Annotated in this window: 220 protein-coding genes, 25 tRNA genes and 4 pseudogenes (1 of these 249 running past the window's edge); 144 read left to right on the forward strand and 105 right to left on the reverse strand. The window is 54.2% G+C overall.

Going from position 1 to position 230,686, the window contains the following annotated elements:
• Positions 1-88 precede the first annotated feature (88 nt).
• The 3 genes from Poly59_RS25500 to Poly59_RS25510 are packed head-to-tail and all read left to right on the forward strand — an operon-like array spanning position 89 to position 2,449.
• Complete coding sequence (locus tag Poly59_RS25500; RefSeq protein ID WP_146536972.1) at positions 89-1,399, forward strand: DNA modification methylase; 1,311 nt, start codon at positions 89-91, stop codon at positions 1,397-1,399.
• A 7-nt stretch (positions 1,400-1,406) separates the two neighbouring features.
• On the forward strand, positions 1,407-2,165 hold the full coding sequence (locus tag Poly59_RS25505; protein WP_146536973.1) for a hypothetical protein: 759 nt from the start codon (positions 1,407-1,409) through the stop codon (positions 2,163-2,165).
• Complete coding sequence (locus Poly59_RS25510) at positions 2,162-2,449, forward strand: hypothetical protein (protein ID WP_146536974.1); 288 nt, start codon at positions 2,162-2,164, stop codon at positions 2,447-2,449. Before Poly59_RS25505 ends, Poly59_RS25510 begins: the two co-directional genes overlap by 4 nt.
• 57 nt (positions 2,450-2,506) lie before the next feature.
• On the opposite strand, the gene Poly59_RS25515 is transcribed toward Poly59_RS25510, so the two are convergent.
• From Poly59_RS25515 to Poly59_RS25555, 9 genes are all read right to left on the reverse strand, one after another.
• On the reverse strand, positions 2,507-2,827 hold the full coding sequence (locus Poly59_RS25515) for a hypothetical protein (RefSeq protein WP_146536975.1): 321 nt from the start codon (positions 2,825-2,827) through the stop codon (positions 2,507-2,509).
• A gap of 12 nt (positions 2,828-2,839) precedes the next feature.
• Positions 2,840-3,055: a DUF4314 domain-containing protein gene (locus Poly59_RS25520; RefSeq protein WP_146536976.1), complete on the reverse strand. Its 216-nt coding sequence runs from the start codon at positions 3,053-3,055 to the stop codon at positions 2,840-2,842.
• A gap of 11 nt (positions 3,056-3,066) precedes the next feature.
• Positions 3,067-3,300 carry a hypothetical protein gene (locus Poly59_RS25525; protein ID WP_146406592.1) on the reverse strand — a complete coding sequence of 78 codons (234 nt, stop codon included), beginning with the start codon at positions 3,298-3,300 and terminating at the stop codon, positions 3,067-3,069.
• A 259-nt stretch (positions 3,301-3,559) separates the two neighbouring features.
• Positions 3,560-3,793: a hypothetical protein gene (locus tag Poly59_RS25530; RefSeq protein ID WP_146536977.1), complete on the reverse strand. Its 234-nt coding sequence runs from the start codon at positions 3,791-3,793 to the stop codon at positions 3,560-3,562.
• 12 nt (positions 3,794-3,805) lie between these two features.
• Positions 3,806-4,312 carry a winged helix-turn-helix domain-containing protein gene (locus Poly59_RS25535; RefSeq protein ID WP_186776521.1) on the reverse strand — a complete coding sequence of 169 codons (507 nt, stop codon included), beginning with the start codon at positions 4,310-4,312 and terminating at the stop codon, positions 3,806-3,808.
• A gap of 105 nt (positions 4,313-4,417) precedes the next feature.
• A complete protein-coding gene (locus Poly59_RS25540) occupies positions 4,418-4,672 on the reverse strand; it encodes a hypothetical protein (protein ID WP_146536979.1) in 255 nt (84 codons plus the stop codon).
• A gap of 159 nt (positions 4,673-4,831) precedes the next feature.
• Positions 4,832-5,041, reverse strand: a complete 210-nt coding sequence (locus tag Poly59_RS25545; RefSeq protein WP_145418450.1) for a hypothetical protein — start codon at positions 5,039-5,041, stop codon at positions 4,832-4,834.
• A gap of 87 nt (positions 5,042-5,128) precedes the next feature.
• Positions 5,129-5,404: a hypothetical protein gene (locus Poly59_RS25550; RefSeq protein ID WP_146536980.1), complete on the reverse strand. Its 276-nt coding sequence runs from the start codon at positions 5,402-5,404 to the stop codon at positions 5,129-5,131.
• Between the two features lie 321 nt (positions 5,405-5,725).
• A complete protein-coding gene (locus tag Poly59_RS25555) occupies positions 5,726-6,583 on the reverse strand; it encodes an amidoligase family protein (RefSeq protein WP_146536981.1) in 858 nt (285 codons plus the stop codon).
• Between the two features lie 274 nt (positions 6,584-6,857).
• On the opposite strand from Poly59_RS25555, the gene Poly59_RS25560 reads away from it, so the two are divergent.
• The 3 genes from Poly59_RS25560 to Poly59_RS25570 all read left to right on the forward strand — a co-directional run bounded on the left by Poly59_RS25560 (position 6,858) and on the right by Poly59_RS25570 (position 10,466).
• The gene (locus Poly59_RS25560; protein ID WP_146406586.1) at positions 6,858-7,064 is read left to right on the forward strand and encodes a hypothetical protein; all 207 of its coding nucleotides are present in this window, start codon (positions 6,858-6,860) and stop codon (positions 7,062-7,064) included.
• The gene (locus tag Poly59_RS25565) at positions 7,054-9,312 is read left to right on the forward strand and encodes a terminase gpA endonuclease subunit (RefSeq protein ID WP_146536982.1); all 2,259 of its coding nucleotides are present in this window, start codon (positions 7,054-7,056) and stop codon (positions 9,310-9,312) included. Before Poly59_RS25560 ends, Poly59_RS25565 begins: the two co-directional genes overlap by 11 nt.
• A 290-nt stretch (positions 9,313-9,602) precedes the next feature.
• Entirely contained in the window at positions 9,603-10,466 is an 864-nt protein-coding gene (locus Poly59_RS25570; protein ID WP_146536983.1) for a type IV toxin-antitoxin system AbiEi family antitoxin domain-containing protein, read from the forward strand.
• Here the strand turns inward: Poly59_RS25570 and Poly59_RS25575 are convergent.
• The gene (locus Poly59_RS25575) at positions 10,443-11,375 is read right to left on the reverse strand and encodes a nucleotidyl transferase AbiEii/AbiGii toxin family protein (RefSeq protein WP_146536984.1); all 933 of its coding nucleotides are present in this window, start codon (positions 11,373-11,375) and stop codon (positions 10,443-10,445) included. The genes Poly59_RS25570 and Poly59_RS25575 overlap by 24 nt on opposite strands.
• 280 nt (positions 11,376-11,655) lie before the next feature.
• Here Poly59_RS25575 and Poly59_RS25580 point away from each other — a divergent pair, with 280 nt between their 5' ends.
• The 16 genes from Poly59_RS25580 (at position 11,656) to Poly59_RS25655 (ending at position 24,636) form a co-directional block, all read left to right on the forward strand.
• Positions 11,656-11,853, forward strand: coding sequence for a hypothetical protein (locus Poly59_RS25580; RefSeq protein WP_146536985.1), 198 nt, complete (start codon positions 11,656-11,658; stop codon positions 11,851-11,853).
• A gap of 62 nt (positions 11,854-11,915) precedes the next feature.
• On the forward strand, positions 11,916-13,409 hold the full coding sequence (locus Poly59_RS25585) for a phage portal protein (RefSeq protein WP_146536986.1): 1,494 nt from the start codon (positions 11,916-11,918) through the stop codon (positions 13,407-13,409).
• Positions 13,381-15,396, forward strand: coding sequence for a phage major capsid protein (locus tag Poly59_RS25590; protein WP_146536987.1), 2,016 nt, complete (start codon positions 13,381-13,383; stop codon positions 15,394-15,396). The genes Poly59_RS25585 and Poly59_RS25590 overlap by 29 nt, the downstream gene beginning before the upstream one ends.
• 48 nt (positions 15,397-15,444) lie before the next feature.
• Positions 15,445-15,774: a DUF2190 family protein gene (locus Poly59_RS25595; RefSeq protein WP_146439909.1), complete on the forward strand. Its 330-nt coding sequence runs from the start codon at positions 15,445-15,447 to the stop codon at positions 15,772-15,774.
• A 9-nt stretch (positions 15,775-15,783) separates the two neighbouring features.
• Complete coding sequence (locus Poly59_RS25600; protein ID WP_146536988.1) at positions 15,784-16,134, forward strand: DUF2190 family protein; 351 nt, start codon at positions 15,784-15,786, stop codon at positions 16,132-16,134.
• A 23-nt stretch (positions 16,135-16,157) separates the two neighbouring features.
• Positions 16,158-16,769 carry a hypothetical protein gene (locus Poly59_RS25605; RefSeq protein WP_146536989.1) on the forward strand — a complete coding sequence of 204 codons (612 nt, stop codon included), beginning with the start codon at positions 16,158-16,160 and terminating at the stop codon, positions 16,767-16,769.
• Positions 16,759-17,769, forward strand: a complete 1,011-nt coding sequence (locus tag Poly59_RS25610) for a hypothetical protein (protein ID WP_146536990.1) — start codon at positions 16,759-16,761, stop codon at positions 17,767-17,769. Before Poly59_RS25605 ends, Poly59_RS25610 begins: the two co-directional genes overlap by 11 nt.
• A 5-nt stretch (positions 17,770-17,774) precedes the next feature.
• Entirely contained in the window at positions 17,775-18,053 is a 279-nt protein-coding gene (locus Poly59_RS25615) for a hypothetical protein (protein WP_146536991.1), read from the forward strand.
• Positions 18,050-18,430 carry a hypothetical protein gene (locus tag Poly59_RS25620; RefSeq protein ID WP_146536992.1) on the forward strand — a complete coding sequence of 127 codons (381 nt, stop codon included), beginning with the start codon at positions 18,050-18,052 and terminating at the stop codon, positions 18,428-18,430. Before Poly59_RS25615 ends, Poly59_RS25620 begins: the two co-directional genes overlap by 4 nt.
• Entirely contained in the window at positions 18,427-18,870 is a 444-nt protein-coding gene (locus Poly59_RS25625; RefSeq protein WP_146536993.1) for a hypothetical protein, read from the forward strand. Before Poly59_RS25620 ends, Poly59_RS25625 begins: the two co-directional genes overlap by 4 nt.
• A complete protein-coding gene (locus tag Poly59_RS25630) occupies positions 18,867-19,424 on the forward strand; it encodes a hypothetical protein (RefSeq protein WP_146536994.1) in 558 nt (185 codons plus the stop codon). The genes Poly59_RS25625 and Poly59_RS25630 overlap by 4 nt, the downstream gene beginning before the upstream one ends.
• A 27-nt stretch (positions 19,425-19,451) precedes the next feature.
• Positions 19,452-19,865 carry a hypothetical protein gene (locus Poly59_RS25635; protein WP_146439901.1) on the forward strand — a complete coding sequence of 138 codons (414 nt, stop codon included), beginning with the start codon at positions 19,452-19,454 and terminating at the stop codon, positions 19,863-19,865.
• A 22-nt stretch (positions 19,866-19,887) separates the two neighbouring features.
• On the forward strand, positions 19,888-20,388 hold the full coding sequence (locus Poly59_RS25640) for a hypothetical protein (protein ID WP_146536995.1): 501 nt from the start codon (positions 19,888-19,890) through the stop codon (positions 20,386-20,388).
• Positions 20,389-20,408: 20 nt separating this feature from the next.
• Positions 20,409-20,669, forward strand: coding sequence for a hypothetical protein (locus tag Poly59_RS25645; RefSeq protein ID WP_146536996.1), 261 nt, complete (start codon positions 20,409-20,411; stop codon positions 20,667-20,669).
• Positions 20,627-23,845 (forward strand): phage tail tape measure protein, encoded by a 3,219-nt coding sequence (locus tag Poly59_RS25650; protein WP_146536997.1) that lies wholly within the window; start codon positions 20,627-20,629, stop codon positions 23,843-23,845. The genes Poly59_RS25645 and Poly59_RS25650 overlap by 43 nt, the downstream gene beginning before the upstream one ends.
• Positions 23,845-24,636 carry a hypothetical protein gene (locus tag Poly59_RS25655; protein ID WP_146536998.1) on the forward strand — a complete coding sequence of 264 codons (792 nt, stop codon included), beginning with the start codon at positions 23,845-23,847 and terminating at the stop codon, positions 24,634-24,636. The genes Poly59_RS25650 and Poly59_RS25655 overlap by 1 nt, the downstream gene beginning before the upstream one ends.
• Before the next feature lie 158 nt (positions 24,637-24,794).
• Here Poly59_RS25655 and Poly59_RS25660 read toward each other — a convergent pair whose 3' ends face one another.
• The 5 genes from Poly59_RS25660 to Poly59_RS25680 form a co-directional block, all read right to left on the reverse strand.
• On the reverse strand, positions 24,795-25,343 hold the full coding sequence (locus tag Poly59_RS25660; RefSeq protein WP_146536999.1) for a hypothetical protein: 549 nt from the start codon (positions 25,341-25,343) through the stop codon (positions 24,795-24,797).
• 224 nt (positions 25,344-25,567) lie between these two features.
• A complete protein-coding gene (locus Poly59_RS25665; protein WP_186776523.1) occupies positions 25,568-25,834 on the reverse strand; it encodes a hypothetical protein in 267 nt (88 codons plus the stop codon).
• Positions 25,835-26,287: 453 nt separating this feature from the next.
• Positions 26,288-27,151, reverse strand: a complete 864-nt coding sequence (locus tag Poly59_RS30290; RefSeq protein WP_246151943.1) for a hypothetical protein — start codon at positions 27,149-27,151, stop codon at positions 26,288-26,290.
• A gap of 24 nt (positions 27,152-27,175) precedes the next feature.
• Positions 27,176-27,535 carry a hypothetical protein gene (locus tag Poly59_RS25675; RefSeq protein ID WP_146537001.1) on the reverse strand — a complete coding sequence of 120 codons (360 nt, stop codon included), beginning with the start codon at positions 27,533-27,535 and terminating at the stop codon, positions 27,176-27,178.
• The gene (locus tag Poly59_RS25680; protein ID WP_146537002.1) at positions 27,536-27,829 is read right to left on the reverse strand and encodes a hypothetical protein; all 294 of its coding nucleotides are present in this window, start codon (positions 27,827-27,829) and stop codon (positions 27,536-27,538) included.
• On the opposite strand from Poly59_RS25680, the gene Poly59_RS25685 reads away from it, so the two are divergent.
• From Poly59_RS25685 to Poly59_RS25850, 38 genes are all read left to right on the forward strand, one after another.
• Entirely contained in the window at positions 27,821-28,393 is a 573-nt protein-coding gene (locus Poly59_RS25685; RefSeq protein WP_146537003.1) for a hypothetical protein, read from the forward strand. The genes Poly59_RS25680 and Poly59_RS25685 overlap by 9 nt on opposite strands.
• 13 nt (positions 28,394-28,406) lie before the next feature.
• Positions 28,407-29,741 carry a glycosyltransferase family 25 protein gene (locus Poly59_RS25690; RefSeq protein ID WP_146537004.1) on the forward strand — a complete coding sequence of 445 codons (1,335 nt, stop codon included), beginning with the start codon at positions 28,407-28,409 and terminating at the stop codon, positions 29,739-29,741.
• A 5-nt stretch (positions 29,742-29,746) separates the two neighbouring features.
• Positions 29,747-30,502, forward strand: coding sequence for a glycosyltransferase family 2 protein (locus Poly59_RS25695; RefSeq protein ID WP_146537005.1), 756 nt, complete (start codon positions 29,747-29,749; stop codon positions 30,500-30,502).
• Positions 30,495-31,208: a glycosyltransferase gene (locus Poly59_RS25700; RefSeq protein WP_146537006.1), complete on the forward strand. Its 714-nt coding sequence runs from the start codon at positions 30,495-30,497 to the stop codon at positions 31,206-31,208. Before Poly59_RS25695 ends, Poly59_RS25700 begins: the two co-directional genes overlap by 8 nt.
• The gene (locus tag Poly59_RS25705) at positions 31,205-32,011 is read left to right on the forward strand and encodes a radical SAM protein (RefSeq protein ID WP_246151944.1); all 807 of its coding nucleotides are present in this window, start codon (positions 31,205-31,207) and stop codon (positions 32,009-32,011) included. Before Poly59_RS25700 ends, Poly59_RS25705 begins: the two co-directional genes overlap by 4 nt.
• A complete protein-coding gene (locus tag Poly59_RS25710) occupies positions 32,008-32,400 on the forward strand; it encodes a hypothetical protein (RefSeq protein WP_146537008.1) in 393 nt (130 codons plus the stop codon). The genes Poly59_RS25705 and Poly59_RS25710 overlap by 4 nt, the downstream gene beginning before the upstream one ends.
• Positions 32,401-32,547: 147 nt before the next feature.
• Complete coding sequence (locus Poly59_RS25715) at positions 32,548-32,775, forward strand: hypothetical protein (protein WP_146537009.1); 228 nt, start codon at positions 32,548-32,550, stop codon at positions 32,773-32,775.
• A gap of 259 nt (positions 32,776-33,034) precedes the next feature.
• A complete protein-coding gene (locus tag Poly59_RS25720) occupies positions 33,035-34,396 on the forward strand; it encodes a YcjX family protein (RefSeq protein ID WP_146537010.1) in 1,362 nt (453 codons plus the stop codon).
• Positions 34,397-34,443: 47 nt separating this feature from the next.
• Positions 34,444-35,646 carry a YcjF family protein gene (locus tag Poly59_RS25725; protein WP_186776524.1) on the forward strand — a complete coding sequence of 401 codons (1,203 nt, stop codon included), beginning with the start codon at positions 34,444-34,446 and terminating at the stop codon, positions 35,644-35,646.
• Positions 35,647-36,438: 792 nt separating this feature from the next.
• Positions 36,439-37,605: a hypothetical protein gene (locus tag Poly59_RS25730; RefSeq protein ID WP_146537012.1), complete on the forward strand. Its 1,167-nt coding sequence runs from the start codon at positions 36,439-36,441 to the stop codon at positions 37,603-37,605.
• A gap of 71 nt (positions 37,606-37,676) precedes the next feature.
• Positions 37,677-38,963, forward strand: a complete 1,287-nt coding sequence (locus tag Poly59_RS25735) for a hypothetical protein (protein WP_146537013.1) — start codon at positions 37,677-37,679, stop codon at positions 38,961-38,963.
• Between the two features lie 506 nt (positions 38,964-39,469).
• Positions 39,470-39,541 (forward strand) — tRNA-Phe (locus Poly59_RS25740).
• A 58-nt stretch (positions 39,542-39,599) separates the two neighbouring features.
• Positions 39,600-39,672 (forward strand) — tRNA-Pro (locus Poly59_RS25745).
• A 170-nt stretch (positions 39,673-39,842) separates the two neighbouring features.
• Positions 39,843-39,915 (forward strand) — tRNA-Lys (locus tag Poly59_RS25750).
• Between the two features lie 11 nt (positions 39,916-39,926).
• Positions 39,927-39,999 (forward strand) — tRNA-Ile (locus tag Poly59_RS25755).
• A gap of 25 nt (positions 40,000-40,024) precedes the next feature.
• Positions 40,025-40,097: transfer RNA gene (locus tag Poly59_RS25760), tRNA-Lys, on the forward strand.
• Positions 40,098-40,313: 216 nt separating this feature from the next.
• A tRNA-Gly gene (locus Poly59_RS25770) sits at positions 40,314-40,384 on the forward strand.
• Between the two features lie 8 nt (positions 40,385-40,392).
• Positions 40,393-40,464, forward strand: a tRNA-Asn gene (locus Poly59_RS25775).
• Between the two features lie 85 nt (positions 40,465-40,549).
• Positions 40,550-40,621: transfer RNA gene (locus tag Poly59_RS25780), tRNA-Gly, on the forward strand.
• 108 nt (positions 40,622-40,729) lie between these two features.
• Positions 40,730-40,804 (forward strand) — tRNA-Gln (locus tag Poly59_RS25785).
• A 2-nt stretch (positions 40,805-40,806) separates the two neighbouring features.
• Positions 40,807-40,882 (forward strand) — tRNA-His (locus tag Poly59_RS29775).
• Positions 40,883-40,899: 17 nt separating this feature from the next.
• Positions 40,900-40,972: transfer RNA gene (locus Poly59_RS29780), tRNA-Asp, on the forward strand.
• Positions 40,973-41,078: 106 nt separating this feature from the next.
• Positions 41,079-41,153, forward strand: a tRNA-Glu gene (locus Poly59_RS25790).
• Positions 41,154-41,174: 21 nt separating this feature from the next.
• A tRNA-Ser gene (locus tag Poly59_RS29785) sits at positions 41,175-41,258 on the forward strand.
• A 116-nt stretch (positions 41,259-41,374) separates the two neighbouring features.
• A tRNA-Trp gene (locus Poly59_RS25795) sits at positions 41,375-41,445 on the forward strand.
• A 146-nt stretch (positions 41,446-41,591) separates the two neighbouring features.
• Positions 41,592-41,861, forward strand: coding sequence for a hypothetical protein (locus Poly59_RS25805; RefSeq protein ID WP_246151945.1), 270 nt, complete (start codon positions 41,592-41,594; stop codon positions 41,859-41,861).
• 64 nt (positions 41,862-41,925) lie between these two features.
• A tRNA-OTHER gene (locus Poly59_RS29790) sits at positions 41,926-42,016 on the forward strand.
• Between the two features lie 19 nt (positions 42,017-42,035).
• Positions 42,036-42,106 (forward strand) — tRNA-Ala (locus Poly59_RS25810).
• Positions 42,107-42,111: 5 nt separating this feature from the next.
• Positions 42,112-42,183: transfer RNA gene (locus Poly59_RS25815), tRNA-Leu, on the forward strand.
• Between the two features lie 99 nt (positions 42,184-42,282).
• Positions 42,283-42,366, forward strand: a tRNA-Leu gene (locus tag Poly59_RS25825).
• A gap of 173 nt (positions 42,367-42,539) precedes the next feature.
• Positions 42,540-42,615, forward strand: a tRNA-Leu gene (locus Poly59_RS25830).
• Positions 42,616-42,623: 8 nt separating this feature from the next.
• Positions 42,624-42,696, forward strand: a tRNA-Val gene (locus tag Poly59_RS25835).
• A gap of 104 nt (positions 42,697-42,800) precedes the next feature.
• Positions 42,801-42,872, forward strand: a tRNA-Ala gene (locus Poly59_RS29795).
• Positions 42,873-42,887: 15 nt separating this feature from the next.
• Positions 42,888-42,973 (forward strand) — tRNA-Ser (locus Poly59_RS29800).
• A 12-nt stretch (positions 42,974-42,985) separates the two neighbouring features.
• Positions 42,986-43,057 (forward strand) — tRNA-Arg (locus Poly59_RS25840).
• Between the two features lie 71 nt (positions 43,058-43,128).
• The gene (locus tag Poly59_RS25845) at positions 43,129-43,941 is read left to right on the forward strand and encodes a hypothetical protein (protein ID WP_146537014.1); all 813 of its coding nucleotides are present in this window, start codon (positions 43,129-43,131) and stop codon (positions 43,939-43,941) included.
• A 144-nt stretch (positions 43,942-44,085) separates the two neighbouring features.
• Positions 44,086-44,157, forward strand: a tRNA-Arg gene (locus Poly59_RS29805).
• A 251-nt stretch (positions 44,158-44,408) separates the two neighbouring features.
• Positions 44,409-44,573 (forward strand): SEC-C metal-binding domain-containing protein, encoded by a 165-nt coding sequence (locus Poly59_RS25850; RefSeq protein ID WP_186776588.1) that lies wholly within the window; start codon positions 44,409-44,411, stop codon positions 44,571-44,573.
• Between the two features lie 67 nt (positions 44,574-44,640).
• On the opposite strand, the gene Poly59_RS25855 is transcribed toward Poly59_RS25850, so the two are convergent.
• Positions 44,641-45,000: a four helix bundle protein gene (locus tag Poly59_RS25855; RefSeq protein WP_146537016.1), complete on the reverse strand. Its 360-nt coding sequence runs from the start codon at positions 44,998-45,000 to the stop codon at positions 44,641-44,643.
• 51 nt (positions 45,001-45,051) lie between these two features.
• Here Poly59_RS25855 and Poly59_RS29810 point away from each other — a divergent pair.
• The 3 genes from Poly59_RS29810 to Poly59_RS25865 all read left to right on the forward strand — a co-directional run bounded on the left by Poly59_RS29810 (position 45,052) and on the right by Poly59_RS25865 (position 49,110).
• Positions 45,052-45,122, forward strand: a tRNA-Cys gene (locus Poly59_RS29810).
• A 1,296-nt stretch (positions 45,123-46,418) separates the two neighbouring features.
• Positions 46,419-46,790 carry a hypothetical protein gene (locus Poly59_RS25860; RefSeq protein ID WP_146516109.1) on the forward strand — a complete coding sequence of 124 codons (372 nt, stop codon included), beginning with the start codon at positions 46,419-46,421 and terminating at the stop codon, positions 46,788-46,790.
• A 646-nt stretch (positions 46,791-47,436) separates the two neighbouring features.
• Complete coding sequence (locus Poly59_RS25865; RefSeq protein ID WP_146537017.1) at positions 47,437-49,110, forward strand: TROVE domain-containing protein; 1,674 nt, start codon at positions 47,437-47,439, stop codon at positions 49,108-49,110.
• A gap of 183 nt (positions 49,111-49,293) precedes the next feature.
• On the opposite strand, the gene Poly59_RS25870 is transcribed toward Poly59_RS25865, so the two are convergent.
• Positions 49,294-50,913 (reverse strand): tyrosinase family protein, encoded by a 1,620-nt coding sequence (locus tag Poly59_RS25870; RefSeq protein WP_186776525.1) that lies wholly within the window; start codon positions 50,911-50,913, stop codon positions 49,294-49,296.
• Positions 50,914-51,195: 282 nt separating this feature from the next.
• On the opposite strand from Poly59_RS25870, the gene Poly59_RS25875 reads away from it, so the two are divergent.
• From Poly59_RS25875 to Poly59_RS25900, 6 genes are all read left to right on the forward strand, one after another.
• Complete coding sequence (locus tag Poly59_RS25875; protein ID WP_146537019.1) at positions 51,196-51,417, forward strand: helix-turn-helix domain-containing protein; 222 nt, start codon at positions 51,196-51,198, stop codon at positions 51,415-51,417.
• A gap of 24 nt (positions 51,418-51,441) precedes the next feature.
• A complete protein-coding gene (locus Poly59_RS25880) occupies positions 51,442-54,120 on the forward strand; it encodes a site-specific DNA-methyltransferase (protein WP_146537020.1) in 2,679 nt (892 codons plus the stop codon).
• A 12-nt stretch (positions 54,121-54,132) separates the two neighbouring features.
• Positions 54,133-55,443, forward strand: a complete 1,311-nt coding sequence (locus tag Poly59_RS25885; protein ID WP_146537021.1) for an AAA family ATPase — start codon at positions 54,133-54,135, stop codon at positions 55,441-55,443.
• A 541-nt stretch (positions 55,444-55,984) separates the two neighbouring features.
• The gene (locus tag Poly59_RS25890) at positions 55,985-58,810 is read left to right on the forward strand and encodes a BPTD_3080 family restriction endonuclease (protein ID WP_146537022.1); all 2,826 of its coding nucleotides are present in this window, start codon (positions 55,985-55,987) and stop codon (positions 58,808-58,810) included.
• Between the two features lie 98 nt (positions 58,811-58,908).
• Complete coding sequence (locus Poly59_RS25895; RefSeq protein WP_146537023.1) at positions 58,909-59,733, forward strand: DUF5131 family protein; 825 nt, start codon at positions 58,909-58,911, stop codon at positions 59,731-59,733.
• Between the two features lie 29 nt (positions 59,734-59,762).
• Positions 59,763-61,016 carry a three-Cys-motif partner protein TcmP gene (locus Poly59_RS25900; protein ID WP_186776526.1) on the forward strand — a complete coding sequence of 418 codons (1,254 nt, stop codon included), beginning with the start codon at positions 59,763-59,765 and terminating at the stop codon, positions 61,014-61,016.
• A 41-nt stretch (positions 61,017-61,057) separates the two neighbouring features.
• On the opposite strand, the gene Poly59_RS25905 is transcribed toward Poly59_RS25900, so the two are convergent.
• On the reverse strand, positions 61,058-62,941 hold the full coding sequence (locus Poly59_RS25905) for a GmrSD restriction endonuclease domain-containing protein (RefSeq protein ID WP_146537025.1): 1,884 nt from the start codon (positions 62,939-62,941) through the stop codon (positions 61,058-61,060).
• A 257-nt stretch (positions 62,942-63,198) separates the two neighbouring features.
• Between Poly59_RS25905 and Poly59_RS25910 the strand changes: the two genes are divergently transcribed.
• The 7 genes from Poly59_RS25910 to Poly59_RS25940 all read left to right on the forward strand — a co-directional run bounded on the left by Poly59_RS25910 (position 63,199) and on the right by Poly59_RS25940 (position 76,227).
• Positions 63,199-63,543 carry a helix-turn-helix domain-containing protein gene (locus Poly59_RS25910; RefSeq protein WP_146537026.1) on the forward strand — a complete coding sequence of 115 codons (345 nt, stop codon included), beginning with the start codon at positions 63,199-63,201 and terminating at the stop codon, positions 63,541-63,543.
• Between the two features lie 77 nt (positions 63,544-63,620).
• Positions 63,621-69,551, forward strand: coding sequence for a DUF4011 domain-containing protein (locus tag Poly59_RS25915; RefSeq protein WP_146537027.1), 5,931 nt, complete (start codon positions 63,621-63,623; stop codon positions 69,549-69,551).
• Positions 69,544-70,473 (forward strand): metallophosphoesterase, encoded by a 930-nt coding sequence (locus Poly59_RS25920; RefSeq protein WP_146537028.1) that lies wholly within the window; start codon positions 69,544-69,546, stop codon positions 70,471-70,473. Before Poly59_RS25915 ends, Poly59_RS25920 begins: the two co-directional genes overlap by 8 nt.
• A complete protein-coding gene (locus Poly59_RS25925) occupies positions 70,470-70,772 on the forward strand; it encodes a cyclic-phosphate processing receiver domain-containing protein (RefSeq protein ID WP_146537029.1) in 303 nt (100 codons plus the stop codon). The genes Poly59_RS25920 and Poly59_RS25925 overlap by 4 nt, the downstream gene beginning before the upstream one ends.
• Before the next feature lie 276 nt (positions 70,773-71,048).
• Positions 71,049-74,552: a hypothetical protein gene (locus Poly59_RS25930; protein WP_146537030.1), complete on the forward strand. Its 3,504-nt coding sequence runs from the start codon at positions 71,049-71,051 to the stop codon at positions 74,550-74,552.
• Positions 74,549-75,013: a response regulator transcription factor gene (locus tag Poly59_RS25935; RefSeq protein WP_146537031.1), complete on the forward strand. Its 465-nt coding sequence runs from the start codon at positions 74,549-74,551 to the stop codon at positions 75,011-75,013. The genes Poly59_RS25930 and Poly59_RS25935 overlap by 4 nt, the downstream gene beginning before the upstream one ends.
• The gene (locus tag Poly59_RS25940) at positions 75,007-76,227 is read left to right on the forward strand and encodes a phosphorylase family protein (protein WP_146537032.1); all 1,221 of its coding nucleotides are present in this window, start codon (positions 75,007-75,009) and stop codon (positions 76,225-76,227) included. Before Poly59_RS25935 ends, Poly59_RS25940 begins: the two co-directional genes overlap by 7 nt.
• Positions 76,228-77,118: 891 nt before the next feature.
• On the opposite strand, the gene Poly59_RS25945 is transcribed toward Poly59_RS25940, so the two are convergent.
• The 5 genes from Poly59_RS25945 to Poly59_RS25965 all read right to left on the reverse strand — a co-directional run bounded on the left by Poly59_RS25945 (position 77,119) and on the right by Poly59_RS25965 (position 79,491).
• The gene (locus Poly59_RS25945) at positions 77,119-77,532 is read right to left on the reverse strand and encodes a thiol-disulfide oxidoreductase DCC family protein (RefSeq protein WP_146537033.1); all 414 of its coding nucleotides are present in this window, start codon (positions 77,530-77,532) and stop codon (positions 77,119-77,121) included.
• Positions 77,533-77,535: 3 nt separating this feature from the next.
• Complete coding sequence (locus Poly59_RS25950) at positions 77,536-78,144, reverse strand: SOUL family heme-binding protein (RefSeq protein WP_390621533.1); 609 nt, start codon at positions 78,142-78,144, stop codon at positions 77,536-77,538.
• A 147-nt stretch (positions 78,145-78,291) separates the two neighbouring features.
• On the reverse strand, positions 78,292-78,684 hold the full coding sequence (locus Poly59_RS25955) for a TspO/MBR family protein (protein WP_146537035.1): 393 nt from the start codon (positions 78,682-78,684) through the stop codon (positions 78,292-78,294).
• An 88-nt stretch (positions 78,685-78,772) separates the two neighbouring features.
• On the reverse strand, positions 78,773-79,042 hold the full coding sequence (locus Poly59_RS25960) for a toxin-antitoxin system HicB family antitoxin (RefSeq protein WP_146537036.1): 270 nt from the start codon (positions 79,040-79,042) through the stop codon (positions 78,773-78,775).
• Between the two features lie 2 nt (positions 79,043-79,044).
• Entirely contained in the window at positions 79,045-79,491 is a 447-nt protein-coding gene (locus Poly59_RS25965; protein ID WP_186776527.1) for a putative toxin-antitoxin system toxin component, PIN family, read from the reverse strand.
• A gap of 739 nt (positions 79,492-80,230) precedes the next feature.
• On the opposite strand from Poly59_RS25965, the pseudogene Poly59_RS25970 reads away from it, so the two are divergent.
• Positions 80,231-80,860 (forward strand): annotated as a pseudogene (locus Poly59_RS25970) (nitroreductase family protein).
• A gap of 55 nt (positions 80,861-80,915) precedes the next feature.
• Here Poly59_RS25970 and Poly59_RS25975 read toward each other — a convergent pair.
• A complete protein-coding gene (locus Poly59_RS25975; protein WP_146537038.1) occupies positions 80,916-82,142 on the reverse strand; it encodes a hypothetical protein in 1,227 nt (408 codons plus the stop codon).
• Positions 82,143-82,374: 232 nt separating this feature from the next.
• On the opposite strand from Poly59_RS25975, the gene Poly59_RS29815 reads away from it, so the two are divergent.
• From Poly59_RS29815 to Poly59_RS25990, 4 genes are all read left to right on the forward strand, one after another.
• Positions 82,375-82,587, forward strand: coding sequence for a hypothetical protein (locus tag Poly59_RS29815; RefSeq protein ID WP_186776528.1), 213 nt, complete (start codon positions 82,375-82,377; stop codon positions 82,585-82,587).
• Positions 82,588-82,683: 96 nt separating this feature from the next.
• The gene (locus tag Poly59_RS25980) at positions 82,684-83,031 is read left to right on the forward strand and encodes a hypothetical protein (RefSeq protein ID WP_146537039.1); all 348 of its coding nucleotides are present in this window, start codon (positions 82,684-82,686) and stop codon (positions 83,029-83,031) included.
• 14 nt (positions 83,032-83,045) lie between these two features.
• Positions 83,046-83,651: a hypothetical protein gene (locus tag Poly59_RS25985; RefSeq protein ID WP_146537040.1), complete on the forward strand. Its 606-nt coding sequence runs from the start codon at positions 83,046-83,048 to the stop codon at positions 83,649-83,651.
• Between the two features lie 3 nt (positions 83,652-83,654).
• Positions 83,655-83,948 carry a response regulator gene (locus tag Poly59_RS25990; RefSeq protein WP_146537041.1) on the forward strand — a complete coding sequence of 98 codons (294 nt, stop codon included), beginning with the start codon at positions 83,655-83,657 and terminating at the stop codon, positions 83,946-83,948.
• 19 nt (positions 83,949-83,967) lie between these two features.
• Here the strand turns inward: Poly59_RS25990 and Poly59_RS25995 are convergent, their stop codons facing one another.
• From Poly59_RS25995 to Poly59_RS26010, 4 genes are read right to left on the reverse strand one after another with little or no spacing between them, the layout of a single operon-like run.
• Positions 83,968-86,340 (reverse strand): hybrid sensor histidine kinase/response regulator, encoded by a 2,373-nt coding sequence (locus Poly59_RS25995; protein WP_246151946.1) that lies wholly within the window; start codon positions 86,338-86,340, stop codon positions 83,968-83,970.
• An 8-nt stretch (positions 86,341-86,348) separates the two neighbouring features.
• Entirely contained in the window at positions 86,349-87,860 is a 1,512-nt protein-coding gene (locus Poly59_RS26000) for an ATPase domain-containing protein (protein WP_146537043.1), read from the reverse strand.
• Between the two features lie 15 nt (positions 87,861-87,875).
• Entirely contained in the window at positions 87,876-88,985 is a 1,110-nt protein-coding gene (locus Poly59_RS26005; RefSeq protein WP_146537044.1) for an ATP-binding protein, read from the reverse strand.
• Entirely contained in the window at positions 88,982-94,756 is a 5,775-nt protein-coding gene (locus tag Poly59_RS26010; protein WP_146537045.1) for a CheR family methyltransferase, read from the reverse strand. Before Poly59_RS26010 ends, Poly59_RS26005 begins: the two co-directional genes overlap by 4 nt.
• 213 nt (positions 94,757-94,969) lie before the next feature.
• Here Poly59_RS26010 and Poly59_RS26015 point away from each other — a divergent pair, with 213 nt between their 5' ends.
• The 4 genes from Poly59_RS26015 (at position 94,970) to Poly59_RS26030 (ending at position 97,094) form a co-directional block, all read left to right on the forward strand.
• On the forward strand, positions 94,970-95,314 hold the full coding sequence (locus tag Poly59_RS26015) for a hypothetical protein (protein ID WP_146537046.1): 345 nt from the start codon (positions 94,970-94,972) through the stop codon (positions 95,312-95,314).
• 206 nt (positions 95,315-95,520) lie between these two features.
• Complete coding sequence (locus Poly59_RS26020; protein ID WP_146537047.1) at positions 95,521-96,081, forward strand: PRC-barrel domain-containing protein; 561 nt, start codon at positions 95,521-95,523, stop codon at positions 96,079-96,081.
• A gap of 119 nt (positions 96,082-96,200) precedes the next feature.
• A complete protein-coding gene (locus tag Poly59_RS26025; protein ID WP_146537048.1) occupies positions 96,201-96,452 on the forward strand; it encodes a hypothetical protein in 252 nt (83 codons plus the stop codon).
• A 240-nt stretch (positions 96,453-96,692) separates the two neighbouring features.
• Complete coding sequence (locus Poly59_RS26030) at positions 96,693-97,094, forward strand: response regulator (RefSeq protein ID WP_146537049.1); 402 nt, start codon at positions 96,693-96,695, stop codon at positions 97,092-97,094.
• A gap of 52 nt (positions 97,095-97,146) precedes the next feature.
• On the opposite strand, the gene Poly59_RS26035 is transcribed toward Poly59_RS26030, so the two are convergent.
• Positions 97,147-97,641, reverse strand: coding sequence for a YciE/YciF ferroxidase family protein (locus tag Poly59_RS26035; RefSeq protein WP_146537050.1), 495 nt, complete (start codon positions 97,639-97,641; stop codon positions 97,147-97,149).
• Between the two features lie 721 nt (positions 97,642-98,362).
• A complete protein-coding gene (locus tag Poly59_RS26040) occupies positions 98,363-99,859 on the reverse strand; it encodes an alpha-amylase (protein ID WP_222436171.1) in 1,497 nt (498 codons plus the stop codon).
• A 240-nt stretch (positions 99,860-100,099) separates the two neighbouring features.
• Here Poly59_RS26040 and Poly59_RS26045 point away from each other — a divergent pair, with 240 nt between their 5' ends.
• The 4 genes from Poly59_RS26045 to Poly59_RS26060 all read left to right on the forward strand — a co-directional run bounded on the left by Poly59_RS26045 (position 100,100) and on the right by Poly59_RS26060 (position 102,220).
• Positions 100,100-100,450: a hypothetical protein gene (locus Poly59_RS26045; RefSeq protein ID WP_146537051.1), complete on the forward strand. Its 351-nt coding sequence runs from the start codon at positions 100,100-100,102 to the stop codon at positions 100,448-100,450.
• Between the two features lie 206 nt (positions 100,451-100,656).
• Complete coding sequence (locus Poly59_RS26050) at positions 100,657-101,271, forward strand: DUF1990 family protein (RefSeq protein WP_146537052.1); 615 nt, start codon at positions 100,657-100,659, stop codon at positions 101,269-101,271.
• Positions 101,261-101,884, forward strand: coding sequence for a DUF1990 family protein (locus tag Poly59_RS26055; protein ID WP_146537053.1), 624 nt, complete (start codon positions 101,261-101,263; stop codon positions 101,882-101,884). Before Poly59_RS26050 ends, Poly59_RS26055 begins: the two co-directional genes overlap by 11 nt.
• A gap of 78 nt (positions 101,885-101,962) precedes the next feature.
• On the forward strand, positions 101,963-102,220 hold the full coding sequence (locus Poly59_RS26060; RefSeq protein ID WP_261343571.1) for a putative zinc-binding metallopeptidase: 258 nt from the start codon (positions 101,963-101,965) through the stop codon (positions 102,218-102,220).
• A 7-nt stretch (positions 102,221-102,227) separates the two neighbouring features.
• On the opposite strand, the gene Poly59_RS26065 is transcribed toward Poly59_RS26060, so the two are convergent.
• The 4 genes from Poly59_RS26065 to Poly59_RS26080 form a co-directional block, all read right to left on the reverse strand.
• Entirely contained in the window at positions 102,228-103,760 is a 1,533-nt protein-coding gene (locus tag Poly59_RS26065) for a RecQ family ATP-dependent DNA helicase (RefSeq protein ID WP_146537055.1), read from the reverse strand.
• A complete protein-coding gene (locus Poly59_RS26070; protein WP_186776529.1) occupies positions 103,757-103,996 on the reverse strand; it encodes a hypothetical protein in 240 nt (79 codons plus the stop codon). Before Poly59_RS26070 ends, Poly59_RS26065 begins: the two co-directional genes overlap by 4 nt.
• Before the next feature lie 35 nt (positions 103,997-104,031).
• A complete protein-coding gene (locus Poly59_RS26075; protein ID WP_146537057.1) occupies positions 104,032-104,325 on the reverse strand; it encodes a hypothetical protein in 294 nt (97 codons plus the stop codon).
• A 116-nt stretch (positions 104,326-104,441) separates the two neighbouring features.
• Entirely contained in the window at positions 104,442-104,903 is a 462-nt protein-coding gene (locus Poly59_RS26080; RefSeq protein ID WP_146537058.1) for an MOSC domain-containing protein, read from the reverse strand.
• Positions 104,904-105,066: 163 nt separating this feature from the next.
• On the opposite strand from Poly59_RS26080, the gene Poly59_RS26085 reads away from it, so the two are divergent.
• Positions 105,067-105,990: an FAD/NAD(P)-binding protein gene (locus tag Poly59_RS26085; protein ID WP_146537059.1), complete on the forward strand. Its 924-nt coding sequence runs from the start codon at positions 105,067-105,069 to the stop codon at positions 105,988-105,990.
• Here the strand turns inward: Poly59_RS26085 and Poly59_RS26090 are convergent.
• The 9 genes from Poly59_RS26090 to Poly59_RS26130 form a co-directional block, all read right to left on the reverse strand.
• Positions 105,922-106,623, reverse strand: coding sequence for a 3-keto-disaccharide hydrolase (locus tag Poly59_RS26090; protein ID WP_146537060.1), 702 nt, complete (start codon positions 106,621-106,623; stop codon positions 105,922-105,924). The two genes, Poly59_RS26085 and Poly59_RS26090, sit on opposite strands and share 69 nt — an antisense overlap.
• A gap of 14 nt (positions 106,624-106,637) precedes the next feature.
• The gene (locus Poly59_RS26095; protein WP_146537061.1) at positions 106,638-107,912 is read right to left on the reverse strand and encodes a Gfo/Idh/MocA family protein; all 1,275 of its coding nucleotides are present in this window, start codon (positions 107,910-107,912) and stop codon (positions 106,638-106,640) included.
• A gap of 48 nt (positions 107,913-107,960) precedes the next feature.
• Positions 107,961-109,418, reverse strand: coding sequence for a sulfatase (locus Poly59_RS26100; protein ID WP_246151948.1), 1,458 nt, complete (start codon positions 109,416-109,418; stop codon positions 107,961-107,963).
• A gap of 318 nt (positions 109,419-109,736) precedes the next feature.
• Positions 109,737-110,108 carry a GxxExxY protein gene (locus tag Poly59_RS26105; protein ID WP_146537062.1) on the reverse strand — a complete coding sequence of 124 codons (372 nt, stop codon included), beginning with the start codon at positions 110,106-110,108 and terminating at the stop codon, positions 109,737-109,739.
• A 34-nt stretch (positions 110,109-110,142) separates the two neighbouring features.
• Positions 110,143-111,444 carry a sulfatase-like hydrolase/transferase gene (locus Poly59_RS26110; RefSeq protein WP_390621534.1) on the reverse strand — a complete coding sequence of 434 codons (1,302 nt, stop codon included), beginning with the start codon at positions 111,442-111,444 and terminating at the stop codon, positions 110,143-110,145.
• 239 nt (positions 111,445-111,683) lie between these two features.
• Entirely contained in the window at positions 111,684-113,174 is a 1,491-nt protein-coding gene (locus Poly59_RS26115) for a sulfatase family protein (RefSeq protein WP_146537064.1), read from the reverse strand.
• On the reverse strand, positions 113,171-114,613 hold the full coding sequence (locus Poly59_RS26120) for a sulfatase-like hydrolase/transferase (RefSeq protein WP_186776530.1): 1,443 nt from the start codon (positions 114,611-114,613) through the stop codon (positions 113,171-113,173). Before Poly59_RS26120 ends, Poly59_RS26115 begins: the two co-directional genes overlap by 4 nt.
• A 62-nt stretch (positions 114,614-114,675) precedes the next feature.
• Entirely contained in the window at positions 114,676-116,205 is a 1,530-nt protein-coding gene (locus Poly59_RS26125; protein WP_186776589.1) for a LamG-like jellyroll fold domain-containing protein, read from the reverse strand.
• Positions 116,205-116,729, reverse strand: a complete 525-nt coding sequence (locus Poly59_RS26130) for a sigma-70 family RNA polymerase sigma factor (protein ID WP_146537067.1) — start codon at positions 116,727-116,729, stop codon at positions 116,205-116,207. Before Poly59_RS26130 ends, Poly59_RS26125 begins: the two co-directional genes overlap by 1 nt.
• Positions 116,730-117,361: 632 nt before the next feature.
• On the opposite strand from Poly59_RS26130, the gene Poly59_RS30470 reads away from it, so the two are divergent.
• The 5 genes from Poly59_RS30470 (at position 117,362) to Poly59_RS26150 (ending at position 120,518) form a co-directional block, all read left to right on the forward strand.
• Entirely contained in the window at positions 117,362-117,493 is a 132-nt protein-coding gene (locus Poly59_RS30470) for a hypothetical protein (RefSeq protein ID WP_261343561.1), read from the forward strand.
• 224 nt (positions 117,494-117,717) lie between these two features.
• Entirely contained in the window at positions 117,718-117,852 is a 135-nt protein-coding gene (locus tag Poly59_RS30475) for a hypothetical protein (protein ID WP_261343562.1), read from the forward strand.
• Between the two features lie 86 nt (positions 117,853-117,938).
• Positions 117,939-119,678 (forward strand): hypothetical protein, encoded by a 1,740-nt coding sequence (locus Poly59_RS26140; protein ID WP_146537068.1) that lies wholly within the window; start codon positions 117,939-117,941, stop codon positions 119,676-119,678.
• A 28-nt stretch (positions 119,679-119,706) separates the two neighbouring features.
• Complete coding sequence (locus tag Poly59_RS26145; protein ID WP_146537069.1) at positions 119,707-120,294, forward strand: hypothetical protein; 588 nt, start codon at positions 119,707-119,709, stop codon at positions 120,292-120,294.
• 23 nt (positions 120,295-120,317) lie between these two features.
• Positions 120,318-120,518 carry a nitroreductase family protein gene (locus tag Poly59_RS26150; protein ID WP_246151949.1) on the forward strand — a complete coding sequence of 67 codons (201 nt, stop codon included), beginning with the start codon at positions 120,318-120,320 and terminating at the stop codon, positions 120,516-120,518.
• Positions 120,519-120,545: 27 nt separating this feature from the next.
• Here Poly59_RS26150 and Poly59_RS26155 read toward each other — a convergent pair whose 3' ends face one another.
• Positions 120,546-122,186, reverse strand: coding sequence for a glycoside hydrolase family 5 protein (locus Poly59_RS26155; protein ID WP_186776531.1), 1,641 nt, complete (start codon positions 122,184-122,186; stop codon positions 120,546-120,548).
• Positions 122,187-122,404: 218 nt separating this feature from the next.
• Here Poly59_RS26155 and Poly59_RS30480 point away from each other — a divergent pair, with 218 nt between their 5' ends.
• On the forward strand, positions 122,405-122,527 hold the full coding sequence (locus Poly59_RS30480) for a hypothetical protein (protein ID WP_261343563.1): 123 nt from the start codon (positions 122,405-122,407) through the stop codon (positions 122,525-122,527).
• An 83-nt stretch (positions 122,528-122,610) separates the two neighbouring features.
• Here Poly59_RS30480 and Poly59_RS26165 read toward each other — a convergent pair whose 3' ends face one another.
• From Poly59_RS26165 to Poly59_RS29820, 3 genes are all read right to left on the reverse strand, one after another.
• The gene (locus Poly59_RS26165) at positions 122,611-123,948 is read right to left on the reverse strand and encodes a sulfatase-like hydrolase/transferase (RefSeq protein WP_146537071.1); all 1,338 of its coding nucleotides are present in this window, start codon (positions 123,946-123,948) and stop codon (positions 122,611-122,613) included.
• Positions 123,949-123,980: 32 nt separating this feature from the next.
• A complete protein-coding gene (locus tag Poly59_RS26170) occupies positions 123,981-125,693 on the reverse strand; it encodes an FAD-dependent oxidoreductase (protein ID WP_186776532.1) in 1,713 nt (570 codons plus the stop codon).
• 68 nt (positions 125,694-125,761) lie between these two features.
• Complete coding sequence (locus Poly59_RS29820; protein ID WP_186776533.1) at positions 125,762-126,130, reverse strand: hypothetical protein; 369 nt, start codon at positions 126,128-126,130, stop codon at positions 125,762-125,764.
• Between the two features lie 361 nt (positions 126,131-126,491).
• On the opposite strand from Poly59_RS29820, the gene Poly59_RS26175 reads away from it, so the two are divergent.
• The 4 genes from Poly59_RS26175 to Poly59_RS26190 all read left to right on the forward strand — a co-directional run bounded on the left by Poly59_RS26175 (position 126,492) and on the right by Poly59_RS26190 (position 130,335).
• The gene (locus Poly59_RS26175) at positions 126,492-127,061 is read left to right on the forward strand and encodes a hypothetical protein (RefSeq protein WP_146537073.1); all 570 of its coding nucleotides are present in this window, start codon (positions 126,492-126,494) and stop codon (positions 127,059-127,061) included.
• Between the two features lie 99 nt (positions 127,062-127,160).
• On the forward strand, positions 127,161-127,511 hold the full coding sequence (locus tag Poly59_RS26180; RefSeq protein WP_146537074.1) for a hypothetical protein: 351 nt from the start codon (positions 127,161-127,163) through the stop codon (positions 127,509-127,511).
• A gap of 92 nt (positions 127,512-127,603) precedes the next feature.
• Positions 127,604-127,993 carry a BlaI/MecI/CopY family transcriptional regulator gene (locus Poly59_RS26185; RefSeq protein WP_146537075.1) on the forward strand — a complete coding sequence of 130 codons (390 nt, stop codon included), beginning with the start codon at positions 127,604-127,606 and terminating at the stop codon, positions 127,991-127,993.
• Positions 127,990-130,335, forward strand: coding sequence for a M56 family metallopeptidase (locus tag Poly59_RS26190; protein ID WP_146537076.1), 2,346 nt, complete (start codon positions 127,990-127,992; stop codon positions 130,333-130,335). Before Poly59_RS26185 ends, Poly59_RS26190 begins: the two co-directional genes overlap by 4 nt.
• 25 nt (positions 130,336-130,360) lie before the next feature.
• Here Poly59_RS26190 and Poly59_RS26195 read toward each other — a convergent pair whose 3' ends face one another.
• On the reverse strand, positions 130,361-131,080 hold the full coding sequence (locus Poly59_RS26195; RefSeq protein WP_146537077.1) for a hypothetical protein: 720 nt from the start codon (positions 131,078-131,080) through the stop codon (positions 130,361-130,363).
• A 181-nt stretch (positions 131,081-131,261) separates the two neighbouring features.
• On the opposite strand from Poly59_RS26195, the gene Poly59_RS26200 reads away from it, so the two are divergent.
• From Poly59_RS26200 to Poly59_RS26220, 5 genes and pseudogenes are all read left to right on the forward strand, one after another.
• Positions 131,262-131,933, forward strand: coding sequence for a hypothetical protein (locus Poly59_RS26200; RefSeq protein ID WP_146537078.1), 672 nt, complete (start codon positions 131,262-131,264; stop codon positions 131,931-131,933).
• 291 nt (positions 131,934-132,224) lie between these two features.
• Positions 132,225-132,824 carry an AAA family ATPase gene (locus tag Poly59_RS26205; RefSeq protein ID WP_186776534.1) on the forward strand — a complete coding sequence of 200 codons (600 nt, stop codon included), beginning with the start codon at positions 132,225-132,227 and terminating at the stop codon, positions 132,822-132,824.
• Positions 132,821-133,021, forward strand: a complete 201-nt coding sequence (locus tag Poly59_RS26210; RefSeq protein ID WP_146537079.1) for a hypothetical protein — start codon at positions 132,821-132,823, stop codon at positions 133,019-133,021. The genes Poly59_RS26205 and Poly59_RS26210 overlap by 4 nt, the downstream gene beginning before the upstream one ends.
• A 175-nt stretch (positions 133,022-133,196) precedes the next feature.
• Positions 133,197-133,637 (forward strand): annotated as a pseudogene (locus Poly59_RS26215) (ParB N-terminal domain-containing protein); the annotation flags it as partial.
• 69 nt (positions 133,638-133,706) lie between these two features.
• Positions 133,707-134,264, forward strand: coding sequence for a terminase gpA endonuclease subunit (locus tag Poly59_RS26220; protein WP_222436172.1), 558 nt, complete (start codon positions 133,707-133,709; stop codon positions 134,262-134,264).
• Positions 134,265-134,372: 108 nt separating this feature from the next.
• On the opposite strand, the gene Poly59_RS26225 is transcribed toward Poly59_RS26220, so the two are convergent.
• Both Poly59_RS26225 and Poly59_RS26230 read right to left on the reverse strand, forming a co-directional pair.
• On the reverse strand, positions 134,373-135,536 hold the full coding sequence (locus tag Poly59_RS26225) for a phospholipase D-like domain-containing protein (protein ID WP_146537082.1): 1,164 nt from the start codon (positions 135,534-135,536) through the stop codon (positions 134,373-134,375).
• A gap of 232 nt (positions 135,537-135,768) precedes the next feature.
• Positions 135,769-135,900 (reverse strand): annotated as a pseudogene (locus Poly59_RS26230) (thiamine-binding protein); the annotation flags it as partial.
• Positions 135,901-136,198: 298 nt separating this feature from the next.
• Between Poly59_RS26230 and Poly59_RS26235 the strand changes: the two are divergent.
• The 9 genes from Poly59_RS26235 (at position 136,199) to Poly59_RS26275 (ending at position 145,143) form a co-directional block, all read left to right on the forward strand.
• Positions 136,199-136,660 (forward strand): hypothetical protein, encoded by a 462-nt coding sequence (locus tag Poly59_RS26235; protein ID WP_146537083.1) that lies wholly within the window; start codon positions 136,199-136,201, stop codon positions 136,658-136,660.
• Between the two features lie 164 nt (positions 136,661-136,824).
• Positions 136,825-138,249, forward strand: coding sequence for an efflux RND transporter periplasmic adaptor subunit (locus tag Poly59_RS26240; protein WP_146537084.1), 1,425 nt, complete (start codon positions 136,825-136,827; stop codon positions 138,247-138,249).
• A 58-nt stretch (positions 138,250-138,307) separates the two neighbouring features.
• On the forward strand, positions 138,308-138,661 hold the full coding sequence (locus Poly59_RS26245; RefSeq protein ID WP_146537085.1) for a four helix bundle protein: 354 nt from the start codon (positions 138,308-138,310) through the stop codon (positions 138,659-138,661).
• Between the two features lie 42 nt (positions 138,662-138,703).
• Entirely contained in the window at positions 138,704-142,174 is a 3,471-nt protein-coding gene (locus Poly59_RS26250) for an efflux RND transporter permease subunit (RefSeq protein WP_146537086.1), read from the forward strand.
• Between the two features lie 85 nt (positions 142,175-142,259).
• Positions 142,260-142,808 (forward strand): hypothetical protein, encoded by a 549-nt coding sequence (locus Poly59_RS26255; RefSeq protein ID WP_146537087.1) that lies wholly within the window; start codon positions 142,260-142,262, stop codon positions 142,806-142,808.
• Between the two features lie 99 nt (positions 142,809-142,907).
• Positions 142,908-143,273, forward strand: coding sequence for a DUF3147 family protein (locus Poly59_RS26260; protein ID WP_146537088.1), 366 nt, complete (start codon positions 142,908-142,910; stop codon positions 143,271-143,273).
• A gap of 286 nt (positions 143,274-143,559) precedes the next feature.
• Complete coding sequence (locus Poly59_RS26265; RefSeq protein WP_146537089.1) at positions 143,560-143,814, forward strand: hypothetical protein; 255 nt, start codon at positions 143,560-143,562, stop codon at positions 143,812-143,814.
• Entirely contained in the window at positions 143,792-144,541 is a 750-nt protein-coding gene (locus Poly59_RS26270; protein ID WP_222436173.1) for a DNA alkylation repair protein, read from the forward strand. Before Poly59_RS26265 ends, Poly59_RS26270 begins: the two co-directional genes overlap by 23 nt.
• The gene (locus Poly59_RS26275; RefSeq protein ID WP_146537091.1) at positions 144,526-145,143 is read left to right on the forward strand and encodes an HD domain-containing protein; all 618 of its coding nucleotides are present in this window, start codon (positions 144,526-144,528) and stop codon (positions 145,141-145,143) included. The genes Poly59_RS26270 and Poly59_RS26275 overlap by 16 nt, the downstream gene beginning before the upstream one ends.
• A 79-nt stretch (positions 145,144-145,222) precedes the next feature.
• Here Poly59_RS26275 and Poly59_RS26280 read toward each other — a convergent pair whose 3' ends face one another.
• From Poly59_RS26280 to Poly59_RS26315, 8 genes are all read right to left on the reverse strand, one after another.
• Positions 145,223-145,834 carry a transposase gene (locus Poly59_RS26280; protein ID WP_246151951.1) on the reverse strand — a complete coding sequence of 204 codons (612 nt, stop codon included), beginning with the start codon at positions 145,832-145,834 and terminating at the stop codon, positions 145,223-145,225.
• A gap of 36 nt (positions 145,835-145,870) precedes the next feature.
• Positions 145,871-146,107 carry a hypothetical protein gene (locus Poly59_RS26285; RefSeq protein WP_222436199.1) on the reverse strand — a complete coding sequence of 79 codons (237 nt, stop codon included), beginning with the start codon at positions 146,105-146,107 and terminating at the stop codon, positions 145,871-145,873.
• Positions 146,067-146,357, reverse strand: coding sequence for a TIGR03643 family protein (locus tag Poly59_RS26290; protein WP_146537092.1), 291 nt, complete (start codon positions 146,355-146,357; stop codon positions 146,067-146,069). Before Poly59_RS26290 ends, Poly59_RS26285 begins: the two co-directional genes overlap by 41 nt.
• Before the next feature lie 3 nt (positions 146,358-146,360).
• Complete coding sequence (locus tag Poly59_RS26295; RefSeq protein WP_146537093.1) at positions 146,361-146,696, reverse strand: hypothetical protein; 336 nt, start codon at positions 146,694-146,696, stop codon at positions 146,361-146,363.
• Between the two features lie 118 nt (positions 146,697-146,814).
• Positions 146,815-147,213, reverse strand: a complete 399-nt coding sequence (locus Poly59_RS26300) for a VOC family protein (protein WP_146537094.1) — start codon at positions 147,211-147,213, stop codon at positions 146,815-146,817.
• A gap of 93 nt (positions 147,214-147,306) precedes the next feature.
• Entirely contained in the window at positions 147,307-147,789 is a 483-nt protein-coding gene (locus tag Poly59_RS26305) for a DUF1569 domain-containing protein (RefSeq protein WP_146537095.1), read from the reverse strand.
• Between the two features lie 140 nt (positions 147,790-147,929).
• Positions 147,930-148,757 carry a PhzF family phenazine biosynthesis protein gene (locus tag Poly59_RS26310; RefSeq protein ID WP_146537096.1) on the reverse strand — a complete coding sequence of 276 codons (828 nt, stop codon included), beginning with the start codon at positions 148,755-148,757 and terminating at the stop codon, positions 147,930-147,932.
• Positions 148,754-149,209: an OsmC family protein gene (locus Poly59_RS26315; RefSeq protein ID WP_146537097.1), complete on the reverse strand. Its 456-nt coding sequence runs from the start codon at positions 149,207-149,209 to the stop codon at positions 148,754-148,756. The genes Poly59_RS26310 and Poly59_RS26315 overlap by 4 nt, the downstream gene beginning before the upstream one ends.
• A 97-nt stretch (positions 149,210-149,306) precedes the next feature.
• Here Poly59_RS26315 and Poly59_RS26320 point away from each other — a divergent pair, with 97 nt between their 5' ends.
• The 3 genes from Poly59_RS26320 to Poly59_RS26330 are packed head-to-tail and all read left to right on the forward strand — an operon-like array spanning position 149,307 to position 150,521.
• Positions 149,307-149,780 (forward strand): YdeI/OmpD-associated family protein, encoded by a 474-nt coding sequence (locus Poly59_RS26320; RefSeq protein WP_146537098.1) that lies wholly within the window; start codon positions 149,307-149,309, stop codon positions 149,778-149,780.
• Complete coding sequence (locus Poly59_RS26325; RefSeq protein ID WP_246151952.1) at positions 149,777-150,124, forward strand: tRNA-binding protein; 348 nt, start codon at positions 149,777-149,779, stop codon at positions 150,122-150,124. The genes Poly59_RS26320 and Poly59_RS26325 overlap by 4 nt, the downstream gene beginning before the upstream one ends.
• 28 nt (positions 150,125-150,152) lie before the next feature.
• Positions 150,153-150,521, forward strand: coding sequence for a four helix bundle protein (locus Poly59_RS26330; RefSeq protein ID WP_146537099.1), 369 nt, complete (start codon positions 150,153-150,155; stop codon positions 150,519-150,521).
• 33 nt (positions 150,522-150,554) lie between these two features.
• Here Poly59_RS26330 and Poly59_RS26335 read toward each other — a convergent pair whose 3' ends face one another.
• Entirely contained in the window at positions 150,555-151,502 is a 948-nt protein-coding gene (locus Poly59_RS26335; RefSeq protein ID WP_146537100.1) for an SDR family oxidoreductase, read from the reverse strand.
• Positions 151,503-151,710: 208 nt separating this feature from the next.
• Positions 151,711-152,697, reverse strand: a complete 987-nt coding sequence (locus Poly59_RS26345) for a zinc-dependent alcohol dehydrogenase family protein (protein WP_146537102.1) — start codon at positions 152,695-152,697, stop codon at positions 151,711-151,713.
• A 110-nt stretch (positions 152,698-152,807) separates the two neighbouring features.
• Here Poly59_RS26345 and Poly59_RS26350 point away from each other — a divergent pair, with 110 nt between their 5' ends.
• Positions 152,808-153,179: a winged helix-turn-helix transcriptional regulator gene (locus tag Poly59_RS26350; protein WP_146537103.1), complete on the forward strand. Its 372-nt coding sequence runs from the start codon at positions 152,808-152,810 to the stop codon at positions 153,177-153,179.
• A 115-nt stretch (positions 153,180-153,294) separates the two neighbouring features.
• Here Poly59_RS26350 and Poly59_RS26355 read toward each other — a convergent pair whose 3' ends face one another.
• From Poly59_RS26355 to Poly59_RS26445, 19 genes are all read right to left on the reverse strand, one after another.
• Complete coding sequence (locus Poly59_RS26355; protein WP_146537104.1) at positions 153,295-154,083, reverse strand: SDR family NAD(P)-dependent oxidoreductase; 789 nt, start codon at positions 154,081-154,083, stop codon at positions 153,295-153,297.
• Between the two features lie 186 nt (positions 154,084-154,269).
• Complete coding sequence (locus tag Poly59_RS26360; protein WP_246151953.1) at positions 154,270-155,097, reverse strand: helix-turn-helix domain-containing protein; 828 nt, start codon at positions 155,095-155,097, stop codon at positions 154,270-154,272.
• A gap of 174 nt (positions 155,098-155,271) precedes the next feature.
• Positions 155,272-155,685, reverse strand: coding sequence for an ACT domain-containing protein (locus Poly59_RS26365; RefSeq protein WP_146537105.1), 414 nt, complete (start codon positions 155,683-155,685; stop codon positions 155,272-155,274).
• A 40-nt stretch (positions 155,686-155,725) separates the two neighbouring features.
• On the reverse strand, positions 155,726-157,063 hold the full coding sequence (locus Poly59_RS26370) for an alkyl/aryl-sulfatase (RefSeq protein WP_146404836.1): 1,338 nt from the start codon (positions 157,061-157,063) through the stop codon (positions 155,726-155,728).
• Between the two features lie 61 nt (positions 157,064-157,124).
• A complete protein-coding gene (egtB, locus tag Poly59_RS26375) occupies positions 157,125-158,384 on the reverse strand; it encodes an ergothioneine biosynthesis protein EgtB (protein ID WP_146537106.1) in 1,260 nt (419 codons plus the stop codon).
• Entirely contained in the window at positions 158,377-159,342 is a 966-nt protein-coding gene (gene egtD, locus Poly59_RS26380; protein WP_146537107.1) for an L-histidine N(alpha)-methyltransferase, read from the reverse strand. The genes egtB and egtD overlap by 8 nt, the downstream gene beginning before the upstream one ends.
• 58 nt (positions 159,343-159,400) lie before the next feature.
• Entirely contained in the window at positions 159,401-160,264 is an 864-nt protein-coding gene (locus Poly59_RS26385) for an SDR family oxidoreductase (RefSeq protein ID WP_146537108.1), read from the reverse strand.
• A gap of 177 nt (positions 160,265-160,441) precedes the next feature.
• Positions 160,442-160,729 (reverse strand): hypothetical protein, encoded by a 288-nt coding sequence (locus Poly59_RS26390; RefSeq protein ID WP_011123289.1) that lies wholly within the window; start codon positions 160,727-160,729, stop codon positions 160,442-160,444.
• Positions 160,729-161,274: a DUF4405 domain-containing protein gene (locus Poly59_RS26395; RefSeq protein WP_011123288.1), complete on the reverse strand. Its 546-nt coding sequence runs from the start codon at positions 161,272-161,274 to the stop codon at positions 160,729-160,731. Before Poly59_RS26395 ends, Poly59_RS26390 begins: the two co-directional genes overlap by 1 nt.
• A 36-nt stretch (positions 161,275-161,310) precedes the next feature.
• Positions 161,311-162,063: a siderophore-interacting protein gene (locus Poly59_RS26400; protein WP_011123287.1), complete on the reverse strand. Its 753-nt coding sequence runs from the start codon at positions 162,061-162,063 to the stop codon at positions 161,311-161,313.
• 78 nt (positions 162,064-162,141) lie between these two features.
• Positions 162,142-162,882 carry an SDR family oxidoreductase gene (locus tag Poly59_RS26405; RefSeq protein ID WP_146405354.1) on the reverse strand — a complete coding sequence of 247 codons (741 nt, stop codon included), beginning with the start codon at positions 162,880-162,882 and terminating at the stop codon, positions 162,142-162,144.
• Positions 162,883-162,942: 60 nt separating this feature from the next.
• Complete coding sequence (locus Poly59_RS26410; protein ID WP_011123285.1) at positions 162,943-163,368, reverse strand: DoxX family protein; 426 nt, start codon at positions 163,366-163,368, stop codon at positions 162,943-162,945.
• Positions 163,369-163,442: 74 nt separating this feature from the next.
• Complete coding sequence (locus tag Poly59_RS30005; protein ID WP_011123284.1) at positions 163,443-164,111, reverse strand: YciI family protein; 669 nt, start codon at positions 164,109-164,111, stop codon at positions 163,443-163,445.
• Between the two features lie 110 nt (positions 164,112-164,221).
• Positions 164,222-165,586, reverse strand: coding sequence for an alkyl/aryl-sulfatase (locus tag Poly59_RS26420; protein WP_146537109.1), 1,365 nt, complete (start codon positions 165,584-165,586; stop codon positions 164,222-164,224).
• Between the two features lie 4 nt (positions 165,587-165,590).
• Positions 165,591-165,716, reverse strand: coding sequence for a DUF1584 domain-containing protein (locus tag Poly59_RS26425; protein WP_146537110.1), 126 nt, complete (start codon positions 165,714-165,716; stop codon positions 165,591-165,593).
• A gap of 90 nt (positions 165,717-165,806) precedes the next feature.
• Entirely contained in the window at positions 165,807-166,253 is a 447-nt protein-coding gene (locus tag Poly59_RS26430) for a MarR family winged helix-turn-helix transcriptional regulator (RefSeq protein WP_146537111.1), read from the reverse strand.
• Positions 166,243-166,704 (reverse strand): hypothetical protein, encoded by a 462-nt coding sequence (locus Poly59_RS26435; protein WP_146537112.1) that lies wholly within the window; start codon positions 166,702-166,704, stop codon positions 166,243-166,245. Before Poly59_RS26435 ends, Poly59_RS26430 begins: the two co-directional genes overlap by 11 nt.
• 212 nt (positions 166,705-166,916) lie before the next feature.
• Complete coding sequence (locus Poly59_RS26440; protein ID WP_146537113.1) at positions 166,917-167,477, reverse strand: GNAT family N-acetyltransferase; 561 nt, start codon at positions 167,475-167,477, stop codon at positions 166,917-166,919.
• Positions 167,474-167,866, reverse strand: a complete 393-nt coding sequence (locus Poly59_RS26445) for a CoA-binding protein (RefSeq protein WP_146537114.1) — start codon at positions 167,864-167,866, stop codon at positions 167,474-167,476. Before Poly59_RS26445 ends, Poly59_RS26440 begins: the two co-directional genes overlap by 4 nt.
• Positions 167,867-167,953: 87 nt before the next feature.
• Between Poly59_RS26445 and Poly59_RS26450 the strand changes: the two genes are divergently transcribed.
• The gene (locus Poly59_RS26450) at positions 167,954-168,412 is read left to right on the forward strand and encodes a DUF1569 domain-containing protein (protein ID WP_146537115.1); all 459 of its coding nucleotides are present in this window, start codon (positions 167,954-167,956) and stop codon (positions 168,410-168,412) included.
• Positions 168,413-168,736: 324 nt separating this feature from the next.
• Here Poly59_RS26450 and Poly59_RS26455 read toward each other — a convergent pair whose 3' ends face one another.
• Positions 168,737-169,699: a glycerophosphodiester phosphodiesterase family protein gene (locus Poly59_RS26455; protein ID WP_146537116.1), complete on the reverse strand. Its 963-nt coding sequence runs from the start codon at positions 169,697-169,699 to the stop codon at positions 168,737-168,739.
• 69 nt (positions 169,700-169,768) lie between these two features.
• Positions 169,769-170,161 carry a TspO/MBR family protein gene (locus Poly59_RS26460; RefSeq protein WP_146537117.1) on the reverse strand — a complete coding sequence of 131 codons (393 nt, stop codon included), beginning with the start codon at positions 170,159-170,161 and terminating at the stop codon, positions 169,769-169,771.
• A 162-nt stretch (positions 170,162-170,323) separates the two neighbouring features.
• Here Poly59_RS26460 and Poly59_RS26465 point away from each other — a divergent pair, with 162 nt between their 5' ends.
• Together Poly59_RS26465 and Poly59_RS26470 are read left to right on the forward strand one after the other, a co-directional pair.
• Positions 170,324-170,674 carry a DMT family protein gene (locus tag Poly59_RS26465; protein WP_146537118.1) on the forward strand — a complete coding sequence of 117 codons (351 nt, stop codon included), beginning with the start codon at positions 170,324-170,326 and terminating at the stop codon, positions 170,672-170,674.
• A 28-nt stretch (positions 170,675-170,702) separates the two neighbouring features.
• Complete coding sequence (locus Poly59_RS26470; RefSeq protein WP_186776536.1) at positions 170,703-172,043, forward strand: hypothetical protein; 1,341 nt, start codon at positions 170,703-170,705, stop codon at positions 172,041-172,043.
• Between the two features lie 18 nt (positions 172,044-172,061).
• On the opposite strand, the gene Poly59_RS26475 is transcribed toward Poly59_RS26470, so the two are convergent.
• On the reverse strand, positions 172,062-172,487 hold the full coding sequence (locus Poly59_RS26475; RefSeq protein ID WP_146537120.1) for an HNH endonuclease: 426 nt from the start codon (positions 172,485-172,487) through the stop codon (positions 172,062-172,064).
• The gene (locus Poly59_RS26480) at positions 172,484-172,732 is read right to left on the reverse strand and encodes a hypothetical protein (RefSeq protein WP_146537121.1); all 249 of its coding nucleotides are present in this window, start codon (positions 172,730-172,732) and stop codon (positions 172,484-172,486) included. Before Poly59_RS26480 ends, Poly59_RS26475 begins: the two co-directional genes overlap by 4 nt.
• A gap of 545 nt (positions 172,733-173,277) precedes the next feature.
• Here Poly59_RS26480 and Poly59_RS26485 point away from each other — a divergent pair.
• Positions 173,278-173,457, forward strand: coding sequence for a YqaE/Pmp3 family membrane protein (locus Poly59_RS26485; RefSeq protein WP_146537122.1), 180 nt, complete (start codon positions 173,278-173,280; stop codon positions 173,455-173,457).
• An 81-nt stretch (positions 173,458-173,538) separates the two neighbouring features.
• Here Poly59_RS26485 and Poly59_RS26490 read toward each other — a convergent pair whose 3' ends face one another.
• Positions 173,539-175,221 carry a hybrid sensor histidine kinase/response regulator gene (locus Poly59_RS26490; RefSeq protein ID WP_146537123.1) on the reverse strand — a complete coding sequence of 561 codons (1,683 nt, stop codon included), beginning with the start codon at positions 175,219-175,221 and terminating at the stop codon, positions 173,539-173,541.
• Positions 175,222-175,638: 417 nt separating this feature from the next.
• Here Poly59_RS26490 and Poly59_RS26495 point away from each other — a divergent pair, with 417 nt between their 5' ends.
• Positions 175,639-176,136, forward strand: coding sequence for an ANTAR domain-containing response regulator (locus Poly59_RS26495; protein ID WP_186776537.1), 498 nt, complete (start codon positions 175,639-175,641; stop codon positions 176,134-176,136).
• Positions 176,129-176,737, forward strand: a complete 609-nt coding sequence (locus Poly59_RS26500) for an ANTAR domain-containing response regulator (RefSeq protein WP_146537125.1) — start codon at positions 176,129-176,131, stop codon at positions 176,735-176,737. Before Poly59_RS26495 ends, Poly59_RS26500 begins: the two co-directional genes overlap by 8 nt.
• 44 nt (positions 176,738-176,781) lie before the next feature.
• Here Poly59_RS26500 and Poly59_RS26505 read toward each other — a convergent pair whose 3' ends face one another.
• The 4 genes from Poly59_RS26505 to Poly59_RS26515 form a co-directional block, all read right to left on the reverse strand.
• The gene (locus tag Poly59_RS26505; RefSeq protein ID WP_222436174.1) at positions 176,782-177,693 is read right to left on the reverse strand and encodes a PP2C family protein-serine/threonine phosphatase; all 912 of its coding nucleotides are present in this window, start codon (positions 177,691-177,693) and stop codon (positions 176,782-176,784) included.
• 84 nt (positions 177,694-177,777) lie between these two features.
• A complete protein-coding gene (locus Poly59_RS26510) occupies positions 177,778-178,923 on the reverse strand; it encodes an AI-2E family transporter (RefSeq protein ID WP_186776538.1) in 1,146 nt (381 codons plus the stop codon).
• Between the two features lie 87 nt (positions 178,924-179,010).
• Complete coding sequence (locus Poly59_RS29825; protein WP_186776539.1) at positions 179,011-179,181, reverse strand: hypothetical protein; 171 nt, start codon at positions 179,179-179,181, stop codon at positions 179,011-179,013.
• 84 nt (positions 179,182-179,265) lie between these two features.
• Entirely contained in the window at positions 179,266-180,726 is a 1,461-nt protein-coding gene (locus Poly59_RS26515) for a mechanosensitive ion channel family protein (RefSeq protein ID WP_246151954.1), read from the reverse strand.
• 553 nt (positions 180,727-181,279) lie between these two features.
• Between Poly59_RS26515 and Poly59_RS26520 the strand changes: the two genes are divergently transcribed.
• The 5 genes from Poly59_RS26520 (at position 181,280) to Poly59_RS26540 (ending at position 185,845) form a co-directional block, all read left to right on the forward strand.
• The gene (locus Poly59_RS26520) at positions 181,280-182,260 is read left to right on the forward strand and encodes an SHD1 domain-containing protein (protein ID WP_146537128.1); all 981 of its coding nucleotides are present in this window, start codon (positions 181,280-181,282) and stop codon (positions 182,258-182,260) included.
• Between the two features lie 139 nt (positions 182,261-182,399).
• Positions 182,400-183,173, forward strand: a complete 774-nt coding sequence (locus Poly59_RS26525; protein ID WP_146537129.1) for an SDR family NAD(P)-dependent oxidoreductase — start codon at positions 182,400-182,402, stop codon at positions 183,171-183,173.
• 124 nt (positions 183,174-183,297) lie between these two features.
• On the forward strand, positions 183,298-184,428 hold the full coding sequence (locus tag Poly59_RS26530) for an alkene reductase (RefSeq protein ID WP_146537130.1): 1,131 nt from the start codon (positions 183,298-183,300) through the stop codon (positions 184,426-184,428).
• Between the two features lie 308 nt (positions 184,429-184,736).
• Entirely contained in the window at positions 184,737-185,132 is a 396-nt protein-coding gene (locus Poly59_RS26535; protein WP_146537131.1) for a DoxX family protein, read from the forward strand.
• The gene (locus Poly59_RS26540; protein ID WP_146537132.1) at positions 185,129-185,845 is read left to right on the forward strand and encodes a ZIP family metal transporter; all 717 of its coding nucleotides are present in this window, start codon (positions 185,129-185,131) and stop codon (positions 185,843-185,845) included. The genes Poly59_RS26535 and Poly59_RS26540 overlap by 4 nt, the downstream gene beginning before the upstream one ends.
• Positions 185,846-186,025: 180 nt before the next feature.
• On the opposite strand, the pseudogene Poly59_RS26545 reads toward Poly59_RS26540, so the two are convergent.
• The 4 genes and pseudogenes from Poly59_RS26545 to Poly59_RS26560 all read right to left on the reverse strand — a co-directional run.
• Positions 186,026-186,148: pseudogene (locus Poly59_RS26545) on the reverse strand (transposase); the annotation flags it as partial.
• Between the two features lie 140 nt (positions 186,149-186,288).
• Positions 186,289-187,524 carry a DUF1501 domain-containing protein gene (locus Poly59_RS26550; RefSeq protein ID WP_146537133.1) on the reverse strand — a complete coding sequence of 412 codons (1,236 nt, stop codon included), beginning with the start codon at positions 187,522-187,524 and terminating at the stop codon, positions 186,289-186,291.
• Positions 187,525-187,542: 18 nt separating this feature from the next.
• A complete protein-coding gene (locus Poly59_RS26555; protein WP_146537134.1) occupies positions 187,543-188,910 on the reverse strand; it encodes a DUF1800 domain-containing protein in 1,368 nt (455 codons plus the stop codon).
• Positions 188,907-190,574 carry a hypothetical protein gene (locus Poly59_RS26560; RefSeq protein ID WP_222436175.1) on the reverse strand — a complete coding sequence of 556 codons (1,668 nt, stop codon included), beginning with the start codon at positions 190,572-190,574 and terminating at the stop codon, positions 188,907-188,909. Before Poly59_RS26560 ends, Poly59_RS26555 begins: the two co-directional genes overlap by 4 nt.
• Before the next feature lie 439 nt (positions 190,575-191,013).
• On the opposite strand from Poly59_RS26560, the gene Poly59_RS26565 reads away from it, so the two are divergent.
• The 5 genes from Poly59_RS26565 to Poly59_RS26585 all read left to right on the forward strand — a co-directional run bounded on the left by Poly59_RS26565 (position 191,014) and on the right by Poly59_RS26585 (position 201,605).
• Positions 191,014-191,673, forward strand: coding sequence for a hypothetical protein (locus tag Poly59_RS26565; RefSeq protein ID WP_146537136.1), 660 nt, complete (start codon positions 191,014-191,016; stop codon positions 191,671-191,673).
• A 7-nt stretch (positions 191,674-191,680) separates the two neighbouring features.
• Positions 191,681-192,277, forward strand: coding sequence for a sigma-70 family RNA polymerase sigma factor (locus Poly59_RS26570; RefSeq protein WP_146537137.1), 597 nt, complete (start codon positions 191,681-191,683; stop codon positions 192,275-192,277).
• Complete coding sequence (locus tag Poly59_RS26575; protein ID WP_146537138.1) at positions 192,274-193,098, forward strand: anti-sigma factor; 825 nt, start codon at positions 192,274-192,276, stop codon at positions 193,096-193,098. Before Poly59_RS26570 ends, Poly59_RS26575 begins: the two co-directional genes overlap by 4 nt.
• A 198-nt stretch (positions 193,099-193,296) precedes the next feature.
• Complete coding sequence (locus tag Poly59_RS26580) at positions 193,297-200,787, forward strand: choice-of-anchor Q domain-containing protein (RefSeq protein WP_146537139.1); 7,491 nt, start codon at positions 193,297-193,299, stop codon at positions 200,785-200,787.
• A 65-nt stretch (positions 200,788-200,852) separates the two neighbouring features.
• A complete protein-coding gene (locus Poly59_RS26585; RefSeq protein ID WP_146537140.1) occupies positions 200,853-201,605 on the forward strand; it encodes a PEP-CTERM sorting domain-containing protein in 753 nt (250 codons plus the stop codon).
• A gap of 7 nt (positions 201,606-201,612) precedes the next feature.
• Here Poly59_RS26585 and Poly59_RS26590 read toward each other — a convergent pair whose 3' ends face one another.
• A complete protein-coding gene (locus Poly59_RS26590; protein ID WP_146537141.1) occupies positions 201,613-202,797 on the reverse strand; it encodes a hypothetical protein in 1,185 nt (394 codons plus the stop codon).
• A gap of 444 nt (positions 202,798-203,241) precedes the next feature.
• Here Poly59_RS26590 and Poly59_RS26595 point away from each other — a divergent pair, with 444 nt between their 5' ends.
• The 5 genes from Poly59_RS26595 (at position 203,242) to Poly59_RS26615 (ending at position 208,443) form a co-directional block, all read left to right on the forward strand.
• The gene (locus Poly59_RS26595) at positions 203,242-203,709 is read left to right on the forward strand and encodes a Crp/Fnr family transcriptional regulator (protein WP_186776540.1); all 468 of its coding nucleotides are present in this window, start codon (positions 203,242-203,244) and stop codon (positions 203,707-203,709) included.
• Positions 203,706-204,818: a 4Fe-4S dicluster domain-containing protein gene (locus Poly59_RS26600; RefSeq protein ID WP_146537143.1), complete on the forward strand. Its 1,113-nt coding sequence runs from the start codon at positions 203,706-203,708 to the stop codon at positions 204,816-204,818. The genes Poly59_RS26595 and Poly59_RS26600 overlap by 4 nt, the downstream gene beginning before the upstream one ends.
• Before the next feature lie 223 nt (positions 204,819-205,041).
• Positions 205,042-206,094: a class I fructose-bisphosphate aldolase gene (locus tag Poly59_RS26605; RefSeq protein ID WP_146537144.1), complete on the forward strand. Its 1,053-nt coding sequence runs from the start codon at positions 205,042-205,044 to the stop codon at positions 206,092-206,094.
• On the forward strand, positions 206,094-206,381 hold the full coding sequence (locus tag Poly59_RS26610) for a hypothetical protein (protein WP_146537145.1): 288 nt from the start codon (positions 206,094-206,096) through the stop codon (positions 206,379-206,381). The genes Poly59_RS26605 and Poly59_RS26610 overlap by 1 nt, the downstream gene beginning before the upstream one ends.
• Positions 206,374-208,443 (forward strand): glycogen debranching protein, encoded by a 2,070-nt coding sequence (locus tag Poly59_RS26615; RefSeq protein ID WP_146537146.1) that lies wholly within the window; start codon positions 206,374-206,376, stop codon positions 208,441-208,443. Before Poly59_RS26610 ends, Poly59_RS26615 begins: the two co-directional genes overlap by 8 nt.
• Before the next feature lie 93 nt (positions 208,444-208,536).
• On the opposite strand, the gene Poly59_RS26620 is transcribed toward Poly59_RS26615, so the two are convergent.
• Positions 208,537-209,466, reverse strand: coding sequence for a histone deacetylase family protein (locus Poly59_RS26620; RefSeq protein WP_146537147.1), 930 nt, complete (start codon positions 209,464-209,466; stop codon positions 208,537-208,539).
• 1 nt (position 209,467) lies between these two features.
• Positions 209,468-210,124 carry a response regulator transcription factor gene (locus tag Poly59_RS26625; RefSeq protein WP_146537148.1) on the reverse strand — a complete coding sequence of 219 codons (657 nt, stop codon included), beginning with the start codon at positions 210,122-210,124 and terminating at the stop codon, positions 209,468-209,470.
• Between the two features lie 401 nt (positions 210,125-210,525).
• Here Poly59_RS26625 and Poly59_RS26630 point away from each other — a divergent pair, with 401 nt between their 5' ends.
• On the forward strand, positions 210,526-211,626 hold the full coding sequence (locus tag Poly59_RS26630; protein WP_146537149.1) for an ATP-binding protein: 1,101 nt from the start codon (positions 210,526-210,528) through the stop codon (positions 211,624-211,626).
• Between the two features lie 148 nt (positions 211,627-211,774).
• On the opposite strand, the gene Poly59_RS26635 is transcribed toward Poly59_RS26630, so the two are convergent.
• On the reverse strand, positions 211,775-212,173 hold the full coding sequence (locus Poly59_RS26635) for a hypothetical protein (protein ID WP_146537150.1): 399 nt from the start codon (positions 212,171-212,173) through the stop codon (positions 211,775-211,777).
• Between the two features lie 55 nt (positions 212,174-212,228).
• Positions 212,229-212,459, reverse strand: a complete 231-nt coding sequence (locus tag Poly59_RS26640) for a hypothetical protein (protein WP_146537151.1) — start codon at positions 212,457-212,459, stop codon at positions 212,229-212,231.
• A 238-nt stretch (positions 212,460-212,697) separates the two neighbouring features.
• On the opposite strand from Poly59_RS26640, the gene Poly59_RS26645 reads away from it, so the two are divergent.
• Positions 212,698-213,201 (forward strand): hypothetical protein, encoded by a 504-nt coding sequence (locus Poly59_RS26645; protein WP_246151955.1) that lies wholly within the window; start codon positions 212,698-212,700, stop codon positions 213,199-213,201.
• Complete coding sequence (locus Poly59_RS26650; protein ID WP_146537152.1) at positions 213,198-214,220, forward strand: alcohol dehydrogenase catalytic domain-containing protein; 1,023 nt, start codon at positions 213,198-213,200, stop codon at positions 214,218-214,220. The genes Poly59_RS26645 and Poly59_RS26650 overlap by 4 nt, the downstream gene beginning before the upstream one ends.
• Here the strand turns inward: Poly59_RS26650 and Poly59_RS26655 are convergent.
• From Poly59_RS26655 to Poly59_RS26670, 4 genes are all read right to left on the reverse strand, one after another.
• Complete coding sequence (locus Poly59_RS26655) at positions 214,213-217,677, reverse strand: carboxypeptidase regulatory-like domain-containing protein (RefSeq protein WP_146537153.1); 3,465 nt, start codon at positions 217,675-217,677, stop codon at positions 214,213-214,215. The genes Poly59_RS26650 and Poly59_RS26655 overlap by 8 nt on opposite strands.
• Positions 217,678-217,695: 18 nt before the next feature.
• Positions 217,696-220,269: a hypothetical protein gene (locus Poly59_RS26660; RefSeq protein ID WP_146537154.1), complete on the reverse strand. Its 2,574-nt coding sequence runs from the start codon at positions 220,267-220,269 to the stop codon at positions 217,696-217,698.
• Between the two features lie 90 nt (positions 220,270-220,359).
• Positions 220,360-221,328, reverse strand: a complete 969-nt coding sequence (locus Poly59_RS26665; protein WP_146537155.1) for a glycoside hydrolase family 130 protein — start codon at positions 221,326-221,328, stop codon at positions 220,360-220,362.
• Positions 221,321-223,627, reverse strand: a complete 2,307-nt coding sequence (locus tag Poly59_RS26670) for a glycosyltransferase family 4 protein (RefSeq protein ID WP_146537156.1) — start codon at positions 223,625-223,627, stop codon at positions 221,321-221,323. Before Poly59_RS26670 ends, Poly59_RS26665 begins: the two co-directional genes overlap by 8 nt.
• Before the next feature lie 188 nt (positions 223,628-223,815).
• Between Poly59_RS26670 and Poly59_RS26675 the strand changes: the two genes are divergently transcribed.
• Together Poly59_RS26675 and Poly59_RS26680 are read left to right on the forward strand one after the other, a co-directional pair.
• Entirely contained in the window at positions 223,816-225,009 is a 1,194-nt protein-coding gene (locus tag Poly59_RS26675; protein ID WP_146537157.1) for a Gfo/Idh/MocA family protein, read from the forward strand.
• Positions 225,010-225,074: 65 nt separating this feature from the next.
• Positions 225,075-225,260: a hypothetical protein gene (locus tag Poly59_RS26680; RefSeq protein WP_146537158.1), complete on the forward strand. Its 186-nt coding sequence runs from the start codon at positions 225,075-225,077 to the stop codon at positions 225,258-225,260.
• 246 nt (positions 225,261-225,506) lie between these two features.
• Here the strand turns inward: Poly59_RS26680 and Poly59_RS26685 are convergent, their stop codons facing one another.
• From Poly59_RS26685 to Poly59_RS26700, 4 genes are all read right to left on the reverse strand, one after another.
• Positions 225,507-227,525 (reverse strand): erythromycin esterase family protein, encoded by a 2,019-nt coding sequence (locus Poly59_RS26685; RefSeq protein ID WP_146537159.1) that lies wholly within the window; start codon positions 227,523-227,525, stop codon positions 225,507-225,509.
• A 358-nt stretch (positions 227,526-227,883) separates the two neighbouring features.
• Positions 227,884-229,335, reverse strand: coding sequence for a hypothetical protein (locus tag Poly59_RS26690; RefSeq protein ID WP_186776541.1), 1,452 nt, complete (start codon positions 229,333-229,335; stop codon positions 227,884-227,886).
• A 127-nt stretch (positions 229,336-229,462) separates the two neighbouring features.
• Positions 229,463-229,915: a c-type cytochrome gene (locus Poly59_RS26695; protein ID WP_146537161.1), complete on the reverse strand. Its 453-nt coding sequence runs from the start codon at positions 229,913-229,915 to the stop codon at positions 229,463-229,465.
• Between the two features lie 328 nt (positions 229,916-230,243).
• Positions 230,244-230,686 carry the final stretch of an NAD-dependent epimerase/dehydratase family protein gene (locus Poly59_RS26700; RefSeq protein ID WP_246151956.1) on the reverse strand. 592 nt of this gene lie beyond the right edge of the window, so 443 of the gene's 1,035 nt are visible here — the last part of the coding sequence; the start codon falls outside the window, past its right edge; it ends in the stop codon at positions 230,244-230,246.

The raw sequence follows: 230,686 nt of genomic DNA on the forward strand, positions 1-230,686 counted from the left end.
AAGCTTGATTCACCCCACCCAAACATCTAACCAACCACCCAACGACCGACCCTTTTCCGCTTCTTCCCCTTTGGAAAAGGACTCTGCCATGCAGGTCGAAATGTGGACGCTTGATCGGATCAAGCCTTACGAAAACAACCCCCGTATCAATGACGACGCCGTTGATGCCGTCATCCTCTCGATCAATGAATTCGGGTTTCGCCAGCCGATCGTAGTCGATACCGACGGTGTCATCATTGTTGGACACACGCGGTACAAAGCTGCGAAGAAGCTCTGGCTGACCGAAGTCCCCGTGCACGTCGCGACGGACCTCGAGCCCGAAGCGGTGAAAGCGTATCGGATCGCCGACAATCGAACAGGCGAAAATGCCGAATGGGATTGGGACTTGCTGCCCATCGAAATCGGCGAACTGCAGAACTCGGGTTTCGATTGTGAGTTGCTCGGGTTCAATGACGACGAACTCGCCAAGCTGCTCGATCCCGGCGTGACACAAGGTCTAACCGATCCCGAGGACGTGCCGGAGTCGCCGGACGAAGCGGTGACTCAGCCCGGCGACGTTTGGATCCTCGGCGACCACCGATTGCTGTGCGGTGATTCGTCGAAAGCCGAAGACGTCGATCGCTTGCTAGCCGGCGCGAAGATTCACCTGGTGAATACCGATCCGCCGTACAACGTCAACGTCGAACCGCGAAGCAAGAACGCGATCGCTGCCGGCAACAGTTCGTTCCCGGCCGGCGAAGGCAAGACGAAAGCCGGCGACAAAAAGATGCGAGCCAAGGATCGCGTCCTTGCAAACGATAAAGTCAGCGACGACGAGTTTGCATCACTGCTCGCCGCCTGGTTCGGCCACATCGGCCGCGTGTTGCAACCGGGTCGCTGCTTCTACATCTGGGGCGGCTTCTCCAACATCGGCTGCTATCCGCCGGCACTAGCGGCCAGCGGGCTGTATCTTTCGCAGACCATCATTTGGGACAAGATGCACCCGGTCATCAATCGGAAAGATTTCATGTCCGGCCACGAGTGGGCGTTCTACGGTTGGCGTGAGGGTGCCGGCCACAAGTTCTTCGGGCCGAACAACGCCACCGACCTTTGGCACGTCAAGAAGATACCGCCACAACAGTTGGAACATCTCACCGGCAAGCCGGCGGAACTCGCCGTGACAGCGATGCAGTACTCAAGCCGCAAGGGCGAGAATGTGCTGGACTTGTTCGGCGGCAGCGGATCGACATTGATCGCGGCCGAGCAAACAGGACGCAAGGCGTTCTTGATGGAGCTCGATCCGCCGTACTGCGACGTGATCGTTGATCGCTACCAACGCTTTACCGGGAAGCCGGCGGTACTGGAACGCACCGGCGAATCACCGATCGCGATGAAACCGCGAGAGGAGAAGATGCGGTAGCCAGCCAATGCGACACTATCACGGTACCCCCTTGGGCGGAACTCGCGACTCGGTTGCACGCTTTATCGCTACGGGCAACCGGCATTTCTTGGTGCCTTTTGGCCGCGAGGAGGACTTGCCAATCGTCGCTGAGGCCAGCACTGGTTTTTGTCTTGACAATGGTGCTTTTTCAGCGTGGAAAACCGGAAAACCAATCGCTGACTGGTCGCCCTACTACGCATGGGTAGAAGCGTGGTGTCGCAATCCGCGTTTCGACTTCGCGTTCATACCGGATGTCATCGACGGTACTGAAGAGGAGAACGATCGGCTCATTGAAGAATTCGGTTGTTCAGCAGTGGGGCGTTTTGGAGTTCCCGTTTGGCACCTGAATGAATCGCTCCGGCGACTTGAAAGGCTTGTCGACGATTGGACCGTCATCGCTCTAGGAAGCAGCGGAGAATACGCCAAGCCGAAAACCGAACGTTGGAACCGCCGCATGTCTGACGCGATGGGTGTTCTGTGCGATGAGCATGGAAGGCCAAAAGCAAGGCTGCACGGACTACGCATGTTGGATCCAGCAATCGTAGCTCGCTATCCATTTCATTCTGCCGACAGCACCAACGTTGCTCAAAACAGCCAACTGCTTGCTCGCTTCGGCATGTACAAGCCGCCAACGCAGGCGCAACGGCGCGAGGTTATCGCATCGAGAATTGAAGCCACTCGCTCGCCGAGCGTCTGGACACCCGTTACTGAAACTCAAACTTTTCTTGAACTGGAAGCTGAATGAATACACACGAAACGACGATCCACGGACGCTGTCCCATCAACGGCGTCTGGGATTACTACACGCTACGAGTCACCACCGATCGCTTCGTCCGGGTAGAGGATATCGAGGAGATGGCTGATTTCGTTCGCGGGAAAGCGATGTGCCAAGAGGATATCGCAAAGGAGTTGCGAACGACCCTGCCGGCTCATTGCACCGTCGAGGTGATCGGCCGGCACGGACAGAACTGCGAAACGGTCGTGCGACTGGAGGCTCACGCCGACCCCGCGTTCTCGGCATCCTCATAGTCAACCGGTGACGTGCGACAAATATTCACAGAAATGAGGAAAGGAGAATCTTTGTGTCTAGAGTTCCTTGTAGGACCAAGCTCCGTCGTCAAAGACATAGACGAACCGAGCACCGCAGTTCCTTGCAAAGTCCAGCAGCGAATCGTGTGTTGGCAGAATCGCTGGCGGGTCACCGTCGGCAAAGCGCTCTGCCTCGCCCATCTCGGCGTCCAAGCAGCGGATATCGCCGCCGTCGATCAAGGTTTCCGCTTCTTCGGTCGTTTGGTAGTTGGCCATCAAAAGTGCTCCGGTGTGTTCGGGGTAGCCATCGAAGTGAAGGTAGACCGCTGCGTACGTTCGGTCGGGGCTGCGGACGGCGATCGTCGCACGTGTGGACATGGTGGTTGCTCCTTAGTTCGTGGTGTCGGCCGGCAGTCGCTCGACGACGTCCGGGGGAATGGAAAGCATCAGCGACCGGCCGTTGTCCCAATCCACATCGACTTGCGTCCAATCGCTTAGCGGATAGACGCCGGCCACCGTTCCGGTCGTGCCGGCGGGAATCGGATCGGGGTCGTCGGTCATCGAAAGCAGCCGCACGCGGTCGCCCGCCTTGAGGTTGGTTTTCATCGTTTTGATTCCTAGTTGCGAGCGTTGTTGGTTTCGTCGACCAGCGCGGCGACTTCCGAAAGCTGAGCGTTGACCAAGTTCAGTGCTCGTACGTGCGTCCATCGCAATGCCTTGTTGTCCGGCCGAATCATTCGGTCCAACTGCAACTCGATGTGCTGCAAGAGGTCGCGTGAAATTTGGTGAGCGTTGTCGTAAGCCGCTGCCGGTTCGACCGGCCGCGCGGCGAGCGTTTCAATCTTTGCCATTTCGTTTCTCCGTTCGTGTTTGAAAAACCGTTCGTACAACCACACATGAGCCATGACTTTCCAAACACATCAAGCGAAGTCTGCGAAACACGCCTCAGAATTCGCATACTTTTTCGGTGCGCCCAACGAGCCGCGACGTGGCCTCGTGTCGCGTCGTTTGGAAGGTCGGCGTTGTGTTTCCCGTCACGATAAAACGCCCGCACGTTGCAAACGTCGGGCGTTGTCGGCGAAGCTTCGCCGAGAGGGATCATCCGGCCGGCTACAAGCCGATCGGTACCAGAACGTGCGAGTCCGGACCCGTCACCGGGAACGATTCGCCGGCGTCGGTTCTGGCGTACAGGGCGTCGCCGCGTCGTATGACGTCACGCACCGGCCCGGCGTCAATCATCTCGTTGCGGATCGACCGCAGTTCGTATCTCACGTCTGGCTCCGGCGTCGCGGTTTCACCGTGTTCCAAGTCCTCGACAGTTCGCAGGTCGTAAAAATGCTTCATGGCTCAATCCCCTTACGCTCGCGCGGAAAAGCGACCACGCTCAACTTTGATGAAACGGCTATCTTCGCCCTTGGCAAGCTCGCGAAGGATCGCCGAGTACAAAGTTGCGTGCGGCGTCTTGCCTCCGGGGCTGGTCCAATAGCCGGCGTCCGTCATTGCCGCGATCATTTCCTGGGCGTTCATCGTTTCCTCGGTCTCGCCCAAAACTTTCAGCGCCGCCTCGATACACGACAGCTTCTTATCGTCGGTCGTTGCCGCCACACTCGCCGCGTCACCGCCGCTGGTCTTCTTCGCGACTCGTTTGCGGGCTCGCGTTTCTCCGGCCGCACTGGCCGACGTCGTCGCCCGTGCTTTTCCTTGCAACCGCTGGGCGGTTTTGATCCGCACCTTCTTGTTGGTCGTAAGGTTCGTTGCGTTCCAGCCGCCAGCCGTGTTGGTCGAGTCGATTCGTACAACGACCTTCTTGTTCGTCACGTTGGCGTAGTACTCGCCGCCTACTTTTACGTCTGCCTTCTTCATCGTTCGTTCTCCGAAAGGGAAAGGTTCGTGGTTGGCTGCCATCGTCAGGCGACGGGTACCACCCGCCGCTACGCCAAGCCTCCGTGCCAGCGTTTCGGCTTCGGTTTACAGGACCGCGCCCAAAACGCTCTCGTCGAGCTTTTCCAGCAGCTCGCAAAAGATGTAGTGCTCTTCGAGCAGCGGGCCGGCCGGTCCGCCATGGTCGAGGTCCGCGATCTCGAGGGCGTTTACCAAGGGCCGAAGGTTTTCGGCGATGCGGTAGTAGCTTTCGCGAATCTCCTGGGCGGTATGCGCGTCCATGTTTCGGAAGAGTGGGGCAAGGGCTTCGGCGCGGGCCTTTTGGGTTTCGTTCATGGCCATGTTTTGTTCTCCGGTGGAAAAGCTGGTTACGTTTTGCCGATGGGCGTTAAGACACATGAGCCATGGTTTTCAAAACACATCAAGCGAATCTCGGCGAGTTCTGGAAATGTTTTCAAACGTTCTTCCAGAACTCGCATAACTCCCGAACGTGTGGCGAATTCACGCTCGGAAGTTTTTCCCGAAATGTTCCTTCAGTTCGCGGAGCTGTTCGCAAAGATGCTGCAAGGAACCAACGTGCTCCCAATTCAGCGGTGCGGTTTCGCTACCTGGTGCCGGCAAGTCTTCGACCGATTCGTGCAGGTCTTCCAGCAACGTGAGGGCTTGAATGTGAGCGGCGGTGTAGGCGTGTTCGAGTTTGGCGTTGGCCATGGTTGTGTCTCTCGGTTTGAAAAAGGAAAGGAAGCGGGCTTCGAGCGAAGCCCGCGTTGGAAAGGCCCTGCTGACAAAGACCCGCGGCTAGCAATCGCGGCAGGTTTCCCAGGCACGCTTGCTGCCGTAGCAGATCTGCCCGCCTTCGACGATGTAGACGATCGCGTCTTCCGCTACGTCTTGGTCGTCGAAGTACTCGGTGGGGTCTTCTTCGCTGGCTTCGTTCATTTCCGAGCCGCTGGTGATGCCGGCGATTCGGTTTTCAAAGGGCCAGTTCTCTTGCGTCATCAAACGCACTTCGGCGTCCGGCCCGTACTGTTCGCGGTACTCGCTCAGCAGTTCGATCAGGGCGTCAATCGTCATCGTTTGGTCTCCGTAGGTAGGAAGGAAAATTCGTCTTGCGATGACACACATGAGCCATGGTTTTCGAGACACAGCAAGCGCATTCGCACTGCAATTTGCAGTCTTTTTGCATGTTTCTCGATCTCGCCGACGTGCCCCACAAAGGCCTCGTGTCGGCGTCCTCGAAACACTCGGCCCCTTAGGGTTACTTATGCGAACGACGCGACATGTGCGCCAGAAAACGCCAACGTTTTGAAGCAAACGGTTCGGAAGGAAACCAACGCGCAAAAGAAAAGCCGCGGTGAAGGCCGCGGCGTTGAAGGAAAGAAGTTGGCCGGCCCTTTAGACCGCTTGGTCGTACTTGCGAGCCATTTGCAAAAGCTTCTTCTTGACCGGCTTCCAGTCGCAGGTTTGTTCGCCGGCCGAAAGCTCGCCGTATCGTTTGGTGCGAAGTGCTCCTTTGCGCCAACCGATAGTCCAGCCAAGTCGGTAGTAAAGCCGGTTCAGTTCAGTTTCGCCTTCGCCCGCGCCGTTGCGATCCCAGCAGCTCTTGGTGCCAGGTCGCTTGGTGTAGTCCCAGCCGCTGCAGCGTCGCGTAGTCAAAGCCAACTCGGCCAAGCCCAGTACCATTTGGATGTAGCCGAGCAGTTTGGTTTTGTTAAGCGTGCCAGCGAAGGCTCGAATCTCGATTCGGTTTCGGCCCCGAGCGAGGTGCGTCAAGTTCAAAAGGTGGTAGCGGTCGGCTTCGCAGTTTCGCTTGGCTGCGTCCCTGTTGCCGTAGCTCTTGATTTGCTTCGCCCAAGTATTTCGCTCGCGTCGTTTGGTTCCCGTCGAGGCGTAGATGGCTCGCTCGTGGTTTCCGATCAGGCTTATCAGCCGAGCCAGGGCAGCCGCGTCGCCGTTCCAGGTGATCGTAATGTGAAGGCCGCAGCTTTCGTTGACCCGAGCCCCGCGTGCTTTGATCGCGTCGACCGCTCGCTCTACGTTTTGAAGTCCTTCGTAGCCGCGAACGATAGGCGATACGAACTCGGCGTTCTTGCGTCCGACCGGCGTGCGAATGCTGCTATCGCGTTCTGCTTTCCAGCCTTCGGGCAGCCAAGTTACAGGCAAGCCGTTGTGATATCCGCCGATCGGCGTGGCGTCGTTTCCGGGCAGGTGAGTTTCGATTTCGATACCGAAGGCGATGTCGTTGGCGTGCATGGTTGTGTCTCCGAAAGGTGGCTAGGTAGTTGTGTTTCGCGTGGCGTTTTGCCGGCCGCGTGTGACACATGAGCCATGGGTTTCGGAACACATCAAGCGAAGTCTGGCCAACGTTTTGAATGATTTCGCATGTTTTTTAGCACGCCAACACGCGGCCAGTTTTGGCCCAACGTGCCGTCCAAAAACATGCGGCTAACCATGCCAAACATGCAAACATTCGCCACAGTCGCCAACGTGTGCGGCGTGTCGCGAAGCCCTCCAATCAAGAGCAGTCATGGAAGACAAACGCAAAGCAGTGACGATTAACTCGCTGCCGATCAAAGACGCCGCGACCGCGATCAGTAACGCCTACCAAACGCGAATCACGCCCGAGCAAATCGAGGCCGACGTTGCGGCCGGCGCACCAACCAACGCCGACGGAACGCTCAACGTGGTCGCCTACGTCGCGTGGCTACTCCAGGAGACTCGACGTGCAACTTGACCCAGCGAAACTTCGACCGAGCGAATGTCGCCGGCTACTCAACAGCACGCCACTCGGCGAAGTAATCAACGAACGACAACTTCACCGCTATCGAACGCGAGCAGGTCATCGCATCGGTGACGGTAAGAGCGTTCACTTGCTGAAGTTCGCCGGCCTGCTGATCAAAGACCGCCACCGACCAAAAGCCGACGACACCGATGCCTACGAAAAGCACAAGGACTACTCGCGCGAACGAAACGCAGCGAAGTCACTCGCCGGCCGTGACATCGGTGAGCTTCCGCCGGTCGCCGACGCTGATCGAAAATCAAAAGCCGCCGCGAGCTTTCGATATTTTTGCGAAGCCTACTTCTCGCTGACGTTTCATCTTTCCTGGTCGCCGGACCACATCGCCGTCATCAACAAGATCGAAGAAGCCGTCGTCCGAGGCGGTTTGTTCTCGCTCGCAATGGCCCGCGGCAGCGGTAAGAGCTCGCTTGCTGAAGTCGCATGCATTTGGGCGGTCCTCAACGGCTATCGAGACTTCGTTTGTTTGATTGGCAGCGACGAAGGTCACGCCTGCGACATGCTCGAATCCATCAAGACCGAGCTAGACGGCAACGATCTGCTCTTGGCCGACTACCCCGAGGTCTGCTTTCCCATCCAAGCCCTTGATGGAATCGCCAACCGAGCCAACGGGCAACTTCACCAAGGCAAACGCACGCAAATTGGTTGGACCGCGAAAGAAGTAGTCCTGCCTAGTATCGACGGCAGCAAGGCGAGCGGCGCGATTATCAAAGTCGCCGGCCTGACCGGCCGAATCCGCGGCATGAAGTTCAAACGCCCCGACGGCAAAACGGTCCGGCCGTCGCTTGTCGTCCTCGACGATCCGCAAACCGACGAGTCCGCTCGTTCGCTATCGCAATGTGCCAACCGCGAAGCCATCCTCGCCGGCGCGGTGCTCGGGCTCGCCGGCCCAGGCAAAAAGATTTCCGGCATCATGCCTTGCACGGTTATTCGTCCCGGCGACATGGCCGACAACATCCTCGACCGCGACAAGCACCCCGAGTGGAACGGCTCGCGAACCCGAATGGTCAACTCGTTCCCCACCAACGAAACCTTGTGGGAACGCTACGCCGAGATTCGCAGCGAAGGTTTGCGAGCCGGCGATGGCGGAGCGTCCGGCACCGAGTTCTATCGCAAGAACAAGGTGGCTATGGACGAAGGTGCCGACGTTGCGTGGAAAGAGCGTTTCAACCACGACGAACTTTCTGCGATCCAACATGCGATGAACCTCAAGCTTCAAGACGAAGCCGCGTTCTTTGCCGAGTACCAAAACGAACCGTTGCCGGCCGAAACGGTCGATGCCGACCAACTCACCGCCGAGCAAGTCGCGGAAAAGACGAACGGAATGGAGCGGTGCTGCATTCCCATCGCCGCCAATCACCTCACCGCATTCATCGACGTCCAAGGCAAGTTGCTCTTCTTCGTCGTCGCCGCATGGGAAGACGACTTCACCGGATACATCGTCGACTACGGTTCATTTCCCGACCAAAAGCGTCCGTACTTCACGCTCCGCGATGCCCGGCACACGCTCGCCACCGAAGGCACCGGCCTCGAAGGCTCGCTTTACGCAGGAATGGAAAAACTAACCACCGACTTGCTCGGCCGAGAATGGCAACGCGACGACGGCGCGGCAATGAAGATCGAACGCTGCCTCATCGACGCCAACTGGGGCCACTCCACCAACGTCGTCTACCAGTTCTGCCGGCAAAGCCCCCACGCTTCGATCCTACTACCATCTCACGGTCGCTTCGTCGGCGCCTCGTCCAGTCCCTTCAGCGAATACAAACGTCGACCCGGCGATCGCGTCGGCCTCAACTGGCGAGTCCCCTCGGTCCACGGCAAACGAGCGATCCGGCACGTCATCTACGACACAAACTGGTGGAAGTCCTTCACGCACGCCCGCCTCGCCGTCGCCATGGGCGACCGAGGCTGCCTCTCCATCTTCGGAGACCGTGCCGAGCAGCACCGAATGTTTGCCGAACAAATCACCGCCGAGTACTTCATCAAAACCGAAGGCCGTGGCCGAACCGTCGACGAATGGAAAGCCCGCCCCGAGCAACCCGACAACCACTGGCTCGACTGCCTCGTCGGCACCGCTGTGGCCGCTTCGATGCAGGGAGCGTTGCTCTTCGGTACCGACAATCAATCAGCCAACCGACGAGAGCGGGTAAGTTTTAAAGAGCTTCAACGACAAAAGAAGGGATAGGCACGAGGTCTTTCAGACAACTATCGGTTGGAGAAAGATCTGGCGTCGACCGTCGAATTACCCCGTATTTGTTCCGGCGACAAGAAAGAACCGAGAATTTGGTGGTCATTTCCATCCAACCGCTTCACGAAGCTGCCGCCGTAAGTCCTTTCCTGGAAACGACTTACGGGCGATGTGGAATCAGCAGCGGTGTTGTATATATACAACACCGCTGCTAGGCTCCGATCTTTTTCTCCTGGACATCCGGTAGGCATGATGTATATATACATCATGCCTACAGAGGAAATTCGATGGTAACGAAACTTGAAAAAGCCGCCCCAAAAATCTTCAAAGCCCTCGCCGAACAGCCGATCAGGACCCATTCGGACCTCCAAATACTGTTCCGTGAAAAAAATAAGGCATGGGAACTACCGGTCACGCTGTCCTTTAACAAGTTCATACAGTTTGCTATCGAGCACGGCAAACTCCAAAGACATCGACTTGAATTTCCCCACCGCCCAGCAACTCGCTACAGCTGGGGCGACGTGCCATTAGAAAGCATCATTCAGTCAATTCACCCGAAAGGGTATTTCAGTCACTATACAGCAATGCAGCATCATGACCTGACTGAGCAAATTCCAAAAACCATCTACTTCAATATCGAGCAAAAGCTCACAGGTGGTGGAACCGAGCCATCGCAAACGGCAATGGATCGTGCGTTCAAGGGCAAATGCCGCGTATCCAAAAATAGTGTCAATGTGGGTGAGCGAACAATAAGGATACTGAACGGTAGAAATACTGGTGAGATGGGTGTCATCACGATTGCAGATGACAATCCGTTTGAAAAACGCGTAACAAACATCGAACGGACGCTAATCGACATCACGGTACGACCGGTCTATTCCGGCGGGGTCTTTCAAGTTGCTGAGGCCTTCGTCGCTGCTGCATCCGAAGTGTCCATCGAACGAATCACGACATATCTGCGCCGCCTGAACTTCACGTACCCGTACCACCAGTCGATTGGTTACTACATGGATCGTTCGGGGAAATTCTCGCATTCACAACTAGATGCAATCCGCGAACTTGGACTGGAGCATGACTTCTATCTTGACTACGGAATGAAGAAGACCAAGTACGTCGAGAAATGGCGTCTACATGTTCCACAAGGGTTCTAGTCGCTTGGCAAGGCTGCAAACAAAACTGAAATAGTAGTCGAACGCCTCGATATCTTCTTCGGGATGGACCGTGTCTTTGACACTCTGGAAATCGCTCTCATGAAAATCCTTGTAGTCCTTGATCTTGTCGAGTAGGTCGAGCGGAACACGTTTGACAGCGAACGTCTCTCGAAGCAACTCATGGAAATCACTTGAATCCATATTGACATAGCCAGGACTAACGAGGTTGTAAAGATCAAAGAAGTCGCGGGCTCTAGGCGCACCCGGCCTGCTTCGCTGTACGACTAATCCATATTCGGGCATCTGTTGACAAAGAGCACGAAACTTCTCTGCAACAATCATTGCGATCGAATACACGTAAAAAGTTGTACCATCAACTTCGGATGCTTCCTTGCCTTCGCAGTATTCGTACTTGCTAATATCGACTTTGAACGTCTTCCCACCCAATGATGCAACGACCATTGCATAGTTTCGCATCTGTGGAAGGTCGCTGCCTAACTTTTGAGCGAGTTCGCAAGGAATAACTTTGAAAGAAACTTTATATCCACCCCAAAAATCGGCAAGCGATTGTGACAGATTCTTCGGCTTCGCTTCAATTTTGAAATCGAAGACGAATAGATTCATTGCCGCGAACGCATCTACGAGTGTTCTTTGAAGCTCTTGGGAGACTTGCTCAACATCCAGAAAATCGTCCGGCATAGAAAAGTCGAGATCCATCGAAGCCCGGCTTCCCAAACCATGTACGAGATCGATTGCATTGCCACCTTTGAGAACAAGCAGTTCGCGAAGCAAATCACTCCCAACGATGCCTTTTAATGCGCATCGCTTTATCTGTTCAATTCTTCTGTCTGGATTCTGAGGCATTGAGTTAAGCGATTGTTGGCGAGTTTTTATTAGACATTCCAGCATCCGAGCAGGCGACTCACTTGTGTTGCAGATAGACGACCCAAGATGACCCACGCGTGCGTTGTAATCCTACAAAATCCGAAGTGGACATTGAACCCGACGACACAGTCAGCATGCTAGGAGTGAAATAGCTAACTAACTAGGCATGTGGAACTTCGGAAGGGTCTCCCTAAGAGAATGCCAGATCAGAAATCTTAACTACTCCGCTTTTTCTGGTTCACGTGAGGGTCGCTTCGGCTAAGTAACCCTGAGAGGGACGTTTGTTTGCGAGCGAGTGCCGGCGATGCCAGAAAACCTCAACGATGAAATCCGTGAGAACGCTGCGGGGCCTGCGAAGGCTTCCGGCGATGCGGGATCGGTTGAGCAGCACAAGCTGACGGAGCAGATCGCTGCGGACAAGCATCTCGCCGGCAAGGACGCGGTTCGCAAGCCGAATCGCGGCTTGCGATTTAACAAGATCGTGCCGCCGTCGGCTGGCTAATCTTTCTTTCGTTTTGCGATGAGCACAGGGCTGCCGGGGACGGCAATAGGATTACAACACGGATGTTGAAGAAGTTGTCAGGGTTGATCGAGCAAGCATGGCGCGGCGGAGCTTCCCGCTCTTCATCCGCGCCGGGACGCTCGCCCCGGCAGCCCTTCTTTTCGCGGCTTCGTGCGAAGTACGACGCCGCGAATACGACGCTCGACAACATGAAACATTGGTCTCGAGCCGATGGGTTGTCGTCCGCTGCAGCGAATAGCCCCGATGTGCGTCGAACACTTCGCAATCGGTCGCGATACGAGGTCGCCAACAATAGTTACGCTCGCGGGATCACGTTGACGCTGGCGAATGATGTCGTTGGCACTGGACCGCGACTGCAAATGCTGACGCCGGATGATGCTGCAAATCGTTTCGTTGAGGCGGAGTTCTTTGCTTGGGCCGAGGCGGTTGGATTGGCGGAAAAGCTGCGAACGATGCGACTGGCTCGTGTTTCGGACGGTGAATCGTTTGGTTTGTTAACCAGCAACGAACGCATCGACGCGGCGGTGAAACTGGACGTGCGGTTGATCGAAGCCGACCAAGTGGCCTCACCGACGTTGGTCGCAGACCGTTCTCGTTACATCGACGGCATTCAGTTTGATGCTGACGGAAACCCGATCACTTACGACGTCCTGCGTGAACATCCTGGTGATGTGACTTTCACGATCGACGAAGAATTCGACACGGTGCCGGCCGCCGCGGTGCTGCACTACTTCCGTTGCGATCGTCCGGGGCAGATTCGCGGCATACCCGACATCACCCCGGCGTTGCCACTATTCGCACAACTACGCCGCTTTACGCTTGCCGTACTTGCGGCTGCCGAGACTGCCGCTGAGTTCGCCGGCATCCTGTACACCGACGCTCCTGCGAATGGAGAAGCCGACTCCGCCGAACCGTTCGAGCCGATCGAACTTGAGAAGCGAATGCTGCTCACGATGCCAGGCGGCTGGAAGATGGCTCAGATGAAGTCGGAGCAACCTTCGACCACATATGCCGAGTTCAAGAAAGAGATTCTCAACGAGATCGCTCGATGTTTGAACATGCCCTTCAACGTCGCCGCTGGCAATTCGTCGGGTTACAATTATGCATCTGGGCGACTCGATCATCAAACCTACTTCAAGTCGATCCGTGTCGAGCAAACGCAACTTGCTCGCGTCGTTCTGGATCGCTTGTTGAATGCTTGGCTTCGCGAAGCCATTCTCATCGAGGGCTATCTGCCTAATTCGCTTCGCACGCTCGACAGCACTTTCGAGCACCAATGGTTTTGGGATGGTCACGAGCATGTGGATCCCGCCAAAGAAGCCAATGCCCAAAAGATCCGTCTCTCGAATCATACGACTACCCTGGCCATCGAATTTGCGCGGCAGGGACGTGATTGGGAGACGGAACTCAAACAGCGTGCCAAAGAAGTGGCACTGATGCGTGAGCTTGGTCTGTCGGCCAGCGATGAAACTGAAACCAAACCCTCAACCAAGGTCACGGAAGACAATGCCGAAGACACAGCACGCGCCGCTTGAAGCCGACGCCGAATCCGTCCCAAGTTCGCTGCGAATCGTTTGTGATGATGCGGCGACGATCACTCTCGCCGCGGCCGAAACGCCAGAAGAAGGCAAGCCGTCGCTGCGTAAGTTCTCCATGACCGCATACACCGGTGGTGCGATGCGACTTGGTGGTTGGCCCTATCCAGTCGTCGTCGACTTGGCCGGCATGCGAGTCACTCGCAAGTCGCGTCCGATTTTGAAAGACCACGATCGAGGCAGCATTGTTGGACACACCGACGACATCGCGATCACCGACAAGTCGCTCGAAGTCGCCGGCGTGATCTCGGGTGTGGGTGCGACGGCTCAGGAAGTGATCGCGACCAGTGAGAACGGTTTTCCTTGGCAGGCATCGCTGGGCGCAAGTGCCGACAAGGTTGTTTTCATCCCTGAAGGCAAAACGGCAAACGCCAACGGACGCGAGTTCAAAGGGCCAGTCTATGTGGCTCGCAAGTCAACGCTGGGCGAGGTTTCGTTCGTTGCCTTGGGTGCTGACGACGATACCGAGGCTCGCGTCGCCGCCGGAAACTACGCCGACGGTGATGATCCCAGCGACACGGATGAAGACACCGACGATCTCGAACCCGTCAACGCAAGTTTGAATATGAGCACCAAGCGAACGACCGAAAACAAAACAGCGACCACTTCACCGGTCAACGACATGCGTTCCGAGGCCGCTGCGGAATCTCGTCGCATTGCAGGTATTCGCAAAGTCTGTGCGGGCAATCACGCCGATCTTGAAGCCGACGCGATTGAGCAAGGCTGGTCCACTACCAAAACGGAACTCGCCGTGCTGAGAAGCGAACGCCCCAAGGCTCCCGAACAGACGCAAAACTCACCACGCTACAGTCGCGAGGTCCTCGAAGCTGCCGCCTGTCTGTCGGTCGGCATCGAAGAAAAAACGCTGCTGGCCAGCTATGGCGAAAAGACGCTCAACGCCGCCAACCCGCTACGTCACATTGGCTTGCGTGAACTCGTCGCCGAGTGCGCTCGGATGGAAGGCATCGACGTGCCTCGCGTCTTTGGCGATGGAACGGCAACCATTCGAGCTGGTTTCAGTTCCATGAGCCTACCCAGCATTATGGAAAACGTCATGAACAAGACGTTACTGGCGGCCTATCAAAACACACCGATCGCCGCCTTCGATCTTTGCAGCGTTGGAACGGTCACCGACTTTAAGGAAGTGGCCCGATACCGTTTGCTTGGCACCGGCGGGTTTGAGCAGGTTGCTCCCGATGGCGAATTGAAGCACGGCAAACTGTCCGAACAGAAGTACTCAAACAAGGCTGACACCTACGGTCAGATCCTCACGCTGACTCGGCACGACATCATCAACGATGACCTGTCGGCGTTCATGGATATCCCTCGTCAAATGGGACGCAGTGGTGCCGAGTCCATCGACGACTTGTTCTTCACACTGCTGCTCAAGAACGCCGGATTCTTCTCGTCCGCCAACGCCAACTTGCTGCAGGGAGCGGACACTAAGTTCGGCCCGGATGCACTGACCGTTGCCAAGACAACCTTCCGCAAGCAGAAAGCTGGTCCTGGCGGCAAACCCAAGGATCAAAAGCCGATCAACATCCGGCCTGAGTACTTGGTCGTTCCGGTGGAGTTGGAAACCGAAGCGGAACTGTTGATGGGTTCGTCACAGTTGATGATCGACGCGCAAGGGTCGCCGACGAAAATCCCTGTCGATAACCCGCACCGCAACAAGTACCGGATCATCAGCACGCCGCATCTGTCGGACAGCTACTATCCCGGTGCGAGTGCTTCCGCGTGGTATCTCTTCGCCAATCCGCAGGTGCTGCCAGCGTTCGAGATCGTGTTCCTGAACGGTCGTCGAACGCCGATCATCGAGCGAGTTGAGATGCCACCGAACACGCTTGGCATGGGTTTCCGGTCTTACATCGACTTTGGTGTGAACAGCCAAGACCACCGAGCCGCCGTGAAAGTCGCCGGCGAGTGATCGCCCGCTGATGTCAATCTTCTTCTTTCAACGTAAACACAAAGACCCATGCAAGCTCAATTCATTCACGATGGAAAGCAAGTCGACTTCACACCCGACGTCGATGTCCCTGTTGGATCAATCGTCATTCAAGGTGATTTGGTTGGCATCACCAAACGAGATCTGAAAGCCGATGTACTCGGCTCGATCGCCGTGGAAGGCGTGTTCGACATGCCCAAAGACCCGGCTGACGCGGAGACCTACACCGCTGGACAAAAGATTTACGCAACCACTGACGGGATCGTCACTGAAGTGCCCGATGGATCGGTGTTGCTCGGCAAGGTCGTTGCTGACGCCGCGCCGACCGACAACTTCGTTCGCGTTCGTCTGAGCCAGTGATGACCACCTGTGAGCAACCCCATCATCGCACCCGTCGGGGCGATCTACGTCCACGAGGGCGTGACGGTCCCGATCGTTACCGACGTTGAGATTCCGGCCGGCAATGTCGTTGTCCTTGGCAAGCTGGTCGGCGTCGCCAAGTTCGGGATCTGTGCCAACTCTCGCGGCAGCATCACCGTTGCTGGCGTATTCGATGTGGTCAAAGATCCGACAACCAACATTCCGGCCGGCACCATTCTTTATTGGTCCAAGATCAGTCACCACGTCATCAAGAACGCTTACGAACACTCAATGATCGGCATCGCGGTTGAAGACGCGCCACCGAGTTCGCTGACCGTCAAAGTCAAATTGCTTCAGTAACCACCCCAACACGAGGTCCTCGCATGGAAGCGAAACTGCGCACGCTTGTCGTCGCATGCTTGCTGCTGATTTGCACAGGCTGTTTGCCGGAGGGCGATGTTCAAGTCCGCTCGCTGCCGGCACCTCCGCCCGAACAACCGATCGCCAACCTTCCCACCCAGTTGCATCAACGAAATTGGACGGGGCGTCTCAACCAAGGTAGTTGTGTTCACGCATCGCTGGTCAATCACTTGCGTTGGCTCAACGAGTTTGAACTTGGCGAACGCTGGCGGGCGACCTACAGCGACGGTGAATGGGATTCACGATTACGAAACCGACTTGATGCTGCCGACATCGACTACAGCTACACCGTCAAAGCGGATCCTCGGTTTCTTGACTGGGCAACGGCGACGCGGCGCGGTGCGATTCTGTGGTGGAAGCCGGCTCACTGCTGCACATTCGTCGGTTGGGTCAATCGCGACGGCCGGCAATACGCAGCCATTCTCGACAACAACTATCCCGGCCGATTTGAACTCACACCGCGCGAACAGTTCGTGCGTCTTTGGGCCGGCTACGGCGGGTTCGCCCTGACGGTGATGGAAGACCCCGCCAGTTCCTTGCCCTATCGAAGCTACGAGGTCATTGATGAAAGATGAAATCCGAATCCGGCTGAGCGTCGGCCTGATTGTAGTCGCAGTGCTGCATGCGGTGATGCTTGGAGCGGTGTTCACAGCATTGCACCGAACACCGCCAGCCGACACGAGCGAATCCTGGCGATTGCCGCCGGCACAACCCACCAGCGAGGCTGGATCGCGAATCCAACAGTTGCCGCAACCTTCGCGGGTCAACTTGGAAGCACAAGGCGAGCTGAAACAACAGTCTGGTTACTGCCCGCCCTGTCCGCCGAACACGATTCCCGCCGCGGAGCCGTATCGAATTGTGCAGCCCTATCGTGTGGTGCCAACAGCTCCAACGGTTCCTGCTCCGATCATCGTCACCCCCGCGTCGAGCAGCACGCGACCCGCGACGCCACCCGAACAAGCGAAGAATCGCTACCAAATCGCCTTGTTCGTTGCCAGTGACGCCAAGAGCCAGCGTCTGCTTGACTGGTTCAACACGGACCCAAACCTGGTGAAGTTGAAGTCGAAGTGTGCATTTCAGGTCTACACTGAATCGAATGCACTGTACCGCACGCGATATGCGGACATTGTCCCAGCAAATCAATTCCCTGTGGTGCTTTTCCAGGACTCGACCGGCGGGCATGTTCATGCGGCTGGTCACACAATGTTGCCGTCAACCGCTCGTGAACTCTTCGACGATCTGCGTCACGGTTACGAACTCTATCAACAGACGAGGCAGGCCCAACGAACGGGCGCGCTAAAGACGCGAGGCTATTCCTGGGACGCTGCGATCTCACCAACGATGCAGCTCTCGTCTGAAGACTGCCCGGATGGTTACTGCCCTATCGAACCCGTCGACAACACTTGGCGGCCGTTCGATCGGGATCGTGACGGCGACCGCGATCGACTCTTCGACCGAGACTCCAATGGCCGCAACGCATTGATTTGGGCGGGGGCTGGTGAACTGGCCACGCTCGCATTGATCTTTGTGGCGGTTCTGTTGCTCGGATTCATTCTCATCAAACGAGGACTGTAAAACTCATGATTCTTGGAATTGCAACCGTCGTCGTCCTGGTCTTGGTCGCGCTTGCGATTTTGCCGGCGAAAAAGCGAGATCGCGACGCATCGCCCCCGAACTTCGTTCAGTCCTTCACACGACCAGCGAACTTTCGGCAACAGCAACTTAGCGAAGAAGCGGAGGCGATCGCTGACGAATATCAACGTCGAGCTGATGAAGCCTGGCGTGAAGAGCTTGGCGAAAAGGCAACCGTCTTGTTTCAGACCAAGACGACGACTGCAACGAAGACCCGTAAATCGTGAGCGACATATTGCATCGAGGCCAGTCTTGGTTGGCGGAGAAGCTGACCAAGCACGCCTCACGAAACGTCGTGTATCAGCGTGACGATGTTTCCGTCGAGCTATCCGCCACGATTGGCAAATCGGAGTACGAACAGGACGACGGCGACGGCGTCATCACTCGTGCTCAAGTCCGCGACTTTCTGATTAACACGAAAGACTTGTTGCAATCCGCCATAGGCACCTGGCCCCGGCGCGGCGATCGCATCCTCGAAACCGATGGCGACACGACCTTCGTCTACGAGTTGATGTCGATCGGAAACGAACCGCCGTGGCGATACAGCGATCCCTTCCGCGTCAAACTCCGCATCCACACCAAACTGGTTGACACGATTACATGACAGTAACGCCCGCAACCGTCATTCAAATTGCCGAAAGCGTCGTCGCGGAAATCAACGCTGGCGACTTCAGCAAGACAAACCTCTCCGCTCAGCGACTCTATGTTCCAAACTTCGATCTCGAAGACATGAAGGAACTGCGAGTCACGGTTGTGCCTCGCGAGGTGGAATACCTCCCGCTCGATAGAGCATCAAACAAATACCATGCCACGATCGACGTCGCCGTGCAGAAGAAGTTTAGCAAGGGCGATGCCAAAGAGATTGACCCACTGGTGTTTTTCGTCGAAGAACTGGCCGACTACTTCCGGCTCAAACGCCTTAATTCGTTCGTGGCCGCTCGCTGCGTCAAGGTCGAGAACTCGGTCCTGTACTCCTCCGAGCACTGGACCCAGTTCAATCAATTCACAAGCCTGCTGACGTTGACGTTTGAGCTCGCGAAATGATGCACATCAGGGCTCGCGTGCGATTCACACCGGGCCAACTGAAAAAGAAGGTCAACCAAGCGACCTTCAAAAGCATGAATCATGCGGCCGGCACCATCCGGATGACGGCAAAACGATCTATCCGCAAACGCAAGAAACCATCCAACCCAGGATCGCCGCCCAGTTCGCCGACCGGAATGCTGCGTCGTGTGCTTCGCTACGAAGTCAACCGCGATCGCGGCGAAGCAGTCATTGGCCCCGTCAATGAGATCGCTGGCCGGCTATGGAACCTGCATGAGTTCGGCGGCGTTGTCACGAAGCGACGCAAACTGAAACGACATCGGTTCCGCGTTGGCGAGTTTGGGCCGATCCGTGCGAAGCAGCCTGGTAAGTTTGCCCGCATCAAACTGCTAACGATCGCCCAAGCCAGTCGAGCCACACGTCTAATCGAAGAAGAAAACGAACGCCGCGGAGCCAGTAAACCACGCCGCTATCCCGCACGCCCGTTCATGAAACCTGCCCTCATTGCCAACCAAGCACGCCTGCCGAAGTTCTGGCGTGACTCGGTGAAATAGTCTCTCGTCCATGGATGGAATCGAAACATGTCAGCAGAAGTCAAACTCGGTCTCGATGCCGTCCTGACGATCGACGGTGCCGAGATCAAGAACGTCAAAGACTTGACCGTCAATCTCGAAAAGGCCGAAGCCGACGCATCGACTCGTGATAACAACGGCTGGCGAGCCACAGTCGGTACTCTAAAAGACGCGTCGATCGAATTCACGGTGCTCAACAAGAACGGCGACACCGCGTTCGGGATGCTGCAAGGACTGTGGAGTAGCGGAACGCCGACTGACGTTGGCATTTCGGATGCTGGTGGTTCGCTGACACTGACCTGTGAAGTCATGAACTTCAATGTCAATCAAAACCTCGAAGAAGTGGTGTCGGCCGACGTCACCTTGAAGCCAACCCAATCTTCGTCTGGCAGCGGCATGAATGTTGGTGGCGGAACGCCCTAAGTAATCCTCGGAACGGAACTCCATGCAGAAATTCATTGATCGTCGTGGTCGTGTCTGGATCGTTGACATCGACAATACGACGCTTCGCCGCGTGAAGGCACTCACCGACGTGCGATTGCTGGACGCGATCGACGGCGACCTCGTCACTCGGTTGTCGAGCGACCCACTGCTACTCGGCGATGTGTTGTTTGCGATCTGCAAGCCGCAAGCCGATCAACAAGACGTTGACGACGAAGCGTTCGCCGAGGGATTGGCCGGTGACTCGATCGACGAAGCGTGCAAGGCATTGGTGGATGCTTTGGTCGCGTATTTCCCGGAGTCCCGACGCCGTCTTCTGCGGAAGGCGGCCGACAAGCAGAAGATGATCGAGATGCGGGGATTGGAAGCGATCGAGAAGCGGCTGGACGATCCCAATCTGGTGGACCGGATTGTGGAGGACCTGGAACGCAAGCTCGCGGTGCCGACATCGAGCGACTCATCATTCGGCTCGCCGGCATCGTCGGAGTCGACCCCGGACCACTGACGCTCCGGCAACTCGTGCAGATGGCCGAAGCGAAACGCCAGCACGATTGGCATATCGCATCGAGCGTCATGGCACTGACGGCCGAGATCAATCGCGATCGCAAACGTCGGCGAAAGCCGTTCAAGCCGGATGACTTCAATCCCTACACGGTCACTCGGCCGGTTCCGGTGAAAGCCACTGTCGAACAAGTCGCCCATTTGCTCGGCGCAGTCTTCCAACCCCGTGAGAACGAGTCTCCATGTCCCAAGTCCGAGCCGGATCCGCCTACGTCGAACTGCTGACCAAGGATTCAGCATTCGTCAAAGGTCTGCGGTCGGCTCAGAAGCGATTGGAATCATTCGGTGCATCCACGCGGTTGCTCGGTACCAAACTCATGGGGCTCGGCGCGGCCGCCGCCACACCACTGGCGGGCAGCGTTGCAATCTTCTCCAACTTCGACGATGCCATGCGAGGCGTTGCCGCGATCACACAAGCGACTGGATCGCAGCTTGAGTCGCTTCGCAATACGGCAAAGAAGCTCGGAGCAACCACCAGTTACTCTGCCAGCGAAGTCGCATCGTTGATGACCGAACTCGGTCGGGCCGGCTTCAAGCCAGAGCAGATCGAGAAGATGACAGCCGCTGTGATGAACATGGCACGTGCAACTGGCACGGACGCGACTCAGGCATCCGGCATCATGGCAGCAACGATTCGTCAGTTCGGAATGGAAGCCGGCGAAGCAACGCGGGTTGCCGATGGCCTGACCGCCGCGGCGAACAAGTCGTTCAACACGGTGGAGTCTCTCGGCGAAGCCTTGTCCTACGCTGGCCCCGTCGCTGCCGACGCGAATATGAGCCTCGAAGAGACGCTCGCGATTCTCGGTACGCTCGGCAATATGGGTATCCAGGGATCGTCGGCCGGTAACGCAATGCGTCGCTTGCTGACGATCAGTGCCGCCGAATCGGAGAAATTCAAAACCACCTTCGGCGTCACGACCAAGGATGCGAAAGGCAATGCCCGATCGCTCGTCGACATTCTCGGCGAAGTTGCAGCTGCGACCGAGAAGATGGGAACGGCCGAAAAGGCTGAGAAACTAAGCGAAGTGTTCGGACTGCTGGGCATCACTGCGGCCAGCTCGATCGGGAAGAGCGTGGCCGATACCCGCGAGTTGTATTCCGAACTGCAAAAGGCAGGCGGCATCGCCGGCAAAACTGCTGAAGAGATGGAAGGCGGACTCGGCGGAGCATTCCGAATCCTGAAGTCTTCCATCGAGGGAGTCGCGATCGCCATTGGTGAATCACTGGAAGGCAGCGTCACCACGATGGTTCAAGCCTTCAGCCGCGCCGCGTCAGGCGTGATCGAGTGGATCAACAAGAATCAAAAGATCGTAAAAATCGCCGCGGCGAGTGCCATCGCGATCTTCACGATTGGCGCGGCATTGTTCGCTCTTGGTTCGGTCGCTGCCGTTGCGTCATTCGCTGTTGGTGGACTCGCAACCATCTTTTCATTCATCGGCGGTGCAATCGGCGTCATCGTCTCAGCGGTCGGATTGTTGTTCACGCCGCTTGGCCTTGTTGTCGCAGCGGTTGCAGCACTCGGTGGCTACTTTCTCTACTCCACAGGCATCGCTGGCCAGGCGGTCGAGTATCTCAAAGGACTTTTTGAAACACTCAAAGCCGACACTCTCGCCGCATTCGGTGCGATTGCCAGCGCTCTGGCTGCTGGCGACATCACTGCGGCGACCGATGTGTTGTGGACGTACTTGAAACTGCAGTGGGTCAAAGGCACGACCTACATCAAAGGCGTCTGGGCCGACTTCACTCAATATATCTCTGACTTGTGGGCCGATTCTGCCTACGCGATCGGGGATGTCCTGATTGGTGCCTTATCCGGACTCGCTGGCGTCTGGAACAGCACGCTCGGTTTCATGGCAGACGGTTGGACGATTCTTACGTCCGCCGTGCAAAAGGGCTGGAACAACACCATCGGGTTCCTCAAGAAGGGATTCCTCAAGCTTCACGAACTCGTTGATATCGCCGGCGACGTGTCGGTACAGATCGGCGGAGTGCTCATCAACGCATTGGCCGGCGTCGAGAACGCTTGGGTCGAAACAGTCGACTACCTTGCCGACACCTGGACCGTGTTTGTCGGTCAAGTGAAGTCGATGTGGAACTCGACCGTGGGGTTCTTGAAGAAAGCCTGGATCAAACTCAAAGGCCTCTTTGACGACGACATCAACGTCGACGTCGAAATGGCGAAGATTGACGCTGACACTCGAGCGGCCGATACCGCCGAGGAGCAACAACGCCAGCAAGCGATCATCGAGCGTCAGCGTCGCCGATCGAAACGCAAGGAGCAGATCGAAGCCAACCGCGTGGAAATGCAAAAGGGCATCGCGGCGCAACTCGAAGCACGCCGCAAGGCTCGCGAAGGTACGGACATCGACGCCGACATGCGGGCGATCGACGATGAGACCGATGCCAAGAATGCAGTTGTTGACCAATCCAAGGAACACCAGTTCCGCGAAAACGATGCGGCGCAGAACAATCGCCAACAAATCATCGACGACACGACCGTCGGGGTGCAACGCACGCTCAATCAGATGCGAGCGGAAGCGAAAGCGGCACGCGATGCAGTTCGGCCAAACGCTGAAGATCGCAACAAGGAACGCGACGATCAAATCGCAACCGCGCAGGCCGAGTTCGATGCTGCGGTGGAACGAGCCAACAACGCAACTGCCCCTTCGGACGCTGTGCCGAAACCAGACGATGTCGCTCAGCCGGAACCACCAGTCGCTCCGCCCAAGATGCCTGAGCCCGGCGCAGTCGATATCCCCAAGGTCGATCTCCCCGGAATCGACGATCCCGAGTTGCAACCGCCCAATGCGAAAGACCTCCGTCTCGACCTGAACCCAAACGCCCAGGCGGCAATGGATCAGTTCGCTGACGGTCCCGAAACTGATCGAACCGAAGTCGCCGGCAATTTTGATGCGCGCGGCTTAGGGCTCGGCAGTGGAGCGTCGACGATTCCTCAACAGGCTCGCGATCCACTGAAGAAACTGGAGCCCATTGCCGCTGAGGACGATCCCGTCGAGGTCATCTTCGCGCCACAGTTGAGGTTGGAACCTGAACAACTCGACGATCCGATCGTAAACGGCGAGCAAAACAATGAGTTCATCGCCGAAAACCAAAGCGATGTCCCGTTGGATCTGCCATTGCTTTCGGATCAGCCCGATCCGATAGAGATGGAATCCCCGCCGACGCTCGACGTTGCTGCGATCACCGAAGCGTTCGCATCTGTTGGCCGATCCCTCGCGGCATTTGATTCCGCGATCTCCAACAGCACGTCGCAATTGCATCTGCCTGCGATGTCGGGCGGGGAATTCAGCGAGGACATGAAACGCGCGATCATTCAAACCGCTGAGAACACTCGACGCCTTGTTGAGCGTTCGCAGTCGGGAGGATTGGTGTTTGGCTGATGTCAATCTCCACCGGTGGATACGACTTCGAGGTTGCGGCTCTGTCCGAAAAGGCGTCGCGAGGAAAATCACACTCCGACTTCACTTCTTACGTTGCGACGAATAGCGGGGCTGTCGATCCGGCCGCCGCTTCAAGTGCTCTGTATCAGTACTACAAAGCGAATCACAAAGAGCTGATTCCGTATCTGCAAATCGACTCGGAGTTCATCAACCAGAAGCACGCTCTGGTCAGCGTTACGATCAACAAGACCAAACTGGATCCGGTTTCGTTCAGTACGACCGGAGCGACAACCCATCTGAATCAATCGCTGCAGACTCGTGGCATTTACTCCGCCCCAGGAATCTCGGCCCCGGTTTATCACGGAGCGATCGGCGTCAGCGATTCCGGCGTTTCCGGAGTCGACATCACGGTCCCAGCGTTTGAGTTCTCCGTCCGCAAGAAGTTCGAGTTCGTTTCGACGGCATACCTTCTTGCCATGGTCTCAATGACCGGCCGCGTTAACTCGGGTGCGTGGTCGATCTTCGCTCCCGGTGAAGCGTTGTTTCTCGGTGGCGAAGGGGGCGAGGACGAACAGAACTGGGTTGATGTGACCTACCACTTCGCCGCTCGACCGAACGAGTTCGCGATGACGGTTGGCAACATCACCGGGATCAGCAAGCAGGGATGGGATTACCTTTGGGTCAAACACGGCGAGAAAGTGGTTGGCGATCGTGTGCTGCAAGTTCCTGAGGCAGCTTACGTTGAACAGGTCTATCACGGAGGAAACTTCAACGTGTTGGGGATCAGCTAGTGACCCGACGCGTTAAACCAGGCGATCAGTTTGCGATCACCGCCGCTGAATACAACCGATTGCTTGTCGCTGCCGAAGCCGCGCATCGCAATCGACTGCCGGGCGGAGGCGGGCCTCGCACCCATTTGCGAAACGCCGAAACCGTTCGCGTTCACAACCTATCGGCAACCACGGTCCCGATTGGCGGAATCGTTGGCTTCGAGTCGCCGCTGACCGATCCGACCATCGGCCCGATGGAATTGGCCCGCTTCGTTCGCGACGCAACGATTGAGTGCGTGCGGCCGACCGAAGTCGAACACACAGGTCGCGTTGGGGTCGCCATCGAACCGATCGCGGAGGACAAGGTCGGCCGCGTGGTGTTCGATGGCGTGGTGGCCGCGCGAGTCAACGTCGTGAAGACTTGGCACAAGTTTGCGGACGTTGGCGAATCGGTCGGTGACACGTTGCAGTCGAAGCCGGATGGGTCGGCACAGATTCTGTGGCGAAGTGACCTCAACCAACTTGGTGACCAATGGGCAGTCGTTCGAGTCGGTCGGCCCGCAGATCCGGTTTACCTTGTCGAGGTTCCGGTCGGTGGCATCGCTGGCCGCCGAGGGATGCGGACTGGCAGTGCGGACTGCGACCTCTATCAACTCGACAAAGCCGGCGAGATCGAAGCCGTCACTGATCCGGCTGGCGACACAGTACGAATCACCGCTCGGAATCACTCAGCACAGCGTATTCGAGGACCGATCGCGGATTCGCCGAAACAATACTTGGAAGTGCAGTTCGACGGTCAGCGATCCTGGGTGATCGACCCTCCCAAGCAAACACTTCTATGCAAGCCAACGAAACGCATCAAAGCAAAGTCATGGGGAACGGCTCGCGAGCTTCGGTTTGATGGTGGATGGAAACCGATTGGCCCTGCCGTCTCGGTTTACAACGTTTGCGACTACGCGTTGCTGGCGAGCCAACAGATCGTCTGCCATTTCCATGAAGACACGTCGGCATACTTGACGATCGGTTGCCGCTGTTGTGATGGCAGCAGCAGTTCGAGTAGTTCTTCGAGCTCCAGCAGTTCGTCGAGTTCAAGTTCCAGCAGCAGTTCTAGCAGCGATTCATCGTCCAGCAGTTCTTCTTCGTCTCCTTCGTCATCATCTTCATCCTCGACATCGGGAAGCTCATCAAGCAGCAGTGGCTCGTCGAGTAGTTTGAGCATGAGCGGTTCAAGCTCATCGAGCATGTCGTCGAGTTCCAGCAGTTCTCTATCGTCATCCAGCAGCAGTTCGTCGGGTTCTAGCTCGTCGAGTAGCGGATCGTCGTCATCGTCGTCCGGCAGCCCTTCGTCCTCATCAAGCAGCGGTTCGTCATCGAGCAGCCCGTCATCAAGTAGCAGTTCCGGCAGTTCGTCATCGAAGTCGTCTTCGAGTAGCGATTCATCCTCAAACTCCTCGTCGTCTGACAGCAGCGATTCCTCTCTGAGTTCGTCCGCATCCAGCAGTAGCGATTCGAGCGACAGTTCAACGTCTTCATCAAGCAGCGACAGCAGTAGTCAATCGAGCGATTCGTCAGACAGCAGCGATTCGAGCAAATCGACGAGTTTGCCGAGCGTGAGCAGTTCATCCAGTTCCTCGTCTGCATCGAGCGGTTCGTCCGCCAGTTCGTCGAGTTCTCAATCGAGCAATTCATCCAACAGCGATTCGAGTGACTCGAGCACATCGGCTAGCCTGCCAAGCACCAGTGGTTCATCGAGCTCAGACGGATCGGCGTCCGCATCGAGCGGTTCGTCCGTCAGTTCGTCAAGTTCCCAATCAAGCGATTCATCCAACAGCGAGTCAAGCGACTCAAGTATTTCGACCAGCCAGCCCAGTATCAGTGGTTCATCAAGCTCCGATGGGTCATCGTCCGCTTCGAGTGGTTCGTCAAATAGTTCGTCAAACTCACAATCGAGCGATTCATCCAACAGCGATTCAAGTGACTCGAGCACATCGACCAGTCTTACGAGCATCAGCGGTTCATCAAGCTCCGATGGGTCGTCGTCCGCATCGAGTGCTCCTTCAGATAGTTCGTCCGATTCCCAGTCCAGCAACTCATCGACAAGCGAATCGAGTGATTCCAGCACGTCGATCAGCCTGCCAAGTGTGTCTGGATCCAAATCATCGGCGAGTGATTCGTCGTCGAGCAACTCACAATCAAGCGATTCCGGTTCGTCGAGCGATTCGTCCAACTCGCAATCAAGCGAATCCGCCAGCACGCCATCCGTCAGCAGTTCGCAATCGTCCACATCCGAGAGTGCATCATCAACTAGCGAGTCATCGACTTCAGAATCGAGCCAGTCCGAGTCGAGCACATCCGAAAGTGAATCACGCAGCGAGTCAGACTCGGAGAGCGTGCCTTCGTTTAGTTGGAATTCGTCAGCAAGCAGCGAAAGCGATTCCGTATCGAGTGAGTCCGAATCGGAATCCCAGTCGCAATCGGAATCAACGTCGCAGTCAGCCAGCGAGTCGGGTAGCGATTCCCAAAGCGAATCAAGCATCGACCGCAGTTCGGACTCAAAAAGCTACTCAGCGAGTGCTTCGGCATCGTACTCGGACAGTGCCTCCGGAAGCGAGAGCCAAAGTGGTTCTGCATCAGGAAGCGGATCAGATTCAGGCAGTGACTCAGGATCAGGCAGCGTAAGTGCATCCGAATCAGATAGCGGAAGCAGGTCGGGTTCCGGTTCGCGATCAACGAGCACATCGGACTCTGGCAGTGATTCGCGAAGTGATGACTCGACCAGTGTTCCAACGTCATCAAGTGTCTCTGATTCCGATTCGACATCGCGGTCGATGAGCAGATCAGGATCGGAAGGTTCTGACAGCGATCGGCCAAGTGAAAGCGACGACCCGAGTGTCGGCGATTCATCTGGAAGCGACAGCAATCAACCATCCGAAAGCAACGACTCGACATCCGACTCAGACCCGCCCAGCGATGGTTCCGACCGACCCAGCGAAAGCGCATCCGATAGCAGCGACGGCTCCGATCGGCCGAGCGAAAGCGATTCCACGGAGGAACCTTCCGAAGACAGCAGTGGATCGAGTGAGCCTTGCAACAGCACCTGGATTTGGTCGTGCGGTTGGGAATTGGTGAGCAGTGATTGTGAAGACCCCGGCGATCCACCCAGTTCGTCTGGTTCATTCGACGGAGCAGTAGCGGGGATGACAGCATGATGCATTGCCCACATCTAACGCCCGACAACCAATGCGAAGTTGCCTGCCAACTCGCTGGCTGTCGCGTGCAAACCACGCCGACCGCCTGCAACGCGTGCCAGACCAATGACAACCCGTGCGCGATCAACGTCGTCACGATCGGTATGGCGTTGGTCAACAAAAAGCGACGCAAACAAGACGTCACTGAGTTGGAAACACTGCTTCGCAACTACATGCCAGACGAAGACCCGATCCCGGCGACGCTGAAGATGAGTAGTTACCGACCTGGTCCCGGCAACGAACTCAAGAAGATGATCGCTTGGTTTGCAAAGCCGAGCGAGACGTGCAACTGCGAAACCCGCGTCGACACGATGAACGACTGGGGTGCCGATGGATGCCGCCGAAACATTGACACGATCGTCGATTGGTTACTTGAAGAAGCCCAAGCAAGAGGACTCCCGCATGGAAGGTTTACAGCAAAAGTCGCCCGCAGTCTCGTCAGCACTGCCATCCGCAAGTACGAGCGAAAATTCCCCGAAGGGGCACCCGAACCAGACCAAGACGATCCGGAGGACGAATTCGATCGTTGAACGTTGCTTCCTAATGAACCTCGAGCGACGCGATGATCGGCTGCGTGACTGGATGCGGCAGCTTCCCGATCCTTGGCCGTTCCCCGAACCCGAACGGTTCACCGCGATCGACGGACGCCGCGTGGCAACGCCCCCGCAGTGGCGAGCAGGCAACGGTGCGTGGGGCTGTTACCGATCACATTTGCTGATCCTCGAAAAGTGTTTGCTCGAACACATCGACTCGTATGTTGTCTTTGAAGACGACGCCGGGTTTGGCGACGACTTCTGCGAGCGACTGCAACAGTTCATAGCCGAACTGCCGGCCGACTGGGGCATGGCGTACCTCGGCGGCCAACACCTTTACGCTGGCAAAAATCCGCCGCACAAGGTCAGCGAACACGTTTATCGTCCGTACAACGTGAATCGTACGCATGCGTTCATGGTGCGAGGACGCGAGGCGATGAAAACACTCTATCGCCATTTGACTTGGAACGATTGGCACACCAAGCATCACATCGACCATCACCTCGGTCGATTGATCCAGCGACGCTACCAAGCACTCGTTCAAGGCAAGAACGTTCAAAAAGAATCCATCGCGGTTTACACGCCCGATCGCTGGCTCGTTGGACAATTGCCGACGAAGTCCAACATCTGTGGTCGCAAGTGGAGCCAAACGCGGTTCTTCAATGACGCCAAGAACGCTGACCATTCGGATGCACCGTTCTTTGCCGTGCTTGGACCGCACCGCGCCGGCACTTCGTGCGTCGCCATGGTCATGCACCATCTTGGCGTTCACATGGGCAATCAGCTTGGTGGCTACGAAGCCACTGGAGGCGGCGAGGCAGTTGGGCTGGCACAGCTTTGCGAAAAGGTGATGCGTTTCCCGGCGACGGACCCGAACGTCAGCGACGACCAACTCACTCAAATGCTCAAGTCGTGGATCGTCAGTCGTAAATCAGAAGCGAATCGCGATAAGACGGTTTCTGGAGCGAAGTATCCGCATCTATGTCGCTTCGTGAATCACCTTCACGCGGGGCTTGGCGATTCACTGCGAATCATCTCTGTCGAACGAGACATCGAAGCGTCGATTCGATCGCTGCAGAACCGTAGCGAGAAACATCGTGGCCAATGGTTCGCGGCGAACGATGAGGACTGTGAGGTTCTTCAACGCAGTCTCCGAGACCACCGAGACAACTTCATCTCCGAGCATCCCGACGTGCCGGTGTTCCGGATCGAATTCGCCGAGTTGGTGACGTATCCCGAGGAAGTGATTGGCAATCTGGTCGAGTTTCTCGGCATAACGCCGACTCCGGATGAAATCCAGTCGGCGATCGAACACGTCAATCCTGATCTCCGGAAGTTTGGGTAAGCATCATGGCAAAAAGTGTTTCAACGGCAGACATCACGTTCTGCATCAAGACGATTCACCGGCCTTGGTCCTGCCATCGGCTGGTCCAGTCGCTGCGCGATCATATCGTCGACCCGACCATTGTCGTCGTCGATGACGGTCGCCCCGAACTTCGCTTCAGCGAGAAGTATCCCGAAACCGCCAAGCATTGCGAGGTCATCAATCTCGATCGACACGATGTGGGCGTTGGCGTTGGACGCAACGCAGCGATCGACGCGGCGCAGACCGAGTACATCTTCCTGTTGGACGACGATCACGTTGCCACGGCTGACTTTCACATCGACCGCGTCTGCGAGTACTTCGCCGCTCACGAACTCGACATTCTCGCCGTCCGACAAGGCGGAGGCGGTCGACCCACGATGCTTTCGCCGCTGATGAACGGCAAACGTATCTGGATGCACCGCGGTGAAAAGAAGCGAATTGGCTCGGTCGCCTGGTGCGACATGGTCAGCAACGCGTTTCTCGCTCGCAAGGAAACGATCGCCACGCTCCGTTGGGACGAGGCCCTGAAGACGTACGAGCACTGGGAGTTCTTCTACCGAGCGAGTCACCTCGCCAAGCTGCAAATCGCGGTCGCGACCGATTGCTCCGTCGTCCACGCCCATGTCGCCGGCACGGGCTATCGCGACCTGCGTGGCAGAGCCAAGTTCCGGGCGATGGGGCTTCGCAAACACGGTTTCCATTCATTGCGCTATCCAGGAGGTCAAATCGTCCGTGCGTAATCAAGCCACTTTCTGCATCAAGACGATCCATCGCCCGCATTGCTGTGCGGCGCTCGTTCGCAGCATCTACGACCACTATGGTGATCACCGTCCGCTGATCCACGTCCTCGATGACGGGAAACCGGAACTGCGATTCTCGGCCGTTTGTCCAGACGAAGCTGCCATGGTCGATCGACTGATCGAGACCAAATACGACATCGGCCTTTCCGCCGGTCGCAACAGATTGCTCAATTCCGGCGACACGCCGATCGTTGTCTTCGCAGATGACGATCATCTCGTCACGAATCAAACGCGTCTTCCTGAGTTGATCGGGACGCTCAACAAACATCACGACCTCGATTTGCTGGCGGCGCTCAGTAACAACGACGAACGTCCTCGCATGCTGCGTGTCGACGGTAGAACGCTGCGGATCGCCTTCGGAAGCTACCGGCAGCGGCATTCAATTCGCTGGTGCCATTACGTCGGCAACTGCTTCGTCGCCTATCGCGACATCCTGCGAGCGATCCGCTGGGACGAGTCACTCAAAGTCGAAGAACACTGGGACTTCTTCTGGCGCGCAAAAATCGCCGGAATGAACGTCGCAGTCGACGTCAATCACTCATTCAAACATGAGCACGTTGACCCACCCGGCTATCAGCGTCGGCGGCCGGAATTCCTAAAAGCTGGCTTGGACAAACACGGACTGGAAAAGGTCATGTGGCGATGATCGAAATTCCCGCACTTGAGTACCACCTCGCTCATGGCTGCAATCTCTCGTGCCAACAATGCAGTCACTACAGTAACTTCCGTCTCGCCGGCAAACTTCCAACACTGGATGACGCACGCCGCGAGTATTCGTCATGGTCGTACCGCGTTCGGCCGCGCCGATTCGCGTTGCTTGGTGGGGAGCCGCTCTTGAACCCACATTTGATCGAGCACTTGCGATTGGCCCGCGAGTATTGGCCCGACTCCAACTTGATGCTCGTCACGAACGGATTCTTATTCGATCGTCATCCCGAGTTACCTGCGGCTTTAATTGAAGCCAACTGTCGGCTTGAGGTCAGTCAGCACGGCACACATGAGTCGTATATGGATCGCTTCAATGCGGCAAAGAAAACCGTGTGGCAGTGGCGAGTGGACCATCCGGGCATCCAGATCAAGATTCGCCAGTCACATCGTGGCTGGATGCGACAGTATCGCGTCAAGGATGGCAAGCCGATGCCATTCGATTCCAAGCCGGATGCAGCGTACCGAATCTGCATGCAGAAGACGTGCACTCAGCTGTTCCGCGATTGCTTGTGGAAGTGTCCGGCACTCGCCTATCACGCCCTGATGGAACAACGACTGAAATTCGAAAGCATCCCCGCTTGGCAACTCTTTCGCGACTACAAGGCATGCCCTGCATCGGCCAGTGAAGACGAACTGCAATCGTTCGTCGAGACGAAAGCGATCCCGCAATGCGGACTCTGCCCGAGCAAACGTGTCCCATTCAGACATCCCGATCCGACTCAAAGGAGTGAGATTCGATGACGTATCCGCTTGGTTCTGGCAGCGACGACATCCCGCCTCCCTGGCATCCGTTCATTCCGCCATTCGATCCGCCGGGCAGTTCGTTGCCGCCCGCACCTCCGAACGTTCCACCGGAGGGATCAAGCACTGATGACAACGGTTCCGACGACGAGCCTCGCCCGCCGTGGTGGCCCGAGGATTGGGACTGGCCGCCCGAACCCGAAGGTTCAACCGAAGTACTCGTGCCGCCACCACGCCACGTATGGCCGCGACTGCCGCCCGACCACCCGTACCATTTGCCGCCCGGATTCTGGTGGCCCGACAACATGCCGCCCGGACATCCCGGCACGCCCGAGCCCGGAGACGAACCAGGCGGCAGTGAAACTTCGTCGAGCGGCGAATGGGTGTGAGCAATTGATATTGTGAACACGATCACTTCGCACAGTAGATGACAGTCTGTTCTAGTCGAACGTGACCTGTATTCTCATCATGCCTTTCGACGGTTAAAACACTTGCTAGGAATTCACTCTACTCACTCCAGCAAGGACAAACTCGTCATGGCAAAGAAGAAAGCAAAGACAGCGACCAAGAAAAAGGCATTGACGCTCAACGACATCTACGACCAGGTTTCTCGCAAGGCAGACACTCAGGGCGTCAAGATCAACGTTGCAGAAACCAAACGTGTTCTCGCTTGCTTTTTCGACGTACTCGAAGACTACAAAGCCGTAGATGCATTCGACTTCGTCGCTAAAGGCCTGAAGCGTGCCGGCGGCCGACGACGTTAGTATCTAATTCCAATTCTGCGCCCCGTGGCGAAGTCGATGAATCCTCGTACTATTTCATTTAGAGCTGCCTTCTATTTGGTTGCTTTAGCCCTAGCTTCACCTCGGGCGTTTTCAGAGGCCCTTGATCTCGAGCGATTGCACGAGATCGGAGTGACCATGATTGAAGACAGTTCGGTTGTTGAGGTCGCGTTTATGGCGGTTGGCGAGCCGAAATTTGTATTGAGATAATAAACCAAACAGCTCGTAATCATTTATCCAAATGTTGAATCGGACACATCATATCGGCGTCATCGGCCTAACTCAGAGTGGTAAGACTACCTTTCTTACATCGTTACTGGACCATTGGAATAACCACCACCCTAAAAAGTTTCCGCTTGGCAGAACCCCGCAGAAACATAGCCTCATGATTCAATGGAACGGTGAAGACGAAGACAGTGGAAGACGACTGTTTGAACAGAACCGCGCTTCAATCGCCAGTGGCGAGTGGGTCAGCAAGTCGCTTGCTTTGGAAACTTACTCGCTGTCATTGAATTGCAGCAGTTGGCATCTTGCTCAACCTATAAAACTCTACGACATCCCAGGCGAACGCCTTGCCGACGCAGAAATGCTTCGGCACAAGTGCTTGTCTCATTGGAGTGAGGCGATTGTTCACACGATCGAGGTTGATCCATCACTTTCCGACCACGCTGCTGACTTTTTAAGGGCTTATCGCGGAACAACATCGGCCACAGAATCAAGTCTTTCACGACTTGAAAAGGCTTACCGGAGGTTAATGGCAAAGTTCCTGCGAAGCCGCATCCCGCTTATCACACCGTCGTCGATGTTGGTTGATTCGGATGGCAACTACGTGCCCGATGACTCGATGACCAGCATTGAGAAACTCGAAAAATGGTTTACGGAACAATGCCCGATGGGGATCTCGGGAAAACCAATCGTGCCGGTCCCGAAGTGCTTCAAGGACAAAAAAAGCGAGATGTGGCTGCGATGCCAATCGCACTACAACGAGTATCGCAGGATGGTGGTCCGACCAGCACTCGAACCATTGGGCGCTTGTCATGACATCGTCTTCTTGGTCGATATCGCCGGCATCTTTGCTCAGGGCGCAAGTTGGAAAAACCAAGCCAGCACGCTGATCGAACGATTTGTCGGTGGAGTTGCGCCTGGCAGCTGGACAGAAAAATGGTGGAAGAAATCATTGCACTACGGTGCGTTGGGTCTTGTCGCTCCGCAAGTCGATCGCATTGTTTTCGTTGCGACGCAAACGGATCGCATTCATCGCGACGATCGATCTAAAGTCAAACAATTGCTGGAAGACTTGGCTCGTCCTGCCGTGAGGTATCCGGCGTCGAAGGGTTACCTCGAAGTGCATTACTGTGTTGCTGCCGCCGTTGAGTCAACCGAATCGCATCCAATGCATGAACTCCGTTACCTGAATCAGGACGAAAGCGAGCCCTCCAAAGCGACCATCAGTGAGTTACCGGATGAGTTTCCGAACGGCTGGAAAAGAGGTGACTATCGCTTCCCACGAACCGCACCACGGATGCCTGAGAACAAAGGGAATCCACCAAAGCAATTTGGGCTCGATGCGATCACTGAAATACTTTTTGCGATCAAGAAATAGTCGGACCGGAATCGTTTTCGGCCGACATTCCAATGGAAATCGAAACAATGACTGATCCAAAGCCTGCTCGGCAATCAAAGAATATTTTCGAGTCTCCGATCCTGGATGAGGCCGATGAAGTAGCTGGTCGCTCTGAGAACGAGATGTCGAAGGCAACTGAAACAACAGAACAAAGCGAATCTTCCGGTCCTCGCGTGGTAAAGCAGAAAGATGCGTTGCTGGGTGTTCCCGATATTCGTGGTGTACGACTGGCTGAGGGTGAAACGCTATTTGATCCCGTTGACGAAGATTCCGAAATGCTCGGGGAGCTTGAATCGTCAGTCGATCCTTCGACATTGATCGCTCGCCTTAAACGCTTTAACTGGATGGTAGTTTCATTTTTAATCATCATCGTGGCGGCGTTTTTGCTGTTTGCACTCTCACAGACGGCGACTTTGATGCGAGAAATTGGCTATTTGCCATTCCCCGGAAACTGGATTGGGTTCGTTTCTCTGGGCGTTCTGTGGCTAGCGATCGGCGTTGCTACCTGGCAACTTGTCTCGGGATTTGCACGGTTGAAGAAGACACCAGGTGTTTCGCTATCTGCATTGAAAGTAATGCAAGAACGCGCAGAGAGCCGAAAGTGGCATCGTGAAAATGAAAAGGTCGCCGAAACGGCTGTTCGAGAATTTCTGAGGCTATATCCAACCGATCGAAACCAAAAAAAGCTGTTAGAGAATGGCGGGTTTGGACGTGATAGTATCACCGTCGATGATTTTTTCGAGCGAATTGAACAACAGTTGAGAATCGACAACGGTCTGCCTGACCAGTGGCTCGAAGAAGTTCGTAGTCAAATCGTCTCGCCTATGGAAGATGCTGCTTCACGGATCATCAAGCGAGTCTCACTTCAGGTTGGCGCGGCGACTGCTATTTCGCCGCGCGGTAGTGTTGATTCACTTATTGTGATGGCACAGTCGTATCACTTGGTAAACGAACTGTGTCAACTATATGGCGTCCGCCCTGGCGGATTGGAGACGTGCTACATCTTGGGGCAATCATTCTTGTCCGTGGCGATTGCTGCTGGCGGAGACCAAGCCGCCGACAAGGTTGAAGAGCAATTGCGTGAGACTTTGCAACATACATTGGGCGTTGCTGCTGGCGCTGTTGCTGCGAAAGTTGGCGCTCGAATCGGGGAAGGCACCGTCAATGCAATGTTCGTTCGGCGCATCGGCAACCGGCTAAAAGCTCATCTTTGCCCTATTGCTGACTAGGCACGCGATGGCTAACAGAAAGCATGCCGTGATTACGATGCCGCGTCTTGAAAAGGCGTTTGAGGATGTGCGCAACGAACTAGATTGCTTGGGCGTGTGGAATGAACGTCTTGCCGATGTAGACGTTTACCTTACTTGGATTGGCACCGCGTACGGATATCAGTGCTACCGATCAACTGGCCATATCGAGATCCCGGCGATTTCGATGAGCCGGATGAGCGAAGTCATCTTTGGCGGTCCGCGACGCACGCTTCGTGATCTACTGCGGCATGAATATGGCCACGCAGTGGCTGACACGAATCGCGGTTTAATTCGATCGCGTCGCTTTCGAGTTGCTTTTGGCACTCTTAACAACAGTTGTATTGATTCGAGCTATAGTCCGACCGAGCACGTCCCGATTATGCAGCAACGGATTCATCGGAGGACTTCGCAGAAGTGTTTATGTATTTCTTGAAGCACGATGAAAGAATTCCTAAAAGGTTTAGGACAACGAACATTCAATCAGAGTGGTCATTCGTCGATCGTCTCTGCCGGCAAATAGCAAAGGACAGATGCAAATGGTAGCCAAGATCAGAGAATACAGACGATGGTCGCGTCGAAGCACAGCTTCAATCGAGTTGACGTGAATAACCAGCAGCAGCAAACTTGGTGATGATGGATGCACTGGGCCAGTACAAATCGTTCAGAATGCTTGATAAACTACGAACGTCCACTCACTGGTATAGAATACAGCGCGAAAAAAAAAGACGTGGTCAAGCGAGCTCGATACAACCGTGTTTCGGCAGATTAACAATGAGATATTCACAAACCTACAACTCCATTGCACTGGCGACACTGGCTTCGATCCTCCTTGTTGGATGCGGCCGTGACGACGTTGCTAGCGAAGCTAGCGTGCAAAGAATCGACAAACGACTCGATGCCCTACTGGGCGATATGGAGGCTTCACGTCAATCGATCGTCAGATTACAGAAGCAAACACAAAACGCTGCGATCTCCCAGCTCGACCAACTCGTTCAACAAAGGGACGAACTTCGCAATTCACTGCCCGTGCTCGCAGGTATCGAGCTATCCGATGAATTGGCCGCACTCGACTGGCTGTTAGCGGCCCGGCAGTCCATATCGTTGGAACCGACGGCAGTCAGTTTGCTTGATGCCGAAGCTTTGCTCGACGCAATCCCACCTAGCTTGGAACAAATCGCGCCTAAGTTGGCCACGGAACATGCGACTCAATGTATCCAACTCGCGAAGACATCGTCCGAAGCTGAAATCGTTGATGCGGACAGCTTGGATATCATTCAAGGGCTCTTGGGACGCCTTCAACGGCAAGACGATTCGCCAGACGAAGAAGTCACCATGATCATGCAAGACCTACAGGCGAAATCGAAGGCTCTCGCCAATCTCCAACTGGCCGAAGGATTGCGAACCGAAGCAAAAGCGTTGCAAACACAGCTCGAGAATATTTCCAGCGTCGATGACGCCGAGCTTCGCAGGTCCGCTCTCGTGGGCCTCAGCCAAACAGTTGATTCCATTCGAGTCCGTTTCGTCATGGAGAAGATGCAAGGTCCCGAAGCGGCATTTGCTTCACTGCGGTCTAAAATCGACGACCATCTCACCGAATCCCTTGAAACGCTCGGAAAAGAACAAGGGCGTCGAGTTAACAAGGCTCGCATGAAATACCAAGCATGGGCATTAGGACAGATTCAAACACTCAATCAGATGTTCGAGTCCGAGGGATGGTTCGAGAACAATTACCAGAAAAAGCACGACGCGGCCGTGAAACACTTGCTTCCCATCAATCAGGGCTTACTGGAACCGCCCGTCGCGAAGTTTTACAGCGAAGCATTTGAGACCATTTGGCAACAGATCGAAGACGGTGAAGGCATGCAGCTCTCGCTAGCCCGTAAAACCGCTGAAGTTCCTAAACGCACCCTCGAAAGCTTTATGGAGCACTCCAAATGAATTCTCGCCAGTGTAACTGGATGGTTCGTATCGCTGCGTGCATTCTCACTTGCTCGCTCCTCCCACGAACCGTGCACGCTCAAGAATTGACGTTGGAACAACTGGGTTACCAAACTCCCTATCGCCTGGCAAAACCGGCCATCGAAGACGCGTTTCGTCGTGGCTCCTCGTTGGACCATCGTCGTCAGGCTCTCGTCCGCGCCGCAAACAAAGGATACGGAACGCGCGCACCTAACGTGCTTGGCAATGCGACCAACATCTTGGCGAGCACGCCGGGTGGAATGAAGACCGCTCGTGGCCTAGCTAGCGACAGCCAAGCCCAGCGCAAAGGCGCGGCACGGCTGGTTCGCATGGTTGATGCTTTCGGCGCCGACTCGCGATACCGCGTAATTGATGTCGAGCAAAATGTTTACAACCGGCGAGGCAGAATGGTCACCGATCGTGATCTCGTTTTCCGCCACCGTGCAAGCGGAAGCTTGGGCAGGATCGAAGTCAAAGACGCGATACCGTCATCGCAGTACAGCAATATTCAAAAGTACAAGCGACAAATCAGGCAACTCGCCGCAGAGCAACGGGCGACGGGTCAACCGCAAGCATTCGTCAATCGTCGGCCACTCATTCCCGCATTACAGAAATTTGCGGCCCAGCAGGGCGTAGCAGCATATGGCAATGTCGTCACTTCTTCAGCAAGTGCATTAAAGGCCGGGCACGTTCCGGTCAGCAGAGTCCTGGACGACCTCGATCGCGCGGCGACCCGCCAGTTCCGCATGCGGGCTGTCAGCACAGGTTTCGGCTTGGTCATGGCGGCCGCGGAAGGCGGCCATGCCTTTCAGAAGTGGAACGACTATTTAGCCGGCAATGGTTCAGCAACCGAGGCAAGTTACCACACGCTGATGGCGAGCTCGGGAGCAAGCTTTGCGTTGGGCGGCGTTTCTTCCACGATCGCAACTCAAGTCAACGCCTCAAGCCGCGCCGCCGCGGTTTTAGGACGCGTCGGACGTTACGCAGGTCCCGTTGGCGGAGTCCTGATGGCAGGTGCGTTTGGTGTTCAAGGCTATCAGTTCTACAGCGGTGAATTGAACACACGTCAGTTCGTATATGCCACCTCAACAACAGGTGGAGCATTTGGAGGAGGAGTCGCAGGTGCGATTGGCGGAGGAGCGTTGGGTGGCTTCGGTGGACCAGCGGCTTGGTTCACCGTGCCGGCTGGAGCGATTGTCGGCGGAATCGCCGGAGCTTGGGCAGGTCAGACGATTGCAACATTCGGAGTGGAGTCCTATTACTCGCTGCTCGACGCCGAACAACAAGATCAGCTCGTTGCTTCACTGCGCGAGCTTTACGAAAATCGTTCCGGTTAGGCTCGCAATTGACTGGGCGAGTGATCCCGAATCATCTTCACGCTTTGAATTCTGTCGCCACTTGCGAAGTCGGCGATTGAGTTGTCCCTGCTCAATTCGGTTGGCCGAGCTCATACTTACGAGTATTTCTTGAAAAACTCTGCGTTTGGTAAAATAGAATCGCGGTCTTACACATCTCTATTTTTGTGAAAGCGAGATTTTAAGCGAACCATCGTGACGCGAGCGCGTCTATCTCCCTGAACTACAAGTCACATTCACAGACGAGCGAGTAACGAGCTTTCTGATGTTATCAAAAACCCAATCCAGTCGACTCGAACAGATACACGAAGGCAATCTCTTCGGCGGGCAACCGTTGAATACAGATAATGCCCCGGCGTATCCGCGTCTGATGTGACACTCGCTGCTCTAGCGAATGCTTTCTCCATGAAGGCTCGGTGTCACCGCAGGCATCGAGCCTTTTTTCGTGTCCGCATTGCGGCGGGCAAACCCAACAACGAACCCAACATGGGCTGGTAGCTGAGACGGTCTAGCGGCGGTCTGAAGAACCGCAGACGAGGATTCGAGCGCCTCCCGGCCCACTGACAAGGAAGATATGCGCCGACAGCAAACGCTGCGGCGATCGGAAGAGCACAACATCGGATACAGGTGCAGATGGAAGCACGCCTGGTTTGGGACCAGGAGGGTCTCGGTTCGACTCCGAGGTGTCCGACTTTTTCACAACACAACATGGTAGTCGAGGGCTGGTCGCCCAAATCCGCCTGATACGCGGGTCGCGCTGAGTTCGATCCTCGGGGCTACCACTTACGTCAACGAACACGAAGGAGAACACCAACATGCTGACTGCACTGCGATTGAAACGCATAGCCGCGATCGAACATCGGGGCTGTGGTGTAACTGGCAGCATGACGGACTTTTAATCCGTTCGGTGAGGGTTCAACTCCCTTCGGCCCCATTGCTACGCATCGGCGTGTAGCTCAGGGGTGAGAGCGGCGTCCTTATAAGGCGACGGTCGCGGGTTCAATTCCCGCCACGCCGACTGAAATGAAACAACGACGACACATGGGATTGTGGCAGACAAGGTAATGCATCGGACTCTTAATCCGAGCGATGTGAGTTCGATTCTCACCGATCCCACTTGAAAATAGCAACAAGCTATTAGCCGTTAGCGATTAGCTCCAGCACGGAAAAGCTAATTGCTAACGGCTAACCGCTAATGGCTACTCCAGCTCTGATGGTCTAACGGCAAGACTCCTCCGTCGTAACGAGGTGATGCGGGTTCGATTCCGGCTCGGTGCTCTTAAGACGCTTCGGCGCCATTGATCTTTGACAATTTGGTAGTGATGCATTTTTGCGCCCATGATGTAGCGGTAGCCTGCTGCCTTGCCATGGCGGAAGTGTGGGTTCGACTCCCACTGGGCGCTTTGCAGAATCCGGTGTGGCCCAATGGTAAGGCGGCTCCCTGTTAAGGAGACGAGTGATGGTTCGAGTCCATCCGCCGGAGCTTCGCGAAGTTTGAAGGGCGAAGCGAGAAGTGTGGAATAGATCGCTTCGTTTCACACCTCGCCCTTCAGACTTCCGCATATTTCGTGTCCTTGGCCGAGCGGCAAAGGTTCCGGATTTCCAATCCGGCTAGGTGGGTTCGACTCCCACAGGACACTCTTCTGATGGTGAAAACTCTCTCCGGCGCGTAGTCGCGACGTGAGCCTTTGAAGCTCGCAGATCGGGTTCGATCCCCGGACGGAGTGCTGATGTATTGAAGACCAAATGCCGGAGTAGCAGTTGTTGGTCGCTGCACCTCGCTCTGAACGAGGAGTTCATTGGTTCGATTCCAGTCTCCGGTGCTGTGGCCAGATCTGGTGTTGGTTTCCAGAGACTCACTGTGAATGAGTTTGTCGCCGGTTCAATTCCGGTTGGTCACCCTCGTGCAAACATTTTCGGTGGCAAGTTCCTCTGGGAAGGAAGCTTGATTGTCTATCAAGTTGCTGCGGGTTCGACTCCCGTTGCCATCGCTTTCAATTCGCCGCATTCGACTACTGGCTAGGTCGGCTGCTTCTCAGGCAGCAGGAGGAGATCGAAACTCCTATGCGGTACTCGCTTCGATCGAAGCAACCAAACGGCGTGGTAGATTCTGATGGCAGAATCGTCTGGTTTTCATCCAGGAGTTCGCGGGTTCGATTCCCGCTCACGTCACTGCGTTCAATAACGCAATACGGAAGTCACCCGGCCGGATGAGGACACTGTCTTGAAAACAGCTGCGGTCAAAAACCGTTGTGGGTTCGAGTCCCACGGCTTCCGCTCGACAACATGGGATCGTTTCCACACGGGAGGTTGTAACCCTTCTGCCTTTAATTGTGTGGTAGTCGGCGAGAGGTGCGATTCCTTGCGTTCCCACTTGTTTTGAAAAGTTTCACACGTCTCTGGTGTAACGGTAGCACTGCTGATTCCAAACCAGTTAGTCAGGGTTCAAATCCTTGGGGACGTGCTCTTCGGATCGACTTTTTGACAAAGTCCTGTGGTCCAACGGCTACGACACCTGTTTTACACGCAGGAAACGATTGTTCGATTCCATCCGAGACTACTGCCGGCGTCACGGTGACGCTGGCCCGCAATTAACCAAGGAGAATGACGATGTCCAGAAACGTGAGGTACGTGCAATGTGCGATGAGACGCAACATCGCCCGCGGATCTGTGCGAACGACATCGTACATCCCGCAAGAGTTTGCGAAGGTCGGTCGAGTGCTGAGGCTCAAAGACGACAAGGTCGGTTGGGTCGATGGCTGGGTGGTCGAGTGCGTTGGTGATTCGATCGTCGAAGGTGACCAGATTCCTGACTCGCACAAGGCGATCAAGAACCATCGCAAGTTGACCGGCGATAGTGCTCCGCGACTCAATGCGTAACACGTTGGCAGCCAAGGGAAGGACGCGGTCGGTCGCGTTCTTCCCAGCGGCACCAGCACTCAACGCCCAGGTACGCCAACCGGCCGAGCGACTCGCCCCGGTAATCAATAAACACAGGGCCCGAGTGTTTGCAGGTTCGACTCCTGCTCTGGGCACTGAAACGAAGAACAACATGGGGCGCTCGTCCAACGGGAAGACGTCTGTTTTGCACGCAGAAAATCGGGGTTCGATTCCCCGGTGCTCCACTCACGCTGAGGTAGGCCAACGGCGATCCGCTTGTCTTAGGAACAAGTGCTTGCGGGTTCGACTCCCGCCCTCAGTACTGATTCAACATGCTGTGGTACGCAAACCGGCAAAGCGGCGAATTTCAAATGTTCGTGTTTGAGGGTTCGACTCCCTCCCGCAGTACTTCGATTCAAACAGCCAAGTGGTGGAACCGGTAGACACGCGACACTCAGAATGTCGTGCCCACAGCGGCGTGCGAGTTCAACTCTCGCCTTGGCTACTTTTCAACGATGCGGGTGAGCCAGGCTCATCCGGGCCTCATAAGCCTGGACCGTCGGGTGCGACCCCCGAACCCGCTACTTCGATGCGATAACAACGCGGATGGGCCAGAGCTCAGCCAGGCCTCATAAGCCAGGACCGCCGGGTGCGACCCCCGGATCCGCTACTTCATTCGGCCGGGTACGCAAACTGGCAAAGCGACGAGGTCGAGAGACTCGTGACTTTGTGGGTTCGACTCCCACCTCGGTCATGACAAACGATCGCGTGGTCCAGCGGCTAAGACGCCTGCGTGACAAGCAGGAGACCGATGGTTCGATTCCATCCGTGATCACTGACACAAACGGTCTGTAAGTGTTGCGGCAGCACGCGTCTGTGGTATGGACGAAGACCGGGTTCAATTCCCGGACGGACCTCTGAGTGACGTTTGAAACAAATGGGCTGGCATGTTCCAAGGAGGCGACTGACTTTTGCAAAGTCGGTGGAAGGGTTCGATTCCCTTCCGGTCCACTCACGATTGTTTACGGAAGGCAGCCGGATACGGTTTGCCGGGCCGCACTGCTAACGCGTGCCACCTTCGGGTGATGAGGGTTCGACTCCCTCGCCTTCCGCTTGTTTGAAACGGCTCGATGGTGAAACGGACATCATCTCTGGCTTCTAACCAGAAGTTCCGGGTTCGATTCCTGGTCGGGCTACTGCCGATATTTGCAGTCACGTTGGCTGCCGGCATCCATTCGCTTGTTTGACACTTTTGAAAGGCAATGTCATGAGCATGCGTCAGATTGAGCGTCAATTCACGCGGATTGGTGCTCGAGCAAACGTTCATCCGCCGATCGTTCGGCGTTGGGGAACGGCTCTCCGTGAAAAAGTTTCGATCGACATCGGCAACGACGCCGAGGGCGAGTTCTTCGACATCTCGATTCAGCCACCACAGTTGGCCGAAACGCAGGTGATCGACGTTCAGCCTTCAATGCGGCACCTGCTACTGATGTCGCGACAAGACGACGGAAAGCACAAGTTCTTGTGCGGACACGACGAGCGACATTGGTTCGTTGCTGCTGTTCCTGAACGGGCAGCCGTTTCATCTGTGAAGACAGCTTTCGACGCGCTCAAGCCGGTTGCGGTGCGAGCACTTGAGAACCGTCTTGGCGTGAAGCCGCGAAAGCGGAATCGTCGACGCAATGAAGCGTTCATCCGTCAGGGCGAGTGGTTCTTCGTCCCGGTCGAAAACCCGGCGTTGGTCGATGAGCGTCTCGTGCTGCGGAACGAACCGATCGCACGTGGTGGTGGAAAGCCGCACATTTGCGAAGAAGTGGTTCGACAGGGCGGACAACTGGTTTACATCAGTAACCAGCACCCGAACGGGTTGACCGAGGGACAGCGAATGCGATTGATAAGTCGCAAGCCTGAACTTCGTCATCTGCACTGGGTCGCTCAACGTAGAAACCCCAGCGTGTTGGTTCGCGGACGAGTTCGCCATCCGGACCACAAGACAATCATCTTGAACGGTTGGCACCAAGTCCTGATGAACACTGAAAACGAGTCGATCGCAATGCGACATGTCGCATTCATCGACTGAAGTTTGGTCCCGCACTTCGGTGCGGGGCCATTTCCCAAGCCGACGTGACTCGATGTAGAAAGGCACCGCTCTTGTAAAGCGACCCATGCTGGTGCGAACCCAGTCGTCGGCTCTTGTGACTATGAATGAACAAAGCAATCAAATGACTCGCGGGTGTGCTGGATAGCATGACAGTCTTCGAAACTGTCGGACCAGGTTCGATTCCTGGGCGGGTTACTCAAACTGTTCTCGGAGTGTGCCGGATTCGCACGCGACTTTGCGAAGGTCGTAGACCAGGTTCGATTCCTGGCGAGAGCACTGACTGATCGACTGCAGACTCGGATTACATCTTGAAAATGTGAACCATCTGAGTTGTACCTTCGCCGATCGGTCTTTACACAACTCAACAGTTTCACACTCAAACCGGAGCAGAACGATGCGATACGAACATCTGTATGACGACGACAACGCCCATTGCTTTCGAGCCGATGAGCAAACGTCGTAAAAGCTACCCGTCAGAAACGAAAGTCAAACGCGGAGTCCGAATCATCCAAGGCAAGCAACTCGAGGAAAAGCTCGGTCGCAACGACCTGTGCCCATGCGGAAGCGGTCAACGCTTCAAGCGTTGTTGCCTACGATCGGGGCGTCTGTGATGGCGTCAATCGCGACGACTACTTTTAGGGAATGAGACCTGAGGGATGAGTCTTGAGTCGTTGAGGTTCAAGAAGACGAGCGAAGTGAGCGGATGAGGCCAGCGAGCACCCTTGCTGTTTCATCTGCTTGGTTAGCAAGTTGTTCGGCGGTTTCTCCGTTTGTGTATTCGAGCCGCCGAGCGATCGTCAGTTGATACTCGACCTCTCGAATGGACCCAAATGCCATGTCGAGGAAACGCAGGAAGTCTGCTTCAGAGTTCCGCGCACATCCTTCGACAATGTTGGACGCGATCGAAACGGAAGCTCTACGAAGTTGTGACGTCAGCCCGAACATTTCGTCTTTAGGGAATGTCCTCGTTGCTGAGTAGACCGACATAACAAGCTGGTCCGCCAACTCGAACGCTCGTAGCTTCCGATGATCCCGCATATCTCAACCCCTTTTTCTCAGGACTCACAACTCAAGACTCACCCCTATCTTAACGCTGGAGCCAGATGGCTAGGCGGCCGGCTGCAACCCGGTTTAAGTGGGTTCGACTCCCACCAGCGTTTCTTGATCGACCAACTGACGAATCGGAATACATCTTTGCTAAAGAACCGTCTGATTCAAAACCTTCGCTGGCCGATCACAACACAAGGTTCAACTGCCTGCTGGGAATACATGAGGAGCCTAAGGTAGCGATGTCGGGCGACCGGCTAGTGAACGGCGCTGGAGTCTCTCGGAGACCAAGGGGCCAGTCAACGATCAGCATCCGCTGAAACGGACGTTCTTACCCTCTCAACAACAACTTCGTTGGACTTTTGCAAAACATGGCGACTGCCGGCTTGGAATCCATCCACCAATGATTGCGTCCAGTGAGTCTGGGGATCGTGGCAACACGATCGGTAGGTTCGATTCCTATGCGTTAGTGATCTGAGTCATTACCTCGTCGCCATTTACAAAACACGACTGACTGCCGATTTGGAGTACATGGGCTTCTGTGGCCTACAAGCCTTGCGGGTTCGAGTCCCGCCAGCGATCGCAAGATCGTTGTGGTGGAATTGGAAGACACGCAGGACAGATTCTCTGCTCAATACTTCGTCAGTCGTAATTGATCCAGCTAACAACAACACATGGCGACTGCCGGTTCGGAGTACATGGGAGAGCGCGTCACGCGAGTGACGAGGTCGCGGGTTCGATTCCCGTCCGCTGCGAAAGCAAGCGGTAGCTCAGACAAAAACCTCTGGTCCAGAACTTCGTCGCCACCAATACACGATTGACTGCCTGATTGGACTACATCACGCGACGGTCGTGGGTTCGAGTCCCACCGAAGTGAACCTTGTGTCCGCTTCGTAGCTCAGTTGGTAGAGCATCGAATTGTCTGATTAACAAACTTCGTCAATCGTTTTTTACACACAACAACAGAACAAGGCGACTGCCCGTTCGGAGTACATAGGTTAGAGCGCGTCGCGAGAGCGACGAGGTCGCGGGTTCAAGCCCCGCTCGGTATCCGCAAGGAACGCCGATAGCTCAGGAAAAAACCTCTGGCCACAAACTTCGTCGCCCCCCTTTAACTTAGCACCCGCACACGACTAACTGCCGTTTCGGAGTACATCTTAATTCGGAGGTTGCGGGTTCGATTCCCGCCGGCATTGCCAAGCGGTGCCGTAGCTCAATTGGTTAGAGCATCGAAACGTTTCTGATTCAACCACTTCGTTAGTCGCGTTTTCCCAATCGTCTCGAGAGACTGAACTATGCGTGTTTTATATTCCTGTTTCGCCATTATGACCGGCCGCGAGTAATCCAAGCTCGTGGTTCAACAGAGAACACACACATGCACAATTCAATCTTTCAACGATTACGGAAACATGAAAACCACAACCGAATCCCGATCCAAAACCGTGACGACCGTCGCGGCCAGGATCGCTGGCGAAGACATCGCCAAAGGTGACTACGTCACCATCCTCAGCGAGATCATCGAGCTTCCGTCCTACCTATGGGACTGCTCAGGCATCTCGCAACCGATCGACGAACTCGTACGACTTCGCTACCTGCCACGCGCAGCCGGCGAACCGCACAAAGTCGTTGCCGTTTGCTTGCCGTTCGTTTACGCGAAGCGACCCAAGGGAAACCTGATCGCTTTCGACACACGACAGCAACAACTTGTCCGGCTCGACCGAGACAACGGCCGTTCCCTTTGGAAACAAATGGGAAAGACCACCAAGAAGAAAACGAAATAGAAAGCGCACACGATCGACTGCCGATTCGGAGTACATGCTTCAGGAGCCGGGTGTCGTGGGTTCGAGTCCCACCGGCGCAACTGCAATTCGCAAGATTGCAGCGCCGTAGCTCAGTGGTAGAGCACCGTAAAACCCTCTGGTCACAAGTTCGTCGATCGTGCCCTTTATCAAGGCAAACACAGTGCATCACTACTTCAACAGATAACAGAACATCGAAACACACTCGGCTGCCGGTTCGGAGTACATGGCACGACCGAAAGGTCCAGCGGGTTCGAGCCCCGCCCCGCAAGCTTCCTCGAAAGCAACACGGGTCTCTGTCCAACACTTCGCCGAGTGCTTTTTCGATTTAACAACACAAAACCATCGTGCTGTGAAACGGCCCCACTTCGTTCGGGGCGTTTCCACGCGGTGGCAAGACACACGATCCGACTGCCGGAGTGGAGTACATAAGAGTTCGATTCCCTTCGTCGCCGCTGTCCACTACGACCCAGCCGAATTGGCTGGTCAAAAACCGGCGACGTGGCTCATTCGGGAGCCACCTCTGCACCAAACCTCGTCGGATCGTTTACTTCGTCGTAGCGTGGGCTTCCAACCTGCCGCGACTGCACACGCAGGCTAACAACCTGCATTACTCAGGAGGTCAAACATGGCCAACAAGTCACTATTCCAAAGCATCACTAGCGTCCTGCCACGAGCGACCGTCGTTAACGAAGCAGGCGGCCCAGCGTACAAGATGTCAGCGAAGCACGCGCTCGCCCAAATGGCGGCGACCGGTACTTTCGGCAACGTCTACTACGCGTCCGCGCAAAACCAACTCGACGCGATGCGAAAGCTGATCGACGAGATCGACGACAACGAGTTCCTGGCAAAGCTGGCCGTCTACTCACGTGAGCGTGCTTACATGAAGGACATGCCGGCAGCGCTCTTGGTCGTACTGTCGACGCGAGACACCAAGCTCATGCACCAAGTCTTCGACCGAGTCGCCGATAACGGCCGCGTTCTGCGCACCGTTTTCCAAATGACTCGTTCAGGACAATTCGGTCGCAAGGGTCTGTCGTCATCGCTGCAGCGTGCGTTCCAACGTTGGCTGAACGACGCGTCTGTTGGCAAGTTGCTCTCAGCTTCGATCGGCAACGATCCAAGCCTGCGAGACATCTTGCGAATGGCACGTCCAACGCCAAAGGACGACGCGCGTCGAGCGTTGTTCGGATGGTTGACCGACAAGCCAGTCGAGAAGTGGGCACCAGCTACGGCTGACCACCTACCTTCGACGGTGCAGTCGTTGGTCGCGTACCGAGCAGCCGACACGGCCGAAGCCCAAACGCTGATCGCCGGCGACCTGCAAGTTCGATGGGACTTGCTAGCCGACGCAGCCAAAGGACCGTTGGTTTGGAAGGCGATCGCCCGACAAATGGGTCCGCAAGCACTGCGAATGAACCTCAACACGCTACTGCGTCACGACGCATTTAAGAAGCCTGGAATCCTCGGATTCGCAGGAACCGACAACGCGATGATCGACTACGTGGCCAGCCAACTGGCTGACCGTGATGCGATCACTCGCAGCCGTCAGTTCCCGTACCAGTTCCTGGCAGCTTACATGAACGCATCGGACGAGGTTCCAAGCAAGATCAAGACGGCGCTACATGACGCGGCGGAGATCGCGTGCGGAAACGTACCAAAGCTTCCAGGCCCAGTCATCATCGGACTCGACACGTCAGGTTCGATGGGATGTGCCGTTACGGGAAACCGTGCGGGTCGTTCGGGAAGAGGGGGCGGAACGTCGAAGATGCGATGCGTCGATGTTGCGGCACTGTTCGCAGCAGCGATCCTGCGTCGCAACCCAGACAGCGTCGTCGTTCCGTTCGATACGCAAGCTTACAAGGTCAAGGTCGATCCAAGTGATTCGATCCTGTCACTGTCAGGACGCTTGTCGAAGTACGGAGGCGGAGGAACGGACTGCTCGTTGCCATTCGTCGAAGCCAACACTCGTTACGCGAAGCAAGCCTTCGCGGGCATCGTGTTGATCAGCGACAACGAAAGCTGGATCACGAACAGACGCGCCTACAGCTACGGCCAAAACGGCGCAACCGGAGTGATGACCGAATGGGAGAAGTTCAAGAAGACCCAGCGTGGACTCGGCATCTCCGATCCAAAGCTAGTCTGCATCGACATCCAACCCTACGGAACCAGCCAGGCACCCGAGCGAGAGGACATCCTAAACATCGGCGGCTTCAGTGACGCCGTGTTCAACGTTGTCTCATCGTTCCTAGTAAACGACGCATCCCGCTTCGTCCGCGAAGTAGAATCCGTCGAACTGTAAGTCGAAAGACGAACTGAAATCCGAAACGCCCGCGGAGGATCAATCCCCCGCGGGCGTTTCTTGGCTAGCGGATTCGTGAGTAAACGATTGCATACTTGCTACCTTCAGGAGTTCCGATTCCCGCTTCAGTCCATATTCTGGGGCCGAAGGGTAGAGAAGCATTGCGCGAGTTTCTATGGGTGGCTAATCAACTTTGATGCTGACGTTGGTGACACCAATGTTTCCACTGCGTCGGGTAGATGTCGTCCCGGCTTCGCTAAAAAGCGAATACGGTTTGATCACAACCTTGAGGCGGCTTACGTCCGTGACACCCTTAATCGCATCGGTAATATTCATCCGTTGAGTCACCGAGTTCGATTCATCGGTGTCATGTTCTGCATGGTGTTTCAATCCAAACATTGACAGGTTTCCGACCGAGATCTCGTCAGCATCAGCTATTTGCAAAAAGACTTCGTACCCGACGTTTGGCACGCTCTTCGGCACGAGGAACGTGACTTCCAGCATCGTTTGTGGTCCCCGTTTCGGTCGCTCTACACGCGGTGCAAGCCCCATCAACTTCTGTGATTCCGCTGCTGATCCGACAACATTAAGGCTAAACTCGGTCGCGACTTCTGCCGAAAGCGTTGCCTCCACATCTTTGTTGCGACAGCAATCGCACATTGGTTCGAGTTGAGGCGATGCCATGCCCGTAGCCTTATCCATTTGGAAATTCTTAGGAAGCGTTGCGAGCATTACGTTGGACTCCTTCACATCAAAAGGAGCAGATTCAGTTAATGTTGGAGCATTCGAGTCAACGTCGTCGTACGCAACCCTCAGATTCTTTCCATTCAAATAGAAGACCCGCTGATTGTTCTGAACATTGCCGTCAACGTCGTAGAAATACCATGGACGCGCCGCAAACCACGCCGCGTCGGGGAAATAGCCCCAGGTTCGACCTTGCAGGGCGTCCCATTTCGCAAAGATGCGATCAATGTTTGCGTGATGAACCCAAAAAATCGGATCGAAAGCGGCCGTTCGCACCTCAGCCATTAATCCATTGAAGTCATTCCCGATCACGCCACCTATGGCCACGTGAATATCGTTGTGAGGTCGGCGCTCAATCATTCCCATCGTGCCGGGCGCGTCGTCGTAGACACCACCAGCAAAGCCTGTGTCTTCACTCGGTCCGAAAAGTCGCGTCTCAGACATCAACGCAGCGAACGCTTCGGTCGTAACCTTAGGAGTGAGGCCGGTTCGCCCTACAACGAATGCCGCTTCACGATCCGATGCCCACAGTGGGTTCCTGGGAATGATATCACCGTCTGCGACTTCTCTATTCGCGAACGCGGGCGGAAAAGACACGTCGCCGCCAGTGTAGTTCCAGTATGGCAAGCTGAGCGTCGGGTCCTCAGCAGCCTCGCGAAGAATCTGCTCGAAGTAATAGATGTAAGCGCGGTGCCAAACCAAGAAATCGGCAGACGGTTCTCCGTTGTGTGGGCAGCGATTCCAAAACATCTCACGGCGGACGCTAGTAACGTAAGGATCGCGATCCGCTGCCTCGATCATCGCATCATCAGTCACGCCATGAATCGCGGCCTGAAAGAACCAACTCGTGGGATCGGAAGGATTCCGCGACTTCATGACTCGCACGCCTTTTCGCAAAGATGCAAGCCTCTGTTTCGCCTCAGGCGACCGTCTGTCCTCGGATTCGTCGACGACACCATCGCCATTTGTATCAACGAACAGGTGATATTCAGCGAATGTCCGCAGATCCATTCGCGGTGCAGGCTCAAGGCCATCTTGGCCCGTCACGAAAACAGACATTGCAATCGCAATACCCGGTAACAACCAAAACCTTTTCATCCTAGCGCCCCTCTCTCTCTTGCCGTTCGACAATGTCAACTTCAAGTCATTGCAGACGATCAGCAATGCCTCGTTGCACGCTAGCGATCAGTGTATCCGAATCGTCAGCAACAAGTGCAAGTAGGTGCTGGCTCAAGCCTCAAGAAATTTGTGAAGTTGGAGGTTTGGTTCGTCCACTGTTGGAGTGCTGCCGGGTTTGGTAAGGTTTTGTAGGCCGGTGGTTCCGCGAGCGGAGAGGTCTCGATGACAAAGTTGAGTGAATTTCTGACGATTAAAGAAGCAGCCGAATACCTCGGCGTGTCGCAGAACACACTGCGCAACTGGGGACGTGATGGACGCATCAAGGAACGACGGCACCCAGTGAACCAGTATCGACTCTACGCTGAAGACGAGTTGAATCAGTTGCTACGGCAAGCTGACCGGCCGTGCAACGAAGCCAATCCCCGAAAACCGAAAAGCAAATAGCTCCATGTCAGGAATCTCGCTCTGATGGCGAAAAAGAAGGCAACCAAGAAAGCGGCGACAAAAAAGTCGTCCGCTGAATCGACAAAGGCGTCTGCGAAAAAGCAGATCGACTCGTACGCGCACACGGACAAGAAACGAGCGAATAATCCGCCCGTCGGTTTGGTGACTTCAGACAGTGAGCCAGTTAGGCCAACGCGGAAGACCTACCAATACGACCCACACCTTGATCCGCAATTGGTGTGGGCTGGCAAGGCCGAGCGAACGAGTTTCGATGTGCCAACCGTTTCATTGCACGTTCACGAGCGGATTGATCCAAAGGCCATCATCGCCGCCGTGCGAACAAACGGCGATCGCGCCAAGCCGGGTGATGGTAGAAATCGGCAGATGTCCTTGTTCGAGGAGCCGGCCTCATATCTACCGCTCCGCGATGCGCTCGACTTCTACAAGCATCCGCACGGCTGGACCAATCGACTTGTCGCAGGCGATTCGATGCTGGTGATGAATAGTCTTCTGGAAAAGGAGGGCATGGCTGGCAAAGTTCAGATGATCTACCTCGACCCGCCTTACGGCATCCGATACGGATCAAACTTCCAGCCGTTTGTGAATAAAAGGAATGTTCAGGATTCTCGAGATGAAGACCTTACACAGGAACCGGAAATGCTGAAGGCGTTTCGTGATACCTGGGAGGTAGGCATTCATAGCTACCTCACCTATCTGCGTGATCGCCTACTACTGTCTCGCGATTTGCTTACTGATACAGGAAGCGTATTTGTGCAAATTGGAGATGAGAACTTGCATCTTGTACGCGGGATACTTGATGAGGTTTTCGGCTCTAGAGCTTGTATCGGAACGATTAGCTTTGCAAAAACGGTTGGAGCAACATCAAAATATATTCCAGGTACGCTTGACTATTTGGTTTGGTATGCAAAAGACCCACAAGTATGCCGATACCGTCCTCTATTCCGTTTGAAAGAAGCAGGTGGAGAAGGTGCAACTGCCTATACCCAAATTGAACTAAGCGATGGAACTCGCCGACGGATGACCAGCGAAGAGAAGTCGGGAATCGAAGATCTGCCGAAAGACGCTCGCATATTCACAACGGGGGACCTTACATCATCGCGGGTTCGCCCCGGACGTACAGGTTATTTTTCTATAAAGTTTGATGGAGAAGAATTTCTTCCACCTAAGCGCGAATGGAGCACTCATCGAGACGGAGTCGAGCGACTTAAGTTGGCCAGCCGAATTGCACGCGCCGGGAGAGGCCTTGGCTACGTGCGATTCTTAGACGATTTTCCCGCAGTTCCTTTGACGAATCTATGGTCGGACACTCTCGGTCAGAATCAATTTGGGGGTGACAAGCAGTACGTTGTGCAAACAGGATTGAACGTTGTTAAGAGATGCATGCTCATGACAACGGACCCAGGTGATTTGGTTTTCGACCCTACTTGCGGGTCGGGCACAACAGCGTTTGTTGCCGAACAATGGGGGCGGCGTTGGATCACATGTGATACGTCCCGTGTTGCAATCACTCTCGCAAAGCAACGCCTAATGACAGCGGTTTTTGACTACTACACTCTAGCTCATCCCAACGAAGGTGTCGGGAGCGGATTCAAGTACAAGACTGTGCCGCACGTGACGCTGAAGTCGATTGCCAACAATCCTGAAATTGTTGAAGGAATGACACGTGAAGAGATTGATGCGGCTATTAAGAAATACTCAGACCAGGAAACGCTCTACGATCAACCCGAAGTCGATCGCAGCAAGGCACGCGTGACTGGCCCATTCACTTATGAGGCAGTTCCCGCCATCAACGTGCGCCCTATCGACGATCCAGATTCACATGGACCAATCGCTGACCCGATGCCCGCGGACCAGTCCATCACGCGCAGCGGTGCAACCTCGCGGCAAGACGAATGGCGTGACGAATTGGCTCGCACTGGTGTGCGTGGCAAAGGCGGCGCGAAGATTGAGTTTTCTCGTTTGGAGCCTTTGCCCGGCACTCGTTATTTGCATGCAATTGGCGAGACCAGGGACAAGGAAGCTCGCGCCGTCGCGGTTTCTTTCGGTCCCGAACACGCACCGATGGAACAACGCCACGTCGAATTAGCGTGGGAAGAAGCTCGCGGCCTCTTGCCCAAGCCGGAAGTCTTGCTGTTCGCCTCGTTCCACTTCGATCCCGAAGCGGCCAAGGACATCGACGAGCTGGATCCAAAGAAAGCTGGGATGCAGTTTTTGAAGCTTCAAATGAACACGGACTTGTTGACGGACGACTTGAAGAAGAAGCGTTCAAGCAACGAGAGTTTCTGGCTGGTCGGACAGCCAGACGTTACCTTGCGAAAAATTCATCGCGGCCAAGACACCGGTTTGTGGGAAGTCGAGGTACATGGTTTCGATTATTACAACCCAGGCAACGGCAAGATCGAATCGGGCGACACATCCCGTATTGCGATGTGGCTACTCGACACTGACTACGACGGCCGCAGTCTGCTGCCACGGCAGGTATTCTTCCCCATGGCTGGCGAGAAGGATGGCTGGAGCCGGTTGTCAAAGAATTTGAAAGCCGAGATCGACGAAGACCTGATTGAAGCCTATCGAGGCACTGTCTCTCTGGCCTTCGACCTGGGCAAGAACCGTCGTATCGCCGCGAAGATTATCGACGATCGCGGGATCGAATGTCTAAAAATCATCAACGTAGAAAATTGATGCCAGGGCAAAATGTTAAAGCAAATTGAATTAGAGAATTTCAGAGCGTTTGATGAGCGGGTCTATCTACGTCTACGCCCAATCACGGTCCTGATAGGTCGCAATAGCGCTGGAAAGTCGACCCTCATTAAATTTCTGTTGATGTTGCAGCAGTCGCTGTCAACTTCGGACGAAGACTTTCTTCGTACGGACGGTGATCGAGTCAAGCTCGGAAATTTCGCGCAGTTGAAGAACTCGCGTCGAAAGGCTGGCAGCCTGAAATTCGATTTGGATTACGAAACTACTGACTTGCCTGACGCGAAGGAGATGGCTCTTTTTCTTGGTGCGCGTACAATCAAGCGACTGTCCGATCCGCTAACCAAAGAGATCAAACTACAACTCACGATCCCACTTGAGTCCGACATCTCGCATGAGGAGGTCGCTCACGTGCGCGTCAGCGGCTTGGTCGCCTACCGATCTCGGAGCCGTATAGGTACTCATCGAGTAAAAGTAACGCTCGGTGACGAAAAAGTATTCGACGAGTTAGGACAACTTAGAAATCCGGAAGTCGGCCTACTTAAGTTTCCTGCTCGTTCATCGTCACCCGAAAAGGCGATTCTACGAGTTTTTTCAGATCGGTTTCTTTCTTCCATACGACATGAACTCTCGTCAATGCAACACTTAGAGGCGGTCCGTGAAGAATCGTCTCGAGTGATCCTGGTGTCCAATCCACCTGATGGCACAGTTGGGCAGCGTGGACAGTTTGCACTACCACATTTGCAATTACTCATGGCCAAGAAAGGGGAGGACGCTGACTTCGTCCAGACTCATTTGGAGGCGGTTGCCGATGTCATTAATCTACGTTTCAAGTCGGCAGGTCGCGGATTTGTCGCGCACGCCACTGCGATGAATCGGCGGACGCAGATGGAATCGTACCTTTCCGACTTTGGTTTTGGCGTTGGACAATGCTTGCCGATCATTGTCCAAGGTGCGATCGCTTCACCAGATACATTGCTGATGGTCGAACAGCCGGAGGCGCAATTGCACCCGACGGCACAACTCGCGATGGGTTCATACTTCGCCGATTTATGGAAGACGCGCGGCGTCCGTTCGCTAATCGAAACACATAGCTCTCAAATTATCCTGCGTTTGAGAACTCTTGTTGCCGAGGGAAGACTCGAGCCTTCCGATATCTCATTGGCCTTCGTCGATATCGATGAGAATAAGCGTCCCAGGATAACAAACTTAGACGTGGAGCCTGGCGGACGATTGCAAAAGGGACTGCCGATGGAGTTCTTTGGTGCGGATGTCCTTGAGAGCATGAAGCTGGGGGTCAAGAAATGAGCTGGCCACCAGGCAATCAAATTTTAATCGACACTAATGTGTTTAAGCATCTGTGTGATAAGAATGCCAAATACAATCCAGATGGGAACGTTGATAATCTGCTGTCGCGGCTACTTACGAGTGGCTGTCGACTGATTGTTGACGACCAAAACCTATTTCGAGAAGAGTTTGAACGAATCGTCGCACCGCAATTCGAGAGAGAGTTCGAAACTGAGCGAGAGGTTTACTTGCTTCGATACTGGGCCGACATCGGCAATCAAGATGAACAGGAAATCAAGAAGAACCAAGATCTAATCAAGGCGATTAGGCGAGTCATAATTGAGAATGAACGAACTGACATTGCGTACGTGTACTTAGCGTTTACGCACGGACGTGTTCTCGTTTCAAACGACGGTAATCATATAGTCCTCGGGCCACCAGCAAAGCAGCCAAGAGACGGTGATCGACGTACCAGATTAAGAAAGTACGCCAAAAGGCACATGAAGAAAGGCTGCGCAGTCTTGTTCTCCTATGAAGCGAATGCTTGCTTGGAGCCTATCTAATGCCTAAACGTAAGAATCGCTTAGGCGCTGGCGACCTGATCCTGAACACGCCTTTCGTTGAACCCGAACGTTACTGGAGTTACGATCGCCAGTACATGATCTTCACTCAAATCGAAGGTCGCAGGCCTGCGGGCTATGTCGTGGCTACTCCGAACGTTCAGGGGTTCAACGATCCGGGACAGTTTGTTGAACTGGAGCTGGTCAATCAGATCCGCCCGCGTGTTAAGGAATGGCGGGAAGCGAACTACCCCGGCGCGACTGGAATCACGCGCCGCTTGCTGGAACACTGGTACGATCCCGACCAACGCGAGGGGATGCGGTTCTTTTTTTGCCAACTTGAAGCGATTGAGACACTGATCTGGCTAACCGAAGCCACCGAGGCCGATAAGCAGGGGATCGACATCCCTAGCGATGGTGGGCCGTTTCCTCGCCTATGTGCCAAAATGGCCACGGGTAGCGGAAAGACGATCGTGATGGCGATGGTGATCGCATGGCAAACACTCAACAGAGTGACGTACTCGCAGGATTCGCGTTACTCCAAACACATCTTAGCAATCGCACCGGGTCTGACGGTTCGCAACCGCCTCGCGGTGCTCGTCCCCGATTCACCCGGCAACTACTTTGATCTCTTTCAAATCGTTCCACCAGCTCTGTACGACAAACTGCGACAGGCCAAGGTGGTGATTCATAATTGGCACAAGCTGGGCTGGGATACTGACGAACAGATTGCGAAGCGAAGAAGTGTCGACAAGCGAGGCGCGAAGAGCGATGAGGCGTACACACGAGAAGTCCTCGGTGAAATGGCGGCAGCTCGTAATCTGATCGTTCTCAATGACGAGGCTCACCATGCTTGGCGAGTGCCGGCTGGTTCATCGGTGCAAGGTGTTTCCAAAGATGATTTGGATTCGGCGACTAAATGGATCGAGGGGTTGGACCGGATTCACCGCTCCCGCAATCTCGTTCATTGCTTCGATTTTTCGGCGACGCCATATACGCCGTCGGGAAAGAAGAGTAGCGAGGACGCACTATTCGGATGGATCACCAGTGACTTTGGGTTGAACGATGCAATCGAATCGGGGCTGGTGAAGACTCCACGCGTTGTCGTGCGTGACAACGGAAAGTTAGATGCGGAGTACAAGAGTCGCTTCTACCACTTGTACCGTGACGATGACGTACAAGACGACTTCAATCGCAAGGCTCTCCCGCACGAGCCGTTGCCAGATATTGTCACTCAGGCTTACACGCTTCTCGGACAAGATTGGCTTGAGACACGCAAGGACTGGGAAAGCGTGGGGCATCCGGTGCCTCCGGTGTTGATAACAGTGGCCAACCGAACCGAAACTGCTGCGAGAATTAAGTACGCTTTTGATCATGAGAAGATCCTCATCACGGAGTTGTGTGATCCTGATCGAACGTTGCACATCGACTCCAGCGTGCTGAAGAAAGCTGAGTCGCAAGATCAGGCCACCGAACTAACACGTCCGCCAAGCGATGATGATGACGACGGGACCGCAAAGCCGCTTACGAAGCAACAACAAGCCGAGCTGCTTCGCTTGCAGGTAGATACGGTTGGCCAGGTAGGTAGACCCGGTGAACAATTGCAGAACGTAATTTCCGTCGGCATGTTGTCAGAGGGATGGGATGCGAAGACGGTAACCCACGTGATGGGGCTACGAGCGTTTTCGAGCCAACTGTTGTGTGAGCAGGTTGTTGGACGTGGCTTGCGACGGACTTCGTACGACATCAATCCAGAAACTGGGCAGTTTGAGCCGGAGTACGTGAATATTTTTGGCGTACCGTTCACATTTTTGCCGCATGAGGAGGGCGACGATACTCCTCCGCCACCACCCAAGCCTAAGACGCTCGTCGAACCTATTCGTGAACGCGAGCAAGAGTTTGGCATCACTTGGCCGAACGTCATCCGCATTGAACACGAGTATTCGCCTGAGTTGCATTTGGAGATCGCGAACGTTCCTGCTTTGGAGCTGAATCCGCGAGATACGCCGACTCACGCGGAATTGGCGGCGATCCTGGAAGGAAAGCCGAACATGGACGCGCTTTCTGAAATTGACTTGCGTAAACTTGGCGAGCGCCATCGATTACAGACAGTAGTGTTCAAGATGGCGCGAGATGTATTCGAGCAGATGCAGCCGAGTTGGAACGGAACACGAGAATCGCTTCTCTCGCAAGTCATCTCGATCGTTGACCGAGTCCTGCGTTCAGATCGTGTTCGCGCAAATAGTGAAAGCTACAATGAAGATCCATTGAAACGTCGAATTCTGCTGATCTTAAACATGAATCGGATCGTCCAACACATTTGGGAAGCCATTCGATTTGAGAATACAATGCGATTGACACCTGTTTTCGATTCGCATCGGCCACTGCTCAGCACGTCCGACATGCGACCTTGGTTTACTTCACGTCCCTGCGAAGTGACAAAGCGATCACACATCAATGTCGCCGTGTATGACAGCACCTGGGAAGGATCGGAAGCCTTTGAACTCGATCATTCCGAACTGGTGAATTCCTGGGTAAAGAACGATCATCTTGGGTTTGAAATTCTTTATGTGTATCGTGGCGTCGTGCGAAAGTATCGGCCGGACTTTTTGGTCCGTTTGGAGTGCGGAACGATGCTGATTATCGAGACGAAAGGTCAGGAGACTGACGAGTCGAAGGCCAAGCACCTTTTCTTGGACCAATGGGTCAAGGCAATCAATCAATCTCAAAGTTTTGGGTTCTGGGCTTGGACGTTGGTGAACGATTCAGCGAAAATTGGTTGGCATTTGGACGAATTTGCAGTGCCGAATCAGATCTCAAGTTGGTGAAGTATTGATGAGGTGACTTGGTTGTTGGAAAATATCGCATGTCCGTGACCAGACGTGTCATGGCGAAGCGGTATTCTGTTCTCCTGGAGGAGACAAAAATGTCAGAAATTGAGTGGACCGACGAAACCTGGAATCCGGTGACGGGCTGTACGCAGATCAGTCCCGGTTGCGAGAATTGCTATGCATTGCGGATGTCTCGCCGATTGCAGGCCATGGGACAACCCAACTACCGCAACGGTTTTGAGTTGACGACGCACGACCACGTCCTGGACAAACCGCTGTCATGGCGGAGTCCCCGAAAAGTGTTCGTGAACTCGATGAGCGATTTGTTTCATCGCGATGTGCCGATCGAGTTTGTCGAGCGCGTGCTGGATGTTTGCCGCCGTGCTCATTGGCACCAGTTTCAAATTCTAACGAAACGCTCGCAGCGATTGGCCAAGATTGCCAGCAAACTTGATTGGCCGACGAATGTCTGGATGGGTGTAAGCGTGGAGTCGCAGTCGTACACTTTTCGTGTCGACCATTTGCGGGAAGTTCCCGCTGAGGTTCGCTTCGTTTCATTTGAGCCTCTGATTGGTCCGGTCAATCAGGTAGATCTGCGAGGTATCCATTGGGCAATCGTTGGAGGTGAAAGTGGCCCGGGAGCGCGTCCTTCACACCCGGATTGGTTTCGGCGATTGCGAGATATCTGTGAGAAATCGGATACCGCATTTTTCTTTAAGCAATACGGCGATTACGCCCCGGCTCCCGCGGGTACTGACGAAAAACGACTAGTTCGGATCGGCAAAATGGGTAACATCCGCGACCCTGAAGATTCAAAGCAACGAAAAACGGATGCTACTGTCGTCCGAATGGGCAAGGGCCGTGCTGGCCGAACACTGGACGGTAAAACGTGGGATGCATATCCTATTGAGGTTAGCTAAACAGCCATCTAAACGAACCGGAGGGAATCGTGGTCAAATCCAAGGACGCTTTTTCATGGACAGACGGCAAACGGCCCGTCTGCCCAATCCATAGCCAAGTGAAACTAGATATTCTTCGGAGTTACATTGAGGCGTATTTTTCTACGGTCGCCGCAAACCCAGTCATTCCCGCCGTCAACATTCATTTTGTGGACGCTTTTGCTGGCGGAGGAATCTTCACGGATCCGATTACGCGAGGACCGATTTCCGGCTCGCCGTTCGTAATGCTCAACACAGTTCACGGATCACAACAGACGATCAATGCTGGTCGAACTACGAATAAGTTGGAGATCCGCGCCAAATACCATTTTGCAGATTTGAGTCGCTCTGCGATCAGTGAGCTAACTCGTGGCATTCAAGCATCCGAGTACGCGCCGCTTCTTGGCACCGGTGATATTCAAGTTGATCGTATGGCCTTTGATGAGTACTTGCCGCGTTTGCTGCAACGTATTCCTTCGCACGAGAAGACAAAAGCGATTTTCTTCCTGGATCAATGCGGCTGGAATATCGCTACGTTAGATCATTGCAACGCGATCCTCCGGCATCTGCCGAAGGCTGAGATCATTTGGAACATCAGCGTCGAATCATTGGCTATGTTTGCGAACGACAATCCTGACTTCCGTAAGGGTATTAAGCGATTTGGAGTCGATCTTGGTGATGCGTTTACGAACCAAGCGTCCTTCAATCATTTCAGCGATTGGCGAAAAGCGCTAGTTGCAATTTTTCTCGATGCAATTCGCAAGGGGTGCGTCGCAAAATACGTCAGTCCTTTCATGGTGCAACATGATGGCTGGGGTTACTGGCTTTTGCATCTCAGCAATCATCCCCAAGCCAACAACGTAATGAAAGCGACGCACTGGCTTCATCAAAACAATTCACTGCACGAGGGTTTTGCTGGCTTGAAGATGCTCGAATTCAATCGAAATAACTTCAATCAAGCAACGATGTTCCGTTTCGATCAAGCCGCTTCCGAAGCGACTCAGGAAGCGTTGGTGGAACAGTTATGCCCAAGAATCAGCGAAATGGGTGGTGAAACGACCGTCGAGCAATTGATCGAATCCGTCGCGAACGAAACTCCAGCGGACCGAAGCAGGCTATATTTGGCGCTGGATGCGCTACGATCTGATGGCGAGCTTCGCATACGCGGGCCCAAAGATGAGAAGCGACAAAAGACTCCTCAGTCGCAAAACGACAGACTGATTCTTAACACTACTAAGCAACGATTCTTTGTCGGCTTCGGCTGATACCAATTCGTGCTGGAAGTGGCAAACGAACATCGTCGAACTTACAGTCCTTCGACTTCAGATTCGTCGTCACCTACTTCGATTTCGAGTTCGTTTGTTCCGTGGTCTAGTACGACGGTCTTCCCAATTGCGTCACCGATCAAGCTGGACAGTGCAGTCATTCGGGCATCGAAAAAACCTTGGAAGTCGTCTGCTCGTAGGTAGCTTGGCTCGATCAAATGCGAGTGCAGCAATTCGTCCAAATCAACTGACGAGATGCCAGACCTCTTTTCAATTTTGGCGAGATAAACTGAAGGTGCAACGCCACCGATGATGATGTTCGACTTCTTTGAAAGTGGGGTTTTGTTGATGATGCTGTCGTAAACCTTCTTGTCGATTCCTTGTTTTACGCACCAATCACGAGGGAAGATGTGATGCACATCCATTTTGCTCTCAAAGAACGTCATTAGCTCAACTGACTTCCCGTGGATGAAGTCGCGACAACCGTGCCGCATTAGCAAGGCGTGAATCGCCTTATAGGCTGCTGACATACGCCCTCTCAGCGAACGCAGCCGATCCTGCTGGAAGATGGCGTCACCGATGGTCTGTGGGACGGGGCCATTGCCTTGAATCCAAGGAACCAGTTCATGAAGATCTCTGGCCATTCGAGTTTCTGAGCCACCGCCGTAAAGCTCACCGAGAGCGCCGGCCCAAAACCATCGTGTGATCTTTTCTTTCGCTGGGAGAGTGTCGGCGTGTTTTCCAAGCGTTGCAAATAGCGATGCAAGTGCGTTGACCTGTGACGAATAGGGTACGTCACGCTCGCTAATGATCTTTTGCTCGTTTAAGAATTCGGCCGTCGCGATGAAGCCTCGTTCGACGGCTGGCTGATGTTTGCTGAACGCGGTGAGCGGCAATCCGAGTAGCGCTTGTCGATTGCAGGAGATTTGCGGCAATTCTTTTCCGGCGGCACCCGCTGCTTCCTTTTCCAAGCGGAGTTCCCGCGTATGCAACAGCGTGCAGGACTGGATAAAGTCCGTGTTCTCGATTGGCCGAAGCACGCGACGCGGAAAGTCACCTCCGACGAGTCGCTTCTTTATCCCGGGGTTCAAATCCTTCTTTTTCTTGTTCGGTTTTGGTGCCTCGCCACTCCATGCTTCACGCAGATCAAATTTGCTAGATGCATAGACTGCTGTGAGCAACTCAAACGCATCGAGCTTCTTGCCCCCGACGTTCACCTTCTCGAACACCAAGCAGATCGCTTCTCGGCTGTTTGATTTGTCAAGTCTGATGATTGGCATCTTGTAGCGTTCGATACGTTCGAGGACCTGGCGGTAGAAATCTTTCTCCAGGTCAACAACGTCACGATCCTGCGGTTTCCAGTAATCACGCCATCCGTAGAACCAGTCCTTGCTGTCAAAAGACTGATCCAATGGGAACATGTCATTTGCGTATTCGAGCTCCGGGCTTGAAACGTCGAGAGAAACGTCCTTGCCAAAATTGGTCCGCAAGACTCGATCAGCAGGGACTCCTACGATGGCCTCGTAGAGATCGGCGTCTCCATTGATAGATCGTTTGATGTCGATGTAGTAATGGCGTTCGACCTGCACCTTCTTCTTGTTTTGCAGCGTTGTACGGACTGCTGATTTTGAAAACGTGCATTGATACAGTGACGTGATCCGCTGCTGGCCGTCGAGCAACAGCTCTGATGGTTCAACGTCCTTCTCTGGGACACCCGCGATCAGGCGGGGCTTAAAAGCGACTTCGCTTCCAGTTTGAAGCGTGAGCAAAGCGCCAACCGGAAAACCCTTGGCAATGGAAGCAACGAGACTACGGACGTCCTCGTCGGTCCAGACATAACTGCGTTGGAAATCAGGAAGTTGAAGTTTGCCGGCATCTGCATCTCGCAAAATGTCCTTGAGGTCTTCTTTGGTTGAATCGAACATGAAGTCGCTTTTGCTGTCTAGTGATTCGGATTCTTTGATTCCTTTTCGTTTTCGGATGAAAGCCGCAATTTTACTTGTGCATTCTTCCCGCACGCTTCTTTGCGATCTGCCAATCGAGAGTACAGAGTGGAATCGTCAACGCAATCGGACACTTCATCGCTAAGCGATCCGTACTGCTTGACCTAAAAGTCCCAAGAGCATAGGTTCTTTAGAGGGGGGCGGCAATCATAGGTAGGTCGTCTATTGGAGAAGCGATAATGAATTTTGGCGATCGTGTGCGACTTCTACGCGTGCAGCGTTCATTAACTCAAGCGACATTGGCTGAGCGACTAGACGTCAGCATCTCATACATCAGCAAGGTGGAACGTGGTCGCCTGCATTTCGGCGATTATCCATCAGAGAAGTTCATTCACAAGTTGGCCATCGAGTTAAAAGCGGATGAAGATGAATTATTGATGTTGGCCGACAAGGTGCCCCTTTCAATCCGCGAGCGAATTCGTGAGAGACCGGAAGTCTTTCGCGTGGTCGCGAATATGGACGACGATCAAATTGATCGACTGATGGGCCAATTCAGTGGCGAACCGCCGAAGTCAGTTCGGTAGTCACTCCTTTGTCGAAGCATGATGCTCAGCGTATTGGACAAATTACTACGACAACGTTGACTGTGCACCGAGACTGAATGAGTACCGTAAACCTTCACGATGAAATCGAGCGTTTTCGCGAACGACTGCTGGACCTTAGCCTTCGCAATCCACTGCTGAGCTATCGCAAGAGCAAGCGGCGGACACTGCAGGTAGTCAACGAACTTCCTGACGTGATGTACGAGCGACTGATTGAGTCAGGAAAGCCGTTCATTTTTGACTTTGCGCCTGATCCGCCAAAGAAGAAGACCGAGGACGTTGATCAACTCGCCACTTCTCTGCAGGACGGTTCCGGAGGTAGTGCAGATAAGACGTTGGCGACGGCGACTGGTGTTTCGACCACCGCCGTGGACCCCAAGACACTAGCAACCAATAGGCTGGGGTCTGGTTCGCACAGCAGCGATGAAGAAGCGAAGAAGTATCCAATTCTCTTGCCCGAGATGTCGAGCGAGCGACTGGGGCGCAATAAGGCACTGTTTGACGACAAGTTGCAAACGAATCTGACGCAGGAAAGGTTGAATTCGACTCTGAGGTATATGCAGCGCGAGGCTCGCACCGCGATGCAAGAAACAGGGATCAATTACCTATTCCTGGCAATTGGCTTCCTGGCTTGGAAGGAATCCGATAGTTCGGACAAGGTTCGGCTTGCCCCGTTGATCCTGATTCCCGTGAGGATTGAAAAAGTCTCGCGCAGCGGAGGAGAGCCTCGATTTACAATCGAGTGGGATGAGGACGAGGTTCAATTCAACTTGAGCTTGCAAAAGAAGCTTGCTCGCGACTTCGATCTCACACTTCCAGATTTGCCCGAAGGGGCAAAACCCGAAGAGTATTTCCGGGAACTCCAGAAGGCGATCAAATCAAAACCAGAGTGGAGTATTCGCCGTGAGGCGGTGCTGGGGTTTTTCTCGTTCCACAAGCTTTCGATGTATGCAGACATCGACCCGGCGAACTGGGATTTGACCGTCGGATCCGAGTCCGCCACCATCATCGAACAATTGATTTGTGGTGGTGATGGCACGAATGGCGATCGGGAGATCGATGAAGCGACGCTTTATGCGCCAGATTACGATGTCGATCGAAACTCAACCGCAGCGGATCTGATTTTGTCGTTGGATGCGGATAGTTCCCAGCAATCGGCGCTCGTTGACATTCGATCGGGTCGAAACTTGGTCATCGAGGGGCCGCCGGGCACTGGGAAGTCTCAGACCATTACGAATGCGATCGCCGATGCCATTGGAGCAGGCAAGACCGTTTTGTTCGTAGCGGAAAAGTTGGCGGCGTTGCAGGTCGTGCATGATCGCATGACAGCGTTGGGGCTCGATGACTTTTGCCTTGAGCTCCACAGTGATGCAGCGTCACCGAGACAGGTATTCGAGTCGTTGCGAGATCGGATGGGGGCCGAATATCCGTCTCCCAAGGAGCTCGACGGAACGCGAGAGTCGCTTGCTGGGCTACGCGATCGGCTGAACCACTACGTTTCTGAAATGGCAGCGCCCGCCGGTCCATGTGGGGATGCGTTGTACGACATGCTCTGGAAGATTGTTGCGTTGCGCGGCCAAGGTGCGACATTTCATCGAGCGGCTGTTCAGCGGATGCCACGAGATCGCAATGCAATGCAATATGCGATTTCTGAATTGAATGTGTTCGCGAATGTCTTGCTGGAGACTCCGAATCCGAAACAGTGGGTATGGTGGGGATTTTTTCCCGAGGCATACGCGTTTCGACAGTCGGATGAAATCCAGTCATGTATCCATGACATTGAAGAACGGTCTCGCACCGTTCTTTCGAGTGCTACCGAGTTGGGGCAAGATTGGGGAATGGCACCGGACGAAACCTACTTCGCCGCGGATCGACTTGATATCGACGCCATTCGCAGTTTCGTCGATCGCACGCCGCCGGCCACTGCCAACCTGGCCGCCGAACTTGTCGATGAACAGAAATACCGGGCGTGCAAAGGCTTGCTGTCTTTGCTGCACGCTCGCACCGCTGCCGCAACACGACTTAAGTCGGAGTTTGGCGTTGCGGTGGCGTCGCTTCAGGAGAAATGCACCACGATTGCGCCGATGTTAGCGTTGGGTATTGTTACGCTTGACGATTCAATCGAGGACGCTGGCAATGCTCTGAATTGGTGCAAGGAACTGCGGCAGTCAATCGTCGAACTAAAATCCAATTTGGACATCTTGAGTCAGGTGGGAATCCCGCCAAGTGACATGCTCGAGGATTTGAGTCGCTGTATCAAATTGGTGCAATTGGTTCAGCACCCAATCGTCGCCGATCCCGCATCCGTCACGAAACCGATGTTTGATCCGAATGCCATTGAACATTTGCGAGCTGCCTACAAAGAAAACAATGCCCTTCTGTTGGCAAAGCAGAAGGCCAACGAAAAACTTGATGCGATCGTTTCTGGTTCCACTTGCGATGTCGCACAGACTGACAGCAAGCTCGGAGAGCTGGATTCATCGCTAGAGGCATTTCGAAGCATTGCGGGAACAGAGCATACACTCACCGACGTTGCTGAAATTGCACGCTGGTCGGCAATCGCGGAGAGCGCAACCGACGTGATCATCGACGTCGGCGGGCGCATGGATCTACCGGGCGTTTCCCGACCGTCGAACTTCGATGCGTTCGCGAAAGCGTCCACTCTTGTTCAGCTGGCGCGACACCGTGTTGTGGCTGAGCCGAATTGCCTTCGTGCGCCGATGTTTCGCAGCGAAGGACGAAATACGTTTCAACAAGCGAACCGGGTTGCCGAAGATCTTCTTGCAAGACGTCAGACGCTCAAGGAATCGTTTCACATGTCCTCGGTTCCCGAGGCCACCGAAGTCACAAAGATCGCGAAGACGCTGAGGCGTCATCGGCGATCTTGGTTAAAGGTGCTCAGCGGAGAATACCGATCAGCACGAGCCAATTTAGATGAGTTTGCAGCCGTCGGTGTCAAACGCAAACTGAACGACTGGATACGAGCGTTGGAGGACTTGGAAGTACTGTCCAACGAGGAGAATGAGTTTAGTTCGCGAGAGGACTTGGAGGCAGTCTTTGGAGATGGCTTTCGGGGCGTCGATACCGATTGGGAAACACTGAGATTGCGTTTCGATTGGGTGCATACCGCCACGCAGCATGGGATGGATTACGCATCTGCCTGTTCGATACTGACTGAAAAGTCGAGTCTCTTGCCGGATGTTTCCAATGTTGATCTGAAACAGGCTGAGAGTGGATTCGTTTCGGCATGGGCAGAGACGACCTCTGTTTCGACAAAAGTTGCCGACGGTAACGCAAAGCAGGTGCCTCTCGAGCTGTTGAAACGAAGGGTTGGTCTCTGGGCTGCAGCGGCGAAGGACCTTTCGGCGATTGCTTCTGAATTGAAGCTGCCAAAAGATTGGACGCTTGCACGGATGATGGAACTGATTGTCGCGTTACGTGAACGTGCGAAAGTCGATGCGATAACAAACGCATTCAGCGACAATCCCGAACACCGGCTTCGGCTCGGTTCAATGTTTAGCGGGCAAGCTACTGATTGGAAGCAACTTCAAATGGCCGTGAACTGGTCTAGCACGGCTCGCAGTGCCGGTGCGGACCACGAGAGAATCACTTCTTTGTTCGCAAGTCGCGCCGAAGAGTTGGCCCGCTTCGATGTAAAGGAATCGCTCGCGGGGGCAAAGCGAATTGCGGGACTGTTTGAATCGGCCCCAAAAGGTGAGTCGTCATCAAAACGCTATCAAGGCATGAATTATGAAGAGTTGGGAAGTTCGCTTGAATCGGCGATCGACTGCCTTGAATCCGGATGCCGAGATGCAATCGAAATAGGGAACAGCCCGCAAGTGAGGATATCGGCGCTGGCACAACAGGTTGAACTATCTGATCGGTTTAGCGTCAGTGATGGCGAGATCGGCGATAACGATCGCTGGGGCCTTCTAAAATTGAGCGGCGTCTATCAAAACGTAATCACTTCGCCAGTAGAGATTGATTCAGTTTTAGGTTGGATTTCCGATGGACGCTCGCTGCTGAGCGAGACTCCCGAAGCAATTCGCGAGCGAATGATCGCCAGTGCGGACGTGGAAGCAATGACAGAGTTGTGCGATCGGATCCGGCTTCATCGGGAATGCGTGAAAAGTGTGTCTGATGCTCGCCAACGGCTTGCTACTTTTGGTCGCTTGGATTCGTCATGGTTGTCGGTGGAGATACCATCCATTCTCGCTGGTGAAACCACGGACCGTGCGCAGACGCTTGGGCAGAAGCTTGATGAACTTCCAGCCTGGTCGAAGTTCTGTCGATCCTTGGATGAGTGTTCGCGTCTTCACCTTGGCGACTTCGCTGAGCTAGCAATCAATGGTGTCATCGAGCCTGGCTTAATGTCAGCGTCGTACGAACTGTCGGTTTTCGAGATCGCTGCTGAAAGGGCCTTCGAGGAATCAGAGGCGTTGCGACATGGCTCCGGTCAAACGATGGACGGACTGCGCGAGGAGTTTCAGTTCTACGATCGTGAGCTCCGAGACCTTGGGAAGAATGAGATTGCTTCTCGGGCCGCCGACCGCCCCGTGCCATCTGGCAATTCTAAAGGTCGTGTTGGCGAACTGACGGAGCTTGCGTTGATTCGACATGAATCTCAAAAGCAGCGGCGGCATTGTCGAATTCGTGACTTGATGCAACGGGCCGGAACTGCGGTGCAGGCACTTAAGCCGTGTCTGATGATGAGTCCACTTTCCGTGTCACGATTCATTTCAGAAAGTACCGTCGAGTTTGACATGGTGATCATGGATGAGGCATCGCAAATCAAACCAGAAGATGCAATCGGGACGATTCTAAGAGCGAAACAGCTCGTCGTGGTTGGGGATCCCAAGCAGCTTCCGCCGACATCTTTTTTCGATCGGACGGAGGAAGATCTCGACGATGATGAGTCAACGCAGTTGGACAATACCGAATCCGTACTTGAGGCTGCGATGAAAGTATTTCAGCCGTTCCGGCGGCTGCGATGGCATTATCGAAGTAAGCACGAAAGTCTGATTCGGTTTTCCAATTCGCGGTTCTACGACAACGACTTGGTTGTCTTTCCGTCTCCAAGTGGCGACCCAGAAGCGTATGGTATTCGACACGTGTTTGTCGAAGATGCAACCTGCACGAGTGGATTAAACATGAAGGAGGCCGCCGCAGTCGTCGAAGAGATCGTTCGCCACGCGATCTCGCGTCCAGATGAATCATTGGGCATCGGCACTTTCAATAAGAAACAGGCGGAGATGATTTCGGAGCTTTTGGAAAAGCGTTGTGAGAAGGACGCGGCAGCCGCGATTGCGGTGGAGCGATTGAAGCAAGGCGAAGAAGAACTGTTCATCAAAAATCTGGAGAACCTGCAGGGGGATGAACGTGATGTGATTTTCGTTTGCTACACCTACGGCAAGGATCCAGCAAGTAAACGATTGATGCAACGCTTCGGTCCCATCAACTCGGAAAAGGGATGGCGTCGCCTGAATGTTTTGATCACTCGGTCGCGTCACCGCATGGTTGTTTTTTCATCGTTTCATCCCGGTGATATTCAAGGCGGTCCAGAAAAGAGTCGCGGGGTGAACGCATACAAGGATTTCCTCAGCTACGCGATCTCTGGGACGATTGATGACGGCGGCACGGTTGCAGGCAAAGCTCCCGACTCTCCCTTCGAAATTGCGGTTTGTCGAACGATTGAGCAGATGGGCCTCGAGGCAGTTCCCCAGGTGGGAGTCGCTGGCTTTTTCATCGACATCGGTGTGCGTCGCCGGGATGGTGACCGTTCATTCTTGCTTGGAGTCGAATGCGACGGAGCAACCTATCACTCAGCAAGGAGCGCACGAGATCGAGATCGCCTGCGTGAAGAGATCATTCGATCCCGCGGTTGGGAGATTCACCGAATTTGGTCGACAGATTGGTTCCTCAATCAGAAAGCCGAAGAGGAGAAATTGAAGCAGTCGATTCTCAATGTGACTGACGATCTTTATGAGTAAGCGATTCGACATCATCGGTGATATCCACGGACACGCCAATGTACTTGTCTCATTGCTGGAAAAACTGGGGTATCGACGGCATGGCAAAGGCTACCGCCATTCGGATCGGAAAGTCATTTTCGTTGGTGACTTCGTGGATCGGGGACCAGCAATCGGAGAAGTTGTCGAGATTGCTCGGGCGATGGTGGAGGCGAGGGATGCTTTGGCGGTGATGGGGAATCATGAGTACAACGCGATTGCGTTTCATACTCCGCGACCGGGGAAGCAGGGAGAATGGTTTCGGCCTCATTCGGACAAGAACTTGAAGCAGCATCAGGCCACGCTGGATCAGTTGTCGCCGGGCGAACTTGCCGATGCGATATCTTGGTTCAAAACGCTGCCGGTTGCGATTGAAATCGTTGGAATTCGTGTGGCTCATGCATCGTGGCAGACGCGGGACATTGACAGCATTAACGATGCGTTGGCCGACGCGGGCCGATTCACGCCTGAATTTCTAGCGATGTCGGAAGATGCCGGCAGCGATTTGAACAACGCAATCGAGAATGTATTGAAAGGTCCGGAGCTACAGATGCCAGATGGACACTCGATTGTCGATAAGGCTGGACACCGGCGAGGCTCGGTGCGGATCAAATGGTATGAGGACGGTACTGGACTCACCTATCGTCAGCATCACCTTGGCAGCGACGATGTTCCTGATGTTGAGATTGCGACTGACGATCTGGCGACCGTTGACATCTACCCGCGTGACGCAGTGCCGGTGTTTGTTGGCCACTATTGGCTAACTGGTACGCCGACGCCACTGGCGGCCAACGTCGCTTGCACAGACTACTCCGTGGCGAAGGGCGGCAAGTTGGTTGCCTACCGCTGGCATGGCGAGTCCGTGCTCAGTGCCGACAAGTTTCATTGGGTCGAAACCGAATGAAAGTCTATCTCGACGATGAACGAACGACGCCCGAGGGTTGGCACCGAGTCTATTGGCCCGATGAAGCCATCGAGTTATTGAAAACCGGCACGGCCACCGACCTCAGCCTGGATCACGATCTTGGCGATGACGATCGCGGGACCGGATACGACGTCGCCCTCTGGATCGAAGAACAGGTCGCGTTGCACGGCTTCGTTCCACCAGCGATGAAGGTTCACTCGGCGAATGTGTCGGCACGGACAAAGATGGAAAACGGGATTCGCGCAATCGAGGCGATGGTGAGGAAACGTGATGGCTGATGATGTCGGCAGATGTCCATTTTGTGAATTGAATGCAGCGGATGTCGTTGCAGCATCGAAGTTCGCGATTGCGTTTCGTGATCGGTAGCGTGGACTATGTAGCGAAGTGTTGCGGATTAAACCTGATAAGTCATGCCTGTTGCGTCTCCCCCAGGCCTTTTCAGCGTTGTTGATCTGTTGGACAATGCTCAGAGACTACACACTTCCTTTGAAAGTGAGTCCTCTATTTTGTAGTTTTCAATCAACTCGCTGGCTCCATCGACGTCGATCCCTACCATGACAAAGGCACCCCGGCGACCGCAGGCATTGCGAAGAAAAGACAAGCAGCAAAAAATTCTGGACATCGTTCAACACGATGGAAAGCACAACTACTCGGATGTCAGGAACCTGAAGGCTTATTCGGTCGAGGACCTCACTCGCGTGATCGGGCGACTTGGCCGAGATGACGTTGAAGAAAGCACCATTCTGAGGAATTTATACCCGCGGCGATTGGCAGATTTAGGACGGGGGCAAACACTGCCGAAAGCCAGGTCTCTTGAGACGGAAATGCTCTGGTTGACTTCTCTCTGTGTAGCCCGAAGCGACGATATCAATCAGTTCTTAGATAACAAAAAACAATTTGAAGACCGATTGCTGAACGGTTCGTTTTTGGACGCAGACCGTGTCTTGAAGGAACACGAAGATCGTTTCGGTTGCTCTTTATGGCTAATAGAGTCCAAGTTTGCTGTAGCCCAGCTCCGAGGAGGTTTTCAAGAAAACCGAAGTCTTCTTGCCGACATTCGACAAGAATGCGACAACGATTTCCTAGCGATTTTGTGTCAGTTTTTGAGCGAACGCGCCGAGGATGATGTTTCTCGAAACCATCTTCGCTATGAACTAAACGCGTTCAGCGATGCGCAAATGTCTATGGCAAGGGAATCAAAGCTCGAGAAAACGGCTCAGCAGTTTGTCGACTTTGTTAGAGCGAGGATGGATTTCCACAGCCAAGCATCGAGCATTGACATCCACAGCTTTCTATATGTTGCAGGATTCTTCTCTCTGGTAGACCAGTATCTCGCTCTGGTTCAATCGATACAACACCAATTTGCCTTCTCATCTGTTTGCGTAACCAAAATCCTTTCAACTCGAGGACTAGACGCAATCACCGAAAGCAAGCTGCACTTCATGCAAACTCTGGCAACCGGCTACCTACCAGCTCTGGCAAAGACGTGGAACGGTGGGGAATTGGTAAAGCTGATAGAGCTCTACACCGCCGGAGAGTATTTCGAGGTAAGAAACCAGGCGATTGACGCTATTAAAAAACACCCTTCGCGTTTCGAGCACTACGAGTTGCTTGTTCGGTCATCTCTCTACCTTGGCCAACGAACACTAAATGTCGATGGTCTAGGTTCAATCGCAGCGCAAATTGCAAATTTGGTATTCGATGCTTTAGCGAGAACCGAGTCATCGGCCTATTCACTGCATCGCTTGATGAAAGAGGGCTTGCGTATAAGTTCTTCACAATTCGCGGACCAGACAATTGCATTTTTCTTGGAAAATCGGATGCCCTCCGAAGCAATGAGTGCAGGGACGCTTGGTCTCATTAATGTATCTTCGCTAACACCGAGATTGGCAACTGGAATCAAGGACCGATTCAAAGGGAGGGAAATCCTTAACTACCTTGGTCAACGAGGCGCTCCACTAACGGCATCACTTTTTCGAGCTATCGCTGACGGGACAATTGTCGAAGAAGACAATGATGACCTGAAAGTGATTCCGCAGCAGAGAGTTGCCAAATACAAAGGTCAATACCTTGAGAAAAGCAGCGATTTCTCAGGAGCTATTCGAGAATACAATCGAATCTGGGAAGATCCCACTTCACCCGCATTTCAACAGAGCGATGCACTTGGAGGCCTTTTCCGTTGCTTGATGTCTCTTGGCGAATTTGACCAATGTGCGAGCGTGGTGGTTGAAGGTGCCTTGCGAAGCACAGGATTGCTGCTGAATGTTCAGTTGAGTAACCTGCTCAAAGCTTTAAAGCTGCTACCGCCTGGGAACTTGAATCAGATTGTTGATCGCTCGCTGGTCTTCTGGATTGCCGCAACGTTTGATTATCGCTTGTGGGAAGACGATCAAGTCTTTGACATCGCGGAAGATCTATTCATCAAGCTAAATCTCGTCATGCCCGGTGATCTAATCGAGCAAGAAACCGACCTAGATGAAACGAAGTTACGTCGTTTCCTCGAATGCATCTGCGTTCCAAGTGTAATTTGCTCCTGGCCGTCGTTTGCCAACACTGGTACAGAAGGGGTTGAAAATGACAGGATAAGAATACTAGAGCATCTTCGGAGCAACTTTTTAGACGCGCAGGAATCTTACTCCGCCGAGATTGCAGAGATTCGTCGGCAGCAAGCAATTAGGCGGGGCATTCGGCATATTGACGAAACAAAGATCTTTATCAATGTCGAGGGAATCCGAGAGTCGTTAGACGATAATTTCCGAGAGAAGCATCAACGGCTTGTTAAACTCGCCGATCTCCCCCTGGAGCGACTCCGTCGCGGCATTGTCTCGCTGGGTATGGACGGAGTAGAGGGTTTGGATCGTGTCATCATCCTTGCAAAGTCGGGAGATGATGGCCTAAAAGTTTTCAGTGAACTGTTTGATCAGGTAAGGACTCGGTACATAGCAAGTGACGAGCACGGCCTAGATTCCTACATCGGAATGCAGATTCGGCACGGGACAATGACGAACCAGCTCAGGGCAATTTTTGAAAGGCACAACCTTGTAACGGAGGAGTCTGACGGTCGGTATTCCAGCAACCACTATTGGCTAACGACAAGCGTCCCAATGAGTGATGAATCTAAGCAGTTCGTGGATCAACACTTCATGGAATTCTCTCAGACTATCGATGCGATCAATGAAGAGGTTCGAACAAAATGGGTCCAGGTAAATGTTGAGCATGAATTACCATCTGCGCTGTTTGATTATCGTTTCGACCAAGACGACCTTTCGAAGCTCTATGCGAGTCTTGAAACGTTCGAGCCAATAGAGGCATTTCTCGATGCTATTTTTGACTCGCTCACGCAGCGGACTGAAGTGAATCTGAAAAACGCTCGAAACAAGATTGAAGGTGAATTAGAGCGCAGATACACCTCGCTCGTCGATAATCTCGAACAGGAAGTTGAGCATCATCTTTCACCATCTGACAGACAGAAATTCAGGCGTTCAATTGAAGAGTGTCGGACAGAGCTACACGAAACATGTAAGCGGGTGTCAAGCTGGTTTCGATTGTCAACAGAACAAGACTTTTATGACTTTGAGTTTGAGGAAGCCGTCCGTGCCGCGTCTGACATTGTCAGTTCTTTTCCAAATTTCCTGGAAAGTCCGAAGATTTCGGTGCGATGTTCTCATAAGTTCGGCGGTGGGAGCTTCAGATCATTCATAAACATGCTGTACATTCTCCTGGAAAATGTCGCCAAGCACGCCGCGCCCTCATCGGAAGAAGTTTCGATCGATGCTGTCGAGGAAAACGGAGCACTTCGACTAACCGTGACGAACCCTCTGTCAGATCAAACTGACATTAAACTGCTGCGAGAGAAAGTCGATAGCATTGAACGAGCGAAATCATTTCGCGAGTTCCGGGAGGCTATTCGAAGCGAGGGCAAAAGTGGATTCCCCAAGCTGTTGAAGATTCTTGACGTTGATCTCCGGCAGACAGAGCCCAGAATAGAATTTTCCGTCGATGAGGCGGAACGACGTTTTTCGGTGTCGGTAACCGTAAATATTGGAGATCTACCATGACAAGTATTTTGATCGTTGAAGACGATGATAATAAGCGCGCAAAAATTGACGAGTTTGTGCGTGAATTGAAGTCGGGTTGCGAGGTTTCCCACTCGCGATCGTATTCCTCGGGAGTTGATCGTGCAATTCGGGAAGGGCCGGATCTGCTACTCCTTGATATGCAAATGCCAACATTTGATAAATCAGAGAAAGAAGATGGTGGGCCGTTAAGACATTTCGCTGGTATACACCTACTTCGGAGGCTTCGGAAGCATGGTATTTCTACCAGGGTAATCGTCGTCACCGGATTTGAGAGTTTTGGTGAGGGCGAAGAAAAAGTGTCGCTTGAAGGTCTGGAGCATCGACTGAGAGACGAATTTCCCGAAATCTTTCTGGGGATCGTTCACCTTCGTGCATCTGAGTCACGTTGGCAAATTGAATTGAAGGAACTTCTGTTGAAGTTTTATGGAGAGAAATGTTAAACGTACTAATTGTTGACGACGACAGTGTCAAACAAGCAAAAATCGAACAGGTCATTCGTTCGCATGTTTTTTGTGATTTGGAGCTCAAGGTGGTTCCTTGCCAAGCAGCGGCATTGGAGGAGCTCCGGAGCAATCATTTCGATTTGATGGTTCTTGACATTAATCTTCCACGAGGAGCTTCCGATAATCCAGTGTCTGATGGTGGGATTAGGTTGCTAAAGACACTCGACAAACACAAGGAATTTAATTCGCCGCAGCACGTGGTCGGCTTAACCGCTTACGAAGAGTTGGCTGCCAAGAACGCGTCTCTGTTCAATAGCTCCATGAGGTTCTTGATAACCTATAAAGCGAGCAGTTCTGATTGGCAGTCGCGTCTCAGCACCTTGGTCGTTAACATCGTCGCGGCGAAACCAGATGCCGAGGACGCGAACTACCTTTGCGACTTGGCAATTTTGACGGCGCTACAAAGTCCCGAGCTTGATGCAGTGTTGAAACTAGACGCTGACTGGGTTCAGCTTCCGCAGTCCATTGGGGATGCGTTTTGTTTTCATCGCGGGACCTTCAAACTTGACAACAAAAAGCTGTCGGTTATTTCGGCGTCAGCGACTCGAATGGGCATGCCGGCCGCAACTGTGCTCACCTGCCTGGCCATCGAGCGGTTTCGCCCCAGGTATCTGGCAATGGCAGGCATCGCAGCCGGCGTTAAGGGCAATTTCGGCGATGTGCTCGTCGCTGATCGCACATGGGACTATGGAAGCGGGAAGTCGAGAAATTCAGGTCGTTGGTTTGCAAGAACCCAATTTGATCCAGATCCGCATCAGATTTCGACCGATGACGGATTGCTGTCACGGATTTCGCTCTTTCGTTCTCAGAATCGCGAGATGCTTCGTCAACTCGCCCAAGACTGGAATGGTTCTGTTGAGCACACACCTGAAATTCTCATTGGTCCAGTTGCATCGGGGGCATCAGTTCTTGAGAACCGACCTGCGATTGAGGCCATCAAGAGAAACAATCGAAAATTGATTGGTATTGAGATGGAGACCTATGGCGTTTATCTCGCGGCGGCTTTGGCGACATCACCACGACCTGTAGTTTTTTCAGCGAAGGCAATTTGCGATTTCGGAGACAACCGAAAGAACGATAGGATGCAGGAATTTGCCGCGTACATGAGTGCTCAGGTGTTGCATGCGTTTGCAGTTCAGCATCTTTGTTAGACGAATGCGTCCTTGACGTGAACTACATCCGTCTAGCTCGCACAAGGACCGACATCTCTTTTCGAAAGTCACTTAGTTGCAGGCCGACTGCTTCGACACACGTGACGACGTCATCACTGCAGTAGATCGGTTTTGCTTACGATGCGTAACGATACGACAGCAGATACCCCGTGGGGTCAAAAAAGTCGAACGAGCACTTTGGTCGATGAATTCCAGGGTTGCAACCTCGACGGAAGACCAATTTTGGGTCGAGACTGGATCTAACGTGGACGACAACGCGGGCAAACCGAGCCCATTCGCCGTCGCCGCGCAGCAGCAAACGCACCAAATGATTCACAGTCCGTGTCGGGAAGCGAAAGAAAGCAGGCCGAGCTAGGCAGCGCGTCGAAACAACCGCGAGTTGCTTGGGACGACGACCGACCTGACCGAGTTGATGTTTGGAAGTGAGCGTTCTCAGCTGAACAGCGTTCGAGATGCCTTGGTGGATACCGGGGCGACAAAGTGATTTTATTGCGACAAGGGATTGTCGGAGACGACGGCTCATGTGGATCACTTTGTGCCGTGGGCATAGTATTCCGTTAATCTCGGCCACAACTTCGTTGTCGCCCACGCAACGTGTAATTCGTCAAAGTCCGATCACATTGCAGCGGCCGAGTTTTTAGACAAGTGGGTCGATCGCAACCTAACGCTTCGTGGCGGATTGCAAGAAGCTTTCACGGTGCAAGGAATTTTTAAACGATTTGTCAACGTCGGCCCGTGTCGCCCAATGGGTGTACTCCACGACGGCCGACGTGGGCGGTCTGACCTGGACGTCGTCGTCAATGGTGCCACTTGAAGACCGATGGCAGGCAGCGATCGACCGCCTGTTAGCGACAGCCGGATGACCCTTTTCTAACGCAACGCCGACTTATTGACTTCGCAAGTCTCGGCTGTGCAGCGACCGGTTAAACGGAGACGGTTCTTGGCGAAGACTTGGTAGCCGAAGTTGAGGGCGTGCGAGATGCCGGGGAGGCGGGTTGGCCAGACCAGTAAGCCGAAGCCGACGGCGGAGTAGAGTTGGCGGAAGACTTCGACGCCGATGATCCACTGACCATCAGGAAGTCGACCGTGGATTTCATCCGTGAACTGAGCGGGCGTCTTTTCGTATTCTGCCGCGTTGAAGTCAGCAGACGCGATGTCGGTGAATTGAATGCGATCTTTGCGATCGAGCCATTTCAGCAACTTGATTTCACGCAGGCAAAGTGGGCACTCGCAGTCGTAGAAGACTTCGACGGAGTGGCTGGCGGTTGAGGGTTGGTTGCTCATGAATTACTTCAACCGGATCAGGACTTCATTCCGACGCAGTGGGCCAGGCGTGAATGGTGGATCGTAGGATGCAGATTCAACTCCGCTGGATTCCGGTGAGTCGTCGGCAGTGAGGCCTTTCGATTCCATCCAGGCTCGGAGCTTGGTCTCGGATTCTTTGGCGAGCTTTTTGTCGAGCCGGCCGGAGAATCGAAGGACTGCGAAACGACCGCCAGATCGTTTGCGAACGTCAACGTCGGGACCGGTGGGCGACGGGACGCCTTCGACGGCTACTTCCTTCGGCATCACGAATCCCATTTGAACTTCCGAATCCGCTTTGTCGTTCTCCATGAACACGGGCGTCGTCATGGAAATCTTCTGTTCGGACTCGTTCGCGCCCGAGATGTAGCGGAACAGTTTCATGAAACTGCCGTCGCGACCTTGGGCGTCGATCTTGGTGGACGTCGCAACCATCATTAGGTCAGGGTATTCGCGGACTTCAAAGTTGCCGTCCGACTCGATGACCTTGTATTCGGCTGATTCGTAGCCGGCTCGAGTGGACTTGTTGAACACAAACACCCCGATCGCGACCAATACCGCGATACTGAAGAAATACACCATTCGTTTACGCATCATCCATTCACCCAACGAAAACCCGCAGCGACGATTCGGAAATCGGATCGTACACTGTAGAAGGATAGATGCCTGGCAAGGAGGGCCACCATTGTTGCTCGGCGGTCCTCCGCCGAGCTGATCACGGTGGAGACCACCGTGCCACTATCAGTTGTTCCAGGTGATCGAGAACTGCAGGACGCTCGCGATCGTGACCCAGATCAGGTACGGGATTTGAGCGAATGCGATCCAGCGGTGGTGAGGCCAGATGGCTTTCATGGCCCAGAGGATCGTGATCCAGACGATGGCGATGTCGAGGGCGGCGAGGGGGAGGTTTCGCAGGCCGAACTGGATCGGGGTGAAGGCGATGTTGGTGATCAGGTTGATCGCGAAGGGAATCGCGACTGGCCACGGGATCTGCTTGCGGGCGACTCGGTAGAAGACGTATCCGAATGTGATCAGGATGATCGGGTAGAGGAGTTGCCAGACCAGACCGATCGTCGACGGCTCGGGAGTCCAAGTCGGTTTATCGAGGGCGTCGTACCAGTCTCGCCAAGTCATGTTGGGAAGCTTGAAGAGTGAAGTTTGAAATGAAGAAAACGGGTTACGAATATCGCTTGGTGAGCGGGCACCGACTCCTTCACGCTTTTTACTGGCCCGAGACTGCTCGCTCAATCTCGGCTGGAGTTGGCTCGGTTCCTGCTCGGGGCTTGGACATGAACTTCAGCACTCGTGCATGCAACTTTTCCCGATCGACATTGCCTAGCCGATCGCCCATCATCGCGAGCGTCTCGGTCTGAGCGATCGTGGCAGCAAGCGTTGCGTTGATGTAACTGTTTAACGAAACGCCTTGTTTGCTGGCCAACTCTTGTGCCTTTGCTTTGAGGTCATCTCGCATTCGCAAGGAAAGCGTTGCCATGATCAATTCTCCAGGTCATAAAGTGTTGTGAATTCAAGCGGAGTCATTACGTCCCATCCGTGCTTGACGAGATCCAGGTGCGAAAAATCGCGAACGTTATACGTGACGATGATCGCGGTTGCGGCGATAGCGGCCTCGATAAATTTGTTGTCCGCTTCATCAAGCAGGTTCGGTCGCCAACTGAAATGGAGTTGCGTTTGGTGTGAAAGCGAAATGAGATCCAATATCAAATCAGCGTTCTGCTTCACCGTCAGTCCAGTCAGCTTCCTAACCGGCGGACGCCCCAACACGTCTGCATACTCAGCCACAATGCCCTCGGTGAGCATGAGCTGAATTTGACCGTCGAGCACAGCCATCAGAACGCGGTAAGCCAAGCTACCTGCATGTCGACACGCTCCTGCGATCAATACCTTCGTATCAAGAACGATGGGAGGACAGGCGTTTTCCAACTTTGATTCTCGAATGCAGCCGCGGCAGGTGATACCACATTGTGCTACAAGGGTTCCCTTCCGTCAAGCGGATTTTGCTGGCGAGTTGCAGTGCATGCGGTGCCACTGACTCTGGGAAGTCGGTCGCGGACAACGCTCGCTCGCGAATGACGCGATAACGCGCGGGTGAAAACCGGGTTATGAAGTCGTGGTATTTCGCAGTGTGCGGGCACCTGCGAAGTGAGCGGCTTGAAGAACCGTGGCTAACGGGCAAACGGCTAATTTGAGGATGCGTTTACCACTTTTTTGTGGGAGGGCGGGTAGAGTTTCTTTGTGGATAACTTTGTGTGGAGAGACCTTTTGAAAGGAGTTCGGTTCGCTCAACTTGAATCTGGCATGTCGGTTTAATCCGACCGCCGGGTTATCGAATCAGCCGACGTTGGTCTTCATGACTGACGCCGGCTTTTTTCGTGCTTTACCGCAGTCCTGGCAAGGACTTACGTCGACGCTGGCCCGCGAAAGTTCTCTCGGAGTGTCTCTGGAAAAGTACTATCGGCCTGCCACCAAAACGGACTCTGGGCCGATCTCGGCCAAAGGTCTCTGTTGTCTCTGTACGATGCAGACCTCCAGGTTATGAAGTCCCGGAGTGCTCTCCGGAGAAAGTGGTCAACGTTCCTAGAGTCGTGCTAGACGGAGACGTCCGATACAAAACCATTTTCCTAGATTCCAAAAATCTCAACTCACCTTCGAGACATCCGATATGCAAGTCAAAGACGCCATCTTCAATCGCCGAGCCATCAAGCACTTCGACGCCGACCACAAAATGTCGGCGGCCGAGGAAAAAGAGCTGCTCGAAAACACCATCCAGGCTCCGACCAGCTTCAACATCCAGCACTGGCGGTTCGTCATCCTGCGTGATCCCGAGCTCCGAGCGAAAATCCGAAAAGACTTTGGCAACGACCAAGCCCAGGTGACTGACGCCTCGCTGCTGGTTCTGTTCACCGCCGACATGAAGGCATGGCAGAAAGAGCCGTCGCGTTACTTTGCGAACGCGCCAAAGGAAGTGGCCGAAATGTTGGTCAACTGGATGGGACCATTCCCCAGTGTCAATTGAACTCGGGGCCGCGAGTGGCTCCAACGCGACGAAGCCCAGCGTTCGATCGGCATCGCGATGCAAACCATGATGTTGGCCGCCCAAGGCATGGGCTATCAATCCTGCCCGATGATCGGCTTCGACATCGAAGCCGTCGCTAAGCTGATCAATCTTCCGGATGACCACGTCATGGGACCAATGGTCGCGATCGGCAAGGGCACTAAAGAAGCATGGCCAAAGCCTGGCCAACTCCCGCTTGACGAAGTTGTCATCGAAAACGGTTTCAAAACGCCTTAAGAATGCGGGACATTTATGAGGACGGCTGCTTCAACCGAGCACGACGCAAGTGAAATCATGCTCGTGACTTCTCAAAATCTTCCATTGCATTAACATCGCCATGGTCATCCAGTGGATAAATAGCGAAATCAGAATCAACCCATTTTTCGCCACTAAGTTGTGACTGCAAATCGCGGCACACCTTCCAAAGCAATTCACGAAATGGCTGTGGTGCATCAACATCCCGGAACTCGGGCAAAGCGTCCACTGCGATTAGCAGGCGATTTGTTAGGGTTCGCAGTGTTTGGCCGGTTCGCTTTTCAGGAGGCCAAACTGCTTCGACGGGGAATGCTTCGACGTCGAATCGGTCCGCGTCGGAGTCCAAATTCGACCGACATGCCACTGATGTCGGTAAGCCGCAATGGGCATGCTCGGCGGAATAGATCAGTGCGACGCGATGAAGTGGATGTGCTTTCTTTGCCTTCTTAAGCGTCGCGGCAATCTGCTTGACCAGTAGTGGTTGTAACTCCAGCGATACCGACTCGATCGTGTCGTTGGTATTTCGAGTGTAAACCGTCGATGAACGGGATTTGTGCGTTGCCTCGCTTTGAACGCTTTGTAGGATCCCAAGTTTGTCGTAGGAATAGGTCAAAATCTCTTGGGATGGCATGAATTCGCGAAGTTCCGGCGTGACTATCCGGAATCGTGCGGCATTCACTTCCGGGGAATCATCCTTCGCCCAGTTTGGCAATTCTCCGTTGTGTTCAAATGACTGGCGAAATGAGGCTACGATCCGATCATCGTTCCACTGAAACATTTCGATTGTCAGATGGTCAGACTCGGCAGGCGAATATTTGTAGGTACTGATAATTCGCTGGCGTTCGTCCGAATTACACCGCGTAAACCTAGGACGCTCCGGGTTCACTGTGTAAGCATCTTCGTCTGACTTGTGAGCTGTTGTAATGTCATGAAAGGTGTCCGAGTACATGACCAGAAAGCTGTACCATTCACGCTGGGCTATCACAATTCGATGGTCTTGGTCGAATCCATGTTTTACTTGTCGAAAAACTTGCTTCGGTGCGGGACCAAACAATGTTTTGCGGTCCTTCCAATAACCGTCCGATTCACTCGTATCGATGGACCAGTTGAGCGGATGATTAGGGATTAGTAATTGGTCATCCGTATATTGCCACTGAGTAACGCTCGCTTCGATTTCTTGTCGAATGGTGTCGATTCCGTCACGAATACCAATCCAATCTGATTGAAGTTGCTTCCAGCCTTCGGTGGGATTATCGATAAACATTTTGTCGTTTTTCTGGTGAATCGTGTTTGTGTTCGCTGCGTTGCCACACTACTCGATATTGGCTAGAGAATTATAAGCGAATCGAAATGTCGAGAAGCGGTTAGAACGTACCGAATACGTTCGCCGTTTACGCAAAATCTGGTTAACCCTATCGAGTTCTCTCCTACATAACCCTGAGGGCGGAACCGTTTTGTTCGGTTCGCTAGGGATTGGTTTTGGGAGAAAGGGTTGAATGACGCCCGACTATATCCAGCCTGCCGTTCAGGTGCGGAAAGTGGCGAAACTGCTGGAGTTGGTGACGATTCGGGTCAAACGCGGCGAAATTCCAGAGACTTTGAAAAGTTCTCGCGAGATGGAGGAAACGGGAATTGAGATCTCTCCGCCGTCAGTGATCACTGTGTCTCGCGGCGACTGTTTTGCTGGCGGCAAGACGGTCCGCAGGTGAACTCTCAAACAGTAACAAGCTGCTCGGCAAAGCAGTGCTTTCCACTGGCACCAACACACCGACCGTCCGCGTTCGACTCAGTCAATAAGGATGGGCATGGCGTCGATCAGCCAAGTAACGGCCGACCGGGCCAAGGCGATCGAGCGTCTGGAGTTCGCCGACGACCGCAAGACTAGCCAATGGCTGCGGGCATCGCCGTTCGTAACCTGCTTTTGCATCGCCGTCGCCTCGACAGAGGCGACATGGCGCGTGCAAGCGTTGCTTCCCGACGAAGAAGTCGTGCAGTTCGGTTACTACGTTCGCTCGTCTACGACGGGCAGCAAACTCTTCAACACTTCCAAGCCGCTGTACTTGAAGCCGGAAGTGATGTGCGGCCTGCCCATTCGCTTCGTTTCGACGGTCGAACAAATCAATCCGATCCTTTGGGTCATTTTCAAGAGTTAAGGAGCACTCACTGCATGAACGCAACATTGCGAGCCATCATCGCCGCGTGCGTCCTGTGTCTGGCAAACGGTTGTTTGCCAGAGCGACCAATCCAGGTTCGTCCGCTTCCGGCCCCCGCGCCAGAGCAACCCGCGGCGAACTTGCCTAACAAGCTGCATCAACGCAATTGGACTGGCAAGCTCAACCAGGGCAGTTGCGTCCACGCGTCGCTGGTCAATCACTTGCGTTGGCTCAACGAGTTTGAACTCGGCGAACGATGGCGGTCGACATACAGCGACGGTGAATATGACTCGCAGCTGCGAAGCCGACTCGATGCCGCCGACATCGACTACAGCTACACGATCAAAGCCGACCCGCGTTTTTTCGATTGGGCAACGGCGACTCGTCGCGGTGCGATTCTGTGGTGGAAGCCCGCCCACTGTTGCACTTTCGTCGGCTGGGTGAATCGGGACGGACGGCAATACGCAGCGATTCTCGACAACAACTATCCCGGCCGGTTTGAACTCACGCCGCGCGAACAGTTCGTTCGCCTTTGGGCTGGCTATGGCGGATTCGCACTCACGGTCCTCGACGACCCAGCCAGTTCCTTGCCCTATCGAAGTTATGAGGTGATTCAATGAACGATGGAATTCGGATTCGATGGAGCATCGGCGCTCGTTCACATTCGTGACTTCCACCCCGATGCTTTGGTGACGGACTTGGAAATGTCTGGCATGGATGGGTTGAGCTTAATCTCGGCTCTGCGATCGAGTGACAACCCGATTCAACGTGACATACCGATCATCGTTTGCAGTTCAAAGGTGGACAATCAAACCATTGCCGAATTGCGTAAGCTGGGCGCGGATGCGATCGTTCCCAAACCGGTCAATGTGAAGCTGCTGGCTGAGACGGCGTTGAGACTGTTTAAAGCGGTGTAGCGATAACGAAGTAATTGCATCAACACGTTGCTTGGGTGGTCAAGCGGTGAATCATCGCGATCAATGCGTTGCTGTCGAGTGGTTTGGTAGTGTAGTCGGTACATCCAGCCGCCAAGCATTCATCGCGATCGCTCTTCATGGCATTGGCGGTGAGCGCGATGATCGGCAGCGTGCAACCTCGCTGGCGAAGTTCGGTCGCGGCGCTGTAGCCGTCCATCACGGGCATCTGCATGTCCATCACGATTAGGTCGATTGTTGATTGTTCATCCGCGGTGATCGTGTCGACAGCCTCTCTGCCGTTCGTTGCCGTGACTACCGTGCCACCGGCTTTCTCGATAAAGTGTCGAGCTAGGTAACGAATGTCGCGGCGGTCATCGACCACCAAAACGTTGGCTTGAATCGAAGTAATCTCGCCTGGATTGTCCGCCGCGATATCAACCGCCAAATTCGGCTCGACCAACTGGCCGATTTCAGATGCTTCGATGGAAAGTGTGAACGTGCTGCCCCGTCCGTGCTCGCTTTGAAGAGAGATATCGCCACCGAGTGCTTGCGCTAACCGGCGACAGATGGCCAGTCCGAGACCCGTGCCACCGAAGGATCGCGTCGAGGTATTGTCGACTTGAGTGAACGGCCGGAACAACGCCTTTTGATCATCGGGCTTGATCCCGATCCCGGTGTCCGTAACTTGGAAGTGGAGGATACGTTCCGCGTAGCGACACACCACGTTCACTTCGCCTTCATCGGTGAACTTGATCGCATTGCCGACCAAATTCAGCAGAATTTGTCGAAGTCGAACAGGATCACTTTCGATCCACTCAGGAATCGGGCCATCGAATTGGATGCGTAGAGGAATCTGTTTTTCCGACGCACGCACATCCATCAGTGATCGCACCTCCGCGAGCAATCCGTCCGGCCGTACCTTCGTCTTTTCGACCTCCAATTTGCCTGCGTCGATCTTGGACAGGTCCAAGATATCATTGATAATGTTCAACAAAAAATTGCCATTGCGTCGGATCGTTTCCACGACTTGTTGGTCGTCCGGATCTTGTAAGTGATCTTTCAAAATGTCGGCATGACCTAAGATCGCGGCCATCGGCGTGCGAATCTCATGCGACATATTCGCCAAAAACTCGCCACGGGATCGGTTGGCGGCTTCAGCAAATTGCTTGGCCTGTTCAAGCGACTGTTCAAATGCCTTTCGTTCGTCGACGTCGATGACATAACCGGTGTAGCCGAGGAACTTGCCAGAGTCATCGAATCTCGGTCGCCCCACATCGATGGCCCAGCGGTAATTGCCATCGGCCATTCGTAAACGATACTCGCACGAGAACGGTTGCCTGTGTTTTGCTGCGGATAGAAAATCATGACCTGCGCGTTGCTGATCGTCAGGATGGGTCGCCGTTGTCCAGCCCAGACCCATGCCTTCGGCCTCCGTTTGACCAGTCGTGACGTACCAGTGTTTGGACAAAAACGTGCACATGTGGTTCTCGTCGGTGACCCACAGTATCGCCGGCGATGCATCCGCGATGTCACGAAAGTACTTTTCGCTCTGAAGCAAAATATCGACGGATTGTTGCCGCTCTGTGTTGTCGTAGAAGTAGCACACCACACCATAACGATCACCCAGCACGACGACCCGTTCTAGCGACCATTCGTAGGCTTCCGTTGCGTCGCGGTCGACACGTTGATGCACGAACCCTTCGGATTGATAAGTCTCGCCAGTTTCCAATGTATGCTTGAACTTGGCAACAACATCTTCGGCGACGCTCGTATCCCAAATGCACTTCAATGCGTCCTCCACCGCCGTGCCGATCAATGGATCGACGTTGGAGAATGCGTCGCGTGCTCCTTTGCTGGCGTGCAGCACTTTCAATTCATCATCGACCACGTACAAACCTTGCGGACTGTCCTCGATCAAACGCCGAAGGGTTTCACTGGATTGCAGGAGGCTCTGGCGGTCAGAATCTTGCTCGCGCAGCAGATCGCGGACTTCAAATTGACGTTGCCGGTCGCGAAGTTTTGCGACGACCGTGCTGACGAAGATGGCGATCCTCAGCGGCCGAGTGATCAGCGTGACGTGCTCAAGTGAGAGAATTTGTTGCAGAATTGTCGATCCGACCTCGCCCGGTTGCAGTAAGACGAGGATGGGAAGCTCGGACCATTTCGGTTGTTTGCTCAAAGTTTGCTTGAGTTGATTGATCGTAGCACCGTCAAGGTGTTCCTGAGCGATCAGGGCGACTCCCGCGCCCTCGGCAATCGCGGTCGTGAAGCCTTGAATATCGTCGCAGCAACACACGGAAATATTGTTCTGCGTTAAGACTTGGTCACACAATCGCGCGTCTTGAGGCGTCGGCGTCAATGCCACGACTCGCTGGCTCAATGTTTCATTCACAGCGGCGTTCATACTGGATCGTTCCCCGTTCGCTCGATCAGCGAATTGTGTTCGCCCATGAAATCTGGAACGCCGGTCAGAATGCCACGGAACTGCGTGAGCGGCGGGCCAATCTCGACGCCTTTGTCGCTGAGCTTAAATTCGCGGATGGAGCGTTCATGGCGACCGGTGCGTTTCTTAACGACCGAGATCGCTTGGCGTATCTCGCCGGAAGCCTCGAAGTAACGAAACAACACGACAGAATCGGCGAGGTAGCTAGTGTCGACCGGCGTGCCCATCAACTGCCCCAACATTCCGTGCTGGGCAACGACCACCAGCGTCAAAATCCCACGTTTGCCGAGGTACTGCAGCATCTCGTGAAGCTGGATGACTAAGAACTTCTCATGAGGCATCGAGTTCAAGTAACCATTAATACTGTCGATCGTCACGATGCTAACGCGGCGTCCCTGTGCATCGGGCTGAACCGTTTTACGGACCATGCACGCAAACTCGCTGGGTGTGATCTCGCCGGGAATCAAGTTCACAATCTCAATTAGGCCGTTGTCGATATGCTCTTGAAGGTCAAAGCCTAAACCCGCTGAACGAACGTGTAATGATTGCAGACTTTCCTCAAATTGAAATAAGATTGCCCGTTCACCACGACGTGCCGCCGTTACCGCGAACTGTAAGGCCATCGACGATTTACCAACGCCTGCCGGACCGAGCAACAATGCGCTGGTGCCAGCGTTCAGTCCGCCGCCTAACAAGTTGTCGAACGCTTCATTGCCGCTATTGACTAAGTGAGTGTCCGGCGAACCCACAAATTTTTCGGTTGTCTCGCGCGGATATATTTGCAGTCCGCCTCGCTCAATACGCATGTCATGAGCGCCGCCGATGAAGGTACTGCCACGATGTTTTAAAATTCGTAGTCGTCGCCGTTCGCCACCGTAGTCAGACAACAAGTGCTCCAATCGAATGACACCGTGTGCAATGCTCTGCAGGTGCTGGTCGTCAACGCCGGAATAGTCGTCCAGTAACAGAACCGTGCAGCCGCGGCCGACGAAAAATTGTTTCAGCGCCAAAATCTGACGTCGGTAGCGTAGTGAACCTTGCGAAAGTAATCGCATTTCCGATAACGAGTCAAAGACGACTCGTTTGGGCTGCAACGCCTTGACTCGCTCGAGCACTCCATCGACGGTCGTGCCAAGTTCGATCTCCGCAGGTTCAAACATCGTGTACTGCAACCGTGGATCTTCCACACCTTCAGTATCGACCAACTCGTATATGTCGATGCCGCTCAAATCCCAACCGTGCGATTCTGCAACGCCTTCAAGTTCGCGTTTGGTTTCTGACAGCGTGACGTACAAACCCTTCTCGCCACTACGAACCCCTTCGAGCAGGAACTGCAAGGCCAGCGTCGTTTTTCCCGTCCCTGGCATACCTTCGACGAGGTACAACCGATCGGAGGTTAAACCGCCCAGGAGGATTTCATCGAGTGAGGCGTTGCCAGTACTGATCTTGGCGGGGGTAATTGAATTCATTGCGGTTCGTGTTCGTTAAGGTCTTTTGTTAACAATGCTATCAATTTTTGCGATAAGTGCGTTGCTGTCGAGTGGTTTGGTCGTGTAATCGCTGCACCCAGCGGCCAAGCACTCGTCGCGGTCGCTTTTCATCGCGTTGGCGGTGAGTGCGATGATCGGAAGTTGACATCCACGGCGTCTTAGTTCCCGCGTCGCCGCATAGCCATCCATCACCGGCATTTGCATATCCATCACGATCACCTGGATGCTAGATGGGTGGTCCGAGTAAATCAGGTCGATTGCTTCCTGGCCATTCGTTGCCGTCACCACCGTCCCGCCTGCCTTTTCTATGAAGTGCTGAGCCAGATAACGGATGTCGCGGCGGTCATCGACCACCAGCACCTTTGCGTTCAACTGAATCGCTTCTGGTCGAGAGGGAGCCTGAAGGTCGAGCGTCAAATTGGGTTCAATCAGTTCGCCGGATGCGGCGGCGTTGATCGTCAACGTAAAAGTGTTCCCTTTGCCGTATTCGCTTTTCATGATGACATCCCCGCCGAGAGCGTGGGCAAGTCGGCGACATATGGCTAGACCAAGACCAGTGCCACCAAACGACCGCGTCGATGTATTGTCGGCTTGCACGAAAGGCTGGAACAATTGAGCTTGGTCTTGCTCCCTGATTCCAATACCGGTGTCGATCACGTCAAAGATCATGACGTCTGGGCCAGCGTCATAGCGACAAACGACTTTCACGGCACCCGCATCTGTGAACTTGATGGCGTTACCAACCAAATTCAGTAAGATTTGGCGGAGCCGGATCGGGTCGGTGTTGATGGCTTCGGGAACCTCCACGTCGTAAACCAGCTGACTGACTACCCGAGAAGCATCTGGATACGGTTGCGGATAGTCCTCGTCACTGGTGATGAGATAACCACGTTGCCCGGTTTCGGCATTCACGATCGCGGATTCAATCTCCTTGACCTTCATCAAAACCGTGTTCGTGTGCTGCACGAGCCGCCGATCGGACAACAATTTCTGAAAGTTTTCGCATGTCAGCCAACCCGAAACAATAATGACGATAATGACCAGCGCGATCGCTAATCCTTCACCGGATTGACTAAGCAGAGATTTAGGTTTGAATTGGGTCATGACAACGAGGCCGAGGCAGTAAGCTCCCGAACCAGTTGCACAAGCCGTGCTGCGTCAATCGGTTTACTCAGATAATCGTTGCATCCGGCTTCGATACAACGGTTCATGTCACCCTGCATCGCGTCGGCGGTCAAGGCGATGATCGGCCCGGTGTAGCCGGAAGCTCGCAACTCTTTCGCGGTTTCGTAGCCGTCCATGTTGGGCATCTGCATATCCAACAGAATCAATTGCGGCGTGTTTCCGGTGGTGAGTCGCTGACGGACAAAGTCGAGTGCCAGTTGACCATCTTCGGCCTCTTCAACGGTAGCACCAGCGTTTGTGAGCAGACGCTTGCTCAGGAAACGGATGTCGCGGCGATCGTCCACAACGAGCACCGTGCAGGTCAACGCTCTCGTTTCGCTGGCGGTCGAATGGGTATCCGACCGCTCTTTGACGACGAGTTTCGGTTCAATAAGCTCCACATTATCAAGCGAACCGGTTTGAATGGTCGCGCTAAAGGTGCTGCCTTCGCCTAGCGTGCTTTCAGCCTGAATGTTACCACCGAGTAACTTGGCAAGTCGTCGGCTGATCGCCAGCCCCAAGCCGGTGCCACCGAAGTGCCGCGAGACACTCGAGTCGCCTTGGGAGAACGGTTTGAACAGTCTCGCCTTCTGCTCTTCGTTCATACCGATGCCGGTGTCGGTAATGTCGAACACAAGTTTGCCTTGGCGTGTGCCGCCGCTGGCCGCTTCGTCCTCCACGTATCGAGTGACAATATCGACAGTCCCTTGACGCGTGAACTTGATTGCGTTGCCGATCAGGTTGATAAGAATTTGCTTCAAGCGTTTAGCGTCGCTCTCGATCAAGCGAGGTATTTTGCCATCGTAGCGAACATTCAACTGCAAGTTGTTCTCACTCGCTCGCACGTTCATGATGCTGCGAACGTCCTCGACCACAACTGCAGGATCGAACCGTTCGCGATCAATCTCCAGCTTGTCAGCTTCGATCTTCGACAGATCGAGAATGTCGTTGATGATCTTGAGGAGGTAGTCGCCGTTGCGACGGATCGTTTGCAAGTGCTTCCTCGCTTCGTCTTGAGCAACGAAGTCTTGTAGCAAATCCGCGTAGCCCAAGATGGCGGTCATTGGCGTGCGAATTTCGTGCGACATGTTGGCCACGAAGGCACTCTTTGCTTGGTTTGCGGCTTCCGCGATTAAACGTGCTTGTTCTAGATCGGCTTGGGCTTGGGCACGATCCAATCGCAAGTAAACTAATTCGGTTAGATCATCTAAAAACTGCATTTCCTCAACACGCCAGGGATGCGGAAGGTCTTTCGTGATGAACAAGGTGCGACGCAGTTCCTTGGTTGGTTCAAAGGCACCTTCCGCAATCGCAACAATGCCGAGCGACTCGAACTGACGGAGCTTGTCCTCGCTCCGCTCTGTTTGGCGAATATCACCCATGCGAACGGGTTCGCCTCGGTTCATCGCAGCCATCTCGTCAGTGGTCAGAAACTCATCAATTCGATGAACGCCGATCAGCGATGGAAGATGCTCACGGTGCATTTCGTGAAACACTTCCGTCGTGTTTTCGGCGGCACGAATGTTGGCTAAGTAGCAACGAGAGGCGTCAAAGAACTCGCCAATTTCTTGCGTCGCCACGTGCATGATTTCTTCGGCGTCCGTTAGTTGCGTTAAACGTTCCAGCAGTAAACCTCGGAACTGAATTTTCGCCTCGCGTCGCCGGTCAGCGGTCACGTCTCGAACTTCGATTACGGTCGAGACCGGCTTACCGTCTTCAAAGACCGGACTGGCCGCGCAAACGACGGGAAACTTGCTGCCGTCCTTGCGGAAGAACAAATCATGGTGCGCTCGGACCGTGAAGTCCTCCGGTAACGCACGATCAATAGGACATTCGGAAATCGGATAGGGGCGCCCATCCGGGTAGTGATGGTGAACGAGGTCATGGAGAGGTTTCGATCTAATCTCGCCAGCATCAAACCCAGTCATCTTCAAGAAAGCACTGTTGCAATAGATCACGTGTCCCGTGTCATCCATCATCACCAACCCTTGCGTCGAATTTTCGGCGATGGTGCGGACGAGTTGTTCGCTCTTGCGAAGTTCAATGGTGGCCTTATGACGGTCCCGTATGTCGACGCCTGACGGAATCAAATATTCCACCTCGCCCGCATCGTTCTTGACCGGTGCGATCATGAAGTCGATCATCACTCCTTCGTCGCCGTGGGCAAATAGCGAAACGTCGTATCGAACGACTTCGCCCGCAAACGCCCGCTGCATGGCATTCCGCATTTCGGTCGCCACATGTGGATCGTAGTTCCACCACGGGGCGTCGGAAAAATTTTTACCGATGACTTGCTCTCGGCGTGCCTTCGCGATCGCTAAGGAACGCTCGTCGACTTCCAAGAGGATTCCGTTTCGGTCGATCACGCCAACGAGTCCGAGTTGATGGTTAATCACTCGCCGTAAATGCGACTCACGCTCGGCCGCGTCGAGTTCGCGACGTTTACGGTCAGTGATGTCCATCACGACACCGAAGAAATCTTGCAATTCGCCGGTTTCTGTAAGTCGGACGTGGCCACGGGCTCGAATGTGCCGAACCTCACCAGACGGCCAGTGGACGGGATACTCTTGATCGTAGACTTCGCCCGTTTCAATAGAATGCTCGATCGCCGCCGATACTCGCTCGCGTGCCGACTCATCCATCCGCGAGATGAACTCGCTGAGCGTCGGCTTTGAGTCTTCAGGAAAACCAAAGTGCCGATTGAGGATCGCGTTTGACTCGACGTCATTGGTTTGCATGTCCCAATTCCAAACGGCGACGTCGGTGACGTTCAGCGATAACTCCAACCTTTGCTTCGCGTCGGCTAATTCGATCTCCGTTATTTTGCGATCGTGAATGTCCATGTTCATCCCGACCCAGCGATCGACCGTCCCATCAACAGCCCGCTGGGCAATCGCGCGCACCTGCATCCACCGATATTCACCGCTGTGGTGTCGTAAGCGGTATTCGGTCGCGAAAGGTTCGCAGCGTGCAACCGCGCCTTCCCAAGCCTCGAACGTGGTGTGGCGATCGTCAGGATGCACGGCGTTGAGCCAATCGTTACCACGAAACTGTTCATAGGTCTGGCCAGTGAACTCGCGCCAACTGGGCGAATCTTCGCGGACCTTTCCTGAATCGTCGGTAATCCAGACGATTTGTGCTGAGGTGTCAACGAGCAACTTGAACAGATCTTGGCTGTGACGCAGTTCACTGATATCAGTGAACGTAACAACAATACCCTCGCTTTGGCCCGTATGCGATTGATAGGGAAGCACGCGCCGGATGTATGACTTTCCCGATTCGGCGACGACAGTATGCTCGACTGCTTGGCCGCGTTGAATCGACTCCGGATCGGGCAGTGGCGGCATGTCACGAACAAGCGGAACAAAACGTTCCAGCGGACGCCCTACATCGGTTGAAATCAATGAATAGATGTCGCCGATCGCGGGTGTGAAGCTGCGAATGTTCAACTGCTCGTCCAGGAAAACAGTTGCAATCCGAGTACTACGCAGCAGGTTTTCGAGGTCGGCGTTGGCTCTCGCCGTCGCGTCGCTTCCAGCACGAATTTCCTCCTTCGACGTTTCTAGTTCTTCATTGGCGGATTGGAGCTCTTCGTTCATCGAGAGAAGCTCTTCGTTGGAAGATTTCAGCTCCTCATTGGCGGTTTCCATCTCCTGCAGCGTCTTGCCGAGATCTTCTCGCGTCGAATCGAGTTCACGCTCCAGCTGTGTGACGAGTTCGTCGTTCAAGATCGTCGTCCCGGAAGTCGTCAAAACTTTCGAAGTGTCCGCATCATGCTCACGATACTTTTGGCGATTTTCGCTACTTTCGTCGCGTTGAATTGGTTTGCCCACGTCGTGGAAGACCACCATGAACAATCCTTTATCCTCGCCGAGTCGGGGCATCGGCTGAACCGTGATCATCACACGCTGAATCTTGTCGTCGACGCGGACGGATAGATCATCGTGGTCGACGCGGCGCCGAATCTTCTTAGCTTCGGCGATGGCCGCACGTAGTCCCAGTCGTAATCCTCGAGCAGCCATTTTGACGATGTTGTTTTGAAAGTTACCGCCGCCAATCGTCAAGTACTTTTGCATACCGGCAGATGCATTCAGAATCTGTCCATTCTCGTCGATCACCACGCACTTGGGCGCAAATTCATCCAGCAGGATTCGCTGCCGAATCTCGGTCAGATCGGTGCCGGAGTCAGGTTCAAGCTGCCCGTCGGGGCGTGTGGCCATCGACGCAGGCCGGCACTGGCTTGCGCCGCTGGAGCCAATCGCAGTGCCCTTTCGCTGCGAAATACGCTGTTTGGTGTCCAGCGATTTAAAAAGTTCATCGTGAGAAGTGATGTTCTCACTCGGTCCCAAAAACAAGTAACCGCTCGGACGCAGTGCGTAATGGAATAGCGGAATTAACTTGTTCTGCAAGTGCGAGCCGAGGTAGATCAATAGATTGCGGCAAGAAATCAAATCCTGCCGCGAAAACGGTGGGTCGCTAATCAAGTTGTGTACGGAGAATAAAACCATCTCACGAATTTCTTTCGTGACATAATATTTCTTGCCTCGCTTTACGAAGAATCGCTTCAGGCGTTCGTGACTGATCTGCTCCTCGACGCCGATGGGATATGCACCGCCGCGAGCGACCGAAAGAGCGCGTTCGTCAATGTCGGTGGCGAATATTTGTACGTCACATGGTGCGATAAGTTTGTCCATCACTTCGCGGCAGAGGATGGCCATCGTGTAGGCTTCCTGGCCGCTTGAGCAACCTGCCACCCAAATTCGGACGCAGTCATCCGACGTGCGATTCTCGAACAGCTTGGGCAGCACTGTTTGTTGCAGCGAATCGAACGCATCGGGATCGCGAAAGAACTCAGTCACGCCTATCAGCAGCTCACCGAAGAGCGCTCGGACTTCATCTTCGTGTTGCTGCAAGTGACCGACATAGTCGCTCACTTCCGCAAGTTTCAGGACTTGCATGCGACGCTGAATCCGCCGCGACAGCGTGTTGGTCTTGTAGTGTTGAAAGTCGTGATGCGTGACTTCCATCAAACGTTCCGCGATCGCGGGGATCGCTTCCTTGATGACGGTCTGCGTTCGCGTCCTTGATGCGGGTTGGTCGGTATCGGCGAAGTGTTGGGCATAGATCAGCAACTCCGCGGCGATCTGCGACGGCGAAAGCACATGGTCCGCCACGCCGGTTATGGCGGCGCTGCGCGGCATCGAATCGAATTTGGCGGAGGCCGCGTTTTGGGCGAACGTCAAGCCGCCCTGGTCACTGATCGCCTTGAGTCCCATAGTGCCATCGCTGCCCGTGCCGGACAAAATCACGCCGACGCCGCGTTCGCCTTGGTCTTCAGCGACCGCGTGAAGGAAGTGATCAATGGGTAACGCCGGTCGCTCGTCGATATTCTGGCTTGCGATCGAGACAACGCCGTCATTCAAGTCCAACAGCGTCTGCGGTGGACACAGATAGAGCGTGCCGGGAGCGAGTTGTTGCTGGCCGTCGATCTCGACGATTTTCATCCGCGTCGTGTTGGCGAGAAGTTCGGGCAGCAACGACTTGCTTGTTGGATCGAGATGTTGCACGAACACGATCGCCAGGTTCGGTGCATCGCCGAGTCTGTTCAGAAACTCGCGGAACGCTTCCAAGCCACCGGCAGACGCGCCAACGGCGACGGTCAGGAAACGATCTTGGGAAGGGGAATCGTTCAATGGGCGGGCCTTTGCCATCTGTCGCTCGGTATTGTTAAATCAGCCGATCAATGAGATTTTGCACCATTTTGCCAGCCAAAGAATTCACCGCCAATTCTAACCGCCAGCCGACTTGACGAGAACGGGCAAGTGGGACACTCGCTGGCAATGAGCGTTCATCTCTCCTGAACCGGCACGCCGGTTGCTGAGCCTCTGCGTTACAGAAGGCCAGTACACGGAGCGAAACCAATCATGAACCGAGTTGCCACCCAACGGGAAGCGATCGACTTTCCCAATCTGCAAATTCATATCGAAATCGTACGACGCCGTGGTCAACCGATCGCGTTGAGCCTGCAAACGCCTTCACCGACGGTTCCACAAGCGTTCGATGTGGCGGACTGGCCGCAGTGCCGTTGGTCTGGACTATCCGCAGAGGAGAGTTCGGTGGAACGTCATGCAATCTGCAACCGGCTTCATGCCGCGGCGATGTCGTTGGACATTTTGGAACGCCACACCGCCGAAGGCGACCTTGAGGATGTTGATGCCATTCTCAATATCGCCGTCGAGTCACTGACCGAGTTGGAGCGGCTGGCTTAACGGTGCATACCGATCTCTGGCACGGGCTTTGCTGAGCAATCGGCTGCCTGAGTCGGCAACTCAATTCACCACTTTGCGAACGACTATCTACACCATCCTTATCGTGCTGCCGCAGATCGGGCGTCATTGAAACTTCGATCATCTGACGCCTACAAGTTTTTAACTCTTAACCATTGACCTCCACTCCTTTCTTAAAGAGAAAACAAATGAACCATGCAATCCAATCTGTTCTCGCGACTGCCGCATTCGCCTGCCTGACCACCGGTTCGGTCAATGCTCAAGGTGGCCTGACTAAAGACCGAGTCAACACTCGCAACGCCAGCGCGGACGCTGGCCAACTCGACGATGTAACCAGCGGTGCTAACATCCGTGTAAGTCAACTGATGGGCTACAACATTCAAAACGCTCAGGGCGAAAGTGTTGGCGAGATCAAAGACATCGTGATGGATTCGCGAACCGGCAAAGTGAACTACGTCGCTGTAACGTACGGTGGGTTCCTCGGCGTGGGCAACAAGATGTTTGCAGTTCCCTTCGACGCGTTCAAGGTGCAGGTCGGTCCCGATGAAGTCGGCGACGACGACATCGACGCGGACGATTACGTTTTGGTCTTGAACGTCACTCAGCAGCAACTCGAAGGCCAACAAGGCTTCGACGAAGACAATTGGCCTAATATGGCTGACAAGCAGTGGGCAGCTGACCTCGACAAACGCTACGGAGTCAAGCGTGACATGAACGCCAAAGACCGCATCCGTCTCGACCGTCAATAGTCAAATCGTCGTCGCTTGATGCGACAGACTGACTTAAAATGCACACCAGGCCACACGACGATTGTTGTGTGGCCTTTTTTCGACCAATTCTACATGATTCAAATTGAAAGAGTTTAAACATGAAAGCGAAAAGTTTGTCGGCGATCGTACTTGCTGCTGGCTTATGTACCGCCGGATGCGACGAGGGCTATGAAGCCGGTCCGGTAGTGCCGATGCAAACGGACGGCGTGAATGTCGACGTTGACACACCCGACACGCCGTTTGAAAACCGAGTGGAACGTCGGCAAGAGCGACGCAATGACATCCGCGAAGCGGTTGACCACGTCGACGTACAGTTCGGCGATGGCGGCGTCAGCGTGGACGTGGACTGAATTGATTTGTAATGCAACTATCGGCGAAGGTACAAATCGGCTCCTGCCGGACGGGGCACCAAACCGGTTGTTCGCTTTCATTCGAGCGATGAATGCGGGTCAAACCAACCGACTGTTAACGACAACCGCTCCACCGTCTATCCGTCATGACGGCCGATTGATCTTCCAAGCAGGACCGGTGAAAACATCATCCAATAACGTGAGCCTGCTTCACGCCGACGCCGAAACCCAAAGCGATAAATGACAACAATACTTCTGGGCGACGACAACGATGACATCCGCGAAATGATGACTTTACAACTTGAAAAGCGAGGGTTCGCTGTCGTGGCTGTCAGCAATGGAGTCGAAGCGGTCTTGGCAACGGCTCAGGTTGCTCCCGCGCTCATCTTGATGGACATCAACATGCCTGAACTGGACGGGTTTGAAGCGACAATGCAAATCCGTGCTGCGGATACCGACCCAAGCCAACGAATTCCGGTGATCGCATTGACCGCTTACGCACTGCCGGGCGACCAAGCACGGACGAAAGCTGCTGGTTGCAACGCTTTCCACGCCAAACCGGTCGACTTCGACAGATTGTTTGATCAGATCAACGAGCTGATAGGCAACACGGTCAGCACACCGCTGACGAGTCAATCTTAAACGGGAATCGGACGCGACACAGCGGGTGTCGCGTCCTGATTGCCTCGAGACGCTAACCGACGGCGAACGCGTCTTTATTGATTGCAACTGCAAGTTTTGAAAGCTTCTTATCGGCGTTTTCTTCTTCCTCGATGTTTTGTTTGAGTAGCTTCAGCGCGTTCTCGTATCCGAGTGATTCAGCCCAGGTGCATAGCGTGCCGTAGGTCGCGATTTCGTAGTGCTCAACTTTTTGGGCACAAGCAATGATCACCGCGTCTTTGACTGCTGGTTCCGCTTCTTCCTCGAGCATCCCTTCCGCTTCGGTGACGAGGCCCTTCATGGCTTCGCAGGTCTTTGCTTTCGCTGCCTTGCCGGTGTCTTCAAACGCTTGGGTCACTCGTTCGACTTGTTCCTTCGTTTCGGCCAAATGCGATTCGAGAGCTGCGGTCAGCTTTTCGCACGTCGCTGCCTTGATCATCTTTGGCAGGGCCTTCACGAGTTGCTTTTCGGCACTCAAGGCATCGCAAAGTTCGTCGTAAAAAGCATCGGCTAAAGTTTTCATTGCCATGGGGATCGTCCAATCTAAGTGGGGTTGGGGTGTGATTGCGAGCGGTTCGCTGAAGGTCATCTGGATGTCAGTGACCTGATTCGTTCTTTGCAAAGCTATTGGCGTGCCAGTGGATCGAAATTTGCTTTACTGGCGGTCGATTGCGGCACCGTCGTTACTCATCACTCAATTGGCCGTATGGCGCTAGCCACGGTTCTCTCACACAATTTGCCGTTTTGGCGTTAGCCATGGTTCTTACGACGGAACCGTGGCTAGCGCCAAAACGGCTAATTTGCAAACCGACGAAAATCTATGACTACAGCTATTCGACCAACCGTGCAGCAAGCCGAGCGACGTGCCGCAAAGGCGGGGTTGGGTTACATCAACGACATTGAAGCGACGGGCATTTCACGCCATCGGTGCGGGCGTGGCTTCACCTACAATCGGTGAATGTTTAACGGCCATTCGGCGTCATGTGTTGAGCGATTTGAATACAAAGGGACTCAACAGGCAACGAGTTTTGGAGGCTGTCGTGCGATTGTTGGACGCAGCGAAAGCGAATGGTGTCCGCTGCCGTAGCAAGCACCGCCGAGGAACTTGGCTTAATCGCCAACCGTAGCGGATGTCGCCAGACGTCCGATCTCGCAGTCGGAATTCTGGCGAATCCCGCTACGGTATGTTTTTTTCTGCCGGTCGCATTAGCTCATGCGAGAAGTGAATACCAACTCGGTGCAGCATCGGACTACTCCGCCGGCACCCAGAGCGACAACGAGCGTGCGGGGCACGGGAATTCGCCCCAACCTTCGCCGTCCGTCGTGACTTCGTCATCCACGTGACCCGTAACATCGCGTAGCTTCGCGTTCTTCATATGCAACTGCATCCGTTTGCATCCGGCTTCGGAGTTCGACAACACAACCGCCATGCCAAGGGATCCGTCCGGCGTCGATCTTGTCCATCCAATGGTGTTGGGATGATCAAAGTAGTCGAACTGTTGGCCGTGATTGAAATTGCGACGCACGTTCAGGAATTGGTCGATCAAGAACCGATGACTGGTCATCTTGATCGTGAACTCATTTCCGTCGCGACCTTTATCGGTGTAGCTCGCGCCGTAGTAGTCGGCATAGAACAGACACGGATAACCATCGCGGCGCAACAAGATCAATGCGTACGCGAGCGGTTTGAACCAAGCCTCGACAACCGATTCAAGTGCCTGAAGCGGTTGCGTGTCGTGATTGGAAACGATCGTGACCGCAAGTTCGGGGGCTTGGCTGACCAACGAACCATCGAAGATCGTTCGAAGATCGAAATCCTGTTCTGCTTTGCTGGCCCGCGAAAACGACGCGTGAAGCGGAGCATCAAACAGCGTCACCATTCCACCGGTCAGATGCAGAAAATGCTTCAACGCGCCGAGGTCATACGACCAGTATTCGCCGACCGCAAAAATATCGCGGCCCGCGTGATCACGGACATGCTTGAGCCATTCGGGAAAGAAGCCTGCTTCGATGTGTTTGACGGCATCGAAGCGCACGCCATCAAGCCCGACTTCGTTCAAATACCAGGTTCCCCAATCTTTGAGTTCTTGCTGCACGTCTGGGTGTTTGACGTCGACATCACAGCCCATCAAGTAATCAAAGCAGCCCTTCTCCATATCGACGGCTTCATCGAACGTCTTTCCCTCGATCAGGAAGACGGCCTGGTAATCGCGATCGTTCATGTCGATATCGACGGCCGTGAAATGCTGGTGATTCCACTGAAATTCGGAATGCGTACCGCCACGCCCCGGAAACGTGAACTTGGTGAACGAACGAACGTCGCGAGGTCCGCCGATGACTTCATGCCTGTTGTCGTTGCTAACGGGAGTCGCTCGAAACGTTTCATCCTCGTCGCCGCCAATACGATGATTGAACACGACATCCGCGTAGACCTGAACACCAAAATCCTTGCACTTACTGACCGCAGCGACCAACTGATCTTTGGTCCCATACTTGGTCCGAACAGAACCCTTCTGATCGAATTCGCCCAGATCGTACATGTCGTAAACCGCATAGCCAACGTCGGTTCCGCCTTGGTCACCCTTGTAGGTCGGCGGCAACCAAACAGCCGTGACGCCGAGCTTAGCGAGCCACTCAATCTCCCTCCTCAACTCGCTCCAAAGTTCTCCATCGGCCGGGATGTACCAGTGAAAGAACTGCATCATCACACCATTTTCGTCAATGGCATCGACGGGATTGTTTTCCAAGATTTTTCCTTTGTGGAGTTTTGTAGCCAGTCGAACCTAGCCTGGACGGCGAGTCGGTCATGCTCGGCACATAGCGTTAGCAACAAAGCGTTAGCAACAAAGCGTTAGCAACAAAGCGTTAGCATTCGTTGTGCCAACGAAGAACCAGTTGCTCGCTAAATCGCCGTCACGCCTCATTCCGGCACAGCGTTTGCCTTGGTTGCCTTCCATATAACTCACCCCACAACACCGGAGACGATCATGAGTAAGGCTGATTTCTATACCGAAGATGACATGAGCACCTGGGAACGGATCAAAAAGGCGTTCGCGAACGATTGGGAACAAACCAAGGCTGACTTCGGCTCCGATTCCGCTCGTGACATGGACCAGGATGTCGATGACACGTTCAAACAAATGGCAGGTTCCGACGATGCGTTCGAGAATCGCGAGCAAGCGTTCCGCTTCGGCTACACGGCTCAGCAACGCTATGGATCGGATCATCCAAAGTGGAGCAATGACGTCGACACCCGACTGCGATCGGAATACGACGGCGACTACGACGCGGATCGTCGTTACATCCAGCACGCCTATGGTTATCGAACAAAGAGCTAAATGGTTGTCAGCAATCCTGCACACCTCCGCCGATTCAATCGGTGGAGGGGGCCGGATTGTTTGCTTGGTCTAATCTGTGTTTTCGAGCGTCCATGGCGAGAACCGTCTATTACTTATCGAGACTCGCACGTGGTTGGTTACGAACGATATTCGTCAACTCGCCACCGTTGATGGAGCACGTTGAAACCCGGCATCAATCAACGTTCATGACAGAAGATCATGAGCAGCTTTCGCGTCTGCTTGAACGGGTTGCGACCAATGACGAACTCGATTCACTGCAACTGCCAGCCGAAGGTGTTGGAGAGGTCATTCATCGCGAGTACCGGATTCGGTTCCGTTGCGACAGGAGTGCGGTTGACTTGCTCGACAACTTGAAGGCGCATCCCGGACGCTATTGCGATCCGCGATTGGCGAAGTTTGAAAAAACTCGCGGCGAAAAATCGGCGATGCAGGTCGGCGACCGGTTCCACATTTCGATCTCCGGCCCTTGGGATGGACCCGTGCAGGTCATCGCGATCGAAAATCAGTCATATATCTTCGCCACGATGAAAGATCACTTGGAGGCCGGGTTCATTCGCTTTTCAGTTGGTGAAAGCGATGGGATCACTGAGTTTGCAGTAGAGTCATGGGCGGCGTCCGCAGGTCCGATCGTTTGGCTCAGCTATACCGGATTCGGGATTGCTCAAAAGATGCAAACGAAAATGTGGCGGCACTATTGCCTGAAAGTAGCCGAGGTTGCCAGCGGAGATGTCGAAGGACCGCTGGTCATCAACACCGTCACACTCGAGAACTTCTCAACAGGCGACGTGAATGAAGAGTGAGCCATGGTGGACAGAGCAGTTAACGCAGCTCCATGCTTTGTCGTACAACTACGACGCCAGCGAGTACGTCGCGGGTGAGCCCGGATGGAGTGTCGATCATTACGAATGCAACGTTCCCAGCGAGTTGCCTGGTCCGCCACAGCCGGATGGATCTTTTGAAACCGCCAAGCGAATTCTGATTGCGTACAAATTCCCCGATCCCGGACGCATTGTTGGTTACTACGATGAAACCGCGGATCTGGCCGGGCGCACGATGCTACTGGAAGCCAAGTTCTTGTGGATGCGTTTTATATTCGGTGTTCGTGTCTCAAATGTGATCGACGAGGAAAGTCCAAATGGTAGCGGCGAGCTGGTCACCCGTTACGGATACGCCTACCGCACGCTCGAAGGCCACTGGGAAATCGGTGAGATGACTTACGTGGTCGAAAAGTGTGCCACCACGGGCGAGGTACGGATTCTGATTGATGCGTATTCCAAGTTCGATCGTATTCCTAATTGGTTTCACCGCCTTGGTTTTAAACTGCTCGGTCGTTCCGTCCAGAAGCAGTTTGCGAAAAGCTGCCTGCAACGTTTGCGTGAGATGGTCGTCGCCGAACTAGATTCATCCCCGTAACTGAATTTCAACGTCGACGATTTTCAAGCAACATGAAAACTGGCAACTGCCGTTGCGGCAATCGCCTCTTCTTCGTCAATCAACGTCTATTTAGACATCATGGCAATTGCGACAACCGCAAACGCCCATGGCCGAATATGCATCGACCTTTCAACCGACAACGAGGCGTCCAACTTGGTTGCGACTGTCCTGCAAATCGTTGTCGAGGTGAGCGAGTACAACTTCGATCTCGGTTTGCAGCCTCTCCTGCCCGAACGTCTGTTACCGCCCGTGATCGACAAACTTGCTTACGTTCATTCACTAAGGCACTCGCGTTTCGTAAGCACGTTGGGCTAGTTCAACTTCACCGGGTTAACGTCAATTCCTCAACTGCTGTCGGTTCGGTCACTGACTTCTGGGCCCGAGTCGACGGTTCGCAAACGTTACAGCAGCAATCGGAGATGTCTGACGTGCCCTGGTCGTCAAAGTGATTCAAGATCAAGGACCAGCGACACGAATGCTGCTCTGCGAATTGCACCATTTGCCGCAACGCGATCTGGCGGTCTTCGGCTCGTTGTCGTGCCTCGTCCGCAATCCGATCGGTGATGTCGTGGTCGACTTCTCTAACGAGCAGACGCCATCGACCGCGGCCGGCTGGTGCAACCAAGCCGCGAGAAGCTAACTGCTGCAGGCAGTTTTGCAGTGTTTGTCGGCCCAGAGCACTGATCTTCTTTATTTCGTTGAGGGAAACGGTGCCGTCGTCGGAACCCCATCGCTCCACCCCCTGACATAAGCAGTGATGAGCCGTCGCGAGCTGTGACGAATCAAGATGTCCGCCCGCGAACATTTTCAAGACACGCAGGTCGTTGGCATCAAACAGCAATGTGCAATGAGCGTGTTTGCCGTCACGTCCTGCCCGCCCGACTTCCTGATAGTATGCTTCGATCGAGGCGGGCACGTTGTAGTGAATCACTCGACGAATGTTGGGTTTGTCGATGCCCAAACCAAACGCATTGGTTGCAAACATGACCGCCGGCGATCCGTCCATGAACGAGTTCTGCGAATCAAGTCGCTCTTGCTTCCTCATCCTTCCGTGGTAACGAAGCACAGGCACGGCTAAGTCTGCGAATTCGCTCGCGAGTCGGTCGACCTCCTTCACCGTGCTGCAATAGACGATCGCTGGCTCATTAGCAACCAAATTGCTCTGATCCGACAGCAACCCCCGCAACAACGCATCCTTTTGAACTTCCCCTTCGCACGAAACGACTTCAAGTCTGAGATTCGATCGGTAGGCGGAGTTGAACACTGTGACCGGATCGTTCAGTTGTAAACACGAAACGATCTCATCAACGGTGCGAGCAGATGCGGTCGCGGTCATCGCCAAGATCGGCGGATTGCCGAGACGTTTGCGAGCGTGGTGCAGACATAGATAGTCGGACCGAAAATCGTGTCCCCACTGACTGACGCAGTGCGCCTCGTCGATAACGAACAAGTCCACACCAGCCTCAGCAAGCTGCTCGCACAAATCCGTTTGCTGTAGTCGCTCGGGCGTCGTGAATACAAACTCGGACTTGCCAGTCCGCAAGTCTTCGCGAAACGATGCAATTTGCTTCTTGGATTTGCTGCTGTTTAAGATGACCGCATATATGCCGTTCTCTTGGAGACTCGCAGCCTGATCTTCCGCCAACGAGATCAGCGGACTGACCACGACCGTTACCCCATCCAGTTCAATTCCCGGCAACTGATAGCAAATGCTTTTGCCTGAACCCGTGGGCATCAAAATTAACGTGTCACGGCCCTCGATGGCGGCGCGACATGCTTTCGATTGACCCGGACGGAATCGCTTGTAGCCGAACGATTCCTCCAGTCGTTTGCGAAGTTGAGAAACTTGGCTCATCCTCGTAGTTTCCAGCCTACAACGATGCCAACCGCGAAGCACCAGCATGCGGCCACGTCTGGTTTTTCACGAGCGTACTGCTTCAATTGTCCGAAGACGTCTTTGGCGGGCGTTGTTAGAAAATGTTCGGCCGCTGCTTGACTGTGACGTGCAACCGCTTCGCCCGTAGTGGACTGTGATTCTCTTTCATGCCGACCGGACATGCGTGGATGTTTAGGTTGAGATGCCATGGGCATTGCTTTGAATCCTGCTTGAGAGAGTGAAAGAAAGATCAATTTCGCCAATTGCGTGGCAAGTACGATTGGTAACCCGTCGGCTGAGGTCGCGATTGACAGAACGCGAGGGTCGCCAGGACGCCAAGGGCGAATCCGGAGACGAATACCAAACCAGTCATCGCAGCGGGATGTTCGTCGGCCTCGTAGCGAACTCGGTCCAAGACTTCACCGACTTGTGTCGCGTTCTGAATACTTTTGGCTTGTTTAGTCTCTGCCGTCCGGTCCAAGATCGAAGGCGAGCGTTCCAAAGTCTCAATTTCACTGTCTGCAGTTTTGCGTTGCTGGCTCATGGTTCCACCTGTTGAAAATTCTCGATGAGAGCGCCCGTTGGCTTCAACGGCAGTTACCGCGTCATCGGTTGCAGATCACAATGCAACCGGCGTACCAAGACGCAAAAATTGTTTGGTCAGCCAACTTGCAGCTTGCCGTTGGTAAGAACTCTGGCTCGCAAACCGCCACGGAACCCTTGGCTCATGAACGATTTGGCACCAGGCGCGATCATGCGATCCATCCAGCCGCATGGTCGGCATTCTTGCCGGCCCTCAAACTGAACGCCCTGCAACTCGAACTGCTGACCCAACAGAGTGGAGAGATCAGCCCCCACGACAACGAGGTTGCGACGAAGCAGCGATGCGGGTAACTGAGGCAAGTCGAACTGCTCGCGGATTTGCTGCAGAACATCGTAGTCGAAGAAGGTGACTTGGCCTTTGCGATTCGGCTTGCCGTGAAAGTAGCGATCACCAACCAATCCAAAACCCGCGACGCAATCAACTTCGCTAGGGCTTTGCGTCCCGTGCTGGTGGGCCGGTCCGCCTTTGGGAACCCAGTAATCATGGCCCGGCGAAATGATGATTTGGAGCAGCTTCATTCGTCCAGATGAGGTGCAAACCATGTTCCGACGACGGCTGGAAAAGGTGCTGTTTGCGAGTTTGGTACGGCAACTGCTAACCGGGAATTAAGAATTGAGGACGACCAGTAACTTCGCTGGGATAACGTCCGGACAAAACCATTTCGCATCAGGATCGTTTTGCATGCTATCGCTGAATCGTTTGGCCATTGTGGGCAGCGGTCCAACCGCCTTGTATCTGCTTCGTTATCTAGCGGAGTCTGCCCACGAGTTCGGGGACGGAATAGCGAGTATTGATGTCTTTGAGCAAGGCCCCCAGTTGGGCGTCGGGATGCCCTATAGTCGTGAGACGACGGACCACCACCACATGTGCAACATCTCATCGGAAGAGTTGCCGCCGCTTGTCCAATCATTTGCCGATTGGCTGCGTTCGTTGAACAAAGAGTCGCTCAACGAGTTCGGATTGTCGCGAGACAATGTCAGTCACGACGAGACGTATAGCCGGATCGCCATGGGTGAGTACTTCGCAGACCAGTTTCAGGCGATGGTATCGAAACTGGATCGCGTCGGAATTGAAGTGGTTGAACATTCCAGTTGCAAGGTCGTCGACATTGTTGACCAGCGTCACGCTAACACGATCGTCGTCAAGACCGCGGCAGGTTCGCGGCACACGTTCGATGCGGTTGTGATTGCTAGCGGCCACCACTTTTGCGATGTCGATGATCCTGACTCCGGCTACTTCGCGTCCCCTTGGCCGATACAAAAGTTGTTGCCGAAGAAGGGTCAATTTTGCGACTTCACGGTGGGAACTCTGGGTGCGTCGCTGAGTGCGTTTGACTTGATCTCATCGCTAGCTCATCGCCACGGCAAGTTTACCGGCGATGGCAGTTTGCGTTATAAAGCCAACGAAGGTTGCGAGAATTTCAAACTGGTGATGCACTCGGCCCAGGGTTGGCTTCCGCATCTTCAATACGAACAGGTCGAACCGTTTCGCGAACTGTATCGTCACGTTACGGCAGGTATCCATCGCGAGTGGACGCTACTTGGCGGAGTCGAGTCTCCGAACGCGGATCGATCGAAACGACACATGGCGAGTTTTCTCTGGTGAGTTCTTGACACCGTGTACCTGCAGGGCAATCACGCCTGAGGGATATTTTGCGAAAGCTTCGTTATCGGTGACATCCGCAACCGGCTTGTCATTGATCCAGGTTTGAATGCGCGGGCCTACGGCCAACACGCGGAGCTTATTCCACCGGCCGTTGACCATTGCGTCATTGCGGGTCAAGTCTTTCTCTGGTGTGATCCACGCACCATTTCCCTGGTTAAAGATGTGGCCGCTGCGTCCTGGAGATTTTCCGAGATCGACTTGAGGACCATGGATCGATTCCCTCGATTGGCCCTTCGTATTTTCCCGATTCAACATGGTGCGGATCTGAACGCCGGAGTTCAGGTCGGTGTCGTGAAGTTTGACTTCCAGTTCAAGTTCAAAATCACCATACGTTTCAACCGTGTGTAAAAAATGAGTCTGGCTGGAACTCGAGCCCACGATGACTTCATCGGTGATCGCAAATTGGGTGTTGTCGTGTGACGATTTCCAGCCGTCGAGGCTCTTGCCGTCGAACAGCGTGACCCAATCGTCGGCGTAGGTTGGGCTACAGCAAAGTGAAATCGCTACGAACGCAATGATTTGAAAATAACATTGCCTCGCGCGGTCAGAACGATGGATTGGGAGGGAAAGCATTGAAACTCCTTTGGTTAAACAACGGGAAGTGCGTAGTCGGGACGCCGTTCTTTGTTCAGCAATGCATTGGCAGCCTCATCGCCGATGATTTGTTCTTGGGTAGCGTCCCAGTTGAGCGTGCGACCGGTTATGCGACAAAGGTTGATCAGGTGCGCGACGCTGGTAATCAGATGTCCGACTTCAACGGGAGCATTGGGTTCCCCGCGTGATTCGATGCAGTCGAGCCAGTTGCCGACATGGTTTTCGGTCTCTTCGCCTTCGAAAGGTGCAATCAGAGTCGTTGGATTGCAGGCGAAGCGTCCTCGATTGATTTCCAACTTGCCCTTCTCACCGATAAAGATGCCTCCAAAAGCTGGTCCATTGTCGCTTTCCAGCCGAACAACCGTGCCGTCCGGGTAATAAAGACGGACACCGCGCTGGCGAGCGTCTTTTGCATCCGTGGTTGGCTCGATTCGCGTTGGCGCGACACTATCCCAGCCCATCGCCAAATGAACCATGTCCAGAGCGTGCGCACCGCGATCGCAAATGGGACCTCCCGTAAAGGCATCAAAATTTCGCCAACTGCGGTGAAGTTGGGCGTGGTAGTCCAGCAACTGCGCCTGGTCACAGAATCGATCCCAATCCATGCCTTCGGGAATGACTTGCTTTTCGAGACCGGTTGCAGGACGCGAGCCGGAATAGTTCTTGACGAGAATCGTATGCACTTTGCCGAGGCCGCCACTGCGAACGAATTCGCATGAGTACTGGTTGTTGGCCGTGCTGCGCTGTTGCGTGCCGACTTGCAAAATGCGTTTGTGCTTGCGCACAGCCTGTACCAGTGCTCGGCCTTCGGGAATGCTAAAGCTGAGTGGCTTTTCGGCGTAGATGTCCAAGCCTTTGACGCAGGCAACGATCGCCGCACGCACACGCACATGATCCGGCGTTGCGATGATGACGGCGTCGAGTTCTTCCTGATCGAACATCTGCTCGTAGTTCTGATAACGTTTCCAGGAATCGCCGGCCTTTGGATCGCTTCTGTTGTCAGCCGCGAGTACATCGATCTGCGGTAGGTAACAATCGCAGACCGCCACCAATTCGGCGCGATGGGATTCGCGCGACAGCGCACGCGTCAGCCATTTGGCTCGATTCCCCCCACCGATCAATCCGACTCGCAACTTGTCGTTCGCAGATGCGGGCGGGGCAGCGTAGATTGCTGATGGTAATAGACCTGACGCAGCCAGCGTGGTGGTCGCGCCGATGGATTTCAACACGGTTCGACGTGAAGGATTGTTTTGAGGGGAAGGGTTCATGGTTGGTCCTGTTAGGTCAGCTTGTTTTTATGATTTGAAAGAATTGGACTATTTCTTCTTTTTCTCTTTTTGAGTTTCCCTACGCTTCTTGGTCAGCGCCGAAGGAAGGGGCTGAGCGGCATCCTTGAAACCGGGGATTAGGCCGCGGAGTTTTTTGACGCTCGTGGCGTATTTCGGGTTGTCGATCTGGTTGGTCCATTCGTGAGGATCCTTGGTGGTGTCGTAGAACTCCTCCTCTTCGGCTCCGTAGCGGGTGTAGCGTCCGAGTTCGTGGCGGATGCTGATGTAGGCAAGGTCCGTTTTGGCTTTATCGCACAATCCGGTGATGGCGGTGCTTTCCCAGGGAGCCTTCGGGTCTTTGAGCAGGGGCACCAACGAGCGTCCATCGATATTCGCAGGTGGCGTAAGTCCGCAGAGTTCAGCCAGCGTGGGGTAGATATCCATCAGGGAAACAAACCGCTGCGACACGCCTCCGGCTTGGGTGACACCCGGCGCGCGAAACATCAACAACGTGTGTGTCCCCTCTTCCCAGAGCGTAGTTTTTTGCCAATGGTGTTTTTCGCCCAGGTGAAAGCCGTGATCGGTGAGAAACACAACCATGGTGTTGTTCTTGTAGGGGCTTTTTTCGAGGGCATCGAGGACGCGCCCGAATTGAGTGTCGACATAAGTGGTCGTGGCTAGATAGGCCTGCACCGCCTCCTTATGTTTGCCAGACTTGATGACTTTGTCGGCGAAGCTCCCGAGCCCGTCGCTCACCGCTTTGGCCAGGGGAGGAAGGTCATCCAAATCATTCTCCTTCAGCTCGGGAAGGATGATCTGGTCCAGAGGGTACATGTCAAAATACTTCTGCGGGACATACCAGGGCATGTGAGGATTGAAGGAACCGTAGGCCAGAAAGAATGGTTTGTCGTGTTGTTTTTCTAGGATCGCGATTGCCTTATTGGCCCCGCCGGTGTCATTCATTTGTTCCTCGGTGAGGTGAATAGGCCCCCAGTCTTGCTCTCCCCCGCTGAGTTTGGCCAAGGGGGCTCCGGGAGGAGCCGGATCTCTTTTGTGGCCGACATGTTCATCCCAGTGCTCTTTCTGGTCCCAGCCGTGGGTAATCTTGCCGTAACCGAAAGTGTCGTAGCCGTTCTTCTTGAACAACCCGGCAAGAGATAGCACCGCATCCTGATTCAGTGCCTCGCTCTCGTTGATGATCTGCGCGTTGTTGTAGATACCTGACTCCCACGGTGCTACACCGGAAAAGAACGCAGTCCGAGAAGGCGAACAAACCGGCGCCGCGGTGTAGGCTCGCGTGAAGTTCACTCCACTGCTAGCGAGCTTGCGAAGATTCGGTGCGACCACCTTGCCTGCATAGCGATCCGCGTCTTCCAACATCCAACTATTCAAATCGTCGGCAACCAGGAAGAGCACGTTCATCGGCTTGTCGGATTCAGCTCGGGCCGGTGAATGGGACAAAGCAAAAACGGTCGCGAGAATCAGGGGTAATAGTAGATTAGCCACAGATAAACACGGATGAACACAGATGGCCAGGGAGGGAAGGTGTCTAGGATTCATTGAGTTTGCTTGTTCTTTCGTTGATTCGTTTGTGGATCAGTTTGGGGAAGCGATTGGCCACAGATAAACACGGATGAACACAGGTTATTAGAGTTGAGGAATGATGACCTAAATGCGATGGTCGATAGTAATTTTTGATGCGTTTTTGTTTGTTAAAAACATGTTTCTCAGAGTGTGCCGACGTTCGCTAAACCCTCGGTGCGGGTATTTCCAATTTCAAACATCTGTGTTTATCCGTGTTCATCTGTGGCCATTCCCGCTCATCTAAAGTCGGTAGCGTTTCACTTCAACTCGAGGCTTGCCGAAGTTGAGCAATAGGCAAATCGGCAGCCCAGTTGCCTTCAAATAGTTAAGGCATTGAGCAGCGTGCGCATCGCTGAATTCCTTGACCGCTTTGAGTTCCACGATCACTGCGTCTGAGACGAGAAGGTCGGCGAAATACTCGCCTACAACGATGCCGTCGTACAACACATTGATCGGCGCTTGCTGCTTCACGTCGAGGCCACTCTTGCGAAGCTCAATGGCAAGCGCATTCTCATAGACCTTTTCTAAAAATCCCGATCCCAAAGTATTTGAGACTTGAAACGCACAACCTATGACCTTCTCCGTCAACGCATTCAACTCGTCATCATTCATCTGTGTTTATCCGTGTTCGTCTGTGGCTAATTCTTCAACGACTAGGAAGTCTGCCGATCGGTCGACTGTTGGCTTCGAGTTCCCTGACCGCTTCATTCATTCTGCGTCGCAGGTCCGCGACGATTTCGGGATGATCGGCTGAGACGTCTTGAGTCTCACCGGGGTCTGTCTGGAGGTTGAAGAGCGAACCCGCTGCAGCGGATGGGCGCTTACCCTCTCGACCGCTCTTGCCGCCTGGCTTTAGGTCTCGAACAAGCAGCTTCCACTGCCCGTGACGAATCACCGAACCAGGCACGATGAACGATTCGTGGATTGGTTGTTCAACCTTCTCGCTCTTTAGGTACGGCAGAATGTTACGGCCGTCGATCACCCGGTCGCCCGGCGGGTCGACTTCGGCGATCGCACAGAACGTCGGCAGCAAGTCGATGATTCCGGTGATCTGACTGTTCGTTGAACCGGGTTTGATGGTGCCTGGCCAGCGCATGATGCACGGCACACGAATGCCGCCCTCAAAGTCGGTCCATTTGCCGTCGCGAAACGGGCCGGCGTCTCCGCCGTTAATGCCAAGCACCGGGCCGTTGTCTGATGCGAAGACGATTAACGTGTTGCTGGCAAGCCCTTGCTCGTCGAGCGTCTTCATTAACTCACCGACCTGCCAGTCGATCTCACGGGTCACGTCGCCGTACGCGCCGCGCTTTGAAGTTCCCTTGAATCGTGTGTTTGGACTCCACGGCGTGTGCGGCAGTGGCGAAGCGTAATAGAGAAAGAACGGCCGTTCTTTGTTCTCTCTGATGAAGCCAATCGCAGCATCGAGCAATTCCGGCGAATGTTGTCCATCGGTCTTCCGTTTGATCGATTCGACGCGTTCAAGGTTCCGATAGATCCCCGAGCCCTGATCGAGATCGTCCATGAATCCGTAAAAGAAATCGAATCCGTGACGAGTAGGATTGAACGCGTCCCATTCGCCCAGATGCCACTTGCCGACGATTCCTGTGGTGTAGCCAGCGGTCTTAAGAAGCTCCGGCGTCGTGACTTCGTCCGCGTGAATCCCAATGCGGTCTTTGTTGTAAATGACTTTGGTACAACCTGCACGGTGCGCGTGCGAGCCCGTCATGAACGCCAGACGCGTTGGCGAGCAGCGCTGGTGCACATAGAAGTCCGTGAACTTCATCCCCTGCTGGCACAGCCGGTCGATGTTCGGCGTCTCAAGTGACTCCGAGCCAAAACAACCGATGTCGCCATAGCCCTGATCGTCCGTCAGAAAAACAACGATATTCGGCCGATCGGGACTCGCGGCACAAGCAATGGGGACGAACACCAAGGCAATAAACGGCAGGGAAAAAGCACGCACTAAATTCATTTTTCATCCATCATTCGGAATAGCGACCGTGTTTGGTTGAGTGTATCTGCAGCCTTGCGGCGCCTGGCAATTGGCCACAGATGAACACGGATTAACACAGATATCAAGACTCGTTGTGTAGTGGCTTCGATACTGAAAACTCACAGCCAATGACTTCTCCGTCAACGCATTCAATTCGTCTTCATGCATCTGTGTTTATCCGTGTTCATCTGTGGCTAATCTTGTTTGGTTGATTCAGCAACTGCAGCAGGCCGCGTGTTTTTGCGAAGCTCATTGTGGAAGTCTTCCATCCGCTTCTTCAGCCGCGCGGCGATCTCAGGATGCTCATCGATCAGGTTGGTCTGCTCGCCAACGCTATCGCGCAGATTGTAGAGAGTCTCAACGCTGACCTTCTTCGGCTTCGAGTCGCCGGCGGGCTGTCCCTTTGACCCCTTTTTCTTTGGCGGCTTGTCGGCAGCGATTCGGTACTTCCAGTCGCCGACGCGGATGGCATCAACGCCACGGCCTCGCAGGTAGAAGATAGCTTCATGCGGTGATTTCGCATCCGGGGTTGCGGAGAGTAGCGGCGAGATGTCCTTTCCATCAATCACGCGTTCATCGGGAACTTCGCCGCCCGCGAGTTTGGTCAGCGTCGGCAGCAAGTCCATACCGGTGATGGCTTCGTCAGTTTCGATTCCTGCCGGTATCTTCCCCGGCCAGCGAGCCACAAACGGCACTCGAACGCCACCTTCCAGAGTCGAGCCTTTGCCTCCTTTCAACGGGCCGGCGGTACCGCCTGTACTAGTATTGGGTCCGTTGTCTGACGTGAAGATGACCAGCGTGTTCTGATCGAGTCCAATTTCCTTCAGAGCCCGCAGAATCTCACCGGTGCTCCAGTCAAGTTCCTGGATCGTGTCGCCGTAGATGCCTCGCCGACTGCTGCCCACGAACTTCTCGGACGCGTGCAGCGGGATGTGCGGCATGTTGTGCGCTAGGTACACAAAGAACGGCTTGTCTTTGTTTTGAGTGAGAAAGCGAATGGTCTCGCGAGTGTATCGCTGAGTGAACTGCGTCTGGTCCGCAGGGACTTCGATGACGATGTTGTCGCGAACCAGCGGACATGCCGCTGTCTCCCGCTTGAGGATTCCGTCGCGAGTGTAACCTTCGCGAAACACGCAGTCGGCTGCGTACTTCTTAATCGTCGGGTAATAGAACTGGCTGTTGGATGACGGCGTTCCGTACCAGTAGTCAAACCCGTGGACGAGCGGTTGAAACATGTCTTGGTTGCCGAGATGCCATTTACCAATGATGGCCGTCGCATAACCCTGACCTTTCAACAGTTCCGGTAACGTGATTTCGTGAGGGTTCAGCCCATGATTGTTTCGCGGAAACATCACACCGCCAATACCTACTCGAGTCGAATGGCTGCCGGTTATCAGCGACGCGCGTGTCGGAGAACAGACGGGAGAAACATAGAAGCTGTTGAACTTTATTCCCTCGGACGCCATGCGGTCGATGTTTGGCGTAGCAATGTCGTCGGCTCCATAGCACGACAGATCGCCATAGCCCAAGTCATCGGCCAAAATGATGATGACATTTGGCTTCCGTTCGGTCGGCGTCGCCGCGTTGGCGTCGCTGATCGCGATGATTACAAGGAGACACGAGCAGACGATCGACAGGCAAGCGTAGACCGTTCCTGAGTTTACTGAAGCAGCATGGTTATTCATGGGGAATTCTCCCGATGTAGAACGCTCGTCGATGACCGTCCGCTCTTACGATGTTGTTCAAGCAGACTCGCGAGTCGCTTCCTAATTCCGGGATGTTCGTCGACGACGTTGTTCTGCTCACCAGGATCGTCCTGCAGGTTGTAAAGTTGAGCGTGAAGTTCGTCACGCTGCGAAGGCCGCTTCAAAGTCGGGCTCGCTTGGCCTTCGATGTACTTCCATGGGCCACTTCGAATGGCGTAGTTGCCATTGGGACTGTGGACAATCATCGATGGCCGAAGCGGTTCTTCATGAGGCACGCCAAGAAACGCCGGCAGCACGTTGAAGCTGTCTTCTGCGATCTCTTTATTCGGCGATACGGGCTGAGCAATCAACGCGGCAATCGTCGCATACATATCGACGAGGTTAATCGTTTCGTCGCACACGGTTCCTGGTGCAACATGCCCGGGCCAGCGAACGAGAAACGGAACTCGAAAGCCACCCTCGTAGATGCTGTGCTTGCGACCGCGCCACTGGCCATTCGGACGAAGCCCGGCTCGAAACGCTTCCGCCTCAGGGCGTTCCCCTACAGTCATCAGCACGCCACCGTTGTCGCTGGTGAAAATGACAAGCGTGTCATCCGCCACTTTCATCCGATCAAGCGTGTCCAGAATTCGATCGACGGACCTATCAAGTTCGTGGATCCAATCACCGTATAACCCAGTCCCGCTTGTACCGCTGGTTTCTTCTGAAGGCGTGTACGGAAAGTGGATTGCGACGGGGGCGAAATAGAGAAAGAAGGGCTCGTCACGTTTTGGCTCCTCAAGCCAACCAATCGCATCCGTTGTCAATTCATCCATCACATTTTCATCGACGCGCTGAGGAGCATCGATCCCCATGTAGTCTCGGCCGTAGGGAGATCTACCTGCCGCAACATTTTCGCCGCTGCGCAAGCCGACGACTTGCCGATTGCGAACATAAACGCCCGAAGCGTCTCCATGATTCTGCGGCACGGCAAAGTGATAGTCGAAGCCGATATCCAGCGGCCCCGGTGTCAGTGGTTTCGTGAAATCGGCTTTCCCTGTCCCGTACCCGAGGTGCCACTTTCCGATGGCTGCGTTGCGATAACCCGCGGACTTCAACACCGAAGCGATGGTGGAGCGTGAGGTTTCGATGTGCAACGGGTCGGTCGTGTTAATCACACCGTGCTTCTGGTTCGTCCGCCAGTCGTAGCGTCCGGTCAGCAATCCGTAGCGAGTTGGCGAGCACACCGACGACGGGGTGTTGGCATCCGTGAAACGTCGCCCCTGCATGGCCAGCCGATCAATATTTGGCGTGTGTATGAGCGACACGTCTGCGCCGTAGCTGTTGAGGCTTCCGTACCCAAGGTCATCCGCAAGAATGATCACGATGTTAGGTCGGTCGGCAGCCGCAGCGATCGATCCGCCGAGGATCGGCAGCATGACGAGCACACTCAACCAACTTCGTATCAGAAGTCTTAACAACGCTTGATTCAATTCGTTTCTCATAGTGTTCTGGCGATCTCCTCTTGGGCGGTACGATAAAGCGCGGCGACTTCTTCTTCGGTGAGTGCTCTGTCAAACAACGCCACCTCATCGATCCGGCCGTTCCATACGCGACCGGCACTAGCATCCGTTCCAAACCAGACCGTTTCGGCGTCGGTGGTTGCCAAGGCTTTGCAGGGTTTGGACGCAACAAACTTTCCGTCTTCGTAAAGCTGCAGGTTCTCGCCATCAGCGGTCACGACGACGTGCCGCCACGCTGCTAGCGGAAGAGTCGCGTTGCCTGCGACGACGAACACATCGCCATTGCTGTTCCTGATGGAGGCCTGCAGCAATCCAGTCTCGTCGAGCGATAGGTCAAAATTCCCACGCTCGCCATCGAAGTTCGTGGCGACCACTCCGTGTTGTGCCTGATCTTCAAGATAAACGAACACTGTCAATGAAAATTGCCCCGTGCTCAATGCGGGCGGCGTATCGACACGTCCTCCGCGGCCGATGGAGTCGACTCCGACTCGCAAGGAACCGCCGACGAAGACACCGCAAGCATGTGGCGGACGCTTGCCCTGTCCGGTCAAAACAACGCCCGAATACTCGGGCGGCTGAGCAACCAAGCCACGGTCGCGAATCGGCATGCGGTAGTAAGCCAAAGGCGATAGCTGTTTGATTGCGCGAGCGTAGTTCAGCCTCGGCTCTTCAAAGTTACGAATGAAACGGTCGGTCGCGATCGAAATATTTTCGGGATTAGCCGCTCCGTCAGTAATCCGCACGGCGTGAGACGCTTGCACATCAACGGACCTTGATTCATCTCGCTGACTCGACGCTCCGGGATTCACTCGCACCAGTCCGTCAAACACATGAACTTCACTCGCGCCGCCTTCGACATCGACGGAGAACTCCGTGCCAAAATCAACAACTTCCGCCTCAGGAGTTTCCACGGTGAACCCGATCCCTTCCGGAGGGACTCTGGCGGACAGTCGCCCGTTGTGCAGCACCACACGTGAATCACCTACCGCGTCGAAGCGGGCAGGAGCCTCAACGTAAACCATCACTCCACCACCAAACTGCAGATGCAGCAAGCCTTTCTGCAATTCGTACTCACCTGCGGAAAGATACGTGCCGTCCCATTGCCGATCGCCCCTGATAAGCAGTCCGCTCACATTGCTGACGATGGTCGCTGCCACAGTATCGCCATGATTCGGCGCTCCGTTCCCTTCGTGCCGTAGACCAACCAACGCAATGAGGATGCAGGCTGCGGTCACGAGCCCAGCGACGCTGAGCAGCAACATCTTTCGCGAGCGGACAACCGTCGATCGGGGTTCTGGAGGCGCCGAGACATCTTCCTTGGTCCCCAATGCACTTGACTGAATGTGTCTGCGTTGCAGAGAACGTCGCAACTGTGAGTGCAGCTCGCCGCGAAGAGCAAACCGCTGGAGATTAGCAGGAATCTTCAGCCACTGCTGAAACTCTGCAGCCTCTTCCTCGGACACATCATCTGCAAGAACACGATCGATAAAGTCATCGTCTATCGACATCATGGGTTCTCCAACGCAAGACGTCTTTCGATGCAACTGGCAAGTGCCGTTCGGACTCGCGACAGCAGGACTCGAACCGATCCGCTGGTGGATCCAGTTTCCTGCGCTATCTCGGCAGCGGAGCGTCCTTCGACGTATTGCAAATCAAGCAGTCGTCGAGACCTTGATGGGAGTTCCTCCAGACAGGCTTCGAGTGCCTCGCGTCGTTGGCTGCGTCCGTCAGATTGGTTCACGATCGTATCAGCGAGTTGGCCAAGCAATTCATCGGAGAAAACAACCCGTGAACGCCCCTGAGCCCGGTAGTAGTCAATCACCCTGGACTTGGCGATCCACAGCGCCCAGCCAACGAACGGCTGACCCGAGTCGAACTCGTCAAACCGACGAGCCAGTTCCTGAGCGATCCGCTGCACGACATCCTCGGCATCGTGAAATCCAGCGATGGACGCAAACACGTAAGCCGATATGGAAGGCTCAGTTTCCAACCAGCGATGAGTGAATTCTTCTCGTTTTTGACCTTCGTCCATACGCCCAAACCAATGCAAAACAACCGTGAGATGACCATATGCCGAATGCAAGCGGAAATCGTTAACAGAAATCCCAAAAAGATCTCAAATCACATTCTGGCCACGCATCTACACCAACGAGCCACCCCCGCGAAAACCTTAATAGGCAGGCGACCGATTATTGGGGGAGATATACGGTTGGTCTTCTTCCCGTTTTCCAAAGAATCTAGCGTTCTGATCGTCTTGGCGATTTTCTGAGCTTCTGAACGCCTTCTTACTCAGGAAGATGCATTGTGAGCGATCCTCGTTACCTCTTACCGAGCGATACTCTTTCAAACCCAATGTTTTCCGGGGGCCGGCGGTGTTTCAAACTCGATCGAAAGGGAGGTGCCGACGGCATCTAACCCAACGGCCCTTAGAAACCAAGATCGTTAGAGATCTGGCCCAGAGCTCGAAATCGGGCCGCCTATGTCGCGCCCGGTTTTCTGACCGGTCTCAGACGACAGAGAAATGCCGCGTACGGCCAATGACTCAAATCCTTGCGAAATAACGGGATAAAACAAGAAAAGCCGCCGTGGGTTACACGACGGCTTTTCGTTTACTGGTGGGTCGAAAAATGTTCCAACCAAACAGAGAAGTTGTGCGGAACGCAGATGACAGACGCATCGGTTTCCACCCTCGTCGCAATGGCTCTGAACGACATCGACGTCGCCGATACGCGGCTCACAACGCGTGGAGTGCAATCGCTGCGAGCGGGACTGCCCAACGCAGAGATCCTCTCTTAGCAGCCCAATGTCTGTCGCTGTTGATCCCCGCCGATAAAATTCAATCCAATCCAATCATCCGCGACATTCACGAAGGCCGGCTTTCGCTAAACCGTTGAGTCTCTCGTCGCGAGAATCTGGTTCACCCTATCGAGTTCTCTCCTACGTAAACCTGGGGGCAGGACCGTTCTGTTCGGTTCGTTACATCGCAATCTCAACCATCAGAGTAGAAGTACCAAACCGCATTGTTCATCGGCAGTGATGCGAAGAGCAAGCAACTGCTCGATTGGTTCAACCATGATCCGAAAGGCACCAAAGAAGCTTGGCCGAAGCCTCGGCAACTGACGCTCGATGAAGTCACCGTCAACAATGAATTTTAGCGGGTTCGAATCGTGACCTAAGCTTCATCGACCTGCGGTCTTCGCCGCGGTAGATATGCGCCGAACGTCTCGATCTTGAATCCAGTATGCGTAAATTCCGCAACATTGTTCTAATCCTCACAGGCGTCACGGCTGCCGTGTCGCTCTGTTGCCCGATGCTGGTCGTGTTAGGCTTCTTACTCATTGTTCCAGGATTGGTGCTTCTCGCGGCTCCCACCGTGTTTGTTTATCTTGCGACCACGCTCGGTATTCACCGAATTTTGCCAACCAAGATCGGTTGGGCCGCGTTTCCGATCGCAATCTTTCTTGCACTCGGACTGGGCTGGTTGGTCATGCAACCAAGTCGCTGGTCAGCAATATCGGAGTTCCACGCGGAAGTCTTACCCGACGTTCTTCCTGGTGAACCAATCATCTTGAGCGGAAACGTGTACGTCGAGAACGGCGATCTCTACCGGTCGCCCGAATGTGACTACCTATGCACGGCGCTTTTCGATTTACCGGGTGTGGAAAGTGTCACCATCCAGCGCACCGGCCTGACTGGCCGCAAACGTGATCCTTCCGTCGCGGCGTTCGCTTTGGTTCGCACTGGTGCGGATGCGGGACCAGGAGTGTTCCCAACGAACCCTGGTCAATTGATTCGCAACCATCCAGGGCTCATGCGACAAGTGAAAGGGAATGAGTTGCTGAAGGTTGAGAAATCGCTCGAAGCCGATTGGGCGCTACGTCTTGCCGGTGGGGAGCGAATTGTTGAGGTGAAGCCAACACCCGCCGACGAAGCGGATTGGATCGTGCGTTTGGTTTCAACCCACAGTAAAGAAAGTCCACGAGTCGAACGAGTCGAGATTGCCCGTGCCGGCAATGACGTTCAGTTTCGCAGGAGTGAAGTTCGACACTTTGTTCCTGGCAACCTCTTCTACTTCGGCTTCGATGTTCAAACGGGTATCGGAACGATCTCTAGCGCATCGTTTGGTATCGGCGGACGCGATTGGAAGTCGTCGGACCAGTCAATCAATTTGGAACCGACGTTGTTGGAAGCCCTCGGGGTGCCGCGTCTCGCTGAGCTCGATGACACACGCGAACGATTGCGCCAGGAAGTCCAACGTGCGATTGACGATCCCGACGCGAGTCCAGCGAGGCTGGAATTAGCGAGACGCTGGCTCTCGCTCTTTTTCTTCGACGCTGGTCCGGACGACTACGCATTGATCGCCCGTGTTGTCGGTGACCCCCGAGTGAAAGACATCGCCAGTCCGATCGAGAGCGTCTTTTCCAAGGGCAAAACGCCGATCGAACTCAGCACCGCCTACGCACGACGGATTGCGTTCGATGATGCGACCGAAAAAGAACGATCGCTGTTGGCGGAAGACTTATCTTTAATGCCACCGGGCACGTTCGCCAAACCCGATCCAGCTCACCTTGCGATTTGGACTCGCCCCGAACTCTACGAACAGGCCGGGCTGTTTCTTTCAAGAGTTGGTGACCTTGATGCTAGCCGTGCCGTTCCCATTCTGAGCGACGCGCTTGATCACGTTTCGACGAAAGAGACCTGGAGCCAACGTCGTGCGATGGTTGAAGGGATTCGAGACGCTTACGCGTTACTCGGGCCGGCCGCAAAACAGGATGCCGCGAAGATCAGCACTCTGATTTTGCAGCGTCCGTCACCGATCACGTCTGGTTTCAATGATGTGCAAGCGTGGCGATTGACTTTGGCAAGGATGGGAGTTTCCGTCGATGACTTGCCGTTCTTTCCCCACTCAAGCGAGCAGCAGATCAACCGAACCAAGACTCAAATCCGCGATCGGCTGCAACGCCTTCAAGCCGAGATCTAACCGCCATCGCTCTGACAAACCACTCGCCATGTCCCTCGAACCACTGAATCTTCCCGCGACCGATCCTTTCGATCGCCATGCCAAAGAACATCCATTTGTCGCCTCCGTTGTATCGAGCGGATGGGTGTTGTTTCGCACGCACGCGCCCGTGTTGCTGCTATTCGGAATTCCGTTAGTCGCCATTCAAACCGATGCTGTGTGGGACAACTTTCCACTCGGAAAAGGAGGTACCACACCAGGACCATGGGAACGAAGCGTCATGAGCTGCGTTTTTCTCGCGTTGTTTGTCATGTCTCTGGCAGAAGCGTTGCTCAGCGCAGTCAGGCTGGCTCTCGATCCCACGGCAATTGTGATTACTGATGAAGGCGTTCAAGGCTACCACGCATGGCTTCCCCGATCGTTCGAGTGGAATGAAGTTTCGCATGTGGTCAGATCGGGCAACCGTCTTTGCATCTACCAGCGAGCGAGGTCCAGATTGGTCCGAGAATGGAATCGGCACTCGCGACCAGGCGGACGCTACCACTGGTCGAAGCTGCTTGTCGTCGAACTCAATTGCGTCGATCGGGACGCCGAATCCATTTGCGCTGAAATTGATCGGCATTGGAAATTTTCGTAAGGCTTACTTTGGCGATGTAAACCATGATGTTGGCCGCCCAAGGCATGGACTACCAATCCTGCCCGATGATCGGCTTCGACATCGAAGAAGTCGCGAAGCTGATCAATCTTCCGGATGACCACGTCATGGGACCATTGGTCGCGATCGGCAAAGGCACCAAAGAAGCTTGGCCGAAGCCCGGCCAGCTCCCGCTGGGTAAAGTCATCGGTAGATACGGATTCTAACGATGCAAAACTAGCATTGGTCTCATCTCACCTGAGCTCACCCACTGGGAATTGTTCACCCAATAACGCTCGCTTTGCTGGTTCACCCCAATAAGGCGTCGGCGTGTAGTCCCAATCGCTCAGCAGGCAGGGACTTGACTTTGGGTGGAACGACCAAGCAGTCCAATGGTAGCGATGTTGCTGCACTACGCCAATAAAATCGGGAACCCACGTCGCGGGGTCTTCGTGTTGTTCCGGAGGAATGAAGTCAAGGCGTTCCTGAGTCGCACCGCATTCGCCGATGAAAATTGGATGCCGCTTCGCCACGTCCATAAACTTATCCCGCCAATCGCTTTTCCAGGGGTAAACGTGGGTTGAGTAAACGATGCCATGACCATTGCGGTCGTTGAGCGCGAAGCCGGTGAGGATGCCCGAGAGGTCATACGACCAATCCAGTCCGCCAGCGATGACGATGTTCTTTGCACCGGTCTTCCGAACGGCATCGACCAGCGCTTGCATGCCGATCGATTCGAAGCCTTTGAGTTCCTCTTTGTTTTCCGCAACGGCGGTAGAGTCTGATTTCTTCTCGTTCGAGACAAATCCACCATCGCGCCAGACCTGCCAAGTGAGATCGTGTGGTTCGTTGAAAAGTTCAAACAGTACTGCGGGATGGTCTTTGTAGAGCGTGGCGAGTTCCTTCCAAAAGACAGCATGTTGGGGTTCCGGAGCTCGGAAACGGTGCAGGTCGAGAATGACGTAAACGCCGTGGGAGCCCGCAAGATTGACGACATCATCGACGAGCTGCCGATATCCCGCTCCGCCATCGCGTTGATACGGACCAGTACCGCTCCAGAAGTTTTCGCGAATGCAGAGTCGTATTGAATTCGCATTCCAGTCCTCGATAGCGACGTGGACCGACTTGAGGATGTTCTCACCGCCGGCAGACCATTCCATGCTAGGGAGTGAAACGCCTTGCAGCCAAACTTCGCTGCCTTTGGCATCAAGGATTTTGTTCCCCTGCACATGCAACCTAAGTGGCAACTGTTCGGCAGACGCTTTGGAAACACTTGGCTGCACGAGCGCGGCGCGACGAGCAATCTCCGCATTCTCTTTGATTGCGTCTGCTTCACGCTTTGCGATGAGCGGTGCCGAGTCGATCGCAGAAAGCTTCACGTCATCAAGATCATAGGAACCTGACTTCGCCTGAAACATCGCCGGCATCACCTCCAGCTTGACGGCACCTTTGGGAACGAGCATTTCTACACTACGACGCGTCCAGCCATCGGTCGTTCCTGAGAAACTGGGGTGAGTTGCTCCTTTGAGCTTGTTTCCATCGGCGTCTTTGAAATCGAGAATGATGCGTCCATCGTGCCAATTCGCCTTGCCTCGCTGGAGCGAATTGACGCGCACTCGGAAACTGAGTTGCAGGGCCTCGTATTCCGGATTGATGCGGACTTCGCGGTAGACGGTGAGCATCTTGTCGATGCTGGCGGAGAAACGCAAAAAGTGATTTCCATCTTCCTCAAGCCATGTCACGCCATCAGGCGTCGGCCAATCTTGCGGCTTCTCGGCGGTACCCAACTCAAAGTTGCTGTTGGAGAGAAGTGATGTAGCCGTTTCCGCGAACACGGGCACCGGGAGCCAAAGCAGCGTAAGAAGAACGTTTAAGCGGAGTACTGAGAACATCATCGGAAACATCGTTGAGCTCAAGTTGTGACTGTTTGGAAATCGAGTCTAATTGTAATTGATGAACCGTCTGAAGGATTGTCAACTCAGTTCAATCGGTTTGGAAGAGGGAACCACTTGAAGACCCGATAGGTGGCGGGTTGCTTCGCAGTGTCTGGTTAACCGTATAGAGATCTCTCCAACATAACCCAGAGGGCGATCGCCGTTTTGTTCGGTTCGCTATGCAAGTCACAGACGCCATCTTCATGGGACCCATGATCGCGATCGGCAAAGGCACCGAAGAAGCTTGGCCAAAGCCTGGGCAACTTTCACTTGAAGAAGTCTTCATCGAAAGCGGCTTTTAGTCGACGAGCATTCGCTCAATTTATTGACGGTTCGGCGGAAGTGGTTCTTTTTGTGGCAGAACGTGAACTCTCGGATGTCACATTCAGAGGACGTCATCTCCGAGCTGAATCAGAGCGGCGTCGAGTTGCTCGATCGCCGCTTGCTCGGCAGCAGACGACGGTTGCTTGATCGGCGGAGCGGGCTTCTGCCAAATCTTGACCACCGGCCGTAATTGTCCTTCATTGGTATAGATATAGTCCCGGCTTCGGACATGACGTTTCTCGTAGTCTTGAATGTGCACCCAATCTCTTGGAGTACTTGCGTGGCCTAAAAGCTGAGACGCAAAACTACGGCCATGAATCGCTTCATCAGGCAAGGCAGCCCCGGTCAGTTCGCACAATGTGGGCATGAGATCAGTGAAGTCAACGAGGTCGTCGCACGTCGTGCCGGGAGCGACTTTCCCCGGCCAGCGGATGATCAACGGAACATGCGTGCCGCGATCTGTCATGGTGCCTTTTCCGCCAGCAATGGTTTTGTTTTCGCCCCAGTTGTTCTTGAGACGACGATCGGTCCCGTTATCGGCCAAAAAGATCAGGATCGTGTTTTCGGCAGCCGCTGAATCAGCGATCGTCTTCATGATGCGGCCGATGTTTTTATCCAGATAGCGAACCATGTCAGGGAAATAGCGAGGGTCGCCGATGCCTTCGGTATCGGAGAGTTCGTAATCCTTTTCCTTGCTGTCCGGAGTTGGGACCCATGGGTAATGCGGCAGCAGGCACGTGTAGTAGGCAAGGAAAGGCTTGCCCATCTGCGCATTGGTTTGAATGAAGTTGACCAGGAAATCAGTGTTCACATCTGGGCCGTAACGATGTTCGATCTGGTCGGCAATGATGTTGCCATCCTGGATGAAGTGCGGCTGATGATAGCGTCTGGTCTTGGCGAGCTGTTGGTCGTAGATCTGCCAGCACTGGTATGTATCGAAACCAAAGTCCTTGATCGTATTTCGCTGATGCAGAAACGAGAGTTGCCACTTTCCAGCGATCGCCGTGGTGTACCCCGATGCTTTGAGTTGCCGAGCGAAGCTGGGGTGGCTGGTTCGCAGGTAGAGGTCGGCGTGCTCTTTCTCGCGCCAGATCACTTGCTTCACGCCATGCTGAAAGGAGTATCGCCCGGTTAAGAGAGTCGCACGCGAGGGCGAACACGTTGGGTTGGAAAAGCAATGTGTAAACCGCATGCCTTGGGTGGCGAGCTTGTCGATATGAGGAGTCTGGTGCGACCGTCCGCCATACGTCGACAGACATTCGATACCGAGATCATCAGCAAGAATGATGACGACATTTGGCGGCTGCTTCGCAGGTTCATTCGCTCGTGAGAACTCACTAGTTTGCAGCGCAAACGTGCACCAACAAAGAGTTAGCGTTTTGAGCGTATTTTTGTACATGGGCGGGTCTTCGTTTTCGCAATCGAAAGGAACTAGTTCTGCAACTTCTGGCCACTTGCAAGTAGTTGCTCTCGCAGCTTGTTGTAAGGCATGTCTTGCACTGTTGCCTTTGCATCGATCGCCTTGGAGGCAGCGGCACCTGCGCTTTGGCCGAGAATCATGAAAACCGGTTCCATGCGGATCGAGCCATAGGCGGCGTGGGTGGATGACAGAGTGACGGGCACCAACAGGTTCTCGCACTCACGCCTGCTTGGCACGATCGAACGGTACGCAACGGGATAGGGCGTGGGGCATGACTTGCCGAATCCGCCTTCGTTACGGACGGTTGTTTTGCCGTCGCGCACGACAACCACGCGTTGGCAGAAGTGTGAATCCATCGCGTACGAAGCGAGTCCGACCGAGTCCTCTGCGATGCGTCTTCCCTCGCAGTTGTCTTGGTTCATGATGTAGTCCGAGACCATCCGCCTGCCTTCGCGGACATAGAGTTCGTGGGGCCAGTGGCCTGTGCTCTTGAACTCATTGGGATCCAGTCCGAACGTATTGACGCGTTGCTGCAGCGGCTTGGGGATACTTGGGTCGTTGGCCAGGAAATACATCATGCCGACCTGGTAGTTGATGTGATCTTGAAAGATTTTTTCACGCAACTCGTACAGCGCGGCCATGGGCATCGGCAATCCTCGGCGTGGCTCGGGCAGTTCATCGAAAGAGCCAGGGAGGTAGGTGCCATCGGGCCACGGATAGTTGCCGCCAACGTAATCGCTGGAGAAGCTCCCCGCGTTGTTGGAGTCGCCACGACGCATCTGCACCGGGCCGTCGGTCATTGGCTTGACGGTGTAGTTCAGTGTCCACGTGATGTTGGCATCGAAGTTCAGAAAGCGTGCCAGTAATGCATATCGACCTGCGTCGTAGCGTTTGGGTTGAGGGAAGGGGATCTTGCTGTCTTTGTTTGTCAAGATCATGCGGAAGTTGTAAGCCTGGACCTTGTAGTCGCCTTGTCCAGGCTTGCCGGCGGGCTCGATCGCGATCTCCGGGAGGAGGCCCGAGTTCAGGTCACCAGGTTGGGCGAACGGGCTGATGGGCAGATCGCAGAACTGGTACACACCTTTCCATGATTCCGCCTGCCATTGTCCAGCGAGCGATTCGTGAAACGCGGACCTTGGCTCGCGGCCGACCCGGTAGGAGACGCCTGCGGCCGCGTACAAGTCTCCTTCGTAGGTCGCATCGACAAACATCTTCGCGACGATCGTCTCGCCAGTCATTAACGAGATGGATTGGATCCGCTTGTCGCTGGCCTCAGCGGACTCCAACGGCCGGCGAAGCAGTACCGTAACGCCGGCTTCTTTTAGCATCTCAAGAAACTTAGTCTCGGCCTCATAAGAGCTGAAATTAGTTATCGTACCCATTCGGTTGTAAAACTCGCGAGCCAAGCCACCGACGGATGTGTTCGTGCCAATGTCGGTCGCTGTCAGACCACCTGTGGTCAGGCCGCCGACATGGACGCCGAACGAAATGAGTACGACTTTCTTGTCCATCCGCGCCGCCTGAATTGCGGCCGTGATTCCACCCGGCGTGCTGCCGTAGACAGCGACATCGAACGTGAGGCGTTGGGCCTCGGTGCGTTCAACCGGCGCGTAGTATCGCGGCAGTGATTCTGCGAAGGCTGTGGCTGGCTCTGTCGCTGGACAGGTGCCGACGAATGACGCTGCGGTGAATGCGAGAAGAAGGAAACATAGTCGCTTGATCATGACGAGACTTTCTCGGTATTGGTTGCTGTCTTCTGCCTCATCGTAATCTTCCAGTTGTCGTGAACCAATCAGACTGCCGATTGTCGCTGCTCCAGCAAAGCAAGTGGCGATAGCAGCACGGCGGCGGGGATTCCGAAAGCTGCGCCGTAGAGACCACCCTGCCACATCCATCGGATACTTCCGGGTGGCAGGACCTCGGCCGTGGAAATCGCAAAGAAGCAGGCCACTACTGCGCCAATGCCACTGGCAATCAACGAGATAGGCCAACCAGCTTTCCATCGCATCAGACAAGCGAACAAGACAGAGACATTCAATCCGATCGCGATCCCAGGCAATCCGCGAGCGAGTGGCCATGAAGCTAGGCCGGTCAACAATACCACCGCCAAGCCAATAGTCGTCGCAAGCATTGGACCGAACAGAATCAGCCATTTCTTCATTGTTGAATTTCTGATCATCTGATTAGAGAGCCTTCCTAACGCTCAATCTTGCGAAGTTTCTGGTTAACCCTACCGAGTTCTCTCCTACATAACCCTGAGGGCGGGAAAGTTTTGTTCGGTTTGCTAGGGATTGATTTGAGGAGGAAGGGTTATATGGCGCCCGACTATATCCAGCCCGCGGTTCAAGTGCGGAAAGTGGCGAAATTGCTGGAGTTGGTAACGATTCGGGTCAAACGCGGCGAAATTCCAGAGACTTCGGAAAGTTCTCGCGAGATTGAGGAAACGGGACTTGAGATCTCTCCGCCGTCAGTGATCACTGTGTCTCGCGGCGACTGTTTTGCTGGCGGGAAATGGTCCGCAGGTGGAGTCTCAAACAGTAACCTTCGTCGGCATCAATCGCCTGCAAGGCGAGGTGTTCGATGTTCAGCGTAGCGATCTGACAGTATGTAAGTTGAGCGTCGCAAGACTCGGCAAGTCATTGATGCCGTTGTTTGGTGGGCGTGCGGAAAGTCTGTCCATTGATCCCAATGGATGCGTACAGAAATTAGGCCGTTTGTCACCGCAGTTTGCGTCGACGACGGTTCACTTCTGCGCTCGCACGGATCAAACGTCACTCATCGAAACGGCAATGAGTGTCGGTACGCAGACTGTGCTTCTGGTACCCTCGCTCGCTGGGGTTCGCGTCGACCTCGGCTCGATCGAACGGACGTTCGAGGTAACGATCATCGCTGCTGATGAAATCTACTTCGACGAAATCTACTTCGACGAAAACGGAACGATCGTAGCGAGCGCGGCCGCGATGGAAGAATTCCGTTTTCGCTTGGGGCTTGGCGAAGATTCACCACCAAACGCGTTCCGCATGACGGACGACCATTGGGAGATCTGTTTCCAGAAGACCCGGTTCGTGCTCTCCGACGCGATTGGCATGTAGTATCTCGCTGAATTCTTATCGCGTCCAGGGAAAGTACTGAATCCCGTCGAACTCGAAAACGCTCGCACAGGGATCGCGGCCCGGTCCTCCACTAGTGGTATGGGCGAAGCTTTCGACGAAGAAGCGCGCCGCGACTACAAACGTCGGCTGGCGGACCTCGGTGCTCGCATCGCGGAATCTGAGCGCAACAACGATGCAGGGACGCTTGAAACGCTGCAGTCCGAACAGTACGAAATTCTCGCGCAACTTCAGAGGGACTCAGGCATGAACGGCAAGACGCGCGTGCTCCCCGACGAATCCAAGGCACGTAAGAATGTCCGGCAAGCAGTCAACCGCGACATCAAACGCATTGCCGAGCATCATCTTGATCTGGCTGAGCATTTGAAGTTCGCGTTTAAAGGCAATGCAATGTGTTACTCTCCCGATGATGTCCCCGCTTGGGAAGGCTAAGCATCCAATAGTAAGATCTCGTCAACTCACCTTGTGTCATTTCCGTTTACGGGCGTAAACTGTTTACATCTGTCATCGGAAAAGGAAAACTTATGCAGCTATCAGACGCGGAATGGATCGTAATGAATCTCATTTGGGATTCGGGTCCAACGGAAGCAAGCGAAGTCATCGCGGCGCTCGGATCGGACAACGGTTGGTCCGACGCGACTGTCAAAACCATGCTTCACCGATTGGTGAAGAAGGGTGCATTGACGACCGAGCAAATCGGTAAGAAATATCGCTACACCGTCGCGGTGCGTCGCGGCGCCTGTGTCCGCAAAGCAAGTCGTTCATTTTTGGACGTCGTCTTCGGTGGGGATGCCGCACCGGCTCTTCTGCATCTGGTGAAAACGTCCAAGTTGAGCGAAGACGAATTGTCTCAATTGCGTGAACTGTTGGATTCCAAAACGAAGAACTCTCAAAACAAGGGATCAAAGGAATGATCGAACAAATTGCTGAACCGTGCGTTGAAGTGACCTATCTCGCATTTCTTGCCAGTTGGCGAGCGTTGCCTGTTTTTGCGATCGTCGCCGTTTTGGCGATGGTGCTCCGCAACCGATTGCCAGCACGCTACCTGTGCTGGCTTTGGCTGATCGTGATCGCAAGGTTGTTGCTGCCTTTTTCGGTCGAATCGACGGTTGCGATCAGTTCCATCGCTGACAAACCTGCACGAACGCTGGTTTCGGGCGATGAAGAAGTCGCGGTAGATTCAGTTGGCTTCGATACATTTACCTACGAAGACGACGACGGGAAGTCCGTGACGGTTGCACTCCTGCCACCCGGTGCTACCGCTGAGGAACAGGCTGCGGCGGATGCCTATGTGTCGAAGATCAGCTCGGAGGAGTTGGCTTTGAGTGCGTCTAACGCGTCACAGCAACAGTACAACCAAGTGAACGCAATTGAATCTCCGTCTGCAAAGCCGGATACGTTACTGGAGTTCATCGCCTACTCAATAGTCCTCGCCTTACCGGCCATTGGGGTTGTGTTGCTACTTCGGAGCTTCGCATCACATGTTCGTTTCGCGTTGGCATTGCGGACGCTTCCACTCGTTAACGATCGAGCGACAATCGACTGTCTGTTGAGGGTTTGTGACGAGCTCGGTGTAGGACGGCGACCCAAGCTGAAGGAAGTTCCGTCGCTTCATGCACCGGCCATGTTTGGGGTGTTTCGGCCAGTTATCTGCCTTCCTACCCGATGGCGAGAAAGGCTGACAACAAAACAGCTCGAATGGGTGTTTCGTCACGAGGTCGCTCACGTCAAAGGTCGGGACGGTTTGCTGCTTTCGATGGCGACTTTGGCGAGATCGCTGCATTGGTTCAACCCTTTGTCTTGGATTGCGGTTGCCAAGCTTCAGTACAGCATGGAGAGAGCCGCCGATGAACTCGTGACGCTCCACTTGAATGAGACGCAGGTTCGCGAATATGGCGAACTCCTGCTTCAATTTGCTGCCGGCCAACCATCGCCGCGCACGCGCCCAACAATCGGGCTTCTCGCGATGGCGGCACCGAAAGGTCTCGGGCAGCGAATCGAATCGTTAGGAACGCCAGTTCGTAGTAGAAGTTGGCTTCGAGAATTGGTGGCAATTTCTGCGATCGGCATGGTTGCCATCTGTGGATTGACCGACGCCAAACCAATCGAAACGCCTGTGGTGAAGCCACGACCCGTTCCAAATTTCGAGGTTGCGTTGTCCGGAGGTGACTGGAAACGCCCTGACGATTTAATCCAGTCTCCAACTGTCCCGGACACTCGAGTCGTATCCATCAATGTCGAAAAAGCACTGCGAAAAGCGAAGGAACTTGAGCCGCGAATTGATGCGGAGCGATTTGTGCTCAACTATTTCGCGATGTACCCGGTGACTTCAGATCAGCGTGCCGATGCGATAATCACTGACGGCATGATGACCGTCGAGGTAACGAAACCGCAAGAAACGCTGATAAAGCAAATGCTGTCGGCATTCGAGAAGTCGGGGCTCTGGCAGATCGTCACCGAGCTTCGAGTAATCGACACCAACATTAAACTACTGGATCAATTTGATTGGTCGACGTCCGAGACGACAGCACGCGTCGCGCGACTCGATCGCGCACCCGTGCTGGACAATCCAGAACTCTGGCCGGAAGCAACGCTCTCGTTCAATGCTTTGGGTTTGTCGCCGAGCACGAACGAAAACTACAGAATTGAGCAATCTGCCTCGATGCCGATTCGCGCCGCCAAAATCAGTCGGCTGCAAAGCGAACGATTCATTCGTCAACTGCAACTCGACAGTCGCTCGAACCTCATGCAAGCTCCCAAGGTCACGATGTTCAACGGCCAATGTGCCGTCATCAGCGATGTTTACCAACGACCATTCGTCACCGATGTGTGGGAGATTGCTGGTGACAAAGCTACGGCGATTCAGCCAAAGATTTCTGTTTTTGAGGACGGTTGGAAATTCTTATTGAAAACGACCGTTTCTTCGGATGAGGACGTAAAGTTGCAAATGGTCTTAACTCAAGCGAGTGTTGAAGGTGTAAAGCTCGCGAGCCTCCCGAATTCGCGTAGCAATGATCCGGACCAACGAGTGACCATCCAAGTACCAACGGTCAAGTCGGATTCAATCGCCGTGGAAAGCATGCTGAAAGAGTCGGAAGCGTTGCTAGTGTTCTCGCCCAAACCGTATTCGAGTGAGTCTGATGAGGACGATAACAAGAGCAACTTTGGCATTGGTCAAGTATTCATGATCCGTACGCAACTCATCTCAGATCACGAATTCCTGAAGGGCTTCGTCCCCGAGCAAGATGATGATTGATAGGCACGATGTCTTCATTTGCGTGTTAGGCAATGCACATCATGTAGAAACCCAGCGAGCCCACGGCAGAAATTAGCGTGACGAGCAGCAAGTAAGCGATCGTTCGTTTTGGACCGAGACGAATCATCCAAATCCCAATCACGAGCTCGAGTGCAGTCAGCAAAAACGCCAGCCATTGCGACTCTTGGAAATGTTGTCCGAAAACTTGACTTAGCAATGCCGCCGGAAGAAAGGCTGGCATTCCTGCAATCATGACTACCAGAGCCGGCAAAATTCGGTCGAGTTCGTCGTACCCAACCACCCAGGCATACGGCAGGATCATGCACGCAATCAATGCCGATCCGGCCATGCGATGCTGTGGATTTCTAACGCAGAACGCAATGAAGTAAGCGAACGCGCCGGCGCAAGCGATCCCACTCACCACGATTGGGAACTTGGCGAGCAGCGGAATCGCCACCGCAACACCGGCGGTAATCATCAGCAAAGTGCGAACCGAGAATCGCATCGGCGTACGTGGAGCGTCGTTCGCCGACTTGCTCGTGATTGGCAACCATGGCAGAGCAATACAAAACGCCGCGGACGCAATCGCCGACCAAAGCGGCACCTTCCACAGCAGCGGCGACGGCCGGCTCTGGTCGGAGTCCGTCCACGCGTAGAACCCTGGAATAAACCAGCCGATGAGCAAGCTCGCCGCAATGTAAAGCGGGAAGATCGGTGTTCGCGATGTCAGCTTGGAAATTTCCATACTTCTTCGAGAGCCTGTTTTGGCTCGACCACTGCGCCCTTTCAAAAAACAACAAAATTCCGAACGACTCACGCCATGTGCCAAAGACTCACGTCATGAGTCGCCGTGACTCCAGCTGAGAGATTCGCCTTCGAGCTGATCCCGCTGGCCCGTGTACTTCTACGAATCGCTGTCGAAGCGAATGCTCACGAACGGCTTTTTCGCACGCCTCAACATCATCGACGTCGGCAAACGTGGCTCAGGCCAATCGCCTGGGTCTGCACGCGACCTGCCCGAGGAGATCCTGGACATTGCAAAGTGGTGGGCCGAATTCGAGCCTGGCACGGGCAATTTCCTGAACTTCCATCCCAAGCCGCTCGTGTTGCAAGCCACGCCAGACGCAGCCGAAGCGATCGACAAACTGCGGTTGATGACTGAGCATGAATACAACACCGCGGAAGAGGCACTCGATGAAGTCGCTCGTACGGCATGGAGTCGTACGTGCGAACACGCCAAGAAGCTGGCGTTGATCTATGCGTGCAGCGAGAACCACATCGAACCGCTCATCGGTTTGCCGGCCGTCGAGTGGGCTACTGAGTTCGCGATGCATCAAACGCGTCGGCAACTGTATCTCGCGTCCGTCCACGTCGCCGAGAATCCGTTTCATGCCGAGTGCCTGAAGCTGCTTAAACGACTCGGCGAGCAACCCGACCAGCGAATGCAACGACAACACATTCTCAAGTACATGAAGTGCAAAGCCGCCGACTTGGACCAGATCATTTTGACGCTGGTGCAACAAGGCGAGATCGAACCCATCACCATGCCAACCGCCACGAAGACCGCGAGTGGCTTCCAGCGAGTGGTTGCCGAATGAAATCTTCACCGCCGCTTCCCAATCCTTCCCCAAAAAGAGAAGGATTCGACCTGAAAGCAACGAATCGTTCCCAAACCTTCCCGTGCGTTGGGGAAGGATTCGAGGGAAGGATTGAACTGACTGACCGCCGGCAAGACGTTTAGGTACTGCCGGCCGATCGTGTATCTGGTCAGGGCCACGGGAACAGCAGCCTTATTGGACACAGTTTGTTCTATTTGTCCGAACGAAACATGTCACGCTAGTGAAAAGCACCACACAGCGTAAAATGCCAAGAAAAGGAATTCCATAAGCTTGCCCGAAACATTGAATCCAACCGTCTACGTCATCGCCGGCCCGAATGGTGCCGGCAAGACGACATTCGCGAAGCAATACCTGTCTCGGTTCGCCAATTGCGACGAGTTTGTAAACGCGGATCTCATTGCTGCTGAGCTTTCACCCACGGATCCAGATTCTCAGGCATTGATTGCCGGACGGATGATGCTGGATAAAATCGAAGAACTGGCCCAGCACCGGGGCACCTTCAGTTTTGAAACAACTCTCGCCGGACGATCGCATGCCGCGCGGATTCGACGCCTGAGAGCCAACTTTGGTTATGATGTAAAATTGGTGTTTGTTTGGTTGCCCAGCCCTGAGTTGGCCGTGCTGCGAGTGGCCGGGCGTGTCCAACAGGGCGGCCACAATATTCCTGAAGCGACAATCCGGCGACGCTATCGACAAGGCATTGCGAATTTTGCAAAGCTATACACCCCAATCGTTGATGGTTGGATTGTTTTCGACGGGGCCGAGTCGCCGCCAACCGAGATCATGCGTTTTGAAAGCCAAGAACTGCTCATCTCTGATGACGCCCATTTTGAATTCCTCAATCAAACAACGCAGGAGATGATGCCATGATCCGTGACAATCAAAGTGAATTTTCTAAGCGAACGAACGCTGCGATGAAAGAGACTCGGAAGGTTGTTGTTGACCGTGCTCGAAAACACAATACGCCAATTGTCCTTTGGCGAGAGGGTAAGGTTGTTGAACTCGATCCGTTCTCGCCAGAGTTCGACGAACCGAACGACGAAACGCCTGCAGCCGACAATAAGTAGACAGGCGACTTCCGAAAACACACCCACCCAACCAAACATCTAACCAACCGCCCAACGACCGAACCCTTTCCATTTCTCTTCTCCTTGGAAAGGACGCTGCCATGCAGGTCACTGTGTTGTCGATTGCTAACGCGGGTGGTCGCTTGATCGCTGTAAAAAGCCTTACGAAAACAACCCTCGCATCAATGACGACGCCGTTGATGCCGTCATCCTCTCGATCAACGAGTTTGGATTTCGCCAGCCAATCGTTTTGGATACCCACGGTGTCATCATCGTCGGCCATACACGGTTCAAAGCCGCGAAAAAACTAGGTCTGACCGAAGTGCCCGTTCACGTCGCAACGGACCTTGAACCCGAAGCGGTCAAGGCATATCGGATCGCCGATAACCGAACCGGCGAGAACGCCGAATGGGATTGGGACCTGCTGCCCATCGAAATCGGCGAACTCCAACAATCCGGTTTCGATTGCGAGTTGCTTGGGTTCAACGATGACGAACTTGCCAAGCTGCTCGATCCCGGCGTCACGCAAGGTCTGGCCGATCCCGAGGACGTGCCGGAGCCTCCGGACGAAGCAGTAACGCAACTCGGCGATGTTTGGATCCTTGGCGATCACTGATTGCTTTGCGGTGATTCGTCGCAAACCGACGACGTCGATCGCTTGCTCGCCGGCGTGAAAATTCATATGGTGAATACCGATCTACCGTACAACGTCAACGTCGACGTCAACGTCAACGTCGAACCGCGAAGCAAGAACGCGATCGCGGCGGGCAACAGTTCGTTCCCCGCCGGCGGTGCATCGTCCAGTCCCTTCAGCGAATACAAACGCCGACCCGGCGATCGCGTCGGACTCAACTGGCGAGTCCCCTCGGTTCACGGTAAACGAGCCATTCGCCACGTCATCTACGACATGAACTGGTGGAAGTCCTTCACCCACGCTCGACTCGCCGTCGCGATGGGCGATCGAGGTTGCCTGTCAGTCTTCGGCGACCGCGCCGAGCAACACCGCATGTTCGCCAAACAAATCACCGCCGAGTACTTCATCAAAACCGAAGGCCGCGGCCGAACCGTCGACGAATGGAAAGCCCGCCCCGAACAACCCGACAACCACTGGCTCGACTGCCTAGTCGGTACCGCCGTAGCCGCGTCGATGCAAGGAGCGATTCTTTTCGGAACGGATTTACTCGCATCGCTAAAACGTGAGCGAGTAAGCTTTAAGGATCTCCAGCGACGGAAGAAGATCTAGTGAAGGCGAGCAGACATGTACTCTGGTCGGTTCCTGCAACGCAGAACTGGCCAACTGGGCGATTGATGAAACGCAGCGGGACCTTTAGGCCACTTAAGCATCGAAACTTCAAAACCAGCCTTTGATTGGGCGAATGAGATTGGTGGAGACACGTTGCAACAGGGGCCACTGGTTGACCTCATCCGCTGTCACAAGATTATTGTCTGGATCAGCATCAAGCCCCTGAAAGATAGCTCGTATCACAGCCAGAATTGCCGGATCCTCTGTCATGAGCATCGCTTCTGCCCATCGACTGTCGGCCGCATCTTCAAAGTTGTAACTTCCAAACGCCGTCCATTCGTTGTCGATCAGAATGATTTTGGAGTGTTCGCCGTGTTGGTTTTCGTAGATGTTTGCACCCTGTCGCACCAGAGTTGCGTAGCCGGTCGCTGCAGCCAACCAGGGCAGTGGCGTATTGAGCGACGAAGCATTGGAGTGAAAAATGTCGACCTTCACACCACGCGATGTGGCCTCTTTGAGCGCTTCGACGATCACGCGGGCTGGCTTGTAGTAGAAACTGGTAAGCCGGATGGTGTGTTGAGCGTGGCGGATCTTGTCGGCCAACATCGCGGTGAGTGGATTCGTCTGGCGGCGATGAAAAGCACCCCAGCGACACGGGTCTTCGGTCGGGTTGTACGACCAATAGTCCATCGGGATGTTCTGCGAGAGCAAGGCTTGCTTGCTTGGCAAAAGAGGGTTTGCTGGAATCGATGATCCAAGCAATTCGTTGAAGTTTCGCGTTAAGACGTCAACGATGGGGCCACGCAGCGCGACGGAGAATTCATTCCATTCTTTGAACGAGCTTCGCGAGAGGTTGCTGCTTCCGAAGATCGCTTCACCTGCATCGGAAAGCTGAATCTTGATGTGATGTCCGCACCCCACATACCGATCGATCACATGCTTGGGTGAATACATCACCACTTGGCCACCCGCTTTCCTCAGTTCGTTCAGCTTGTCGCGCAGCCGTGCTCGATCCGTCCTAGACATGAGCGTGCCGCCAAGTCGCTGGCCGAAGCGATCGATCAAAAGGATGGTCGCGACGCCACGTTGCTGTGCTTTCAGCAATTCGGACAAAACCTCACGCCCAATTTCATCCCATTCCACGTAGAGCGTCGACAGGTGTAAGAAAGAACGCGAAGCTGCGATCATCTCCAACCGCCGATTCCATTCTGCGTCACGATCCCACAGCGCTGTGAACTCCGTCGCCGACGAAGCTTCAATGATAGTACCCACGGACCGAACAGGTTTGAGCAAAGATGGTCTCCATTTTTGACTTAGCTAGGGTTGGTAGCATATCGATTCAGCCGGTGTGTGATAGGTGGATCAGAATCAGCGGCAACGTTGAGGCCCTAAGCCGAATGCACTCGTTCGCTTTCAACCTGCCGAGATCGGGCGAGCCGATCGCAGTTGCGAGTATCGTCAATTGCAGTCGGTGATCGCGACCAAAGCTAGATTGCGAGGCGTCCTACATTTGCGTCTCGGTAACGCTATCAATCTTGTCCTGCATCGACTGCTCGCGATCCGTGCGAGTTCCGACTTTGATGCAAGTCGTGATTCGCGGAGAGTCCACGGCGTGTACACGTTCGTGGCAACACTTGGTGGCCCGACAACATGCCGCTCGGCCATCCTGGCACTACCGATCCCGAAGACCAACCAGGCGGCAGCGAAACTTTCTCGAGCGGGGAATGGGTTTGAGCCAATTGATAAGTGTGAGCACGCCAGAGGCATCAACGCGATGCAACACTCGGTCGAACGGTGTGGAGCAATTTGCTCCGCATTTAGCAATCGAGAAATTGACTTGTGTATGCCTATTGTGACCCGGTAGAAATGAACTGATCTATCCGCCCAGTCGTTCTATAAGTAAAATTAGGCGGAAACCCTCTCAAAGAGAATGTATGAATCGTTTGGTCTCTCTATTGCTAATTCCCATGTTCATGCTGGGGCAACCTTTGCCTCATTCGCATGCAGGGGCTTGCGTAGACCAAGCGGACGACCATGCCTCTCGTCCCCACGTTCATTTTGCACAGCATGACCATCACCATGGTCATTCGCACGCGGAACGTGAGAGTGAGACAGATTACCATCGCGATGATTCAGGCGTGGCGGATGCGGCTGATGATATCGCCGCGATCTTCGGGATGAATGGTCATGATGACGATGCTTTCTATCTTGCTAACTCAACACCGTCGCATCATCGACTGAGCATTGGCGGCGAGCAGAACCATTTCGCGGTTGTTCCATTCAACGTACCGGAACATCTCGGTTGTAGGCCTATGTCTGGTCCACAAATCTTGGTTCCGTTGCAGAGACGCTCTTCGCTGCCCATCTACCTTCTGACAGCCTCTCTACGGCTGTAGCGGACACGCCTCACCGATGCTCCGCGTTCTAGACGCTGTGTTTCGGCATCGGTGATCTTCTCAATGTGACTTTCAATTTGAGGCTCCTCCGTCGTTTGCGCCTGCGCGTTTGTTTCGGTGCTGCACCAGGGTCGTTGCGTGCCTCTTCTATCGGGAATTTTTAGATGAAACGTTTGGTTTCAATTGCCAAATCGCTGGTGGGTCCAGCGATTGTGGTCGCCGTATTGGTTATGGGGTGGACGTTCCGTAAGCAGTTGTTTCCGCAGCAGGAAACGACCGCCGCGTCGAAGGTTGATGCGCCGGGAGAGTCGGCCGAGAAGCAGACCGTCCTCGAAATCAGCGAACAGGCTCGAAAGAATCTGTCGCTCGTTTCCAAAGCCGCGCGGCCCCAATCGTACTGGCGCACTGTCGTGATTCCTGGAGAAGTTGCCGACCGTCCAGGGCTGTCCGATCGAGGAGTCACGTCACCAGCAGTTGGTGTCGTCACAGCGATCCATGCGTTTCCTGGCGACACGATGCGACCGGGAGAGCCACTGTTCTCCCTGCGTTTGTTCAGCGAATACCTACAGGCTACACAGACCCAGTTATTCAAGGCTCGACAAGAAACCACCATCGTTCAAGCCGAAATCGATCGCTTGTCTGGAGCGGTCAGCACTGGTGCTGTTTCTCGCTCCAAGATGATCGAACTGGAGAGCGAAATCAGTCGCCAAAGCACATTGATCCAAGCTTCTCGCCAAGAGTTGCTGACGCGAGGTTTGACGCCTGAGCAAGTGCAACAGATTGAATCTGGAACGTTCATTTCAACTGTCGACGTGGTTGCTCCGCCAGTGCGAGACTTTGACGCGCTCGCAAATCGCAAGGCACCTCAGGAAATTCAGCAAGTTAATTTCGTCAGTGAATTGGCTCAGGACCAACCAATTGCATACGAGGTTCAAGAGTTGTCAGTCGAACTCGGGCAGCAAGTACAAGCAGGCCAATTGCTTGCGAACTTGTCGAATCACCAGATGCTTTACATCGTCGGTCACGCCTTCAAACGCGAGGCGACGTTCCTGGAAAAAGCGGCACAGGAGAGGCGGCCGATTGAAATCGAGTTCGCCGAGGATGAGGAGGGGAGTTGGCCGGAACTGCAGCAGACGTTCAATATTCGTCATCTGTCGAATTCAATCGACAAGAACAATCGAACCTTTGACTTCTTTGTTCCGCTGTCAAATCAGTCGCGATCCTACGGCGACCAAGGCCGGGTATTCCTCGTTTGGCGTTTTCGCCCTGGCCAACGTGCTCGTATCCATGTCCCGGTGAAAAAGTTCGATGACGTGTTCGTGCTGCCCGCCGAGGCGGTCGTGCGAGAGGGACCAGAGGCATACGTGTTCCGGCAAAACGGCGATTTGTTCAAGCAGATTCCCGTTCATGTTGTGCACGAGGATCGACGCTCGGTTGTGATCGCCAACGATGGCAACATCACGGCAGGAGCGTACTTGGCACAGAACTCAGCCGCCTCGCTGAATCGAGTGCTCAAATCACAGTCGGCCAGTGGAAAAGAACCCGGCGTGCATGTTCACGCTGACGGAACCACGCATGCTGCGCATTGATTGAAGAATGAAGATTGTCGATTGAAGATTTGGGAAATCCAAGAACAGGGCATGAAGAATGAATGATTCGAAATTGAAGTCGCGGACGAAGCAGTTTGCGTTGCGGGTGATGAAGCTTGTTGGTGCGCTGCCTGACAATGCTGTCGGGCGTCCGATTAGTAGTCAATTGATCCGTAGTGCTACATCTGTTGGCGCGAATTATCGAGCGGCGTGTCGCGGTCGCTCCAAGGCCGAATTTGTTTCAAAGCTGAGCATCGTCATCGAAGAGGCAGACGAGAGTTGCTACTGGCTTGAACTAATCATCGAAGGCGAACTCCTGCCAAAAGAAAAGGTCGAATCACTTCTCGACGAAGCCAATCAAATTACGGCAATCATGGTCGCGTCGAGAAAGACCGCCAAAGGCGATCAATGATCCACGCCATAGCAATCTTCATTCTTCAATCGACAATCTTCAATGCTAGACGCAATCATCAAGTTTTCGCTCCGTTACCGCATGCTGGTCGTCGTCGTCAGTCTGTTTGTGCTGGTCTACGGATCGTACCTGGCGACTCAGATGTCGATCGACGTCTTTCCCGACCTCGACCGCCCTCGTGTCGTCATCATTACCGAAGCTCCCGGACTAGCGACCGAAGAAGTCGAGACGCTGGTGACGCAGCCGATCGAGATTGCGTTGATGGGTGCTAATGGCGTCCAGGCGGTTCGCAGTCAATCGACGGCGGGCTTGAACGTGATCTACATCGAGTTCGATTGGTCGACGGAAATTCGCGCTGCTCGTCAAACTGTCCAAGAAAGACTGTCCACGTTGGAGGGTATCTTGCCGGATGGAATTCGTCCGCAGATGACGCCACCGTCTTCGATCATGGGGCAGATCATTGTCGCGGGGATTTACCGGCAAAACGGTCCCAGCGGCGGACGTCTCGCACAGCTCGGCAACACCGACATGATGGCCGAAATGGTCATTGGCAAAGACGGAAAGTTTCAGATCATTGTTTGGACGCCGGTCGATCGGCATGACTTTTCGACTTGGAAGAAAGTTCAGCCACAGGAGATTCAATGGGATGATGATCCCAATACCGATCCACAGAATTCCCAAATCTCCGTCGGAACCGCCGAGATCAAAATCGAGGGCAAGTCACACGACGCACATTTTTACACCGACGCAAAACAACAACTTGAGCTGCGGACTGTCGCGGACTGGATCATTCGACCACGACTGTTGAAAGTCACCGGTGTCGCGGAAGTGTTCATGCTCGGCGGAGATCGCAAGCAGTACCAAATCCTGATCGACCCGACCGCGCTGCTCGAATACGACGTCACGGTTCAAGAGGTTGAACAGGCGCTACGAGCCAGCAACATCAACACGAGTGGCGGTTTCGCTGTCACGGGCGAGACCGAGCGACCGATTCGTATTCTTGGTCGCTTGGGACCGGAATCACGGGTCGTGATCGAAGACTTGAAGAAAGTCCCCGTCGGAAACCATCCCAAACGAGCTGTCTTATTGGGGCAAGTCGATCGCGTCACCGAGGGACCGCAATTCAAGCGTGGTGATGGAAGCGTCGACGGTCGTCCGGGAATCGTGTTCACAACCGTCAAACAACCTCACGTTGACACACGCGATCTGAGTGATGCGGTCGCGGAGGCATTTGTCGAGGTCGAGGCATCGTTACCAGCAGACATCATCGTCAACTCAGAACTGTTTCGCCTGAGAAACTTTATCGACCGAGGCATCTTCAATGTTGCCGAGGCACTGGTAGTCGGTGCGGTGCTCGTCATCATCGTGCTCTTTCTGTTCCTGCTGAACTTTCGCACGACGTTCATTACGCTCACCGCGATCCCGCTTTCGCTCGTTCTGACAACGCTTACGTTCCGCTTGATGGGTTGGATCAGTGGAACAGAGCTGTCCATCAACGTCATGACGCTCGGTGGTATCGCGGTTGCGATGGGCGAACTCGTCGACGATGCGATCGTTGATGTGGAGAACATCTTTCGTCGACTGAAGCAAAACAACCTTTTACCAGTCGAAAAACAGAAATCGTCACTCGTCATTACTTTCGAGGCGAGCAAAGAGATTCGCAGCTCGATCGTGTTTGGGACCGCGGTCGTGATTCTTTCCTTCATGCCGCTGTTCGCTCTGTCGGGCGTCGAAGGTCGATTGTTCACGCCGCTGGGCTTCGCCTACATCGTGTCGATTTTGTCGTCCTTCGTCGTGTCGATGACCGTCACACCGGTGCTTTCCTACTATCTGTTGCCGAACTCGCGTGCAACGCACCACGAAGGCGACGGGTTCTTGTTGCATGGGTTGAAAGCGATCGTAACTCATCTAATCCACCTCAGCATGGCGTTGCCGAAAACTTTGCTCATTCTGACATGGCTCGCTGTTGCCTTGGCCGCATGGCAAATGTCGACGCTTGGTCGGAACTTCTTACCGCCTTTTGATGAAGGCAGTATTCAAGTGAACGTGACCCTGCCTCCAGGATCGTCATTAGACGCATCCAACAAAGTCTCTGGAGCGATTGATTCCATCTTTCAGTCGATGCAAAAGACGGAGGAAAACCCAGATGGCGAGATTTTGCACTTCGTTCGTCGAACCGGTCGAGCGGAAATGGACGAGCATGCGTCGCCAGTTAACTTCGGCGAATACATCCTCAGTATGAATCCGGAGTCGCCGACCGAGCGAGAAGAAATCCTCGCGAGACTTCGGGAGAAAATCAGCGACGAAGCGCCCGGAGTGGACATTGAGGTCGAACAGCCTCTGGCGCACTTGATCAGTCATATGATTTCGGGCGTCTACGCCCAGATCGCGATCAAAATTCACGGTGACAATCTTGACACGCTGCAGCGAGTCGCCGAACAGGTCAAAGGAACCATCCAAGACGTGCCAGGTATAACGCCGCCCGTCGTTGAGCCGATCCAAGAAACCGCCGAACTACATATCGCCCTTCGCGCCGACGACTTGGCACTGCATGGACTGACTCGCGAATATGTCGCGGACGTTTTGCAAACAGCGCTACAGGGTGAAGTCGTTTCGCAAGTTCTGGAAGGCCAGCGTCGATTCGATTTGCTAGTGCGGCTGGAGGAAGAGTATCGCACCGACTACGCCAATCTCGATCGGCTTCGCATCGACTTGCCTGATCGCGAGGGGCAACCCGATCGGGGACAGATCGAACTTCACGAGGTTGCGGACGTGGGCGTCGGCACCGGTCCCAATTCGATTAATCGCGAGAACGCACGCCGTCGGATCGTCATTCGTTGCAATACCGAAGGCCGAGACTTGGCCGGTGCCGTGAACGATATCAAGAGCCGTATTAGCAACCAAGTCGAAATGCCCGTCGGCTATTTCATTGAATACGGAGGGCAGTTCGAGAGCCAACAACGCGCGACGCAACTGATCATCGTGCTCGCGGGCATATCGGTGATTGGCATGTTCGTCGTGCTCTTGATTTTGTTTCCGTCGATCCGAATCGTTTTGCAAATCCTAAACGCACTCCCCACGGCGTTCATCGGTGGAGTAATGGCACTCGTTATCACGCAGCAAAGTCTCACCGTTGCGAGTCTGGTCGGTTTTATCTCGTTAGGCGGCATCGCGGTTCGCAACGGCATTCTGCTGGTCACTCACTACTTTCACCTAATGAAGGAGGAAGGCGAAGAATTTACGCAGGAGATGGTGATGCGAGGCAGCCTGGAGCGACTCGCACCGGTTTTGATGACGGCGTTAACCGCTGGCATCGGACTGATACCGCTTGTGCTGGGTGGTCAAGAACCGGGCCGTGAAATTCTGTATCCAGTTGCCACTGTCATCCTCGGCGGACTGACGACATCGACCTTTTGTGAATTCCTCATTCACCCTGGACTGTTTTGGAAATTTAGCGGTAAGGATGCTGCACGGCTCGCAAAACTCGAAGACGTGGAGGACGAATTTATGTAATTGAAGAATGATGACTGAAGATTGCAGACTGAAACGTTGCAATCACACAACTCCCTCTAAACACCTCCCTTACGAAAGAAACAAAATGATGACTTTGAAAACCGCGTGTCAAAAATCTGCAATCTTCAATCTCCGATCGGCAATCGCATTGGCTTGCCTCTTGAGCTTTGTCGGTTGCACACAGGAAACAGCTTCGACCACAGCCCCGACAGACGACCATGGGCACGAACATGCTGACGGCGAAGAACACGATGACCACGGCGTTGCTGGCCATGGGCATGGTGCCGGACCTCACGACGGCGTCGTTGCCGATTGGGGCGGCGGAAAGTTCCATGTCGAGTTCATCGTCGACCACGACAAGCAAGAAGGAACGGTTTACATCTTCGGCGCGGATGAGAAAACACCGACGCCAATTGACGCAACGGAAATTGAGATGAGCATTACCGATCCGGTGATGCAAGTTTCACTCAAAGCGGCACCCCAAGAAAATGATCCTGCTGGCAAGGCATCTCGCTTCATTGGCAACCACGAAAAGCTTGGAGTCGTCCAAGAGTACGCTGGCACCATCTCGGGCGTTATCGACGGAACTCCCTACTCGGGTGACTTCCAAGAAGAAGCACACGGACATGAGTGATTGTCGCACGACGCTTCACGACCACTGTTTGACCGCATACGTAATGACGTCAACGGGTTCGCAAGTCATTGGTTTTCATTTGTCAGTTGGAAGTTTTCAATGCTAATTGTCAAAGCGTTGATCTCGGCAGCCGTGATCGTAGCGGTTGCCGAGATCGCTGGACGGATGCCGAGACTTGGCGCGTTGTTGTTGACACTGCCGATCATCAGCATCCTGGCGTTCATTATGACGTGGAACAAGGAACAAGACATGAACTCGATAGCGACTCTGGCTCGCTCGTCGCTTGTACTCGTTCCACTCGGGTTGCCGTTCTTCGTGCCATTCGCGATTTCCAATCGGACAGGTTTGTCCTTCTGGCCGTCGTTCGTGATCGGCATTCTTTTGGCGTCGATAACGATTGGCACGTGGTTTTGGGTTTCATCACCTCCCACTAACCGTCCATCTTCCATCGAAACTCATCAATAGATTCGGTGGGTGGCGATCGGCGTTTACGTCGGTCAGCGGTTCTGTCTGTGAATGCCTTCTATGACAGGACCGAAGGAGAAATCTTCCACCCACCTCCTTTCATTGTTCCGCCAAACCGGAACCAGACATGGTCCGGCGTTTCGGTCTGCATGTTCGTCTCCGTTGATTGTCGAGCAGGCGTGTCGACGTGTAGTCCACCGCTAGCGGCTATTCTCACAATGCCTTTCGACAGTTAAAACACGTGCTAGGAATTCACTCTTATCACTTCAGCAGGGACAACACCGTCATGGCAAAGAAGAAATCAGCTCCTAAGAAGAAGGCAGCTCCCAAGAAATCGACCGCAACTCAAAAGTCTTCCACACTTGGTGACATCTATAACCAAGTCGCTGCCCGCGCTGACACAAAAGGTGTGAAAATCAACGTCGCTGAGACCAAGCGAGTCCTGGCGTGCTTTTTTGACGTGCTCGAAGACTACAAACCGGCCGATGCGTTCGACTTCGTCGCCAAAGGTCTGAAGCGTGCAGGTACTCGGCGTCGCTAAGATGACGGCAAAGCAGGTTCTGTCGGCCCTGCGTGCGGTGGCTCGGCAAGATAAGGCAGCGTTCTTGCCGGGGTTCTTCAAGGCTGTGCCTGGCGGGTACGGTGAAGGCGATCGATTTCTCGGTTGCGTGGTGCCGGACCAGCGTAAGGTGGCTCGGCAGTTTCGTGATTTGTCGCGTGACGAGCTTGAGAAGCTGTTTGCGTCGCCTTGGCATGAGTGCCGGCTGACCGGAATGTTGATTCTGGTTGGTCAGTATGAGGCCGCCGCGAAGCCGAAGAATCCTCATCGCGATTTTGAATGCCGCGGGATCGTTGACTTCTACTTGGCGAACCTCGATGCGGTGAACAACTGGGACATCGTTGACACGACATCGCCGAAGATCCTTGGGGCATGGTTGGTGGAGCATTTCGACGAGCGACGTGTGCTCGATCGGCTTGCCGCCAGTGATGTATTGTGGGAGCGACGCGTGGCAGTCTTGGCTACTTTGTCGCTGATCAAGAACGACGAGTTCGAGGAGATCGTCGAGCTTGCCGAGCGTCTGATGGACGACGGACATGACTTGATGCACAAGGCGATCGGATGGATGCTTCGTGAAATGGGCAATCGCGACCAGCGGCAATTAGAAATGTTCTTGAAGAAGCATGCCAAGACCATGCCGCGAACGATGCTTCGTTACTCAATTGAAAAGTTGTCGAGGGAAGACCGAACGAAATGGATGAATCAGTGACCGGGCATTTTGTGGAGAGAGTCGAAACGATCGTGCGGGAACGAATGGAAGGTCAAACGGCCGGTCACGGCATGGATCATGTGTTGCGGGTGCTGGCATCGGCTCGCGCGATTCAAGCTGATGCCGGCGGCGATTTGGAAGTCGTCGAACTAGCGGCATTGCTGCACGATGTCGGTGATGCCAAGTTTCATGATGGCGTTGAGCGGAGTGCCGAGTTCGCTCTTGAGATCCTGAGTGGTCTGGGTGCGGAGGATGATCTGGTCGAACACGTCGCTCACATCGTCGACAACATCTCGTTTCGCAAAGGCGAGTCGGCCAAACCGTTATCGCTGGAAGGTCAGGTCGTTCAGGATGCCGATCGGCTGGACGCTCTGGGAGCGATCGGGATTGTGCGAACGATCGAGTATGGGGCCGCGTTTGGTCAGCCGTTCTACTTGGCCGACGCGGGCAATGCCAAAACGGGTGTCGGCCATTTTCATGACAAGCTGTTCAAACTCAAGTCGCTGATGAATACCGACGCTGGCCGGCGGATGGCCGAAGACAGGGAAGCGTTCATGCAAACGTTTCTGGATCAGTTCATGCGTGAGAACAAATGCTTATAGCGGAGCGGCGCAAGCCGCGCGGTGAGCCATCACGCGAAAAACCGGAGGGCTTGCGCCCTGCCGCTACATTTGTTGAGTTTCAATCGTGGAACGCTTTCGATCCTCCGAGGTCTTGAGCTTCCAGAACATACTGGATTGCCGCAGTCAACGAATCTTCATCGTTGATGTGCCGAACGCTTCCTTTTCGCGTCCACCAATGTTCGCGAGTTGTTGCATCTTTTAATTGCCGCTTGTGGGCATCGTCTTTGAGTTTTCGCTTCCCATACGATTTCAATTGGTCTCTGACTTGATCGCCGGCGTAATTCGGTGCTGACACAACGACATGGCAATGATTGGTGCGGCAGGAGACGGCGTGCAGTATCCAACTGCGAATTTCGCAGTGTTTGTAGATCACTCCTTCGACAATGTCTCGTTGTGACTGATCCAAAGTGACCGCAGTTTCAACCAACTGCTCGCGACACCAATCGGCAAGTAGTGGCTGCGCGATCTGTTCGCCCTTGTGCCATTTGGTCCAACCTCGATCATCGCCCGGCATCCAAGTTCCATAGCAGGTCCACGTGATGAATAATGCAAGTGGTTCCTGAGACATCATGACACGTCGCTGGGATTCAGAGCCGACCGCTACCCGGTGATCCACATTGTAGCGGAATGGCCCAAGCTGTCCGGTGCCCCGGTTTGAGCGTCGTGACACCGGAGGGCTCGCGCCCTTCCGCTAAATTGTCGAAGCTCAGTGCCGCTTCTGACTCTTCCAGGTGCCGCCGTATTGATAGTGCGGGTTGGCTGGCTTGACCTTTTCTAGGCAGGCCGGGCAGACGAAGATCCAGTCGCCGTCCTCTTCGATGCGAACTCGGTAGAGCACATCGTTCGTCTCGTTGCATCGTAAACACGATTTGGTGCGAATGCGTTTGATCTTCGCCACTTCGCTAGCCTCGCTGCGATTTGGCTCGGAAACGGCGTGGTTCATCGCCAGCGTTGGTTTCGGCGAACTTGGCCTCGTGCTTGGTCGTTCGCCCGTGCGTTCGCTTTCGCCACATTTTGAACGAGTTGGCCGTCATCTCTCGCCGCATTAGCTTGATCACATCGCCCGGCGTGAGGCCGAACTGGTCGCGGATCGCGTCGAAGCTGGTTCGATCTTCCCACGCCATCATGATGATGCGGTCGATCTGGCCTCGAGTGAGTTCGTCGCTGGATTCTTTGGGTTTGGGATCGGCCATGATTCAGTTCGTTTTGAGTTTGCCTCGCCACTGGAGGCTTTCGTGGTTCCAACGAGCAAGTATTTCGGTGTCTCCGGCGAGCAGGGTTTCGGCCAATGCGATCACTTGGGTGAGTTTTTCGTTGTTCAATTGTTTGTAGGCGACAAGGCGTCGGTCGAGATGGTCGTACCAACAGCCCTGAAACAATTGATCGAGGATGATTCGCATGAAGCAATGATCGTCCTTCACGATCCAACCGCCCAGCCTGGCCTTGGCAGGTAATTCCTTTCGGGTCAGTTCGAGATAGCGATCTTGAAGGTCGTAGCGATGCGGGTCGCCGATTTCATTTTCGATACTCATGCAGGATCATTGTCATCGGTCAAATGATTGCCTCGCTATTCCACACTTCACCCTCCCGGGGAGAGGGTGATAATTGTAAAGATGAAAGTTTAGCAGGCTGGCGGCTTCAGAAGCGTGTTCATGGCGTCGGGCCACCCACGGGCGAACAGATTTCGACGAGGTATCCGTTGGCGTCCCGAAGGTAGGAGACGGTTTGCCCCCAAGGTTGTTTCGTCGGAGGTTTGGCGGCGGCAGCACCCGCTGCAATGGCCTTGTCAAAGGCGGATTGCACATCGTCAGTGACCAAAGCCAATTCGACGCTTGGGGCATCCCCGTCCGAGGTCGTCTTTCGGTAAGCAAACCCGTGCGAGTCGGCGAGTTCTTCCGATGCAAACGCCAAAACCGTCTCTCCGGTTTCCATTTCTGCGTAGTCGCCACCTTCATGTGTGAAGCGACACTCCAAGCCAAACGCCGCTTCATAAAACGCGACCGCTTCGTCGACTTTCGGCACGTACAAAATGATGTATCCAAGTTTCATTTGTCTTTCGTCCGTTGATTGCTCTGAAAGGGGGTTCGTCTCGTCTCAAACGCACTGCACCAATCTTTATCCATTTGGTCGTGTGCGATGTGGTCACACGCTCTCTACGTTTGCTTCCTTGGGGATCAAGAAACCGAGATGGTGGCCGGCGTGCATCCACATGAATTGCTGCCAGTCTTCGACTTTCAATTCATTCAGGAAGGGATATTTTTCGATCGGTCCCTGAAACGCGTGTGCTCGTTCGATCGTTGCGATGCAGGCGTCGATAATCGCATCGTCGTCGTCGGCTCCATCGGACTTCGGTTTCAATCGATCCATGGTTGGACCGCTCGACATTTTGCGAGTTTTTAACATGCGGTTGAAAATCCATTTGATAATTGTCGCTCGCAAAATCCACGGCAGCCGAAAGCCAAATCCGTCCATGCCGCCCGACATCGTCGCCGTCAGGTGCTCGCAAACCTGGGTGAGGTTCCAGTTTTTCGTTCGAGAGTATCCGCCCGACCTCAGACGTTGAATCTCCGCAACGACTTCATCGGACGTGTGAAAGTCGAGCGAGCGTTTGGCTGAAGCGGCCATGAAACAGAGTCCAAGGAGGAGAGCGAAGTGCGGCATCACATTTCCAACACCCTACACTCAGTCTATGATGACCACGACGACGTGACTATTGCATCGGGTGCCGAGCCTCCTGGTGGTTAATCCTGTTGCCGGCGTGATGATCACGTGCTGGGAATCTTCAAGCGTCCTTCCATCACCGTCACGGCGGTGCCCGAAAGCTTGACGTGGTCATAGGCGATTTCGCAGTGGACAGTTCCGCCTCGTCGCGAAGCCTGGTAGCCGACCAGTGAAGTCTTCTGCAACTTAGTTGCCCAATACGGCGCGAGGCAACAATGGGCTGACCCGGTGACGGGGTCTTCGTTGATGCCGCAGCGAGGCGCAAAGAACCGCGAAACAAATTCGACGCCGTCGCGGTCGCTCGGTGCCGTGATCATCACTCCGCGAGTTTCGATTCTTGCGAGCTTGTTAAAGTCAGGGCTAGCCGACTCGACTGTGTTGGCATCATTGCAAACGACCACCAAGTCGAACTTTGTTTGCAGCACTTCACCCGATTCTACCGCAAGTGCCGAAAGCAGAAGCTTTGCCAACGCGGGATCGACATCATTGCTTGCCGGCGTCGAAGGAAAATTGAGCGTGATTCGTTCGCCTGAGCAAACGCACGGCAGTTCACCGCTTCGAGTTTGAAAGCGGATCGGTTCGTTGGGATTGACTCTTTCCTGTTCGAGCAATGTGTGAGCCGCAGCCAGAGTCGCGTGTCCGCACAGATCCACTTCGGTCGCCGGTGTAAACCAACGCAAGTGAAACGAATTGGGTTCATTCGCCGGGACCAGGAACGAGGTCTCTGACAAGTTCATTTCAGCAGCGACGTTTTGCAGCCACTCGTCGTCGGGATAGCGTTCGAGGACGCAAACCGCCGCCGGGTTACCGGTGAATGGCCGATCTGCGAACGCGTCGACTTGCCAGATGGGAACATTTTGCGGCGTAGTCATTCGATCTCGATTCGGATTTGGGTTTTCACAGAATTGGCGATGAAACATTCTTCATGAGCCTGGTCATGCAACCGACGCAGTTCAGCCGACTCCGGTTCGCGGTCGCCACCCCACTTCACTACCGGGCGAAGGGTAACAACTGCGATGAATGATTTACCCGCGTCGTTTTCTCGCATCTCTCCCGCCGCTTCGTCGATGTACTCTTCGACGACGAAGCCCGCTTTGGCGGCAATGGATAGAAACCACAACATGTGACAACTCGATAGCGACGCGACGAAGGCTTCTTCGGGGTCAACGGCACTCGCATCCGACATCGGGACCGGAACAATATCGGGTGACGAGGATGCCGCGATGGTCAAACCACCGTCAAAACTCCACGTGTGGCGTCGACTGTAGCTTTGCTTCGCAAAGTCATCCGCGGCGTTTGACCAGGATATGGTGGCAACAATCATTTGAAATGAAACTCATCCTGCTGAGTGGGCTCGGGAATGGTTGTTCGATCATCTAAACTGCGGTCTTTCAATTTATGGGCCGACGATTTGAAACGCCATGAGTGACTATCCCTACAACTTTGACGCCACAATTGTCACCTATGAGTTTGGCAAGATGAACAGTTCGGTCGTGTATGTACCGGACGGGGTCACGTCGCGATTAACATTCGGAAAGTCGAAGCGTTTGCGAATCGACGGCGAAATCGCTGGCATTCGGATCGAGGCGGCGTTGTTGCCGACGCGGGGCAAGTGGTGCTTGATGGTGTCGAAAAAGCTTCAAAAGCTGATCGGTGTCACGGTGGGCGATCATGTGTCGATCGCGTTTGAGGTCGCTGATCAGGACGCGATCACAGTTCCGATGGAGTTGCAGTACGCGTTGGAAGCGAACGATGCGGCTCGCGATGTGTGGGACAGTTGGACCGCCGGCAAGCGTCGCAGTTTTTGTTACCGAGTCAGTAACGCGAAAATGATCGAAACTCGTGAACGCCGGGTCGAAGAAGTCATTGACACGCTAATGGAGCACACCAAGTGAACGAGTCGGGCATCATCACTTGGCAAGAGTTCCAAAACGTGGACCTGCGAGCGGGAACGGTCACATTAGCTGACGAATTCCCCGAAGCTCGCAATCCGGCGTACAAGATCACGGTCGATTTCGGCCCCGAGATTGGCCTTCGCCGCACGAGTGCTCAGATCACCGCGAACTACACGAAGGAGGAACTGATTGGTCGACAAGTCATCGGAGTGGTGAACTTTCCGCCGAAGCAGATCGGCCCGATGATGTCGGAGTTTCTAATCGTCGGATTCTATCGCGACGACGGATCGGTCATCCTGGCGGTTCCCGACAAGTCGATCCCCAATGGAGCCGAATTGGCGTGATGAAAGGTTGAACGAGGAAGGATGAAGGATGAGTGAAGAAAATAGCCAAGTTGATTTGAAGACTCGGACTCGGGAGTTTGCTTTGCGTGTGATTCGGTTGTACTCGTCGTTGCCGAAGACGACCGAGGCGCAAGTGATGGGTAAGCAGGTTTTGCGGAGTGGCACATCGGTCGGGGCTCACTACCGTGAAGGAACGCGTGCTCGGTCCAATGCCGAGTTCATCAGCAAGGTTGAAGGCGGGCTACAAGAATTGGAAGAAACGCAATACTGGTTTGAATGGCTCGTCCAGTCCGGTGTCGTCAGCGAAGAACGCCTGGGACCACTCACGGAAGAAGCCAACGAGCTGACCGCGATCCTTGTCACTTGTGCCAAGAACGCACGACAACGCAAGTCCTAACTCATCCTTCATCCCTCCGCCTTCATACTTCCATCACGTCGACCAGCTTGGTGACGTCTTCTGTTCGGAAAGCGTCCAGAGCTTGGCGGCTGCTTCTCGATCCAGGGCGCATTCATCCAATTGGCATTCGCCAATGGGGCCGACTGTCTGGGCTCTTTTGGTCGGACCGTAAAGTCTTTCCGGTTCCACGGTTTCCTCCGTTGCACACATCACTTCAGGCCAGGAACCTTTTTCGGCGGATTGTGCGATCACTCGTGAGAGTATCGACCAGACGATTTTGTTGAAGGTGCTTGCCGTGTCCTTTAGCAAGTTGGTGCGCGACGCGCCGGGGTGGCAGACCTGGACGGTGACGTTCTTTCCGGCAGCTTCAACGCGGCGCTGCAATTCGTAGGCGAACATCATCTGGGCGAGTTTGCTTTGGGCGTAGGAATTCCAGGCGGTGTAGTTGTTGTCAAAATTGAGGTCTTCGAACTGGATTCTCTTCAGCCCCATTTTGTAGGCGTTGCTGCCGACAACGACGATCCGCCCCGAGGACTCTGCGATCCGATCGAACAACAGTCCGCAGAGTAGGAAATGACCAAAGTGGTTCACGCCAAGCTGGCTTTCAAAGCCGTCGACGGTGATCTCTTGTTTGGCAACCTGCGCGATGGCGGCGTTGCAGACAAGAGCGTCGATGCGGGGAACTTTCTTCAAGACGTCCGCCGCAGCTTCTCGTACGGAATCCAACTCCGCCAGGTCCATCCGCACGAACGTCACGTCAGCATCGCTGCCGAATTCCTGCTTCAGCTTCGCCATGGCGGCAGTAAACTTGTCGGCGCTACGATTCAGCATCACCACGCTTGCGCCTTTGGACAGGAACACTCGCGTCGCTTCAAATCCCGCGCCATTGTTGGCACCGGTGATGAGATACGTTTTGCCGGCCAGGGAGCCGATCCGCTCCGGCGTCCAGCCCTTCGGTCCAAAGTTTCTCTTGGTGGTCATGTTTATGCACCTTAGGAATCGTTCGGAAACAACTTCGGTATTTCTGACATTAGCGGTTGGGCGCGAGCCCTCCGGTAACGCACCGGGCGGCTTGCGCCGCTCCGCTAACAAAGAATCTATTTCCGAAACAATCCTTAGTCAGGGACGACCAATTGATTAGTGTCGTGATGGTAGTGGTCGCCATCTAACCGACCGAACCACTGAAACTTTAGTTCTCGACGACGACTTTTCCCATCGCTTTTCCGCTCTCCAAGCGAGCGTACGCTTGCCCGACTTGTTCAAGCGTGAACTGCTCTTCATCCAATACAGGCTTGAGTCCGCCGGACTCGCAAATCTGAGCTAGGTCGCGGAGTATTTCTGCGTGTTGCTCCCGCCGGAAATTGTGCAGCATCGGAATCAGCATAAAAACAACGTGCAACGACAAGCCCTTGAAGTGAGCGGGAGTCAAATCTAGCTCGCACATTGACACGGTCGTGGCGACTTGACCGTTCAGCGCGGCCGCTTCAAAAGAGTTCGTCAGGTTTGCACCGCCAACCGAGTCGAACACGACATCAAACCCCGCGCCGCCGGTGTGCTTGGCAACGTACTGCTCGACCGTTTCAGTTTTGTAGTTGATGCCAGTTGCACCAAGTTGTTCGATCAGGGCAAGTTGTTTCTCGCCGCCACCGGTCGAGTAGACTTCGGCGCCCCAGTGTTTTGCCAGTTGCAACGCGACATGGCCAACTCCGCCAGAACCACCATGCACGAGAACTTTCTGGCCTTGTTGGATGCCGGCGCGTTTCAAGCCTTCGTAGGCCGTGATCGCGACCAGCGGCAATGCGGCGGCTTCTCGCATCGACAGGTTCTTCGCCTTGTGGGCAATCAAGTTGCTGTCGGCAACGATGTACTCGGCCAACGTGCCAGGCAGGTCAGCCAACCCGCCGGCACAGCCATAGACTTCATCGCCAACTGAATAGTCTTTCACACCGTCGCCGACGGCCTCAACCGTTCCGGCGAAGTCCATCCCGAGAATGGCTGGCGTATCGGGCGACAAAGGTAAGTCCTTCCCCATGTTGCGAATCATCGTGTCGACCGTGTTCACGCTCGAAGCGGCGATCTTGACCAACACGTGGCCTGCCTTCACTTTGGGTTTCGCAATATCCGCAGCTTCAAAAGTCGCGTTTTCGCCATAGGCGTTGATGAGCATCGCTTTCATCTTGTTTTCCCTGTCTGCTTGAAACTGTTTGTCTTTGGCCGTCTCCATGCACATAATACGAGTACGACTGCAACGAACAAGTACGCACATTTCGGACACGTAGGCACAAAATGGATACCAAGAACAAGCCCCGGCACACCAGTTACGTGCTGCCCGCCTGTCCCGTTGAAGCGACGTTGGAGCTGATTGGTGGCAAGTGGAAAGGGATCGTACTCTTCTATTTGCTCGACGGCCGGCTTCGTTTCAGTGAACTCAAGCGGAAGATCGGTTGTGTCACACAGCGAATGCTAACCAAGCAGCTTCGCGAACTCGAAGCCAGCGGTTTGGTGAACCGAATCGTCTACGCCGAAGTGCCGCCGCGAGTTGAATACGAACTCACCGAAGAAGGCAAGTCGCTCAAGCCCGTGTTAAAGGCACTCAAGAAATGGGGTGAAGAGCACGCGATGGATTTGATCGCTGCACGTGAACAAGTAAGTGAATGATTTGGAGAGTTGATGACAATTTTGCGACTCTTTCATCCCGATGATTCGCCGTCCGTTTGGCAAATTCTCGAGCCCGTTTTTCGGGCGGGCGAGACGTATCCGTATTCGCCGAACATCACGCAATCGTTGGAATGAGACCACCGTCGACTCGTATTGGCGCTCCGTTGATCGCCGATGCGAGTGGGCTGGCAACAAACGCAACCATGTTGGCAATCTCTTCTGGTTCGATCAATCTCTGAATCAACGAGGTCGGCCGATTGTCTGCCATGAAACGTTTTTCGGCCGATTCATATGACTCATCCGGGAACAGATTGCTGACGAATTCCTTTACGCCTGGGGTCAACGTTGAACCCGGCATCACGGTGGTCACGGTAACTGAGCTTCCTTTGGTCAACTGAGCCAGACTACGTGAGACGGCAAGCTGAGCTGTTTTGGTCATCGCGTAGTGTGGCATTTCAGGAGCCGGCACGACGCCGGATTCGCTGCTGATGAAAATGATGCGTCCAGTGTTTTGCTCCAGCATTTGCTTGAGGTAATGCCGGGCAAGACGCACACCGCTCATCACGTTGATGTCGAAAATGTGTTGCCAGGCTTCGTCCGTCAGGTCGAAGAAATCGACCGCCTCAAAAATGCCCAAGTTGTTAACGAGGATATCAAGCTGTGGATGTTCGGCGATGGTTTGAGCGACACCTTCGACAGTCCCGTTGTCGGACACCAGTCCGACCAGGTCGGCCTTCGGATTGCTTTCGCGAATTGTGGTTATCGCTTTGTCAACGCTCGAATTGCTGCGACCGTTGATGATCGTGGTTGCCCCTTCGGCAGCCAAGCGAGTCGCGATCGCCAGGCCAATGCCACCGGTCGATGCAGTGACCAAGGCAGTTTTGTTGTTTAGTTTCAGGTCCATCGGATATTTGTCCTATTTGCGTCTTTGAAGAGTTTGTTTGATGACCAGATGACAGCACCATCTTGAGTTTATGGAAATGGCGACGTCGCATCTTGAACGATCTTGCGCGCAACCAAAAAAGCGGGCCGCTAGCTTCATTCGTTGATGTCACCCTATGCAGAGGCGCGAGACGGCTTGCGACTTGAGTCAAGAGGACCCAACTGTGCTAATGGCCCTGGAATAGGTTCCGGGCGGAACACCAATGAGCCGTTTGAAATGTCGCGTGAAGTGCGATTGGTCCGTGAAACCGACGGCGTAGGCGACATTCGCCGGTGTCTCACCGGCCATCAGCATCTGCTGCGCGCGACGCACTCGGACTTGAGAGAGATAGACCTGGATAGGCATTCCGACCTCTTTGGAGAAGACGCGGCTTAGATACGGGGCCGAAGTCCCTGCCAATTCAGCGAGTTCGTGAAGAGAGACGTTCTCATTGAATCTTGCTTCCAAGCTGTCCTGGACTCGGCGGATGTTCGCACGTTCTTCCTTCTTTGGTATGTCGGGCAATGATGCGTGTCGAACCAGGACTTCACAGATTGCATCATAAAACGCAGATTCCTGTTCCAACTGCGAAGCTCCGTCGTCCATCGCCCGGTGAGCCTGCAAAACGAGTTCTGCAAGTTGAGAATCGTCGATGACCGGAGGCAGCAACAAGGGTTCGATATCACCATTGCGGTCAAACGCTTTTACGATGCTTGCGATGACACTTGGGGCAGCATAGAGATACCGCCATGCCCCTGTCGCTGTGCACGTATGCGCCTCATTGGGGTGGATGACAAGTAGCTTTCCCGGTCCAGTGTGGTATCGCTCGCCCCGATAGAAGAACGTGCCCGTCCCGCCTTCGGAGACGCCCAGTTTGTATTCGGGGTGTGAGTGACGCGGCCAAGTGTGTTTGACCGACTCCCACTGATGGATTGTTATTTCGTCGTCAGCAGAACCGCGAACTTTGAAATGCTTCACCTTGAATTCGGAAGCCATTCTATCCTCGCTGGCGATTAAACAACTTGAAACCTGACAGGCAGTCTACGTCGCACAGTTGACGCGAGCAACCAAACGCTGACGCAGTGGACGAGACCTTGAGTCCCTCCACTGGTTATCGAAAAATCGGAATCGTTCGGCTACCGTCGACGATGACTTTGTTGTTTATAGACGTTACTGCGAGCGATGTGATTGTTTGACCAAGTCACTCAATACACGCATCGCGTCTTCCGCTCTTTCAGACGGGACAAAAAGGTGGTCATGATAACAGGCTGAGATTGCATTGACGCTGATGCCGTGTTCTGCCAGCTTTTCAGTTACGATGGCAAGGAAACCGATCGCCTCAAGGCTGGAGTGCACTTTAAGAGTGATCTTCCTGCAAGGAAAAGTGAAGTCGAGATGGTTCGCTTCCGCTTCGTCCTTCGCAAGAATCAGCGTCAAACCCTCCTCTTCAAGAAACTGTCCGATGGGGGAAAGGCTAAGTTCGGACGCGACTGCCGGTTCCAATGAGCAAAACACAAATTCGCCATCTTGCAGTTCCGGCCGCATGTTTTGCAGCAATGTCAGCAGATTCGCTTCGCCGTTCATCTGTTTTCCCATCGTGTTTCTGCAGCGGTTGGAGCTGAATTCATTCCCGTAGCTCGCGTGCGACGGTGAGGTAGTAGTTGCGAGCGGTTGCGTTGACCATGTTGCGAGCCAACTTCGTCAAAGCATCGGCTTTGATTTGTTTTGCATCGCGGTCGTTCTTGTCGAGGGCCAATAGATGGTCTGCGAGTTGCGTGGCCCATTGGTTGTCATCGTTCGCGAGCGCGTCTTTGGCCGCAGAGACCAGTTTCTCTTTTCCACCCGCCAACTTGGCAACACGCTCTGCTTCTGATTTCAACGTCAGGCGAAACAGATTGGATGGGTTGCCGTCGAACCAGCCAAAGTACTGGCTGAAGACGGTCCGCACGCCCCATTCGGGATGCCCGTAAAACGGTTGCAAATAGTCTTTGCTGGCGAGGCGCTCAGGAAGCTGCACGTACTCAACCAACTCATCCGGCGTCATTCCCTTGTTCATTCCCTCGACGGTTTTGTCGTGGATGAACTGAACGGCATCACGGTAATCGCCGAGGACTTGTTTGACTTCGTCTGCTCCGACAATCGGTTTGGTGTGGCCACCGACCAAGGCGACCGCATTGTTGGCAGACATATTAGTGAGGCTGTCGGCCCACAGGCGAACGCTACGGTTGGGAGTCCCTCGAATCGCGTACAAGTTTGGAAACGATCGGTAGAAATTGTCGCCAGCGAAGAGTACTTTGCCAGCCGGATACCAGACGAACAGTTCGTCGTTGGTCTCACCGGGTGCTGACACGAGTTCAAGTTCAACTCCGGCCACGTTGATCGTCTGCCGATCTCCTTCGAGAAAGTGTGACGGTTTCGACTCCGCACCTGACGCGAACGCGTGGCCGCCGCTCTTGGGGTATCGAACCGGGGCGACGCCGTTGTTGATCCGTTGCTCCGGTGGCAACTTGAATCCAGCTTGCCTTGCTGCTCGGACTGATTGAAACGTAACACCGGCATCCGTCAATGGACGGTATTCGCTTCCGAAGTTGTTGTGAGCCCAGATTTGCGGTCGCTCTGCTCCAAGAAACGAAGTCACACCGCCGGTATGGTCACCATGTGAGTGCGTGAAGATGATCGCCTTGACCGGTTTGTCGGTGATCTTGCGAAACTCCGCCACGATGCGATCGGCGTCGTCTCGCGTCATTCCCGTATCGACAATGACAACGCCATCGTCACCAACGATCATCGAAACGTTCGCCGGACTGAATCCGACTGCGACGTGGACTTTATCGGCGACTTTGACGATTTGTTCTTCAAACTGTTTCGATTGTTGCGTCAGCTTTCGGGTCGCAGCATTGTCTTGTGCAAAAACGGGGGCCGCTACGAGCAGCAGGATCAATGGAAGGAAGAGTCGGTTCATTTTGGTTCTCTCTGTTGATGGGTTAAACGCGTCGTTGAATTCGTGGCTCGGCGATCTCCGGCTATTCTGCCAAGCGGAAGCCGGAGAACTGCCAGCGTGCGTCCGCTGGGAAAAAGTTTCGGTATGTGTCGCGAATATGCGACTGCGACGTTGCCACGCTTCCTCCACGCAGGACGTATTGATTGCACATGAACTTTCCGTTGTACTCGCCGATCGCACCGGGCGGCGGGCGGTAACCGGGATAGGCTTGATAGCTACTCGCAGTCCACTGCCAAACGGAACCAAAAAATCCACCCGATGACAACGTCGGGTGAATGGCGTAGCCGCCTGCGAACAACTTGTCAGCGAATTGGCCCGTATTAGCTTCTGCACGCGTCTCGGTGAGACTTCGACATGCGACCTCCCATTCAAATTCGGTGGGGAGTCGTTTGCCAGCCCATCGTGCGAACGCATCCGCCTCAAAATAGCTGACATGACAGATGGGCCAATCGGGATCGACCGGCGTAAGCCCTGCCAATGTGAATTGCATCCATCGACCATCTCGGCGCATCCAGTAGAGCGGTGCGTTCCAACTCCGTTCCTTGACCGCGTTCCAGCCGAGTGAGAGCCATAACTCCGGTCGCTCGTATCCCCCATCGTTGATGAACTCAATGAACTGTCCACAGGTCGTCAAATTCAACGAGATACGAAATGCCGGAAGAAATACCGTGTGACGAGGCAGTTCATTGTCGAAACAAAACCCATCTCCATCGTGTCCGACGTCGTATTTGCCATCGGTGATCTCTGCCCACGAATCCGTCGTCCCATTTGACGGCGCAAACTCGCGGTCTTCATACACGGGCAACATCGGATTGGACGCCAACGCATTCTTGATGTCCGTAAGGATCAACTCCTGATGCTGTTGTTCGTGGTTCAAACCTACGGTGATCGTTTCAGCATGCCGAGCAACGAAGTCGGGCGATTGCAATCGGCTGAGCAACTCCCGATCAACGTAACGGCGATACTCCCGAATGCAATCAAGTCCAGGCCGCGAGATCGTTCCCCGGTTGGGTCGGGGGAATTGCTCGCCAATCGCGTTGTAATAGGAGTTAAACAGATAGGAAAAGTGCTTGTCAAATACCGTGTAGTCCGCTTCTTGTTTCAGTACGAACGTTTCAAAGAACCATGTTCCGTGTGCGAGATGCCAACGCACTGGGCTCGCATCCTCCATCGACTGCACCATGCAGTCTTCCGGCGAAAGCGACGCCGTGATGCGATCGGTAAACCGCCGAACACTCTCGAATTGTTTGCTCAAGCTCGAATCCGCAGCGTTCTCATTCATCTGCCGCTCCGTCTAGCACAAGATGCAGCAAGCCGAACAGGCCTTCGCTGTCCGTCCACTGTTGGTGCAAGCTGAAACCATGCGGCCTAGCCAGTTCGGCGAAACCCTCGATGCTATACTTGTGCGAATACTCGGTCAGAATCTTCTCGCCTTTCGCAAAATTAACGACTGTGTCTCCGACCATCACGTTTTGATCCACAAGACTGACAATCGAAATTTCGATGCGATGATCCGTCGAGTTGTAGATCGCTTTGTGCTGAAAGTTGGGCAAGACGAAATCACCATTTAGCTCACGGTTGATACGCTCCAATAAATTCAAGTTGAATTTTGCGGTAACGCCTTGAGAATCATCGTAGGCAGCGACAATGGTGGACACATCTTTTTGAAGATCAATGCCAATCAGCAACCCACCTTGGGGGCCAAGCAATTTGGCGATCGACGCGAGAAGTCCTGCTGCCTCTTCCGGCGTGTAGTTGCCAATCGTCGATCCCGGGAAATAGAGGGCCACGTGCGAATAGGGGGCCTTGGTTGTCGGCAGCGAAAACGGTTTCGTAAAGTCAGCGACCACAGGACAAATCTCGATTCTAGGATAGCTTGAACGCAAGTCGTCGGCTGTCATCAAAAGATGTTCTGCTGAAACGTCGACTGGCACGTAGGCCACCGGATCAATCAGTGCATCCAGCAGAATTCGAGTCTTGATCGAACTGCCGCTGCCGAATTCAATCAGCATGACACGCCGATCAATTTGGTGTGCGATCGCGTCTGCGTTTTCACTCGTGATGGCGAGTTCCGTTCGCGTCAGATAGTACTCGTCGAGTTCGCAGATCTCATCAAACAGTCTTGATCCGGCACCATCATAGAAGTATTTGCAAGGCAGCGTTTTTTTCGGTTTCTGAAGTCCTTCGAGGACATCGGCAAGGAAGTTCTCGCTGGTCTGCTTTTGTTCGAGCGTATTGATGGTGTCGGTCCTGTTGAATCAATGTTGACGAGGAGAAGATACAGAGGCACCGGCGGTGCTACGCCTGTGCTGAGTTAGCCTTGAGCCGGTCGAAGTACGCATGCCAACCTTGATGCTTGCGACCAGCAGCAAGGCAAAAATGGCTTTCGTTATTCATGGCTCCGTTGCGGATGCCTTCATAGATGCCCGCAATTACCGTGCCGAGGAACTCGCCGAGTTCTGCAATGCGGTCTTCGCGATACTCGCCAACTGTCATGGTGCGATATTTCAGCTCCGTACCATACGCGTCGTTCAAGTACTCGGCCAACTTTCGCTGTGTGATCGCTTCGCCGTGCAGATTGTACGTCTGGCCGTCGTGCTTCGATTCCGTCAACATGCGGGCGTAGGCAAAGGCCAGTTCGCCGCGAGTTGTGTAGCCGCACTTTGCGTCACCAGCGCAGTTTGCAATCTCACCACGTTGTTTGTAGGTCTCGATGTACTCGACATCTGGTTCAATATAGATACCGTTGCGACCGATCACCCACTGAAGGCCGCTGTCGCGAACGTCTTCTTCCGTCTGGCGATTACTTTGGACAACAGGTGAGAACGCAGTGCCTTCTTCTGCGCCTTGAATGCTGGTGTAGACAATCTTACTAACACCCGCCTCCTTGGCAGCTTCGATGACGTTGCGATGTTGACCAATACGCTTCGTGGGAGCGTCCATTCCAGAAACGAGTAACAATGCGTCGATACCGCGAAGTGATTCCCGCAATTGATCGCGCAACGTGTAGTCGCCCTGGCGTACTTCGACACCGAGCGATTCGGCTTTGCTAGGAGTGCGTGCAAGTCCGATAACGTTCTCTTTGCCGACGATTTCAACGGCGGCGTGGACAATTGATCCGCCCAAGTTTCCGCTGGCGGCAGTGACGGCAATTTTTGTCATTGAATTCTTCCTACTCATAGATTTGTGCGTGGTCGACGAGGGTAAGCTACCAACTGATCGCTGCCCGTTGGCTTGGGCTTGTCCAATTCAACATCGAGCAACGACTTCGGATCGTCGATTGGCAAGTATCGAGTGAGTGCAACAGCTCTCATCTTATTCTGCTGTGTGAGGATTCCATTACTGCTGAGTTGCTCTTCGAAAAAATCGGCGGATCAATCGTCGGATTCCAAGCGTCACCAGAGCCGGCACGCCCATTAAAATCGCAATTTTCAGCAGGGGACCAATGAACCGGATTGCCCCACTGGGATCACTTCCTTTCACCCCCTCGCCAACATCGGACGCGGCCCCCGCCCTCATTCCCGCCGCCCACTGAGTCTGATCGAGTGGTGCGATTAGTAACACGACGATGGAAGCAGCGACCACGATGAACAGGATTGGCCGAATGGTCTCGCGTAACGCTGGCATTACGGATCAACTCCTTCCGCGGCGCTAGATTGTCTAAGTCGGTGCAAAACATACTTTTTGACATTGGTCGCAATCCATTTCCAGTGCATCGCTAAATGGATTCCAATCACGAGCATCAGAAGGTTGGCACTGATGTCATGGATAGCGGACCAAAATGGGTCAATCGTGAAACGAATTCCCAGTGCTGGCAACGCCGCTTCCGAAATGACCACTCCTGAAAAAGTCGCCGTCACAAACAGGAAAAACAGCATCCAGTCCAGCACATAATTGAAACGAGCGTGACCGGGAGTCGGATTGAAAAAGCGTCGAGTCGTGTTGACAATCCACTGCCAAGCGAAGATTAGATGCAGGAAAAATGGAATGATGATCAGGAAGCTCGCCCACTCATGGACCGTGATTCCAGTCGCCTGCGGCGCGAGCACCAGTACCATGCCGACAAACATGCAGAGATCGAGCCAAACGCGTACTCGCGCGGCGTTCGCCTTTCCTTTCTGAGTGGTTTCTTGTTTCGTCGCGTAAATCTCACTGGTCCCTTTATGACGCATCGCTTAATTGAAGACTGGCTCGGCAAGTCGTTGGCCCTACCTGGTTCCGCCAACTTGTTCGCTGTCTAGTCGTTTGGCCTTTTTGTGACCCTCATCGGATTGACCAAGCTTCCAATAGCTCGATAGATAGAGGTGTGTTTTCGGAAGATTGTTATGCTCTTGCAAGAAGGTCCTCAGCACACGCATGCTATTGAATTCACAGGCGGCCCAGACGGCGGGTTGTCCTTCCAACCAGGGCAATGCTCGAATCTTGGAAGCAAGGAACAAACCATCGACCTTGGGGCGTGAGTTGATCTCCCAGTGCAGTTCAATGTTTCGCGGATGCGTCAGTTTTTGGATGTCGGCACGACTGGGAACTTCAATTACAGCGTAGCCGACAGCGTCCTCCGGCAGTTGACTGAGGTGGACGCTGATCGCGGGAAGTGCGGTCATGTCTCCCGCCAGCAGAAACCAATCGGCGGAATGGTTGATTAGTTTTTTAGGCCCCGGTCCGGCGACTGTAATGCGGTCTCCTGGCTGAGCGTCGATCGCCCAGGTTGACGCCGGACCCGGCGAGTCATGCAAGACGAAGTCGATATCAATCTCGGTTGGTCGCTGATGCCTTACCGTATAGGTTCTCAGAAGTGGCTTCTGGCCATCGCGTTGAGGAATTAGCAGCTTCAAATAGGCGCTTTCCTGGTCAACGGGGAATGCCGAAAGGGCATCGCCACCTAACGTGACGCGCAGCATATGCTCGGTGATCGGTGCGGAACGAATCACTTCCAGTTCCATCGTGGTGCGACTAGCCATGGGTTGAATCTCTGCTTCTGGAGGTATCGGATGGATTCAAGTTTTCACTCAAACCGGGGGCATCTTGAACGATCGCACTCAGACCATGCCGCCATTGGCGCGCAGGGTCTGACCGTTGACCCAAGCTCCATCCGGCCCAGCGAGAAAGGCCACAACATTGGCAATGTCTTCGGGAGTCCCCAATCGTTCAAGCGGCGACGCTTTCGACAACTTCTCGACTAACTCATCGGACTTGCCTTCTAGGAACAATGCGGTGCCCGTCGGTCCGGGAGCGACTGCGTTGACCGTGATGTTTCGTCCGCGCATTTCCTTCGCCATGATCGCCGTCATCGTTTCGATGGCGGCTTTGATGCCCGCATACACGCCGTATGTTTCAAACTTCATCCCGACGACCGTGGTGGAGAAATTGATGATCCGCCCGCCATCCCGCAGGCGAATTCCAGCCTCGCGCATGCCGTTGAATGTGCCTCGAAAGTTCACAGCAACCTGAGCGTCAAAGATCGCGTCGTCGCAGTCCGCGATCGAAGCCAGTTTCATGATGCCGGCGTTATTCACCAGCACATCGACACCACCGTAAGCTGCCTCGGCGCTGTCGAACATCCGTTTGACCGCGGCGGAATCGGAAACGTCCGCCTGGACTGCGATGGCATGACCGCCTTCGGTCTCGATTGTGTTCACGACCTCGCTCGCGGGATCCTTACTGCCAGAATAATTGACGAGGACGTTGAACCCATCTCTGGCCAGACGCTTGGCGACGGCTGCCCCGATCCCACGCGACGAACCGGTGACGATTGCAGTTTTTTTGGTTGTTTCATTCATGTCAGTCGACCGTTGGTGTGTGCAGAATAGGGTTGTATCAGGTGTAGATGATGCCACCCATCAAACAGCATCGGACTCCTGCGTTCCAAAGAGCTTCTGATCCAGCGAGAACTCACCGGGCCCTGTGACAAAGATCACGGCATACACAGCGAGGTAGACCGCTGCCAGTTCTTTTACCTTCCATGGGTCACTGCCGTGAACCAAGAAGAGTGCAACACACATTGTGAACGCAAGGTTCAAAACGGCGAATCGTGTGCCAAGTCCAAGGATCAATAGTACCGAGCAACCGACTTCGGCACCGATGGCGCAGAGAAGGCTTAGCTGATGTCCCATTCCTAGCGGATCAGGGAAGCTTTCAGCCATCGCCGTAAAGCCCATCAACTTTTGAATGCCATGGACAAGCATGAAGCAGCCAAAGGCAATGCGTAAGCCAAGCATGCCGAGTGAAACTTGTTGGGGGGTTCCAAGTAATAGTCGTTGTTTCATTATCTTGTTCCGGATGATGTTTTCGTTTTAGTTTCGCGAATCGTAGCGGACGACATTCAATCGTCGTGTGTTGCTTAGTTCAGTTCAGCTTTGCGAGACGACAGATTCAAATGGATCGTTAGACGTCCCTCGTTCAGCAACCATGGTCGCACGACATACGACCGCGCTCCCTTCGCGTGCATCGGATCGGCATCAGCAATTTTTCGGGCCTCCGTAGTATCGTCTGCGCGCACGATGATCATTTCCTCGCCTTCGCAAAACTTTTCGTCCGATGTCCAGAACGGGCCCGCACCAAAAAGTATCCCGTTCTTTTCGATCTTTCTCTGGTAGTCGAGGTGTTCCTCCAGAACGTCCATCATGGGAGCAATCCCATTGGTCAACGTGGTGAAGATTGCATAGAGCTGCAATTGCATCATGCTGGTCGTTGCGTTCAACGATTTTTCTTTTGGAAACGACTCTTTGACCTTTGCGGAACTTGCTTCCTGGCCCAACGAAACTTTTGCGTTTCCCGAGTTTGTCGACACCTTGGTTGCTCGACCGGCATTGGAACCAGCAGGCAATTCATTGAGCCCGCTTTGCTCCTGTTCCGCTGCTGGTTTCGGCTCCTCACGAACTTCGCGAGCGACGGTGAGGGAATAGTTGCGTGCGGTTGCGTTGACCAGCTTTCGAGTCGCGGCGTTGTCTTGTGCGAACAGCGGGGTTGTTAGAAGCAGAAGTGTGATTGAAAAGTATCGTTGAATCATCTTGGATTCTTTCAGGGGAAGGGGGAAGATCGAACGTGGCGGGGGCTTCCAGCGGTAGCATTCACTGGGAACTGCGACTGGAAGCCCCAGTCACTTTGAACAAAGAGTGACTAAAACCACAACTCGCTCAACTGTCCGGATTCAAGCTCGTTGGCATAGCTCAAATAGTAGTTTCGGTTAGGCGCGTTGTACTCGCGTGCCGCCAATTCTCGCAGCGCCTCGATTTTCACCGTGCGGGCCAGCTTTCGATCTCCATCATCCAGCCATTTCAAATGTTCCGAAAGCTCAAGTGCCCATTGGTAATCTTGATTCGCCAGTGCGGCGTTCATCTGTTCGGTTAGCTTATTTATGCCACCCGCCAGCTTGGCAATCTTTTGCGCCTTGACCTTGGGTTCCAACGGATTCAACGTCGTCGGATTGCCGTCGTACCATCCAAGCAGCCCCGCATAGATCGCTCGCACTGCATGAGGAACCGATCCATAGAACTCGATGAGGTACGGTTTGTCTTTCAAATGCTCTGGCAACTTGACTTCGTGAGCGAGTTGGTCGGGACCTTTGCCGGCGTTGATGCCTCGCACCGTTTGGTCGTACACACTGCGAATCGCTTCGCTGTAGTCCGTAAGTGCCGTCGTAGCCGCTTCCTGTCCTTGGATGGGCATCGTGTGGCCAGGAACGACAACGTGTGGTTTCAACGCGGCCATCTTCCCGACGCTTTCGGACCAATTCAGCACGTCGCGATAGGCCGTGCCCCGGATTGCATACAGGTTGGGAAAGGAGCTGTAAAAATTGTCGCCCGCCAGCAACACCTTCTCCTTCGGGAGCCAGATAAACATCGCGTCGTCGGTTTCCCCTGGGCCGATGTGGAATTCGATTTCGACACCCGCGATCGTCGTTTTGAGTCCGCTGCTGGGAACGGTGACGGTCGGTGGAAGGAATCCTTTGCCGCGATCGCCATCGTCTGTACCCGCCGGTGCAACACCGCGGTTGATAATCTCCGACGACGAGAGATTCCGTCCGAACTGGCGAATATTTCGCTTCTGCTTTACCGGATCAACCGCTTTGTTGACGCCCTCGGCCGAACCAAAGGTCTCCGTGCCATAGATGTCCGGTTTCTCATCGCCGATAAAGGCACTGGCTCCACCAATGTGATCGCCATGGCTGTGAGTGTAGATGATCGCCTTGACCGGCTTGTCGCTGTATTGCCGAAAAGCTTCAGCCGCTTTGGCGGCGCTCGTCGGACCGAAAAGAGTATCGACGATAATCACACCGTCTGTTCCGACGATCATCGAGGTGTTCGCGCCGTGGAAACCAACCGCGGTGAAAACGTTTTCCGCAACTTTGACAACTCCCTTCTCGAACTGTTGCTGCTGAGCATTGAGCATCCGAAGTGCCGTGTCGGGCTCGACCTGCGTTTGTCCGCTGGCAACACCAGCGGCCATTACCAAGAGGCAGAGAGTAGCGATCAGATTTTTCATAAGACTATTCCTTTGAGATTTGTTTCAATTTCTTAGCGGAACGGCGCGAGCCGTCCGGTGTCACGTTACCGGAGGGCTTGCGCCCTACCGCTACAAGTTTCTTGCCAGCAAATTCTTCTGCATCTTTCATGAGACTATTCCTTTGAAATGCGTTTCAGTTTCTTAGCGGAACGGCGCAAGCCGTCCGGTGCCACGTTACCGGAGGGCTTGCGCCCTACCGCTACAAGTTTCTTGCCAGCAAGTTCTTCTGCATCTTTCGCAGCACGTTTTGCGTCGCTTCCAGTTCCGACTTCGAGATGCCTTTCAATGTGGTTTTTCGCAGGTCGTCTAACAGCGGCAGGACGGTTTGAAGTTTCTGCTCGCCGCGGCGGGTCAATCCGACCATCACGATCCGAGCGTCTTCACTTGATTCGCTCCGCTCGACAAACTTCTGCTGGACGAGTCGATCCAACTGGCGTTTCACCGTCGTTGGATCACGAATCATCAGTGACGCCAGCTCGTTCATGCTCAGCGGCTGGCCGGCATCCAACAACGTGATCAGTGCCTGCGTTTCCTCTGGCGAAAACGGCCAACCAGCACTCTTCAGCACCGCAGCCATTCCCGATCGGATCAGATAGGCGACACGCCCGATTGCAAATCCGGGCGAGGATTCAGAATCAAAGTGCATGTTCGCCTCCGTGTGAATCCTGAATCGGGCCGCTCGTCGGCCCAGCAAAGATCGGCCGATACCAATCGAAGTAGCAGTAAATCAGCAGAGCACAGGCTGCGAAATCGGGAATCCCGACGACGAGGTATTGATGAGCAAAGAAGATGACGTACAGCAAGATATTGAACGTATAGGGCAGCGCCATCAAGATCGCGAGCGGCGTTGTCCGCGGGAAGAACATCAGCCCGCCAGCGATCGTCTTGAGCAAGCCGACCCAGAAGATCAGATAGCCAGTTTTCTCAAGCGCGAGCATGAATTGATCGAGCTCAGTTGGCGGATCGCCCACCGGATACCCGTTCACGCCAAAACCCATCGTCATGATCCCGGTGCCGACAAGGAACAACGCAAAGAGTATCCGCACCACGAGGGCGAGACGCGGAAGTCGAACGCTGCGTTTTTCTAATGTGGGCATATTTGTTCATCGAACTTGCGTTTCTAGCGGAACGGCGCGAGCCGTCCGGTGCCACACAGATCTAGCGGAACGGCGCGAGCCGTCCGGTCTCACACAGAAAACCTATCCATTACCGGAGGGCTCGCGCCCTTCCGCCAAACCGTTTGCATGTAGCTGTATAGTACAGGTATATGCCGGCGAGTCAATGCTTACGAAGAAAAACAGTCGCCGGATCACTCAGTCCAGTATTTCGGATGGTCTAAGGCTTTTGAGCAGCGGACGGTTCCCTCGCAATTCTCGATGGTTCCAGGCGTCAGCTCCATCACCATCCACGCGTCTGCGTTTTGAGGTGGGATTGGGTAGGTTGCCTGAAGACCCTGGACACCTGCGGGCTTGAACCCGAATCGCGAATAGTATTCGGGATAACCGAGAACGAAGACGAGGTCGACCCTGGATTCCCCTAACAGGCGTAACCCGGTTTCGATCAAACGACCGCCAATCCCCTGACGTTGTCGATCTTGCACAACCGCCAGCGGTGCGAGAATCCTTGCACTGACTTGGCCATGGTCCGGTTCGATGCTCGCGGACGTAAAGAGAAGATGCCCGACGAGTTCGCCGTCCGTTTCAGCGATGAGCGATAGCATTGGCTCGCCGGAATCGTCATCGAGCATCTCATCAACGAGCTTGGCGATTACCGGACCTTCGGTCTCGCCAAACGCATTCTTATGGACCGCAAGAATCGCATCGCGATCCTGCTCCTTGGCGCTGCGAATCTTCACTTCAGCTTGTGTCATGATTGGCGGGCCAATAGCACTAGAATGCAACTGCCGTCGTCGATGACGTTGATGCCAGCTTCGCGTGCCGATTCACTGGCCTGCTCGTGTTCCGCGCCTGGTTGCATCCAGATGTGCTTCACGCCGGCTGCGATCGCGTCGGCGATGACTTGCCGGGTGACTTCTGGTGGCGTGATGATCGACAGTGCTTCGGGGACGATGGGAAGGTTCGCGATTTTCGGATAAGCCTTGTGGCCTTCGATTTCTTCAGTGACTGGGTTCAGCGGATACGTCTCGTGGCCGGCGGCCAGGAGGGCTTTGAAAACCTTGTAACCGTACTTGTGTGTGCGGGCCGAGGCGCCGGCGACGGCGTAGGTTTTCGCAGCGAGAAAATTTTCGATTGAGTTCATAACGAGTTTCGTATCGAGGGTTGGCTCTGCATCAACAAAGCTTGCAACTACGGTTTCAACAATGCTCTATCGCGTTAAGCTAACCTCATGGAACAACTGCGTGAACTACACTTCGATGATCTGAACGCGGCGATTGACGAGGCGAGGTCTCTACTGCGGAGCGGCTACAACTGCAGTGGCAATTGGTCGCTCGGGCAAATCTGCCGCCATCTGGTACTCGTGCAAGATCCGAGCGTCGATGGTTATCCGAAGTGGATGTCGCTGTTTGCGTTTTTGCGTCCTGTGATGCGACGGATCCTCTTGCCAAGAGTACTTAGCGGCGATTCACCTCGCGGAATTCGTACAGCTTCGATATTTGTTCCGCCGGCCGAACTGGATGACGCTGGCGAAGTGGAGGCTTTTGCGGCGAGCGTGGCTCGGTTCTACGCTCACGCTGGTGACTATGCTCCGCATCCAGCGTTTGGGCGATTGCCGCGTGAGCAGATTGAGCAAATTCATACGGCACATGCCGCTCATCACCTGCGTTTCCTAAGACCCCGCGACTGATTCTTTTTTCGCGTGCTAATCGGACTACATCACCTCGACTGTCGTGGGTTCGAGTCCCACCGAAGTGAACCTTGTGTTCGCTTCGTAGCTCAGTTGGTAGAGCATCGAATCTGTCTGGTTAACAAACTTCGTCGATCGTTTTTTCGAACCACAACAATACTTGGCGACTGCCGCATCGGAGTACATCCGAAGAAGTTTGAAGAGTGAAGGGGTGAAGTTTGAAAGGTTGGCCACGGATTGGCACGAATCATTTTTCGGATCGAAGAACAGGTGGCGCTGCGAACAGGGCGTTCCGGCAAACTGGAAATTCCAAAGCCCTCGATCCTAATCCGCGTTTTCAACTTCCATTTGGCGTAAGAACGCTTTCATCTTGGCAGGTTTGTTGGTGTGAAAGATTCGTACACCGGCTTGGATCAGTTGACGCCAGTCTTGTTCAGTGCCTTCGGCGTGAGTCTCGACGAGGAATCCTTTGCTTGTGGCGTAGCGTATCAGTTCTAGGGTTTGTGGGTTGGCAGGGTCATTCTTGGAGACGTTGACTTGGACCATCGTTGGATTGAATCGCTGCTTTACATCATCGACCTGATTCTTGTTGGAGACCATGAACATGAGTAGGTCACGACTGAATGGGAGGCCATTGGTTTGATAGGCGTCGAAAAGATCCGCGTCACGATAGGGAACGCGGAACACGATGCCGCTGAAGGCCTGTCGACGAGCGACGAGCTCCATGATTTCCTTGAAATACTGGTTCACTCCCGGTTTCAAGTCGGCTTTGAATAGCACCCGATCTTTTCCTTCGACTAAAAACTCGTCCAAGGTAGCGACTCGATGTTCGGACACCGTGCCGTCGCGAAACTTCTTGTGCAGTGTTTTCAACTCCTCCAAGCTCATTTTGCTCGCAGCGCCGGAACCCGTTGTCTCGCGATCGATGGTCGGGTCGTGCACGATCACAAAGTGACCGTCCTGCGTTCGCTGGATATCGGTTTCGTAAAGCTCGTAACCCTTGATCTGACAGTTGCGAATGTTGGCAATGGAATTTTCGGGTGCGTTGTCAGCTTTGTCCGTTTCGTAACCACCGCGATGGGCAGCAATCTGGACTCCGTTTATTTGGACAGCGGTGGCGGGACTTCCGGTCGCATTGACTTCGACTTCCGATACCTGAGCTCCCGCGTCTTGGGGCATCGGATTTTCAGCAAAGCCGGGAGTCGCCAGTTGGAGGCTAAGCAGCGCCGCGATCGCGAAGACTGCAGAGGATGCGAACTGCGGAGTCGTTGGACGGGTTTTCTTCACTGTGCTGCTTTTCTGTGTGACGCGGCGACGCAATTGCGTGGGAACACGGAGTTTAGTCAAACGTGCCTTTTAGTTGTTCCAGGTAATCGTGAATTGCAACACGGTCGCGATCGTGACCCAGATCAGGTACGGGATCTGCGCGAAAGTGATCAAGCGACGGTGGGGCCAGATGGTCTTCATGGCCCAGAGGATCGTGATCCAGACGATCGCGATGTCGATGGCCGCGAGGGGCAGGTTCCGCAGCCCGAACTGGATTGGGGTGAAGGCGATGTTGGCGATCAGATTGATGGCGAACGGGATCGCGACGGGCCATGGGATCTGCTTGCGGGCGACTCGGTAGAAGACGTAGCCGAACGTGACCAGGATGATCGGGTAGAGGATCTGCCAGATCGTGCCGATCGTCGAGGGCTCAGGCGTCCAAGCCGGTTTATCGAGTGCGTCGTACCAGTCTCGCCAAGTCATGTTTGGAAGTTTGAAGAGTGAGGGGTGAAGTGTGAAATGTTGGAAGGTGGAGTCTGTTGCGTTTTAGGACGCTGTCGTATTCTACCGAATTGTCGACTTTTAGCTTCCAGGCGATTGGCAAGCAGGATGCTCACCCCACCTTAGTACACGGAGTAGGCTTGAATGGGACCAGTGTTTTGGAAGACGGCTGCGTTGTTGGTGTTGTCGAATGTGTTCATGACATTTGCGTGGTACGCGCACTTGAAGAACCTGGACGGGCGACCGTGGCTGATTGCAGTGGCGGTCAGTTGGGGGATCGCATTCTTTGAGTATTTGATCCAGGTGCCGGCGAACCGGATCGGTTACACGCAAATGAACCTGGGGCAGTTGAAGATCCTGCAGGAAGTCATCACGCTTACCGTCTTCGTCCCGTTCGCGGTCTTCTACATGCAACAACCGCTGAAACTCGATTACTTGTGGGCGGCGATGTGCATCATGGGCGCCGTGTACTTCGTTTTCCGATCGGCAACTTGATCGTCACTTTCATCGCAAGAGAAATTCAATGCCATGTCCGACCAGCCGACCAACGAACCCGATCCGAAATCGTCGACGCCCCAGCAGCCTGACAGTCTTGAAATGCGAAATGCGGACGTATTCTCGGGAGGAGTTTTACGAGTTCGTCTGGTCGAAGCCTGCGACGAAACTGGTAAATGAGCTGGGATGCTCGGACGTGATGATCGGCAAGGTGTGCAAGTTGTATGACATTCCGAAGCCCTACCCAGGCTATTGGGCCAAACTAGGTAACGGGAAAAAGCCATCTAGGACAAAGCTACCGGACAACAATGATCCCGATCTGCAATCATTGACTTTTTACCGCCACGAGGATTACGAGGCGACGGTCAATGGACCGCCAAGGGAGTTGCAGTATGACGAGGAAATTCTTGACGCGTTGGCGAAATCAAAGTCGCTGGGTCCAGTAATCGTGCGAGACACGTTGCGGTCGGCTCATCTGCTGATCGCCAGAAGGCGAGAGCAGATTGAAAAGGACAACCGCGAAAGCAAGATTCCCTGGTCGGAGAGGAACTACGATGCCCGCGAAGAACGCAAGCCAACCATTGATGTTTCAGCGAGTTCGAGCCAATGGAAGCGTGCGCTGCGAATTATGGATGCGCTGATCAAGCGAGTTGAGGCGATTGGCGGGAGCGTTGAAATTCAGCGAAGTGGATACAACGGGCACACGACAAGCACTGTTGTGATCATCGCGGGCGAGAAGATCACTGACATCCGACTGCGCGAGAAGCACAATCAAGTCCGGATCAAAAACAAGGACGCGAAGTATGCTTGGGAACGGAATCGAACGGAGTTGGTGCCCAGCGGTTTGTTGATGTTCGATGATGGTCCGTCGAGTTATCGATCTCCGCTGGCGATGGACGGCAAAGCAGTCAAGATCGAAGGCAAACTCGATGCCATGATTCTTGGCTTCATCAAGGAAGCTGGTGAGATCCGAATTCGCCGGCGTGAACAGGAGGAGATCGCACGGCAAGAAGCTGAGGCTGAGCGGATTCGCCTTGAGCGTGAAGCGGAACTCCAGCGTCGTCGGGACGCGTTGGAAAGATTGCAGGCGGAAGAGCAACGCAAGGTCAACGAGCTGTTAAGTCACGCTGATGCCTGGCGACAAAGTGGCCTCTTGCGTGACTACCTGGATGCACTTTGTGAACGATGTGTTCAAGCTGATCAGGCAGTGCCGCTGGCCAGTCCATTGGCAGATTACTTGCGATGGGGATTCGCACAAGCCGATCGCCGTGATCCGCTTTGCGAGACACCATCATCGGTTCTGGACGAAACCGTTGATGAGTCGGATTTGGAGCAATGTGCTTCGGTCGCTCCCAAGAAACCCAGGTGAGATGAAAACCTAGATAGGTCAAGCCTTTGGCGGATGTTCGTCCATGGCAACCCAAATGCGGCGAACGCGAATGAGTTGGGAGCGGTTCATTCTAAGAAGCTCGATGGTCAACTCACCTGTCTTCGTCAATCCGATTAACTGCGTGCAATCATTGCTCCAAGCGAAATGCTGCTTCCAGTCATCACGATGTGGATGGAACAAAGGCGTTCCCACCGATTCCCCGGCAGGAACACCGACGATTCGATCCGACTTGTATCGATTGCATGTTGGACAGGCGAGACACAGGTTGCCCAGTTCGGTGGGACCAGCCAGGGCTCGGGGCACGATGTGCTCAATTTCAAAGATGGCGACTGTCAAATGCTCGGCAGTTTTGTAGTACGCGCAGCAATCACGGAACGCAGCACGAACTTGTCGACGCAATTCCGCGGAAATGTAGACGCTCACTGACGAGCGGCCTCCGCATGCTGTTTCAAGGTCAGGCGAGCACGTGTTTTCAAGATATTGAGCTGATCGACGCGAGATAGAAGTAAGTCGAGCTCTTTGGCTTCGTCACCATCCAGCGATTCGTTTGTGTTTTTTTCAAGCAACGCATCGAGTCTTTCTTGCGATGAAGGTGCAAGGTTGCCGTCAGCCAAGGCTTCAAGCTCGTTCTCGCTTAAACTGAACAATAGTTCGGATTCGCTGTCCATGTTTGCTCCAAAATTTGCCAACAAGATCTAGCCCTTATTGTAGTCCTACCTGCCGCATGCGGCCAGCTGAACATTTCCCGCTGGCCCGGTGCAGGTTGTCACCATTGAAAGCCACGTCGAACCTGGGCGATCACGATTCGAACGATTGCCTTTTTCAGGTTAACGAGGGCGAGAACTCTGCCGACATTACGACACGGAATCAGGCGTTGTTTTCAGGCAACGTTGTCCAGAAAGTTTCCAGAATTCAAATTGCGGCGTTGCAAACGCCATTGTAAGTCCACATGTGCGGAGAGAGTTTTTGAAAGGAGTTCGGTCCACACGACTTCAATCTGGCATGTCGGAAGGTCGGTTCTAGTTCAGCGAGGTCAGAGATCGTTCACGTTGGTGGTGTCACCGCCGCCGTGTGCTTCCAGCACTGTGAATGATTTAGAGCCAAGGCAAACAGTTTGTGGTTGCACCGATTAAATCACACGCCTCACATTGGCACGGCGATTGCAACGAAGGCAGAGCGTTCCAGCACAAGCCCACAAACGAAAGGTTTCATTATGTCGACTGCTGTATCCAAGCCAAACACTATCCTAAGCATCATCCTCGCTTTCCTGCTTCCACCGCTCGCCGTGTTCATGAAGTCGGGTCTCGGAACTCAGTTTTGGCTGAACCTTGTCCTAACGATTGTGGGCTTTTGGATCGTTGGCGTCATTCATGCTTTGATTGTCGTTCTGTAGCGTAGTAAACCGATCATTGCACCGGTTCCCAGCCTGTGAGAACTGAAACCGCAGGCGACCGACTTATCGGAAAGAGCAAGCTTACTCGACGGCCGAAACCACAAGCTTCGTCGCGACAGTCAACAATGATTTCGCGTCCAGTGGTTTGCTAAGGTACTCGTTAAAACCTGCGTCGAGCAGCTTGTCGCGGGTGCCCTTCATCGCGTCTGCAGTCAAGGCGATCACTGGCACCTCGCAGCCTTGATCTCGTAACATGATAACGGCCGACATTCCGTCAAGCACCGGCATCTGCAGGTCCATCAGCACGAGATCAAATGGTTTTCCCGATGTTTGAGCATTGAAAACCATGTCAACCGCTTGCCTACCGTCCTCGGCAATGTGGACACTGCAACCTGCTCTCTTCAAAAAATGTTCAGCTACGAATCGGACGTCTCGCATATCATCGGCGATCAAAACTTTCGCAACGAGCTTGCCTGGAGTTCCGTTTCGCATTGGTCGCTGTTTGACAACGTGATCTCGCCGCAGACTTTTCTCGTACCGTAACGGCCTTACTTCGCCGATTGGCGCGACCGGAATCGATACAGTGAAGGTGCTGCCGCTTCCTATGGTACTTTCGACCGCGATCTCGCCACCGAGCGCTTCGACTAGTCGACGAGTGATACTCAGTCCTAGTCCAGTGCCACCAAACCGCTCGCTGATCGAAGCATCGGCTTGTTGAAATGGCTCGAACAAGTGGCGTTGCTGTTCGTCGCTGATTCCGATCCCATTGTCTTTCACAATGAACATCAGCCGCGAATTTTGGTTTGCGTCATCCAAATGAACTTTCAGATCAATCTGTCCGTTAGGACTGAATTTGAGTGCGTTGGCAAGCAAATTGGTAAGCACCTGACGCAAACGAGCCGGGTCGGTGCTGATCGTGACAGGTAGGTCGCCTGGATAATGAAAATCAAGATTATTGTTGTATTCAACCGTACGCACCTGCATCAACTCATTCACATCATCAAGCAGTTGACCAAGCGGAGTTGACGACTTTGTGATTGTCAACTTACCGGCTTCGATGCGCGAGAGATCGAGCACGTCGTTGAGCAGTTTGATGAGATAGTTTCCATTGCGATGAATGACATCGAGCCGGCCATGCGTTCGCGGATCAGTCACTTCCTGTTTTAGCACTTCAGTAAAGCCGAGGATCGCAGCGATCGGCGTCCGCAGCTCGTGACTGATGTTCGCCAGAAATTGACTTTTGGCTTGATTAGCCCGTTCGGCCGCATCACGAGCAGCGCGAAGTTCGTCTGCAACTTTCAACCGTTCGGTAATGTCAACAAAGGTAACGACGGCACCCACACACTCGTCATTCTCGACAATCATCTGGCTCCAGTACTCCACTGGAAAAGACGATCCATCTTTGCGCCAAAACACTTCGTCGGATCGGCTGACTTTTCCGACATTGCTCAAGCAACCATAGATCGGACTGTCCGCTACTTGATATACACTTCCATCGGCATGTTTGAAGAGCACTGACTCGTGCATCGACTTGGCCAGCAACTCTTTGACGTCATACCCCAGCATTTTCGCCGCTGACCGATTGCAATAGGTGCAGTTGCCATCGACGTCGATCATGCAGATTCCCTCGGCGGTGGAATCAAGTAGCAGACTGATTCTTTCGGCGAATGCCACCGAATCGTCACCGAGCCCTTGCAGCGTGCGAGGCGAATTGGCTGTATGACTCGGTCGTCCTAAATCAGCGTGGCTCATCAGAGTACCCATGGCAAAGTTCCTAACGCAATGACGCGTCCCTCTGCAGATGGCTGTAACTCGGTCCAGCTAGAACACGAATGGGCCAAGCGCGCAAGAGAACGCTGATAGCGGAACACACCCCGAGGTGCATTCGCGAAAGGCTGCCATAGGCTTTCGTGTCGTTCACATGATACCATCTTTCGTCGATTCGACAACGTTTCCGCTACACCGGTTTCTAGCATGTGTGTGAGATGAAGAAGATGGCTGTTTGACCGCGAAACAGATTTGGCCCGCTATTTGCGAGCTGGTCGTGTTTGCTGGCTGTTCGTATTTGCGTGTCGGTTATAAATGACCGTCGTATCCACAAACCGTCAGTTTGTTCGCTCGGCGGAGGGCACGAGCTGGCAACTTGTGGCTGCGACTACGCCTGTTTTCCCAAGGTTTCCCGTGACAGTGACTTCATCCAGTGTGCTGCCCTATCAGCCAGATCGAGAGCTGACCATTTTTCTCGCGGTAGGTGACGGAAAATCCCGCAAGGTGATTGAAGCGATCCTTCAGCAGTTGTCGCACCACGTGATCCTTTCGACCGATTCGGGCGAAACGATGCTGGAGAGATGTCTGAAAGAGGAACCCGACATGGCGATCGTCGGTCAATCCTTGGCTGACCTCGACACGTTTGAGTTGGTCAACCGAATGAGCAACGAGACGCAGATTCCTGTCATCGCGATCATCCGAGGCGCTGACCTAGACCGGGCGAAGCGACTGATGACCGATGACATGATGGGGATTCTGGTCGAACCGGTGACGCACAAGACGCTACGTCCGGCGATCTACCTTGCTCGGCGACGGCATCAACAAATGATTTCGCTCGAGGATCGGGCGAGCAATTTGGAAAACCAGCTTCAAGCGTTACCGACGGATCAGCGAGATGATGAGAATGAATGACAGTGAATCCAATGGAGGCAGAGTTTCTAAGCGAATCTACTTGGCACATGGTGATTGCAAGACACGTTCGCTATTGAAGGTCATGTTGCAAACGCTGGGGCATCGTGTGGGCTTGGATACCGATTCGGGAAGTGTCCTGATGGAGTTCGGTCTGTCGGACCCGCCTGACATGTTCATTTCGTCAAAACAGCTCCGCGACATGGACGGAATCGAGGCTTTGATCCGCATCGGTGAAGAGAAACCTCGGGCTGCCGTGGTTGTTGCCGGATCAGCGGACTTAGACGATATCGAACGAGCGATGAAGGATCATGTCATGGCGTATCTGATTGAACCCGTCACCGAGGAAGATCTTCAGCCAGCGATCTATCTAGCTCAGCGTCAGTTTCATTACCTTGAGTCATTGCGAACGAAAGTCGAATCGTTGGAAACTCGATTGCATAGCCGAGCGATTATCGAGAGAGCCAAAGGCATTGTCATGCTTCGCAAAAAGCTGAACGAAATGGACGCCCATAAGTTTCTGCAGGATACGGCGCGTGATCAGCGAAAAAAGATTGTTGAAATCGCCGAAACGATCGTTAACGCCGAGTCGTTTTTAAACTAACCGTGGCTTGGTGTTCCGAACTGATGAATCCTCATTCGCGGTCACTACGACGCGGCGATTTTAGGTGGACCAACCGCGTTTTGTTCGCGTGGTACTTCTTCCGCTCTGAACTGCGTCTCAAGAGAGTTTTTGTCGCGAAACCGACAGGCGACCAACGTGATGTTATCCTCGCCACCCGCCTCATTCGCTTCGGCAATCAGTGTTTCACAAGCTTCGCTGAGTGGTCTATCGCCAGTCACTTCTTCGTTGATCCGTTTGTCTCCAACATGCGCGGTCAGGCCGTCAGTACATAACACGATCGCGTCGCCTATTCTCAGCTCGATCGAGGTTGCCTCGGGATGAGGGTCATTCTTTGCACCGATGATTTTCCAAAGCACCTTCGATGGCTCTTCGCGAAATTGATCCTCGTCAATCGAACTCGACTCGATAGCCGCTCCGCGATCAACCGACTGGTCTTTGGTCAATTGTTCGATCCTTCCGCCGCGCAGCAAGTAACAACGGCTGTCTCCAAGATGAACGACAAACATCTTCGGCCAAACGATGTACGCCAGCGTCAGTGTCGACTGCATGCCCTCGCGATTAGCGAGAAGAGCCGCTTCGTTGTCGATGATGTCCCGACAGTAACGCAGCCCTGCTTTGAGTTGTTGCTCAAAGTCGGATTGGTCGAAGTCGTCGTTGAGAAGGTACCAGCTCAGGTTATTCAGGACGTACTCGACGATTCCGTCGAGAGCGATTTGACTGGCACGCTCGCCCGCATCTCGCTTCCCCATACCGTCGGCCACTAAGAGCAACCGTCCTTGGGTATCACCGAACACACGAGTGCTTTGATCGAGTCCTACACTTGTTGTATGGACACGCAAGGACTTGCAAAGATCGGCAATCATGAATTGATCGTCATTGACCGGTCGGACACGCCCCTGATCGCTTATTCCAAAGACCTCGATCTGACCCGACATCATTTCTCCTTCGTACAGCGATGCATTAATAAAATGTTGGATACGCTTCCAGCCTGCCGCTTTCGGAGATCGCAGGCTGGGAGCCTACGCCGTGTCCGATTCCAAGTAATCCTCGATATAGAGCATCTCAACCATCGTTTTACCGGCCGCGAGGACTGGCGACGCAACGGCAGCACCGATGAATCCGAACAATACTCCCATGATTGCTTGGAAGGAGATCAGCAACGCAGGCGGAAGTGAAACGGCCTTCTGTTGAATCAGCGGCGTCACTACGTAGCTTTCGAAGAGTTGCAGGGCCATGTATCCGCCAATGACAATTCCGACGGTTCCGGTTCCCTGCGGCAGTGCGAACAAGATCGCCAAGCCAAGAGCGATAGCCGCACCAATGTTTGGAACAAACGTCAACAACGCGGTCAGGATTCCGATTGTGCTCGCCATCGGAACCCCCAGGGCAAGCAATAGCAGAAATGCGCCAACGCCCGTGACCAACATTGAACCAAATCGACCGATCAGCCAACGCCACACCGTGTTGCTGGTCGCATCAAGCACTTCGGTCGCTCTTTTGCGTTTCGGCCTCGGAATGAGACGAACGATTCCATCTCGGTACGTCGTCGGTGACACCGCCAAAAATAGACCCACGAAGAATATCAGCAGACTGTTCACCAACAAGCCAAACGTCGTCTTGAACATTTTTCCTATCGTACCGGCTGCCTGCTTGACGGGTTCAGAGATACTATCGAGTTTCATTCCCGACGGCTCCGCCGATCCGTCCTGTCCTCCGTTGTCCTCTGTTTCGTCGTTCGCTTTTTCCTTGCCGCTCTGCTCGAGCCCAAGAGCTTCGGATACGAACGGCGTGGTTGCAAGCGTCGAATTCAAGGCTGGATACTTGTTGATCACGGCGCGCAGTTCGTTCATTCCCTCGTCGATCTTGTCGCTCGCCTCTTCGACCTGATCATTGATCTGGACGAAAAAGAATGTCGCACCGCCAGTCACGGTCATTAATAGCGAAACAACAGCAATCGCCAACGATCCGCGATAACCCACGGGAAGGTGCGCAGATAACCAAGCGGAAAGTTTCGTAAGGAAGATGCCGAATAGGCCCCCCAGAAACAAGATCAAGATGATTTCGCTCGCCAGAACAAACGCCGATGCCAACGTCACAATGATCGTCAGCACGGTTATCGAACGAACAAGATTGACCGGTAACCGGACGGTGGAATCGGTATCCAATTGAGTTTCTCGATGGGTAAATTTATGCAGAAGGCTTCCAACGTGCCATCCGTTTAGTGCGGGCACAACATCTAAGCCTCGAACTGACTATCGCAGCCAAAAGAACAGGCCGATTCCAGCAAGTACGATCGCCAGAATCACGATGTAGCTGAGTCCAACCACTGCGAATGGCGCGCCAGGAACTTCCTCCCCGAGCCTCTTCTCTTCGTCCACGATTGCGTCCTTCAAAGTTTCGAGTTGACCCTTTTCTTCTGCCATGGTTACGTCTCCGGTTTCAAGTTGATGGAGCTAGCCGTTCAGCCAGCCCGTGAAATTACGCAGGTTGGAAGCCTGCGCCATGAGTTAATCAATTAGGTTCTCAGAGTCATCGACTTCCGAGTTATCCGCATGCCGCTGAATCTCGTCGTCCGAGTTCTTCAGGCTCCCTTCGCCTTTACTCGCAGTTTCCAGATCACGCGAAGCGTCTCGATCGATTGTCGCCTTACCTTGGGAGCGGACGGCGACACGTCCTTTAACAGCGGAAAAATCACGCGATTCATCGATCATCGCGACCGGAACTCCATTTGGGAAAACAACTTCACGGGCTTCGTCCGGCATGCTGATCTGGGCTTCCGTCAATGCCGTTTTCGCTTGACGCATCAGCGAGCTAGTGACCGAACCAGCATCGAAACGCTCTCCGTCGAGCCAGAACAAGACCTTCAAGTTCACGGTTGCCGAGCCTAAGGATTCGACAAGTACCAACGGCTCAGGATCGTTCAACACGGAAGGATGATTCACCAACGTCTCGTGGATGATTTCTTGTGCTTCGCTCACCGAATCGTCAAACCCGATACCGACGATAAAATCTTTTCGGATGCGTGGCGACGATGAATAGTTCGTGATAGCCGATTTGTAGATGGTGCTATTGGGAATTTGAATGTGGTTGCCATCAACCGTTAGCAGCAGTGTCCCGCGAGTGGTAACGCGGCGGACGAAACCTTTGTAGCTATCGAGCTCGATCAGATCGCCAACGCTAAACGGACGGTTCAGACTGATCAGCACACTTGCCAGGTAGTTTTCAGCTATATCACGAAAGGCGAAACCAAGAGCGATGCCGACGAGACCTGTACCGCCTAGAACGGTAACGGCCAGTCGACTGAGTCCTGAAACCTTCAGCGCGATGTAGAGACCAATCAACATCACAAGCACGGCAACGACGCTCGCCAAAACCTGTTGCAACAATTGACTATCGACACGCCTCGCTGCAAGTTTCCGAGCGAGCGAAGCAGACAGCTTTGCCAGTGAGTAGGCGAGGAACAGCACGAATGCCCCAACAGCCATTAGGGGCAAAAGTTGGACAAAGTCTCGACCAAGCTGCTTCATCTGGGCCACGGCGGGACTTATGTCCCACACGGGCCGGCCCCTCACTTCAATTCGGTTAACCACCGCGACGACGTCCGAAGTACGCTGCGCGACTCGCTCGGCCCATTCGCGATGCTTCTCGCTGTCTGAGACGCCACTCAAGAATACGACGCCTTCATCCGTCTTCACCGTAGGCGAATCGAACCAGCCGGTCGCAGTGAAAATTCGTTCGAGTCGCAAGGAAATCTCATCGTCTTCGGCAAGCGGATCGACCTCCACCTTATCCGGCGTCTCGATGGCTTTTTCTTCGTCGGGCACATTCTCGGTGACTTCGGCTATGCCGTCTTGCGCTATCAACGACTGTGGAACCACGCTAAGAGTAAGGAATCCCAGCAAGGTCACTGCAAAGCTCACTCGGATGGTGTTTTGAAACTTTGTGCGGTTTAAAAGGTGAGGCATCATGCTGAATGATTCGGAACAGAGGTTTCTATCGATGGGTGTTTGTCGAGTATTATCCCGAGTGCTCGCGACTCTTTGCTGCTTGCTGCGTTGGTCCCATTCTCTGGTTACCAATCACTCGGTGGCTTGCCAAACCGACCGTGGTCTCACTTCGTACTTCCCCAGCAGGCTTTCCCAGTAGGCTCATCCTGGTTCGATTCGAAGCGACGGGTGCTATTGCGGATAGGGTTCTAATCAGATCTTCGATGGTCGCTTTCCAGCTTTCCAGTCAACTCTGGGCGCGGCCTGAGTGTTTGCGACATGTTACTAGAGTGTCCATTCGCAAACGGAGTGCCAACACGGGCAGGCAGCAGGTTCCCTACGTAAATTGTCGACTCCCTATCTTTCGGCGGTCGCAAAGCAGCCATGTTGGTCGAATGCGGTCCACGCAGTCGTCGTTTGAATTTTCATTTCGCTTGAACTCTTTGAACCGCACGCACGCGATTCCGTTGGCATGCCACATGCTGATGGGTTTTGGATAGTAAACCGAAACAAAAGCACCTAAGGGCAATCCTCTATGAACCGTCACATTCCGTTTCTTCTAATCGCAATGCTTTCTGTAAGTGAGTTGCGGGCCGAAATGCGTCAGTGGACAGATGAATCAGGCAAGTTTTCTGTGAAAGCAGAATTGCTTACTTCTGACCAAGACTTCGTTGTGCTTGAACTTGAAACGGACGGCGAGCTGATCGCGGTTCGAAGAAATGAGCTTTCCGAAGAAGACCAGGACTACATCACCGCAACCACGGATGTTCGGGGCAGCGATAGATTAGCCAACTCGAAGAAGCCGAGTTCCGCGATTCAAAATTCGGAGTCTTACGACTCGACTTGGAACATGAACGACGGTCAAGTCGTGAAGGGACGTCTGATTGGGTTCGGAACACAAGAATTAGTCATCAAGCGTGAACGAGGGCGCATCTTGGTCAATGACCAGGAACTTGACGAACTCCCCGCGGCCTATGCGAAGATCGTTCCCGACGTTGTGTCACGAGTGGATCGTGTGAAAGTAGAGACGCGAGAAGAACTTGAGACTCATCTTGCCGACAACGGCGCTGGCCCTTTCACCTACCGTGTCGAGGGCATACAGATCGATTTAGCGAGCTGGGGCGCAATCACAGTCCCCGTCTCTTTGTTGGCAGCAACCGAAGCGGGGCAAGTCAAACCAGCGTTTGAGCGATGGCAAGCGTCACACGAAGATGATGTCAGCGATTCCGAACGTACGGAAACCTCGAGTCGCGAACGACTGGTCCTTGACAGCCAAGAACGCTATAGACGAAGAGCCCAGCAGCGTGAGCAACAACTCAAGATGATGGAGCTAAAACTGCTGTCCATAGAATCCGACCTCACCGACGTCTGGGAAGTCGCACTCTATCCGACGCAGCGTTATGGATACCCGCGAACCGTTGTCGTTACCGCTCGCAGCAGCTTACAAGCCAAACAAATCGTGATTAACAAATATCCCAAATGGCGAGTCGGCCCGATTGCAAAACTCAGCTACTAGCAAATGGTTTGCGAGGGATTGAAACGATGTCGTAAGTTTTTCCGTAGTAATCCGCCAGCAACCTTGCAGCCTTTGGCACATTAATCGCTCCGTTTGGATTGAGACTTTCGAACAATCCACCATTCACTTGAAAGAAAACATGCCCACAACGCTAGTCACGGGAGCCTCGTCCGGAATCGGCTGGGAACTTGCGAAACAGTTTGCCAGCGGCGGTAACGATGTTGTTCTTGTTGCACGAAGCGAAGGCAAGCTCAATGAGTTGGCCAAGCAAATCAGCGAGAACCAAGGCGTCAACACGACTGTCATTCCCATAGACCTTGCCAAACAAGACGCAGCGGATCAGCTATGCGACCAACTTGGCGAACGGTCGATCCAAGTAGATACGCTTGTCAACAATGCGGGATTCGGAGCACTCGGTAAATTCGCGGAGCTTTCCACAGACCGCCAAACCGAGATGCTGATGGTGAACGTCGTTTCCCTGACCCGCCTCACCCGAATCCTGCTTCCCCAGATGCTTCAGCGTGGCGAGGGGGGAATCCTTAATGTCGGCTCGATCGCTGCCTATCAGGCTGGCCCAAACATGTCCGTTTACTACGCATCAAAAGCCTATGTTCTGTCGTTCACCGAAGGTTTGCGAGAGGAAGTAGCCGGTTCCGGCGTCCATGTCACATGCCTCGAACCTGGTGCAACGGAATCTGGATTCGGGGATGACTCAGGCATGGCGAAACTCGGCATGTTTTCGTCATCGACGATGTCAGCTGAAGCTGTCGCCAAAGCGGGATACGAGGGCTACGTCAATGACGAAGACGTCGTCATTCCCGGTTGGAAAAATCGTCTGATGGTGACGTCAACGAGTTTTCTCCCACGCTTTGCAACACGTAAATTGGTTGCCAAACTGCAAGACGTGCAGTGAACCATCTCGCTCCTTCACTCAACGACGCGCTCGCTTCGAGCCTGCGACGTTGCTTCCCTATCGACAATGACACGTAGGTTGCCCAATCTACGTTTATTTGTTCCGCTATCTAAAAGAAAAACTCATGAACCAACACGCTCCTCAACTGCTGTCTGAACTTAATTGGGACGGACTTACCGCCAACAACCGTGTCGTCATGTCTCCTATGACACGCGGTCGTGCTGGCGAAACTATGACTGCTAACCCGTTGATGGCCCGCTACTACGCTCAGCGAGCATCAGCGGGAGTCATCATCACGGAAGGCACTTTCATTTCTCCGGAAGCTGTCGGCTGGAACCACGCACCTGGCATTTGGACGGACAAGCAAGGCGAAGCGTGGAAGCCTGTAATCGACGCAGTGCACCAGCACAGGGATACGCCCATCTTTCTACAGCTCTGGCACACTGGCCGCGCATCACATAGTGACTTCCACGACGGATCTCTTCCAGTCGCACCTTCGGCGATTCGTCATGAGGGTGACAAAATTCATACACCGTCGGGCGATAAGAAGCCGCACGAAACTCCGCGTGCTTTGGAGACCGATGAGATTCCGCGCTTGATCGAGGACTACCGGCAGGCTGCTCTGCGAGCGAAGTCGGCCGGCTTCGATGGCGTCGAGATCCACTCGGCAAACGGCTACCTCTTGGACGAGTTTCTGCAATCCAAGACGAATCATCGAACGGATCAGTATGGTGGGAGTCTCGAGAATCGCTATCGTCTTCTGAGCGAAATTCTTGGCGCAGTCCGGACCGTGTTCGACGCATCGCGAATCGGTGTGCGCATCTCTCCGAATGGTTCGTTCAACGACATGGGTTCGCCAGATTTTCGCGAGACGTTTCTCTACGTCGCCAAGCAACTTAACGAAACCAATCTCGCATGGCTCGACGTGCTCGATGGGCTCGCGTTTGGGTTTCACGAACTAGGTGAGCCAATCACGTTGAAGGACATCAGAGAAGTCTACCATGGTCGGTTGATGGCAAACTGCGGTTACGACCGAGACCAGGCGGAACAGGCGGTCGCCGACGGACTAGCCGACTTCGTCGCATTCGGCAGACCCTACATCAGCAATCCCGATCTGGTCGAGCGTTTCGCAAACAATTGGACGCTCAACGATGTCGCGCCACAAAGCGTTTGGTACTCGCCTGGTCCTGAGGGCTACATCGATTTCCCAACGTATCAAGAGAGCGAAACTAAGAGTGCAACCGCAACGGGTTAGAGGGGATCTGCGCGATGACGAGGTGATGAAGTCTGCGGCTCGGATGTTAGCACCGCGTTAAGGTTGAAATCACTTGGCGCACTTTGTCGTTGTTAAGCGAGTTCTTTCGCCGCAAAACATTCGCAGGTCCAGCGCGTTCGTTGGTTTGATTATCGGATTCAATTGGCGTTTGAGGTGGCTCGGTTGTTAACCGGAGCAACGTCAATTCTTTCTACGGACGGTTGAAAGCGAGTCGAATTCGTGAAATTATTCGCGCCACCGCGGCTAACATCGCCGCGCTTGCAGTTGCTTTCCCTAGGCCTTGCGAAATGCTACGTCGAATCTCAATCGTTCTCCTCGCTATCTTCTTTATCGCAGCCGGCACCATTCACTTTGCGTCGCCGGGCGTGTATTTGAAGATCATGCCGGACTATATGCCTTGGCCGATGGCTTTGGTTTACCTGTCCGGATTGTTTGAGGTGCTGGGTGGGGTTGGCTTGGCAGATCAACGGCTACGGCGAGCGGCTGGGTGGGGATTGATCGCTCTGCTTGTCGCCGTATTCCCGGCGAACGTTAATATGCTTATGAACGCGGACCAGTTTCCGGCAATCCCGCTTTGGGCCTTGGTGGCTCGGTTGCCGCTTCAAGGCGTGCTGATTGCTTGGGTTTGGTGGGCGGCAGTAAAGCGAACAGACACCACGCAGTCGGTGGGGGCAGCATTGTGAACGAACTGACGCAGGTGCTTTTGCTGACGACGATGGCGGGTGCAGCCATTCCGATCGGTGGTTTGATTGCGATGTTCGAGAGACTTTCGCCTCAATGGATCGAAGAAGAGTTTCGTCATAGCGTGATCGCGTTCGGCGGCGGAGTGTTGATCTCGGCCGTTGCTTTGGTGCTAGTGCCTGATGGTGTGAAGGAGTTATCGCTGGGCTGGATCGTGACCGCCTTCGTTGCAGGCGCTGTTGTGTTCTGGGGTTTGGAGACCCTGTTGGCGCGGTCGAAGAGTTCGATTGCCCAGTTGTTAGCGATGCTATCTGATTTCGTCCCCGAAGCGATCGCGTTGGGAGCTGCGTTTGCGCACGGGGAGAGAACGGGCGCGTTGCTGGCGGTCTTGATCGCACTGCAGAACTTGCCGGAGGGCTTCAATGCGTACCGCGAGCTAAATGCGAACGGGAAGATCGGTGGGAAAGCACTGGTCTTGTTACTGGCGGCATGCATCCCGCTAGGGCCACTGGCGGGATGGGTAGGCTACGAGCATCTGTCGGCTTACCCTAGAGTCGTTGGTTTTATCATGCTCTTTGCCGCCAGCGGGATTCTCTATTTGACGTTCCAAGATTTGGCACCGCAGTCCAAGGTCGAGAATCAAAGGGCCCCCGCAATTGGCGCCGTGCTCGGATTTTTACTCGGCGTCGTCGGTCAAGTCTTAATCGTCAGGTAAGTTGATTTCTCGGCCCCGAATGACGCCGTGAAGAAGATTTTAAAGTTGAGAAATTTGAATGGCCCGAGTGATTTGTGTTTGTTACGTTTCGGTTGCCGTTCATCGAGACGAGTGAGACAGACTGGCTACTAGCGGGGTGGTCGGAAAGGTCCCTTCTTCATCAAACTTCTTCTTCCATCAACGCAGGACGGTTTCACGGATATCCAAGGCTTTGACGACGGCTGCGTACGACATCCCCTGCTCGGTGATTTTCTTGACGGCGGCCAGTCTGAAATCTCGGTTGAATGTTCGACGCTTGTTCATGGATCGGATCCACTTTCAAATTTTCGGGGCAATTCCAGATGCAGGTAGACGCTCGGTCAGAATCACGTCGCCTTGTACGGCAAACGCGCTCATTGAATCGGATGTGGAGTCGAATACAGGCCAGAATTTTCAAATCATTTCTATGTGAACAGCGGTAGTGACTTGTATGAATTGCCGAGGATTGGCGTTGGGGCGGTACCGAGCCAATCTTCCAGGATAGTCGCGTAGACTTGGCGGAAATCGTATTCGTGTTTTAGGTCGCCGTCTTGCAGGTCCGCTAAGTTCGGACGCTTGCCGACGATTCCGGCCTCAACGCAACCACCGCATAAGAACATCGGCCCCGCAGCACCATGGTCGGTTCCTTCGCTGGCGTTTTCCGCGACGCGTCGACCGAACTCGCTGAACGTCATCACACAGACTCGTTTGCCATGGTCGTGAGCCTCTAAGTCGCGAACCAACGCGTTGACCGCGTCACTCCATTGCCGCAACAAAATTCCGTGAGTCGCAGCCTGCTGGGCGTGCGTGTCAAAACCGTCGTGTTGAAGGTAGTAGACACGCGTCGTCAGCTGTGCATCGATCAACTGGGCGACCACTCGCAATTTGTTGCCCAAATCGGTTTGGGGATACTTCACGTCACTTCGGTAAGTTGAAGCCGCTTCGGCGACACGCTCACTAGCGGATATTGCTGACGTGGTGCTTGATTGCAGAAAACGCAACAATTCGTTGTCTTGTTCTGTACTATCTGTCTTACGATTCTGTAGCAACCGACGCAGTGACTGTTTATCGTCGCCTCGCAATTGAAACTCTGCCAGTTCCTTCACTGTTGGAACTCGAATTTTCGTCGAAGCGATTGCCATCGGCTGTTGTTCGCGACCGAGGTGCAGCGCGGGCACATCACCACCAGAAGTTGCCGGTTGACGATCCAGGAATCGACCGAGCCATCCATCGCTGCGTGGTTCGTCCTTCCGCCGACAAGTGTGCCAAATGTCCATCGATTCGAAATGTGAACGATTTGGCCTTTCATAGCCTACGCTGCGAACGACGGTAAACAGACCGTCTTGCAGTAGATTGTGCATGCCCGTCATTGACGGATGCAAACCCGTTTCGTCATCGACTTTCAGTACATCGGTTTTGGGGATCGAGAGCTTCGGACGAGCAGATCGGTAGTCGTCGTCCGCGTACGGCACGATCGTATTCAAGCCGTCGTTACCACCCGACATCTGCACGACAACAAGGACTCGATCGTCCATCGTTTTCCCCGCTGTCGCAGCCTCGGCAAAACACTCTGGCAGCACTGAACCGACTCCGATTGCGGCAGCACCACCGATGGAGGACCGTAAAAAACGGCGTCGATTTTGATTTGTTGAAATCAGCATCTTGATGGATCCTGGTGTCTACGTCAGTTGGCAAATGGGTAGCGAAGTGATGGCGTGGAGCAATGAACGCATTTGCCGATCTTGATCACTAGATCGGGATGTAGCGGTTTCGAGCAGTCGTGATCTGGTTGCATTGTCTAGCGGAATCGCAAGCAAGCAGTGCTCGAAGTGGTTGATGGCTTGATCAAGCGATCGTACATCGCGTTCACGCAAATATTTGGACAGACTCTTACCGTCAAAAAGAGTCGCGTCGTCATTTAAGACATCTGCGATCAAGTTTGCTCGTCCGAGCAACGTTGACGAATTGATCCAAGCTCTGCCACCATCCCAACCCTTCACGTTGGGCGGATAGAACAGCCCTTGGCCGACGTTCAGCAAGCCTTCAGCGACTAACGGTGTATTGGTTGTACCATTGAGACTTCGCAGCATCCCAATGATAAGTTCAACAGGTGACTTGATCTTGCGACCGATCGCGATGGATGAAAAGAAGGCATTGCTAGTAAGGATTCGCTGAATCACCGGTGCAACTTGCAGATCATTTTCGCGAAATAGATCTGCTAGCGGTTGGATCATCGCATCGGTCGGGCTTGGTTCATCGCTGACGAAGAATCGAACCAGTTTGCGAACGACGAACCGTTGAGCTGCGGGTTGTTCCAAAACGATTCTGACACCGTCCTCACCGTCGAAATTTCCATTTTGCCCGAGTACTCTCTTGACTTCCGAATCATGCTGGTAGCGATTCTTGCGAAATCTCTTGTTCTTAATTTCCCAGCCTGTGAAACATCGTGCTAATTGCAGAACGTCAGTTTCGCTGTAGTTTCCTTCGCCTAGGCAGAACAATTCCATCAATTCGCGGGCGAAGTTTTCGTTGGGATGAGCCTTGCGATTGACCGCTGAATCGAGGTAGATCAGCATCGCTGGGTCTTGCGAGATTTTGTGAACCAGTTCGCCAAAGTTCCCCAGCGCGTGTTCACGCAGAAGCTGGTTTTGGTTCCACATCATTCTTGCGTCTTTAACTTTCTCGGCTCCGGTAGCAAAATGACCGTGCCAAAAGATCGTCGCTTTCTCGATCAATTGGTTCGGCGTGTTGAGCAGTCGATAGACCCAAGCCGCAGACAACTTCTTCGGGTCACCGCCCGCAAGAGTTGCTTTGGCGAGCGTGTCGGCAGTGGACCGGAACTCGGATGGCTCTTGGTTTTGAGCAATCAGTCCAATGACCACGTCCGAAGGGGCGAGTTTGACTGCCGAGTCTATGCCGGCCAGATCAACGCCAAACCCGGCACGACGGAACAAGTGTGCTGCCGCCGATCGGTCCCAAGGTCGTTCGGAAGACGGCTGAAACGGCTGCCATGCCCAAGCCGCGTCCATGGATTCCGTGTCACTCATTGCTGCGTCTCGGTATTCGACATAACGCGAACCGCAAACTCCAACGCCATTTGCGATTCAGTGATATCTAGGTTCAGTCGAACGTCGTCTAAAAACCCCAGCAGTTCCAGCAGCAAGTCGATCTCACCTTCGGCCGCTTCTTTGCTGTGTCCTTTCTCTAGCATGTTGTTGGCGACCAACTGCGAACGGTTGGCTTTCAGAATGCCTTGCAACGTGGTTGCAACTAGTTTGCCGGTGGTATTCGACGTGTCTTCATCATCAGCCGCTTCTGCGACAGCAGTTTTGACCAATTCCCTTGCCAATGCTGTTGAACTGGAGAGAACGACTCGTTCGCCAGCGAAAGCAATGGTGGGTGAAAAGTTGAACTGAATTCTTTCGTCGAGGCTGTCCGCGTTATCACGGTCGGGAACGTAGCTAGCCGTGATTAGTTTCGCATCGGCTACGGTTTCCATTCCTAAGTCAAGTTGCGGTTGCCCGTTCTGGGCACCAGTGACATTCAGGAACCCAATCAGGCTCTGGAACACTCGTCGCAGTTCCGTCTGCGTTTCGTCGGGATTCTTCATCTGAAATTGAATCGCAAACGATGGCAACTTGATGGCTGGTTGGGGCATCATGCCCGTAAAGTCTTGCTGCACGCCGATCAGTTGCACGTCGCTTTTGAGCGAACCAAGAATGTCGTCGCCAAAGTCGCGACCTGAGAAAATTGTGGTCAGCGTTGTATCGGCAACGGCGATTTGGTCGTTGGCACGATCCGACAGAAAGTCACCCGAACGCAGCCACATTTGGGAAAGATCTCGGTGAGTTGAAAGTGCAAATAATTGATTCGGCACATTCAAGAGCGGCGGTGCGATGGCAAGTTCTGGTTCACCAAAGAAGTACTCGCGAGGCGACTCCCAGTCACGTTGGTGCGGCGCTCCCAATCGAAGCGATACTGCTGTGCTGCTGAGGTCTGCCTGCGCGGTCACATACGGCGTGTTCCGAATGTTTGCCAGCAAACCGCCTAACACGATCTCGGCAATGATGTTATCGACCTTGTCTTTGAAAACTCCTTTGGCAAATCCCAAATCACGCAGCGCCTTGATGTCCGCAAACGCTGTGACAGCGCGGTGATCGAGGTCAACTGACGCGATGTCCTTCTTTGCCGCAACGTAGCTCGGGTTCGTTGCCAGTGTCTGGTCGGCTCGGTCGAGGTATTGGTCGATGATCGCTTTGCCGAGTTCTGAATTGTTCGTAAGTAGCAACCAGTCATGCATCCTAACCATTTTCAATTTATCGCTGACCATGTCGGCTATGAAGCCGCGATAGTCGCCCTGTTTGGCTGTTCCACCTTGCATTTGCCGGAGTGCCAGCACGAAACCGCGAAATCGTTCCAGTAGTTGGGTGTCCGAGGAATGAACTAAGACCGCTGCGCCGCCATTTGCTGAATCCAATGCGACGGTGATGCCACGGTCGCTAAGCGTTCCAAGAGCCTGCTGCCACGGTTTTCCCATGCTCGCTTCAAACGCACGCAGCCCCATTTGCAGTTTTTCTGAACCGCCCGATTGCATCAACGTGTCGTAAGCCGGCAACGCTTCGAGTTTTGAACGCAGTGGATGATCAACTATTGTTTCAAGGATGCTACCCAAGTCCGAAACTTCGGCAAAAGCTACTGTCGAACGAGGCAACAAATCGGTTGCCAAACAATTCGCACCCCGCGGTGGTTCGGCGTACGAACCACATGTCGAAGCGAAGGAACAGGCAAAGACCAGTAGGCACGCCGGGGCTCTTCGAGACAAACTGAAATGGTGAGTCATTTGTAAATTCTGTGATGGGGGCGGTACTCGGATTCGATAGTCTATTCGTTTGACCGGGAAACGTATTTGTATCGGTGCGTATCTTTTCTCGGGAGCGACCAATCGCATACCGGCGGCTATCGCAGCCGTGAAAACTTTCATTCCGCATCCAACTTGCGCATCGTCAGAAGTGATCTCCAAACGCCTTCAACTTGAATGGACCATGTTCAGGTGCATGGTTTCCCCAGTGTATGCCGGATTGTTCTGGTACATTGTCCAGCGCAAGCTTTGGCTATCACGGACAAGACGATTGTCTTAAAAGAAGGAATCAATGGAACGACACATCAAGAGGCGCCGGCGTATCATTGGGTTGGGGGGGCTTGCGATCGGTGCTCTGTTGGCGCTGATTTGGTTTTTTGCATCGCCACGTTTCTTGAAGCCATCAACATTGAATTTTGACTCCGCGAGAAACCTAGAAGTGGCCGAACCGGTAACGATCACGCATGACTTTGATCCCACCGTCGCTAATCCATCCCTGAGTCCAGAGGATGTTGTTCGGTTGCAGTTGGAGTCGCTGCAAGAAACCGCGGAGCGGCCCGAGCGGCTGATCGTTTGCTTCAGTTTGGCTTCGCCTGAGAATCGAATGAATACTGGGCCGTTAAGTCGGTTTGCGGAACTGATTCGCGACGACGCTTATCGCCCCCTTTTAGGTCACCAGAACGCCATGATTGGACGCGCCAAAGTGATCGATGGGCAAGCTGCCGTGATGGCCACGATTATCGCTGTGGATGATCAAGCCTATGCATTCGAATTCCTGCTCTCTCGCTATCGACCGAACGGCTCAACATCTGGTCCGTTACTTGCCGAAGCAACTACCATGGACGGACGTCAACCAGACGATGATTCAAGCAAATGTTGGATGACTGATGGCGTGTATCCTGTTTTTGTTGCGGACGTTTCGGCCGTCAACAGTTCCGGCGTCGAAGAATAGTGTTTGAATGGGAATGGAAACGCCGCCACTAACTGACGAGCAATTGATCGCACAAGTCCGTGCCGGCGATAAGTCGAGCTTGCAGGCATTCCATGATCGATACAGAAATTTGGTGTTTACGGTCGCGCATCGAGTGTGTGGCCAAGAGTGTGACGCCGAGACTGTTTTGGTGACTGTTTTCTGGGAAATTTGGAGAAATCCATCTGCGTGGAATCCACAGCGAGGTTCTGCCCGTACTTATCTATTATTGCTGACTCGCAGCCGCGCCAGGGATTTGATGCGTTCGGAAAGAGGGCGTGCCACCGCGCAGCGAACAGCCGGTGAAGAACTATCATTGCAAAAAAACCGTAGTGAAACGGAGCTTGACCCGTCCGAACAGCTTTTCGATAAGAACCGATCGATGCGTTTACGAGAAGCGACACAAACGCTGCCAGATGACGTGCGTGAAGCGTTAGATTTAGCTTTCTTTGCTGGCTTGACTCATGTGGACATTTCGATCCGGTTAGGGATTCCTCTGGGAACAGTCAAGACACGGATTCGACGAGGTTTGGTTCAGTTGAGAGAACGCCTAACAGCCACAAAAGATGATTGGTTGATCCAGTGAATTGTGATTTTTGCCAACAACGACTTGAGCTGTATGTCCTGGGGGAATTGGATCCGTCAGTTGCACAGTCGATCGCTGAGCACTTGGAGGGCGGCTGCGTTGCCTGCGGTGAGGAATTTGCCGGACTGAACGAATCCATCGATTGCCTCATCGAGGACACCGAGCTTCGGTCGCCCGAAAGTTCAACATGGGAAAAAGTTGCCGCTGCGATCGAATCGGATCAGCCGCCAGGCGGTTTGTCGCATGAAGTCGCGAATCAAGTTGGCTTGGCGATGTCCTCTCGTTTCACTGCGAAACAGATTGCGGCTGGCGTACTTGCGGTTGCATGCGGATTTGGCTTGATGCTGCTGACGCTGAGGGCCACGATCGATCCAGCGCTAGACGATCGTGCGGCGAGTGACCTTGCCTCGGCCGACCCATCGCCACCCTTGAAATCCGATCTAGCGGGCGAGGCTGCTTTTAAGAAGAGCCTGGATTCGACGCAACTAGTTTCTTTCCGCGAACCAAACCAACCAGGTCGAGCGACTGGCAGCATGGTGGTTGACTTCGATGCAAGACAACTTCACGTCCATGTGGAAATGCGGGATACACACGACTACACGCTTTGGTTTGTGACGACCAGCGGCGAGTGGATTTCGGGCGGGCGACTCGACCATCTCAGCAATAACCATTATGGGAAAGTGATTGACATTCCCGTGACGAAGTCTCCGATCGCGCACACCGCGATCGCGATCGAATCGTCGGACGCGACGAGGTCATTTGAACGAAACGTTGCGCTGGTAAGCGACACGATCAGTGGTCTGAAAGGCAAGTCTCTCTAACGCTGTTTCTCAGCCGATTTGCTTTGCTTTGAGTTGGATGGCAGTTCCGCCGCCGAACAGCTTGAACCATTTCTTTCGATTATTCTCGTTTTTTGGAATCTGCCGAACAGCGGCTGCTCGTACTTCTTGTGCTTTACCCAAAACCGATGGCTGATTGCCAGCGTCGGTGCGGCATTAACAAACAAGATTCGAGCAACCATGACTTTCCTACGCCGAAGAAACAATCAATCCGCTCAGACAAGTGGCTCGCGATCGACCAAGGCTGGTCGCAAATCAACCAAGCGGTCAGCGCCAACGGCCCGTCGTCGATCGCTGCATTGCGAATCACTCGAAGCCCGCCGTCTACTAACGAGTTACTTGGTCGATACGGTCGCTGACACGATCGCCGACGATGGATTCGTTAGTCTGCGAGAAGCGATCCAAGCGGCGAATACAAACTCGGCGGTCGGTGACGTCGCTGCGGGCGAACCGGGTGCAACAGCGACTGACACGATTCGATTTTCATCTTCGCTTGGGAACGCAACGATTCTGTTGGACGGTTCCGAATTAGTGATTTCTGATTCGCTGAGTATCTCGCGTGGTGATGCGTCGTCAATCACGATTGATGGTGCGGGATTGAGCCGCGTTCTGAATGTTGGGATGGGAGCAAGCGACGTATCGCTTCGGGATTTGACGATCACTGGTGGATCGGCAGAAGTTGGCGGTGGATTGTTGTTGGCGAGTTCAGGCCGCGTGACATTGGACACCGTCAATGTTGTTGGCAACTTGGCAACCGGCGCGGCGGCCAGTCAAGGTGGTGGCGGCATTTTCAGCTCGGATACGACTTTGACAATTCTGGGTGGCTCGATCGTTGGTAACGTGGCCAGCGGAGCGAGCGGCTCGGGCGGTGGAGTGTTCAGCGCGTCGGGCGACGTTGTCATTCGCAACACCAAGATCGAGAGCAACGTTGCGAACCGCGCTGGCGGCGGCATCGAGTTGGTGGTGGGGTCATTGCTGCTGAGTGATGTAACATTGGGCGGGCTTTCCCAGAATCAAGGGAACATCGCCGGTCCAGCCGGTTCGGCGTCACCGGGGAATGGCGGCGGATTACACGTAACTGGCGACGGCGGAACAACCCCGACGCTTGTGACGGTTACGGGCGGCAGCGTACTTAGCAATATGGCTGCTACCGAAGGCGGCGGGCTTTGGAATCAGAGCGGCGTAACCATGACTGTCACCGGCGATGCGTTCGTTGCCGGGAATCGTGCTGGTGGTGCGCTCAACACTCAGGGTGGCGGTGGCATCTTCAATAACGGTGGTCTGCTGGTCTTAAGTGACGTGCGCATCCTAAACAATGCAACAACAGGCGCAGCGGGCGGCGGCGGTGGCGTCGCAACGCGTGGCGGCACAGTTTCAATCGATCATTCATTGATCGCCGGCAATTTTTCGGCTGGCGAATCCGGATCGGGTGGCGGAATTCTGGCACTCGGTACCGCTCAAGTGAGCGCCGTTGATACGGAAATCAGCGGTAACGTGGCAAGTCGCGCCGGAGGAGGAATCGAACTGGCAACCTCCCCATCGTCTCGCAACGCTCTAACGCTGCTTGGTGTCGAACTGAGTGACAACAACGCGGGCGTAGTCGACGATGACGCCACAGCCGCAGCGCCCGGCAACGGTGGCGGCTTGCACATCACGGGCTCAGCGAACGCGTTGATTGCGGAAAGCCTGATAAGCGAAAACATCGCCGCGAATGAAGGCGGCGGACTTTGGAACGGATCGGGAACTTTGATCGTCGAGAACACTCGCGTTGTTGGTAACGTCGCGTCGGGCGATGCTGCCGACAACGGCGGAGGTGGAGTCTACAACGAAGGCGGAATCGTGGTCGTCAGCGGTTCGTCGTTAGCTGACAATGTGGCAAACGGAATCGCAGGCAGCGGTGGCGGCGTGCTGAGCGTCGCAGGCCGGGTAATGTTGTTCGATACCGTCGTGTCATCGAACATTGCAAACCGAGCGGGCGGCGGCATCGAATCAGCAGGTGGTGCAAGGATCAGTCTGGATGGTACAAGCTTGATCGACAATGTGGCTGGTCCCACTGGCACCGCCGCGCCTGGGAATGGCGGCGGCTTGCACGTGACGGGAACCGGCGACACGACCGTCGTCGGCGGTGTTGTCAGCGGCAACGTTGCAGCGCGTGAGGGTGGTGGACTGTGGAACGACAAAGGCACTCTGACAGTCGATGGCTCCACCATCACAGGAAACATCGCGAGTGGACCTGCGGCAGATGACGGCGGTGGGGGCGTGTTCAACAACGGCGGCACGATAGTCATCGCCAACGCGACGATCGCGTCCAACGGAGCTGGCGGAACAAGCGGCAGCGGAGGCGGCGTCTTCAACTTTGGCGGGACAGCAACGATCACGGACTCGATGATTACGGGCAACGTTGCCAATCGGGCTGGTGGCGGAATCGAGTCCTCGGCAGGGTCGGATACGACTCTCAACGATGTTGTCCTTGATGGTAACAATGCCGGCGTATCCAGCGATGGTGGTTCAGCGTTCCGACCTTTGCTGGCGTATTTGTTTGATGATCTTGGATCTTCGGCCGTGGCCTCAGGGTCGGCGTCGGTTGCTGGTGCCCCTGCGTTGTTGTTTACTGACAACAGTGGCAATCCGGCGGATCTTCGCGGGCCATCCGGAAGTGGCGTGTCTGGAAAGCCAGGCGACTTTGCATTCGACAACACCAACAGCACCGGAATCACGACGGCCAGTCACGGTCGAAATGCTGCTGATTTCGACGCTATCGATGGATTGAACGCGTTCACGTTGTCGGGTTGGTTCATGTTGCCTGCAACGGCGACTGAAAGCATCGGGCGGCAAGATGCATTGATCGAGAATGGCACGATTTCGACTTTGGACGCACCAGGTGGTTTTCGGCTGCGAGGCGGTCCGGTTGCCAACGCAGGGACACTGGAACTGAGAGTCAATCGCGATTGGTCCATTGAGTCATCGGCCGCCTATACCGAGATTGGTCAGTACGTTTACTTTGCCGTTTCCTACGACGGCACCAAGTCGACTGATAACGTCAAGTTCTATAAGGGCACGATTGCCGGTGGAGTGACGCTGGTTGATACGTTGACGCTCGATGCGGGTGTCGTCAATCAGGAGACTGTTCCATTATCAATCGGTGTGACTCGCACTAGTGGATTGACGCTGAATCCGTTCAACGGCCTGCTCGATGACATCCGCATTGACGGTTCGGCGGTTTCGGTAAGCGAGCTGGAATCACGACGCTTCGCTGCGACCGGGTTGGACATAACGATCGCCGCAAATCCGGGCAACGGTGGTGGACTTCACATCTCCGGTAATGCAGTCGTACGTATTAACGACGGTTCGGTTAGCGGAAACTTAGCGGCAGGCGACGGTGGCGGTCTGTGGAACAGTGGCAGCGGGAACCTGATTGTTGATGGCACCCTGATTCAGGGGAACTCGGCAACTGATGGCGGTGGTGTCTACAGCGACGGTGGCAACACGGTCCTGACTGATGTGAATGTGACAGGCAACAACGCAGGACAAAGTGGCGGTGGTATTTACAGCGAAGCCAGTCCGTCGTCGTTTCAGAATTTGACAATTAGTGACAGCATCGTCGATTCGAACGCTGCGAACGCCTCGTTGGCAGGAACCGGCGGTGGCGGCATCTTCGCGGCTGGGTTCTCGGTGTTGACGAATACTAACATCACCGGCAATACAGCGATCGAAGGCACAGCAGACGGCGGCGGCGTGCTCGCGCCGGGATTCGCTGACTTCTCGACCGACGGCGGCATGATCAGCAATAACCGTGCGGCGCGTGCGGGCGGTGGTGTTGAAAATGGCGGTTTCTTTAGCAGCGTTGGTACCGACTTCGACAACAACTTTGCTGGCGTCAATGGCGGTGCCTTGTATCAATCGGGTTTTGGTTTCACTGTTGTCGCGGATGCCGAGGTCACCAAGAATTCCGCGGCGAACGAGGGCGGCGGATTCTGGAACAGCGATGGGGGATTCCTATCGGTACTTGATTCAACGTTCGATCGTAACGATGCCATGTTCGGCGGAGCCATCTTTGGTGATGGCGATTTCCCCGATACCAGTGTCGATCGAAGTGTCTTCAGCAACAACACAGCAACAGTCAATGGAGGCGCGATTGCAACCGAAGGCGGTTCATTGTTCTTGGCGGATAGCTCGTTTTCCGGCAACAGTGCGGGCGGAAACGCACCTGGACTTGGCGGTGGAGCAATCTTTACAGCGTCGGACAACGAGATCAGTAACAACGATCTGATCAACAACTCGGCATCAGGTCCGATGGGCAACGGAGGCGGGATTTTGGTTGCCTCTGGTGGTACCGGAACCTACTTTGGCGGATTGGTTCAAGGCAACAGGGCCGGCCGCGCTGGCGGAGGCTTTGAGGTGATCGGACAGATCACGATCGATCAAGGTTTTGAATCGGGCAGCGAAGTTCCGTTGTCGATCGATTCAAACTCGGCCGGTGTCAACGGTGGCGGATTGCACATCACGGCAACGGGCGACGCGACCCTACGACGATCCTCTGTTGCGAACAACACCGCTGCGGGCGAAGGCGGTGGATTGTGGAACAGCGCGACCGGGACGTTGACCGTCGACATGGTCATGATCACCGGTAACATCGCATCGGGTGACGCGGCCGATCAGGGTGGTGGCGGAATCTACAGCGATGGCGGGACGCTTGTCCTGACAGAAACGGTCATCCAGGACAATTTGGCGGACGGTTTGTCAGGAAGTGGTGGTGGCATTCTAAACAACGCCGGAATGCTAACAGCGACCAACACGTCGATCACTGGTAATATCGCGGTTCGCGCTGGTGGCGGAATTGAAACCGTCGGTGCTGCGGTCACGACGCTCACCGATGTCAACTTGGACGAAAACAGTGCGGGTCTCGATCTTAGTTTGGCAGGTGCGAACATCCCCGCACCGTTGTTGGCCTACAACTTCAACGAAACGGGAACTACCGCATTGGCGACGGGAATGGCCGCCGATGCCAACGGAAATCCGGTTCTTAACTTCAACGCCAACAACAGCACGATGCCCGCGGACCTGCATAGTGCTGCAGGGACCGGCGTGTCTGGATTGCCAACCGATCGCGCATTTGACAATTCAAACGCCGGCAACCAATTCTCAAATGTGAGTCACGGCCAGCACGCAGCCGACTTTGACGCGATTGATACGCTCGACGCGTTCACGTTGTCAGGTTGGTACATGTTGCCATCGACCGCACAGAGCATCGGGTTGCAGGACAGTTTGTTCGAAAATGGATCGACCAACGCAGGTTTTCGATTGCGAGGTGGTAGCCGAACCGACGCCGGCACGTTGCAACTCACTGTCGATGGACAAACTCGCGAATCGTCACAGGTCTACACCGAAGTCGGCCAGTATGTGTACTTCGCCGTCAGTTATGACGGAAGCATCGCGACCGACAATGTCAAGTTCTACAAAGGCACTGTCGATGATGGATTGACCTTGGTAGATACGTTCACGATCAACGCGGGAGCGGTCAATGCAGAAACGCTTCCGTTGTTTATCGGGGCGAATCGGCAGTTCTTGGCACAAAACCCATTCAACGGGTTGTTGGATAATATCCGGATCGACGGGGCGGCGTTACCATTTGATTCACTGGAGTTTCTAAGAGCGGACGCCGTTGGTCAGGCGACCGGATTTCGTGCAAATCCTGGTAACGGAGGCGGGTTGCACGTCAGCGGTCCAGGCCTAGTCACGATTACCGGCGGAACCGCTAGCAACAACTTTGCCGCTAACGAGGGCGGCGGTCTTTGGAACTCGGTCGCGGGAACCTTAACGGTCACTGGTGTTACGATTCAAGGCAATGTTGCCGGGGGCGCAGCATCCGATAGCGGTGGCGGCGGGATCTACAACGACGGTGGATCCGTTGATGTTAACGCGACGAGCATTACTGATAATATTGCGAGCGGTACGTCTGGTAGCGGTGGTGGTTTGCTGAGTGTGGCCGGATCGGTCACGCTTACAAACAGCACCTTCGAGTCAAACGGTGCGAACCGGGCTGGCGGAGGAATCGAGGTTATCGCGGGAACGGTGACGTTGATCGACACCGACCTCATTAGCAACGATGTCAATGGAGACGCAAGTGGCGGGACTCCCTCGCCAGGCAATGGCGGTGGACTGCACGTCAGTGGAATCGCTGATGTCACGATTGACAACGGTATCGTGTCAGGCAACGTCGCCGCCAGTGAAGGTGGTGGGCTTTGGAATCAATCCGGCAGCAAATTGACCGTTCGTAACGGCACGTTGATCCAGCTCAACACTGCGCTCGGTGCGGCGGCGAACAAAGGTGGCGGCGGAATCTTCAACAACGGCGGCGTGGTCGATATCAGCGACTCGATCATCTTGTCCAACTTTGCCGATGGAGCGTCCGGTAGCGGAGGCGGGATTCTAAACGTCAGCGGCGGTGTCATCACGATCGCCGATACGGAAATTTCAACAAACGTTGCTAGCCGAGCAGGTGGCGGCATCGAAGACAACTCAGTTGCGTCGGGCACCGTCGCAAGCGGGAACAGCATCACGCTCAGCCGAGTCACGCTTGACCGCAACAACGCTGGCGTGATCACTGCCGGTCGTGGAGGCGCACTGTTCTCTTCACCCGGTAACGGCGGCGGTCTTCACGTCACCGGTGCTGGAAATATCGCGATTAGTCAATCAACGGTCTCAGGAAACAACGCTGCGAATGAAGGAGGTGGACTTTGGAATTCAACGGGCGTGATGACCATTGATCGTTCAACGATATCTGGGAACAGTTCGGGTGATGGCGGTGGCATCTTCAATGACTCGGCGACTGGGGATGTCGTTCTTACCAACTCTACGATCAGTGGAAATCGTGCGAACGGTGGCGGAGCGACCACGGCATCCGGAGGAGGCCTGCGAACTGAAGGCGGCAATGTGACGATGACCAGCGTTACCGTCGGAATGAACACAGCAACCATCGGCGGCGGATTGAGCATCGCGGGTGGCGCGGTCACCATCGGCTCGACGATTGTGTCTGGCAACATGGGGGCGACAGACGCGAACGTTAACGGAGCCTTTTCGGACGCTGGGAATAATGTGATTGGAGGGACTGCCCGTCTCGCTCCGCTCGCAAGCAACGGCGGACCGACGATGACACATGCGTTGCTGCCCGGAAGTCCTGCGATCAATAACGGGAACAATGCAGGGCTTGCCGTCGATCAACGTGGTGTCGCCCGACCTCAGGGATCGCGTGCCGACAGCGGCGCGTACGAATCAAGCTTGGCCGGATCGCTGGATGCGGTTGTCGTCCCGGTAGGTGATGTCGACGGCAACGGATCCGTCACCGCACTCGACGCCTTGCAAGTCATCAACTTCCTCGGCCGCAACAAATCATCCGCAGCAGGCGAATCGGCCGGTGCGGAAGTAGTCGCATCCACCAACTTGGATGTGAACGGCGATGGCCGAGTCACGGCTATCGATGCCCTGATGATTCTCAACTCGATCGGACGATCAAAAACAGCAACCGACATCGGTGAAGTAGCGGATCTTCAACAGGATACCGAGATGCTCAGCCCAATCGAATCGGTGCTCGAGCAACGTCGTCGGGTGATCGATGACTTGCTTTTGCAACAGTTGGCGAACGACGCCTTCACTGCACGGGCAGCGAGATAAATCGAGACGAGCGAGCGAGGTCCAGATTAAGTCACATTATTTACAATCAACAGAAGAGTTTTTAAATGCCACGATTATTGAGTGGATTGGCCTTGGGAGCCATCGTCCTATTTGCAACACCATCACAAGCCGCAATCATCAGCGAGTTTGCGCCTGACCAGCCCGGCATCGATGGTCTTCAGCAGAGAATTGAGTTGAGCGGACTGCCGGGAATGAGCTTCAGCGGTTTCGTATTGGGAATCGGTGGTGAGTCGAATAGGTTTGGGACAGTCGACACGGTTTCAAGAATATCGGGAACATTTGATCCCAACGGGTTGCTCGTTTCAACGATCGGTGATTTGCTCGATCCCTCCCATACGATTGTCCTTGTCGAAGATTACGACGAATCAGCGGGGCCTACTGACATTGATACCAACGACGACGGTATCGCCGACAACCTAAGTCGTTTGGTAGGAATCCAAGATGCAATTGGAATCGCCGATTCGATGACGGACCTCTCCCGATTGTACGGTTCACAGCTTGGCGGTCAGGACTTCGCTTTCACGGGCGATCAACCTCAACTCGTCTTTCGTGATGCATCAGTGGGCAATTGGTACGCCATCAATAATCCTCCAAACGGTCAAGTCTTCGACATCAATGCGAGCGATGTTGCGTCAAGCAGCACGTTCAATGGGAATCCGTTCATTGACAGCTTTGGTGCGATCAACCCTTCGGTCATTTCCGCTGTGCCTGAACCGTCAACGACTCTGGCGATCGGGACCTCATTTGCAATATGCTTTATCCGCCGAAATCGCCGTCGTAGAAGCAAGACGATTTGAGCGTGCGTTATCGGTTGTCGGAAATCCCATCGTCGTCTTTGTCGACGATTCCCGATAGTGGGTCGCCCACGGCGGCTTGCCAGGCGATCTTTCGAAACACCTTGTCGAGTGCGGGGCTTGGATAGGTGTCTGTGCTGTGGGCCGATTCGGCGGTCGTGTTCATCAACTCGGGCGATCGACCGTACAAGGTTGCGTAGAAGACATAACCTTCCAGTTTTTCCATGCCGCGACCAAGGTGACCAAGCCTATCTCGCCAAAGCGACCTTTCTTTGCCGCCCAACACCGAGTGTACTCCCTCGACACCCGGCAATTCGCCACGGTGGAACGCTTCGACTGCCAACACCATCGCAAGCGACGTTGGCAGCACGAACACGCGGTCGTTGTATCGTTTATTTAATTGGTCGATGATGCTTCGGTAGTTGTCGCGTTTCTCTTGGTGCATCTTTGTAACCACTTCGGTGGTCAGTTCTTCTTCGCGCCGCGGGGTAGGAGAAAGCTGTTCGAGTTGTGGCCAGGCATCAGCCATGTAGAACTTCATGTCGGGGTTGTACTTCAGACAGAAGTCGATCCAGCACGAGTAGTACTCTGGACGATCGTTGTAGTACGGCCCCCACATCATCGCATCCCATTTTGCGCCGGCGATCGAGCTGAGCAATTTGGGCGTTGGCTTGCGATCGAATTGAAAGATGCCGTTTTCCTGTTCCCATTTGTAACGGGCACTTCCAGTCATCCCTCCCCCGACATGAGTTAGCAGCCCCTGTTGTTCGAATCCTGCCGCTTTGGCAATCGCAGGCAGCGTGCTGAAGCCCGGCGTCATGAAGCTATGTCCTGTGGCAACGATGCGGAGGGAACCATCGGTCGGTTTGGTCAGCGATGTCACGGGTGGCATGTCAGTCTTGCCAGACCCAAGCAACGTTGCAGCGATTTGATCGGGGGTTTGGTAACACATCGCGTGATCCGGAAAACGGTCGGCGTTCCAACCGGGATGTACTTCAAACGTCTTCGCGACACCGCTGCGAGGGTTTTTTCGATTTGCCGATCCTGGGCGTTTTGAGTTTGGCTCGGTCGCTAGCGAAGTGGGATCGGAACCCAGTGTCGCTGTAGCGGTTTGGGCGATCGCGTCGTCTGCTGCAAACCAAAGCAAGCCGATGACGCAATAGGCCAAAGGTAGAAAACATCGGTTGATTTTCATCGATACCTTTCCAGAGGGACTGTTCATTCAAGTCAAACAGCGATGAACATTTGGCGATTGTAAGCCACGATTGGCCCAATGCTGTTGTCCGAAGCAAGACTCGGAATTGTCCAATTTACCATCGCGTCGCTAACTACGTGCGTCTGGTTGTTTCGAAGGTCCCCCAGTTTGTGTCAGTTCGGACCAAATGCTTAGTTGTGTGCATGCAGGCACGGCGACGCGCGCGTTTAAGCTCACTTGTAGACTCAATCAGCCGCACTTTGATCCGTTCTCGGTTTGGTATCTCTTTTGCGATGGGGATATTCCAGCAATCGAGTTGTTGAGAACAAAGCATAGCAACGCTTCCGATCGGCGTTTTGCTGGCGAATGCGAGTTAGTACTCGGGAACACGGTTGCGATTTGCACGGGGATGATCCGAGGGGGGGCCTAGTGGTCAATGAGCCAGTGACGCCAAGTCGATTGCGGGACGTTCAACTTGGATGCGACTTACCCGAGGTGGATCAGCAGACCATTGCCAACCACGGCCGGTTGATAAGGCTAGCGGAGGGCGAAACGGTCTTTCGCGAAGGCGAGCGGCACTCATGGGTTTACTGGATTGTCGATGGCAGCGTGGCGCTTGAAATGACCACGGGCGGCACAGCCCCAATGTCACTATTAACACTCGGCCGAGCTGATTTGTTGGCGTGGTCCACGATGCTCGGCAATCGCCGCATGATTTCGACGGCAACCGCGACGAGCCCTGTTGAGTTGCTGGCCTTTGACGCTAACGAACTACGCGAACTCTGCCAGTCGAATCACGAGATCGGTTATCAAATCATGACTCATGTCGCCAAACAATTGGCCAGTCGTTTGTTGGCAACCCGGTTGCAGTTACTCGACCTTTTTAGCCACCCGAGCGAGTGTGACCAATGAACGCGACGCAACCATTGGCTCATTTCTTGAAGCTCGGTGATCTGCAGAGTCTTGTCGATGCATTGTTACAGCAAGGTTTTGATGTTGTCGGGCCCACAATCGAGCAGAACGCGATTGTGTACCGGAGTATCCGCGACGTGCAGTCGCTTCCGCAGGGATGGTCCGATCATCAGGAGCCCGCGGTCTACCGAATTCAAAAGACGCAGTCGCAACAGCGTTTCCGATTTAACAGCAGTCCCGACTCGTGGAAACGGTTCTTCTTTCCGGCAACGTCCGAAATCGGAACTGCAAAACTTGCCGGTGATGGATGGAAGTTCGAGACACCCGAGGAGCCGACACCACGTATCGCACTGCTGGGTGTGCGAGCTTGTGATCTAGCTGCGATCGCGGTGCAGGACCGAGTCTTTCGCGACAACCAATATGTCGACGCGGCCTACAAGCGTCGTCGATCGGCCGCGTTGATTGTGGCCGTCAATTGCTCGACTGCGGCCAGCACTTGCTTTTGCACTTCGATGGGGACGGGGCCGGAATGTGAGAGCGGTTTTGATCTGTTGCTAACCGAAACCCCGTCCGGCTATGTGATCCGACCCGGCTCGACCCGCGGCGAACAACTGGTTGGCGAATTGCCAACGACGGTTGCCACGGCGGCTCAAACCGACCACGCCAAGGAAGAATCTGAAAACGCGAGGCAGCAAATTTCTAAGCGTTTCGAGACCGACGATGTTCACGACCTACTACTCGGCAATCTGGACCATCCACACTGGAACGCAGTCGCCACGCGATGTCTGTCGTGCACGAACTGCACGATGGTGTGCCCAACTTGTTTTTGTAGCAGTGTGGAAGAAGTGTCGAATCTGGCGGAAACCGAAGTCTCACGCGTCCGGCAGTGGGATAGCTGCTTCAACATGGGGATCAGCTACACGGCTGGGGGAACCGTTCGTGCAGACGTACGAAGTCGATACCGCCAATGGCTAACGCACAAGCTTGCGACGTGGCAGGACCAATTCGACGTCTCGGGCTGCGTCGGTTGCGGTCGCTGCATCACTTGGTGCCCGGTGGGAATCGATCTGACCGAAGAAGTCGCGTCAATTCGGGACGAGCCCCAGTGATTGTCACTGACGACGCGAACGGCTTGGACGGGCGGGACACAATATCAATCAAAAGCCAATCGACCTTTCATTGTAACTGAAATGAAGAAAACGCTGCAGCCAGCGGACCAGGATTTGCAGCTGAGATCTTCTGCGACGAGCCATCGAGTGATTGTCTTACGGGAGGCATCCGCTGACGCGTCACGCAGGCCAAAACGCCTATATTGCACTAGGGAGTTGTGAGATGTCCGATTCGATTGTTGATCTGCTTGGCGAGAACGCCGCATCATTACTAGAGCACGATTGCAAGACGATCTTGCGGGAACAGCTGCACGTTCCGGGACCCGACTTTTTAGAACGCATTGTTTGCAACACGGATCGTAATCAACGGGTGATCAACAACTTGGCACGCATATTCGGTCATGGTCGTTTGGCGGGAACCGGTTATGTTTCGATCTTGCCAGTCGACCAGGGAATCGAGCACTCGGCGGGTGCTTCGTTCGCGCCCAACCCGGACTACTTCGATCCCGAGAACATCGTGCGTTTAGCGATCGACGGCGGTTGCAATGCGGTTGCGTCTACCTTCGGAGTTCTTGGATCGGTATCGCGAAAGTACGCGCATCGAATTCCGTTCTTGGTCAAGATCAACCACAACGAATTGCTTTCCTATCCGAATATCTATGACCAAGTCATGTTCGGCAGTGTTGATCGAGCCTACGATCTGGGCGCGGCGGCCGTCGGTGCGACAATCTACTTTGGATCCGCCGAATCGCGACGTCAGATTGTCGAGGTTGCCGATGCCTTCGAGCATGCTCACGAACTTGGTATGGCAACCGTGTTGTGGTGCTACCTTCGCAACAGCGAATTTAAGAAAGACAAGGACTACCATACTTCCGCAGACTTGACCGGGCAGGCCAATCACTTAGGCGTGACGCTGCAGGCCGATATTATCAAGCAGAAACTGCCAACGAACAACGGCGGGTACAACGCGATCAAGTTTGGAAAAACATCACCGCTGGTTTACGAGAAGCTGACGACGGACCATCCCATTGACTTGTGCCGCTATCAAGTCGCGAACTGCTATATGGGGCGCGCCGGGCTTATTAACTCCGGTGGAGCCTCGTCTGGAGCGTCGGACCTTGCCGAGGCCGTCACGACAGCCGTCATCAACAAGCGAGCCGGCGGAACGGGCCTGATTTCGGGTCGCAAAGCATTTCAGCGTCCGATGGTCGAGGGCATCGAGTTGCTGAACCGAATTCAGGATGTGTATTTGGACAATAAGATTACGGTGGCCTAATGAAGAACGCATTTATCGAATCTCAGTGGCAAGAACTTTGTGAACGTCTTGCAGTCGTCGCGAACCATCTTGGTGGATCGGAGGACGAAGTTTTTAATTTTCGTCATCAAGAACCGCCGGGACGATATACGGAATATCTCGACTGCGTTCGCGCGGCGGCACAGTTGGCAAACAAGTGGAGAGACAGTCAAACGCTGCGGCAACACAATGAAGAACTGATTGACGAAGCCGGTCGCGAGAGTTTCCCGGCTAGCGATCCGCCGACGTTCAGTCACTCGCATGCGTAGTCCCAATCGTCCGAGCTGGGCGTCGCAAGAAGGATCACCTTTTCCGCTCGGCGTTTCCTTTGTCGCCGAAGACGATGCGTTTAACTTTGCGATCTATTCCAAGCATTCCGATCGTGTGACGCTGCTGCTGTTCGCGGATGATGAAACACAGCATCCGATTGTTCGCGTCGAATTTGACTATCTGCGTCATAAAACGGGCTCAATTTGGCATTGCCGTCTAAGCTCTGCCGAAGTCGACGGCGCGACGTTTTATGGGTATCAGATCGACGGACCGCCGCCAGGGGAAGCGTTCGAGTTTCATCGTTTCGACTACGAAAAGATCCTGCTTGACCCGTACGCTCACGCGGTTCATTTCCCCGTCGGATTCAGTCGTGAGGCTGCGCGCAGGCCGGGTTCGAACGCCGGAAGGGCGGCGCTCGGTTGGTTGCCACATGGCCAATGCCATTTTGATTGGGGCGATGATGTTCGGCCGCGTCACGATTCGGATCTTGTCATCTACGAACTCCATGTCCGCGGGTTCACTCAGCACGCGAGCTCCGATGTCGATTCGGCCAGGCGAGGAACGTTCTTGGGCGTCTGTGACAAGATTCCGTATTTGGTGGAACTCGGAGTCACCGCAGTAGAGTTAATGCCTGTGTTTCAATTCGACCCCGATGATGGAAATTACTGGGGCTACATGCCACTTGCGCTCTTTGCGCCGCATCATCGATACACCAGCCATCCGCAAATGTGCCGGCAACGGGATGAGTTTCGCACGATGGTGAAAGAACTGCATGCGGCGGGAATCGAAGTGATCTTAGACGTTGTCTACAACCACACTTGTGAAGGTGACGACCATGGTCCGGTGTACAGTTTCAAAGGCATCGATAACAGTACGTATTATGTTGCGTCGGGCGATCAACTTCATCCATTCGCTAATCACAGCGGAACGGGCAATACTCTGCATACGGCCAATCGAACCGTTCGGCGGCTAGTGGTTGATAGCATGCGATATTGGGTCGAAGTCATGCATGTCGACGGATTCCGATTCGATCTGGCATCGATCTTCACGCGTGATACCGAGGGCAACATCAACGCGGATGACCCACCGATCATCGGGCAAATAGGCGCCGAGGATGAACTAGCTTGTGTTCGTTTGATCGCCGAACCGTGGGATGCGTCAGGCACGTTCCAGCTCGGCAAGAGCTTTCCCGGTATGCAGTGGATGCAGTGGAATGCAAACTTTCGGGAGTGCTTACAGCGATTCGTCCGCGGTGATCGCGGAATGGTTGGTGAGTTGATGACGCGGGTTTATGGAAGTTGCGACTTGTTCCCCGACGATCGCATGTTCGCCTACCGTCCCTACCAAAGCGTCAACTACATCGCCTCGCACGACGGTTTCACGATAGCTGATTTGGTTTCCTATGCGACAAAAAGCAATTGGGCCAATGGAGAGAACAACACGGACGGTGCAAGCGAATTCAGTTGCAATTGTGGTTGGGAAGGTTGCAAAGATGTTCCGGTTGATGTTTTGCGAAACAGAAAGCAACGCGTGAAGAACTTCTTTGCTTTGTTGATGTTGTCGGCTGGTACGCCAATGTTTCGGATGGGCGACGAATTCTTGAATACGCAGAATGGCAACAGCAATCCGTACAACCAAGACAACGAAACCAATTGGCTGGATTGGCGCCAAGCCGAAACGAATCACGATATGCTGCGGTTTGTTCGAATGATGATCGCGTTCCGGAAGGCTCATCCATCGATTTGCCGGTCCCGGTTCTGGCGAGATGACATCAAATGGTATGGAACGGATCACTTAGTCGATCTGTCACCAGGCTCGACATGTTTAGCGTATAGCTTACACGGCGCAACGGAGCGAGATTCGGATCTCTACGTGATGATTAACGGCGGCGACGACGCGGCAACGTTTGGTATCCAAGAAGGTAGCCCCGGGACATGGCGACGCGTGATCGAAACATCGTTGCCCAGCCCGAACGACATTGTCAATGAGTCGGACAGCACGATCATTGATGATACGACGTATTCAGTTGCTGGACACAGCGTTGTAGTATTGATGCGGTGATCGAACCTCGCTTGCCGCTGGTGGTCTTGGCTGAATGGTTCGTAATGGCGTTGCTAAGAGGGCATGGGATTGTTTGATCGGTCGAAACGCTGCTTAGCCTCCTAGTTCTTCCAAATGAATAGCGATGCATTCCGCAACTGCCTCGGCGTTGTAGCCTCCTTCGAGGACGCTAACCAAACGACCGCATGCATGCTTCGACGCAATATCCAGCAGCAACCGTGTGACGGTGCGAAAGTCTTCGCTCTCCCAGCCTAGTGAACCGATTGGGTCTTCTTTGTGCGCGTCGAAGCCGGCACTCACCATCACAAGCTGTGGCTGGACGTGATCGGCAAAGCTGTTCACTGTTTGGCGAAACCGATCGATCTGATCGGTACGGGATTCACCAAACCTGATCGGCACGTTCATCGTCATACCGCGACCGTTACCCTCGCCGATGTCGCTAGCGAATCCAGTGTTTGGATAAAACGGCGAACGGTGGATAGAGAAATACCCGACGTCACCCGAGTCATAGAACGTCGCCTGCGTGCCGTTTCCGTGATGAACATCAAAGTCAACGATCAAGACTCGATCAATGCCCAGTTCATTCGTGGCAACTCGCGCCGCGACTGCGATATGGTTGAAAAGGCAAAAGCCCGTCGCATGATCGGGCATGGCGTGATGACCGGGGGGACGGACCAAGCAAAACGCGTTGGTGTCTTCGGCTCGAATCACCCGCTCGGTCGCGTCGCAAACGGCGCCCGTCGCGTGGATAGCGGCTTCATAGGATCGCTTGCTGACTACCGTGTCGGAGTCAAGGTAACCGCCGCCCGCGTCGGCATACTGTTGAACGGATTTGATGTAGTCTTCGTCGTGAACGTACGCCAAACGATCAGTCGATACCGGCTGCCAAGCCGGACGTTGGTAAGCGGCACCAAGGCCAGTGCAGCTTAGTTGATCGATAGCCGGTAAGATTCGGTCGGGGCTTTCCGGATGGTCACCCGTGCGGTGTTCCAAGAAGATTGGATCGAAATAGAGCAGAGTCATCCTAGCCGTTTTCCAAAACCCACTGAGTCGCTTCACGAGTCAGCAAGGTGGTGTCGTCGAGTCCCAGTTTCTCCTTAATTCGGGAGCGGTACGTCTCGATGGTTTTTGGGCTGAGATTCATTGCTGTGGCGATTTCTTTGGTAGTAATGCCTTGCCCGATCAAGCGAAACGTTTCGAGTTCGCGGTCGGATAGCGATTCGATCGGAGCTGCGGCGACTGATGCCCGACCAGCGATCACGCGGTTCAAAATTCTCGCCGAGACTTCTTTACTGAGAAACAACTCGCCACCGATAATCGTTCGGATCGCCTCGATGATTCTGTCCGTGACTTGTTGTTTATTGATATATCCCATCGCACCGGCGCGAACTGCCCGCTCGGCGTAAAGCGAGTCGTCATACATCGACCATACTAGCATTTTGACGCATGGATAGCGTTCCTTAATGACCTTCACCAGATCGATGCCGCTGCTAGATTTAAGGGAGACATCGATCACCGCGATGTTTGGTCGAGCCCTTCCGATCACCGTAATGGCTTCATCCACATCCGAAGCTTCGCCGACCACCTCTAAATCGGGTTCCAGCTCGACACGAGTGACGAGTCCATCGCGGGTCGAGGGATGATCGTCGACGATGACGATTCGTTTCGTGTTTAAACTCATAGTGCAGCGGTGGGTCGCAGTGCGGTGGTAGGGCACGGGACAAATTTTCCCGATAAGTGCAACGCACTCATTGTACCGTAGCAAGCTTCCAGGTTCAGCATCGACGAATCGATGTTCGACCACAGTCGGCGATTCATCGTTTCAACCCTATTCGGCGACGAACGAGTTAAACGTTTAGAACTTCGCTGCCGTTGTCGATGGCACGCACCGCAACTCGTTGGGGGCTACGGCGAAATGTTCGCGATCGGCTTGGTCGACGTACTGTCGGACGGGTCAATTAAGCTTGTCAGGAATTTCCTTACGCGTGATCGCAGGAGTCCGTGACTGTGCCCGATCGCGCATACCGATAGCATTCGAGGTGTCGCAGGCGGATTCTAGTCAAAATATACAGAGGGCACGCAATGGCTACGAGAGTTTTGATTGTCGAAGATGACTTCGACACCCGCAACAGCCTATGTGACATTCTGAGTTTGGAAGGGTATCAGATCAATACCGCCGAGACGGCTGAGGATGCGATCAGGCAAATCGACAAACAGGCATTTGATTTCATCATCATCGATTGGTATCTATCCAACATGACTGCCGGAGAATTTTTGCCGCAACTGTGCAGTCACGCTCCTGGCGCGTCGATTCTGATCGCAACCGGTTCGTCTGAAATCATGCATGCCGTCCATGCGATGCAGCATGGGGCGAGTGACTATGTCGTTAAACCGATCTGCACTGAACTTCTGCTGGGCAGCATGCGGCGGGCGATGAAACTTCAATTAGCCCAGAGACGGGCGATTCAATCCGAGCGTCTGGCTGCGGTTGGAACCGCAGTCACGGCGGTCGCTCACGAGAGTCGAAACGCATTGCATCGAATTCGTTCCCGTGTCAGTTTGATCCGGCTAACGTACGAAAACAATGCAGAGTTACTGGAAGATTTATCAGCGATCGAGGAAGCTAGCTCGCTTTTGGAATCATACTTTGAGGAACTGCGAGAATTCAGTGCGCCGATCGTATTGAGCAAAACGCCATGCGGTTTAAAGAACTTGGTTCTACGTGTGTGGAATCACGTGCAATGTGTTGCGGCTAGTTCAGACTCGCTGCTCACACTTCCCGATCATGACGTCCAGTGCATGCTTGACCCCGTTCGCATCGAGCAGGTGCTGCGAAATCTGTTCGAAAATGCGATCGCAGCAAGCGATGGTAACGCTCGAGTCGACATGGATTGGTCACCTAGCGAATTTGACGATCAAGGGACGCTTTGTATCACGGTCAGCGACAACGGAAACGGATTCACCGCTGAACAGCGAATGTCTGCGTTTGATCCATTCTTCACGACGAAAGTCCACGGTACAGGTCTAGGGTTGCCGATTTGTCGCCGGATCATCGAGGCCCATGGCGGTTCTATCGCCGTTGAAGAAAATGGGGGAAGTGGCGGAATCATCACGATTGCTCTACCCGGGCTGATTTGCAACTCAGAATGTCAGCCAGCAATCTGTTCAGCCTATACTGAGTAGGGACTGACGATCGCTTTTACTTCGGTTTAACGATGCGCGCATCGAAAACGCCCTCGGGTAGGTTGTCGCCGTTGGTTTGAGCGTTGGTTCGACAATCAGGCGGCTCGGTGGAGACCACCGAGATGCCCATTGACAACATGTCTGCGAATCACCAACTTCCGCCTGACGATCCGTAGCTGCGGACCCGGAAGTACCTGCCACCGCTGCTGCCACCGCTGCTGCCACTACTACTACCATAGCTTCGGTAGCCGCTAGTGTATCCGCCCGAACTGCCACCGCTACTGCCGCCATAACTTCCGTAGCTAGCGCGCTGCGCCGTGACGCGACTGCGAATTCGGGAAACGATGCCTCCCGAACTTCCACCGCTACTCCCGTATCCTCTCGATGCGTAGCCACCACTGCTTCCGCCCGAACTTCCATAGTAGGCGGCATAGCCGCCGCTACTACCGCCCGAACTTCCCCCACTGCTGCCCCAGCCAGCGTCAGCGGTATTGCTGAGAGATGCCATTGTGATCGTGAGCGATATGGTCAGCGCAAGTCTTTTCATAAGATGTTTTCCTTTGTGCGATTGATCGAAACAGGTTTTCAGAATCGGTTCAGCGTTAGGGCTTGGCCTCTTCTGATTCGCCATCCACTGCCGAGGTTTCGTCAGGTGTCACCGATTCGTTGTTTGACTGGTTGGTTGATTCTTCCATCACTGGTTTCATCACCTGCTGGCGATCCGCCGAGTTCTTGGTTGGCGATCGTGCTGCTGGATTGTTTGGCGGTTGGTTGCATCCCGCCAGGCCAAGCAGGCCGGTGCATAACACACAAAATGCTAATAAGCGTTTCATGTCAATCTCCTTTCGTTCTTTGCCAAGTGGATCGTGTTCACAGGTCCACAAATTGATCGTCGAAACCATTTCGACGACAGGCTTTGCTGTAAAGCGAAGCTTCAGTACCGTCTGTTAGCACGTGTCGTGCCGAATCAGGCAATTCATACATTGGCATCGCGATTGCACCTTCAGTGCTAGATTTCTAACTGCGGAACTGGAAACAGTTTCGGCCGTAACACACGCAAGGGAGATTGCCATGAGTACGCATTTCAACACACATTCAAAGGTCCAATCGGACGAACCCGACGCGCATGTCGTGGCACGCCATTTTCGCACTGGTGTGCGTTTGCTACTCGGTTTGTCGTTGATCGCGACGGTCTTGTGTTTGGCGTTCTTTCAAAAGGCCGCCTACCTCGCTGCGATTCCGATACCTCTGCTGTACGCGGTGTTGGCACTTACCAACTATCTGGAGTTCAGGTCGCGTGGATCGAACTTGCGCTCGGCCGAAGGCGCCGATGTCAGTCGCGAAGAGATGCAAGTGGACATCGAGACGGTCGGTGTGGTGACGCTACTAAAAGTGCTCGGGGTGTTGGCGATAGGAACCTTCATCATTGCCGCTTCATTCTTTGACTGGCGAACGGTTGGCATCGCTGCGGCCGCCCTTTTCTTCATCGTGATTCTGATTCAGTTGCCATACCTTCCGCTGTATTTCAGCGAAGCGGAACGCGATGAGCGTGAAAAATTAGAAAATCGCACATGAAGGCAATGATCCTCAGCGGGTGCGGCCTGCTAAGCGTGCAACCACGCCCACTGTCCCTGGTCGATATAGACACGCCCAAGCCAACTGACAACGAACTGCTGATTCGAGTTTCTGCTTGTGGCGTCTGTCATACTGAACTGGACGAAATCGAAGGTCGGCTGACACCGCCGCATTTGCCCGTCATTCTCGGTCATCAAGTCGTCGGACGGGTTGCCGAGTGCGGCAAAAACGTCCAGCGGTTTAGAACGGACGAGCGTGTGGGTGTCGGCTGGATATATCACTCCAATGGCTTGCCCGATGAAAACCTTTCACCGCAGTTTGCTGGCACTGGTTACGACGTCAACGGCGGCTACGCGGAATTCATGACAGTGCCGGAAACCTACGCGGCCCAGATTCCAGACAACTTGACCGACACTCAGGCTGCACCACTAATGTGCGCTGGAGCGATCGGCTACCGCGCGATACGGCTCACCGGAATGCGTGATGGCGATCCGCTTGGTTTGATGGGATTCGGTGGGTCAGGCCACTTGGTTTTGCCCACAGCAAAACATCTTTTTCCCAATTCCTCTGTCTACGTGTTCACTCGCGGGCGGTCCGGGCAACAGTTTGCTCGAGACCTGGGGGCGGATTGGGCAGGAGACATTGATTCCACACCACCGGAAACTGTGCAAGCGATCATCGACACCACGCCTGCATGGAAGCCTGTTGTTGAATCTTTGAAAAAGCTGAGACACGGCGGGCGTCTCGTTATCAACGCGATTCGAAAAGAAGAAGAAGAAGACAAGCACGAACTATTGAATTTGAGCTATCACGAACACTTGTGGATGGAGCGTGAGATCAAGTCAGTTGCTAACCTTACGCACGCTGACATTGTCGAATTCTTGCCACTCGCGGCGTTGATCCCGCTGCGTCCCGAGGTAACCACCTACCGATTGGACCAGGCCAACGAAGCGCTGTGTGACCTTCGGTTTGGGCGGATCAAGGGAGCCAAGGTGTTGGTGATGGAGACGATCACTTGAAGGTCGGTTTTAGGACTCGGCGCATCGGTTGTTGCGGTACAATTCGCGTTTCGGATTTGATCGGCAGCTTTCTCGTCTGCAGCGCCTGCTTGGCTTGATCACGCGAGGAGTACGTGCCCAACGTGATCCACTGCTTCGTGCCAGGTGGCAGGTATTGGGCGGCATATTGTAAATTGCTGGGATAGATGGTTCGGGATTGCGACGTCGATTGGGCGCCAACAACACGAACCGTCGCGTTGGTGTTCGCGTTTCGGACGGTCACCGTTGTACCGCCAGGATGAATGTTTGGTCCGGAGGCTTTGATCGCGTAGCCCCCGGGTGAAAGTTGCGTCCGGAAATATCCACCGGCATCCGTTTGACCTGTGCTAACCGCCCGACCTCCCTGCATCGCAGTCACCGTCGCCCCGCTAATACCCTTTCGTGTTTCGTCAACGACTTGGATCTGAACTTGATAGCGACTCAGCAAAGTGGGACGGTCTTCTGGACGAATCAGGCCCGGAATTTCACTTCCTGGTGGGATTGGGCTGATCGTTTGACGTTTAACTTGGATGGTTCGAGTGAGGCTTCTGTTCGTCATCACGAGGTTGGTGACGACTGAGTCAAATCCGGTTCCTTGAACACGAATCTGATACGAACCCGGATCGAGTTGGACGTCAAAGTTTCCTCGTGCGTCGGTTTGGCCACGTCGCACGCTTGGCGAGACCATGGCAGTTCCTGGAATCGTTTGCGACGAAACTGTCACGATCGCATTGGCCACGGGCCGGCGTTGTTGGTCGATCACGGCGACGCTAACTGTGTGTTTCTTTCCCAGCGGATCAGTTGGCCGAATCGTGTCGGATGGCGGGAACGTTTCGGACGCTGTGTTACGATCGAGGATCAGTTGCAGGTCGGGCATTCCCTGATGGACGCGGACCTTCTGTTGCAGTGGTCCGAATCCGATGGCATTGACGCGTACCGCGTAGTTCTGTTCGGAAAGACCCTCGATTGTGAAATGGCCGCGACTGTCGGTACGGGCGACTCGCATCGCGCCAGGCAATCCGCCTTCGCTTGGAAATTGCCACAAGACACTGGCGCCGGCTACGCCTTCATATCGACTTCGATCAAGGGAATGTCGCCCCGGTATCAGTTGGGGAATCACCTTCGTGCCTCGCCCACGCTCGGTCAGCACCCAACCACTGACGTTAACGAAGTTGGGGCCGGTGTCGGATCCGCGTGTCAGCCCGACGTTAACAATACTGATTCGTCCGGATGTGACTTCGCTTTCGATTCGGCGTGATGAGTAGCCGGCGGCACTGGTGGTTACCAAATACTGACCACCTTCGCTGATAAACAAGTCGGCGCGGCCGTTGGTGTCTGTGGTTCCTTCGTCGGCGGTAACGCCACCGCTGCCACGAAGTTGCATCGAAACTTGCGCGTCGGCGATGGGGCGCCGCGATCGGGCATCATAGACGTTGACTTGGACCTGTGGCCGAGTCAGCGAGGGAGTATCTGTCGAACTCCGTCCCAAAACGAAGTTTCGAGTCGTGTCGCCGCTAACCTCGATCCCGGTAAAGACACGACTGGCGAAGTTGGTCTCAGCGGGCGGATCGACGGCGACGGTGTAGGTGCCGCCAGGAAGGGTGACGGAGTAAAGTCCGCGAGGTCCCGAGTTGATCCGCACTCGCGCCGGACCAGACCAACTGATTTGAGCGTCTTCGATCAATGCCGTGCCGAGTCCCGTTTCCCCTTGATACATCACTGCACCGGAAACCATGTGACGATCGGTCGAGTAAGCGGGATGTCGGTTGAGGAAAATCCGATGCCGGGGCTGAGCTGGAAGATACGCGATGCGGCGTGTGACGGTGAAGTAGTTCGGGTGGCTAATCTTAACGCTGTAGTCACCTTCGGATGCCCCCGATACGGACGTGACTCCGTTGGCATCAGTTTTCAAAACGCGAGGGCTCAAGAACTCACGTGTCACCGACACGTTGGCGTCGGCGATCGGCGTGCCGAGTTTTTCGTCGTAGGCTTCGATGACGAGTGTACCCGCTGTCGCCGCTGGTTCACGATGATGGTCTAGGAAGAATGTCGCCTTCGTCGGCTTGTCGTTCTCAACGTTCAAGACCAAACGCCCTCGCATGAAGCTAGCGGCGGGCTGTGCTTCGATGACCTCGAAACCACTCAGTCGAGCGACGACGAAGTATCGACCCGCCGGCAAATTGAACCGAGCGATCCCGTCATTGCCTGTGCGCCCCTGGATCACGCTGGCGCGGCGGTCGGTAACTTCGCGTAGCAGAATTTCGGTTTCAATCAGCGGTTCGTTGGTGTCATGACGCAGCGTAAGGATCTCCACATCCAAAAGCTCCTGCTGAGGTCCCAACTCCGCGATGCCTTGATCGGTCAATGCCGGTAATTCCTCCATCGGTGTTTCGATAGGATCCTGTTCTGGTTGTGCAATCGCGGTAGGGGGTGGTTCCAACGGTTTCGCGTGCATCACCAAGTTCACATGGGATCGGCGCCCCGGAAACACATGCACCGGAGCGCTAATGGCTTTTGCAAACTCGCTATCGGGTGCCGACGCAACGACGTGATACGATCCCGGCGCAGTATCAAACGAAAAGTCGTTTTCGCGAATGGTGGTGGTCGTCGTCGCAGCGATTGCTCGATCAATCGCTCGAACTAGGTTTACAGTAACTTCAAATGGTGCGGGATAAACTCGATCGCCTTTGGAGATTTTCACGGTGCCGCGAATGCCTTGCTTGGCCAGAAGCTCGGCGGGTAACTCTGTTTGTTGCAGCACAAAATCGCGACCGGTCTTTCCGCCAACGCTGATTTCAATCGGTTTCAGATCGATGTAGGTTTGAAACCCAGTAGCACGAACTGACGCTCGCCAAATTCCGGCTTTGAGCAGAACCTGGTAGGAACCGCTCTCGCCGGACGGACTGCGTTCGGGACTGACCAAGACGTTTTTAACTTGTCGGGTTGATTCATGAACCAACGTGATCCGTGCGTGAGCGATACCCTTTTCGCCTTCATGCGTCCGTTGCAAAACACGACCGATCAACTCGCCGTTGATTGGTGGCGGGATAACTGGCCTGACTCGATCTGGATCATTTTCGCCTTTGGTCAGCGCCAGATGAAAAAGCTCCATTTGACCATTACGTTTGACTTCAAAACCTCGACCTTCGTCTTCGTCTTTAAAGCCGTCGGCATGAACGCGGTAGTAGTACTGTCCGACTGGCAGTTCAATCTTGAACATGCCTTGCGGATTCGAGGTGGTCGTTGTGACGACTTCGCCACCGGGCTTGAGGACTTCGATTTTTGCGCCCGCCACCATGCCAGCATACTTGCCGTCTTCGGTTTGCGCAGCGACTCGGCCCGTGATTCCGGTTTCAGCGTGGATCGATTGAGTATGAATCACAATGAACCATGCCATCGCGATTGCCATCGTCAACGACGTTCGGAATTGAATTTTCATTTCGAATCAACTCGGTTGTTAGAAATCAGGTGTAGTTCGAATACCGACCAAAACGGGTGGGTGATCGGCATCGGCTGCGCCGCCAGTAACGCGAATAAGAATATTTGTTTCGGCGGGCTCAACGATCCCGGCGAAAATCAACGGTTCGACTATTTCCTCGATAAGCAGCATTGGCTGAGGATCGTCGATCGTACTTGGTCCCAGCGTGAAAGGGCCAAGAGAATCAGTTCGATGGAGGCCGCTGACAAGTGATTGCAGATTGACTTCCACCGTAACGGTCGCTGTGTTATTGACTTCGATCGCGTCGTCCAAAAATGCTAAATGCATTGCAAGGTGCATGTCCGTCTCGATCGGATTCATCAGGTTCAATTCATACGACAGTTCCTCATCTGACGGCATTGGACGGAACACCATGTGTCGTCCGCCTATCCCCTCCGTGAACGCAAAACCGAGATGACTCACCAAAAACGCTGGCGTCCACACACCACGCTGCGTGTGCAGCGGTGGCGCCAACGTCAACAAGTTGGTGTCGTGGATGCCGCCCGGCAGCGTGACGCTATACATCGCGTTGGACGTTAAAACGGGATTGTGAGAGATGACAGCAGGAATCGCCGGACCAAATTGGCCCGGCCCTGCTGTGGCACTCGTCTGCATCAGCGGACAGACGCGTGCAATCAAGTAGACCGACATCGGGTCGCTGCCGATCTCGGCCATCATTGTCGCATGATCGGCGTCGATCGAAACTTCTCGCTGACCGTGAGCCACGATCGCACTGCCGACCACACCGCCCACGGGATCGTTGCTGTGCGGTCGAAATGCCAGCACTTCGACGAGGTAACTTTGGACGGCGCTTTCGTCGCCGATGACATCCCAACGCACAATCCAGTCGTCCGCCCAAGTCGACGTAGTTTCCCAGCCAACACTGACGATCTGCACCGGTTCACCGATCGGGTCGGCGGTAATCTCGTCTAGCTCAAAATCAGCTGACCATGGATCGTAGCCGAAGTGATCAGAAAAAAATCCAGCCAACACGTCCAACCAACTCGGTGGCGGGTGCCATCCCCAGGGATCGGCTCCCCAAGGATCAGCCCATGGATCAGCCCATGGGTCACCGGCCCATGGGTCACCGGCAGGCCAACCGCCGTCACTCAGAGGAAGATCACTCCCCATATCGAAGCCCTCGTCGTAAACGTCGCTCCAGCCTGGCATCTCGTACGCTTCGCCTGGAAAAGGATCGAACGCATCGCCATAGCCTCCACCGCCGGGTACCGCTCCGGAAGAATCTTCGTAGACGAGTCCCGATTCTGGCTCAGGCCATGCTTCATCGGTTGGCGAAGGTAAAGCTTCTGCGCCACCAGCGACCAAGTCCAGTCCCAACGCGCTGCCCGAGTGCCAGACGAACGCCTCCCGAGCGATCGGTGAATCTCGCACCACATTGCCCGTTTCATCCAGATGCGCCGGAGGAATCAAACGCACAGCATCCAGCGACAGACGATCAATCTCGCTTTCTTCGCTGTCATAGACGACGCGGCCATCCACCTCGACGATCATTCGTGATACGTGGGCTCGGTCTGGGACGTTGCTTGCGGGCTCGCCATCGGCCAACATTCCGATCGCATGGCCTCGTAGATCCCCCGCGGTTGCCGAACCACCTATCAAGTCGATCGGGAAGACCTGCGGACCAAAAACAGAACTCAGTGGATTGACCGGCGAAGTCAATAAATACTTGCGACCGCCAGTTTGATAGTAAAGATAGTTGTGCGTATCGGCACCGGTGTGTGACGCAGCGACCAACGTTACGGACATCGACTCGACGTAATGACCGTTACGCCAAGGCGACTGGAAATCTCGAACCAGGAACCATGGATAACTTCCCGCAAGCTGTCGCTCGATTCGGTTTTGCTCTTGTAGCTTCGGAACCAGAACCTCGTCGACATCTCGCAGTCGTTGCTCTTCTTCTTCGGTCGCCAACCCACTGCGTACGAGTTCCTCAAGCGATTGGGCCTCGTCCATGATCGGAATGGTTTCACTGCGCAACTCGCGCAGACGAACTTGAGCGAGTGCCTGTTCGTCCTGAATATGCGATCGCAGTTCAGTCCGAGTAACAAACGGCTTTCCATTGATCTTGATGTCAAGCGAATCCAATACCCAATCGTTACGGCCGTTGGAGCACAGCCCAACGCGTGAAATGTCCGAAAGACGCACGTCCGCCAGCATCGCAGCTGAACTTTGCAACATGTCGGATCCCGAATCGCCCGTCGATGAAAATGTGAAAGTCGCTGGCTCACCGGGAGCGAGAATTTCACCTACCGACGCGTGTGTTGGTGACGCACCAAAGGGAGCTAGTTGTCCTGGTTCGCGGCCCAGCGGATACAACCACAAAGGAAAACCGAGGCCTAAGTCCAAAGCGAGCGGTTCGGAAATTGTTTGACCATCGACTTGGGTTTCAATCGAAACCTCAATCGTCTCAACCGCCTCGTTCGCATGGAAAAGCTCATCGATCGGAGACGCTGCTCTGGTTGTCACTGCGTTGGCCAACATGATCGCAACGACTGAACTTGCGATCCGCATGGAAGGTGAGAGTACGTTCATGCCGAGTCCTCGTTAGTGACGTGAGTTCCAAATGAACTCTTGACACGTTCGCAACTTGCGTGCCGCTAGCACAAACCATCGCGAACATTCCTACAACAAGTGACGTTCCCAGTCACTGCGTCCGTGTGCGTCGAGCCAAGTGAGCAATTCGTTGACGCTCGCAGTGGCGACGGCGACGCAAGTGTCGGCCGCACCGTAGGACATGCGCAACGTGTCACCGTCGTCGGCAATCGTGACACCGGTGGGGAAAACCACGTTCTCGACATCACCGCCGCGTTCATAATCCGTTTCCGGCGCAAATAGCCAACGGTCGCTTCGCAGCAAGATCTTTTCGGGTTGCTGCAAATCAAGTAGTGCTAACCCAATGCGGTACACCTTTCCGCCCGCAGTGGACCGGACACCGTGATAGATCATTAGCCAACCGCGATCCGTTTGAATCAACGGCGGTGACAACCCGATGCGATTCGCATCCCACCATCCACCCTGTCTCGCTGGAAGCAACATCTTGTGGCTGCCCCAGTGACGCAGGTCTGGTGAGTACGAAATCCAAATGTGCGCTCCCGATGCGCCAATGCTGCCCACCGGTCGATGAATCAGTGCCCAGTACTGTCCGATTCGATGGGGAAACAAACAGGCGTCTTTGTCTTCTGGCGCCATGATCGCACCGTAACGCTCAAAGCAATGGAAGTCCTCGGTAAGTGCCAGCGAAACACTTGGTCCGCCTTTGGAAAAGGAGGTGTAAACAACGGCGTAACGATCAAGCTCGGGAACATGCGTGATTCGTGGATCCTCGAGCCCCCAGATTTCTTCTGGATGACTGTCCGGAGCATGATCCAGCGTTGGCGTTGGATCGATCACCCAACCCTTCAGACCATCGACAGAACGCGCCGCACACAAATGCGAAAATCCACGATGATCTTCGACTCGGCATAACAGTAACGTCGTTCCATCTTTCAAACGCACCGCTGCCGGGTTGAACACAGTGTTACAGGGGTAAGGCCAATCATCCGCCGTCAAGATCGGATTCGACTCGTAGCGAGTAAAGATTGCGTTATCCATTGGTGGTCACCCTCTCCCTCGCTGTTTCAACCGGGCTATCGATCAGCTTTGCCCCCCGAATCGCTCGCAAAGACAACAGCCAGGCCAGCGTCGATTCGGCTCCTTCATTCTCGTTGACGCCTTCTCGGTGCAGACCATCGCGACAACCGCCGGTTTCGTAGTTATAGATCGGCCGTCCTAAGTCATTACGCCCCAAGTACCAATCGAAACAACGACGCGCCTCGACAAACCACTGGTTGTCTTGCGTTAGACGATTTGCTTCCAAACAGGCTTCTAGCAATGCGTGGGCCTCAATCGGCTGCTGGTCATAGGTTGCCTTTTCACCGCCCCGGGGAAACCAGCCTTGGTTACCGATCAACGACAGGTGACCGTCTTCACTTGTTTGTATTTTCAACAACCAATCCAACGAACGCAGTCCGATTTCGATCATTCCGTCGTGACCCATCCACTGTCCGGCAAGCAACATCGCATGAGGAAGTTTGCCACACGAATATGTCAACGTGTCTTCGGGCCATGGCCAGTCATCTTTCGCATTGCTAACAAATTGTTCGTACAAGCGAGTCGCCAGGTTTTCTCGGATTCGCTTTGCTTCGCTGTCGCCGCCATAGCGACTCAGGTAGGCATGCACTCCGACGAGCGTAAACGCCCATGCGCGCGGCGATGTGAACGATTCGGTCGCATGCAGTCCACGATCGAACAGATCGAGCGAGACCGCTCGCATTCCGGCATTGCGAGCCAACGCAACTGCCGATCCAAGTCCCCACAACGCACGTGCGTGCGAATCTTCCGATCCGAACTCTTCTAACCAACGTCGATCAAACGCCATGAAATTTCGAAATCGATTTTCCACGGGATTGAACGCATGATGCACAAAACTTAAGTACGTCCGCGCTAGATTCAACATGCCGCGTTCTTGTGTCAGTTCATACGACTGTAACGCAACAACGAGCGCCCGAGCGTTATCGTCGGTACAGTAGCCGTGGTTTCGATCCGAAATTGTAAATCGTGCGTGTTGCAAGATTCCCACGTGATCGGTCATCGACTGCAGAGCCGAAAAGTTAACCTCGGGAACCGCGTGCAGCGGAGAAATTGCGTCGTTTTGATGCGATCGCAGAAGCAGGGTTGCGATCGACGGCTCGTGCGACACTTCGTCGAACAAATCCAAGTACGACCGTGCCACTTTGGACCAGATTGACTTGCGACTGTACAAATACGCTCGCTTGCGGATCGCTTGCGTTTCCTGTTCGTTATCTAATAACCACGCCACTTCGCGTGTGATTGCGTCGGCATCTCGAAACGGCACCAAACGCCCGCGGCCATCCGCCAACAGTTCCTTGGCGTAGACGTACGGAGTCGCCACGATCGGTTTACCGGTGCCCAGAGCGTATGCGAGCGTCCCCGAAGCAATCTGTTGTTCGGCTAGCGATGGCGTGACGTAAATGTCCGCTGCCATCAGGAACTTGCACAGTTCGTCCAGATCGACGTACCGGTTGATAAACATCACATGATCAAGCACGCCCAGGTCTTCGGCCAAATGCTGCAACTGATGCCGGTATTCTTCGCCTCGATCACGCAATACGTGCGGATGCGTCGCGCCAAGCACGACGTAAACGATCTCGGGATTCTGCTTTACCAATTCCGGCAAGGCTTGGATCACATATTCAACTCCTTTGCCTGGGGATAGCAATCCAAAGGTTAACAAGACAGTTCGACCTTCGACGCCAAAGTGATCCTTGTAAAAACTCGGGTCAACGAACGGCAAATCCGGAATCCCGTGCGGAATGTGACGGACTTTTTCTTCGGTCAATGCGTAGAGGTCGCAAAGAATTTCCACCGCCCGCTCACTCATCACCACAATGCGGTCGGAGTGCTCGATAATGGATTCGGTCACCTGACGCATTTGCTCGGATGGTTCAGCCAGCACCGTATGCATCGTTGTCACCACAGGCATGCGCACATTACGCAGCATCCCTAGCAATTGGTCTCCGCAGTCGCCGCCAAAGATGCCGTATTCGTGCTCTACCAACATCACTTCGCAATTTCGAATGTTGGCAAAATCAGCCGCCAACCGATAGTCGGCCGGTTGTTGTTGGCGTACTTCGAAACGCACATTGGCAGGATAGTCGTACCCATCCGCACGGTCATTGATGGCCAGGACGTGACACTGCAGACCGCTTTCGCTTTCAATTTCGATCGCCCGGCAGAGGTCTTGAGTAAAGGTGGCGATCCCGCATTGTCGGGGCGGGTAAGTTCCCACGCAAGCAATGCGGCGTTCTTCGGTGGGTTCGATTCTTTGCATGTTGGCACCTGATCGAGGGACGGACGATCGACATGACTACGCAAACCGAATGCCATTCCACCGCTTACTGCGGCAGTATGTGAACCGGAGGTCAAAGTTACGGGTACATGATTTGCACCGGTTTTGCACCAGAGCGTCTCCGCTGGTGACCGCCTTCTTTGCAGCGACAGCCTAAGGACTATCAAGTGATGCAATGCAGAATCGGTGTGATCGGATGTGGTGAATTGGGTTTTGCTGCAATGCATCAGTGCGCTGCGATTCCAGACGTGCAACTGGTTGCAGCAACCGACGTGAACGAGGACAACGTCGAAAAAGCTGTCCAGCAATTTGGTTTGATTCACGCGCCCAGTGTTAACGCACTATGCCAGCGACCCGATATCGACCTTGTCTACGTCGCCTCACCAGCCTTCCTGCACCACGATCATGCGATGGCAGCGCTCAATGCTGACAAGCATGTTGTGGTCGAGGTACCGCTGGCGCTATCGCTTGGCGAGGCGAACGACATGTTTGAGTTAGCACACGCTGAAGATCGAATTCTTGTTGCCAATTTGATGCAGCGATACAATCAATTGACTGATCAGGTGGGCGAACTGATTGAACTCGAAATTCTTGGCAAACCGCTGCACGGATACTTTGAAAACTACGCTTCCGTCGAACGCCTTGGCCGCGATGACCTGAACTGGGGTAGGTCCCAAGGTGGCGGAATATTCATCGAACACGGCGAGCACTCTTTTGACTTGTTTGCGAACTGGCTGGGGGCTGGCGAAGTCGTTTCGGCCCAGCGGTTGCTGCGTGACCCGTTGAATTCGGAAGACCAAGTTCAATGCTGTGTTCGCTACCGAGATGACATCCTGGTCAACTACTATCATGGATTTCACCAGCCTGGATGTTTGGATCGGCAAGAATTGCGAATCGTTTTCGAAAGAGGCCACGTTACACTACATGGCTGGGTTCCCACGCGACTTTGTCTTGACGCGGTATTAGGCTCGAGTGACAAAGAGCGACTGGTCGAGCTGTTTGCGACCTCAGAATATCAAATGCTCGAGACGAGTACGGGAAAGCAACGTGATTGCGAGCGAGATCACGACTTTCAATTCAACAACGAAATTCGGCTGACGGTTGGGCGACGGCAAGACAAGACGAAGCGTTGCGGCGAACTAGTGAAGTTGCTGATCGAGGATCAAATCAATGGCTGCGCTGACAAATTCCACCGACGCCGCATCAACGAGAAAACTAGTCGAGAATCGCTAAGAATGGCAGTGCAGGCGAATGAAATGGCCCGCGCGGGCAGTACAACTTCCCATCTTCTGACGCCACAAATTACAGAAATGAGCCGCGTGGATTCGTTGCTTGGCACTTCAGTTGCTCACAAGTTGAAGTAGGTGACGTAGCGTTCATCAGGTGGTGGTGCTTGTCTGGTTTTTCCGAAACTGATTGAGGTGATGACATGCCTTTCTTTGCAATCATTGAACTGGATGATGGATTCGAAGTGATGGAGGTGCTGCCGGGGCAATCGCCGGAAGATGCTGCTGTCATCGCTGGCGGTGTACTTGTTGACCCTGGTCCCTATAGCAGTTACGACGAGGCCACCGAAGCACTCGACCAGCTAGAAGTTTTTGACGAGCGTGACTAGCGTCTAAGATGCAGATGCGGCTTTGGCGACCAGACGCTCGTTTAACGTCGTCGACTAACGCAATGGCTTCGTCTAAATAATTGTCTTCTTCTAGTTTGAAATGCGTCGGAGCTCGCAAGACGACGCCGAACGCGTTGGTTCATCGATAGCTTAAAGGGTTGTCCAAACTCTCTGGATTTGCATCCAATCAAGTTTGTCCAGCGCGAAGTCGACGTCGGGGCAAGCTTTCGTGCTGGCTTGCACTGGCTAAATACCAAATGGGTATGTGTCCGGCATGCCTGCGAGCTCGGAGGTTTTGATGGGCGTAACCGCGGACGTTTCATCGAACCAAATCAGTTCATCAAATTGGTCTGGCAACCTTGCTCGGAAGTAGTGGCTCTCTCGCTCCGATTCAGGTTTGTAGATCACGCCAATCGCTCGTTCCAAACGCGATTGCGACAGTTGGTCACGCAGGTCAAGCGATTCGCAGTCTCGCAGGGGCAACAAGAACTTCGGGCATTCGGAATCATGACACAATCGTTCATAGCTGCCCTGCAGAGATGGCATCACTGCCATCGTTTCTCGCGGACCATTCCACTCCGCAGCCGCAGCGACTGTTCCCGTGTGGGTGGCCATTCCGATCGAATAACATTGGTCACCGAACTGGTCTCGGCAGAGCTGGCCGATGTTGATTTCGCCTCGGTATGACATGTCTGTCGCGCTGGCGTTGCCGAGGTGCGAGTTGTGTGCCCAGACAATCGCCTTGCTGTTGGGGCCATGGAAGTCTAGCATCGTATTGAGTGTTGAGAACATGTGTGTATCACGCAAGTTCCATGACGCTCGTGACCCGTAGTACATGATCCGGTAGTACTTTTCTGCATCCACGACCAGCTTCGCATTCTGAACCGCGTCCATGAATCGCTCACCATCTTTCAGTGTGTACTCTGGCTCGTTGCTGCGCAGTTCTAGCAACATCTTGACCACTTCTTGTTCGCAAGATTTGTAAGTTCCGGTGATCGCCGCTTGGCCATAAGTAGCCGGATCTGCCTGCCACGGTGTCAAGCAACTGTAGCGAAGCGCTGCGACCTTCGCAGTGTCGGGGTCTACCTCACTTAAGTATTCCAGTACTCGTCCGATTGAACGATGCAGGCTATACAAGTCCAGGCCATAGAATGCGACACGACCTTCTGGATCACGATTGAGATTGTGATGGCGGAGCCAATCAACGAAGTCATGGACTTCGCGGTTGCGCCACATCCAAGTTGGGAATCTCGCGAACGCATTCCAATGTGACGGTGGAAACTCAGAGTGGCGCACATATTGATCGATCCGCGCCGCGTCCGGCCAATCCCCTTCGATGCTGACGAAGCTAAAGTTCTTCGTTTCAATCAGCGCTCGCGTGATAAGTTCTCGCATTTGATAGAACTGCGATGTCCCATGCGATGCTTCACCTACCAAAACGACCCGCGAATCGCCAATCCGCTCGAGTAACGGTTCCAAATCCGCCGTTTCGATATACTCAAAAGGTTCACAGAAGTCGGCGATCATGTTGGACCGAACTGCCAGCAACAGTCCGAGCCCAAGACTGAAAGCGAGTAAGTGAATGAGGTTGCGTTTTACCTGATTCTCTTTCTTGATTTCGGGAATCAGATCGGCAGCAGCGATGTAGATGAAATTTCCGGCGGCAAACGGAACTAGAAATACAACCTCCATGCTGGCCGAGGCTACGTACGCGACCAAACCACCTAGCAAGAAAGTCAGTGCTGACAAAAAGTTGAATAGCAACGCTTGTCGCTTGCCCCAACCTCCGTGGATCAAAACACCGAAGTCACCGAGTTCCTGCGGAACTTCGTGTGCGGCAGCGGCTATCCATGCGGTGATCCCCAATGGCACGCTAACCAGAAAGCTGGCGGCAACCGACATGCCGCCAATGAAGTTATGCAATGCGTCAGCGATCAAAATTAGGTAGGTCAGCGGTTGTTTTTCTGCCGCGTCAGGGTCACTGGAGTGGCTGTGGTGCCAATTGAGAAACTGCTCTAGGGCAAAGAAGCACATAAATCCGGCAAGCAACCAAATGTACAACGAGAAATCATTGTCCATTGCCGTGACCGCGTCGGGGATCATATGCAATACCGCACCACCGATCAGCGACCCGGCGGCAAATGCCACCAGTGGCAGCAGGATTTTGTCGAGAGTCATTTGACTCATTAACAGAGTCAACGCACCGACGAAAGCAATGCAGCTCATCAAAACGCCAGAAACAATGATCCAAACAAGAACGGTCACGATAGTCCTTGTGTGGCTTGAGTCAGCGAGTTGGTCATCTCGGCCCCAAGGGCAACGCGATCCGAAATGATTTTCATCTGTTCTCGCATCGGATTCCAGTTCTCGATCAATTGTCAGTCCAACCAAGTTTCGTTAACGCCACGGTTGCCGCTTGTTGATCGGTTGCGAGCGTGAGTATGTGCCGGCTCATTTCGTGAAATGTGCTCAATATTTCGCCCGATATGATCCCTGTATCGAGCTTGGCGGCTTGCCGGAGACCACCGATTGCCTAGCTAATTTGGCCTATCCGATGCGCCGCGATCGCTCGGCCTAACCACACGGGCGCCTAGGATCACGGCTGCGAACGATGAACTTGTCGCTACTGCGTCCGATTCAATTGCAGGACGCCGCTTTCGATCCTTGCACTGATTTCCTTTGCCTTTTCGTTAGCCTTGGCAAGTTCTTCCGAGATGATCTGTCGGCTATGAATCGCATTCTCTTCGGCGAACACTTGTGCGTAACTGAACGGCCGATATCGGTAGAACCTTCCCTGAGGCGTGACAAACGTTCGATAAGGAGTCATTTCTGTGTGCCACTGAACCGGTGGTGGATTCTCGGATGCAATTCTCGATCGGGCATTCTGATCCGCTTCTTGGTAAACCGAAACAATTCGTAACATTTCGTAGGCGATTCGACGCCCAAGTTTGGCGACATCGTAGGCGACGTTCCTTGTTGACATCCGCGAGATTGCTTTGGCACTGCGATCGGTCCATAGCACTTGCTCTCGTAAGCTATTGGCATTCCCGGACGCGACTACCGATTCGGCTAATCGCATCACTCGCTTCACGTAGTTCGTCGTCGCTCGTTTCTCAATCTGTTCGGGGCTAAATCCGGTTCTCGAGGTTGCTGCAGTCTCGACCGTTGACGTCTCCGGTTCAAAACCAGTGGATTCGACGACCAGTAAGCTCAAGACACGTCGCAAACTCGCAACGGACAATTCGCCTTGCAGTGCCATTCGCCTGGGGCGAGACACGGCACGCCATTGTTTGAACTCGGGCAGAATCGCTCCGGCACTAGCGAGCAGTTCTAGCATGATTGGTTTGGTAACGGTGGCGAGTTGCGTGGGTTCCGCGGCGAATACCATTTCAAGTTTTCCGTTCATCTTTTCAGCGAGGTCAATCGAAAAAACGAAACCTTGCAGTGTCGTCATCTCGTCAACAAGCGAATTCGAGTGCAAAGCAGTATTGCTCAGCACTCCGCTGCGTCCGATGGCAACCGTCATCGCCGAACGCGGAATTGCATCGGCTAAGTCAACAGCGACCACGATCTGCGAGACTCCGCTAGCAACTTGTTCGACCGCGTCCGCCAATATTTGTGACAGTTGCGGTTCGGTCCGGTCGCGTCCGTCTTTCAATTGCTGCGCGGCCCACTGACGTGAACCCTGACGGATCAACGCCACCAAATGTTGGTTGATCGGGACCACATAGCTGTCACGAACGGTGTGAATGCTTTGCATCCCAGCAATCGTGTCGACTTCGCCCTGAACCTGTTTCTGAATCTCGATAAAATCGACCGGAGTCGATGTCGAGATCACTGCCAACTCGCGAGTCGGCTCGAAATGTTCAGTATCGAGTTCGGTTGACAACACGAACCTTTCCGTGGGCGGCGGCAACATCGTTGGATTGCGATCAAAATTTTCGGCGTGGAGCTCACGCCAGTCGTTCTGAACTGCAATTTCACTTTGAAACATCGCCTCGGCGTCAATCGCCAGGACCGCGTTTGCAGAACGCGGAAGCCATGTCGTCATGTCTCGCCAAGCAGAATCGCTCATTTGAAGGGGTGGGGGCGTCGACTGCGCGTCGACAACTGAACAGCATGAAACGCTGAACAGAATGCTGCAAAGGACTCCGGCGCACACGTGTTGTTTGGACAGGGACATGGTAAGGCAGTTCCCAGAATTAGTAGTAGGGAGCATAGGGAGTCCGATCGTACTGAATGACTGAGTAGCGTGATTCCAAGAAAGTCACCAAGTCGATCAGTTGCTGAATCGTGAGTTCATCGTTGTACGATCGCATTTTGGACTGGCCGTCGGTCGCTACGTCATCTTCGGCATATCCTTCGGCGAAACGATGGGATGGATTGATGATCGAAGTAACTAGGTCGCCGTAAGTTTGAACTTTTATTTTTGGACCGCCGAGGGCGATAATCTTTTGATCTGGTGACGTTTCGGCATCGTCGAATGTCACACCTGCGACTGTGTGGCACGCTTGGCAATTGAGCGTTGCAAATGTGCGTCGACCCTGCTCGGTATCACCTTCCGGTAAGGAGAACCCTTTTCCTGACTTTGGGTCGGGCGCGCATCCAACAAACGTAAGAAACGCAATGCCTATGACCATACGGATATGCTTCATGGTACGACTCCTTGTGCAAAACGGACTTCACTGAAGAACGTTTGCCATGCAAGCCGTGTACCGCTTTGCGTTGGTCTGATAAGGAGCGAAGAAACTCGCCCGCATGAGTGGGTCCACGGGGCACGGTGGCATGTCACTCATGGGGCGAGTGTTAGAATCATTGCGTTTTCAATTCAAGTGGCCAAGTGGAAAATTGCTATTTTCTATGTAGGGAATTTCCGTACGCTGTGAAAGGCGTTGCTATTGGTCTTGCGCAAAAGCGTGGCTGCGGCTTTATTCCTAACTATGTAATGCGAGTAAGCGGGAATGAGGATTCACGCTGACGATTTCAACACTGCAGTGCTGGCTCACCCATTCGTTTAAGCCAACCTTGATCGCGGTACCATTTCGCCGTTTGTGCCAATCGTTGTCGTAGCGAATGTGGTGGTGCGAATCCGGTGTCGCGTCTCAGAGCGCTTGCATCACAGGCCCAAGATCCGGCGGTTGCTTCGCGCGCTTTATCGACACCCAGGATATGAGGACGCCGGCGAACTTGACTGGCTATTTCATTAATCGTGGCAATCGCCCAGACGGCGGGTTTCGGATTGTGAATGATGCGGACATGGTCGCGACCGACCGCCTGGCCGATCATTTGACCGAGTTCTGCGTAGGTGGGCGTTTCCTTCGAAGATACAAAATAGATACCTGTGGCCGACCCATCCGCTTGAACTCGGCTTCCCTTTTTTGCGGCAAGGATCAGAGCTTCGGCCAAGTCATCGCCATGAATCACAG

Origin of the sequence: Rubripirellula reticaptiva (genome assembly GCF_007860175.1) — a bacterium.
Classification (GTDB): Bacteria; Planctomycetota; Planctomycetia; order Pirellulales; family Pirellulaceae; genus Rubripirellula; species Rubripirellula reticaptiva.

Coding starts and splice junctions, on each gene's coding strand:
- Poly59_RS25500 (WP_146536972.1), top strand. CDS start 89: ATGCAGGTCGAAATGTGGACGCTTGATCGGATCAAGCCTTACGAAAAC.
- Poly59_RS25505 (WP_146536973.1), top strand. CDS start 1,407: ATGCGACACTATCACGGTACCCCCTTGGGCGGAACTCGCGACTCGGTT.
- Poly59_RS25510 (WP_146536974.1), top strand. CDS start 2,162: ATGAATACACACGAAACGACGATCCACGGACGCTGTCCCATCAACGGC.
- Poly59_RS25515 (WP_146536975.1), bottom strand. CDS start 2,827: ATGTCCACACGTGCGACGATCGCCGTCCGCAGCCCCGACCGAACGTAC.
- Poly59_RS25520 (WP_146536976.1), bottom strand. CDS start 3,055: ATGAAAACCAACCTCAAGGCGGGCGACCGCGTGCGGCTGCTTTCGATG.
- Poly59_RS25525 (WP_146406592.1), bottom strand. CDS start 3,300: ATGGCAAAGATTGAAACGCTCGCCGCGCGGCCGGTCGAACCGGCAGCG.
- Poly59_RS25530 (WP_146536977.1), bottom strand. CDS start 3,793: ATGAAGCATTTTTACGACCTGCGAACTGTCGAGGACTTGGAACACGGT.
- Poly59_RS25535 (WP_186776521.1), bottom strand. CDS start 4,312: ATGAAGAAGGCAGACGTAAAAGTAGGCGGCGAGTACTACGCCAACGTG.
- Poly59_RS25540 (WP_146536979.1), bottom strand. CDS start 4,672: ATGGCCATGAACGAAACCCAAAAGGCCCGCGCCGAAGCCCTTGCCCCA.
- Poly59_RS25545 (WP_145418450.1), bottom strand. CDS start 5,041: ATGGCCAACGCCAAACTCGAACACGCCTACACCGCCGCTCACATTCAA.
- Poly59_RS25550 (WP_146536980.1), bottom strand. CDS start 5,404: ATGACGATTGACGCCCTGATCGAACTGCTGAGCGAGTACCGCGAACAG.
- Poly59_RS25555 (WP_146536981.1), bottom strand. CDS start 6,583: ATGCACGCCAACGACATCGCCTTCGGTATCGAAATCGAAACTCACCTG.
- Poly59_RS25560 (WP_146406586.1), top strand. CDS start 6,858: ATGGAAGACAAACGCAAAGCAGTGACGATTAACTCGCTGCCGATCAAA.
- Poly59_RS25570 (WP_146536983.1), top strand. CDS start 9,603: ATGGTAACGAAACTTGAAAAAGCCGCCCCAAAAATCTTCAAAGCCCTC.
- Poly59_RS25575 (WP_146536984.1), bottom strand. CDS start 11,375: ATGCTGGAATGTCTAATAAAAACTCGCCAACAATCGCTTAACTCAATG.
- Poly59_RS25580 (WP_146536985.1), top strand. CDS start 11,656: ATGCCAGAAAACCTCAACGATGAAATCCGTGAGAACGCTGCGGGGCCT.
- Poly59_RS25585 (WP_146536986.1), top strand. CDS start 11,916: ATGTTGAAGAAGTTGTCAGGGTTGATCGAGCAAGCATGGCGCGGCGGA.
- Poly59_RS25590 (WP_146536987.1), top strand. CDS start 13,381: ATGCCGAAGACACAGCACGCGCCGCTTGAAGCCGACGCCGAATCCGTC.
- Poly59_RS25595 (WP_146439909.1), top strand. CDS start 15,445: ATGCAAGCTCAATTCATTCACGATGGAAAGCAAGTCGACTTCACACCC.
- Poly59_RS25605 (WP_146536989.1), top strand. CDS start 16,158: ATGGAAGCGAAACTGCGCACGCTTGTCGTCGCATGCTTGCTGCTGATT.
- Poly59_RS25610 (WP_146536990.1), top strand. CDS start 16,759: ATGAAAGATGAAATCCGAATCCGGCTGAGCGTCGGCCTGATTGTAGTC.
- Poly59_RS25615 (WP_146536991.1), top strand. CDS start 17,775: ATGATTCTTGGAATTGCAACCGTCGTCGTCCTGGTCTTGGTCGCGCTT.
- Poly59_RS25625 (WP_146536993.1), top strand. CDS start 18,427: ATGACAGTAACGCCCGCAACCGTCATTCAAATTGCCGAAAGCGTCGTC.
- Poly59_RS25630 (WP_146536994.1), top strand. CDS start 18,867: ATGATGCACATCAGGGCTCGCGTGCGATTCACACCGGGCCAACTGAAA.
- Poly59_RS25635 (WP_146439901.1), top strand. CDS start 19,452: ATGTCAGCAGAAGTCAAACTCGGTCTCGATGCCGTCCTGACGATCGAC.
- Poly59_RS25640 (WP_146536995.1), top strand. CDS start 19,888: ATGCAGAAATTCATTGATCGTCGTGGTCGTGTCTGGATCGTTGACATC.
- Poly59_RS25645 (WP_146536996.1), top strand. CDS start 20,409: ATGGCCGAAGCGAAACGCCAGCACGATTGGCATATCGCATCGAGCGTC.
- Poly59_RS25650 (WP_146536997.1), top strand. CDS start 20,627: ATGTCCCAAGTCCGAGCCGGATCCGCCTACGTCGAACTGCTGACCAAG.
- Poly59_RS25655 (WP_146536998.1), top strand. CDS start 23,845: ATGTCAATCTCCACCGGTGGATACGACTTCGAGGTTGCGGCTCTGTCC.
- Poly59_RS25665 (WP_186776523.1), bottom strand. CDS start 25,834: ATGCTCAAACTACTCGACGAGCCACTGCTGCTTGATGAGCTTCCCGAT.
- Poly59_RS30290 (WP_246151943.1), bottom strand. CDS start 27,151: ATGCTTGATTCGCTTTGGGAATCGCTACCCGACTCGCTGGCTGACTGC.
- Poly59_RS25685 (WP_146537003.1), top strand. CDS start 27,821: ATGATGCATTGCCCACATCTAACGCCCGACAACCAATGCGAAGTTGCC.
- Poly59_RS25680 (WP_146537002.1), bottom strand. CDS start 27,829: ATGCATCATGCTGTCATCCCCGCTACTGCTCCGTCGAATGAACCAGAC.
- Poly59_RS25690 (WP_146537004.1), top strand. CDS start 28,407: ATGAACCTCGAGCGACGCGATGATCGGCTGCGTGACTGGATGCGGCAG.
- Poly59_RS25695 (WP_146537005.1), top strand. CDS start 29,747: ATGGCAAAAAGTGTTTCAACGGCAGACATCACGTTCTGCATCAAGACG.
- Poly59_RS25705 (WP_246151944.1), top strand. CDS start 31,205: ATGATCGAAATTCCCGCACTTGAGTACCACCTCGCTCATGGCTGCAAT.
- Poly59_RS25710 (WP_146537008.1), top strand. CDS start 32,008: ATGACGTATCCGCTTGGTTCTGGCAGCGACGACATCCCGCCTCCCTGG.
- Poly59_RS25715 (WP_146537009.1), top strand. CDS start 32,548: ATGGCAAAGAAGAAAGCAAAGACAGCGACCAAGAAAAAGGCATTGACG.
- Poly59_RS25720 (WP_146537010.1), top strand. CDS start 33,035: ATGTTGAATCGGACACATCATATCGGCGTCATCGGCCTAACTCAGAGT.
- Poly59_RS25725 (WP_186776524.1), top strand. CDS start 34,444: ATGACTGATCCAAAGCCTGCTCGGCAATCAAAGAATATTTTCGAGTCT.
- Poly59_RS25730 (WP_146537012.1), top strand. CDS start 36,439: ATGAGATATTCACAAACCTACAACTCCATTGCACTGGCGACACTGGCT.
- Poly59_RS25805 (WP_246151945.1), top strand. CDS start 41,592: ATGTCCAGAAACGTGAGGTACGTGCAATGTGCGATGAGACGCAACATC.
- Poly59_RS25845 (WP_146537014.1), top strand. CDS start 43,129: ATGAGCATGCGTCAGATTGAGCGTCAATTCACGCGGATTGGTGCTCGA.
- Poly59_RS25850 (WP_186776588.1), top strand. CDS start 44,409: ATGAGCAAACGTCGTAAAAGCTACCCGTCAGAAACGAAAGTCAAACGC.
- Poly59_RS25855 (WP_146537016.1), bottom strand. CDS start 45,000: ATGCGGGATCATCGGAAGCTACGAGCGTTCGAGTTGGCGGACCAGCTT.
- Poly59_RS25860 (WP_146516109.1), top strand. CDS start 46,419: ATGAAAACCACAACCGAATCCCGATCCAAAACCGTGACGACCGTCGCG.
- Poly59_RS25865 (WP_146537017.1), top strand. CDS start 47,437: ATGGCCAACAAGTCACTATTCCAAAGCATCACTAGCGTCCTGCCACGA.
- Poly59_RS25870 (WP_186776525.1), bottom strand. CDS start 50,913: ATGTCTGTTTTCGTGACGGGCCAAGATGGCCTTGAGCCTGCACCGCGA.
- Poly59_RS25875 (WP_146537019.1), top strand. CDS start 51,196: ATGACAAAGTTGAGTGAATTTCTGACGATTAAAGAAGCAGCCGAATAC.
- Poly59_RS25880 (WP_146537020.1), top strand. CDS start 51,442: ATGGCGAAAAAGAAGGCAACCAAGAAAGCGGCGACAAAAAAGTCGTCC.
- Poly59_RS25885 (WP_146537021.1), top strand. CDS start 54,133: ATGTTAAAGCAAATTGAATTAGAGAATTTCAGAGCGTTTGATGAGCGG.
- Poly59_RS25890 (WP_146537022.1), top strand. CDS start 55,985: ATGCCTAAACGTAAGAATCGCTTAGGCGCTGGCGACCTGATCCTGAAC.
- Poly59_RS25895 (WP_146537023.1), top strand. CDS start 58,909: ATGTCAGAAATTGAGTGGACCGACGAAACCTGGAATCCGGTGACGGGC.
- Poly59_RS25905 (WP_146537025.1), bottom strand. CDS start 62,941: ATGTTCGATTCAACCAAAGAAGACCTCAAGGACATTTTGCGAGATGCA.
- Poly59_RS25910 (WP_146537026.1), top strand. CDS start 63,199: ATGAATTTTGGCGATCGTGTGCGACTTCTACGCGTGCAGCGTTCATTA.
- Poly59_RS25915 (WP_146537027.1), top strand. CDS start 63,621: ATGAGTACCGTAAACCTTCACGATGAAATCGAGCGTTTTCGCGAACGA.
- Poly59_RS25920 (WP_146537028.1), top strand. CDS start 69,544: ATGAGTAAGCGATTCGACATCATCGGTGATATCCACGGACACGCCAAT.
- Poly59_RS25925 (WP_146537029.1), top strand. CDS start 70,470: ATGAAAGTCTATCTCGACGATGAACGAACGACGCCCGAGGGTTGGCAC.
- Poly59_RS25930 (WP_146537030.1), top strand. CDS start 71,049: ATGACAAAGGCACCCCGGCGACCGCAGGCATTGCGAAGAAAAGACAAG.
- Poly59_RS25935 (WP_146537031.1), top strand. CDS start 74,549: ATGACAAGTATTTTGATCGTTGAAGACGATGATAATAAGCGCGCAAAA.
- Poly59_RS25940 (WP_146537032.1), top strand. CDS start 75,007: ATGTTAAACGTACTAATTGTTGACGACGACAGTGTCAAACAAGCAAAA.
- Poly59_RS25945 (WP_146537033.1), bottom strand. CDS start 77,532: ATGAGCAACCAACCCTCAACCGCCAGCCACTCCGTCGAAGTCTTCTAC.
- Poly59_RS25950 (WP_390621533.1), bottom strand. CDS start 78,144: ATGCGTAAACGAATGGTGTATTTCTTCAGTATCGCGGTATTGGTCGCG.
- Poly59_RS25955 (WP_146537035.1), bottom strand. CDS start 78,684: ATGACTTGGCGAGACTGGTACGACGCCCTCGATAAACCGACTTGGACT.
- Poly59_RS25960 (WP_146537036.1), bottom strand. CDS start 79,042: ATGGCAACGCTTTCCTTGCGAATGCGAGATGACCTCAAAGCAAAGGCA.
- Poly59_RS25975 (WP_146537038.1), bottom strand. CDS start 82,142: ATGTTTATCGATAATCCCACCGAAGGCTGGAAGCAACTTCAATCAGAT.
- Poly59_RS29815 (WP_186776528.1), top strand. CDS start 82,375: ATGACGCCCGACTATATCCAGCCTGCCGTTCAGGTGCGGAAAGTGGCG.
- Poly59_RS25980 (WP_146537039.1), top strand. CDS start 82,684: ATGGCGTCGATCAGCCAAGTAACGGCCGACCGGGCCAAGGCGATCGAG.
- Poly59_RS25985 (WP_146537040.1), top strand. CDS start 83,046: ATGAACGCAACATTGCGAGCCATCATCGCCGCGTGCGTCCTGTGTCTG.
- Poly59_RS25990 (WP_146537041.1), top strand. CDS start 83,655: ATGGAATTCGGATTCGATGGAGCATCGGCGCTCGTTCACATTCGTGAC.
- Poly59_RS26000 (WP_146537043.1), bottom strand. CDS start 87,860: ATGAATTCAATTACCCCCGCCAAGATCAGTACTGGCAACGCCTCACTC.
- Poly59_RS26005 (WP_146537044.1), bottom strand. CDS start 88,985: ATGACCCAATTCAAACCTAAATCTCTGCTTAGTCAATCCGGTGAAGGA.
- Poly59_RS26010 (WP_146537045.1), bottom strand. CDS start 94,756: ATGGCAAAGGCCCGCCCATTGAACGATTCCCCTTCCCAAGATCGTTTC.
- Poly59_RS26015 (WP_146537046.1), top strand. CDS start 94,970: ATGAACCGAGTTGCCACCCAACGGGAAGCGATCGACTTTCCCAATCTG.
- Poly59_RS26020 (WP_146537047.1), top strand. CDS start 95,521: ATGAACCATGCAATCCAATCTGTTCTCGCGACTGCCGCATTCGCCTGC.
- Poly59_RS26025 (WP_146537048.1), top strand. CDS start 96,201: ATGAAAGCGAAAAGTTTGTCGGCGATCGTACTTGCTGCTGGCTTATGT.
- Poly59_RS26030 (WP_146537049.1), top strand. CDS start 96,693: ATGACAACAATACTTCTGGGCGACGACAACGATGACATCCGCGAAATG.
- Poly59_RS26035 (WP_146537050.1), bottom strand. CDS start 97,641: ATGGCAATGAAAACTTTAGCCGATGCTTTTTACGACGAACTTTGCGAT.
- Poly59_RS26045 (WP_146537051.1), top strand. CDS start 100,100: ATGAGTAAGGCTGATTTCTATACCGAAGATGACATGAGCACCTGGGAA.
- Poly59_RS26050 (WP_146537052.1), top strand. CDS start 100,657: ATGACAGAAGATCATGAGCAGCTTTCGCGTCTGCTTGAACGGGTTGCG.
- Poly59_RS26055 (WP_146537053.1), top strand. CDS start 101,261: ATGAAGAGTGAGCCATGGTGGACAGAGCAGTTAACGCAGCTCCATGCT.
- Poly59_RS26065 (WP_146537055.1), bottom strand. CDS start 103,760: ATGAGCCAAGTTTCTCAACTTCGCAAACGACTGGAGGAATCGTTCGGC.
- Poly59_RS26070 (WP_186776529.1), bottom strand. CDS start 103,996: ATGCCCATGGCATCTCAACCTAAACATCCACGCATGTCCGGTCGGCAT.
- Poly59_RS26075 (WP_146537057.1), bottom strand. CDS start 104,325: ATGAGCCAGCAACGCAAAACTGCAGACAGTGAAATTGAGACTTTGGAA.
- Poly59_RS26080 (WP_146537058.1), bottom strand. CDS start 104,903: ATGAAGCTGCTCCAAATCATCATTTCGCCGGGCCATGATTACTGGGTT.
- Poly59_RS26085 (WP_146537059.1), top strand. CDS start 105,067: ATGCTATCGCTGAATCGTTTGGCCATTGTGGGCAGCGGTCCAACCGCC.
- Poly59_RS26090 (WP_146537060.1), bottom strand. CDS start 106,623: ATGCTTTCCCTCCCAATCCATCGTTCTGACCGCGCGAGGCAATGTTAT.
- Poly59_RS26095 (WP_146537061.1), bottom strand. CDS start 107,912: ATGAACCCTTCCCCTCAAAACAATCCTTCACGTCGAACCGTGTTGAAA.
- Poly59_RS26105 (WP_146537062.1), bottom strand. CDS start 110,108: ATGAATGATGACGAGTTGAATGCGTTGACGGAGAAGGTCATAGGTTGT.
- Poly59_RS26115 (WP_146537064.1), bottom strand. CDS start 113,174: ATGAATAACCATGCTGCTTCAGTAAACTCAGGAACGGTCTACGCTTGC.
- Poly59_RS26120 (WP_186776530.1), bottom strand. CDS start 114,613: ATGCTGCCGATCCTCGGCGGATCGATCGCTGCGGCTGCCGACCGACCT.
- Poly59_RS26125 (WP_186776589.1), bottom strand. CDS start 116,205: ATGTCGATAGACGATGACTTTATCGATCGTGTTCTTGCAGATGATGTG.
- Poly59_RS26130 (WP_146537067.1), bottom strand. CDS start 116,729: ATGGACGAAGGTCAAAAACGAGAAGAATTCACTCATCGCTGGTTGGAA.
- Poly59_RS30470 (WP_261343561.1), top strand. CDS start 117,362: ATGACAGACGCATCGGTTTCCACCCTCGTCGCAATGGCTCTGAACGAC.
- Poly59_RS26140 (WP_146537068.1), top strand. CDS start 117,939: ATGCGTAAATTCCGCAACATTGTTCTAATCCTCACAGGCGTCACGGCT.
- Poly59_RS26145 (WP_146537069.1), top strand. CDS start 119,707: ATGTCCCTCGAACCACTGAATCTTCCCGCGACCGATCCTTTCGATCGC.
- Poly59_RS26150 (WP_246151949.1), top strand. CDS start 120,318: ATGATGTTGGCCGCCCAAGGCATGGACTACCAATCCTGCCCGATGATC.
- Poly59_RS26155 (WP_186776531.1), bottom strand. CDS start 122,186: ATGATGTTCTCAGTACTCCGCTTAAACGTTCTTCTTACGCTGCTTTGG.
- Poly59_RS30480 (WP_261343563.1), top strand. CDS start 122,405: ATGCAAGTCACAGACGCCATCTTCATGGGACCCATGATCGCGATCGGC.
- Poly59_RS26165 (WP_146537071.1), bottom strand. CDS start 123,948: ATGTACAAAAATACGCTCAAAACGCTAACTCTTTGTTGGTGCACGTTT.
- Poly59_RS26170 (WP_186776532.1), bottom strand. CDS start 125,693: ATGATCAAGCGACTATGTTTCCTTCTTCTCGCATTCACCGCAGCGTCA.
- Poly59_RS29820 (WP_186776533.1), bottom strand. CDS start 126,130: ATGAAGAAATGGCTGATTCTGTTCGGTCCAATGCTTGCGACGACTATT.
- Poly59_RS26180 (WP_146537074.1), top strand. CDS start 127,161: ATGGGCGAAGCTTTCGACGAAGAAGCGCGCCGCGACTACAAACGTCGG.
- Poly59_RS26185 (WP_146537075.1), top strand. CDS start 127,604: ATGCAGCTATCAGACGCGGAATGGATCGTAATGAATCTCATTTGGGAT.
- Poly59_RS26190 (WP_146537076.1), top strand. CDS start 127,990: ATGATCGAACAAATTGCTGAACCGTGCGTTGAAGTGACCTATCTCGCA.
- Poly59_RS26195 (WP_146537077.1), bottom strand. CDS start 131,080: ATGGAAATTTCCAAGCTGACATCGCGAACACCGATCTTCCCGCTTTAC.
- Poly59_RS26200 (WP_146537078.1), top strand. CDS start 131,262: ATGCTCACGAACGGCTTTTTCGCACGCCTCAACATCATCGACGTCGGC.
- Poly59_RS26210 (WP_146537079.1), top strand. CDS start 132,821: ATGATCCGTGACAATCAAAGTGAATTTTCTAAGCGAACGAACGCTGCG.
- Poly59_RS26235 (WP_146537083.1), top strand. CDS start 136,199: ATGAATCGTTTGGTCTCTCTATTGCTAATTCCCATGTTCATGCTGGGG.
- Poly59_RS26240 (WP_146537084.1), top strand. CDS start 136,825: ATGAAACGTTTGGTTTCAATTGCCAAATCGCTGGTGGGTCCAGCGATT.
- Poly59_RS26245 (WP_146537085.1), top strand. CDS start 138,308: ATGAATGATTCGAAATTGAAGTCGCGGACGAAGCAGTTTGCGTTGCGG.
- Poly59_RS26250 (WP_146537086.1), top strand. CDS start 138,704: ATGCTAGACGCAATCATCAAGTTTTCGCTCCGTTACCGCATGCTGGTC.
- Poly59_RS26255 (WP_146537087.1), top strand. CDS start 142,260: ATGATGACTTTGAAAACCGCGTGTCAAAAATCTGCAATCTTCAATCTC.
- Poly59_RS26260 (WP_146537088.1), top strand. CDS start 142,908: ATGCTAATTGTCAAAGCGTTGATCTCGGCAGCCGTGATCGTAGCGGTT.
- Poly59_RS26265 (WP_146537089.1), top strand. CDS start 143,560: ATGGCAAAGAAGAAATCAGCTCCTAAGAAGAAGGCAGCTCCCAAGAAA.
- Poly59_RS26275 (WP_146537091.1), top strand. CDS start 144,526: ATGGATGAATCAGTGACCGGGCATTTTGTGGAGAGAGTCGAAACGATC.
- Poly59_RS26285 (WP_222436199.1), bottom strand. CDS start 146,107: ATGAACCACGCCGTTTCCGAGCCAAATCGCAGCGAGGCTAGCGAAGTG.
- Poly59_RS26290 (WP_146537092.1), bottom strand. CDS start 146,357: ATGGCCGATCCCAAACCCAAAGAATCCAGCGACGAACTCACTCGAGGC.
- Poly59_RS26295 (WP_146537093.1), bottom strand. CDS start 146,696: ATGAGTATCGAAAATGAAATCGGCGACCCGCATCGCTACGACCTTCAA.
- Poly59_RS26300 (WP_146537094.1), bottom strand. CDS start 147,213: ATGAAACTTGGATACATCATTTTGTACGTGCCGAAAGTCGACGAAGCG.
- Poly59_RS26305 (WP_146537095.1), bottom strand. CDS start 147,789: ATGGCCGCTTCAGCCAAACGCTCGCTCGACTTTCACACGTCCGATGAA.
- Poly59_RS26310 (WP_146537096.1), bottom strand. CDS start 148,757: ATGACTACGCCGCAAAATGTTCCCATCTGGCAAGTCGACGCGTTCGCA.
- Poly59_RS26315 (WP_146537097.1), bottom strand. CDS start 149,209: ATGATTGTTGCCACCATATCCTGGTCAAACGCCGCGGATGACTTTGCG.
- Poly59_RS26320 (WP_146537098.1), top strand. CDS start 149,307: ATGAGTGACTATCCCTACAACTTTGACGCCACAATTGTCACCTATGAG.
- Poly59_RS26330 (WP_146537099.1), top strand. CDS start 150,153: ATGAGTGAAGAAAATAGCCAAGTTGATTTGAAGACTCGGACTCGGGAG.
- Poly59_RS26335 (WP_146537100.1), bottom strand. CDS start 151,502: ATGACCACCAAGAGAAACTTTGGACCGAAGGGCTGGACGCCGGAGCGG.
- Poly59_RS26345 (WP_146537102.1), bottom strand. CDS start 152,697: ATGAAAGCGATGCTCATCAACGCCTATGGCGAAAACGCGACTTTTGAA.
- Poly59_RS26350 (WP_146537103.1), top strand. CDS start 152,808: ATGGATACCAAGAACAAGCCCCGGCACACCAGTTACGTGCTGCCCGCC.
- Poly59_RS26355 (WP_146537104.1), bottom strand. CDS start 154,083: ATGGACCTGAAACTAAACAACAAAACTGCCTTGGTCACTGCATCGACC.
- Poly59_RS26360 (WP_246151953.1), bottom strand. CDS start 155,097: ATGGCTTCCGAATTCAAGGTGAAGCATTTCAAAGTTCGCGGTTCTGCT.
- Poly59_RS26365 (WP_146537105.1), bottom strand. CDS start 155,685: ATGAACGGCGAAGCGAATCTGCTGACATTGCTGCAAAACATGCGGCCG.
- Poly59_RS26370 (WP_146404836.1), bottom strand. CDS start 157,063: ATGAACCGACTCTTCCTTCCATTGATCCTGCTGCTCGTAGCGGCCCCC.
- egtB (WP_146537106.1), bottom strand. CDS start 158,384: ATGAATGAGAACGCTGCGGATTCGAGCTTGAGCAAACAATTCGAGAGT.
- Poly59_RS26385 (WP_146537108.1), bottom strand. CDS start 160,264: ATGACAAAAATTGCCGTCACTGCCGCCAGCGGAAACTTGGGCGGATCA.
- Poly59_RS26390 (WP_011123289.1), bottom strand. CDS start 160,729: ATGCCAGCGTTACGCGAGACCATTCGGCCAATCCTGTTCATCGTGGTC.
- Poly59_RS26395 (WP_011123288.1), bottom strand. CDS start 161,274: ATGCGTCATAAAGGGACCAGTGAGATTTACGCGACGAAACAAGAAACC.
- Poly59_RS26400 (WP_011123287.1), bottom strand. CDS start 162,063: ATGGCTAGTCGCACCACGATGGAACTGGAAGTGATTCGTTCCGCACCG.
- Poly59_RS26405 (WP_146405354.1), bottom strand. CDS start 162,882: ATGAATGAAACAACCAAAAAAACTGCAATCGTCACCGGTTCGTCGCGT.
- Poly59_RS26410 (WP_011123285.1), bottom strand. CDS start 163,368: ATGAAACAACGACTATTACTTGGAACCCCCCAACAAGTTTCACTCGGC.
- Poly59_RS30005 (WP_011123284.1), bottom strand. CDS start 164,111: ATGATTCAACGATACTTTTCAATCACACTTCTGCTTCTAACAACCCCG.
- Poly59_RS26420 (WP_146537109.1), bottom strand. CDS start 165,586: ATGAAAAATCTGATCGCTACTCTCTGCCTCTTGGTAATGGCCGCTGGT.
- Poly59_RS26425 (WP_146537110.1), bottom strand. CDS start 165,716: ATGAAAGATGCAGAAGAATTTGCTGGCAAGAAACTTGTAGCGGTAGGG.
- Poly59_RS26430 (WP_146537111.1), bottom strand. CDS start 166,253: ATGCACTTTGATTCTGAATCCTCGCCCGGATTTGCAATCGGGCGTGTC.
- Poly59_RS26435 (WP_146537112.1), bottom strand. CDS start 166,704: ATGCCCACATTAGAAAAACGCAGCGTTCGACTTCCGCGTCTCGCCCTC.
- Poly59_RS26440 (WP_146537113.1), bottom strand. CDS start 167,477: ATGACACAAGCTGAAGTGAAGATTCGCAGCGCCAAGGAGCAGGATCGC.
- Poly59_RS26445 (WP_146537114.1), bottom strand. CDS start 167,866: ATGAACTCAATCGAAAATTTTCTCGCTGCGAAAACCTACGCCGTCGCC.
- Poly59_RS26450 (WP_146537115.1), top strand. CDS start 167,954: ATGGAACAACTGCGTGAACTACACTTCGATGATCTGAACGCGGCGATT.
- Poly59_RS26460 (WP_146537117.1), bottom strand. CDS start 170,161: ATGACTTGGCGAGACTGGTACGACGCACTCGATAAACCGGCTTGGACG.
- Poly59_RS26465 (WP_146537118.1), top strand. CDS start 170,324: ATGGGACCAGTGTTTTGGAAGACGGCTGCGTTGTTGGTGTTGTCGAAT.
- Poly59_RS26470 (WP_186776536.1), top strand. CDS start 170,703: ATGCCATGTCCGACCAGCCGACCAACGAACCCGATCCGAAATCGTCGA.
- Poly59_RS26480 (WP_146537121.1), bottom strand. CDS start 172,732: ATGGACAGCGAATCCGAACTATTGTTCAGTTTAAGCGAGAACGAGCTT.
- Poly59_RS26485 (WP_146537122.1), top strand. CDS start 173,278: ATGTCGACTGCTGTATCCAAGCCAAACACTATCCTAAGCATCATCCTC.
- Poly59_RS26490 (WP_146537123.1), bottom strand. CDS start 175,221: ATGGGTACTCTGATGAGCCACGCTGATTTAGGACGACCGAGTCATACA.
- Poly59_RS26500 (WP_146537125.1), top strand. CDS start 176,129: ATGAATGACAGTGAATCCAATGGAGGCAGAGTTTCTAAGCGAATCTAC.
- Poly59_RS26505 (WP_222436174.1), bottom strand. CDS start 177,693: ATGTCGGGTCAGATCGAGGTCTTTGGAATAAGCGATCAGGGGCGTGTC.
- Poly59_RS29825 (WP_186776539.1), bottom strand. CDS start 179,181: ATGGCAGAAGAAAAGGGTCAACTCGAAACTTTGAAGGACGCAATCGTG.
- Poly59_RS26515 (WP_246151954.1), bottom strand. CDS start 180,726: ATGATGCCTCACCTTTTAAACCGCACAAAGTTTCAAAACACCATCCGA.
- Poly59_RS26520 (WP_146537128.1), top strand. CDS start 181,280: ATGAACCGTCACATTCCGTTTCTTCTAATCGCAATGCTTTCTGTAAGT.
- Poly59_RS26525 (WP_146537129.1), top strand. CDS start 182,400: ATGCCCACAACGCTAGTCACGGGAGCCTCGTCCGGAATCGGCTGGGAA.
- Poly59_RS26530 (WP_146537130.1), top strand. CDS start 183,298: ATGAACCAACACGCTCCTCAACTGCTGTCTGAACTTAATTGGGACGGA.
- Poly59_RS26535 (WP_146537131.1), top strand. CDS start 184,737: ATGCTACGTCGAATCTCAATCGTTCTCCTCGCTATCTTCTTTATCGCA.
- Poly59_RS26550 (WP_146537133.1), bottom strand. CDS start 187,524: ATGCTGATTTCAACAAATCAAAATCGACGCCGTTTTTTACGGTCCTCC.
- Poly59_RS26555 (WP_146537134.1), bottom strand. CDS start 188,910: ATGAGTGACACGGAATCCATGGACGCGGCTTGGGCATGGCAGCCGTTT.
- Poly59_RS26565 (WP_146537136.1), top strand. CDS start 191,014: ATGGAACGACACATCAAGAGGCGCCGGCGTATCATTGGGTTGGGGGGG.
- Poly59_RS26570 (WP_146537137.1), top strand. CDS start 191,681: ATGGGAATGGAAACGCCGCCACTAACTGACGAGCAATTGATCGCACAA.
- Poly59_RS26580 (WP_146537139.1), top strand. CDS start 193,297: ATGACTTTCCTACGCCGAAGAAACAATCAATCCGCTCAGACAAGTGGC.
- Poly59_RS26585 (WP_146537140.1), top strand. CDS start 200,853: ATGCCACGATTATTGAGTGGATTGGCCTTGGGAGCCATCGTCCTATTT.
- Poly59_RS26590 (WP_146537141.1), bottom strand. CDS start 202,797: ATGAAAATCAACCGATGTTTTCTACCTTTGGCCTATTGCGTCATCGGC.
- Poly59_RS26600 (WP_146537143.1), top strand. CDS start 203,706: ATGAACGCGACGCAACCATTGGCTCATTTCTTGAAGCTCGGTGATCTG.
- Poly59_RS26605 (WP_146537144.1), top strand. CDS start 205,042: ATGTCCGATTCGATTGTTGATCTGCTTGGCGAGAACGCCGCATCATTA.
- Poly59_RS26610 (WP_146537145.1), top strand. CDS start 206,094: ATGAAGAACGCATTTATCGAATCTCAGTGGCAAGAACTTTGTGAACGT.
- Poly59_RS26615 (WP_146537146.1), top strand. CDS start 206,374: ATGCGTAGTCCCAATCGTCCGAGCTGGGCGTCGCAAGAAGGATCACCT.
- Poly59_RS26620 (WP_146537147.1), bottom strand. CDS start 209,466: ATGACTCTGCTCTATTTCGATCCAATCTTCTTGGAACACCGCACGGGT.
- Poly59_RS26625 (WP_146537148.1), bottom strand. CDS start 210,124: ATGAGTTTAAACACGAAACGAATCGTCATCGTCGACGATCATCCCTCG.
- Poly59_RS26630 (WP_146537149.1), top strand. CDS start 210,526: ATGGCTACGAGAGTTTTGATTGTCGAAGATGACTTCGACACCCGCAAC.
- Poly59_RS26635 (WP_146537150.1), bottom strand. CDS start 212,173: ATGAAAAGACTTGCGCTGACCATATCGCTCACGATCACAATGGCATCT.
- Poly59_RS26640 (WP_146537151.1), bottom strand. CDS start 212,459: ATGAAACGCTTATTAGCATTTTGTGTGTTATGCACCGGCCTGCTTGGC.
- Poly59_RS26645 (WP_246151955.1), top strand. CDS start 212,698: ATGAGTACGCATTTCAACACACATTCAAAGGTCCAATCGGACGAACCC.
- Poly59_RS26650 (WP_146537152.1), top strand. CDS start 213,198: ATGAAGGCAATGATCCTCAGCGGGTGCGGCCTGCTAAGCGTGCAACCA.
- Poly59_RS26655 (WP_146537153.1), bottom strand. CDS start 217,677: ATGAAAATTCAATTCCGAACGTCGTTGACGATGGCAATCGCGATGGCA.
- Poly59_RS26660 (WP_146537154.1), bottom strand. CDS start 220,269: ATGAACGTACTCTCACCTTCCATGCGGATCGCAAGTTCAGTCGTTGCG.
- Poly59_RS26665 (WP_146537155.1), bottom strand. CDS start 221,328: ATGGATAACGCAATCTTTACTCGCTACGAGTCGAATCCGATCTTGACG.
- Poly59_RS26670 (WP_146537156.1), bottom strand. CDS start 223,627: ATGCAAAGAATCGAACCCACCGAAGAACGCCGCATTGCTTGCGTGGGA.
- Poly59_RS26675 (WP_146537157.1), top strand. CDS start 223,816: ATGCAATGCAGAATCGGTGTGATCGGATGTGGTGAATTGGGTTTTGCT.
- Poly59_RS26680 (WP_146537158.1), top strand. CDS start 225,075: ATGCCTTTCTTTGCAATCATTGAACTGGATGATGGATTCGAAGTGATG.
- Poly59_RS26690 (WP_186776541.1), bottom strand. CDS start 229,335: ATGAGCGATTCTGCTTGGCGAGACATGACGACATGGCTTCCGCGTTCT.
- Poly59_RS26695 (WP_146537161.1), bottom strand. CDS start 229,915: ATGAAGCATATCCGTATGGTCATAGGCATTGCGTTTCTTACGTTTGTT.